Genomic DNA, 161,855 nt, shown 5'->3' on the forward strand with positions numbered 1-161,855 from the left:
GCTGCCCGCCGTGGGTGTTCAACGGGATCACGCCGTCGCGGGCGATGTTGTGGCCGCCGTCGAGGAAGTCCTTCGCCTCGCCGATCCCGCAGAAGCCGAGCGCCTCCAACCACGACAGGCAGTTGAAGCTGAAGCCGTCGTACAGTTCGGCGACGTCGACATCGCTGGGCCGCAACGACGTCCGGGTCCACAGGTGGGCGGACTGACCGAGCACCTGCGGCTCGTGGGTCAGTGTGGTCTGATCCCAGTCGGTGCGCTCGACGATCTGCGTGCCCACCGCCTCGACGTACACCGGCGGCTTCGCCAGGTCGCGGGCCGCGTCGACCGCCGAGACCACCACGGCGACCGCGCCGTCACACGGCACGTCGCAATCGTAGAGCCCGAACGGTGTGGTGATCATCCGCGCCGACAGGTAGTCGTCCATGGTCATCGGATCGCGGTAGATCGCGGTCGGGTTCAGGCCGGCGTTCGCCCGCTGGTTCAGGGCGATCCAGCCGAGCGTCTCGCGGGTGGTGCCGAAGCGGTCGAAGTGCCGATGTGCGTTCTGTGCCAACGTGTGTGCCGCTGACGTCGCTCCGAAGGGCATCTGCCAACTGGCGGTGCGGGCGCCCCCGGGCGGGGACATCCTGCCCTCTTTCATCAGCTGACCGAACGTCGCCTCCCACAGCGTCCGGAAGCACAGCACGTGGCGCGCCATGCCGGTGGCTACGGCCATCATCGCCGCGATCACCGAGCCGCCGGGGCCGAACGTGTCCATCCCGCCGTTGATCCACGTGGGCCGCAGGCCCAGTGCGCCCTCCAGCGCGTTGACGCCGCCCTCGCCCATCCCCGCGATGTCCAGACCGGGATAGGTGGACAGCCCGTCGATGTCGTCGAACGTCAGGCCGGCGTCGGCGACGGCTGCCTCACAGGCGTCGATCGTCAGCGACAACGGCGGCACCATCAGCCGGCGGCCCAGCCGGGAGGCGCCCACGCCGGTGATCGCCGAGTGCTCCTCGAACTTGTCGCTGCGCAACATCGGACGCACATGCTTGCCGAAATCCGTTGGCGCGATCTCGTCCGTCGGCAGCACCGGTTGCTGTCCGGCGTCGGCCGCAGGCCTGAAGACCGGCAGCCACACGTCGGCCACCTGCTGGAACGTCACGTCGACCGGTTGGCCGATCGCCACCGCCTCGGGATCGGCGTCGACGATGTTGGTGGTCAGCCGGACGCGCGGATCCTCCAGGATCGCGACCTCGGCGACGACGTAGGGCGGCGGTAGGTCGGGGAAGCCGAAGCGGTGGTTGACGGTGAACCCGGCGATCGTGCCCTTCCCCGACACCGCGCTCGGCTCGAGCTTGCGGCTGCGGCAGTACCGGCAGATCGGTTGCGGCGGATGGATGTAGGACTCGCAGTCCTGGCACTGCTGCAGACGCAGCACGCCGTCGGCGCCCGAGGTCCAGAAGAACTCGTTCTGCGCCGTCAGCTGGGGTACCGGCCGTCCCGGGATGTCCGTCATCTCACATCCCCGGCATCATCTGTGCTTCGCGCACCACATCGGCATGGTCGGGATCGGACTCCTCGACGCGTGGCATCCCCTCGCCTGCCGGAGCCTGCAGCGGCGAGCGCTCATCGGTCACATGCTCTTCGCGCAAGCGCTCATCGGTCACATGCTCTTCGCGCAAGCGCTCATCGGTGGCCATCTCGATGATGGCGTGCACCGGGCAGTCCAGCAGTGCCCGTTTGACGGCGGGCTGGTCGGCCTCCGGCACGGTGCCGTTTCCCACCAGCGACGCATAACCCCAGTCGTCGAGCGAGAAGTACTCCGGGGCATGCTTCGCGCAGACGCCGAAACCGTCGCACATCGTCCGGTCGAGACGCACTCTCACGGGGTCATCACCGCCTCCACCTCGTAGGGCCGCATCGCGTTGTACACCGTGGAACCACATGAGCTGCAGGAATTCTCGAGGTGACGGGCGACCTCCTGCGGGAAGCTGCGCAACAACGTGGCCGCCACGTTCGTCGCGGCGTCCAGGGTCGCGCAGGCGCCGCGGCCGCGCAGCACCACCGACCAGCGCTCCAGGCGCGCCAGGTCTTCCGTGGTCGCCGCGCCGTCGCGCAGCGCACCGGTGACGGCGGCCATCGCCGCGGTCCCGTTGAAGCACGAGCCGCACTGACCGGCGTTCTCCCGGTCGAAGTACGACATCACCGAGGCCGCGACCGCGATCGGGCACTCGTCGGTGATCAACGACACCGCGCCGCAGCCCAGGCCGCTGCCCACCCGCTGCATCGTCTCGTGGTCGAGCGTGGTGTCGAGCACGTCGCGATTCATCAACCCGGTGAAGTAGCCGCCCATCAGCACGCCACGCACGTCGTCAGCGGGCACGCCGTACACGTCGAGCAGGTCGGTGAACGCTGTGCCGTGCGGCAATTCGTACAACGCCGCCGGCCTGCCGCCACCGGTGACCGTCGCCAGAAACGTGCCGGGCGAGGTGGACGTCCCCGCGGACCGGAACGCCTCCGCACCGTGCCGCAGCAGGAAGGGCAGATTGGCCAGGGTCTCGACGTTGCTCACGGCCGTCGGCAGCCCGGCCACACCCTGTTCGAACGGCCGAGGCGGCTTGTCGCTCGGTTTCGCGGGGCCGCCGTTGACGAAGCGGACCGCCGCGGTCTCCTCGCCGGCCACATAACCTGCAGCCACGGTCACGACCGAGACCGGCGGGTCGTCGGAGCGCTCGCCGAGTTCGGCCAGCGCGCCCGCGGCGACCTCGGCGGCGCGGCTGTCCGACACATACAGGTATGCCCGGTCGGCGCCGACGATCCGGGCGGCTAACCGCAGGCCGTCGAGTACGAGGTGTGGCCGGTGCCGCAGCAGCCAGCGATCCTTGACCGACGCGGGCTCGCCCTCTTCGCCGTTGGCGATGATGACGGCGCCGCCTGCGCGACGGCCGTTGTCGCGCACGGTGCGGAGCTTGACGGCGAGCGGGAACGCGGCGCCGCCGCGGCCCAGCAGGCCGGACAGGTCGACAACGTCGAGCAGGCCGTCGGGGTCCGCCAACGGCTGGTACCCGCCGAGGGCCGTGTAAGCCGTGAGATCCTCGGTGCCGGAACCCACGTCGTCGCGCAGCAGCCGGGCGACGGTGCCCGGCCAGCCCGCGACGGTGAGTTCGGGTGTCGCGGCGGTGGTGTTCATGACTGCCTCCCGTCACTGCCCGTGGATAGGCTGGCGGACATGAGAACCGCGGTGGTGCGTGTCGGTGTCGACCCGTCCGGGGAGCTCGGTGCCGAGCAACTGCGCGACGGGGTGACGGAGCTGCGCAGGCTGGCGGCCGACGTCGGCGCGGAGGTGTTGGCCGACGACCTCGCGGCGCTGCCGCCCGCCCGCCGTGAGGTCGAGGTGCTGATGCTCGCCACGGCTGCCGACGAAGTGATGCGCACGGCGGTGGGCCTGTGCGTCACCGCGTTCGGCACGGAACCGACACCCGGCGTGGTGACGTTCATCAGCCGGGGCACCGATGACGACGCCGTCGGTGTGCTCGCCGGCTTCGGGTTGACCGGGGCGATCGAGCGCACGCCGGGGGACGAGGGGTGGGACGTGGTGCAGGTGACGCTGGCCAAGGGGGACCTCGAGCGGGTGCCGGAGAGCCGGATCCATACGGCGCTCGAGGCCTCGCTCAACTGCGAGGTGCGCATCGTCACGCGCTGAGGAGTGGTCATCTCCGGCCGACCCGAGATGAACTCAGGAAGTCCAGGATTGCCGGGGCCGCCTGCACCCACGTGTCGAACATGTTGAAGCGCTTCACTTTCCCCTGCGCTCGCTTCTCGCTCGCGCGCTCCCAGGCGTCCTCCGGCCACGGCGGATCGATCAGGGTCGAGCCCTTGATCAGGCAGCTCACCTCCAGTGACGTCCGCTTGGGATGGTCGAGGTCGTTCTCGCCGCCGCGGATGATCAGTGTGGGCACCGTGATGTTGTCGAACATCTCGTCCTCCACGCCGGGGATCGTCTGGCCGGGCTTGGGCACGAAGGCGTTGAGCCAGCGCAGCATCAGCTTGAGGAACTGGTCCGGGTCGAGAGCGAGCAGGCGGTCGTGGTTGTCGGGGTTCTCCGCGATGCGTTCCCGCCACTCCGACACCCCGGCGACGCCGGCCATCCCGGTGCCGCGGACGGCGAGGATGCTCGGCACGATGTAGTAGGAGCCGAGCACGAAGGAGCCGTAGACACCGCCGACGATGTTCCACACCACCAGCTTCTTCACCAGTTCGGGGTAGAGCATCGTGGTCAGCATCGAGTCGCGCGCGCCGCCGGAACCGCCTGCGAGGATGCACGGCCCGATCTCCAGCGCGTCGATCAGCGCTCGCAGTGTGTCCGCCCGCATGTGCGATTCGCTCTGACCGTAGAACTGCACGTCGGACTTGCCGCAGTTGGGCCTGTCCCACAGCAGCACCCGGTAGCCGCCCTCGACCAGCTTCTTGGCCAGCGGCTTGAGGCCCGGGATGTCCTTGCTGAACCGGCCGCCGGGGGTGAGGACGATGAATTCACCCTCCTTGCCCAGGATTTCGTACACGACGTTACCGCCGTTGATCTCGATCTTCTTGTTGGGCAACTTCTCTCCGATTTCTGGGCGTGAGGACCGCGTCAGGCCTGGACGAGGACGTCGTTGCCGACGACCCGGACCGGGTAGGTGCGGATGCTCCACTCCGGCTTGACCGCGGTGGTACCGGTGGCGAGCTCGAAACCCCACTGGTGCCAGGGACAGAAGATGAACTCCTTGTCGCGCACCATCACCGCGTCACCGGGGACACTGTCGTCGGCGACGTTCTGCCCACGCGCCCGCCCCGAACACAACGGACCGCCCTCATGCGGACAGTAGTTCGCGATGGCATAGAAGGTGCCGTTGACGTTGTACACCCCGACACCGTGCCTGCCGATGGGTACCAGTTTGTGTGCCCCCGAGGGGATCTCGTCGACCGTGGCGACGACGTGTTCACGCCCCTGCGCGAGCCGGGGTTCGCGCCCCGCCGGCGGCCGGGGCGCCTCGCTCTGCTCGGTCATAGTTCAGAAGACCCGGACCTGTCCCTCGAGCGCCGGGACGGTCTCGGGAAGGTGGTATGTCGCGATGCCGTTGCGGAACATGATCGCCTCGCGGGCGTGTTCGGGCAGGTGCTTGACCAGCCAGCGCGGGTCGTCGAACGTCCAGTGCGGGTAGTCACTGGAGAACAGCAGGATCTTCTCGCATTCCATCCACTCGAAGGCCCGGGTCAGCTCCGTCTTGTCCTCGGGATAGTCCAGCGGCTGGGTGGTGAACTTGATGTGGTCCTTGACGTACTCGCTCGGCTTGCGCTTGATGTCCAGCCAGGACTTGCGGGCCTCGTAGATCGCGTCCATCCGCCACATCAGCGGCAGGATCCAGGTGAACGCGTGCTCGACGAAGACGATCCGCAGGTTGGGGTGCCGGTCGAAGGTGCCGTCGAAGATCAGGCTCATCACCTGGTTCGCCGCCAGCAGCGAGTAGGTGACCATGAAGTCGTGGTTGTAGCTGGGAAGTCCGACCGGCGGCATGGGCAGCTCATCGTAGTGGCTGCGCGACAGGTGGCAGCTCACGGTGATGTCGTGTTTGGTGGCCGCGGCCCAGATCGGGTCGTACTTCGGGTTGCCCCATGACGGGCGCGGCTCGGCCTTGATCAGGATCTGCGCCATGAACGGGTGGCCGGCCCAGCGCTCGATCTCCTCGACGCTGCGCTCGGGCTCCTCGATGGCCAGGCAGATCGACCCGCGCCAGCGTTCGTGCCAGTTGTTGTGGCTGTCCAGCCAGTGCTTGTCCTGCCAGTCATTGAGCGCGCAGTTCATCGCGTGGTTCGCCTCGGGGATCCGCGCCGGATATGCGGCGGGCTCCAGGATCGCGATGTCCGCGCCCGCCTCCATGATCAGCTGCTTGAACGCGAGATCCGGATCGCTGCAGGGGAATTCACCATCGGCGGGGAAGGCGTCGACGCGCATCGCGTAGGAGTGCGCGTAGTCGGGGGCGTCGTAGTAGATCTGGTCGCCGACCTTGTGGGAGCCGAAGTAGCGGCTGCGCCACGGCTCGGGGATGTACTGACCCAGCTCGCCGGTACGGGGTGCGGGATGGACGTCGGAGTCGACGCACCGGACTGCGATCCGTTCGGCGGCGGGAATCCTCGGATTGGCTGTGACGGACGGGATCGTTGTCATGATCGCTCCTCTTCTACCTCTACTGTGCAGCACTTGCGGATGCGATGACAGGAATTTCGATGCCGTACAGCTCCGCGGCGTTGCGCCAGCACAACTTGTCGCGCTGCTCGGCGCTGTAGGAGCTGGGCACCGACAGATTGTTGAGCTGCCAGTGCGGGTAGCTCGACCCGTACATCACCATGTCGTCCTTGCCGGTGAAGCCCGCCCACTCACCGGCGAAGCCGACGTCGCCCGGGCCGTCGAGCGCACCCTGGATGAAGTAGGTGTGACCGGGCAGGTAGTCGCTCGGCATCCTCGGCGCCCACGGCGTCTGCTCGAGGTGGGGCCTGCCGAAACAGTCCATCCGCCACATGAACGGCGTCAGCATGTCCGCGGCGCCGTCCGCCCAGACGAACTTCAGCGCGGGCATGCGCTCGAACACCCCCTCGGCGATCATGTTCATGAGGTGGTAGAGGAAGTTCATCGCGGTGAAGCCGACGAACTGCTCGTAGGTGCGGGTGATGCCGTTCGGGGTGGGCGGCAGCATCACCCCCGAGCCGACCTCGAAGTGCACGGCCACCGGCAGCCCAGCGTCGACGGCCGCCTCCCACAGCGGCCAGAACTGCGGCTTGCCGTACAACTCGCGCGACTGCAGCGGCACGCCGATCTGCACCACCCGTGGGTGGTCCTTGTACCTGGCGATCTCGCGCAGCGCACCGGTGATGTCGTCGGGATTGACCCGGATGGTGCCCCGGAATCGCTCGCCGTGTGCGCTGTCGTCCAGCCAGCGCGTCACCATCATCTCGTTGTGCCCGGCGGCGAGCGCGGACCCGAGGTGCCGGTCCGGCATGATGCCGCGGCCCATCGGGTGCAGGATCGCCACGTCGACGCCGCGCTCGTCGAACAGGTGGCGGGCGACGATGTCCGGGTCCGACCCGGGGTACTGCTTGTCGGGACCCGTGGTGCCCTTGGCGTATTCGCCACCGGGCGCCCCGTACCAATCCATCTCGTAGTCGGGAAAACCCCGGCTGCGGAACGGCTCCCGCAGGAAGTTCTGCCGCAGGTCCTTGTTCGACTTGCAGAAGATGTGCACGCTCGCATCGATGACGGGTGTACGGCTCCCGTCGGGGTGCTCCATGACCAAGGCTGACCTCCGTGTTCGTCCGGTTCGCGCGGGCTGCGCAGCCGTCGAAGACGGCGCGCGGCGGAGCCGGACCTGCCCCCAGTGTAAATGCTAGTTCTTCAAAGGCAAGAATTCTGTTCTCTTGCCGGATACCCGTATCTGTGCAGGTGAGCGTGCCTGCTGGTCAGTCGCCCAGCAGACTGCTTAGGTAATCTCATGACCGTTACGGGAGAACCCGGCGACACGTTACGAGAATGCTATTCTCCTAAGGTCGTGACATCGCACCAGGAGGCGCCGGATGCTACTCGAGTTCGATGCCGATCAGCGGCTGTGGCAGGAGACCGTGCGCGACGCGGTGACCAAGCAGTGCCCACCCTCGCTGGTCCGCAACGTGGCCGAAGACCCTGACTCACCCGAGGGTGATCCCACCCCGCTGTGGAAGCTCTACGTCGACGCGGGCTGGACCGAGCTGACGGACCAGGAGAACACCGTCGAACTCGCCATCGTCTGCGAGGAGCTGGGCCGCGCCACCGACCCGACGCCCTTTCTCGCGACGCTGACCCAGTACGCGCCGTTGGCCGCCGACCGGTATGACCCACAGCAGGCGGGCGCCGCGGTCTACTCCGGAGTGAGCGCCCACCGCGACGCCGAGGGCTGGGTGCTCGACGGCATCGCCCGCAACGTCGTCGACGGTGACCGCGCCGACCGCCTGGCCGTGGTCACCGAGGCGGGCGTGTTCCTCGTCGACGCCGCAGAGGTGTCGACGCGCCGCAGCCCGGTGTTCGACCCGGTGTTGCACGTGGCCGAGGTGTCGTTTCCCGGAGTGCGGGTCTCCGACGCCGCCCGGGTGCACGTCGACGCGGAGAAGGCGCAGCACCTCGCGCTGACCGGCATGGCGATCACTATGGTCGGCGCCTGTCAGCGGATCCTGGACCTGGCGCTCGACCACGCCAAGCAGCGTCACCAGTTCGGGGTGCCCATCGGTTCGTTCCAAGCCGTTCAGCACAAGGCGGTCGACATGCACGTCGCCATCGAACGGGCCCGGGCGCTGTCGTATTTCGCCGCGCTGACCATCGCGGCCGACGACCCGCGCCGCCGGATGGCGGCGGCGATGGCCAAGGCCTCAGCGGGTGAGTGTCAGTCCATCGTGTTCCGGCATGGCCTGCAACTGTTCGGCGCCATGGGCTTCACCTGGGAGAACGACCTGCAGTTCGCGCTGAAGCGGGCGAAGGCCGGTGAGCTGCTGCTCGGCGGCGCCGCCGAGCACCGGGCCCGGATCGCCGAGGAGTACAGGGGTTTCTAGATGCAGCTGACCTTCGATTCCGATGTCGAGGAGTTCCGGGCCGAGTTCTCCGCCTTCCTCGATGAGCACCTGCCCGACGAGGCCGACACGCTCGAGCGGCCGCGCTCGGTGTCGCACATGCCGCAGTGGGCCCGCGACTGGCAGCGGTTGCTGTTCGACAACGGATGGCTGCTGCCCGCGCAGCCACCGGAGTTCGGCGGCCGCAATGCGTCGGTGCTGCAGACGTTCGTCCACCTCGACGAGCTGTGCCGGCGCCGCATCTACCACAGCTTCAATCCGCAAGGCGTGAACATCGTTGCGGCGTCGCTGATCTCATTCGGATCCGACGAGCACAAGCAACGCTGGGCGGTGCCGGTGCTCAAAGGTGAGATCACCGCGTCGCTCGGGATGAGCGAGCCCAGCGCGGGTTCGGACCTGGCATCGCTGCGCACCCGCGCCGTGCGCGACGGAGACGACTTCGTGGTCAACGGACAGAAGGTGTGGACGTCGGGCGCACACGACGCCGACTTCCTGCTCACCTTCGTGCGCACCGACCCCGACGCGCCCAAGCACAAGGGCATCAGCGTGCTGATCATCCCCACCGATCTGCCCGGCGTCGTCTGCCGGCCGTTCGCCGACCTGTGCGGGGAGGAGAACAAGGACTTCAACGAGGTGTTCTTCACCGATGTGCGGGTGCCCGCGGAGAACCTCGTCGGACCGCTGAACGGCGGCTGGAAGGTGGCCAACGGATCACTCGGCCACGAGCGCACCATGATGTGGCTCGGTTTCGCCGACCGGATCGACAACATGATCGCCGACTTCCAACCGCACACCGCGATCGAGCGCGACCAGTACGCGTCGATGATCATGGACTATCAGGCGCTGCGGGCGATGGGGTCGGCCGGCCTCGCCCGCGCTGCCCGCGGGGAGTCGGACACCGCATCGGTGTCGGTGCTCAAACTGTTCGGTTCGGAGGCCGAGATGCGGGCCGCCGACACCGCGCTGACCGCCGCCGGGGCCGACGGGCTGGTGCATCCCTCGACCACCGGCCGCTACGAGCACATGAATCTCGACCACTACTTCGCGAGCTGGTTCGAGCGCTTCTCCCGCAGCTTCTCGGGGACGATCGCGGGCGGCACGTCGGAGATCCAGCGCAACATCATCGCCACGCAGGTGCTCGGACTGCCCCGCGGCTGAAACGACGTCGGGGCCGGTCGCTCACCGCGACCGGCCCCGACGCCTTCACACTCAGTAGTTGCTGCAGGAACCCGAGATCTGCACGATCGGGCCGAAGTAGGCCTGTGCCATCGAGCTGCCCTTGAGGAAGTTCACGGTCTGCTGCCGCTGCGCCGGCCCGGACGCCAGGAAGCTGCGCAGCTGCCCCTGGAAGCCCGGCGACGAATTCACCTCGGCGGCGAGATCGGGCCGCTGGTCGTTCAGCGCCGCGATCACCTGGTCGTAGCTGCATGTGGTGTTGACGACCGCATCCAGGTTCGGCTGCGCGGACGCCACACCGGCCGACAGGCTCAGGGCGGACACCGCCAGTCCACCACCGATTGCGGCCAGCACTGTTGCACGCTTCATGATCTGCTTCTACCCCGTTCCGACAGGTTGTTGCCCGGTTTCTTTCCAGGCTAACAGCATGTCGTCCCACGGGTTCTGGTCGTTACAACGCGACGACCGCCGCGGCCGCTACAGGCGCCGCAGCGCGAACGTCCAGAACTGGGTCCCCGGCGGTCCATTGAAACAGCCCACGTTGTAACGCGAGTCGATGGTGCCCGCGAGCGTGGCATCGTCCCAGACGTAGGTCTCATGGGTGGGAAGGTTGTATCCAGGGCAGCGCAAGCCGTCGGGGACGTCGACCTCCAACGTCCAGCGTCCGTCCTTGAGGTAGGCCTTGTTCTCGTAGTACTCGTAGAACTTCAACCGCGGCCGTCCGCTGACCTTGGCGCAGTCGGCACTCTTCTCCGGAATGCAGAAGGAGACGTACCAGAGCCACGATGCCCGGTCGTATCGGTTGGTGAGCAGGTCGTAGTTGCCCAGGCGCATCGCGGATGCGGGCGGCGCCGCCACCATCGCGGTCACGGTGAACACCGCGACGGCGAACGCCGCAGCGGCGGTTGAGATACCGGCCCTGACGAGCTTCACTGCTCTTCCCTCCCGTTCTTCCCCCGGCCCATAGAACCACCTCGACCGAATCTCGGGGTCGAGATCAGTCGATTACCGCGGGTTCCTTGCGCTCGGTGATGGGCCTGGCCAGCTCCTGCTCGTCGCAGATCCGCTGCAGCTTCTCGATCGTCTCGTCCAGGCCGGGCCCAAGCGGCTCGGAGGGGGTGAAGGTCGCGGGCAGGTTGCGCATTCCCTGGATGACGCCGATGGTGTCGTAGTGCACGGCGCCCTCGGGGTCGCAGACGTAGTCGGGCATCCGGTCGAGCACCGCGGTGAGCATCGACTTGAACACCGTGCGAGCGACGTTCGAGCCGACACAGCGGTGCACGCCGATACCGAAGCTGAAGTGCCGGTTGCCCTTCCGGTCGAGCATGATCTCATTCGGTTTCTCGAACACCGCCGGGTCACGGTTGGCCATCGCCCAGGACAACCAGAGTCGCTCGTACTTCTTGAACTGCTGGCCCTCGACCTCCACGTCGTCGGCGAAGGTGCGACCGTCGCCGGGTGCGGGGGTGAAGAAGCGCAGGAACTCCTCGGTGGCGGGGTGCAGCAGCGTGGCGCGTTCGCGCGACAGTCGCTCGCGTTCGTCGGGATGCTCACCGAGCCATTCCAGGGCGTGCGCGGTGAGCGCGGTGGTGGTGTCGAAGCCGCCACCGATGATGAGTCCGAGATTGCCGAGGATCTCCATGTCCGGCGCGGGTTCGCCGTCGATGCGCAACTGCATCAGCGCGTTCACCAGGCCCGGGCGCGGGTTCTCCCGGATCTCCATCATGTTGGTGATGAGGTCGATGCCCATCTCGCGGTGCTGCTCGTTGATCTTCTCCCGCTCGGGGGAGTGCTCCGGGGTGTACACCGAAGCGTGGGTGGGCTCGCTGTAGACGTTCCACTTGTCGAGCGAGATGCCCATCATCGCCAGCGTGAACACCGCGGGCACCACGTTGGCGAGGTGCTCGACGAAATCGATACGGCCCGAAGCGATGTGCTCGTCGAGTGCCGCGCGGGTGATCTCGTCGACGAACGGCTCCCAGCGCTTGATCGCGGCGGGGGACAGGTACGGGTTCAGCGCACCGCGGTATGAGCTGTGTTCAGGCTCGTCCATCTCGAGGATGCCGCCGCGAACCACCGTGGCACGACTGGCCTTCGGGATCGTGATGCCCTTGAACGGGGTCTCACCGCTGATGTCGTGGTGGTTGGACACCACGGGGCAGCGGGCCAGTTCGAACACGTGCCTGCTGTCGGCGGCCACCCAGTGCCCGTCGTAGGTGTCGGTCCACGCCATCGGGCACTTCGCCTGCATCTCCTCGGCGATCTTCTCGAACTGCAGGCGGTACTCGGGTGTGTGCCGGTCGAAGTGGTAGGTGTTCTTCTTGCGGTCGGCGTCGGTCGTGACACCGTCTTCGATGGTCACGGCGTCGTCTCCTCTGCCTGGATCGGGACCTGCCGGCCCCGGGGAACGGGAGTCATTCGATGACGATCGCCTGTTCGGGGCAGGAGTGCGCGGCCTCGGCCACCTGCTCCTCCTGATCGCCGGGAACGTCCTCGTTGACCGGCGACGCGTGGCCGTCGACGTCGTCGAGTTCGAAGGAATCGGGAGCGATCATCGAGCACAACGTGTGGCCCTGGCAGCGCGTGCCGTCAACTGAGACCTTCACTGCTTCCCTCCAGTAGGCTGATCATGTTGCGGTGCAACGGAATCACACGTGGTAGTCGTACCACTTCAGGTAACCGCCCGCGTCGACGCGCAGCTGCATGCCGGTGACGAAGCGCGACTCGTCGGAGGCCAGCCACAGCACGGCGTTGGTGATGTCCTCGGGCTCGATGTACGGCACCGGCATGGCCTGCTGGACGCCGAACGCCAGTTCGGCGTCCGCGCGGGTGGGCTTCTCGAGATCCGGCCGGAACGAGCGGTACATCGGCTCGCTCTGCAGCATGTCGGTGTTGCAGTTGGTCGGGTGGATCACGTTGGCGCGGATGCTGCGGACCGCCAGCTCGGTCGCCAGGTCGTGCACGTACTGGGAGATCAGGCGCTTGGAGGTCATGTAGCCCATCCCGCCGGGATCGGAACCGGGACGGTCCTTCTTCGAGGCGTCCATCAGCGCCGCGGCAGACGCCGTCGCGATGATGGAGGCGCCCTCCTTGAGGTGCGGGAGCGCCGCCTGGATGGCGTTGATGGTGCCGACGAAGTTGGTGTTGATGCCGTCGGTCCACGCCTGCATCGCCGGGGCGCCCTTCATGGCGGCGATCCCGGCCTGGGCGACGACGATGTCGAGGTGGCCCAGTTCGGCGACCCCGTTGTCCAGCGCCTCCTTGAGCGCCGCGGCATCTCGCACGTCGACCTGGGCGGTGACCGCCTTGCGGCCCGCCTTCTCGACGTACTGAGCGGTCTCTTCGAGGTCTTCCGGCCTGGCCAGCGGGTAGCCCACGGTGTCGATGTCGGCGCAGATGTCGACGGCGATGATGTCGGCGCCTTCCTCGGCCAGCCGGATGGCGTGGCTGCGGCCTTGACCGCGCGCTGCGCCGGTGATTAATGCGACCTTGCCCTCAACGCGTCCCACAGTGGTGTCCTTTCGTTTTTTCGTCGATGTCCGGCAGGGCGGTTCAGGTGTTCCGGCCGCCGTTGACGCCCAAGATCTGGCCGGTGATGTAGCCGGCCTCCTCCGAGATGAGGAAGGCGCACGCCGCGGCGATGTCCTCGGGCCGGCCCATCCGCCGTACCGGTGTGGCCGCGATGGTCTGGTCGAGGTCGCCGAGAAAGCCCTTCTCGGCCGCGGCGCGCATCATCGGGGTGTCGATGAATCCCGGCGGCACCGCGTTCACCGTGATTCCGGCCGGGCCGTACTCGAGTGCCAGCGTCTTCGTCAGCCCGTTCACCGCCGACTTGGCCGCTACATAGGGCGCCATGTACGGCGCGCCGGAATGGGTGCTCGACGACGAGATGTTCACGATGCGACCCCAGCCGGCCTCGATCATGTCGGGCAGCACGGCCTGGATGCAGTGGAAGACCCCGTTGAGGTTGACGTCGATGACGCGCTGCCACCGCTCGAACGTGACGTCGTGGAACTTCTTGAAGCTGTCCAGGCCCGCGCCGTTGACCAGGATCGAGATCGGGCCGAGTTTGGCGCGCACTGCCGCCAGGGCGTCGTCGACCTGAGCGCGGTCGGTGACGTCGGCGGCGAAGGCGAACTCGTCGTCCCCGGGTTTCAGGTCGAGGATCGCGACATGGTGGCCGTCGGCGCGCAGGCGGGCGACGATGGCGGCGCCGATTCCCGACCCGCCGCCGGTCACCACAGCGTTCTTCACGCGGCGATCCTCAGTGCGGTGGCCTCAGCGGTTGCTTGCCCGGCGGCGCTCGAGGAGGCGGCCGGGCCGATCACGGTCGTCGCAGACGTCAAGAATCTTCCTTCCGATTATGAGAACCGTACTCTCGGAGGTGGCGATTCTGCAAGATTCGAAACGTCGCGGTCAAGCGGGTCCTATGCTGCTCATCCGGCACCCGAAGCCTATGACTAGCCGGTCTACGCAACCTTGAGTTCTCATTGAGCGAATGTATGATTCGCCCTCGATGAGAATGAAATTTCCATCACACATGCCGCAAGGAGGATGATGCAGGAAACGCCGACCATCGCGGGAGACGTCTCGGGGGCCGACTCCATCGCCCACCACAGCGCCGGGACGTCCGAACCCAAGGCCGACCGGAGACTGCTGATCGACGGGCGCCTGGTCGAGACCGAGCGGACGTTTCCCTCCCTCAACCCGGCCACCGGCGAGGTGCTCGGCCACGCGCCGGACGCCACGGTGGCCGATGCCAGGGCGGCGGTCGCGGCGGCCCGCCGGGCGTTCGACGAATCCGGCTGGGCGACCGACGTCGAGCTGCGGGTGCGCTGTCTCGAACAGCTGCACACCGCCCTCCTCGAGCACCGCGACGAATTCGCCGCCCTCACCATCGCGGAGGTGGGCGCCACCGAGTCGCTGTGCCAGGGCGCGCAACTCGACCAGCCGATCGGGATCGTCCGCTACTACGCGGACCTGCTGAAGAGCTATGAGATGACCGAGGATCTCGGCAACATCGAGAGCCGCGGTATGCAGCACCACCGGTGGGTGGAGAAGGAAGCCGCGGGCGTCGTCGCCGCGATCATCGCCTACAACTATCCCAATCAGCTGGCGCTGGCCAAGCTGGCGCCTGCGCTGGCCGCAGGCTGCACGGTGGTGCTCAAGTCGGCGCCGGACACCCCACTGATCACCCTGGCACTCGGTGAGCTGATCGCCGAGCACACCGACATCCCGGCCGGCGTCGTGAACGTGCTGGCCGGTGCCGACCCCGAAGTGGGCGCGGTACTGACCACCAGCCCGGACGTCGACATGGTCACCTTCACCGGATCGACCCCGACCGGTCGCCGGATCATGGCCGCCGCCAGCGAGACGCTCAAGAAGGTGTTCCTCGAACTCGGCGGCAAGTCCGCCGCGATCGTGCTCGACGACGCCGACTTCAACATGGCCGCACTGTTCTCAGCGTTCAGCATGGTGACCCACGCAGGCCAGGGCTGCGCGCTCACGTCACGGCTGCTCGTGCCGGAGACGCGCAAGGACGAGATCGTCGAGCTGATCAAGAACAACTTCGGTCTGGTGCGCTATGGCGACCCGGCCGATCCGAAGACCTACATGGGCCCGCTGATCAGCGAGAAGCAGCGCGACAAGGTCGACGGGATGGTGCACCGTGCGGTGCAGGGCGGCGCCACTCTGGTCACCGGCGGCGAGAAGGTCGACCCGGGCTACTTCTACACGCCCACGCTGCTCGCCGACGTGCACCCGGACAGCGAGATCGCCCAGGAAGAGGTGTTCGGACCGGTTCTCGTGGTGATCGCCTATGCCGACGACGACGACGCCGTGCGGATCGCGAACAACTCGATCTACGGGTTGTCCGGTGCCGTGTTCGGCAGCGAGGAGCGCGCGCTGGCCATCGCCCGGCGTATCCGCACCGGCACGTTCTCGATCAACGGCGGCAACTACTTCAGCCCCGACACCCCCTTCGGCGGGTTCAAGCAGTCCGGTATCGGCCGCGAGATGGGCACCGCCGGGCTCGAGGAGTTCCTCGAGTCCAAGACGTTCGCGCGGGTGCTGTCGTGAGTTCCGGCGGGCCACTCGAGGGCATCCGCGTCCTCGAGGTCGCGATGTACGGCTTCGTGCCGTCGGCGGGTGCGGTGCTCGGCGAGTGGGGCGCCGAGGTGATCAAGGTCGAGCATGCGGTGACGGGGGACCCGCAGCGCGGCCTGAGGCAGACCGGACTGCTGCGCGTCGAAGGCGATCCCAACCCGAACATCGAGCACGCCAATCGGGGCAAGCGCAGCATCGGACTCGACATGTCCGTGCCCGAGGGCAGGGACGTGCTGCTCGAGCTCGCCCGCCGGGCCGATGTGTTCCTCACCAGCTTCCTGCCGGGGCACCGTAAGAAATTCGGTATCGATATCGACGACATCCGTGCCGTCAACCCCGACATCATCTATGCAAGGGGCAGCGCGTTGGGGCCGCGCGGCGAGGAAGCGGTGAAGGGGGGCTATGACATGACGGCCTTCTGGTGCCGGGCAGGCACCGCCCGCACCATCACCCCGCCCGACATGCCCGGCATGATCGGGCCTCCCGGACCCGCCTACGGCGACACCATCTCCGGCACCAACCTCGCCGGCGGTATCGCCGCAGCGCTGCTGAAGCGCGAGCGCACCGGCGAACCGTCCGTGGTGGACGTCTCGCTGCTGGGCAGCGGGTTGTGGGCGATGGGGCACACCGTGGCGCTGACCAACCATCTCAATGAGCGCATGGAGGCCTTCCCGCCAGGGGTGCACGGTTCGCCGATCAACCCGCTGGTCGGGTTGTACCCCACCGCCGACGACCGCTACATCTCCTTCGTGATGATGCAGCCCACCAAGTTCTGGGCCGACGTGTGCCGGCACATGGACCTCACCGAACTCGCCGACGACCCGCGGTTCGCCACTGCGGAGTCGATCGCCGAGAACACCGCCGCGGCCAACGAGATCCTGACCGAGGCGATGAAGAAGCGTCCCCTGGTCGAGTGGAGCGAGCGGTTCGCCACGCTCGCCGGGCCCTGGGCGCCCGTGCAGGACACGCTGCAGGCCGCCCAGGACACGCAGATCAGGGCGAACGAATACATGGTGCAGGCCGGCGAGCTCGAACTGGTCGCCAATCCCGTGCAGTTCGACGTCACTGCACCGCGGACCGGTCCGGCGCCGGGCTTCGCCGAGCAGACCGACGACATCCTGGTCGAGCTGGGCCTGGACTGGGACCGCATCATCGAGCTCAAAACCGCCGGCGCCGTCACCTAGAAGGGTCGTTTCACACCCATGCCGCACATCGCTTCCATCGGGACCTACCTCCCGTGCTGGGGAACACCCCTGCACCGGGTGGCGGGCGATGACGAGGATGCGATCACGATGGCGGTCGAAGCCGGCCGCGCGGCGCTGGCCGCCGGTGGAGCGGTCGAGCGGGTGGTGCTGGTCAGCCGTGACCTGCCCCCGGTGGAGAGCAGCAACGCCGCGGTGCTGTTGGCCGGCCTCGGACTGGACCCCGAACTCGAGGTCGACGAGCGGCTGGGCGGTGCGCCCGCCACGCTCGACGCGGTCAGCTCGGCGCGCCCCCGGTCACTGATCATCGGTGTGGACCTGGATCCGGCGGGCGCCGCGGCGATCCTGACCGCCGACCACGGCCGGCGGGTGCGCACCGCGGCCCGCGTGGCCCGCAGCCTGCCCGTTCGCACCCGCAACGCGGTCGGGGTGGTGCACGACTACGGCGATCCGCGGCTGCTGCACGAGCGGGGCTTGCTCGCATCGCTGTCGGCAGCGTGGTTGGACACCCCCGTCGCGGTCGCCGGAGTGGAATACGACAAGGTGACGGAGCTGTGCGCGGGCACGCCACCACATATCCCGACTTATGGAGCAAGTGCCGGATTATTCGCCCTCGCAAGCCTTACCGAATCCGATACCATCGGCCCCTTGGTTGCGGTCGAGCAGGCAAGTCTGTCCGGGATCACGGTCGCAGGTGGCGAGGCTCAGGTGAATCGACGAGAACCGTCAGCGCGTCCGTTGCCGGACGGCGCCGTCACCCCCGGCGCGGATCAGCCGATCTCGCTGGCCGCCTACGAGCGTGCCTTCGAAGCCAAAGTGCGTTGGGAAGCAGGCAGATACGCCGGCAGTGATCAGCTCGACTTCCCGCCGCGGTACCGGGTCGGCGAGGACTGCTCGCTGAGCACCGATTACGAGCTGGTCCCGCTGCCGAAAACCGGAACGGTCTACACCGAAACGACCGTGCGCATTCCGGTGCCCGGCCTGAGATCGCCGTACTCTCTGGTGATCGTCGAACTCGACGACGTGGCGGTGCGCGCATTGGTGAAGGTGACCGGCGCGGCCCCCGGGTCGGTGGAGATCGGTGACCGTGGACGCCTGGCGCTGCGCCGGATCGCCGTGCGCTCCGGTGTGCCCGACTACGGCTATGCCTTCGAACCCGACGCGGCATCCTCGCGCGAGTCGCTGAGCGACCGCTCCGCGGGTGCGGCATGAGGAACGTCGCCGTCGTCGGTGCGGGGATGACGCCGTTCGCCGAGCATTTCGCCTTCGGCATCAAGGATCTGCTGGCGATGGCCTTCGCCGATTGTGTTTCCAACGTCGACAAGGGCATGTCGAAGAGCGACCTCGACGCCGCCTGGTTCGGTGCGATGGGAACGACCGACGGCTTCCCGTCCGGAATCCTCGCCGACACCCTCGATCTTCACGAACTGCCCGTCACCCACATCGAGAACTCCTGCGCCACCGGCAATGACGCCGTCCGGAATGCGTTGTTCGGGGTCGCCTCCGGTGCGGCCGACGTGGCGCTGGTGATGGGTGCGGACAAGCTTCGCGAGGTCGCGACCAAGGACATGCTGTGGGGCTGGGAGGCGATGACCCGCGACATGGCGTGGGACTACCCGTTGGGTCTCGTCGCGCCCGCCGGATTCGCGCTTCATGTCCGGCGTTACCTGCACGAGTCGCCGGCGACGCGCGAGCACCTGGCGATGATCGCCGTCAAGAACCACCGGCACGCCGTCGACAACCCCAAGGCGCGGTTGCGCTTCGAGATCACCGTCGAGCAGGCGATGTCCGCGCCGATGGTGGTCGACCCGTTCGGCGTGTACGACTGCGCGCCGCAGAGCGACGGGGCCGCGGCACTCGTGCTGGCCGCCGAAGACGTGGTGGACCGGTTCACCGACCGGCCGGTGTGGATCCGCGGGGTCGGACTCGGGCTCGATTCGGTGATGTACCCGCACAAACCGGACATGACGACCTTTCCCGCGACGGTGCGAGCGGCCAAGCGGGCGTTCGCGATGGCGGGCATGTCACCGGCCGACGTGGACGTCGCCGAGGTGCACGACTACTTCACCGGCATCGAGTTGATCAGCTACGAGGACCTCGGGTTCGCCGACCGCTTCGAGGCCCATAAGCTCGTCGAGACCGAGACGACCACCGTCGGGGGAGCGCTGCCGGTCAATCCGAGCGGTGGGCTGAAGGCGAAGGGACATCCGCCCGGAGCCACCGGCGTCGCGCAGTGTGTCGAGATATTCGGTCAATTGCGCGGGGAGGCGGTCAATCAGGTGGACGGTGCACGGATAGGGTTGGCGCACAATATCGGTGGCCCGACGGCAGTGTCGGCGGTCACCATTCTGGAAGGACCCGGATCCGATGGCTGAACGATGGACGACAGGGGTGAACCTGGGTCGGGCATCGGCGCCGATGCAGGCGGTCGGCGGCCTGTTCGCGATGTTCGCCGATGCGATCCGGTTCATCTTCCGCAGGCCGTTCCAATGGCGCGAGTTCATGGAGCAGTCCTGGTTCGTGGCCAGGGTGTCGCTGGCGCCCACGCTGCTGGTGGCGATCCCGTTCACCACCCTGGTGTCGTTCACGCTGAACATCCTGCTGCGCGAATTGGGTGCGGCGGATCTGTCGGGGGCGGGTGCGGCCTTCGGCGCGGTGACGCAGTTGGGCCCGCTGGTGACGGTGCTGATCGTGGCCGGTGCCGGCGCGACGGCGATGTGCGCGGACCTGGGCTCGCGCACCATCCGCGAGGAGATCGAGGCGATGGAGGTGCTCGGCATCAATCCGGTTCAGCGACTGGTGACGCCGCGCATGCTGGCCTCGGGTCTGGTCGCGCTGTTGCTCAACAGCCTGGTGGTGATCATCGGCATCCTCGGCGGCTACGTGTTCTCGGTGTTCGTCCAGGACGTCAATCCCGGCGCCTTCGCCGCCGGGATCACGCTGCTGACCGGTGTGCCCGAGGTGATCATCTCGTGCGTGAAGGCCGCGCTGTTCGGACTGATCGCCGGCATGGTCGCCTGCTACCGCGGGCTGACGATCACCGGCGGCGGCGCCAAGGCGGTCGGTAATGCGGTCAACGAGACGGTGGTGTACGCGTTCATGGCGCTCTTCGTGATCAACGTGGTGGTCACCGCCATCGGCATCCAGATGACGACGGGCTAGACATGGGAACATTGACCACGCTGCGGGCCACCTACCCGCGCATCAGCCGGCAGCTCAGCAGACCGGTGGGAACGCTGAGCCGCATCGGCGACCACACCATGTTCTACGGCCGGGCGCTGGCGGGCACGCCGCACGCGGCGGTGCACTTCCGCAAGGAGATCATCCGGCTGATCGCCGAGATCTCCATGGGCGCGGGCACGTTGGCCATGATCGGCGGCACTGTGGTGATCGTCGGATTCCTGACTCTTGCCACCGGCGGCGTGCTGGCGATCCAGGGCTACAGCTCGCTGGGCAACATCGGCATCGAGGCGCTGACGGGTTTCCTGGCGGCGTTCATCAACGTGCGCATCGCCGCACCGGTGGTGGCCGGAATCGGCCTTGCCGCCACCTTCGGCGCCGGGGTCACCGCGCAGCTGGGCGCGATGCGCATCAACGAGGAGATCGACGCGCTCGAGTCGATGGGCATCCGGCCGGTCGAGTACCTGGTGAGCACCCGGATCGTGGCCGGGATGGTCGCGGTGACACCGCTGTACGCGATCGCGGTCATCCTGTCCTTCGTGGCCAGCCAGTTCACCACGGTGATGCTGCTGGGACAGTCGGGCGGGCTGTACTCCCACTACTTCGACACGTTCCTCAACCCGATCGACCTTTTGTGGTCGTTCCTTCAGGCCATTTTGATGGCGATCTCGATCCTGCTGGTGCACACTTACTTCGGCTTTTTCGCGACGGGGGGGCCGTCGGGGGTGGGTAACGCCGTGGGCAATGCCGTGCGCACCTCGCTCATCGTGGTCGTGTCGGTGACCCTTCTGGTGTCCCTGTCGGTCTACGGCTCCAACGGCAACTTCAACCTGTCGGGTTAGGGGGGATCATGGCGCAGAGCAACACCGGCGGCCGGAACTACGCCGCCCTGGCCGGACTGGGCACCCTGGTGGTGTTCGGGCTCATCATCGCCCTGGCGATCGGTCTGTTCCGTGGCAGTTTCACCAGCACCGTCCCGGTGATGGTGGTGGCCGACCGCGCAGGCCTGGTGATGAATCCCGAGGCCCGGGTGAAGATGCGCGGCGTCCAGGTCGGCCAGGTGTCCTCGATCGAGGAACGCGCCGACGGCAAGGCCGTGCTGCACCTGGCGATGAATCCGGAACAGCTGAAGCTGATCCCGTCGAACGTGCTCGTCGACATCGCCTCCACCACGGTGTTCGGCGCCAAGTTCGTGGAGCTGGTGGCGCCGCCCGATCCGGAGCCGACGCGGCTGGCGGCCGGTCAGGTCATCGAGAACCGGCACGTCACCGTCGAGGTGAACACGGTGTTCCAGCAGCTGGTGAACGTGCTCGACAAGATCGACCCGGCGAAGCTGAACGAGACGCTGGGCGCGATCTCGTCGGCGTTCAACGGACGCGGCGAGCAGTTCGGCAAGACCCTCGTCGACTTCAATGCGCTGCTCGCTGAACTCGAGCCGAGTCTGCCGAACCTGTCGCGCGACATCGAGGCCCTGGTGCCGACGCTGACCGCATACGGCGATGCGACACCGAATCTGCTGTCGACCATCGAGAGCACCACATCGGTGAGCAACTCCATCGTCGACCAGCAGCAGAACCTCGACGCCTTCCTGGTCAGCAGCATCGGTCTGGCCGACCTCGGCAACGAAGTGGTCGGCGGCAACCAGCAGGCGCTGACCGACCTGGTGCACGTCCTGGTACCGACGTCCGAGCTGCTCAACGAGTACCGCGAGTCGATCTGGTGCGGTGTCGGCGGCCTCATTCCCTTCGCGAAGTCCCCTCCGCAGTACTCCGGGATCCTCGTCAACGCCGGCCTGACGCTCGGCGTCGAGCGCTACCGCTACCCCGGTGACCTGCCGAAGGTCGCCGCCTCCAGCGGCGGCGCCGACTTCTGCGAGGAGCTCGGTCTGCCCGAGCAGCCGGCCGAGTTCCGGCCGCCGTTCATCGTCGGCGACGTCGGCTCGAATCCGGCGCAGTACGGCAACGCAGGCATCCTGCTGAACTCCGAGGGACTCAAGAACTGGCTCTACGGGCCGCTCGACGGTCCGCCGCGCAACAGCCCACAGATCGGGATGCCGGGATGACGAATTCGGTGTCGACATTCGTCAAGCTGATGATCTTCGCGGTCATCTCGGTGCTGCTGACCGCGTTCGTGTTCCTGGTCTTCAGCGATACCAGAACCGGTGCGAGCAGCGAGTATTCGGCCGTCTTCAGCGATGCCTCCCGGCTGAAGCCGGGCGACACCGTCAGGATCGCCGGTATCCGTGTCGGCACGGTCAACGACGTCGAACTCCAGCCCGATCGCAAGGTGCTGGTGACCTTCGAGGCCGACCGCAGCACCCAGCTGACCACCGGCACGAAGGTCGCGATCCGCTATCTCAACTTGGTGGGGGACCGCTACGTCGAGCTGCTCGACACGCCGGACTCGACGAAGATCCTGCCGGTGGGGTCACAGATCCCCGAGGACCGCACCGCGCCCGCGCTCGACCTCGATCTTCTGCTGGGTGGGCTCAAGCCGGTCATCCAGGGTCTGAACCCCCAGGATGTCAACGCGCTCACCGGATCACTGGTGCAGATCCTGCAGGGCCAGGGCGGCACATTGGAATCGCTGTTCAGCAAGACCTCGTCCTTCACCAACTCGCTGGCCGACAACAACCAGGTGATCGAGCAGTTGATCTCCGAACTACGCACGGTGCTGGACACGTTGTCGGAGGACGGCGACGAGTTCTCCGGCGCGATCGACAAACTCGAGCAGCTGATCTCCGGACTGGCCCAGGACCGCGACCCGATCGGCACGGCCATCGAGTCACTGGACAACGGGACCACCTCGCTGGCCGACCTGCTCGGTCGTGCCCGGTCCCCGCTCGCAGGCACCGTCGACCAGTTGCACCGGCTGGCTCCGGTGCTCAACACCGACCTGGAACGGCTCGAGGCCACTATTCAGCGGCTGCCCGAGATCTATCGCAAGCTCGCACGCGTCGGGTCGTACGGGGCGTTCTTCCCGTACTACATCTGCGGTGTCACCTTCCGCGCCAGTGATCTGGAGGGCCGCACGGTGGTGTTCCCCTGGATCAAACAAGAGACCGGAAGGTGCGTGGACGAGTAATGCTCAAATATCGTGGCCCTCAGCTCGTCCGGGCAGGGTTCATCGGCGTGGCCGTCATCGTCCTCATCATCGTCGTCGGGCTGCAACCCGAACGGCTGATCTCGTGGGGAACCGCGCTGCGCTACCAAGCGCTCTTCACCGAGGCCGGCGGGCTGGTGAGCGGCAACGACGTGACGGTGTCGGGCATCAAGGTCGGATCGGTGTCGTCGATCGAACTGGACAATGGCGACGCGCTGGTCAAGTTCACGATCAACAGCAAGTACGCGCTGGGTTCGGACAGCACCGCCCACATCCGCACCGGCAGCCTGCTCGGTGAGCGCGTGCTGACGCTGGAGTCCGAAGGCAGCGGCAAGCTGTCCACCGACCAGGTCATCCCGACCAGCCGGACCACCTCGCCGTACTCGTTGACCGATGCCGTCAGCGAGCTGACCGCCAACACCCGGGACACGAACACCCAGGCACTCAACCAGTCGCTCGACACCCTAGCGCAGACGCTCGACCAGGTGTCCCCACAGCTGGGGCCGACCTTCGACGGACTCACGCGGGTGTCGCAGTCGCTCAACAACCGCAACGAGAGCCTGGCCGAACTGCTGCGCACCGCAGGCGACGTCACGCAGATCTTCTCCGAGCGCAGCAGCCAGGTGAACGCGCTCATCCTCAACGCCAATGATCTGCTGGCGGTGCTCGACGAACGGCGCTATGCCATCACCAGCCTGCTGGCGAGCATCTCCGCGGTGTCCAGGCAGCTGACCGGGGTGGTGGCCGACAACGAGAACGAACTGCGCCCGACGCTCGAGCAGTTGAACAGCGTCACCGCGATGCTGGAGCGCAACCGCGACAGCCTGGCCAAGATGCTGCCGGGAGCCGCGAAATACTATCTGACACAGGGCGAGATCGTGTCCAACGGTGCGTATTACAACGCGTTCGTGCCGAACCTGGTCTTCGGCCAGTTGCTACAGCCGTTCCTCGACTACGCGTTCGGGTTCCGCCGCGGTGTGAATGCCGGGCAGCCAACGGATGCGGTAGGCCCGCGCGCCGAGCTCCCGTTCCCCGTCAACGGCATTCCCCAGCCAGGAGACCTCCCCGATGATGGCAACCCGTAAGCGCCTCGCGGCCTGGACCGCGATCCTGCTGGCCGTCGCCCTGGTGGCCGGCGGTGGATTTCTGGTGCGTCAGGCGTTCTTCGGCCCCACCACCGTCAATGCGTACTTCTCGACGGCCACCGCCATCTACGCCGGGGACGAGGTCCGGGTCGCCGGGGTGAAGGTCGGCACGATCGATGCGATCACCCCGGAGGGCACGCAGACCAAGATCTCCATGAGCATCGACCGCAGCGTGCCGATACCGGAGGGCGCGAAAGCGGTGATCGTCGCCCAGAACCTGGTGGCCGCACGGTATGTCCAGCTCACCCCTGCCTACCGCGAGGGGGACGGGCCCACGATGCGGGACGGCGGCGTGATCCCGCAGAGCCAGACCGCCATCCCGGTGGAGTGGGACGAAGTGAAGGACCAGTTGATGCGGCTGGCCACCGAATTGGGGCCGGACAAGGGCGTGGACGGCACCTCCGTCTCCCGGTTCATCGACAGTGCGGCCAATGCGCTCGACGGCAACGGCGAGAAGCTGCGCAGCACGCTGTCCCAGTTGTCCGGCGCCGCACGGATTTTCGCCGAAGGCAGCGGCAACATCGTCGACATCATCAAGAACCTGCAGATCTTCGTGACCGCGATGCGTGACAGCAAGCAGCAGATCGTCCAGTTCCAGAATCGGCTGGCCAGTCTTACCAGCGTCCTCGACGACGGCAGGTCGGACCTCGACGCGGCGCTGTCGGACCTTTCGGTCGCGATCGGTGAGGTGCAGCGCTTCGTCGCGGGCAGCCGGGACCAGACCTCCGAGCAGGTACAGCGGCTGGCGAATGTGACGCAGGTGCTGGTGGACAACCGGCTGGCGCTGGAGAACGTCCTGCACATCACGCCGAACGCGATCGCGAACTTCGAGAACATCTACTACCCGAACAGCGGCGCGGTCACCGGCGCGTTCGCCTTCAACAACTTCTCGAATCCGACGCAGATCATCTGCGGCATGATCGGCGCCGTCGCCAATGTCAGTGCGCCGGAGACCGCCAAACTCTGCGCGCAGTACCTCGGCCCCGCGGCGCGGCTGTTGAACTTCAACAACATCCCGTTTCCGATCAACGCCTACCTGAGGCCGGCGATCGACCCGACCCGCATGATCTACACCGATCCGAAGCTCGCGCCCGGCGGCGCCGGACCCGGCGATCCGCCCGAGCCGAGACCCACCGTCTCCGCCTACACCGGCGCAGGCGACATTCCGCCGCCCCCGGGTTGGGGTGCGCCGCCCGGACCGCCGGGGATCTACCAGCCCGACCGCGATGCGCCGGCCATCCCGTCTCCGGCGCTGTATCCGGGCGCGCCGATTCCGGCACCGCCGACCATCATCTCCAACATTCCTGTGCAGTCACCGTCGGTCGACGCGATGCTCCTGCCTGCGGCCCCGCCCGGTTCGACGGTCGACGACGCCGCTCCGGCGCCGGTGCCGAACACGCCACTGCTGCCCGCGGAAGGGAACCCGCCATCATGACCCGCCATGTCCCGATGCGGCGAGCCGCAATCGCGTCGTGCGCGGTGCTGTCGCTGTCCGCGTGCTCGTTCCAGGGTGTCAACTCGCTGCCGCTGCCCGGTGCGGACGGCCGCGGGCCGGACTCCGTCAGCTATCAGGTCGAGGTGCCGAATGTCGGCACACTCGAGTCGAATTCGCCGGTGCTGATCGACGATGTCGTGGTGGGCAGCGTCGGGAAGATGACGGTCAAAGACTGGCACGCCGACGTCGAGATCTCGGTGAAGCCCGACGTGGTGGTGCCCGCCAACGCGGTGGCCACCGTCGGGCAGACCAGCCTGCTGGGCTCCATGCACCTCGCCCTCAACACGCCGCTGGGGGAGAGCCCGCAGGGACGACTGCAGCCCGGCACCACGATCCCGCTGGCTGACTCGTCGACCTACCCGTCCACTGAGCGCACCCTGTCGTCGCTGGCCGCCGTCGTCAACGGAGGTGGGCTGGGACAGATCGGCGACGTGATCCACAACGCCAGTCGCGCGCTGTCCGGACGCGAACCGGAGATCCGTGAACTGCTCACCCGCCTCGACGACTTCGTCGGCACACTCGACGCGCAGCGGGAGAACATCATCGCGTCGATACAGCAGCTGAACCGGGTGGCCAGCCGGTTCGCCGGCCAGCGTGACGTCATCGACCGTGCGCTGAAGGACATCCCGCCGGCCATCGACGTGCTGATCAAGGAGCGGCCGACGTTGACCACGGCGCTGGAGAAGCTCGGCACCTTCAGCGACACCGCGACCACCCTGGTGAACAACGCCGGGGACGATCTGGTGACCAACTTGAAGAACCTCGAGCCGGCGCTGGGGCGAATCGCCGACATCGGGCCGGACCTGAACCTCGCGCTGCTGTGGGCCACCGCGTTCCCCTACGGGCCGACCTTCGCCGACCGGATCACCAAGGGCGACTACATCAATCTGTTCGCCACCTTTGACCTGACCTATCCGAAGTTCAAGCGTTCACTGCTGCTGGGCACCCGGTGGGAAGACCAGGAGGCGAAGCTCATCCCGGCTCCGGGCGACCCGTACTACCTGAACTATTCGTACGATCCGATGAGCATCGGTGTGGCTCCGCCGCAGCGTGATTCACCGGACGCGCCGGCCGCGCCACCGGGTCAGGTGGGTGAGGTGGCCGAGGTGGCGCCCATGCCCACCGTGGCCGAACCGCTGCTGCCCGTCACGCCGCCGCCGCCTGCGAATCCCTGGGCCCCCGCGTCGCAGAGCATTCCCCAGGGACAGATCTTCGCGGGGCCGTTCGGCGCCGCGCCGCCGCCACCTCCGCCGGCGCCCGCTCCGGCCGAGGCGGTCCCGCCGACCTCGGAAGGTGGCTGATGCTCACCCGGTTCGTTCGGACGCAGCTGATCATCTTCACCATCGCCTCGGTGGTCGGAGTGGGGGTGATGGTGTTCGCGTACATGCAGGTGCCGACCCTGCTCGGAATCGGCCGACTGGCCGTCACCCTCGAGCTACCGGCCGGCGGCGGCCTCTACCAGTTCAGCAACGTGACCTATCGCGGCGTCCAGGTGGGCAAGGTGACCTCGGTAAACCTCACCGAGGACGGCGCCGAGGCGATCCTCTCCTTGGAGACGTCGCCGAAGATCCCCGCCGATCTCGAGGCCGAGGTGCGCAGCGTCTCGGCCGTCGGCGAGCAGTACGTCGACCTGCGGCCCCGTACCGATTCCGGCCCCTACCTGACCGACGGATCACGGATCTCGGTGCGTGACACCACGATTCCGCAGCCCGTCGGACCGGTACTCGACGAGCTCAGCTCGCTGGTCGAATCCATTCCAGGAGATCGCATCTCCGATCTGCTGGACGAGGCGTTCAAGGCCTTCAACGGGGCGGGTCCGGACTTCCAGTCCCTGCTCGACTCGGCGGCCAAGCTGTCGACGGACGTGCGCGGCGCCTCCGGCGAGGCACGCACCCTGGTCGACGACGCCGGGCCGCTGCTGGAATCCCAGGCGGAGACCACGGATTCCATCCGGACCTGGGCCCGCAGCCTGGCCGGCGTCACCGCTCAACTCGAACAGAACGACCCGGAGATCCGCACCACGCTGGAGCGCGGCCCCGGCTTCGCGCAGGAGGTGAGCGCACTGCTCGAGCAGGTGAAGCCGACCCTGCCGACCCTGCTTGCCAACCTCACCACGGTGGGGCAGGTGCTGGTCACCTACAACCGGTCGCTCGAACAGTTGATCGTGATGTTCCCGGGGATCATCGCGGCGCAGCAGTCCTTCGGCCTGCCCAACAAGAATCCGACCGGCCTGCCGTTCGCCGACTTCGCCCTGACGATCAGCGACCCGCCGCCGTGCACGGTCGGCTTCCTGCCGCCGTCGCAGTGGCGCTCCCCGGAGGACGAGACGTCGATCGACACGCCGGATGGCCTGTACTGCAAGCTGCCGCAGGATTCCCCGATCAACGTCCGCGGTGCGCGCAACTATCCGTGCCAGGGCAAACCCGGGAAGCGCGCCCCGACCGTCGAACTGTGCAACGACCCGCGCGGTTTCGTACCGCAGGTGATCCGCCAGCATTACACCGGGCCCTATGCGTTCGACCCGAACCTGATCAAGAACGGGCTGCCGCCGCACGACATCGTGGACTTCAACGAGCGGATCTACGCGCCCGTGCAGGGGACGCCGTTGCCGCCGGGTGCGGTGCCGTCGGGAACGCCTCCCGCCGCGTTCACCCCGCAGCCGCCGCCCGGTGCCTCGCCGCCGGATGCGGTGCCCGCACCCGTGGCGCCCGCGCAACCCGCGCTGCCACAGGCTCCGGTGCCGCCGCCGCCACCGGCAGGCAACTCGCTCAACGGAACTCCGATCGCACCGCCGCCGGCACCTCCGGCCGCGGACGGGGCGGTTCCCGCCACCCCGAGTGCGTTCGACGGTGACGGGCCGGCAGTGGCGTTCCAGCGTTACGACCCGCGCACGGGGCAGTACCTGACCGCAGACGGCCGGTTGCAGACACAGAGCAACCTCGTGGGTGCGGACAAGTCCTGGAAGGACATGCTGCCGAGCTGATCTCGTCGGTGCGCGGCGAACAAGCGGCCGGCGAGATTAAACTCGCCACGGCGGGGTGCGGCCGGTCAGCGGCTGATGCGCTCGACCCGCACGGGCAACTCGAAGTCGAGAACCGCGTTGCGGCCGCACGATCCGCTCGGCGCCTTGGTGATGTTGCGGCCTTGGAGGAAGTCCGTCGACACGATGCGCTGCTCGGTCACCGGGTCGAAGCCGAAGATGAGGAACGTCTGGCGGGCTCGCGCGAAGGTGCCGTCGGGGCACGGCGCCCACCGCGGGATGTCGTGCTCGATGAACCAGAAGTCATCGAGGCGGGCGGCACCGGTCCAGCCGAGACTGCTGGTCACCGTGCCGGTGCACTCGATCGGACTGACACAGGTGGTGTTCACGGTCCAGGTCTGGGTCTCGCTCGGCACGTCGAACAGCACCTCGTCGCGCCTGGCCCACTCACCGTCGGAGAACACCCGGTAGGTGCCGTTGAGCGCAACCTCCCGCGCGGCGTCTGCGGGCGCTGCCGCGACGACGCCGCCGCACAGGGTGGCCACGGACATCGCCATGGTGCCGAGGACTCGGTCTACGCGCATGGCCACCAGCATAATTCGCTGGTGGAGCTTGGCTCTCCGAAAGCGAGAATTTGATTACTCCTTGTGTGAAGATGATCTGATGCGATCGATCGTCGCGGTGCTTGCTGCGTGGGCGACTCCGGTGTTGGTGGCCGCGACGCTGATGGCGCCGCAGGCCTCAGCACAGCCACAGATCCCTCCGCCGATACCGCCCGCCGGGGCGCCGTGCAACAACCCGAACTGCACACCCGGTATCGCACCCAACATCGTGCTCGGCTCCTATTGCAACAACAGCACCTATTACGCGTTCGGCGTGACGTCGTGGGGGCGGCTGGTGTTCTGTGGTTCCGCCCGGCGGTACGAGCCGCGCTGGTTCCGCTCACCCGAGATGCACGGGGTCAAGAACCAGTACGACCTGTGCCCGGAGTTCGTCGGCGAGGTCGCCCAGGCTCCCGACGGCCTCTTCCTCACCTGTGTCGCGATGAACAACCGCGCCTTCTGGGAACGCGGCGACCTGCCCCTGCGCGGCACCGAATAGCGCCGCCGCCCGGTGAAAAGGGCGGCGGCACCACGGATCACGACACGTGCGTGTACTTGATGTTGATCTCGGTCAGGCCGCGAAGGATGAACGTCGGCTCGTACTCGTAGCGCCGGGCGTCGGCCGGGCCGTGCTTCTCCTCGTCGATGGTGATGTCGGCCATCCGGTCGAGGATCCGTTCGACGGACACCCGGCCCTCGACACGGGCCAGGGGGCCGCCCGGGCAGGAGTGCACGCCGCGCCCGAAGGCGATGTGCTCGCGAACGTTCTTGCGGTCCAGGTGGAACGCGTGCGGATCGTCGAAGCGGTCGGGGTCGCGATTGACGGCGCCCGGACAGACCATCACGATCGTGCCCGTCTTCACCTCGAGGTCGCCGACCTTGGCCGGCTTCTTGGCGAGCCGGAACTGACTCTTCACCGGTGCGTCCATCCGCAGCGACTCCTCGACGAACGTCGGGATGCGGCTGCGGTCGTCGCGCAGCGCCTGCTGGATCTCGGGATGGTCGCCGAGGACCCGCATGGAGGCGGACAGCAGCTTGGTGGTGGTCTCCTGGCCCGCGGCGAACAGGAACGTCGCCGAACGGGCCACCTCGATGAGCTCCGGCGTCGACCCGTCCGGGTACTTCGACGTCGCCAGCCCGGTCAGGACGTCGTTGCGCGGGTTCTTCCGGCGGTCGGCGAGGTAGGAGATGAACTTGTCGTCGAGCCACTCGAGCGGGTTCAGGCCGACGTTCGCACCGTCCAGCCGACCGACCTGGGTTTCCGGCCGGGGGGCGCCCAGCACGTTGCGGAACTCCTCATGGTCCTCCGGGGGCACCCCCAGCAGGTCGGCGATCACCAGCAGTGAGAACGGTTTGGCGTAGGAGGACAGGAACTCGCACTGGCCGGCGGCGATGAAGTCGTCGAGCACCTCGTCGGCGAGGCGCCACATGAAGTCCTCGTTCTCCTTGAGCCGCTTGGGCGTCAGCAGCCGGTTCAGCAGCGACCGGGCGTCGGTGTGCTCCGGCGGATCCATGGTGACCATGTGCTCGAACATCGGCAGCTGCGACCGGTTGGCGGCGATCTGCGCGGTCAGGTCGTCACCCTCCGGGGTGAACGGCAGCGGCGGGAACGGGCCGCCCAGTGCGATGCAGGAGGAGAACGTGTCGCTGTCCTTGAGGACCGAGTTGGCCTCCTCGTAGCCGGTGATCGCCAGCACGCCGTAGTGCGGCTCGGGCTGGACGGGGCACTTGCTGCGCATGTGGTCGTAGTAGGGGTGAGGATCGGGCACCAGCGACGGATCGGTGAAGTAGTCGATGGTGTCGAAGTCGGTCATCTGGGGGCGTCCCTTCGAGAAACTGAACACTGCGGTGGCCCGACAGGAAGTCGGCGCTCTGGGCTGAAAGTGCTGAGCATCTGCTTAGCATGACGTAGGGTCGTGGTCAAGGTCACAGCGCCCGACGGCGGCTACTATCCCCGTGTCCACCAGTCATTCGACGGAAGGTGTTGCGACGTGGCTTCTCCGCGCCGGATCGGGGCGCCCGACGCCAGGAACCGGGTCGTGCTGCTCGAGGCCGCCGAGCAGTTGATGATCGACGAGGGTTACGCGGCGGTGACGTCGCGACGCGTCGCCGAGAAGGCCGACCTCAAACCGCAGCTGGTGCACTACTACTTCCGCACCATGGACGAGTTGTTCTTGGCGCTGTTCCGGCGTCGCGCCGAGCAGGGCCTGGAGGCGCAGGCGCGGGCGCTGACGTCGCCGCAGCCGCTGTGGGCGCTGTGGCGATTCATGACCGATCCGTCGGCGACCCGGCTGACGCTCGAGTTCATGGGGCTGGCCAACCACCGCAAGGCGCTGCACGCCGAGATCGCGCTGTACGCGCAGCGGGCCCGTGAGGAGCAGACCAAGGCGATGAAGGTGGTGCTGCAGAACTACGGGGTCGACACCTCGACGGTGCCCGCCGTGGTGTGGACGTTCTTCGCGACCGGCGCCTCACAGGTCCTGGTGTTCGAGCGCAGCCTCGGGATGTCGCTGGGCCACTCTGAGATCGTGTCGTTCCTCGAAGACCAGATCCGCGCGATCGAGGGGGAGCCGTTGCCCCTCGAGTCACCAGGGGCGGATTGAGCAGAGCGTGCCCTTGGGGCCGGCATCCGTCTTCACCACGACCCCGTCGACGGCGAGGACGCAGTGGAAGTTCGCGGGCTGTGTCGCGTAGAACGTGGTGGCCGTGACCATGGCCCACTGATCCGGGTCGGCGAGCATGACGTCCAGCGTCCACATCTGATCCGGGCCGAGGGCCGACCAGGTCTTGGGGCTGAACTTGTACGAATTGTGGCTGTACTCCGCCCAGTTCGGCGGATCGACGTCGCGGTAGTAGATCTCCGCCTCGGGCACCGGCACCTCGGTGAAGACGGTGTACTTGACGTGATGCATCACCGGCGGTGGCGGTGCGGGCTGGGCGTTGGCCGAACCGACCGTCGACATCATGGCGGCGAACGCCGCCGCGGTCGCGACGGCGGGCCGGATCGGAAACAGCATTATCGAATATTAGAACAGGACTTCCACCGATTGCGCCGTTTGCCCGAGCCGCTCAGTACAGATAGATGGCCAGCACGGCGGCCCACAGCACCGCCAGCCATGCGTCGGTGGCCCAGCGCAGCCACCGGGGCGCCGTCCTGACCTCCATGAAGTACCGGATGATCAACCGGCCCTTGATGACTCCCAGGGCGATCACCGCCAGCGTGATGGGGATGCTGGCCACCGCGTCGTGGTCGCCGTGGGCGGGGGCGAGCCACCAGGAGGCGACGGTGATCGCCGACAGCACGACCCAGGCGACCGTGACCGCACGGTCCGCCGACGCCCTCGAGACGGCGGCTGGAGAAGCATCGACGGTCACAGGTTCACCTCATCACGTAGAGCAGGGCGAAGATGACGATCCACAACAGGTCCACCATGTGCCAGTAGACGGCGCCGGACTCGACCATCGACATCCGGCGACGATGCGGGTCGCGCAGCTCGCGGACGACGATGCCGATGATGAGCAGGCCGAGGGCGACGTGGAAGAGGTGGATGCCGGTGAGCATGTAGTAGAACGACCAGAACTCGCCGCTGCCCAACGTGTGGTCCGCGGCGATCTTGACCGACCACTCGTAGGCCTTGACGCCGATGAACGCCACGCCACAGGCGGCGCCGCCGTAGGTCCACCGCAGGGCGGCGAAGGGGTCGCCCGCCCGCGCCGCCACCACGCCGCGCGCGATGAACCACGAACTCGTCAGCAGCACAAGCGTGTTCAGCACACCCACGGTGAGCGTGAGGTCCTGCTGGGCGTGCAGGTACTCCTGCGGCGCCATCGCCCGGTGCACCATGAAGATCACGAAGTAGGCGCCGAAGATGATGAGGTCGCCCAGCACCATCACCCACATGGCGCCGTCCCCCGGCAGGTGGGCGCGCGTGCCGGGGGCGGGAGCGGTGACGGCGTTCTGCCGGGTGTCGGTCATGGCCGGCCTCAGTCCAGCGGCAGTTCGTCGGCGGGCTGTTCCTCGGTGGCCTTGCGAAGGAAGAAGATCACGCAGGACAGCCAGAAGCCGAAGATCAGCGTCCCGGACCAGAAGGCCATCGACCCGTTCCACGAGAACGGCCCGGCGCCCACCACGAAGAGCGGCGCCGCCATGATCTCCGTGACGATCTGCCAGACGGTGACGTAGGCCAGCCACTTGGGGAAGACGCCGTTGCGGTCGTAGAGGATGGCGATCGCGAAGCCGAAATAGGCGGCGGTGAAGCAGCCGAGTGATCCGACGTAGGACAGGCAGCCGAGGTCGTAGAGCAGCGCCAGCAGTTCGGGATCGCGGTCGGGCCGCAGCGCCGCCGTCAGGAAGCAGAACGCGACGAGCAGGCAGCCGGGCAGCGCGCCGACGGCCATCCCGCCCATGTAGAGATACGCGCACACCGAGCCCGAGGTCATCCGTTTCATGTGGTAGACGACGATGCCGTTGGCCACACCCGCGCCGCCGACGATGAGGATGAGCAGCCCGAAACCGATCTGGATGGTCAGGTGGTGTGCGGCGAAGAACTCGGCCTTCTGCGCGGTGGTGACGTCGGGCCGCGGCGGGGGCATGGTGCGCGCCAGGGCGAAGAAGATCACCCCGAACGCGGTGTAGAACGCGGGCACGATCCAGAAGACGATCCAGATGTCGCGCTTGCCCGCCGACGGTCGCACTGGGGCGGCGCCGCGATTGTCGGCAGGCCTCTCGGCCGGTGAGGTGACCGTGCTCATCGGGCGGGCACCGCCGCGTCGCGCTGCTCGGCGGCCTGCCTGCGCAGCACGCCCCGCAGGACGAAGAACATCACCATCACGAAGGCGGCGAAGGCGCCGTTGCGCAACCAGAACGACACCACGCCGTCCCAGGCCAGCGGTCCGGAGGTGACCACCGCTGCGGCCGCGGCGGGCGCCATCGCCAGCGCCGTCGCCAGCGAGTAGTGCCCGACCCAGCGCGGGAACACCGGCCGCGGACCGGTGTCGAAGTAGACGGCCAGCGCCAGCAGCAGGTTCTGGGCGACCAGCATGCCGACCGGCGCGATGAAGATGATCCAGGCCATGTCGTTGAGCAACTGGACCAGCTCAGGCCCGCGGTCCGGACGGAACGCGGCCACCAGGTAGAAGATGTCGGCAAGCGCGAAAATCGTTGCGCCGCTGACGACGGCGGTCAGGTAGCAGTAGGCCAGCACGTGGCTCTGGCCGGCCATCCGCTTCATCTGGACGACGATCACCAGGAACAGCGGCAGCAGCATGATCGCGCACAGGTTGAACGTGATCATGCTGAACCGGATCATCGCGGCGTTGTCCCGGTAGAACGCCGCGACCTCCTCGGCGGACAGTGTCGGCGACATCGGCGGGAAGAAACCGGGGAAGGCGACGAACGCGACGAGCAACACCACCGCGGCCGCCAGCGCGGCCCACAGACTGACCGATTGGGTGGTGACGTCGGCGGATCGCGGCGAGCTGTCGGTATCGGTGAGCGTCATCGAACCTCGATGCGTTGCGGCGGTGGGCGGAGCGCGCTGAACGCGGCCCCTAGCCGGTCGGCTAGTCAGCCAGAGTAGCCGATCGGCTATCCACCGGGCAACGCCGGGTTCAGGTCGACAGGATGGTGGCCGACGCGGTTCCCGGCGCCCCGTACACCTGCGCCAGCCCGACCCTCGGCTCGCCGGGGACCTGGCGGTCGCCCGCCTCGCCGCGCAGCTGACGCACCAGCTCGTGCACCTGGCGCAGCCCCGACGCGCCGATCGGCTCGCCGTTGGCGATCAGACCGCCGTCGGTGTTGACCGGTATCGACCCGCCGATCTCGGTGGCGCCGTCGGCCAGCAGCTTCTCCTGCTCACCGTCGGCGCACAGCCCCGTCTCGGCCATGTGGATGACCTCCGCGCCGGCGTCGGTGTCCTGGAGCTGTGCCACGTCGACGTCCTCGGGGCCGATCCCGGCCTGCTCATAGGCCGCGCGGGCGGCGTACACCGTGGGGGAGACGTCCTCGTCGAGCGGCGCGGATGTGGCGTGCACCTCGTAGGCGCCGAACGTCCTGGTGCGGATCTCCGTGGCCTTCACGTACACCGGCTTGTCGGTGTAGCGGTGCGCGATGTCGCCGCGGCACATGATGACCGCCGCCGCACCCTCGTCGGGGGCGCAGAACATGAACTGGCGCAACGGATAGTTCAGCACCGGCGAGGCCATGATCTCGTCGACCGAGATCTCCTTGCGGCGGAACGCATTCGGATTCAGTGCGCCGTTGCGGAAGTTCTTGTTGGCCACGCGCGCGAGCGTCTCCTCGGAGATGCCGTGCTTGTGCAGATAGTGGTTGGCCTTGATGCCGAAGAACTTGGTGGTGACGAACTGCCCGTTCTCCGCATACCACTGCGGCAACGCGAGTTTGGCCGGATCGTCGGTGAACGCGCCGCGCGGGTGCTTGTCCAGGCCGATCGCGATGCCGATGTCGTACTTGCCCAGCCGGATGGTGTCGGCGGTCTGCTGGATGGCACTTGCGGCCGTGGCGCAGGCATTGAACACGTTGGTGAACGTGATGCCGGTCAGGCCGACCAGGCGGGTGACCGCGTCGGGATTGGACACCTCGTAGCTGCCGCCGAAGCCGAACTGGATGTCCTTCCAGTCCAGCTTCGCGTCGGTCAGGGCGCTCTGGATCGCCTCGGCGCCCATCTCCATCGCGGTCTTGTCGAAGCGGCCGAAGGGATGCAGACCCACGCCGATGATCGCCACGTCGTTCATGTCTCGACTGTTCCTCTCGTACGCGGGGTCAGACCGGCTGGAAGGCGAAGGTGATGATCTCCTCGCCGTCCTCGTCCTCGGTGAACGGGATCATCGTCAGCTCGACGTCCATCCCGAACTGCAGCTTGGCCGGATCGTTTTCGGTGAGCCGGCCCTCCACCCGGATGACGTCCTCGAGTTGCACGAGGCCGACGCCGAACGGCACGAAATCCTTGCCGGTCGGCCCCTTGTAGGGGGCGCCGGGCGGGAAACCCTGCGTGGTCCAGGCGACGAGCGTGCCCGTCCGCGGGAGCAGCGCGTCCGACATCTCGGCGCTGCTGCACTTCGGACAGTGGGCCTGCACCGGGAAGACGGTCGCGCCACACGCGCCGCAGGTGCTGCCGATCAGCTGGGGTTCGCTGTCCGGCCAGGTCGAGATCTCGGGCGCGAGCGCCTTGGCCATGGACGTCCTCCTGTGTCGACGGTCGAACAGCGCCTATGCGACGCCGTGCATGTGGCTGACATTAATTGGAAATGGCGTTCTCGTCTAGAGAGAACACGTCTCGGTAAACGGGTCTACCGAGCCCGCTTCATCACCTTGTCGGCGGCCTCCCAGTGCGCGTCGGACACCCACAGGCGGGCGAACGCGGCGACGGCTTCGGTGGTGGTGACGCCGTTGACCACCCGTTTCACCTCGGCGGCCGGCGCGGTGGCCAGCGCCCGGGCGACGGCGCGCCAGTCGGCGTCGAAGGAGGCGCGCGGAAGCACCCGATCGATCAGGCCGATCCGCTCGGCCTCGGCCGCCTCGAGCACCGTGCCCGCACCCGCCAGCATCAGCGCACGGCCCCGGCCGACCAGCGCGGCCAGCCGCTCGGCGCCACCCCAGGCGGGCATGATCGCCAGCGTCACCTGGTTGAAACCGATCTTGATGTCATCGGCCGCGAGCCGGATGTCGGCGGCCATCGCGAACTCGGCGCCACCGCCGAGCGCATGGCCGTTGAGCGCCGCGATCACGGGGCCGGGGAAGGCGGCGATCCGGTCGCAGATCGCCCGCATCCGCCAGGCCATCGCCGAGGCGTCGAGTTCGGTGCGCAGCGCACTGAGTTCCTTGAGGTCGCCGCCGGAGACGAACGCGCGGTCGCCGGCACCGGTGATCGCGAGTGCGCGCGCGTCGACGGTGGTCTCGAGGGCGTCGAGCGCCGTCTCGAGCTGGCCCATCGTCTCCAGGGAGATGGCATTGCGGGCGTGCGGGCGGTCGATGGTGATCACCGCTAGTCCGTCGTTCACCTCGAGGTCGACCATCAGACGTTCTCCCAGTGCGGTATTGGCATTCTCGCCAGCGGAGAATAGCATCGCCATCGAGCTGGAGGTGCTGGGCAAGCGTGCGAAACATCCCTGTTGAGCTGACCGAACGGTACGAGGCGGAAGGGTGGTGGACCCGCGAGACACTCGGCGAAATGCTCGCCCGCGGTCTGACCGCGTCCCCAGAAACCGGCTTCTGGGTGCACTCGGCGGTCCGGCCCTATGCCGGCACCTTCTCCGACGTCGAACTGCGGGCGCGGCGGCTGGCGTCGGGCCTGCGCAGGCGCGGGGTGGGGCCGGGTGACGTGGTCGCCCTGCAGCTGCCGAACTGGATGGAGGCGGCCGTGGCCTTCTGGGCCTCGGCGTTCCTCGGCGCGGTCGTCGTGCCGATCGTGCACTTCTACGGCCGCACGGAGCTCACGCACATCCTGGGGACGGCGCGACCCAAGGTCTTCATCACGGTCGAGGAGTTCGGCCGCATGCAGTTCCAGCCGGACCTGTGCGCCGACGTCCCCATCGTCGGCCTGGTCGGCACCGACGGCTTCGACGACCTCTTCGACGACGAGCCGCTGGTCGGCACCGTGCAGGCCGATCCGGCGAGCCCAGCGCTGATCGCCTTCACCTCGGGCACCACCCGCGATCCCAAGGGCGTGGTGCACAGCCACCAGACCCTCGGATTCGAGACCCGTCAGCTGCTGGAGAACTACCCGCCCGACCGCGGCAGGCAGCTGACGGCGACTCCCGTCGGGCACTTCATCGGCATGCTGGGGGCCTTCCTGATCCCGGTGCTCGAGGGTGCGCCGATCGACCTGTGCGACGTCTGGGACCCGGCCAAGGTGCTCGACCTCATCGAGACCGAGGGACTGTCGATCGGCGGCGGCCCGCCCTACTTCGTCACCAGCCTGCTCGACCACCCGAACTGCACCCCGGCGCACATGGCCAACTTCAGCACCGTCGGGTTGGGCGGCTCGACGGTGCCCGCGGCGGTGACCCGGCGGCTGGCCGACATGGGACTGTTCGTCTTCCGCTCCTACGGCAGCACCGAACACCCGTCGATCACGGGGTCGCGGCGCACCGCACCGGAGGCCAAGCGGCTCTACACCGACGGCGACGTCCGCCCGGGGGTGGAGATCAAGCTGACCGACGACGGCGAGATCCTCTCGCGGGGGCCCGACCTGTGCCTCGGCTACACCGACGACGAGCTGACGGCCAAGGCGTTCGACGCCGACGGCTGGTACCACACCGGTGACGTCGGCGTTCTCGACGAGGACGGCTACCTGACGATCACCGACCGCAAGGCCGACGTGATCATCCGCGGCGGCGAGAACATCAGCGCCCTCGAAGTCGAGGAGGTGCTGCTCGCGATGCCCGCCGTGGCCGAAGCGGTGGTGGTGTCCGCGCCCGACGAGCGGCTCGGTGAACATGTGGCCGCGGTGCTGCGGATCAAGCCCGGCCACACCATGCCGGGCATCGACGAGGTCCGCGCCCACTTCGGGCGGGCCGGCGTGGCGCGGCAGAAGTGTCCGGAAGAACTGCACGAGGTCCCCGAGGGGCAGGACTATCCGCGCACGGCGAGCGGCAAGGTGCAGAAAGTCCTCATCCGGTCGCAGATACACGGACGTGTCGCGGCCGCCGCCGGGCAGGGCGTTGCAGTGGCAACCGAATGAGAATACGATTCTCCCAATAAGCAAAGGAGCATTTCATGGGACAACTCTCGCATCGGGTCGACATCCCGTTTCCGCTGTTCGACGCGGACAACCACCTCTACGAGCCGCCGGAGGCGATGACCAAGTACCTCCCCAAGGAGTACAAGGACGTCGTCCAGTACGTCGAGGTCAACGGGCGCACCAAGATCGCGATCAAGGGTCAGATCAGCAACTACATCCCGAACCCGACGTTCTCGCACGTTGCGAAGCCCGGTGCCTGGGAGGAGTACTTCAAGTTCGGCAACCCCGACGGCAAGAGCAAGCGGGAGCTGTTCGGTGAGCCGATGCGCTCGATCCCGGCGTTCTTCGAGCCGGGCCCCCGCCTGGAGCTGATGAACGAGCTCGGCATCGACCGCAGCCTGATGTTCCCGACGCTGGCCAGCCTCATCGAGGAGCGGCTGCGCGACGACCCGATGGCCATCCACGTGATCATCCACTCGCTGAACGAGTGGCTGCACGAGGTGTGGGGCTTCAACTACCAGAACCGCATCTTCGTCACGCCGGTGATCACGCTGCCGATCGTCGAGAAGGCCATCGAGGAGCTGGAGTGGGCCGTCAAGCGCGGCGCCCGCGCCATCCTGGTCCGGCCGGCGCCGGTGCCCGGCTTCCGCGGCCCCCGGTCCTTCGCGCTGCCCGAGTTCGACCCCTTCTGGCAGAAGTGCGTGGAGTACGACATCTTCGTCGGCATGCACTCCTCGGACAGCGGCTACTCGCGCTACACCTCCGAGTGGGACGGCGTCGCCCAGGAGATGCTGCCGTTCCAGACCAACGCGATGAACATCCTCAACGAGTGGCGCCCGATCCAGGACGCGGTGGCCTCCTGGGTCATCCACGGCGCGCTGTTCCGGTTCCCGACGCTCAAGGTGGGCATCGTCGAGGCCGGATCCAAGTGGATGTTCCCGCTGCTGGACTCCATGTCCGAGGTCTACAAGAAGGCCCCGGAGGCATTCCCGGGCAACCCGATGGAGGAGATCAAGAACCGGATCTTCGTCAGCCCGTTCTACGAAGAGGGCATCGACGACCTGATCAACCTCATCGGCGTGGACCAGGTGCTCTACGGGTCGGACTGGCCGCACCCCGAGGGACTGGCCGAGCCGACCCACTACGTCACCGCACTCGAGCACCTCTCGATGGAGGACCAGGCGAAGATCATGGGCGGCAACCTGGGTCGTCTCGTCACTACGTGACCTACGTTCCCACCTGGCAGACCATCCCCGAGATGGTCGCCAGCGCGGCGGACCGCTTCGGCGACGCGGAAGCGATCGTCGACGGTCCGCTGCGCCTCTCGTACGTCGAGCTCGTCGAACGGGTGCGCCGCGCCGCGGGCGCCTTCCGTGATCTCGGCGTGGCCAAGGGCGACCGGGTGGCGGTGTGGGCGCCGAACTCCGCCGAGTGGATCGTCGCGGCGTTCGGACTGGTGACCGCCGGCGGCGTGCTGGTGCCTGTCAACACCCGCTTCAAAGCCGACGAGGCGGCCGACGTCATCGGCCGCAGCGGCGCCAAAGCCGTTCTGGTGCAACAGGGTTTCCTCGGCACCGAGTACAGCGCTGCCGACGGTGTTCCGGTGATCGATCTGAAGTCCGGCTTCCTCGACAGCGGCGAGCCGTTCGAGCGGGCGATCAGCGGCACCGACATCGCCGACATCATCTACACCTCCGGGACCACCGGCCGCCCCAAGGGCGTGATGATGAACCACCTGCAGACGCTGCGGATGTACGAGGAGTGGTGCGACCTCAACGATCTGCGCCGGGGTGACCGCTACCTGGCCGTCAATCCGTTCTTCCACACCTTCGGCTACAAGGCCGGGTGCATCGCCTCGATGATCCGCGGCGCCACGATCCTGCCGGTCCCGGTGTTCGACGTCGACGTCGTGGTCGACCTCATCGAGCGCGAGCGGGTGACCATGCTGCCAGGACCGCCGACGCTGTACCACTCGCTGCTCGCCGTGCAGGACAAGTCGAAGCTGGCGTCGCTGCGTGCCGGGGTCACCGGTGCGTCGGACATCCCCGTGGAGCTGATCCGCCGCATCCACGACGAGCTGCCGTTCGCCTCGGTGAACACCGGCTACGGCCTCACCGAATGCGGCACCGCCACACTGTCGCGGCCGGGTGACTCGTTCACCGACATCGCGACCACCGTCGGAGTCGCGTGCGACGGCATCGACGTCCGGATCGCCGACGACGGCGAGGTCCTGGTCCGCGGCTACAGCGTGATGCAGGGCTACCTCGACGACCCGGCCGCCACGGCGGAGGCCGTCGACCCCGACGGCTGGTTGCACACCGGCGATCTCGGCACGCTCGACGACGCCGGCAGGCTGCGCATCGTCGGACGCAAGAAGGACATGTTCATCGTCGGCGGCTTCAACGCCTACCCGGCCGAGATCGAGGGCTTCCTGCTCGAGCACCCCGCGGTCGCGCAGGCCGCCGTCATCGGTGTGCCCGACGAGCGGATGGGTCAGGTCGGCAAGGCCTTCGTCGTACGGTCCGAGCGGGCGCCCGAGACGACCGCCGAGGAACTGATCGCGTGGAGCCGGGACCGGATGGCGGGATTCAAGGTGCCGCGCTCCATCGAGTTCCTCGACCGACTGCCGCTCAACGCGACGGGCAAGGTCATGAAAGACCAGCTGCGCTCCTCGGCAACCCCGGAACGCAGGCCTGCGCCCGCGTCGAGCGGTGATGAGTAGGGTGGCGTCGACAAACGAGAATGGAAACGCCATTCTCCTCCGGCTGCGTCAGGTGGGACCGGTCAGACAGACAAGACAAGGAGGTCGCTGTGCCTTCGTTCAGGCGTAAGGCGTCGACCGACGCCGGCTCGGGTCCGGTCACCGGCCCACCGACGGACGAGGTATCGCCCGCGGACCCGCAGGACCGGCCCGATCCCGCACTCGCCGGGATCCTCGCCGAGGAAGCCGAGGCCGAAGCGGCCGAGGCCGAGGCGGCGGCCGCCGCCGCCCGTGCGCGGGCGCGCGCGCTGCGACTGCGCCGGCAGGCGCAGGAAGCCGAAGTGTCCGCCGCCGCCGCTGCTGCGACCGTGGCCGAGACCGAGCCTGTCGCGGCCGACAGCGTCCAGGACGACGAGCCTGTCGCCGACACCCCCGCCGGCGATCCCGATACCGAGACCGTCGACGCCGACGATGTTGCTGACGAGAGCGTTGCTGACGAGGCCGGGGCCGACGACGGCTCGCCGGTCGCCGACTTCGCTGCACACGATGCCGACGAGAAGCCTGCGCGCCGACGGCTGCACCTTCGCGTGCCACTGCCGACCTGGAAGGGTGTCGCGCTCTTCCTCGCCGTGCTCTGCACGGGCGCGTTGCTGGCGGCCAGCGGCTACATGATCCGCGAGCACCGCCAGGCCGAGCGCGACGCACAGCTCACCGCGGAGTACACCGCGGCAGGCCGCCAGGCCGTCGTCACCCTGATGTCGCTGGACTTCAACAAGGCCGAAGAGGGTGTGCAACGCATCATCGACAATTCCACCGGCAAGTTCCGCGAGGACTTCCAGCAGCAGGCGCAGACCTTCGCCCAGGTGGCGCAGGACTCCAAGGTGATCACGGAGGTGACCGTGAACTCCGCGGCCGTGAGCACCATGACCGACGACTCGGCGAACGTGATCGTCTCCGCGACGTCGCGGGTGACCAACGCGGCGGGGGCCAACAAGGATCCGCGCGGATGGCGGCTGTCGGTCGACCTGGAGCGCGACGGCGACCAGGTGAAGATGTCGAGAGTCGAGTTCGTGCCGTGACCAAAGACCAGACCGACACCGAAGAGGCCCCGGTGGTCGAGAAATCGGCCGACCACGACCACATGGACACCGACCACACGGACACCGATGACGCCGTGATCGCCGACGAGGCCGTGATCGCCGACGAGGCGACGACGGCGACGGAGCCCGAGAGCGGTGCCACCGAAGCCGGCCGGCTCGAAGACCATCTCGAGCTGTCGGGCCGTGGCGGCAAGGGCCGGCGACGCGGTTCGCGCGGGCGGATCGCCGTCATCTGCGTCGCCGTCGCGCTCGTCCTGTCGGCCGCGCTCGCGATCTCCCTGTACTTCTTCCAGTACCGCCCCGAGCAGCAGACGGACGCGGCCGCCGCACAGGTCGCGCTCGACGCCGCGACCACCGGAACTGTCGCCCTGCTGTCCTACTCGCCGGAGACGCTCGACCAGGACTTCGCCGCCGCCAAGACGCACCTCACCGGCGAGTTCCTGGACTATTACACGCAGTTCACGCAGACCATCGTCACCCCCGCCGCGAAACAGAAGGAAGTGAAGACCAGCGCGTCGGTGGCGCAGAGCGCGCTCGCGGAGATGCATCCCGAATCGGCGGTGGCGCTGATCTTCGTCAACCAGACGACGGTGAGCAAGGAGAATCCGGACGGCGCCTACGCCGCCAGCAGTGTCAAGGTCGGCCTGACCAAGATCGACGGAAAGTGGCTGATCTCGTCGTTCGACCCGGTGTGACCTCCGCCTCGGCGAACCACTCCGGCCTGCCGGACCCGTGCGGCGGATCGCGACGTCAGTCCTCCGCGTGCCGGTCGTGGTCCCAGCGCTCCAACCGGGTCTGCAACTCGTAGAGTCCCAGTGCGGCCAACGGAGTGGCGACTGACACGCACATCAGCAGTAGTGCACTCATGATTCGCTCGGCTCCCAGGTCGTTGCGGTCGACAACAGCCTAAGAAGGCAGGTCGGCCGCGAGCACGCGTAGTGGACTACCTGCATGCGTGGGACGGCGACGGAGAGGACGGAAACGTGAGCGACGCCGAACCGGGGGCCAAACCTGCGACGCCGGCACACCGGCTGCGCCGGATGGTGGGTCGCGATCCGCACGAGCAGCATCGGGCGGCCACTCCGCTGGAGCTGCTGTTCGACCTCACCTTCGTGGTGGCGTTCGGGATCGCCGCGTCCCAGTTCGCGCACCTGCTCGCGGAGAACCACGTCGCGGCGGGGCTGACCGGTTTCGCGTTCGCGACGTTCGCGATCTGCTGGGCCTGGATCAACTTCAGCTGGTTCGCCTCGGCGTTCGACACCGACGACTGGATCTACCGGCTGATGACGATGCTGCAGATGGTCGGCGTCATCATCCTGGCCCTCGGCCTGCCGCAGCTGTTCACCTCGATTGAGCACGGCGGACACGTGGACAACGCCGTCCTGGTGGCCGGGTACATCGTGATGCGAATCGCGCTGGTGGGGCAGTGGTTACGCGCGGCCTCCCAGGATCCTGTGCGGCGCCAGGCCTGCCTGACCTACGCAGTGGCGGTCACCGTGGCCCAGATCGGCTGGGCCGCACAGATCTTCGTCCAGACGTCGGTCGAGGTGTTCTTCGTGTGCGCCGTGGCACTGATCGCGGTGGAGCTGTCCGGCCCGTTCGTCGCCGAGCGACGGATGGGCGGAACCCCGTGGCACGTGCACCACATCGTCGAGCGCTACGGTCTGCTGGCGATCATCGCGCTGGGTGAGGGCGTGGTGGGCACCGTCGCGTCGATCTCTGCGGCCGTGGAGATTCAGGGCTGGTCAACCGACGCGGTGCTGGTCGCGGTCGCCGGCATCGGACTGACCTTCGGCATGTGGTGGGTGTACTTCCTCGTCCCGCACGCCGACCTGCTGCATGCCGACCGCAGCACGTCGTTCTGGTTCGGCTACCTGCACATCCCGGTCTTCGGCGCGATCGTCGCCACCGGTGCGGGCCTGCACGCCGCCGCCTATTACATCGAGCACCACTCCGCACTGGGCGCCGCACCGACGGTCGCGACCGTCGCGGTGCCGCTCGCCATCTATCTGGCCGGTCTGTACGCCGTCTACGGGTTGGTGGCACGCAGATGGGACGTGTTCCACGGTGCCCTCGTCGCGGGCGCGCTCGTCGTCTTGGCCGTGGCGGTGTGGTTGGCGACCATCGATGTGCCGATGGCGGTGTGCCTGCTGGTGGTGACGCTGGCGCCGGTGGTCGTCGTGGCCGGCTACGAGCTCACCGGCCACCGGCATGTGAGGGCGGCCGGGCAGGCGGAGGCACTGCGTTTGGCACCGCCGCAGGCGGGCTAGTCAACCGGGGCACCGCGAAAGGAGTCACCATGCCGAAGACGGGCAAGGGCGGACAGGCCAAGAAGAGCGAGCTGCCCAGCACGCTGAAGAAATCGGAAGCCAAGGCGCAGCGCACCTTCGCGAAGGCGCACGACTCGGCGGCCGAGGAGTACGGCGAGGGCGAGCGCGCCCACCGCGTGGCGTACAGCGCGCTGAAGCACAGTTACGAGAAGGTCGGCGACCACTGGGAAGCCAAGTCGGCCAAGGGTCCCTCGGATCAGCGTGCCCGCAGCGGCGGTCCGAACGCCAAGGGTGAGACCGCCGAGGGCGTCGACGCCAACGCGTCGAAGAAGCACCTCGTCGAGGTGGCCCGGCGTCTCGACATCTCCGGCCGGTCGACCATGAGCAAGGACGAACTGGTGTCGGCGATCAAGAAGGCGAATCGGCGGGAGTCCGCCCGCAACCGCTGATCACCGGTCCGGGGCGGGATCCGCCTCGAAGCTCTCGAGCAGCATGCGTTCCTGTTCGAGCCGCATCCGGCGCCTGGTCTTGCTGCGCGTGATGAGGATCCCGGTCGTGGCCAGCGCCCAGATCGCGTACTGCGCCGTCCACGCCCAACGGAACGACTCAAACGAGTAGCCACCGGTGGCGTCGAGGATGACCCCCATCGCCTGCATCACCAGCAGCGACGCGATGAATCCGCCCATGTTGACCATGCCCTGTGCGGTGCCCAGGGTCGCGCTCGGGTTGAACGTGCGCGCGAAGTCGAAGCCCACCATCGAGCCGGGTCCGCCGACCGAGATGACCACGATCAGCAGTATCAGCAGCCACAGCGGAGCCGGTCCGGGCAGGGCGAGCACCACCGTCCAGACGAGTGCGTTGCTGCCGATGATGGCGAGCACGAGGCGGGACCGGCGGTGTGGATGGCGGCCGGTAAAGATGCCGATGACGACACCCGCCGAAATCGCTGCGACCACCGACAGGCTCAGCAGCGTCCCGGCCATCCCGGCCGACAAGCCCTGCGCCACCGTCAGGTACGGCACGCCCCACATCAGCGCGAAGACCGTCACCGAGAACTGCGTGCCCATGTGTGTGAAGAAGCCGAGCCGGGTGCCCGGCCGCAGCCACACCGTCTTGACGCTGCCCACCATCTCGCCGAAGGTGGCGGTCTTCGCCGGCTTGGCTCGTCCCGACGGAGTGTCCCTGACGACGAGCAGCGTCAGCACCATCGACAGGACGCCGAGTGCGGCGACCGAGGTGTAGGCAGTCGTCCAGCCCGCGCCGGTGAGCACGGCCAGGAACGGCACCGCCGAGAGCACCTGCCCGAGCTGGCCGCAGATGCCGGTGAGCTGGGTGACCAGCGGGACCTGCCGCGGCGTGAACCAGTGCGGCACGAGGCGCAGCACCGAGATGAACGTCAACGCGTCGCCCAGGCCGAGGACCGCGCGGGCCGCGATCGCCGATGGCAGTGTCTCGCAGAACGCCAGCACCAGCTGACCGGACGCCATCAGAGCCGCGCCGCAGATGATGAGCACCTTGGAGCCGTACCGGTCGAGCAGCACACCGGCAGGCACCTGGGCGCCCGCATAGACCACCACCTGCAGCACCACGAAGGTGGACAGCACACCGGGACTCACCGTGAAGCGGTCCGCCGCGTCGAGTCCGGAGACGCCGAGGGTGGTGCGGTCGAGCACCGCGACGATGTAGGCCAGGAGTCCGGTGGCCCACACGATCCAGGAGCGCACACCAAACCCTTCGTCGTGACTGTCGGTCGAACCCGATTCTCGGGATCCCGCCTTCCATGGTGGCCACCGCCGGCCGGGGAAACCAATTCCGGTTCCGTGACATCACTCACGAAGATTCGCTCGTCAGCCTAGAGAGTTGGCTGAAACTGCATACGGATGTGCAGTAGATTGCCTGAACACTCACATAGATGCAGAACAGGGGCAAGAATGGTCGATATGTCGAAGGTCGCACCGAGATGGCCTTGGGTTCGCTCAGATCGCACGTTCCGGGTACAGTGTCCGCATGACGAACCGCGACGCCGGCTGTCGCCTGCGGCATGGGTTGCAGGAGAGTGCGGCGCGTTGAGCGAATACCGGCTCGAGGAGCTCGCTGACCTGTCGGGGGTGAGCGCCCGCAACATCCGCGCGTACCGGGAGCGGGGGTTGCTGGACCCGCCACGCCGGTCCGGCCGCTCGGCGTTGTACGGCGACTCCCATCTCGCGCAACTGGACACCATCAATCAGCTCCTGCGGCGGGGGTTCAACTCCGCTCACATCGCCGAGTTCTTCGCCGGCATGCGCGACGGCGCGGATCTCGCCGACATCCTCGGACTGCAGCGCGCCGTGCCTGCGACACCGACCGCCGAGATCCCCGCGGCGCCCGCGCCGCCCGCCGCGCGGTCGGAGGGGCCGCTCGACATCAGCGTGGGATCCGACGAGGCGCGACGACTGGTCGAGCTGGGCCTGGCCCGCCGGGTCGACGGCGCCGTGGCGCTCACCGACCCCGTGCTCGGTGAGATCGTCGCCCGCGCGGCCGACCAGATGCTGTACATCCGCGCACTGCTACGGATCGTCGAGTCGACGCGACAGGACATCGATGCGCTGGCCGCCGCCGTCGTCACCGCGCTGGAGGAGTGCCTCACCGCGCGGTTCGGACCCGAGCACCTGCCCAGGCCGGACCAGCTCCCGGAATTCAGGCAGATCGTCCGCGACTACCGGGAGTTGGCCACCAGGCTGGTGGTCGGCCATCTCGACACGGTGCTGCACCGTCGGGTGGTGTCCTCGGCGCCGGGCGCCCTGCTCAACGGGCAGTGGCCGCCGCACGGCTGAGCGGCGCGCGCCGGATCAGCGTTTGATGCGCTGCCACCGCTGCACCCAGTCGTCGTAGGTGGTGCAGTCGTCGCCGCTGCCGTCCACGCAGTCCTTCTGCGGAGTCGTCCAGTAGTGGATCTTCGCGGCGAACTGCTCGTCGGTGGCGCGGTACAGATCGCAGAAGTCGAATGTGGTGGTGTGATCGCACGCGAGGGTCTGCGCTGGCGCCTCGCCGAAGTGTTCGGCGGCCTCGGCGTTGACCTCCGGTGAGGCTATCCAGTTCATCCACTGGTACATGCAGTTCGGATGCGCGGCCTTCGACGAGATCATCCAGGTGTCCGACCAGCCGGTCGAGCCCTCCTTGGGCAGCACGGTGTTGACCTGGACCCGGTTGTCGGCGCCGATGGTGTTGGCGATCACCTGCCAGGTGGTGCCGATCACGGCGGCGCCCGACTCGAAGGCCTGCACCTCGGCGGTGTAGTCCGACCAGTACAACCCGACGTTCTCGCTCTGTGTCTCGAGCAGCTCGGTGGCGGCGTCGAGTTGGGCGACGGTCAGGGAGTACGGATCGCCGATACCCAGTTCGGGCCTCGCCTTGGACAGGTAGAGCGCCGCGTCGGCGATGTAGATGGGGGAGTCGTACACGGCCACCCGCCCGCGGTACTCCGCCGCGTCGTCGAACACCGCCGCCCACGAGTTCGGCGCGTCGCGCACGACGCCGATGTTGTACATCAGCAGGTTCGCGCCCCAGCCGTGCGGGATGCCGTACATCTGGCCGTCGACGGAGTTCCACGGCTGGTCCTTGAGGAACGGCGAAATGGTGTCGTAGTGGGGCACCAGCGCAGTGTTGACCGGTGCCACGTCCCCGGCGTAGATCAGCCGCAGTGTGGCGTCCCCCGACGCCGACAGGCCGTCGTAGCGGCCGGTTCGCATGAGGTCGACCATCTCGTCGGAGGTGTGTCCGATGGTGACGGTGGTGCGGCAGCCCGTCTGCTGCTCGAACGCGGTGACCCAGTCGACCGCGCTGTCGCTGGTGCCGTCCTCGGCGTAACCGGCCCAGGCGATGAGGTCGAGTTCGCCTTCACCCTCTCCGATGGCGGACAACGGTTTCAGATCGGGCACCCGCTGACCGTCGGCGGGGTCCTGGGACGAGCCCGAGCAGGCGATCAGCAGTGCCGCGCACGCCGTCAGGGCCGACCCGGCGCGCAGGAGCATGGGTTCATGGTAGGAAACCGGCGCGCGGTATCGAAGGCCACTCGCCGCACGGCCGAGCGGGGGTTTCGGGAGGTAGTGCCCGATTCGCCCAGCAACCCCACTCTGCCGGCGACGGCCCGCGCGGCGCCGATGGGCGTCCTGCTCGACCAGGCGGCCGGAGTGATCGGCGCGGCCGACATCCGCGCCGCCGGGGCACTCGGAGCCATCCGGTGTGTGTCCGGCCGCAGGCCCGGCGGCGCGTCGATGCTGGGCACGCCGATCCGGTTGCCAGAGGCTCGCGACCTGCACCGGAGCGGGGTGACGATGGCCTCGTGCCACCGGTTCGGCAAGCAGGACACCCACCTTCGAGCGGTACAAACAGCAGGTCGGACTGTATCTGCGGGGCGGGGAGGCGGTGCTCGACCGTCAGTGCGCCGGCGGCGGCACATCTGCACCGGGTAGGGATGGACAGGCGTCAGGTCGGCGGCATCGGTGTGGACGTCAACCGCATACGCGTGCCGCAGTTCGGTCGGTGGGACGGGAAACCTTACTGACTAGTAATATTTCCAGCAAACTTCGGTGAAGCCCTGCGATGCGCGGGTGGACACTCGGCGGGCGAGTGTCGACCCATTCGCCGCGAGCGCGACGACGCCGACAGCCTGAAATTCTTAGATAACGATTAGATAACAATGCTGCTTTGAACAGCGCAGTTGTAGCTACTCAACCGTAACCACCTGCATGCAGGACGTTTGTCCCGCTTGTCGTCGCACCGCGAAGGGCGCCGTGTTATCTGGCCGTGGGTTACTCGGGCGTAGAACTCGCCAGTAACCAATTCCGGGCCGGAAGTACCCCCTCCTCTTATGCCACTCTTAGTGGGGTTGGACCGCCCGGACACGGGCGGCCGCCAACGCGGATTCGACGCCGAATCTTCCGCCGGCCCGACGCAGGGGAGCGCAGCCGGCGAGCCGACCACCGTCGGTCACGACCGCCAGTTCGACGAGCGAGACGACAAGCGCGCAGGCAGCGCGCCGAGGGAGATAACAAGACGTGACGATCCACGAGCACGACCGGATGCCCACCGACCGCAGCGGCGACGTCGAGGCCACCAGATCCGCGCATGCGCTCGTCGACCGCCTCAACGCCGGTGAGCCGTATGCGGTGGCCTTCGGCGGCCAGGGCAGCGCATGGCTCGACACTCTCGAGGAGCTGGTCTCCTCCGCGGGCATCGAAGGCGAACTCGCGACACTCGCCGGCGAGGCCGAACTGCTCCTCGAACCGGTCGCGAAGGAACTCGTGGTCGTCCGGCCGATCGGCTTCGAGCCGCTGGCCTGGGTGCGTGCGCTGGCCTCCGACGAGCCGCTGCCCACCGCCAAGCAGCTGACGTCGGCCGCCGTCTCCGTGCCGGGCGTGCTGCTCACCCAGATCGCCGCGGTGCGCGCGCTGGCCCGCCAGGGCATGGATCTGTACGCCACCCCGCCGGTCGCCGTCGCAGGCCACTCGCAGGGCGTGCTCGCCGTGGAGGCGCTCGCCGCCCGCGGCGCCAAGGACGTCGAGCTGCTCGCGCTGGCCCAGCTGATCGGTGCGGCCGGCACGCTCGTCGCGCGGCGGCGTGGCATCACCGTCCTCGGTGACCGCCCGCCCATGGTGTCGGTCACCAACGCCGATCCCGAGCGCATCTACGAACTGATCGAGGAGTTCGCCCAGGACGTCCGCACCGTGCTGCCCCCGGTGCTGTCGATCCGCAACGGCCGCCGCTCCGTCGTCATCACCGGCACCCCCGAGCAGCTGTCCCGCTTCGAGCTGTACTGCGCCCAGATCTCGGAGAAGGAAGAGGCCGAGCGCAAGAACAAGGTCCGCGGCGGCGCCGTGTTCGCGCCGTCCTTCGACCCCGTGCAGGTCGAGGTGGGCTTCCACACGCCGCGGCTGTCCGACGGCGTCGACATCGTCGGCCGCTGGGCCGAGGCCGTCGGGATCGACGTCGACCTCGCCCGCGCCATGACCGAGGCCATCCTCGTCACCCAGGTCGACTGGGTCGACGAGATCACCGACCTGCACGAGGCCGGCGCCCGCTGGATCCTCGACCTCGGGCCCGGCGACATCTTGACGCGGCTGACGGCCCCGGTGATCCGCGGCCTCGGCATCGGCATCGTGCCCGCCGCCACCCGGGGCGGACAGCGCAACCTGTTCACCGTCGGCGCGGTGCCCGAAGTGGCCCGCCCGTGGTCGAGCTACGCGCCGACGACCGTGCGCCTGCCGGACGGCTCGGTCAAGCTGTCGACGAAGTTCACCCGGCTGACCGGCCGCTCGCCGATCCTGCTCGCGGGCATGACGCCCACCACCGTCGACGCCAAGATCGTCGCCGCCGCCGCCAATGCCGGCCACTGGGCCGAGCTGGCCGGCGGTGGACAGGTCACCGAGCAGATCTTCAACGACCGCATCACCGAACTCACCGGGCTGCTCGAGCCGGGTCGCTCCGTGCAGTTCAACTCGCTGTTCCTCGACCCGTACCTGTGGAAGCTGCAGGTCGGTGGCAAGCGCCTGGTGCAGAAGGCGCGTCAGGCGGGTGCGCCGATCGACGGCCTCGTCGTCACCGCAGGCATCCCGGAGCTCGAAGAGGCCGTCGACCTGATCGACGAGCTCAACTCCATCGGCATCGGCCACGTCGTGTTCAAGCCCGGCACCGTCGAGCAGATCCGCTCGGTCATCCGCATCGCCGCCGAGGTGCCCACCAAGCCGGTGATCGTGCACATCGAGGGCGGCCGCGCCGGCGGCCACCACTCCTGGGAGGACCTCGACGACCTGCTGCTGGCGACCTACTCGGAGCTGCGGTCGCGGTCCAACATCACCATCTGCGTCGGCGGTGGCATCGGCACACCCGAGCAGGCCGCCGAGTACCTGTCCGGGCGCTGGTCGGAGTCCTTCGGCTTCCCGGCCATGCCGGTCGACGGCATCCTGGTCGGCACCGCGGCGATGGCCACCCTCGAGGCCACCACCAGCCCCCAGGTCAAGCAGATGCTGGTCGAGACCCGCGGCACCGAGACATGGGTGGGCGCCGGAAAAGCCCAGGGCGGCATGGCCTCCGGGCGCAGCCAGCTCGGCGCCGACATCCACGAGATCGACAACGCCGCGTCACGCTGCGGACGCCTGCTCGACGACGTCGCCGGTGACGCCGACGCCGTCGCCGAGCGGCGCGACGAGATCATCGCGGCGATGGCCGTCACCGCCAAGCCCTACTTCGGTGACGTCGGCGAGATGACCTACCTGCAGTGGCTGCAGCGCTATGTCGAGCTGGCCATCGGGGACGGCAGCAGCAACGCCGACTCGAAGAAGCCGGACTCGCCGTGGCTGGACATCACCTGGCGGGACCGCTTCGAGCAGATGCTGCAGCGCGCCGAGGCCCGGCTGCACGCCGTCGACTCCGGCGAGATCCCGACGCTGTTCCCAGAGGGCCGGCTGCTCGAGGAGCCCGAGGCGGCGATCGCCGCCCTCGTGCGGCGCTACCCGGACGCCGAGACGGTGCAGCTGCACCCGGCCGACGTGCCGTTCTTCGTCCAGCTGTGCAAGACACTCGGCAAGCCGGTGAACTTCGTGCCGGTGATCGACAAGGACGTCCGCCGGTGGTGGCGCAGCGACTCGCTGTGGCAGGCCCACGACGCCCGCTACTCCGCCGACCAGGTGTGCATCATCCCCGGCACCGCCGCCGTCGCCGGCATCACCCGCGTCGACGAGCCCGTCGGCGAACTGCTCGACCGCTTCGAGCAGGCCGCCGTCAACCAGGCGCTCGCCCGCAACGGAGACCCGGCGCCGGTGCTGTCCCGCCGCCAGGGCCGTGCCGACGTCACCGGTCCGCTCGCCGCGCTGCTCGACGCGCCCGATGTGCTGTGGGCCGGCCGCACCGCGACCAACCCGGTGCACCGCATCGCCGAGCCGACGGACTGGCAGGTGCGCGACAACCAGACCATCGCCACCCACGCATCCACCGGTGCGCGCATCACCGTCGCCGACGACGAGCACGTCGTCCTGAGCGTGCCGCTGTCGGGCACTTGGATCGAGATCCGTTTCACACTGACCGATGTCGTCCGCAGCGGCGGAGCGCCGCTGGTGTCCACCGACGACGCCGCCACCGCGATGCGTGCGGTGCTCGCCATCGCCGCGGGCGTCGACGGCGCCGATGCGCTGCCGCCGGTGTCCGGCGGTTCGGCGACGGTCACCGTCGGGTGGGACCCCGAGCAGGTGGCCGACCACACCGGTGTGACCGCCACGTTCGGCGCACCGCTGGCGCCTACCCTGACGGTGGTCCCGGACGCGCTCGTCGGCCGGTGCTGGCCCGCCGTGTTCGCCGCCATCGGCGACGCGGCCACCGACTCGGGCTTCCCGGTCGTCGAGGGTCTGCTGAGCCTGGTGCATCTCGACCACGCCGCCCGGCTCGAGGCGCCGCTGCCCACCGAGGTCGCCGAACTCACCGTCACCGCAACCGCTTCGGTGGCCACCGACACCGAGGTGGGCCGGGTCGTCCCGGTCGCCGTGACGGTGACGACCGCCGACGGCGCCGTGGTGGCCACGCTCGAGGAGCGATTCGCCATCCGCGGCCGCGTCGGTGCGGCCGAACTGACCGATCCGGTCCGGGCGGGCGGAGCCGTCTCCGGCAACGCCACCGACACCCCGCGCCGCCGCCGTCGCGACGTCAGCGTCGGCGCCCCGGTCGACATGCGGCCGTTCGCCGTCGTGTCCGGTGACCACAATCCCATCCACACCGACCGCGCCGCGGCCCTGCTGGCCGGCCTGGAATCGCCCATCGTGCACGGGATGTGGCTGTCCGCAGCCGCGCAGCACGTCGTCACCGCGACGGACGGCAAGGCCGTTCCGCCGGCCCGCCTCATCGGCTGGACCGCACGGTTCCTCGGCATGGTGCTGCCCGGTGACGAGATCGAGTTCCGGGTCGACCGCGTCGGGATCGACGTCGGCGCAGAGGTTCTCGAGGTCACCGCCAAGGTCGACAACAACCTGGTGATGTCGGCGACCGCACGGCTGGCCGCGCCGAAGACCGTCTACGCCTTCCCCGGCCAGGGCATCCAGCACAAGGGCATGGGCATGGAGGTCCGTGCCCGGTCCAAGGCGGCCCGCAAGGTGTGGGACTCCGCGGACAAGTTCACCCGCGAGACGCTCGGCTTCTCGGTGCTGCACGTGGTGCGCGACAACCCGACCAGTCTCGTCGCCTCCGGCGTGCACTACCAGCATCCCGAGGGCGTGCTCTACCTGACGCAGTTCACCCAGGTCGCGATGGCGACCGTGGCGGCCGCCCAGGTCGCCGAGATGCGCGAGCAGGGTGCGTTCGTCGAGGGCGCGATCGCCTGCGGGCACTCCGTCGGCGAGTACACCGCCCTGGCGTGCGTCTCCGGCGTCTACGAACTGGAGGCGCTGCTGGAGGTGGTGTTCCACCGCGGCAGCAAGATGCACGACATCGTGCCGCGCGACGAGCAGGGCCGGTCCAACTACCGGCTGGCCGCTATCCGGCCGTCGCAGATCGACCTACCCGACGCCGACGTCACGGCGTTCGTCGACGAGATCGCCGCGCGCACCGGGGAATTCCTGCAGATCGTGAACTACAACCTGCGCGGATCGCAGTACGCCATCGCCGGCACCGTGCGCGGCCTCGAGGTGCTCGAGGAAGAGGTCGAGCGGCGCCGCGAGATCAGCGGCGGCAAGCGATCCTTCATCCTCGTGCCGGGTATCGACGTGCCGTTCCACTCGTCGGTGCTGCGGGTCGGCGTCGCCGACTTCCGCCGCTCGCTGGAGCGCGTGATGCCGCGCGACGCCGATCCCGACCTGCTGATCGGCAAGTACATCCCCAACCTGGTGCCCCGGCCGTTCACGCTGGATCGCGACTTCATCCAGGAGATCCGCGACCTGGTGCCCGCCGAGCCGCTCGACGAGATCCTCGCCGACTACGACACGTGGCTCAACGAGAAGCCGCGGGAACTGTGCCGCAAGATCGTGATCGAGCTGCTGGCGTGGCAGTTCGCCAGCCCGGTGCGGTGGATCGAGACCCAGGACCTGCTGTTCATCGAGGAGGCCGCGGGCGGACTCGGCGTCGAACGGTTCGTCGAGCTCGGCGTGAAGTCCGCGCCGACTGTGGCGGGCCTGGCGACCAACACGCTGAAGCTGCCCGAGTACTCGCACAGCACGGTGGAGGTGCTCAACTCCGAGCGCGACGCCGCGGTGCTGTTCGCCAACGACACCGATCCGGAGCCCGAGCCCGAACTCGACGACGCCCCGGCCGGACCGGCCGACGAGGCACCTGCGGCGGCAGCTGCGCCCGCGCAGGCCGCCCCGGCGGCGCCGTCGGGCGGTCCCCGTCCCGACGACCTGACGTTCGATGCCGCAGACGCGACGGTGGCGCTGATCGCGCTGTCGGCCAAGATGCGGCTCGACCAGATCGAGGGGCTGGACTCCATCGAGTCGATCACCGACGGTGCGTCGTCGCGGCGCAACCAGCTGCTGGTCGACCTCGGTTCGGAGCTGAACCTCGGCGCGATCGACGGTGCGGCCGAGGCCGACCTCGCCGCGCTGAAGGGTCAGGTCACCAAGCTGGCCCGCACCTACAAGCCGTTCGGCCCGGTGCTCTCGGATGCGATCAACGACCAGTTGCGCACCGTGCTCGGCCCGTCGGGCAAGCGCCCGGCCTACATCGCCGAGCGGGTGAAGAAGACCTGGGAGCTCGGCGACGGCTGGGTCAAGCACGTCACCGTCGAGGTGGCGATGGGGACCCGTGAGGGCAGCAGCGTGCGCGGCGGCGGGCTGGGCAACCTGCACGAGGGTGCGCTCGCCGACGTCGCGTCGGTCGACAAGGCCGTCGACGGCGCCGTGACGGCGGTGGCCGCGCGCAAGGGTGTCTCCGTGACACTCCCGTCTGCCGGCGGAGCCGCAGGCGGCGTGGTGGATTCGGCCGCGCTCGGCGAGTTCGCCGAACAGGTCACCGGTCGCGACGGCGTGCTGGCCTCGGCCGCCCGCCTGGTCCTCGACCAGCTGGGCCTCGACACGCCGGTCACCGCACCCGAGACCGCGAATGACGCGGAACTGATCGACCTGGTCACCACCGAGCTCGGCTCCGACTGGCCGCGGCTGGTCGCACCGGCCTTCGACGGTCGCAAGGCCGTCGTGTTCGACGACCGCTGGGCCAGCGCGCGTGAGGATCTCGTGAAGATCTGGCTGGCCGAGGAGGACGACGTCGACGCCGACTGGCCGCGACTGGCCGAGCGGTTCGAGGGCGCCGGCCACGTGGTGGCCACCCAGGCGAACTGGTGGCAGGGCAAGGCGCTGGCCACGGGCCGCAACGTGCACGCATCGCTGTTCGGCCGGATCGCCGCCGGTGCGGAGAACCCGGGCCGCGGCCACTACAGCGACGAGGTCGCGGTGGTGACGGGCGCGTCGAAGGGCTCGATCGCCGCATCGGTGGCCGCGCAGCTGCTCGAGGGCGGGGCGACGGTGATCGCCACCACCTCGCGCCTCGACGACGCCCGGCTGGAGTTCTACAAGTCGCTCTACCGCGACAGTGCGCGCTTCGGCGCGACGCTGTGGGTGGTGCCGGCGAACATGGCCTCCTACAACGACATCGACGCACTGGTGTCGTGGGTCGGCTCGGAGCAGACCGAGAGCTTGGGGCCGCAGTCGATCCACCTCAAGGACGCCCAGACGCCGACGCTGCTGTTCCCGTTCGCCGCCCCGAGGGTGGCCGGCGACATGTCGGAGGCCGGTTCGCGCTCCGAGATGGAGATGAAGGTGCTGCTGTGGGCCGTGCAGCGGCTGATCGCAGGACTGTCGGGCATCGGCGCGGAGCGCGACATCGCGTCGCGGCTGCACGTGGTGCTGCCTGGTTCACCGAACCGCGGCATGTTCGGCGGTGACGGCGCCTACGGTGAGGCCAAGTCCGCGCTCGATGCGCTGGTGACTCGCTGGAAGGCCGAATCGTCCTGGGCGCAGCGGGTTTCGCTGGCGCACGCGCTGATCGGTTGGACCAAGGGCACCGGCCTGATGGGTCACAACGACGCGATCGTGGGTGCTGTCGAGGAAGCCGGCGCCACCACCTACACCACCGCCGAGATGGCCTCGATGCTGTTGGCGCTCTGCGACATCGACGCGAAGGTGTCCGCGGCCCGCGAGCCGCTCGAGGTCGACCTGACCGGTGGCCTCGGCGACGTCGAGCTCGACATGGCGGCACTGGCGGCCAAGGCGCGCGAGGAGATGACCACCGAGACGCTGCCGGAGGACGGGCCAACGCCGGGCACCATCGCCGCGCTGCCCGCCCCGCCGCGGCTGGACGGCCCGGCGCCGGCTCCCGAGTGGGCCGACCTCGACGTCGACCCCGCGGACCTCGTGGTGATCGTCGGCGGCGCCGAACTCGGGCCCTACGGTTCGTCGCGGACCCGCTTCGAGATGGAGGTCGACAACGAACTGTCGGCGGCAGGCGTGCTCGAGCTGGCGTGGACGACCGGCCTGATCACCTGGGAAGACGACCCGAAGCCGGGCTGGTACGACGCCGCATCCGGTGACCTGGTCCCCGAGGAGGAGCTCGTCGAGCGCTATCACGACGCCGTCGTGGAGCGTTGCGGCATCCGGGAATTCGTCGACGACGGCTTCCTAGATCCCGATCATTCGTCGCCGCTGCTGGTGAGCGTGTTCCTGGACAAGGACTTCTCGTTCGTGGTGTCGTCGGAGGACGAGGCCCGCACGTTCGTGGCGTTCGATCCCGAGCACACCGTGATCCGCCCTGTCCCGGACTCGGCCGACTGGCAGGTGATCCGCAAGGCGGGCACCGAGATCCGGGTGCCGCGCAAGACGAAACTGTCCCGCACGGTCGGCGCGCAGATCCCCACCGGCTTCGATCCCACGGTGTGGGGCATCACGCCCGACATGGCCAACTCGATCGACCGGGTGGCGCTGTGGAACATCGTCGCCACCGTCGATGCGTTCCTGTCGGCGGGCTTCAGCCCGACCGAGCTGATGCGCTGGGTGCACCCCAGCCTGGTGGCCAGCACGCAGGGCACCGGCATGGGCGGCATGACGTCGATGCAGACCATGTACCACGGCAATCTGCTCGGCCGGAACAAGCCGAACGACATCCTGCAGGAGGTGCTGCCCAACGTCGTGGCCGCGCACGTCGTGCAGTCCTACATCGGCTCCTACGGCGCGATGATCCACCCGGTCGGCGCCTGCGCCACCGCGGCGGTGTCGGTCGAGGAGGGCGTCGACAAGATCCGGCTCGGCAAGGCCGAACTGGTGGTCGCGGGCGGCTTCGACGACCTGACGCTCGAGGCGATCATCGGCTTCGGTGACATGGCGGCCACCGCCGACACCCAGATGATGCGCGCCAAGGGGATCAGCGATTCGAAGTTCTCGCGCGCCAACGACCGGCGCAGGCTCGGCTTCGTCGAGGCCCAGGGCGGCGGCACGATCCTGCTGGCCCGCGGTGACCTCGCGGTCAGGATGGGTCTGCCGGTGCTGGCGGTCGTCGGCTACGCGCAGAGCTTCGCCGACGGTGTGCACACCTCGATCCCGGCACCGGGACTGGGCGCGCTCGGCGCCGGTCGCGGCGGCAGGGACTCGGTGCTGGCACGCTCGCTGGCCAAGCTCGGCGTCGGTGCCGACGACATCGCGGTGATCTACAAGCACGACACCTCGACGCTGGCCAACGACCCCAACGAGACCGAACTGCACGAGCGGCTCGCGGACTCGATGGGCCGGTCGGCCGGGGCGCCGCTGTTCGTCGTCAGCCAGAAGACGCTGACAGGCCACGCCAAGGGCGGCGCCGCGGTGTTCCAGATGATGGGCCTGTGCCAGGTCCTGCGCGACGGGGTCATCCCGCCGAACCGCAGCCTGGACTGTGTCGACGACGAGATGGCCACCTCCGGGCACTTCGTCTGGCCGCGCGAGACCCTGCGGCTGGGGGAGAGGTTCCCGCTCAAGGCCGGCCTGGTGACCAGCCTGGGCTTCGGACACGTGTCCGGGCTCATCGCGCTGGTCCACCCGCAGGCGTTCCTCGCCTCGCTCGATCCCGAGCAGCGCGAGGACTACCGCCGGCGCGCCGACCAGCGCACGCTCGCGGGTCGTCGCCGGCTGGCGTCGGCCATCGCGGGCGGTCGCCCGATGTACGAGCGACCGGCGGACCGGCGCTTCGGCCACGACGGGTCGGAGAAGCGGCAGGAGGCGGCGATGCTGCTCGACGCGGCGTCGAGGCTCGGCGACGGCGACGTGTACGGCCGATGAGCGCTTGCGCGAAGAGCAACCAGCACCGATGAGCGCATCGGCTTGGGCTAGGGTGCCTGCGTGGCGATAGTGGGTGTGGGCATCGACCTGGTTTCCATCCCGGAGTTCGCCGAACAGGTCGACCGCCCGGGCACGGTGTTCTCCGAGACGTTCACGCCGGGGGAGCGCCGGGACGCCGCGGACAAGAGTTCGTCGGCGGCCCGGCACCTCGCGGCCCGGTGGGCGGCCAAGGAGGCCGTGATCAAGGCGTGGTCGGGCTCGCGGTTCTCCAAGCGGCCCGCGCTGCCCGAGGGAATCCACCGCGACATCGAGGTGGTGACGGACATGTGGGGCCGGCCGAAGGTGCGGCTGTCCGGTGACATCGCCAAGCATCTGCAGGATGTGACGATCCACGTCTCGCTGACCCACGAGGCCGACACGGCCGCCGCGGTGGCGATCCTGGAATCCGCCGACTGACGCGTTCCCGCGAGGGTGCCACTAGCCTCGTCGCCATGAGTGATGTGGTCGAACGCGTCCGCGACGTGCTGCCCTCGGTCCGTGCGGATCTGGAGGATCTGGTGCGCATCGAGTCGGTGTGGGCCGACCCGGCGCGCCGCGGCGAGGTGCAGCGCAGCGCGCAAGCGGTGGCGGACCTGCTCGGCGCGGCCGGCTTCGACGACATCCGCATCGTCGCCGAGGGCGGGGCGCCCGCGGTGATCGCCCGCCACCCGGCGCCGCCGGGAGCGCCGACGGTGCTGCTCTACGCCCATCACGACGTCCAACCCGAGGGCGACCACTCGCAGTGGGGCACAGCGCCATTCGAGCCCACCGAACGCGACGGGCGGCTGTACGGCCGCGGCACCGCCGACGACAAGGCCGGCATCGCGACACATCTGGCCGCCTTCCGGGCCCACGGCGGCACCCCGCCGGTCGGGGTGACGGTGTTCGTGGAGGGCGAGGAGGAGTCCGGGTCGCCGTCGCTGGGCGCACTGCTGGAGGCGCACAAGGATCTGCTGGCCGCCGACGTCATCGTGATCGCCGACTCGGACAACTGGAGCACCGAGATTCCTGCACTCACGGTGTCACTGCGCGGGCTGGCCGACTGCGTGGTCGAGGTCGCCACCCTGGACCACGGCCTGCACTCGGGACTGTGGGGCGGCGTGGTGCCGGACGCGTTGTCGGTGCTGGTGCGCCTGCTGGCGAGCCTGCACGACGACGAGGGCAACGTGGCGGTCGACGGCCTGCACGTCGGCAGTGCCGCCGACGTGGACCGGGGCGCCGACTGGGTGCGCACCGAGACCGGCCTGCTCGACGGCGTCGCCGAGATCGGTTCCGGCTCAGTGGTGCAGCGGTTGTGGGCCAAGCCCGCGATCACGGTGATCGGCATCGACACCACGCCGATCGACCAGGCCTCGAACACCCTGATCCCGCGGGCGCGGGCCAAGGTCAGCATGCGGGTCGCCCCCGGCGGCGACGCCCGCGCCCACCTCGACGCGCTGACCCGCCACCTCGAGCAGCACGTCCCGTGGGGCGCGCGCGTCGCGGTCACGCCCGGCGACATCGGGCAGCCCTACGCCATCGACGCCACGGGTCCGGTCTACGAGGCGGCGCGGGCCGCATTCCGGCAGGCGTGGGGCACCGAACCGGTGGACATGGGGATGGGCGGCTCGATCCCGTTCATCGCCGAGTTCGCCGCAGCGTTCCCGGCGGCGGCGATCCTGGTCACCGGCGTCGAGGATCCGGGCACCCAGGCGCACAGCGTCAACGAGAGCCTGCACCTCGGTGTGCTCGAACGGGCGGCCACCGCCGAGGCGCTGCTGCTGGCGAAACTCGGCGAGAGTGCAGTGACCGGCAGCTAGACCGACAGGTCGCGCCGCAGCTTGGCGACGTGCCCGGTGGCCCGGACGTTGTACTGGGCCTCGGCGATGTCGCCCTTCTCGTCGACGACGAAGGTCGAGCGGATGACGCCCTGAACGGTCTTGCCGTACATCGTCTTCTCCCCGAAGGCGCCCCACGCGGTGAGCACCTCTTTGTCGGGATCGGACAGCAGCGGGAACGTCAGGCCCTCCTGGTCCCGGAACTTCGCCAGCTTGGCCGGCTTGTCCGGCGAGATGCCCACCACGTCGAGGCCGGCGCCGTTGAGTTCAGTGAGGCTGTCGCGGAAGTCGCACGCCTGCTTGGTGCAACCCGGGGTCGACGCGGCCGGGTAGAAGTACACGATGACCTTGCGGCCCTGGTAGTCCGACAGCGCGACGGTGTTGCCGTCGGCGTCGGGCAGGCTGAACGACGGCGCCGTGTCGCCGACCTCGAGACGAGGAGTCTGTGGCATGCGTCTGGGTAACCCTTCTGTCGGCCGGTGCCCACCGATGGACACCGGCTGATCTAGGGTAGTGCGGCAGAGCAGCGACCGAGGTGGAGGCAGACGTGGCGGACCGAGATCCCGACACCATCAAGCAGGACATCGACCAGGCCCGTGATCAGTTGGCCGCCACGGTGGACTCGCTCGCCGAACGCGCGAACCCGCAGCGCGTCGCCAACGACCTCAAGGCCGGTGTGATCCGTTTCGTGAAGACGCCCGCGGTGGCGGCGTCACTCGCGGGCGTGGGTGTGGTGGTCGTGCTGGTGATCGTGCGCAGGTCGAGGCGCTGACGCGCTGATCAGCGGCGCCGGCTGGACAGCAGCCAGTCGGCGATCGTCAACCGCGGCGGATTGGCGCGACGGCCGAGCCTGCTGCAGCTGTGCACGTGCAGCGGCGCAGCTACCTCGTCGTGCTGCGGCGAGGCAGGTGTGCCCGTCGCTCGGGGTGCGCCTGCAGTGGACATCAGCTAAGCCTTTGAATTCGTCGGTTGCCGCCGACCGGACCGCGTCACGAAGTGGTCAGCTAACACAATGATAGCAGCAGGTCCGGCGGCAAGGGTCGTTTGACTGCGAAAATGTGACTCGTCTGACGCTGCCCGCAACTGTTCACCCGCAGTGGACATACCGTCGGTATAGGCCTGCTGAGTGAACTGCAGCACATCAGATGTCCTCGGAAGCGGGAAACCGTTTACAAATTGTCGCAAACGTCAACCGCAAAGCGGTCGGGCGTGACCTGCGCAGAGCGGATTCGGCCGCGCTCGAGCGTGCGGGAAGTCAGGTGCCTGACGCGAGGGGAGAAAGGGCAGTGCGGGCTGGAACGCCCGCACCGCGCCGGAGGAGAAAGAGTGCGCCGTCAGGGTTTCGAACCCCGGACCCGCTGATTAAGAGTCAGCTGCTCTACCAACTGAGCTAACGGCGCGCGACAGCGAGAGTAACAGTTCGGGTGGCGGGGTACGAAATCCATTCGGGACCTGAGGGACGGCTCAGCGCGAATGAGCCGTTGTCCGACTTTGCCCTTAGACTATTGCCAATAAAGTCGTCGTTCCCGACCGTAGGTCGTGAGGTGGAGGAGAGAATGAGGCAGGTCCGTGCCGTAACCGGTCCGCGTAAGAACCGGGTCTGGTGGCTGGCGATCGCCCTGATCCCCGTGCTCGCACTGGGCCTGAGCGGCTGTGGTGGCGACACGGCCCAGGAGCAGCCCCAGGTGATCTCCGAGAAGGGCACCCCGTTCGGCGACCTGCTGATGCCCAAGCTGACGGCGTCGGTCACCGACGGCGCGGTGGGCGTGGCCGTCGACAGCCCGGTGACGGTCAATGCCGAGGGCGGCGTGCTCGGCGCGGTCAACATGACCAACGAGGACGGCGAGCCGGTGGCCGGAAAGCTCAGTCCGGATGGGCTGTCGTGGGCGACCACGGAGCCGCTGGGCTACAACAAGCGTTACTCGCTCAGCGCGGAGTCGCTGGGTCTGGGCGGCGTCACCAGCAGGCAGATGAGCTTCGAGACGCACTCGCCGGAGAACCTCACCATGCCGTACGTGCTGCCCAACGATGGCGAGGTCGTCGGCGTCGGCCAGCCCATCGCGGTGCGGTTCGACGAGAACATCCCCAACCGGCTCGCGGCGCAGCGCGCGATCACCGTGCAGACCACACCGCCGGTGGAGGGCGCGTTCTACTGGCTGAGCAACCGCGAAGTCCGTTGGCGCCCAGCGGAGTACTGGAAGCCCGGCACCACCGTGGACGTGTCCGTCAACACCTACGGCGTCGACCTGGGTGACGGGTTGTTCGGCCAGGAGAACGTCAAGACCAAGTTCACCATCGGCGACGAGGTCGTCGCGACCGCCGATGACAACAACAAGACGCTGACCGTCCGCCGCAACGGCGAGGTGATCAAGACCATGCCGATCTCGATGGGCAAGAACAGCACCCCGACCAACAACGGCACCTACATCATCGGCGACCGGTACTCCCACCTGGTGATGGATTCGTCGACCTACGGTGTGCCCGCCAACTCCCCGAACGGGTACCGCACCGAGGTCGACTGGGCCACCCAGATGTCCTACAGCGGCATCTACGTGCACGGGGCCCCGTGGTCGGTGGGCAGTCAGGGCTACAGCAACGTCAGCCACGGCTGCCTCAACGTCAGCACGTCCAACGCCCGGTGGTTCTACGACAACACCAAGCGCGGCGACATCGTCGAGGTGGTCAACACCGTCGGCTCCGTCCTGCCCGGCACGGACGGACTCGGCGACTGGAACATTCCGTGGAGCCAGTGGAAGGCCGGCAACGCCGCCATCTGACCCGTGACGCGACGACGAGGGCTGCTCTGCATGCCCGCGAGAAGCTGGGAGCGTTCATGTCGGCAGGACCGTCACGAGCTGTGCGGCGTTGACCGCGCGTAGGGCCGCACATGGCTGAACAGTCGGTGGTGACCCCACCGGCGAATACCGCGGTGGCCGCCCCGCGGGCGAACCTGGCGGTGATCTGCGCCATCTTCTTCTGCTCGGGTGTCCCGGCGCTGATCTACCAACTCGTCTGGCAACGCTCGCTGTTCACCATCTACGGCATCAATGTCGAGAGCGTCACCGTGGTGGTCACGGCGTTCATGCTCGGGCTGGGCCTCGGCAGCTTCGCGGGCGGGCGGCTGTCGCGGCTGCGCCTGCCGCTGCTGGGGGTGTTCGCGGCCATCGAGATCGGCATCGGCGCCTTCGGCTTCTTCTCGCTGGGTCTGTTCCACACGGTGGGCGAGCTGACCCTCCAGATGAGCGCGCCGCTGACAGCGCTGTTCACGTTCTTGCTCGTCCTGATCCCCACGCTGTTGATGGGCGCCACGCTGCCGCTGTTGACGGCGCATCTGGTGAAGCACTCGGGAAACGTCGGGCGCAGCGTAGGGCTGCTGTACTTCGTCAACACTCTCGGCAGCGCCTTCGCCTGCTTCATCGTCGCCGCATTCCTGATGCGCCTGCTGGGTCAGCAGGGCGCTGTGACGCTTGCCTGCGGCATCAATGTGGTCGTCGGTGTCGGCGCCCTCATCGCGCAGGCGAGATCGCCGAAGGTGGACGTCGAGCGCGGTCCGCGGCTCACGCAGTTCAACACCCGTGGCTTCTGGTTGGCGCTGCTGCTGTCGGCGCTCTGCGGCTACATCGCGCTGAGCTACGAGATCCTGTGGTACCGCGTGTATTCGTTCGCATCGGGCGGCGTCGCGCAGGCCTTCGCGTTACTGCTGGGCAGCTATCTGCTGGGCATCGCGCTCGGCGCGCTGGTCAGCCGGCGCTTCTGCCGTGAGCCTGCGGCCGGTGAGCAGGTGGCCTCGCTCTCCGGGTTCGTGTTGTTCGCCAACCTCGCCAGCTTCCTGCTGGTGCCTGCGGCGGCGCTGATCACCAGCACGCTGCACTGGGGCGCGTCGCTGCCGCTGGTGGCCGTCGCGGCGGGCCTGCTGGGTGCGATCTTCCCGTTGATCTGCCACATCGCCATCGCGCCGGACGCTCGCGCGGGCGAGGGGCTGAGCTACCTGTACCTCGCCAACATCGGCGGGTCGGCGCTGGGCAGCCTGATCACCGGCTTCGTGCTGATGGACCACTGGACCCTGGGCGGTATCTCGCTCTTTCTCGCCCTGCTCGGTGTCGCGCTGTCGCTGGTGCTGCTGCTGGCCGCCAGACGCCGCACGCCCGAGCGGAGGGTGTTGATCACGCGCGCCGCGGCCATCGCCCTGACGGGCGTCGTCATCGTCTCCGTTCAGCCGTCGCTGTTCGGGGGTGTCTATGAGCGGCTCTACTTCAAGAAAGACTATGCGGGGCAGCGCTTTGCGCACCTGGCGGAGAACAAGAGCGGCGTGGTCAGCGTCACGCAGGACGGCGAGATCCAGGGCGGCGGCGTCTACGACGGCGATTTCTCCACCGACCTGGTGGACGACCGCAACCTGATCGTCCGTGCCTACGCTCTGAGCCTGCTGCACGAAGCGCCCCGCGACGTGCTGATGATCGGGCTCTCGTCCGGTTCCTGGGCGCAGGTGATCGCGAACAATCCACAGGTCGAGAGTCTGACCGTGGTCGAGATCAACCCGGCCTACCTGAACGTGATGTCGAACTACCCCGGCGAGGCCGGCGTGCTGAAGAACCCCAAGGTCACCACCGTCATCGACGACGGAAGGCGCTGGCTCGCCCGCAATCCCGACCGCAAGTTCGATTTCATCGTGCAGAACACCAGCTTCAATTGGCGCGCACACGCCACCGACCTGCTGTCGAAGGAGTACCTCGACCTCGTCCGCGGGCACCTCAATCCGGGCGGGGTGTCGTTCTACAACACCACCGGCTCGCCCGCGGCGCAGCGCACTGGAGCGCTCGAATATTCGAACGCATTGCGCTTCATCAACTTCATGGCCGTCAGCGATTCTCCGATCGCGATGGACCGACGCCGCTGGGAGCGCATCCTGCGCGAGTACCGCATCGAAGGCAGGCCTGTCTTCGACCTCTCCGACGCGAAGCAGCAGGCGCGCCTGGAGGAGGTGCTGGCCCTGGCCGATTCGCTCTCGGCGGGCTACGGGCCGGGCAAGCCGACCGGCATGAACATGGAAACGCGAGACGGGGTCCTCGCTCGCACCGAGGGTGCGCCCACGATCACCGACGACAACATGGTCACCGAATGGGGCGGCTCGCGCTGAGCCGGCCGGCATCTACTCGGGGTGGCTGACGGGACTCGAACCCGCGACATCCAGGATCACAACCTGGTGCTCTACCAACTGAACTACAGCCACCATCGCCGCTGTGCCCATCGGAAACCCGGGGGCATTCGCGGCGTCGTCGATACTAGCCGCTCGATGCCTCGTCGGCCGAATCGTTATCGCTCGCGTCGGTGGACGGCGGACCCAGCTCGGCGGCGATGCCGGCGATGTCGCTGGTCGAGGGGCCCGGCGGCGCGACGAACGCCGTGCGGCGGTAGTAGCGCAGCTCGCGGATCGACTCGTGGATGTCGGCCAGCGCCCGGTGCGCCAGGCCCTTCTCCGGCTGGCCGAAGTAGATCCGCGGGTACCAGCGCCGGCACAGCTCCTTGATGGAGCTGACGTCGATCATCCGGTAGTGCAGGTATTCGTCGAGCTCGGGCATGTCGCGGGCGATGAAGCCGCGGTCGGTGGCGATGGAGTTGCCGCACAGCGGTGCGGTCTTGGCCTGCTTGACGTGTCCGCGGATGTAGTCGAGCACGAGTCGCTCCGCGGTGGCCAGGTCGACGGTGGCGGCCCGCACCTCCTCGGTGAGACCCGACCGCTTGTGCATCTGGGCGACGACGTCGACCATCGAGTCGAGCGCCTCGTCGGGCGCATGGATGACCACGTCGAGGCCGTCGCCGAGGATGTTCAGGTCGGCGTCGGTGACCAGCACCGCGATCTCGATGAGCCGGTCCGACCTCAGGTTCAGTCCGGTCATCTCGCAGTCGATCCACACCAGTTCTTCGCGCACAGCGCTCCACAGTATTCGCACCCCCGCCGAACCGGCGGCCATACCCGTCGGGACCGTGATCTTGGCAAGTACTGTGTGGCCCATGTCGACCGAGTCGGGCGCCGCCCCAGCCCAGCAGATCGCCGCCGGTTACGCCGTCGAGGGTCAGGCGCTGGAGCTGGGCACCGTGGTCATCGACGGCGCCGCCGACGCCACGGCGCAGGTGCGCATTCCGCTCGCCACGGTGAACCGGCACGGTCTGGTGGCCGGCGCGACCGGCACCGGCAAGACCAAGTCGCTGCAGGTGCTCGCGGAGCAGCTCTCCGCCGCCGGGGTGCCGGTGCTGATGGCCGACGTCAAGGGCGATCTGTCCGGGATGTCGCGGCCGGGGGAGGCCGGCGAGAAGACCGCCGAGCGGGCCCGCGACACCGGCGATGCGTGGACGCCGACCGCCTACCCGGTCGAGTTCCTGTCCCTCGGCACGTCGGGCGTCGGGGTGCCGGTGCGGGCCACCATCTCGAGCTTCGGACCCATCCTGTTGTCGAAGGTGTTGGGGCTCAACCAGACTCAGGAATCGACGCTCGGACTGATCTTCCACTGGGCCGACCAGCAGGGCCTGCCGCTGCTGGATCTGAAGGACCTGCGCTCGGTGATCCAGTTCCTCACCAGCGACGAGGGCAAGCCGCAGCTCAAGGCGCTGGGCGCGGTGTCGACCACCACCGCCGGGGTGATCCTGCGCGCGCTGGTCAATCTCGAGGCCGAGGGCGCCGACACTTTCTTCGGTGAGCCGGAGCTGGAGCCGGCGGATCTGCTGCGCGTCGACGCGTCCGGTCGCGGCATCGTCACGCTGCTGGAGTTGGGCGCTCAGGCCGCCCGCCCGGTGATGTTCTCCACGTTCCTGATGTGGGTGCTCGCCGACCTGTTCACCTCGCTGCCCGAGGTCGGCGACATCGACAAGCCGAAGCTGGTCTTCTTCTTCGACGAGGCGCACCTGCTGTTCGACGACGCGTCGAAGGCGTTCCTGGGGCAGGTCGAGCAGACGGTGAAGCTGATCCGGTCCAAGGGCGTCGGGGTGTTCTTCTGCACGCAGCTGCCCACCGACGTCCCCAACGAGGTGCTGTCCCAGCTCGGGGCCCGCATCCAGCACGCACTGCGCGCGTTCACGCCCGACGACGAGAAGGCGCTGAACAAGACCGTCCGCACCTACCCGAAAACCGATGTCTACGACCTGAAGTCGGCGCTGACATCGCTCGGCATCGGTGAGGCGGTCGTCACCGTGCTCTCCGAACGGGGCGTGCCGACGCCGGTGGCGTGGACACGCATGCGGGCGCCCCGATCACTGATGGACACCATCGGCACCGAGGCGATCAGCGCCGCCGCGAAGGCCAGCCCGCTGCAGACGGAGTACGGCCAGACCATCGACCGCGATTCGGCCTACGAGCGGCTCGCCGCCAAGCTGGCGCCGCCGCCCGAGGTGGTCCCGCCCGCGGATCTGCCACCGGCGCCCACGCAGGTCGAGGTGCCGCCGATGCCCGCACCCGCCGCCCCGGAGGAACCCGGTTTCTTCGAGAAGATGTCCGACAGTCCGGCGTTCAAGAGCGCGATGCGTTCGGCGGGCACGGTGATCGGCCGCGAGATCACCCGCAGCATCTTCGGCACCGGCCGCCGCCGACGCCGCCGCTGACCCACGGAACTGCATTCCCGGTCGTCAAGACGTGCGCTTGACGACCGGGAATGCAGTTCCGGCGAAATCGCTACTCGCCGCCGAGTTTCTTGTAGACGGCGCCGACGATCGGCGTCACGATCGACCGCGGCGCGTAGCCGCTGGCCACCGACATCGCCTTGGACGTGACGCCGGGGACCACCCGCATCTTGTTGCGCTCCAGGCCGTCCAGCGACAGCTTCGCGGTGTATTCGGTGGAGATCCACAGGAAGTCCGGGATCAGCTTCTCCACCAGCGACTGTTCGTCGGTGTCCGGGAGCGTCTCGCGCACCGGTCCCGGCGCCAACACCGTGACGTGCACGCCGTCGCGCTTGAGTTCACCGCGCAGCGACTCGCTGAACGTGTTGACGAACGCCTTGCTCGCCGCATAGGTGGCGTTGTTGGGGATCGGTGAGTTCCCTGCGGCCGAGCCGGAGATCAGGATGCCGCCTGCGCGTCGCGCCACCATGCCGGGCACCACGGCCAGCACCAGGTCGTGCACGCCGAGGACGTTCAGCTGCACCTGGGCCTTCTCGTCGGCCGGATCGAGCTTCGCGAGCGGACCGAACGTCGCGGTGCCCGCGTTGGCGCAGAGGATCGAGATGTCGCGCCCGGCGAGTTCGTCGCACAGCTCGGTGCGGGCGGTCGGGTCGGCGAGGTCGACGGCCCTGACCTCGACGGTGACGCCGTAGCGCGTGGTCAAGCGGTCGGCCAGGGCCGCGAGCACCTCGCCGCGTCGGGCGGTGATGATCAGGTGGTGTCCGCGTGCGGCCAGCTCCGTGGCCAGGGCTTCGCCGATGTTCTGAGAGGCGCCGGTGACGACCGCGCGGGATTCGGGGCGGGGAGCGGGAATCGGCATGGGCGGGACTATATCGCGGGTCTCACCGCGGCTCTCCGGCCTGCTCCGGGGGCCGTGGACGGCGGCTGCCACTAGGGTGGGCGGCGATGAGCGTGTCGTCGCGTCCGCCCGCATCACCCGAGCGGACCCCGCTGCGGTCGGGGGTCGTCGCGTGGGCCCTGTGGGACTGCGGCGCCACCGGGATGAACGCCATCGTCATCACCTTCGTGTTCTCGGTGTACCTCACCGGACAGGTCGGCGAAGGCCTGGCCGGGCCGACCACGCCGGCGGGCTGGCTCGGTAACGCGTTGACCGTGTCCGGCCTGCTCGTCGCGTTGCTCGCACCGGCGACGGGGATCTGGGTCGACGCCGCGCACCGCAGGCGACCGATGCTGATCGTGCTGACCGGTGTTGCGGTGACGTCGACCGCCTCCATGAGCCTGATCCGTGACGACCCCCGCTACCTGTGGCCCGGGTTGGTGTTGCTGGCGTTCACGGCGGCCTGCAGCGATCTGGCGACGGTGCCCTACAACGCGATGCTGCGGAACCTGTCGACACCGGAGAGCTCGGGGCGTATCTCCGGCTTCGGTGCTGCGGCAGGCTATTTCGGCAGTGTCGGACTGCTGCTCATCGTGTACCTAGGGCTGGTGCAGGGCGACGGCCCCACCCGTGGACTGTTCGGCATCACCGCCGCCGACGGCTGGCCGGTCCGCGCCGCCATGCTGCTCACCGCGGCCTGGTTCGTCCTGTTCGCGATACCGCTACTGCTCAAGCGCGGGGTGGAGGCCCCGGTCGACGCGCTGCCGCGGGTCGGCTTCCTCGGCGCCTACCGCAAGCTGTGGGCGGAGCTCAAGGACCAGTGGCGGCGCGACCACAACATCGTCTACTACCTGGTCGCCAGCGCGATCTTCCGGGACGGCCTGACCGGGGTCTTCCAGTTCGGCGCCGTGCTGGGCGGCGCGGTCTACGGCGTGTCCCAGGCCGACCTGCTGCTGTTCGGGGTGTGCGCCTGCGTGGTCGCCGCACTCGGCGCGGTGCTCGGCGGCCTGCTCGACGACCGGGTCGGCTCCAAACCCGTCATCGTCGGGTCGCTGGCGTCGATGGTGGTGGTGTCGACCGTGCTGATCACCCTCGACGGCGCCACCGCGTTCTGGATCTGCGGGCTGCTGCTGTGCCTGTTCGTCGGACCGACCCAGTCCTCGGCACGCACCCAGATGCTGCGCATCACCGAGGAAGGCAAGGAAGGCGTGGCCTTCGGCCTCTACACGACCACAGGGCGGGCGGCCTCGCCGCTGGCGCCGTGGTTCTTCGCCTCGGCCATCGCGCTGTTCGGCACCGACCGCGCCGGGATGGGTGGGCTGGCCGCGGTGCTGGCACTCGGCTTGGTCGCGATGCTGTTCGTGCGTGTGCCGAAGCGCGCGGTTTAACCCAGTCCCGCGCAGATGGTCAGGCCGGCGCCGGTGCGCTCCTCGGTGGTCGTCCCGTTGATCGACACCGTGCAGGACACCTGGTTGCCCAGGTTGATGATGCTGATGCGGGCCGCGCTCTGCGCCGGTGCGGGCAGATCGACCTGCTTGCTCCACGGCAGCGCGACGTTGAACTCGGTCTGTGGGAGCCCGCCGCTGTCGGTGTAGGTGATGCTGATCGCCCGGCCTTCGCCGGAGACGTCGTAGGTGACGGTCTCGGTCTGCCCGGACGCCGTCGTCGTCGGTGTCGGCGCCGAGGTGGTGGGCAGCGGCAGCACCGGTGTGGGGCTCGGCGAGGTGGCCGTGGTGGTGCGGGGCGTGGTGGTGCGGGGCGTGCTGCTGGCCGTGGGCTCGGGCATCGCCGGCGCCGGTGCGACCACCGTCTGCTGGCGGGAACTGTTCGAGATGACCAGCGCGATCACCAGCCCGACGACCACGAGCACGGCGGCCGCGGCCACCCACCAGAGCCACTGCGGCGACTTCGGCCCGCCGGGCGGTGGTTCGGCCGGTTCGTGACCGCCGTACTGGCCGGCATACGGGTCGGAGGGGTCGTAGCCGTAGGCCGGGTACTGCGGCAGCCGCTGGGTGGGGGCGGGCCCGGTCGGTGGCGGGTAATTGCCGTACGGCGGCTGGTTGGCGTACGCGGGGTCGTGATAGCCCGGCTCCTCGCCTTCGCGACGCGATCCGGTCATGCCCACCTCATGGTCGCAGGGTACCCGCGTAAGTCGGTCTGGCGGCGGCTCGGTTCCGGGGGGAGGCCGACCCCGCAGCCGGACACGATGGACAATCAAGGCGTGAGACGGCAGGTGCGGGCGAACTACGGCGCGTCACTGTCGCCGGACGCGACGGCATTCGCCCACCTCGTCGACGACGGTGGCTTCCCACGGGCGGTGCAGCGGTTCCTCCGGGGCTGGCGCGCGAGTTCCTCACGTGACGTCGAACTGCCGGTCGAGGGTCCGGTCACCCGGGTCATGCACTCCGCGGACGGACACTGGCTGGCCTGCCAGGTCGCACCCGACGGCAGCGACCGCTTCCAGATATGGGTGGTGACAAACGATCCCGACGACCGCGACGCCCGCCGGATCGACAGCTGGCCGCACGGTCATCCCGAGGGCAGCGCCGAGCTGATCGGCTGGGACGGCACCCAGGTCGCGGCGATCCTCACCGGCGAGGACGGGGTGGGCAGTTCGTGTCTGATCGACCCGGCCGACGGCAGCACGGTGGTGCTGGACCGGCGCACCGCGGGCCGGCTGGTCGACGCCTGGGCCGGGGCTGCGCTCGTGCGCGTCGGCCCGCGCGGCTACCGGGACCTGATCCTGCTGCGGGGGCTCACCGAGTTCGCGCTGCTGCCCTACGATCCCGGCTCGACCACCGACCTCGGCTTCATCCTCGACGACCACACGCCGCGACGGCTGCGCGCCGGCGCCACGGGCGAGTCGTTCGAGCTGTACCACCCCGCGAAGACCTACGGACTGAACAGCACCGAGGGCTTCGTGCGGGCACTGATCCGCAGCGACAACGGGGCATCTCACGCCCGGCTCATCGAGGTCACCAGCACCGCCGACGGGATGTCGTACCACGTCGTCGCCGAGAAGCCGGGATTCGACCTCGACGAGTTCGTCGTCAGCGACGACCTGTCGACCGTCGCGCTGCTGTGGAACAAGCACGGCTGCAGCGAGTTACAGATCCTCGAGTACGCGGACAACACGCTCAGCCCGCCGATCCCGCTGCCCGGTCTGGTGGCCACCGAGCTCACCATCAGCGCGGGCGGCTCGATGGTGGCGATGACGGTGGAGAGTCCGTCGCTCCCGCCGACCATCGAACTCGTGGACCCGCGCACCCGCGAATGGGAACGGGTACACCGCGAGCCGAGCCGCGGACCCTTGACCGCGGATCCGACACTGGAATTCATCACCGCACGCGACGGGCTGGAGTTCAGCGGCTGGCTGTACCGGCCGCCTGCCCCGGTGGAACCGATCGGCGCGATGATCTTTCTGCACGGCGGACCCGAGGGCCAGTCGCGGCCGGGATACAACGAGTTCTATCCGCCGCTGCTGGAGGCCGGCATCACCGTGTTCACCCCCAACGTCCGCGGTTCGGGTGGGGGCGGTCGGGCCTTCATGCACGCCGACGACAAGGAGCTGCGGTTCGCGGCCATCGACGACGTGGCCGACTGCGTGCATTTCCTCATCGACCACGAGGCCGTCTCGGCCGACCGGATCGCCTGCTGCGGGTGGTCCTACGGCGGATACCTGACTCAGGCGGCGTTGGCATTCCACCCCGAGCTGTTCGCGGCGGGCATCAGCATCTGCGGGATGAGCGATCTCAACACCTGGTACCGCACCACGGAGCCGTGGATCGCCACCGCCGCGTATCCGAAGTACGGCCATCCGATCGGTGACCGCGAGCTGCTCGAGCGGTTGTCGCCGCTGCTGAGGGTGCACGCGGTGACCGCTCCGCTACTGCTCGTACACGGTGCGAACGACACCAACGTGCCACCGAGCGAATCACAGCAAATGTTCGAGGCGTTGCGATCGCTGGATCGCACGGTCGAGCTGCTGACGTTCGGCGACGACGGCCACGAGATCGTCAAGCGGGAGAACCGTGCGGTGCTGGTCAACGCGATGCGCCAGTGGCTCATGAAGGCGTTCGCCGCCACCGCCATCGGATGAGCCCTGGTCGCTGCGGCGAGGTTTGGAGAATTTGTCGGTTGGGTAAAACCGTGCTGCGCCACTAGGGCGCAAAAGGGATGGAGGCACGGCATGAGGGGCCTAGTCGGCTTGATTGTGCTCATCTGGTTGCTGATCGGCGTCTTCGCTGCCTATCAGCGCGATTATTTCAAGACAGGCGACGCGAACTGCGCAACCGCAGCCAACATCGCCCTCACGGTGGTGGCGGGACCGCTCAACTACTTCGGCGTGAATCCGAAGGCTGACTGCAACGTCAATGTTCCGGAACCAAGCGCAAGTGACCTGCCCGAACCCTCCGGGCAGACAATCGAATACAAGATTGGAGTGTTGGCATGATCGTCCTCGGAATCATCCTGGCCTTGCTGGGGTACTTCATCAACATCTCGATACTGCTGTACATCGGCGTCGTGCTGATCGTCATCGGTGTCGTGCTGTGGATCCTGGGCGCCACCGGACGCGCGGTGGGTGGCCGAAAAGTCTGGTATTAGCTCTCAACCACCTCAGCGACCGGCCGAGGTCAGCGCAGCGACCGTCATCTTCTTCAAGACGGACCGCGAGCTGGCCTCGGCCGCTCTCGTCGTCGAGGGCTTCACGCTGTGCGGCGTCGAGTTCAGCAGCCCGAACGCGGCGTGCGCCATCAGCCGGGCGTCGGCCTCGCCCACCGTGTCGTCCAACCGGCGCAGCACCGACACCCAGATCTCCACGTACTGCCGTTGCGCTTTGCGCACCTGTCGCTTCGCGGGCTCGGGAAGATGGCCGAGGTCGCGGTCCTGGATCCGGATCAGGTCGGACTCGCCGAGGGCGAAGTCCAGGTGGAAGTCGATGAGCCCCTCGAGTGCGGTCGCCGCGTCGCCGGTGTCCGCGACCACCTCGGCCGCCCCGGCCAGCAGTCGGGTGCTGATGCCGACCAGCAATTCGACCAGCATCGCCTCCTTGTTGGGGAAGTGCCGGTAGATGGCGGGCCCGCTCACTCCCACCGCCGCGCCGATGTCCTCCAACCGCACGGCGAGATAGCCCTTTTCAGCCACCAGTCGCTCGGCCGCGGCGATGAGCTGACTGCGGCGGTCGGATTTCGCCCGACTGCGGCGGGTGCCGTCCTGCGGCGCCGGAGCGGTCACACTGCGGCTCCTCGATCTCGGCGGTGGACATCTCGGTTAATCGCCACTAACATACCACGAGTTAGTCCTCATTAACTCAAAAGACGGGTGCTGCGATGACGCCGCGGTCATCACACCGCGAGGATCACCTCGCCCTGGTGGCGCAGTTGCGCGACAAGCTGGCCACCGCCGCGCTCGGCGGCCCCGCCAAGGCCCGGGAGCGCCACGTCGGGCGGGGCAAGCTGTTGCCGCGAGACCGGGTGGACGGCCTGCTCGATCCGGGCAGCCCGTTCCTCGAGGTGGCACCGCTGGCCGCCGACGGCATGTACGACGACGAGTGTCCCGGCGCCGGGATGATCGCCGGCATCGGCCGGATCTCCGGGCGCGAGTGCATGATCGTGGCCAACGACGCGACGGTCAAGGGCGGCACCTACTACCCGGTGACGGTGAAGAAGCACCTGCGCGCGCAGGAGATCGCCGGCCAGAACCGGCTGCCGTGCGTCTACCTCGTCGACTCCGGCGGAGCCTTCCTGCCCCGCCAGGACGAGGTGTTCCCCGACCGCGACCACTTCGGTCGCATCTTCTACAACCAGGCCACCCTGTCCGCGCGCGGCATCGCGCAGATCGCCGCGGTGCTCGGATCCTGCACCGCGGGCGGGGCGTACGTGCCCGCGATGAGTGATGAAGCCGTCATCGTGCGCAATCAGGGCACCATCTTCCTCGGCGGCCCGCCGCTGGTGAAGGCGGCGACGGGGGAAGTGGTGACCGCCGAGGATCTCGGCGGCGGCGACCTGCACTCCAAGACCTCCGGCGTCACCGACCATCTCGCCCACGACGACCGCGACGCGCTGCGCATCGTGCGGCGCATCGTCGCGACGCTCGGCCCGCGGACGACGCCGCCCTGGGACGTGGCGCCGACGGTCGACGCGACAGCCGATCAGACCGAGCTCTACGACGTGGTCCCCGTCGACGCCCGGGTGCCCTACGACGTGCACGAGGTGATCACCCGGATCGTCGACGGTGGTGAATTCTCGGAATTCAAGGCCGAATACGGCACGACGCTGGTGACGGGCTTCGCCCGGATCCATGGCCATCCGGTGGGCATCGTCGCCAACAACGGGGTGCTGTTCGGCGAATCCGCGCTCAAGGGGGCGCATTTCATCGAGCTGTGCGACAAGCGCAGCACGCCGCTGCTGTTCCTGCAGAACATCGCCGGATTCATGGTCGGCCGTGACTACGAGGCGGGCGGCATCGCCAAGCACGGCGCGAAGATGGTGACCGCGGTGGCCTGTGCGCGGGTGCCGAAACTGACGGTGGTGATCGGCGGCTCCTACGGTGCCGGCAACTACTCGATGTGCGGTCGGGCGTACTCGCCGCGATTCCTCTGGATGTGGCCCAACGCCAGGATCTCGGTGATGGGCGGCGAGCAGGCCGCGTCGGTGCTCGCGACGGTGCGAGCCGACGCGCGCGAGGCGGCGGGGGATCCGTGGCCTGCCGAGGAGCAGGAGGCGTTCAAGGCGCCGATCCGCGACCAGTACGAACGGCAGGGCAATCCCTATTACTCGACGGCGCGGCTGTGGGACGACGGGGTCATCGACCCCGCCGACACCAGAACCGTGCTCGGACTTGCGCTCTCGGTGGTCGGACAGGCCCCGCTGGAGCCGGTCTCCTACGGCGTGTTCCGGATGTGACGGGCGATATGACGACTCTCTTCGACACCGTGCTGGTCGCGAACCGCGGTGAGATCGCCGTGCGCGTGATCGGCACGCTGCGTGCGCTCGGCATCCGGTCGGTCGCGGTCTACAGCACCGCCGACGCAGGCGCGCGCCATGTCGCCGCGGCGGACGTCGCCGTGCACATCGGCCCCGCGCCGGCGCGGCAGAGCTATCTCGACATCGCCGCGGTGGTCGACGCGGCGCGGCGCACCGGCGCCCAGGCCGTCCATCCCGGTTACGGATTCCTCTCGGAGAACGCAGAATTCGCCACCGCACTGCACGAGGCGGGCATCGCGTTCATCGGTCCGCCGGCGGGTGCGATCCGCACCATGGGCGACAAGATCGCCGCGAAGGCCGCGGTGTCGGCGTTCGGTGTCCCGGTGGTGCCGGGGGTGTCGCGCCCCGGTCTGACCGACGACGACCTGATCGCCGGCGCGGTCGACATCGGCTACCCGGTACTGGTGAAGCCGTCGGCCGGTGGTGGCGGCAAGGGCATGCGGGTGGTGCACGAGGCCGCCGGCCTGCCCGAAGCGCTCGTCTCGGCCCGACGGGAGGCCGCCGCGGCGTTCGGCGACGACACCCTGTTCCTGGAGCGGTTCGTGCTCAACCCACGCCACATCGAGGTGCAGGTGCTGGCCGACGGGCACGGCGCCGTCGTCCATCTCGGGGAACGCGAGTGCAGCCTGCAGCGCCGCCACCAGAAGGTGATCGAGGAGGCGCCGTCGCCGCTGCTCGACGCCGCCACCCGGGACCGGATCGGCGCCGCCGCCTGCGACACCGCGCGCAGCGTCGACTACGCAGGCGCGGGCACCGTGGAGTTCATCGTGTCGGCGGACAAGCCCGACGAGTTCTTCTTCATGGAGATGAACACCCGTCTGCAGGTGGAGCATCCGGTCACCGAACTGGTCACCGGCATCGATTTGGTCGAGCAGCAGCTGCGGGTCGCCGCCGGGCACCCGCTCAGGCTGGTGCAGTCCGACATCGTGCTGCGCGGCCACGCGATCGAGGCGCGGGTGTACGCCGAGGACCCGGTCAACGGTTTCCTGCCCACCGGCGGGACGGTTCTGGACGTCGCCGAACCCAGCGGCCCCGGTATCCGGGTGGACTCCGGCATCCGCGCCGGCTCGGTGGTCGGCAGCGACTACGACCCGATGCTGGCCAAGGTCATCGCACACGGTGACGACCGGGCGGCGGCACTGCGCACCCTCGACCGTGCGCTGGCGGGCACCGCCGTTCTGGGCGTCACCACGAACATCGAGTTCCTGCGCTTCCTGCTGGCCGATCCCGACGTGGCGGCCGGCCGACTCGACACCGGACTGCTCGACCGCCGGACACCGGATTTCGTGCCGGTGCCGATCGGCGACGATCAGCTGATCGCGGCCGCCGCCGTCGTGTGGCTGCGCGGGTGGCCGGCCCGCGGTGGCGACCTGTGGGCGGTACCCACCGGGTGGCGGCTGGGAGAGGCGGCGCCGACGACCGTGCGTCTGCACGCCGGCCACCGCACCGATCACGTCCACATCACCGGCGAACCCGGGAGTGCGGTGGTCGCGATCGAGGACGGTCCGGCGCGGTCGCTCACCGCGGCGCTCGACGGCGACCGGCTCGTCGTCACCGTCGACGGCCTGCGCGCCGAGTACGTGGTGTCCGCCGCCGACGGCCGCATCTGGCTGGCCGGCGCCGGGCGCATCGCCGTCGTCGACGAGGTGGCCGAGGAACCCGTGCGGCCCGACGAGGCCCACAGCGGCGACGCCGAACTGACCAGTCCGATGCCGGGATCGGTGGTGGCGGTCGGGGTTTCCGATGGGTCGGCCGTGCAGGCCGGTGCCGTGGTGGTCACCGTCGAGGCGATGAAGATGGAACACGCGCTGACCTCCCCGGTCGACGGCGCGGTCGAACTGCTTGTCGCCGTGGGCGACCAGGTCAAGGTGGGTCAGCTGCTGGCCCGTATCACCGCGGAGGAGAACTGATCATGGGTGACTTCCTGTCGACGGGCACACTGCCCGACCACTACGAGCAACTGGCCAAGACGGTGCGCGACTTCGCCCAGGGGGTGGTCGCGCCCGTCGCCGCCAAACACGACGAGGAGCACTCGTTCCCGTACGAGGTCGTCGCCGGGATGGCCGACATGGGTCTGTTCGGCCTGCCGTTCCCCGAGGAGTACGGCGGCATGGGCGGTGACTACTTCGCGCTGTGCCTCGCACTGGAGGAGCTCGGCAAGATCGACCAGAGCGTGGCGATCACCCTGGAGGCCGGTGTGTCGCTCGGCGCGATGCCGGTGTACCGGTTCGGCACCGAGGAGCAGAAGCAGGAGTGGTTGCCGCTGCTGGCCAGCGGGAAGGCGCTCGGCGCCTTCGGGCTGACCGAGGCAGGCGGCGGCTCCGACGCGGGCGCCACCAGGACCACCGCCAAGCTCGACGACGGGCACTGGGTCATCAACGGGTCCAAGCAGTTCATCACCAACTCCGGCACCGACATCACCAAACTGGTGACCGTCACGGCGGTGACCGGCCAGCGGGAAGGCGGCAAGAAGGAGATCTCGGCGATCCTGGTGCCGGTGCCCACCGAGGGATTCACTGCCGAACCGGCTTACAACAAGGTCGGCTGGAACGCCTCGGACACCCACCCGCTGAGCTTCGACGACGTCCGCGTCCCGCAGGAGAACCTGTTGGGCGAGCAGGGCCGCGGATATGCCAACTTCCTGCGCATCCTCGACGAGGGCCGGATCGCGATCGCGGCGCTGTCGGTCGGCGCCGCCCAGGGCTGCGTCGACGAATGCGTCAAGTACGCCAAAGAGCGTCAGGCGTTCGGAGCGGCGATCGGGACCTATCAGGCGATCGCGTTCAAGATCGCCCGGATGGAGGCACGGGCGCACGCCGCCCGCGCGGCCTACTACGACGCGGCCGCACTCATGTTGTCGGGCAAGCCCTTCAAGAAGGCCGCGGCCGTCGCCAAACTCGTCTCCAGTGAGGCCGCCATGGACAACGCCCGCGACGCCACGCAGGTGTTCGGCGGGTACGGCTACATGAACGAATACCCGGTGGCGCGGCACTACCGCGACAGCAAGATCCTCGAGATCGGCGAGGGTACGACCGAAGTGCAGCTGATGCTGATCGCGCGGGAGGCGGGCCTGTGAGCGAGGCGAAGCGCGTGGTGGTCCAACGGGGACTGTGGTTCGAGGAATTCGAGACCGGCGTGCTCTACCAGCATCGTCCCGGCCGCACCATCACCGAGGCCGACAACGTGCTGTTCACCACGCTGACGATGAACACCCAGGCGCTGCACCTCGACGCCGCGTTCTCCGACGCACTCCCGCCGTTCAACCAGCGGCTGGTGAACTCGATGTTCACCCTCTCCACGCTGGTCGGCCTCTCAGTGGCCCAGCTGACGCAGGGCACCATCGTCGGCAACCTCGGATTCGGCGAGGTGGCGTTCCCGAAACCGCTGTTCCACGGTGACACGCTCTACGCCGAGACCGAGGTGACCGACAAGCGTGAGTCGAAGAGCCGCCCCGGGGAGGGCATCGTCACCTTCTCCCACGTCGCGCGCAACCAGCACGGCGACGTGGTGGCCACCGCCTCGCGAAAGACCATGGTGCGCAAGCGTCCCGAGGCGGACGCCTGATGGCGCTGGGAAGCAATGGCCCGGGCTGGCTGTTCTGCCCCGCCGACCGGCCCGAGCGCTTCGAGAAGGCCGCCGCCGCAGCAGATGTGGTGATCCTCGATCTGGAGGACGGTGTCGGCGCCCGGGATCGCGAGGCAGCGCGCACGGCGCTGCTCGAGACCCGCCTCGACCCGGACCGGACTGTGGTGCGGGTCAACCCGGTGAGCACACCGGACCATGCGCTCGACATGACGGCCCTGGCACAGACGGACTACTCCACGATCATGCTCGCCAAGACCGAGTCCGCCGACCAGGTGCGCTCGCTCGCGCCGTTCGACGTCATCGTGCTCGTCGAGACCCCGCTCGGCGCACTGGCCGTCACCGAGACCGCGCGGGTCGACAACGCCTACGCCGTCATGTGGGGCGCCGAGGACCTGTTCGCCGTCACCGGCGGGACGTCCAACCGCTGGCCCGACGGCAGCTACCGCGACGTGGCCCGGCATGTGCGGTCGCAGAGCCTGCTCGCCGCCAAGGCGTGGGGCCGGATCGCGTTGGACTCGGTGTACCTCGACATCAAGGACCTCGACGGGCTGCGGGCCGAGAGCGACGACGCCGTCGCGGTCGGGTTCGACGCCAAGGTCGCGATCCACCCGAGCCAGGTCGCGGTCATCCGGGCGGCCTACGCGCCCACCGAGGAGCAGGTCGACTGGGCGAGGCGCGTCCTGGACACTGCGCGCGGCGAACGGGGGGTGTTCCAGTTCGAGGGTCAGATGGTCGACATGCCCGTGCTGCGGCGCGCCGAACGCATCGTCGCGCAGGCCCCGCGGTGACGCGCGCATACTGGTAAGTGCCCCGATACGGAGCGAGCAGTGCGCATCGTCGCACCGGCGCCACACCCTGGCCGCCGGCCGACAGGCCTCACACCCGAGGCCCTGCACTGACCGCCTTCGTACCGAGCACCTCAGTCGCCTGACGGCGCGACCCGCCGCCAGTGACCCCAGGAGGCGGTATGGCCGGGTTCGTCGAACCGATTCGACTGGTGGCGCCCGACGGCGCCCCCACCGACGAGGCCAGATACCGAAGAGACCTCCCGCCCGAAACCCTGGCCTGGCTCTACGAGTCGATGGTCGTCACCCGCGAGGTCGACACCGAGCTCGTCAACCTGCAGCGTCAGGGGGAGCTCGCGCTCTTCGCCTCCTGCCGCGGCCAGGAGGCGGCGCAGGTCGGCGCCGTGGCGTGTCTGCGCAAGACCGACTGGCTCTTCCCGCAGTACCGCGAACTCGGCGCCTTCCTCGTCCGCGGCATCCCGCCGGGCGACGTCGCGGCGGTGTGGCGCGGCCGCTGGCACGGCGGCCTCGGCTTCACCAGCAGGTGCTGCGCGCCGATCGCCATCCCCATCGGCACCCAGGGCCTGCACGCGGTCGGGGCGGCGATGGCCGCGCAACGGCTCGGCGAGGACTCGGTGACGGTCGCGTTCCTCGGCGACGGCGCCACCTCCACCGGTGACGCGCACGAGGCGCTCAACCTCGCCGCGGTGTTCGGTGCGCCCGTCGTGTTCTTCGTCCAGAACAACCAGTGGGCCATCTCGGTGCCGGAGCGACGGCAGCACGCCGCCCCGTCGCTCGCCCACCGCGCCGAGGGCTACGGCATGCCCGCGGTGCGGGTGGACGGCAACGATGTGCTGGCCTGCTTCGCGGTGACGGCCGAGGCCGCCCGCCGGGCCCGCGAGGGCGGGGGGCCGACGTTCGTCGAGGCGCTCACCTACCGGATGGGTCCGCACACCACCTCCGACGACCCCCGGCGCTACCGCACCGACGGCGAGGTCGACGCCTGGCGGGCGCGCGACCCCGTCGACCGCTACCGGCGCTACCTGCAGCGCACCGGGGTGTGGAGCGACCGGCTGGACCAGCGGGTGGCGCACCGGTCGCAGCGCCTCCGGGCCGAACTCCGGCAGTCGGTGCTCGACACCCCGGACATGGACGTCGCCGAAATGTTCGACACCGTCTACCACGACATCACGCCCGACCTGGTGCGCCAGCGCGACGCGTTGACCGCCGAACTGGCGAAGGAGGGATGAGATGACCCAGACCATCGAACGGCCCGCGGCGAACGGCGGTGACGACGTTCCGCGTCCGATGCTGAGCACCGTCCGCACCGACACCGAGTCGACCATGGCCCGGGCGGTCAACCGCGCGCTGCACGACGCGCTGGCCGCCGACGACCGGGTGCTGGTGTTCGGCGAGGACGTCGCCACCCTCGGCGGCGTGTTCCGGGTGACCGAGGGGTTGGCCGAGACCTTCGGCGATCAACGGTGTTTCGACACCCCGCTGGCCGAGTCGGCCATCATCGGCATCGCCGTCGGGCTGGCCATCCGCGGGTTCGTTCCGGTACCGGAGATCCAGTTCGACGGGTTCGCGGCGCCGGCGTTCGACCAGATCGTCAGCCATTTGGCCAAGTACCGCATGCGCACGCACGGCGAGGTGGACATGCCGGTCACCGTGCGGATCCCGTCATTCGGCGGAATCGGTGCGGTGGAACACCATTCGGAATCCACCGAGAGCTACTGGCTACACACCGCGGGGCTGAAGGTGGTGGTGCCCGCCACCCCCTCCGACGCGTACTGGCTGCTGCGCCATGCCATCGCCAGCCCGGATCCGGTGATCTACCTCGAGCCCAAACGCCGCTACTGGGAACGCGGACCGGTGGACACCACGGTGCCGGGGCCACCGATCGGCAAGGCCGTGATCCGCAGGCCCGGAGCCGATGTGACCGTGGTGACCTACGGGTCCCTGGTGGCGACGGCTGTCCGCGCCGCCGACATCGCCGCGGACCGCTTCGGCTGGGACGTCGAGGTCGTCGACCTGCGGTCGCTCAACCCGCTCGACTTCGACACCGTGGCGGAGTCGGTGCGCCGGACCGGCCGTGCCGTCGTCATGCACGAGGGCCCCCGCACGCTGGGCTTCGGCGCCGAAGTGGCGGCGCGCATCCAGGAGGACCTGTTCTACGACCTGGAGGCGCCGGTGCTGCGGGCCACCGGCTTCGACACCCCCTATCCACCCGCGCGGCTGGAGAAGTTGTGGCTGCCCGGGCCGGACCGGTTGCTCGACTGCGTCGAGAAGGCGATGACGCAACCATGAGCGCCACCGTCCGCGAGTTCGCGGTGCCGGATCTGGGGGAGGGGCTCGCCGACGCCACTGTCACCGCGTGGCACGTCGCCGTCGGCGACGACGTCGAACTCAACCAGACGCTGTGCACGGTCGAGACCAATAAGGCCGAGGTCGAGATCCCGAGTCCGTACGCGGGCCGCATCGTCGAGCTCGGCGGCGCCGCGGGGGACACGCTCGACGTCGGGGCGCCGTTGGTGCGGATCGAGACCGCCGAGGCGCCTGCCCGCACCGCCGTGCTGGTGGGTTACGGCGCCGACGGCTCGATGGACGGCAGCAGGCGGCGGGCCCGCGCCAAACCGCCCGTGCGCAAACTGGCGGCCGACCTGGACGTCGATCTCACCGCCGTCGAACCGTCGGGGCCCGACCGGATCGTCACCCGCGCCGACGTTCTCGCGGCGGTCGGGACCCCGAGCGAGTCGGCAGGTGAGGCGGCGCAGCCGGAGGTCGACGCGGTGCGCGGGGTCCAGCTGGAGATGGCGCGCCGGATGGCGGTGTCCCGCCGGGAGATCCCCGACGCCCATGCCTCGGTGCAGGTCGACGGCACCCGGCTGCTCGCGCTTCGCGACCGGCTGGGTGTGGAGTCGGTCACGCCGTTCGTGCTGACCCTGCGGCTGCTGGTCGTCGCCCTGCGTCACCACCCGTTGCTCAACGCCACCTGGATGGACACCGTCGACGGGCCCCGCATCCACCGGCATTCCGCCGTGCACCTCGGAGTGGGTGTCGCGGCGCCGCGCGGGCTGCTGGTTCCCGTGGTGGCCGATGCGCAGGCCAGGACGACCCGCGAACTCGCGGCGGAGGTCACCCGGCTGATCTCCGGCGCGCGGGCCGGGACGCTGACACCGACCGATCTGCAGGGCTCCACCTTCACGGTCTCGAACTTCGGCGCGCTCGGCCTCGACGAGGGCGTGCCCGTCATCAACCACCCGGAGGCGGCGATCCTCGGGATCGGCTCGCTGAAGCCGCGCGCCGTCGTGGTCGACGACGAGGTGGTGGCCCGCCCGACGATGACGCTCACGTGCGCGTTCGACCATCGGGTGACCGACGGCGCCGAGGTGGCGGCGTTCCTGCGGGAACTCCGCGACCTCGTCGAGTCACCGGACCTGGCGCTCGCGGACCTGTAGGACGGATCCGGTCAGCGGCGCTTGGCCGCGGCCAGCCGGGCGGCGAACTCGGGTGACTCGATGGACGTTGCCTGCGGGCCGATCTCCACGTCGACGGCCAACCGGTGCTGGTCGCTGTCGATGGCGCCGGGGTTGGCGGTGGCCCGCATCGAGGCCTTCGTGGCGATGACGACGTCGCGGGGCGCCGATGCCGGACCCGCGGCGAGGGCCCTGGCCGCCGCGACCGGATCGTCGGCGACCTCCAGCGCCAGCCCGTGGCGCACAGCGGACTCGGCGTCGAAGCGCATACCGAACAGCAGCGCCGCCCGGGCGGCCTGCGGCCCGACGGCACGGTTGAGCATCCAGGTGGCGCCGCCGCCCGGGTGGATACCGAGTTTCTGGAACCGGGGGTCGAACAGCGCCGCAGGTCCGGCGATGCGGACGTCGGCGGCCAGCGCCAGGTTGAGCCCCGCGCCGACGGCCGCGCCGTTGACGGCGGCGATCGTGGGCAGAGTGCAGTCGGCGACGGCGAGGAAGCCGTCGTAGATGCGGCGCAACCCGTCCTCGGTGGCCTCGCCGAGCGCGGTAAGGTCGGCGCCCGCGCAGAACGCCTTGCCCGCGCCGGTGACGATCACGGCGTGGACGTCGTCGTCGGCCTCGGCCGCGTCGACGGCCCGGCGCAGGCCGGCGGACATCTCGAAGGTCACCGCATTGCGGCGATCTGGATCGTTGACGGTGATCAGGGCGATGTGGTCGGCGACGTCGACCAGGACCGGGTTGGACACGGCTGTGAGCCTAGTTCGCACCCAGTATTTGCCATTCTCGAGTGGCTGCGTCGACCGGCAGGAGCAATGTAGTATCCACCCATGAAGTTAGCGGGACTCACCAAGGGACTGACCACCGCGGTCGCAGGTGCGGCGATCGCCGTTGGCCTGGCTGCGCCCGCGATGGCGCAGCCCGAACCGGACACCGCATTCGCCAAGCGCCTTCAGGCCTACGGCATTTACGGTCAGAAGGACTACAACGCCTGGATCGCCAAGATCGCCTGCAAGCGGTTGAATCGCGGCGTCGATAAGGACGCCGTGCAGTCCGCGAAGTTCGTTTTCGACCAGTTGCAGAGGGGCAGCACGACCGAGCAGTCGTGGCAGTTCCTCGGCGAGGCCATTCCCGTGTACTGCCCGAACCAGATGGTGGCCCTGCAACGGGTCGCCAACCCGGCGGCTCCCGCACCGGCACCGGTGCCGGCAGGCCCCCCGCTGCCGGCCGAGCGCTGACGTCAGGAAGGTAAGACACACATGCGTAAGAGCATTCGCTCCATGGTCCACTCCGGGATGGTGGCCGTGGCCGCCGCCGGCCTGCTGACGGTCGCACCCGGCGTCGCCTCCGCGGACGCCACCGACGACTATCCGATCCCGAACCGGATCCTGCGGACGCAGTGCACGGCCGAGCAGATCCTGGCCGCCGCCCGCGACGTCGAACCCGTGTACTACGAGCGGTACATGATCGACTACAACAACAAGTCACCCGAGGTGCACCGCGCAGTCCAGGACCGCATCCACTGGTTCTTCTCGATGGACTACAAGGGCCGTCGCCAGTACTCCGAGGACACGGTGACCAACGCCTTCTACGAGCAGTTGCATTGGAACTGGCCGAACTGGGCGAAGGTCTTCTTCAACAACAAGGGCGTCGCCGCGCACACCACGGACATCTGCATGAACTACCCGCCGAACGACATGTCCGTCTGGGTCTGGTAGCAACCAAGCCGCTCAACGAGATCCGCCCGGCCGTACGGCCGGGCGGATTCTTTTTGCGCTCAGCCCCCTCGCGCTCGCCGCGCTCGCCGGAACTGCATTCCCGGTCATCAAGCGCGTCGCTCGATGACCGGGAATGCAGTTCCGGCGCAATCATGGGCGCTACAACGGGAACCGCCCGGCCGATGTTCGACCAGGCGGATCTCGTTACGGGGCGTCGCTCAGACGGACGTGAAGTTCTGCGGCGACTGCGGCCACGGCGCCGGGACCGGCCGCTGCCGGACCCGCTGCGGCCACCAGAACCACGGACCGAGCAGGGCGGCGATCGACGGCATCATCAGCGACCGCACGATCAGTGTGTCGAACAGCAGACCCAGTCCGATCGTCGTGCCCACCTGACCGATCACCGTCAGCTCGCTGACCGCCATCGATATCATCGTGAACGCGAACACCAGGCCGGCCGAGGTCACCACCGAGCCGGTGCCGCCCATCGATCGGATGATGCCGGTGTGCAGTCCGGCGTGGATCTCCTCCTTGAACCGTGACACCAGCAGCAGGTTGTAGTCCGCGCCGACGGCGAGCAGGATGATCACCGCCATCGCCATCACCATCCAGTGCAGCTCGATGCCCAGCAGGTGCTGCCAGATGAGCACCGACAGGCCGAACGAGGCGCCAAGAGACAACACCACCGTGCCCACGATCACCGCGGAGGCCACCACGCTTCGGGTGATGATCAGCATGATGATGAAGATCAGTGCCAGCGCGGCGATCCCGGCGATCAGCAGGTCGAAGTTGTTGCCGTCCTGCATGTCCTTGAACGTCGCCGCGGTGCCGCCGAGGTAGATCGTCGAGCCCTCGAGCGGGGTGCCCTTGACGGCTTCCTTCGCCGCCAGCTTGATGGCGTCGATGCGCTTGATCCCCTCCGGGGACATCGGATCGCCCTCGTGAGAGATGATGAAGCGCACCGACTTACCGTCCGGCGAGATGAACTGCTCCATGCCGCGCTTGAAGTCCTCGTTGTCGAAGATCTCCGGTGGCAGGTAGAACGAGTCGTCGTTCATCGACGCGTCGAAGGCCTCGCCCATGGAGTTGGACTCGTCCTGCATCGCCGCCATCTGATCCTGCATGCCCTTCTGCGAGGCATACATGGTCAGCATCATCGTCTTCATCGTCTTCATGGTCTCGATCATCTCGGGCATCATCGTGACCAGTTGCGGCATAAGGGAATCCAGCCGCTCCATGTCCGGCATGAGCGCCTTGATGTCGTCGGTCATCACGTTGATGCCGTCAAGGGTGTCGAAGACCGAGCGGAGCGCCCAGCACACCGGGATGTTGAAACACTTGGGTTCCCAGTAGAAGTAATTGCGGATCGGCCGGAAGAAGTCGTCGAAATCGGCGATGTGATCGCGCAATTCCTCGATGTCGACGACCATGCCCTTCATCTTGGTCACCATGCTGTGCGTGGTGTCGGCCATCTGCGCGGTGAGGTTCTGCATCCGCGTCATCGTGTCGATGGTGGACTGCATCTCGTCGGCCTGTTTCAGCATGTCGGCCATCCGGTCCTGCAGATACTTCTGGTTCATCTGCTGGGTGGTGCCCTGCATGGAGATCTGGAACGGGATCGACGTGTGCTCGATCGGCTTGCCGTCCGGCCGGGTGATCGCCTGCACCCGCGCGACGCCGGGCACGCGGAAGATGGCCTTGGAGATCTTGTCGATCACCAGGAAGTCCGCCGAGTTCCGCAGGTCGTGATCGCTGGAGATCATCATCAGCTCGGGGTTCATCCGGGCCTGGTCGAAGTGCCGGTCGGCGGCCGCGTAGCCCTCGTTGGCCGGCAGGTCGGCGGGCAGGTAGTGCCGGTCGTTGTAGTTGGTCCGGTACCCGGGCAGCGTGAGCAGGCCGATCAGCGCGAGCGCGACGGTGCCGATCAGGATGGGTCCCGGCCACCGCACCACTGCCGCGCCGACCTTGCGCCAACCACGGGTCCGCAGTGCGCGTTTCGGTTCCAGCGCGCCGAACTTGCTGGCCACCACCACGATCGCCGAGCCCAGCGTGAGCGAGGCCAGCACCGCCACGACCATGCCGATCGCCAGCGGGACGCCGAGGGTCTGGAAGTAGGGCAGCCGGGTGAAGCTCAGGCAGAAGGTGGCGCCGGCGATCGTCAGACCGGAGCCGAGCACGACGTGCGCCGTGCCCTTGAACATCGTGTAGTACGCCATCTCTTTGTCCTCGCCGACGCTTCGCGCTTCCTGATATCGGCCTATCAGGAAGATGGCGTAGTCGGTCGAGGCGGCGATCGCGAGTGTGACGAGGAGGTTCGTCGCGAACGTGGAGAGTCCGATGATCTCGTAGTAGCCGAGGAAGGCCACCACACCGCGGGACGCCGCGAGCGAGAGCACGACCATCACCAGGACGAGGATGAGCGTCACGATCGACCGGTAGACGAGCAGCAGCATGATGATGATGACCGTGAACGTGACGGCCTCGATCAGTTGCATGCTGCGGTCGCTGGCGATGTGCTGATCGGCCGCGAGAGCGGCCGGACCGGTCAGATAGGCCTTGACGCCGTCCGGCGGCGGAATGCTGTTGATGATGGCCTGCACCGCGTCCACCGACTCGTTGGCCAGTGACTCGCCCTGGTTACCCGCCAGCTTCAGCTGGACGTAGGCGGCCTTGCCGTCGCTGCTCTGTGCGCCGGTGGCGGTGAGCGGGTCGCTCCAGAAGTCCTGGACGGACTGGACGTGGGCGGGATCGGCCTCGAGCTTGTCGATGAGCTGGTCGTAGTACGCGTGCGCGTCGTCGCCGAGTGGGTTCGCGCCCTCGAGGACGATCATCACCTGGCTGTCGGAGTCGCCCTCTTCGAAAGTCTTGCCCACCTGCTGCATCGAGATCATCGACGGCGCATCGTCGGGGCTCATGGACACCGCGCGCAGCTGCCCGACCTCTTCGAGCTGTGGGACGACGACGTTGACGACGGCGATCACGGCGATCCAGGCCAGGATGATCGGCACCGCGAAGGCACGGATCACCCGCGGGATGAACGGGCGCGAAGGTCGTCGGGCGGGCGGGAAAGCGTCGGTGGGCGCGTCGTAGGTGGGTGCGCTCATGCCGATTTCACGTAGCAGAAGGTCTGGGCGTTCACGCCGCTGGAAGTCCTCTCGTCTTTCACGACGTCATCGACGATGACACGGCAGGAGATGAAGTCGCCGTCGCCCTGGGCGACGATGTTGGGAGCCGCCGACGGGGCGGTCGTCTCCAGGGTCAGGGACCAGGGCAGGCCTGCCCCGTCCACCCGCTGGTGCTTGGCGTCCAGGTCCAGGTAGTTGATGTCGGCGTAGCTGCCGTTGCCGGTGATCTCGTACCGGACGACCTTCGGGTCGAAGGGTTCGGGGTCGTCGGCGAACACCTTGGGCGTCACCGTCACACCCTCGGCGCCGAAGAATCCGCGGATGCGGTTCACGGTGAATCCGGCGACCACCACGACGATCAGGATGAGCAGCGGGATCCAGATCTTCTTGACGATGTCGACCGCCGTCGGGCGCCGCTTGGTCGGCTTCTGGTGCGACGGCGGCGCAGGCGCGGGCGCCGGCTGCTGCCCAACCGGCGGCGGGCTCACCTGTCCGGGACCGTCATAGGTGACGTTGTCCGTCCGAGACATGGTGACCCCTTACATTCGACCCGATGGTTGACGCCAGACAAACAGTCGTCGCGACAGAGATTAGCCTATTTAACTTGTCGCCTGGAAAACAGATGCGTCCGCGCTACTGTGCGGTAGCTCACGACATCCTGTGAGTGTGATGTGGTTCACACTTGGAGCCCGGGACTTGGCCTCGAGCCGTGCCTGGTGAGCCCTGTATCCGCACGCCGAACGGTGTGAGCAGAATACACCGGGAACGGTGCCCGTGACCGGCCCACGTCCCGGACCCGATTTGCTGGTCAGGCGGGATGCAGGCTGACGGCGATGCCGGAATAACGCACCATTCCGGTGACCCGGTCGATGTCGTCTTTACTGGTCAGTCGATTGACGTTGCAGTCGTGGTGACCGTGCGGGATCGACACCACCCCGGACCGGACTGAGTCGTCGACCTTCGCGATGCCGGTGACCTCCCCGTTCGCGCTGCGCACAGTGATGCGTTCACCGCTCACGACGCCAGCGGCGGCTCCGTCGACGGGATGGACGATGATCTCCGCGGGTTCGCCGAGGAAGTCGAGTTGCCCGTTGAGCTTCTTGCGCTGCCGGCGCGGGACCATCATCAGGGCGGGCGGCGGCTCGAGGGCCGCCAGCTGCGCGACGAGGATCGGCGGAGCCAGCCGCCAGCCGCCCATCCGGTCGATGTGCCGGTCCACCCACGCCGCGGGCAGCTCGCGCGGCGCCTCCGCCCAACCGTTCGCGACCACCTCGTCGAAGGGTGTCCGGCCGCCGGCCAGCAGGACGGCGAGGACATCGTCGTCGGTACTGGTGTCCGGATCGGCCAGCGTGCCGACGTCGTAGCCCAGGCGTCGCGCCAGATCGGCGAACACCCACCACATCGAGCGCCGTTCGCCGACCGGGTCCACGACGGCATGGGTGTGCTGGACGGACACCCGCGAGCTCAGGATGTCGTGCAGGGTGATGTCGGGCCGTTCGAGCGGGTCCTTGGTCGGCAGGACGTGCGTGGCCAACCGCGTCGTCTCGTTGTCGATGATCTCGGTGGTGGCGAACACCTCGAGACTCTGCAGTGCGGGGATGAGCTTGCCGGTCTCGGGGAAGCTGGTGACCAGGCTGCCGCCCACGTTGATCAGCGCGCGGATGTTGCCCGCCTCGATCTCGTCGGGCAGCACCGCACAGGGCCATTCGTTGATGAACGCCTGCGCCTCGGGCCGGCTGCGCGGACCCGGTCCGAACGATCCCTCGATGGGGGTGATCGGCAACAGATCGCCGAAAGCTTCCAGTTGATAGGCGAACCCGGGGTGGAACCACGTCCCGCCCGGGCGGTTCATCGCGCCGGTCAGGATCATCAGCACCCACGCCAGCCACTGGGTGACGTTGGCGCGCTCGGCGGTCATCGTCACGCCGGTCCCGGTTTCGATCGCGACGCATCTGGCGCTGCGGACCGCCGCAGCGAGCCGGGTCAGGTCGGCCTGCGCGACGTCGGCGTACATCGCCGTGTGCTCCAGGGTGAACGGTTCCACCGCGGCGGTGAGCTCGTCGAGTCCCTGCACGGGGACATCGGATTTCACGCCGTCGCGCAGGATTTCGCGCACCAGGTGGGCCAGCACCGCGTGGTCGGTGCTCGGGCGCGGCGCCAGGTGGCCGGTGGCCAACCGGGCGGTCTCGGTGCGCCGCGGATCGATCACCCACACCTGCCCGCGGGCGGCGATGTCGCGCACCGTGCCCGTCGGGTTGGGCATCGAGATGGCGTGGCCGTGGGACACCACCGGGTTGGCCCCGACGAGAAGCAGGAAGTCGGTGGTGTCGAGATCCGTTCGGCCGGACAGTCCCATGAAGCCGCCGACCAGGTCCGACACCAGCGGCTTGGCGGTGCCGTCGATCGTCAGCGGGCTGAACTTCGCCGGGGTGCCGATCGCCGCGTGCAGCGCTTCGGCCATCCGGAACCCGGCGCTCTCCATGGTGCTGAAATAGAAGCCGACCGACCCGGGGCCGTGCTCGTCGATGATGGCGCGCAGTCGGGTGGCCAGGTCGTCGAGACAGCTGTCCCAGCTGGTGTCCTGCTGCTGGCCGTCGATTCGGATGCGGGGGCGTTCGAGCCGGTCGGGATGGTGGTGCAGCAACGGCAGAGCGCGCCCCTTGGCGCACGTGTAGCCGCGGGAGAACGGATGCTCCTTGTCACCGCGGACGCGGAGCACCTCGTCACCGTCGACGTCGACGAGGATGCCGCAGACGGAGGTGCAGACCCGGCAGAAACTGCGGACCGTGTGCATGCGGGAAACGTACTCTCGCCCGGCGGGAAGAGATGTGCGTTTCAAGAGAACCACTACGCAAAAATGAGAACGCGGTTTCCGCAACGGCGACGACTCACACGCCTCTGGCGCCCCCGGCAGGAATCGAACCTGCGACCTAGGGATTAGAAGGCCCTTGCTCTATCCAACTGAGCTACGGAGGCAGCGTCGCCGAGTGTATCCCGGGCGGACCTGCACGCCCCCGGTGACAGCTATTGAAACGCCGCCCCCGCACGGGGGCGCGGACTAGCGTGGTCGAGAGCAATCGGGCCATGAGGGGGACACAGCGTGCCAACGAGCGACGTGCCGGAATCGGACGCGGCGGGGCTGCCGGAGGAACTCAGCCCGTTCGATCAGATCCTGCACCGCGGCGAGGCCAATCCCCGCACCCGCTCAGGGATCCTGACCGTGGAGATCCTGGACACCACTCCGGACTGGGACCGGTTCCGCACCCGCTTCGAGTACGCCTCCCGCAAGGTGTTGAGGCTGCGCCAGAAGGTGGTGACCCCGACCCTGCCGACCGCGGCCCCGCGCTGGGTCGTCGACCCCGACTTCAACCTCGACTTCCACGTGCGCCGGGTGCGGATACCCGACCCGGGCACCATGCGCCAGCTGATCGACCTCGCTGAGATCGCCCTGCAGTCACCGCTGGACATCTCCCGACCGCTGTGGACGGCAACCCTGGTGGAGGGCTTGGAGGGCGGTCGCGCCGCGACGATGCTGCACTTCAGCCACGCGGTCACCGACGGAGTCGGCGGGGTGGAGATGTTCGCCAGCGTCTACGACCTGGAACGCGACCCGCCGCCGCAGCAGGCGCCCCCGATCCCCATCCCGCAGGACCTGTCGCCCAACGACCTGATGCGCGAGGGCGTCAACCGGTTGCCGCTGTCGATCCTCGGCGGTGTCCGCGGCGCGCTCGGGGGTGCTGTCAGCGCCGTGGGCAAGGTGGTTCGCGACCCGGTGTCGACGGTCGCCGGGGTGGTCGACTACGCCCGGTCCGGCGCGCGGGTGGTCGGCTCGGTCGCGGAGCCCTCACCGCTGCTGCGCAGGCGCAGCCTGTCGACGCGCAGCGAGGCGATCGACATGGTGCTCGGCGACCTGCACAAGGCGGCCAAGGCGGCGGGCGGCTCCATCAACGACGCCTATCTGGCCGGTGTGTGCGGCGCCCTGCGGCTCTATCACGAGGCGTTCGGGGTGCCTGTCGCGACGCTACCGATGGCGGTGCCGGTCAGCCTGCGGTCGGATGCCGACCCGGCCGGCGGTAATCGCTTCGTCGGGGTCAACCTGGCCGCGCCGATCGGTGTCACCGACCCGGCCGCGCGGATCGGCAGAGTCCGGGCGCAGATGACCCGCAAGCGTGAGGAGCGTGCGCTCGACATGGTCGGCGCCGTCGCGCCCGTGGCGAGCCTGATGCCCGATTCGGTGCTCGAAGCGATGGCCGGATCGGTCGTCAACTCCGACGTGCAGGCGAGCAACGTGCCGGTGTACGCCGGCGACACCTACATCGCCGGTGCGAAGATATTGCGGCAGTACGGAATCGGACCGTTGCCGGGGGTGGCGATGATGGTGGTGCTGGTGTCCCGATCGGGGTACTGCACCGTCACCGCCCGCTACGACCGGGCGTCGATCAGGGACCCGGACCTGTTCGCCCGCTGCCTCATCGACGGTTTCGACGAGGTGCTCGCACTGGGCGGCCCGGGCCGCGCGTCACCCGCATCGGTCGCCGACCGGTCGAAGGCCTCGTCGAATGGGAGCGCACAGCAGTGACGGCGGACGATCAGCAATCCGACCCGCGGACCATCCGGCTGCCGGGATCGGTGGCCGAGATCATGGGCGGCCCCGGCGGCCCGGAGATCGGCGCCTTCTTCGACCTCGACGGCACCCTGGTGGCCGGATTCACCGGCGTCATCATGACCCGAGACCGGCTGCGTCGCAGGCAGATGGGCGTGGGCGAGTTCATGGGCATGGTGCAGGCCGGGCTCAATCACCAATTGGGGCGCTCGGAGTTCGAGGACCTGATCGGCAAGGGCGCGCGGATGCTGCGTGGCAGTTCGCTGTCCGACATCGACGAACTGGCCGAGCGACTCTTCGACAAGCACGTCCGCAACCGCATCTACCCCGAGATGCGCGACCTGGTGCGGGCGCACATGGCGCGCGGGCACACCGTGGTGCTCAGTTCGTCGGCGCTCACGGTCCAGGTGGAGCCGGTCGCGGAGTACCTCGGCATCGAGAACGTGCTCAGCAACAAGTTCGAGACCGACGAGGACGGCTGCATCACTGGCGAGGTGACGCGGCCGATCATCTGGGGCCCGGGCAAGGCCAGGGCCGTTCAGGCGTTCGCCGCCCGCAACGGCGTCGACCTCGCCAAGAGCTACTTCTACGCCGACGGCGACGAGGACGTCGCACTGATGTACCTGGTCGGCAATCCGCGTCCCACCAATCCGGCGGGCAAGCTGGCGGCCGTCGCCGCCAAGCGCGGGTGGCCGGTGCTGCGGTTCACGAGTCGCTCCGGCAGCAGCCCGGTCTCGCAGTTGCGCACGGTCGCGGGCATCGCTTCGCTGGTGCCGGTCGCCGCGGGCGCCGTCGGATGGGGACTGCTCAACCGCAACCGGCGCAGCGGGGTGAACTTCTTCACGTCGGCGTGGAGCCGGCTGGTGCTGACGACGGCGGGCATCAGCCTCAACGTGCTCGGGCAGGAGAACCTGACCGCCCAGCGGCCCGCGGTGTTCATCTTCAACCACCGCAACCAGGCCGACCCGCTGATCGCCGGCAGGCTCGTCGAGACCGACTTCACCTCGGTGGGCAAGAAGGAGCTCGAGAACGACCCGATCATCGGCACCATCGGCAAGGTGATGGACGCGGCGTTCATCGACCGCGACGACCCGAAGAAGGCCGTCGAGGCGCTGCACAAGATCGAAGAGCTTGCCCGCAAGGGCATTTCGATCCTCATCGCACCCGAGGGCACCCGCCTCGACACCACCGAGGTCGGCGAGTTCAAGAAGGGGCCGTTCCGGATCGCGATGTCCGCGGGTATCCCGATCGTTCCGATCGTCATCCGCAACGCGGAGGTGGTCGCCGCCCGGGACTCCAGCACGTTCAACCCCGGCACCGTGGACATCGCTGTGTACCCGCCGATCTCGACCGACGGCTGGACGGTCGAGGACCTGCCCGAGCGCATCGACGAGATACGCAAGATCTACCTCGACACGCTGAAGGCCTGGCCGTACCAGGAGTTGCCGACCCCGGCGCTGTACAAGCGAAGGGCCGGGCAGTCCCCGGAGAAGGCCGAGAAGAAGGCCGCACCGGCGAAGAAGGCCACTGCCACGAAGACCGCCGCGAAGAAAACCGCCGCGAAGAAGGCCGCACCGGCAAAGAAGGCCACGGCTGCGAAGAAGGCCGCGAAGAAGCCGGCGCCGGCGAAGAAGACTGCCGCACAGAAGAACCCGGGCACCAAGAATCCCGGTGCGAAAGGCCGCCCGTGAAACGCCCAGCCGGATACTTCGACAGCTTCACCACCACCGACGACGCGCTGGTGCTTGCCGCCGCCTCCTCTCCTGCGGAGGTGCAGCTGCTCGAGGACTGGCTGCAGGCACAGCGCCGCGATCATCCCGACGTCCGCGTCGAGGTGTTGCAGCTGCCGGTCGTCGACGACCCGCCGCCCGCCGTGCTCGCCCGGCTGGTCTCCGAACTCGAAGCCGACCAGGACCGCACCGTCGTGCCGGTGCGGGTGTTCTGGGTTCCCGGCGGCCTGCCGACCCGCTCGAAGGTGGTCTCCCTGATCTCCGGGCGCGACACCTACCGTCCGCCGGAGATCCTGCAGCGACGCATCCTCAAGAAGGACCCGGCGCGGGCCCGTGTGGTGGCGGGCGAGCCCGCCAAGGTCTCCGAGCTCCGCCAGCAGTGGAGTGACACGACGGTCGCCGAGAACCCACGGGATTTCGCGCATTTCGTACTCCGTCGGGCGGCGCTGGCCATCGAACGGGTCGAGTACCGCCTGCTCGGTCCGGAATACAAGTCGCCGCGGCTGGTCAAGCCGGAGATGCTGGCCTCGGCCCGGTTCCGGTCGGGGTTGGACCAGATCGACGGCGCCGACCTCGAGAAGGCCGGCGCGATGCTCGACGAGATGGCCACCGGCTGGAGCCGGGTGTCCATCGACCTGATCCCCGCGCTGAGCCGAGCCATCTTCAGCCGCGGTTTCGATCCGCGCATCGACTACGACCGCGACCAGGTCGAGGCGATGCGGCGCAACCTCGAAGACCATCCGGCGGTGATGCTGTGGTCGCACCGGTCGAACCTCGACAATCCGGTGCTGACGGTCGCGCTGTACGAGAACCGGTTGCCGCCGGTGAGCACGTTCGGCGGCATCAACATGGACTTCCCGCCGCTGGGTTCGTTGCTCCGCCGCTCCGGGGTGATCTTCATCCGGCGCAACATCGGCGACAACGCGCTGTACAAGTACGTGCTCAAGGAGTACATCGGCTACGTCGTCGAGAAGCGGTTCAACCTGAGCTGGTCGATCGAGGGCACCCGGTCTCGGACGGGCAAGATGCTGCCGCCCAAACTGGGCCTGCTGTCCTACGTCGCGGACGCCTATCTCGCCGGACGCACCGACGACCTTTTGCTGCAACCTGTTTCGATCAGCTTCGACCAGCTGCACGAGACCGCCGAGTACGCCGAGTACGCCCGCGGCGGCGAGAAGGCCGCCGAGGGCGTCAGCTGGCTCTACAACTTCATCAAGGCCCAGGGGGAGCGCAACTTCGGCAAGATCTACGTCCGCTTCCCCGAGGCGGTGTCGATGAAGCAGTACCTCGGCCCGGCGCACGGCCCGGCCGCGGAGGACCAGGCCACCAAACGCCTTGCGCTGCAGAAGATGGCGTTCGAGGTGGCCTGGCGGATCCTGCAGGTCACCCCCGTCAACGCGACCGGGTTGGTGTCCGCGCTGCTGCTGGCCACCCGTGGCGTCGCCCTGACCCTCGACCAACTGCATCACACGCTGCAGGACTCGCTGGACTACCTGCAGCGCAAGCAGACACCGATGACCAACAGCGCGCTGCGGCTGCGCACCCCCGAAGGGGTACTCGCCGCGGTGGACGCACTGTCCAACGGGCACCCGGTCACCAGGGTCGACAGCGGTCGGGAACCGGTCTGGTCGATCGCACCGCAGAACGAGCACCAGGCCGCGTTCTACCGCAACACCCTGATCCACGCCTTCCTGGAGACGTCGATCGTCGAACTCGCGCTGGCCTATGCCAGGCGCAGCGACGGCGACCACCTCGCGGCGTTCTGGTCGCAGGCGATGCGGCTGCGCGACCTGCTGAAGTTCGACTTCTACTTCGCCGACTCGGCGGCGTTCCGCGAGCACGTCGCCGAGGAGATGTCCTGGCATGCCGACTGGGAGGCCCATGTCTCGGCCGGCGGTGAGGACGTCGACCGGCTGCTGCGGGCCAAGCGGCCGCTGATCGCCGCGGCGATGCTGCGGCCGTTCTTCGAGGCCTACGAGATCACCGCCGACGTGCTGCGCGACGCGCCCGCCGAGATCGGCGAGAAGGACCTCACCAAGCTGGCGCTCGGCCTGGGCAAGCAGTACGTGGCGCAGAACCGGGTGCGCAGCACCGAGTCGGTGTCGGCTCTGCTTTTCGCCACCGCCCGCCAGGTGGCCGCCGACCAGAACCTGCTGTCGCCCGCCGACGACCTCGATCAGCGCCGCGAGACGTTCCACGCCGAACTGTGCGGCATCCTCGCCGACATGGACCGCGTCGAGCAGCTGGCACGCACACAGTTCGGCGAGCGCGAGGCGCAGCGCCGCTCCTAGCAGGACGGCTGAGGCGACCGGCCGGGCACCTCATACGCTGGACACCATGACAACCGTGGCGGCCAGGGTGCGCACCAGCGCGGCGTGGCCGGTGCTCGTGGGCGTGGGCCTGCTGGCGGGGGCGACGGCCGCGGGTATCGGCGCGCTGTCGCTGGCCGACGCGCTCAGCGCCACCGGGCTGCCCGACCCCGGGCCGGTCACCACATACGGGCTGCCGTTCGTGCGGGCCGCGGGCGAGATCGCGGCGGTCGTCGCGGTCGGTGCCTTCCTGTTCGCGGCGTTCCTCACACCGCCGCAGGCCACCGGTGTGCTCGATGCCGCCGGCTACCGCGCGCTGCGGCTCGGCACCGCCGCGTCGGCCATCTGGACGGTGTGCGCGGTGCTGCTCGTGCCGCTCACGGTCTCGGATGTCTCGGGGCAGCCGCTGCGCGACCATCTGGGGCCGGCCGAGATCTGGGCGGCCGCCGACCTCGTCGACGTCGCGGGCGCGTGGCGCTGGACGGCGCTGCTGGCCGCCGCCGTCACCGTCGCGGCCCTGCCCGTGCTGCGCTGGTCGTGGACCCCGGCGCTGCTGGCCGGCGCGCTGATCAGCCTGGTGCCGCTGGCGCTGACCGGTCACTCGTCGTCGGGCGGTGCGCACGATCTGGCCACCAACAGCCTGCTCATCCACCTGATCGCCGGCGCGCTGTGGGCCGGGGGACTGTTCGCACTGCTGGCACATGCCCTGCGCGGCGGCGACCACTCGGACCTGGCCGCCAGGCGCTTCTCGGCGCTCGCGCTGTGGTGCTTCGTCGCGATGGCGATCAGCGGGATCGTCAACGCGCTCGTGCGGGTGCCCCTCGACGAACTGCTGGGCAGTCAGTACGGCGCACTGGTGCTGGCCAAGGTCAGCGCCCTGGCGGTACTCGGCGTGCTGGGGTGGCGGCAGCGACGGCGCGGCGTGGCGGCGCTGCAGGCCGACCCGACCGCCCGCGGCCCGCTGCTGCGGCTCGCGCTCGCCGAGGCGGCGGTGTTCGGCCTGACATTCGGGATCGCCGTCGGGCTGGGCCGCACCCCGCCGCCGGCGCTGAGCAGTCAACCGACTCCGGTGGAGGTGGAGATCGGCTACGACCTCGCGGGCCCGCCGACCGTGGCCCGCATCCTGTTCGACTGGCGCTTCGACCTGATCCTCGGCACCGCCGCGATCGTGCTCGCCGCGGTCTACCTGCTCGGAGTGCGACGGCTGCGCCGCCGCGGCGACGCCTGGCCGGTGGGCCGCACCACGGCGTGGCTGTGCGGTTGCGCCGCGCTGCTGATCACGACGTCGTCGGGCATCGGGCGGTACATGCCCGCGATGTTCAGCGTGCACATGGTCGCCCACATGCTGCTGTCGATGCTGGTGCCGATCCTGCTGGCACTGGGCGGCCCGACGACGCTGGCGCTGCGGGCGCTGCCGACCGCGGGCCGCGGCGCGCCCGGTCCACGCGAATGGCTGCTGGCCGCCCTGCACTCCCGGGTGTCGCGGTTCCTGACCAACCCGATCGTGGCGCTGGTGCTGTTCGTCGCCGGCTTCTACGGCCTCTACTTCGGCGGCATCTTCGACTCGGCCGTCACCAGCCACGCCGCGCACGTCCTGATGAACGTGCACTTCCTGGTGACCGGCTACCTCTTCTACTGGGTGGTGATCGGCGTCGACCCGACGCCGCGGCCCCTCCCGCAACTGGGCAAGCTGGCCATGGTGTTCGCCTCGCTGCCGCTGCACGCCTTCTTCGGGGTCGTGCTGATGGGCACGCAGAGCGTGCTGGCCGAGCCGTTCTACCGGTCGCTGCAGCTGAGCTGGCACACCGATCTGCTCGGTGACCAGAAGCTCGGCGGCGGCGTCGCGTGGGCGGCCGGCGAGATTCCGCTGGTGCTGGTGATGATCGCCCTGCTGATCCAGTGGCGGCGCAGCGACCAGCGCACTGCCACGCGGCTCGACCGCGCCGCCGACCGCGACGACGACGCCGACCTGGCCGCCTACAACGCGATGCTGGCCGAACTGGCCCGCCGCGAGAGCCGCTGACCGCCGCCGGCCGACACGATCCACAGTCCCGGCTCCATCCACAGGGCGTCGCGCAGCGGCGTCACCAGCGTTGGTCCCGTCGGTGCCGTCGCGGTCAATGGCTGCAGCGGCGACGCACAGGTGCCCGCCGCACCAGTGGAGCGAAAGGACACATCGAAATGTTCGAGACACCGATCACCGTCGTCGGCAACATCGTCACCAACCCGGTCCGGCACCGGGCCGGTGAGCAGGAGGTCATCCGGTTCCGGGTGGCCAGCAACTCGCGCAGGCGCACCGCCGGAGGCGAGTGGGAGCCGGGCAACTCGCTGTTCGTCAGCGTCAGCTGCTGGGGCAAGCTGGTGACCGGCGTCGGCGCCGCCCTCGGGAAGGGAGACGCCGTCATCGTTGTTGGACAGGTGTACACCAGCGAGTACGAGGACAAGGAAGGTGTGCGCCGGACCTCGACGGAGGTGCGCGCCACCTCGGTGGGGCCTGATCTGTCCCGGTGCATCGCGCGGATCGAGAGCCGACGGCACCCTGGCACCACGACCGACGACCAGCCGGCGCCCGCCGCTGACGGTGACATCGCCGACATCGACACCACCGACAGCGACATCACCGGCAGCTACCCGGCCGGCACCGCGGCCGACGACTCCGACCCGCTGCCACTGACCGCTTAGCGCCATCCGGCCACGCCTAGGATGGTCCGCGAGCATCACCCGCCAACCGAAAGGCACAACCCCGGCATGGCCGAATTCATCTACACGATGCGGAAGGTCCGCAAGGCGCACGGCGACAAGGTGATCCTTGACGACGTCAACCTGAACTTCCTCCCGGGAGCCAAGATCGGCGTCGTCGGCCCGAACGGGGCCGGCAAGTCGAGCGTCTTGCGGATCATGGCCGGCCTCGACCAGGCCAACAACGGCGACGCCTACCTGGCGCCCGGCGCGTCGGTCGGCATCCTGATGCAGGAGCCGCAGCTCGACGAGGACAAGACCGTCCGCGAGAACGTCGAGGCCGGCGTCGCGATCAAGGGCAAGCTCAACCGGTACAACGAGGTGGCCGAGCTGATGGCCACCGACTACACCGACGAGCTCATGGAGGAGATGGGCACGCTGCAGGAGGAGCTCGACGCGGCCGACGCGTGGGACATCGACTCGCAGCTCGAGCAGGCGATGGACGCACTGCGCTGCCCGCCGCCCGACGAGCCCGTCACGCACCTCTCCGGTGGCGAGCGACGCCGTGTCGCCCTGTGCCGGCTGCTGCTGTCCAAGCCGGACCTGCTGCTGCTCGACGAGCCCACCAACCACCTGGACGCCGAGAGCGTGCTGTGGCTCGAACATCACCTCGCCGACTACAAGGGCGCCATCCTGGCGGTCACCCACGACCGGTACTTCCTCGACAACGTCGCCGAGTGGATCCTCGAGCTCGACCGCGGCCACGCGTACCCGTACGAGGGCAACTACTCGACCTACCTGGAGAAGAAGGCCGAGCGCATCGCGGTTTCGGGGCGCAAGGACGCCAAGCTGCACAAGCGACTCCAGGAGGAGCTTGCCTGGGTGCGGTCGGGTGCCAAGGCCCGCCAGGCCAAGAACAAGGCCCGCCTGCAGCGCTACGAGGAGATGGCCACCGAGGCGGAGAAGACGCGCAAGCTCGACTTCGAGGAGATCCAGATCCCGACCCCGCCCCGGCTGGGCAACGTGGTCGTGGAGGTCGAGCACCTCGACAAGGGCTTCGAGGGTCGCACCCTGATCAAGGACCTGTCCTTCTCGCTGCCACGCAACGGCATCGTCGGGGTGATCGGGCCCAACGGCGTCGGCAAGACCACCCTGTTCAAGACCATCGTCGGTCTCGAGCAACCCGACAGCGGCACTGTGAAGGTCGGCGAGACGGTCAAGCTGAGCTACGTCGACCAGAACCGTTCGCAGATCGATCCCAAGAAGAACGTCTGGGAGGTGGTCTCCGACGGCCTCGACTACATCGAGGTCGGGCAGAACGAGGTGCCGTCGCGGGCCTACGTGTCGGCGTTCGGGTTCAAGGGCCCCGATCAGCAGAAGCCTGCGGGCGTCCTGTCCGGCGGTGAACGCAACCGGCTGAACCTGGCGCTCACCCTCAAGGTCGGCGGCAACCTGATCCTGCTCGACGAGCCCACCAACGACCTCGACGTCGAGACCCTGAGCTCGCTGGAGAACGCGCTGCAGAACTTCCCGGGCTGCGCCGTGGTGATCTCCCACGATCGCTGGTTCCTCGACCGCACCTGCACGCACATCCTGGCGTGGGAGGGCGACGACGACAACGAGGCCAAGTGGTTCTGGTTCGAGGGCAACTTCGGCGGCTACGAGGAGAACAAGATCGAGCGGATGGGTGCGGAGGCGGCGCGGCCGCACCGGGTGACCCACCGTCGGCTGACACGCGACTGATCGCACCGTGCGGGACCGTAGGGGTCTGGGGGGCGACTTCCCGGTGGGGCAGGAGCGCAGCGACCGGGGGCGGACTAAGGTCGCTCGTGCGTGCCAGTGCCGGCGCGCACGTGTGAGTCAGGAGTGATCCGCATGACGGGACGTGGCGCCGCGCAGGACGAGCAGCCCGCAACGGCGACACCCGATCCCGACACGGCGAAGCGGTTGGCCGGTGCGTTCGTCGCCGCCTTCCGCGGGATTCACGACGAGTCGTCCGAGCCCGGCGCCGACGACCAGGCCTCCGCCAAACAGGCGGTGTCCCCGGAACTGGTGGAGTCGCATTACCGGCTCGGCCTGCGCCGCTCGCCGGGCGAGACGCTGGTGGCCACGCATCCCGACGACGCCGGCGTCGGCCCGGCTCTGCAGATCGTCACCGAAAACGCTCCGCTGCTGATGGATTCGGTGACCGTGCTGCTGCACCGCCTCGGTGTGGCCTACCGCGCGATCATGAATCCGGTGTTCCAGGTGCGCCGCGACGCGGACGGACAGCTCGAGGACATCGCGCCGGCCGACGAGGACGCCGGCGAGGACGCTTCCAACACCGAAGGCCACGAGGCGTGGGTGCACATCGCGCTCAGCGGGGATGCCGACCGCGACGCGCTGGCCGAGGCTCAGCGGCTGCTGCCCGACATCCTGGCCGACGCCCGGCAGGTCGCTCTCGACAGGGACGCGATGGTGGCCGCCCTGAACGGTCTGGCCGACGAGGTGGAGGACGACTCCGGCGGCCGGTTCCCCGGTGCGGAGCGCAAGGACGTCGCCGCGCTGATGCGCTGGCTGGCCGACGGGCACTTCGTCCTGCTGGGGTGCCAGCGCTGCCCGGTGACCGACGGCCAGGCGTCCGTCGATCCCGACAGCAGGCTCGGCGTGCTGCGGCGGCGGACCGACGTGCTGCCGCAACTCGCCGCCGACGACGACCTGTTGGTGTTGGCGCAGGCCACCATCCCGAGCTATCTGCGATACGGCGCGTACCCCTACATCGTGGTCGTGCGCGAACGGGACGGCTCCGGCGGTGACACCCACACGGTCGAGCATCGATTCGTCGGCCTGTTCACCGTGGCCGCGCTCAACGCCAATGTGACCGAGATCCCGCTGGCATGCCGGCGGGTGAACGAGGCGCTGGCGCTGGCCAAACGCGACCCCGGCCATCCGGGTCAGCTACTGCTCGACGTCATCCAGACCGTGCCCCGCCCCGAACTCCTGACGCTGAGCGCCCAGGAACTGCTCGACATGGCGATGGCGGTGGTGGAACTGGGTTCGCGCCGCCGTGCGCTGCTGTTCCTGCGGGCCGACCACCTCGCCCACTTCGTGTCGTGCCTGGTGTATCTGCCCCGTGACCGCTACACCACGGCGGTCCGGCTGGAGATGCAGGCCATCCTGGTTCGCGAACTGGGCGGTGAGAGCATCGACTACACCGCGAGGGTGAGCGAGTCACCGTGGGCGGTCGTGCACTTCAGCGTCCGGCTGCCGCATTCGGCGCAACCCGCCCGCGTCGACACCTCGCCTGAGAACGAGAGCCGGATCCAGGACCTGCTGACCGAGGCGGCGCGCACGTGGGCCGACCGGTTGACGGGTGCGGTGCGCAGCGGGTCCATTGATCAGGGCACCGCCGAGCATTACGCGGCGGCGTTCACCGAGGACTACAAGCAGGCCGTCGACCCGCTGGACGCGATCGACGACATCGCGATCATCGAGGAACTCGACGACGATTCGGTGAAGCTGGTGTTCGCCGAGGGCGGCGAGGACCGGGTGGGACAGCTGACCTGGTATCTGGGCGGCCGGTCGGCGTCGCTGAGCCAGTTGCTGCCGATGCTCCAGTCGATGGGCGTGGTGGTGCTCGAGGAGCGGCCGTTCACGGTGAAACGCGCCGACGGCCTCGCCGTGTGGATCTACCAGTTCCGGGTGACGCCGCACCGCAGCATCCCCGACGCGCCCGGGGGCGCCGAGCAGGAAGCGATGGAGGCCCGTTTCGCCGACGCCGTCACCGCGATCTGGCACGGCCGCATGGAGGTCGACCGCTTCAACGAGCTGGTGCTGCGCGCCGGCCTGACCTGGCAGCAGGTGGTCATCCTGCGGGCCTACGCGAAATACCTGCGGCAGGCCGGATTCCCGTACAGCCAGTCCCACATCGAGTCGGTGATCAACGACAACGCCGGCACCGCAGGCTCGCTCGTCACGCTGTTCGAGGCGCTGTTCAATCCCGCCGAAGGGCAGGACGGCTCGAACAAGCGCCGCGACGCACAGAAGGCGGCGGCAGCCGTCACCGCCGACATCGACGCGCTGGTCAGCCTCGACACCGACCGCGTGCTGCGCGCGTTCGCGTCGATGATCGAAGCGACGCTGCGCACCAACTACTTCGTCACCGGGGCGGAGTCGGCGCGCGCGCAGAACGTGCTGGCGGTCAAGCTGAATCCACGCCTGATCGACGAGTTGCCGCTGCCCCGACCGAAATTCGAGATCTTCGTCTACTCGCCGCGGGTGGAGGGCGTGCACCTGCGGTTCGGGCACGTCGCGCGCGGCGGTCTGCGCTGGTCGGACCGGCGAGAGGACTTCCGCACCGAGATCCTCGGCCTGGTCAAGGCGCAGGCGGTGAAAAACGCCGTCATCGTCCCGGTCGGCGCCAAGGGCGGTTTCGTCGTCAAGCAGCCGCCGGACCTGACCGGTGACGCCGCCACCGACCGGGATGCGCAGCGCAACGAGGGCATCGCCTGCTACCGGCTGTTCATCAGCGGACTGCTCGACGTCACCGACAACGTCGACAAGGCCAGCGGCCAGGTGGTCACCCCGCCCGAGGTCATCCGCCGCGACGGTGACGACGCCTACCTGGTGGTGGCCGCCGACAAGGGCACCGCCACCTTCTCCGACATCGCCAACGAGGTCGCAGGCTCCTACGACTTCTGGCTGGGCGACGCGTTCGCCTCCGGCGGGTCGGTGGGCTACGACCACAAGGCGATGGGCATCACGGCCAAGGGCGCGTGGGAGTCGGTCAAACGGCACTTCCGCGAGATGGGGGTGGACACCCAGAGCGAGGACTTCACCGTCGTCGGTGTCGGCGACATGAGCGGAGATGTGTTCGGCAACGGCATGCTGCTGTCGAAGCACATCCGGCTGCTCGCGGCGTTCGACCACCGGCACGTGTTCCTCGATCCGGACCCGGACGCGGCGTCGTCGTTCGACGAACGCAAGCGGTTGTTCGAACTGCCGCGCTCCTCGTGGGAGGACTACGACACCTCACTGCTGAGCGAGGGCGGCGGTGTCTATCAGCGACAGCAGAAGTCGATACCGGTCAGCCCGCAGGTGCGGGCCGCTCTCGGCATCGAGGGTGACGCCGAGGAGATGTCGCCGCCCGAGCTGATCAAGGCGATCCTGAGGGCCCCGGTCGACCTGCTGTTCAACGGCGGCATCGGCACCTACGTCAAGGCCGAGACCGAGGCCGACTCCAACGTCGGCGACCGGGCCAACGACCCGGTGCGGGTCAACGGGAACCAGGTGCGCGCCAAGGTGATCGGTGAAGGTGGCAACCTCGGGGTGACCTCGCTGGGGCGCATCGAGTACGACCTCGCCGGTGGGCGGATCAACACCGACGCGCTGGACAACTCCGCCGGCGTCGACTGCTCGGACCACGAGGTCAACATCAAGATCCTGATCGACTCGCTGGTCACCGCGGGCAAGGTCGACCCCGCCGACCGCACCGATCTGCTGCTGTCGATGACCGACGAGGTCGGTCGGCTGGTGCTGGTGGACAACGAGGACCAGAACGATCTGATGGGCACCAGCCGGGCCAACGCCGCCAGCCTGCTGCCCGTGCACGCCCGGATGATCAAGGACTTCGTCGCCGACAAGGGGCTCAACCGCGAACTCGAGGCGCTGCCCTCGGAGAAGGAGATCCGCAGGCGGCTGGAGGCCGGGATCGGCCTGACCTCACCGGAACTCGCCACCCTGATGGCACATGTCAAGCTGGCGCTCAAGGACGACCTGCTGGCCGGCGACCTACCCGACCAGGAGGTCTTCGCGTCGAGGCTGCCGACGTACTTCCCGTCGACGCTGCGCGAGCGCTACGGCGCCGACATCCGCAACCACGAACTGCGCCGCGAGATCGTCACCACGATGCTCGTCAACGATCTCGTCGACACCAGCGGCATCACCTACGCCTACCGCATCACCGAGGACGCCGGGGTCGGGCCGACCGACGCGGTGCGAAGTTTCGTCGCCACCAACCAGATCTTCCGGATCGGCGAGGTGTGGCGGCAGATCCGCGCCACCGACCTACCGGTCTCGGTGTCCGACCGTATGACGCTCGACCTGCGCCGGCTCGTCGACCGCGCAGGCCGGTGGCTGCTCAACTACCGCCCGCAGCCGCTGGCGGTCGGCGCGGAGATCAACCGGTTCGCCAAGAAGGTCGAGTCGCTCACGCCGCGGATGCGGGAGTGGCTGCGCGGCGACGACGAGGCCATCGTCGACAAGGAGGCCGCCGACTTCTGCCGCAACGGCGCCTCGGAGGACCTGGCCTACATCGTGGCCAGCGGGCTGTACCAGTTCAGCCTGCTCGACATCATCGACATCGCCGACATCGCCGACCGTGAACCCGCCGAGGTCGCCGACACCTATTTCGCCCTGATGGACCACCTCAACACCGACGCACTGCTCACCGCGGTCTCGCAGTTACCGCGCGGCGATCGCTGGCATTCGTTGGCGCGGTTGGCGATCCGGGACGACCTCTACGGTTCGCTGCGGGCGTTGTGCTTCGACGTGCTCGCCGTCGGCGAGGTCGAGGAGAACGGCGAGGAGAAGATCGCCGAGTGGGAGGCGACGAACAGTTCGCGGGTGGCGCGGGCGCGGCGCACGCTCACCGAGATCTACGAGGACGACGAGCGCGATCTGGCCACGCTGTCGGTGGCGGCCCGCCAGATCCGCAGCATGACTCGCACGAGCGGAACAGGAGCCGGATGACGGCCGTAGGGTTCACCGCACCGGTGCATGTGCGCTGGTCGGACATCGACATGTACCAGCACATCAACCACGCCACCATGGTCACCCTGCTGGAGGAGGCGCGGATCCCCTTCCTGCGCGAGCCTTTCGGCGACAACATCACGACGATCGGGCTGCTGATCGCCGACGTGAACATCGCCTACAAGGCCCAGTTGCGGCTGATCGACTCGCCGCTGCAGGTGACGATGTGGTCGAAACGCGTTCGGGCGGTGGACTTCACCGTGGGCTACGAGGTCCGCTCCGTCGGCGCCGCGCCCGACTCCAAGCCGGCGGTGATCGCCGACACCCAGCTCGCGGCCGTGCACATCCAGGAGCAGCGGCTCGAGCGCCTGACCGGCGCGCAGAGGGATTACCTGCAACGCTATCTGCGATGACTGTGCAGGAACGCGGCATCTGGCTCCATGACGCCCGGCACCGCGACGACCTCGCCATCTTCGTCGACCGTGCGCTGCGCCTCGACGAAGCCGCCGTCATCCGGTTGCGGGAACGCTCGCGGGATCACATCGTCGCCTGGGTGGCAACCGGTTTCGACGTGCTGGCCAGCCGGGTGGTCGTTGGCCGGACACGGCCCGCAGACCTCAGTGCGGGTGCCGACGCGCTCGCTCACGGGTTGAGTGCGGCGGGCGCCGACGGGTTCGTCGACACCGGGTTCCCGATGGACTCGGCGTGGCGGGGCGGGCTGCCGCCCGACAGCGGCTTCGTCCATCTCGACGACGTCCCCGCCCGCGCGGTGCTCGAGTTGGCGGCTCGCGGAGCCGAACTCGCCAAGGAGCACAGCGGCGCCCACGGCCCGCCTGCCTCGTTGCTCGACCAGGAGGTCGTGGCGGTCAGTTCGGCGGACGACAGTGTCGGCATCCCGATGCGGTGCGTGTTCGCCCTGACGGCAATGGGATTCCTGCCCCCGTCGGGGGAGGCGGTGGCCGCCGACGAGATCGTCCGGGTGCGGGTGCTGCCGACGTGGCTGCGCATCGACGCCCGATACGGATCGGTCTACCGCCGTCGCGGCGATCCCGCCCTCGTCCTGCGCTGAGCGCTCGACAGGAACAGCTCAGACCAGCCAGGCCGCCGCGTCCGGCGGCAGCGCACCGCCCACGAGCGGTGCGCTCGCGAACAGCAGCTCACCGTCGGGCAGCCCCGTCGGCTCGGTGCCGGCGTTGAGGACGCAGCGCAGGCCGCCCGGCAACCCGAACGCCAGGGTGTCGGGCGCCGAGTCGAGCCACTCGACCGACCAGCCGTCGAATTCGGTTCTCTCGCGCCGCAGTCGGAGGGCCGCGGTGTAGAACGCCAACGTCGATTCGTCGTCGGCGGACTGCTTCTGCACCGTGAGATCCGACCATTCCGGCGGGATCGGCAGCCACGTGTCGGCCGACTCGGAGAACCCGAACGGCGGCGCCTCACCCGACCACGGCATCGGCACGCGGCAGCCGTCGCGGCCGCGTTCGGTGCCGCCGGAACGCAGCCACACCGGATCCTGCAGCACCTCGTCGGGCAGCTCGACGTTGGGCAGGCCCAGCTCCTCGCCGTTGTAGACGAACACCGCGCCGGGCAGCGCCAGCATCACCAGCGCCATGGCCTTCGCCCGCGCCAGTCCGACCGGGCCGCCGCCGTAGCGGGTGACCTCGCGGTCGACGTCGTGATTGGACAGCGTCCAGGTCGGCGTCGCGTTCTGCAGTGCCACCGCGGCCAGCGAGTTCTCGATCGCGTCGCGGATCTCGGCGGCGTCGAATTCCGCGCGCACCAGCCGGAAGTTGAAGCCCAGGTGCAGTTCGTCGGGCCGCAGGTACGCGGCGAACTCGACGTTGTCGTACACCCAGACCTCGCCGACGGCGACCGCGTCCCGGTACTCGTCGAGCACCGCCCGGATGCCGCGGTGGATGTCGTGCACACCGGAGTGGTTGAAGCGCGGATCGCGCTCGGTGTCGGAGAGCAGCTTGTTCTCGGCGCTGGTCATGTCGGGCAGGTCGGCCGGTTTGGACATGCCGTGCGCGACGTCGATGCGGAACCCGTCGACACCGCGTTCGAGCCAGAATCGCAGCGTCTTCTCCAGGTCGTCGAACACCTCCGGGTTGTCCCAGTTGAGGTCGGGCTGTTCGGCGTCGAACAGGTGCAGATACCACTGACCCGGATTGCCGTCGGCCTCCACCACCCGGGTCCACGCCGGACCGCCGAACACCGACACCCAGTTGTTGGGCGGGTGCAGGCCGTCCTGGCCGCTGCCGTCGCGGAACAGGTAGCGCGCCCGCTGCTCGCTGCCGGGACTCGACGCCAGCGCGGCCTGGAACCACGGGTGCGCCGAGCTGGTGTGGTTGGGCACCAGGTCCATGGTGACCTTGATGCCGCGGCTGTGCGCCGCCTCGACCAGCCGGTCCAGTGCGTCGATGCCGCCGAACAGCGGGTCGACGTCGCGGGGGTCGGCGACGTCGTAGCCGTGGTCGGCCATGGGGGAGACGGTGACCGGGTTCAGCCAGATCGCGTCGACGCCGAGGCGCTGCAGATGGTCGAGTCGCGCGGTGACCCCGTCCAGGTCGCCGATGCCGTCGCCGTCGCTGTCCGCGAACGACCGCGGATACACCTGATAGAACACCGCTCGAGACCACCAGGGCCGCTGCTCGGTCGTCGCACTCTCGGTCATTGCATCAATTGTGCCGACGTCGCGCCGGAGCCGCTCAGAACGACGAGTTGACCATGCTCTGCGCCGCCATCTCCAGGTAGGCCAGCAGCTCCCGGCGGTGGGTGTCGTCGAGGGTGTTCGAGTCGATCTCCGCGACGGCGGTGTGCATGCAGCGCAACCAGGCGTCGCGTTCGATGAACCCGATCCGGAACGGTGCGTGCCGCATCCGCAGCCGCGGGTGGCCGCGCTGGTCGGAGTACGTCCGGGGGCCGCCCCAGTACTGCTCGAGGAACATCCGCAGCCGCACCTCGGCGGCGTCGAGCTCGTCCTCCGGGTAGAGCGGGCGCAGGATCTCGTCGTCGCGGACCAGCTCGTAGAACCGCCGCACCAGGGCGTGGAAGGTCTCGTGGCCACCGACTTCGTCGTAGAACGAGCGTTGTGGTTGCGTCACGCGTCCATTGTGGCCCCTGGCCCGTATGAGCCGGTCAGCCGGTGATGTCACCCGGAATTCACCGGACTGACCTGCGAACACTCGCAGAATTGTCGTGCGATCGGCGACGATCCATGGTGGACTGTCTCCTCGGAGGACGTATGGCGCAGCGCAAGAAAAGCCGCGGTCACCGGAGTCCCGGAACCGCGGCGGGTCCCACAGGGTCCGCGACCACGACTGCGCCGACGCGCGCCCTGCACAGTGTCGAGACCTCCGCTCCCGTCGTCCGCGACGCCTCGGTGTGGGGCCGCCGCCGGGTACTGCTGCTGAACTCGACCTATGAGCCGCTGACCGCCCTGCCCATGCGCCGGGCGGTGATCATGCTGATGTGCGGCAAGGCCGACGTGGTGCACGACGACCCCTCCGGGCCGGTGATCCATTCGGCCACCCGCACCATCGTGGTGCCCTCGGTGATCCGGCTGCGCAGCTTCGTCCGGGTGCCCTACCGCGCCCGCATCCCGATGACCCGGGCGGCGCTGATGCACCGTGACCGCTTCCGCTGCGCCTACTGCGGCGCGAAGGCCGACACCGTCGACCATGTGATCCCGCGCAGCCGCGGCGGCGACCACTCCTGGGAGAACTGCGTGGCGGCCTGCTCGGAGTGCAATCACCGCAAGGCCGACCATCTGCTCACCGAACTGGGCTGGAGCCTGAGGTCGACGCCGCTGCCGCCGAAGGGTCAGCACTGGCGGCTGCTGTCGTCGGTGAAGGAACTCGATCCGGCGTGGATGCGATACCTGGGTGAGGGCGCGGCCTGAAGCCGGTGTGGGATACGGTTTGCTCGTGAGCACACCGCTGATGCACTCTCTGTTCGTCCTGGTGCCGGTGGGACTGACCGCCGTGCTGGCCCTGCTGATCTGGCGCGGCAAGGGTCCTCACCCGGCGACATACAAGATGTCCGAGCCATGGACGCATGCGCCGATCCTGTGGGCGGCCGAAGAACCTGCCGACCACGGACACGGTGGACACGGCGATCACCTGACGGTAGGAGGCGGCGCAAGTGGCAAGTGGTGAGATCGCGCCCGTCACGCGCGGTGAACTCGACCTTCCCCACGGCTGGGCGCTGACCTCGAGCGGACGCCTGTCCGGGGTGACCGAGCCCGGTGAGCTGTCGGTGCACTACCCGTTCCCGTTGAAGGACCTGGTGGTGCTCGACGATGCGCTGAAGTACGGCTCGCGGGCGGCCAAGGCGCGTTTCGCGGTCTACATCGGCGATCTCGGCGCGGACACCGCGGCGACGGCCCGGGAACTCCTGGCGAAGGTGCCGACGCCCGACAACGCCGTGCTGCTGGCCGTCTCGCCTGATCAGCACGCCATCGAGGTGGTGTACGGCTCGAAGGTCAAGGGCCGCGGCATCGAGGGCGCCGCGCCGCTCGGAGTGTCGGCCGCCGCGGCGTCGTTCAAGGACGGCAACCTGATGGACGGCCTGATCAGCGCGGTGCGCGTGCTGACGGCCGGCGTCTCGCCCCGCTGACCTTCCGCCCGCCTTCTCCGCCGAGCGGTCGGCGCCTGCTGTTTTCGCGCTGGCCGCAACGGGTATCGCTTGGCCCGCGGGTGCACATGCGCTGCCGCGGAGAGGTGATCGATGCGGCGAGGCTCGGTGGTCCACAGGGCCACCCGCCATGACGGGCTGCAGACCGCGGCCCGGTCCGGGTATGTCGTCAGCGGCCTGCTGCATCTGCTGATCGCCTACGTCATCGTGCGGATCGCCCTCGGCCACCGCGGCGACGCCGACCCCTCGGGTGCGCTGGCGACGGTCGCGGAGACCCGCGGCGGTGCGATCGCGCTGTGGGTGATCGTGGTGGCGCTGGTGCCGCTGATGATGTGGCGGCTCGCCGAGTCGCTGATCGGCCTGCACCCCGCCGAGAGTCACGACCCCGACCGTGACGACGCGGGAAAGCTGAACCGGCTGAAGGCTTTCGGGCTGCTGCTCGTCTACTGCGGCGTCATGGTCACCGCTGTCCGGTTCGCCGCAGGCGACCGCGAGTCCAGCCGCGACCAGAACACCGGCATCAGTTCCCGGCTGATGCACACCGTGCCGGGCCAGACCGCGCTGATCGTGACCGGCATCGTCGTGGCCGTCATCGGCGGCTACTACGCCTACAAGGGCGCATCGCGGCGCTTCCTCGCCGACCTGACCGGTCCGGTGAGCCCGCTGATCGTCGTCCTCGGCCTGTGCGGCTATGTCGCCGAGGGAATCGTCCTCGCCATCGCGGGGGTGCTGCTGGTGGTCGCCGCCGTCGACGCCGACCCCTCGAAGGCGGCCGGGCTGGATGCCGCGGTCAAGGCACTGGGTGCGACGCAGGCCGGCACGATGCTGCTGATCGGTGCGGCCGTCGGCTTCGGCGCGTACGGGCTGTACAGCTTGACGCTCACCCGCTATTCACGGATGTAGCGTCAGGCGACGTCGAACCGCCTGGCCCGCAGGGCACGCTCGACACCGGCACGGCCTTCGATGACCAGCCGGCGCAGCGCGGGCGGCACGTCCCCGGCGAGGAACCGGTCGGCCGCGTCGAGAGCCTCCTGGCTGATGTCCGACGCCGGATACAGCCCGACGACCATGGTCTGGGCGACCTCGCTGGACCGCCGCTCCCACACCCCGGAGATCGCGTCGAAGTAGCGCTGTGTGAACGGCGCCAGCAGTTCCCGCTGGCCGGGCCGCACGAAGCCACCGATGATGGCGCGGGCGGTGATGTTGGCCAGTGTGTCGTCCTCGACGACCTGCTGCCAGGCGGCGTCCTTCACTGCGGTCTGCGGACGGGCCGCGGCGGCCGCGGCGGCGTTGCGCCTGCCCGCGGCGGTCGGGTCGTTCTCGGCCTCGGCGTCGATGAACGGGGTCTCCACGCCGTCGGCGTCCAGATCGCCGCTGGCGGCCAGCGCGGTGACGATCCGCCAACGCAGGTCGGTGTCGATGACCAGGCCCGGCAGGTTGACCGCTGCCGGCTCGTTGTCGAGCAGCGTGGCCAGCACGGCGACGTGGTTGCGCGACAGCACCGACGCGCACAGCGCATTCACGAACGCCAGCTGGTGGTCCGACCCCGGAGCCGACTCACGCGCCAGGTCCAGCAGCCGGTCGCCGAAGGCGGGCCACCCGTCGGCGCTCGCCCACGCCGGGTCGGCGTAGGAGTTCAGCGCCGTCTGGGCCTGCAGCACCAGACGCTGGGCCACGCCCACCTCGGATTCGGCGTGCAGGCCGCTCATCACCAGCGCGACGAAGTCGCGGGCCTTCAGCTCGGCTTCGCGGGTCATCTCCCACGCGGCCGACCACGCCAGCGTGCGCGGCAGCGGTTCGCCGATGTCGGCGATGCGCGTGAGCACGGTCTGCAACGAATCGGGGTCGAGCCGCAGCGAGCAGTAGGTCAGGTCGTCGTCGTTGACGACGATCAGCTTGCCCCGCGAGACGCCGTGCAGCGCAGGCACGTCCGTTGTCGAGCCCTCGATGTCGAGTTCCTCGCGGTGCACCCGCACCAGCTTGCCGGTGACCTCGTCGTCGTCGTACACACCGACCGCCAGCCGGTGCACGCGGGTCTCGCCGGCGCCCGGCGCGGCGCCACTCTGGTCGATGGCGAAGCGGGTGAAGCGTCCGTCGGCGTCGAGGTCGAAGTCGGCACGCAGCGTGTTGAGTCCGGTGGTCTTGAGCCACTGCCTGCCCCAGCCGGACAGGTCGCGGCCCGACGACTTCTCCAGCGCGCCCAGCAGATCGCCGAACGTGGCGTTGCCGAACGCGTGATCGCGGAAGTAGTCACGCAGGCCGGCGAGGAAGGATTCCAGCCCGACGTAGGCGACGAGCTGCTTGAGCACGCTGGCGCCCTTGGCGTAGGTGATGCCGTCGAAGTTGACCTCGACCGCGTGCAGATCGGGGATGTCGGCGGCGACCGGATGCGTCGACGGCAACTGGTCCTGCCGGTAGGCCCAGGACTTCTCGACGTTGGCGAATGTCGTCCACGCCTCGGTGAATTCGGTGGCCTCGGCCTGGCACAGCACGGAGGCGAACGTCGCAAAGGACTCGTTGAGCCAGAGGTCGTCCCACCACTGCATGGTCACCAGGTCGCCGAACCACATGTGCGCCATCTCGTGCAGCACCGTCTCGCAGCGCCGTTCGTAGGACGCGCGGGTGACCTTGCTGCGGAACACGTAGTCCTCGAGGAACGTCACCGCGCCGGCGTTCTCCATCGCGCCCGCGTTGAACTCCGGGACGAAGAGCTGGTCGTACTTGCCGAAGGCGTAGGGCACGCCGAAGTTGCGGTGGTAGAAGCCGAAACCCTGCTTGGTCTGGGTGAACAGCCGCTCGGCGTCCATGAACTCGCCGAGTGACCGCCGGCAGAACAGTCCGAGCGGGATCTCGCCGTGCTCGTCGCGGTAGAGGTCGTCCCAGCGGGCGTACGGCCCGGCGATCAACGCCACCAGGTAGGTGCTCATCCGCGGCGTCGTCACGTAGCTGTGCGTCTTCGACGCGCCGTCGTCGCGGGTGGCTTCCAGGGCGCCGTTGGACACCACCTCCCAGTGCGCCGGTGCGGTGACCGTGACGTCGAAGGTGGCCTTGAGGTCGGGCTGGTCGAAGCACGCGAACATCCGCTTCGCGTCGGCGGTCTCGAACTGCGAGTACAGGTACACCTCGCCGTCCACCGGATCGACGAAACGGTGCAGGCCCTCACCGGTGTTGGAGTAGCGGCAGTCGGCGTCGACCACCACGACGTTGTGCTCGGCCAGCCCCGTCAGCGCGATGCCGGTGGACTCGTCGTAGCCCGAGACGTCGAGGTCCCGGCCGTTGAGGGTGGCGCCGCGGACCGTGTCGGCAGCCAGGTCGAGGTAGGTGTCGGCGCCGGCCAGCGCGTCGAACTCGACCGTGGTCACCGAGCGGAAGGTGCGCTCGCCGGGCTTGCCGTCACCGTCGGTGAGGTCGAGGGCGATGCGGTAGGAGTTCACCGTGACGAGGGCGGCGCGCTCGGCGGCCTGATCGCGGGTCAGATTGGGGAGTGCCACGACCGCCAACCCTAGTGTGCGCGGCGACTGAAGGTCGGGGCAGAGGGCTTGGCGGGTCAGCCGCGCGGTGGCCTCACCGCAGACCCGGGTTCCCCAACCAGCCGAGGAAGCTGCCGGTCCCCACCTTCGACATCATCGACGGGCAGTACATCTGGATGGCGATGCCTGCGAAGAACGCGGCCATCTCCGGTGGGACGCCGTCGTTGCGGACGACCGAGACCACCTTCGCGAAATTCTTGCCTGGTTCCACCAGCATCGGGCACACCCGCTTGCCGAGTTCGACGGTGTCGGCGGGGTTGCCGTGGCCCACCCCGGCGCGGTTGAGCGCGGTGAGGAAGGCGTCGTCGACCGGGTCGGCCGCGGCCGGCGGTGCGAACACGGCGGCTCCTGCGACCAGCGCGGATGCGCCGAGCAGCGCCCATCGTCGATTGACTGCTGCCGGCATCGCTGCTCCTCGTCCTGGGGTGAGGAGTCCGGTCGAGGCCGCTCCGTGTACTCGAGCAACACTGGTTCACTTCAGTCACAACAACAACACGCTTCGGTCAAGATTGACCCACCAATGCGCGTCGCCGTCGCCGACGTACCGCAATGCATGCTGATCGCCGCCGAGGGGAACACCGGCGAGACGAGCTCAGTTGTGTTGAGCGGAGTGCACCCGTGAAAACCGAGAGGACTGTCAATGGCCGGGAAAGATGTCGCTGGATTCTGGTTCGACCCGCTCTGCCCGTGGTGCTGGATCACCTCCCGATGGATCCTCGAGGTCGAGAAGGTGCGTGACATCCAGGTCGACTTCCGGGTGATGAGCCTCGCCGTGCTCAACGAAGGGCGCGACCTGCCCGAGGAATACCTCGAGATGATGAAGAAGGCCTGGGGACCGGTTCGGGTGGCCATCGCCGCCGAGCAGCTCAAGGGACGCGAGATCCTGCGCCCGCTGTACACCGCGATGGGCACGCTGATCCACAACGAGGGCAACAAGGACTTCGACGACGTGATCGCCAAGTCGCTCGAGCAGGTCGGACTCCCGGCTGAGCTTGCCGAGGCCGCGAACAGCGAAGAGTACGACGAGGCGCTGCGCACCAGCCATCACGAGGGGATGGACGCCGTCGGCGAGGACGTCGGCACCCCGACCATCCACATCAACGGGGTCGCGTTCTTCGGTCCGGTGCTCTCCCGCATCCCGCGCGGTGAAGAAGCAGGCAAGTTGTGGGACGCGTCGGTGATCTTCGCGTCCTACCCGCACTTCTGGGAACTCAAGCGCACCCGCACCGAGGCGCCGGAGTTCGACTGATCGTCAACTGAGCCCGGCGACGGCGGCCTCGATCTCGGTGACCCGGCCGGGGTCGAGGCCCCAGGGGTCGGACACGCCGACGCGGCGGTCCAGGTCCCACAGCACGCACTGCTCGCCGGGGTCGGCGACCATCGACCACGCGATGACGGTGCGGCGCAACTGATCGCCGAGTGAGTCGTGACGCGCATCCGATGGCGCGCCGCCCTCGGGGTGGTGATGGAGGAAGCGGCCGTACGCCGCCTCGCAGAACGCCGAATACCTTGCGGTGCAGAGAATGAAGCCGTGCCACGCCTCGTCGACGGCATGCGATGGCATGCCGATCACCTGGTCGTCGCGCAACGCGGCGGCGCAACAGCGCAACCACTGCCGCAAACCCGTCTCGACCAGCTCGCGGGGTTGCCACGGACAGGTCTTGAACACCGCCGGAGGCAGCTCGAGCCGAGCCACCGCACTGCCCGCCCGGGCTGTCGGATCCACCCGTCGCCGCCACATGTTTTCACCATATGCGCAGGGCATATCGTGGCGTAACCTTCTGCCATGAACACGGGGGTGATCTTGACGGCGGTGGTCGTCGGGGGAGCGGCGACGATCGTCGCCGCATATTTGCTGATGCAACGACGGAACCGCGGGACGGCTGTCCAGGACCGAACCGAGGACGTCTGGGCCGCGGGGCTGGTGAACGAACGCTCCGCGCCCGCCGCGCAGCGAAAGGTCAAGGACAGGCGCGAACTGTGGGCGCGGCGATATGGAGCCGGTTCGGCCTGGGGCACGGCGGGAGTGGGTGGCGCGTACTACGCCAACTACGACGGCGTGGCGCCGATCGACGACGGCGGCGCGGGAGACGTCCACGGCGCGACGGGATGCGGCGGCGGTGCCGGGTGCGGCGGCGGTGGCTGCGGCGGCGGAGGCGGTGGCTGCGGGGGCTCCTGACCCCGCACCATTCTCAATTGTTTCGATTGCGTTTACTCCGGTTGCGGTTCAAGGCAACCGACCTCACCGTTGACCGATGACAGTCGCCGAGCCCGCCGACATCCTCGAACAGTCCGACGGCACCTACCGTGACCGGGTGGTGGCCGTCGAACCCGGCGGCAACGAGGCCATCGCCGACGCCGATCGGCACGGCAGGCCCAGCCAGCTGTTCTGGACCTGGGCATCACCGAATCTCGAGTTCGCGACGGTGTTCGTGGGTGTGCTGGCGGTCGCCGCCTACGGCATGACGTTCTGGCAGGCCGTCGCCGGTCTCGCCCTCGGCACCGGCCTCGGCGCTGTCGCGCACTACTTCCTGTCCGCCCGCGGGCCGCTGCACGGGGTGCCGCAGATGGTGCTGGGCCGGTTGGCCTTCGGCTTCCGCGGCAACGCCATACCCGCGGTGCTGATGTCGATCACCGCGGGGGTCGGCTGGTTCGCCACCAACAGCGTCAGCGGCGCCTACGCGTTGTCAACCCTGTTCGGCTTCGGGCCCTTGGTGGGACTGGTCATCATCGTGCTGCTGCAGACCGGGCTGGCATTCTTCGGCCACAACCTGGTGCAGGCATTCGAACGCTGGACGTTCCCGCTGCTCGCGGTGATCTTCGCGGTCACCTCGGTGGTCATCTTCTGGCAGGCCGACCTCGGCGCACCCGCGGCCGAGGGCGGTGTCGGCGGCACGGGCGGCTTCCTGCTCACCGTCGGAACGGCTTTCGGCTATGCGGCGGGATGGACGCCCTATGCGGCCGATTACACGCGGTATCTGCCGGCGAGCGTATCGACCCGACGGACCGGATCCTTCGCCGCCGCCGGGCTGTTTCTCGGGTGCATCGGCCTGATGAGCGTCGGCGCCGCCTCGGTGACCATCGGCGCGGGTGACGCTCTGGGGGACCCCACCGCCTCCTTCACGGCCCCGCTCGCAGGATGGCTGGCCGGTGCCACGCTGCTGGCCATCGCGACCGGCGCGATCGCGGCGAATTCGATCAACGTCTATTCGGGCGCAATGGCTTTCGTGACCATCGGGATCAAGTTGCCGCCGCACATCGCCCGCGCGCTGGTGACGGTGTTCTTCGGCGTGGCCGGGTTCCTCGTCGCGTGGTGGGCACTGCCCGACGCGGCGCACAGCTACGAGGCGTTCCTGCTGATCATCGCCTACTGGATCGGCCCGTGGCTGGGAGTGGTGTTCGCCGACCAGTACCTGCGCCGCGGCCAGCGGGTGGCCGGATTCCTCTACGACCGTTCGTACACCAATTGGCCTGGCCTGCTGTCGTTCGGCGTCGGACTCGTCGTGTCGGTGCTGCTGTTCTGCAACCAGCAGAAGTTCGTCGGCTTCGCCGCACGCGAGATGCCCGCGCTCGGCGACGTCACGTTCTATGTCGGTTTCCTGCTGGCCGGCGGCTGCTATCTGCTGATGTGCCGCGCCCGTATCGCCGCGGAGCGTCTCGCGGTATGACGACACCGCAGGACATGCTGGAGGTCGCCTATCGTGAAGCGCGGCAGGGGCTTGCCGAGGGCGGGATCCCGATCGGTGCGGCGCTGTTCGGGGTGGACGGCACACTGCTGGGCAGCGGACACAACCGGAGGGTGCAGGAGGACGATCCCTCCATCCACGCCGAGACCGACGCCTTCCGGGCCGCGGGAAGGCAGCGTGACTACCGGTCCACGGTGATGGTGACCACGCTGTCGCCGTGCTGGTATTGCAGCGGACTGGTACGGCAGTTCAACATCGGCGCGGTGCTGATCGGTGAGGCCCGAACGTTCTCCGGCGGCCACGGGTGGCTGGCCGAGTACGGTGTGTCGGTCACCGTCCTCGACGACGACCGCTGTGCGGACATGATGCGCGACTTCATCGCCGCCCAACCCGGTCTCTGGAATGAAGACATCGGAGTTGCGCAGTGAGTTCGATTGCCACCGTTGACCTCTCCCGCTGGCGTGCGGGCGGTTCAGGTGCCCGACGGGTGGCCGCCGACGTCGACGACAGCCTGCAGCGCGCCGGTTTCATCCTGGTCACCGGTCACGGCGTGGACACCGCACTGGCGGCCCGCGTCCGTGCCGCCGCCCGCGCCTTCTTCGCCCAGCCGGTGACGGTCAAGCAGCGCTATGCGGTGCCGGTGGGCGGGCACGGCTGGATCGGCCCCGGCGCCGAGGCCAACGGCTACGCCGAGGGCACCGAGACGCCGCCGGACCTCAAGGAAAGCTTCAGCCTCGGTGCGGAGACGCAGAGCGGCGATCCCGACGTCGATCGGATCTGGTTCGCGCCCAACGTCTGGCCGGCCGAGGTGGCCGCGCTGCGCGCCCTGGTGACCGCTTACACCGACGCGGTGCGGCAGGTGGCCGACGAGTTGCTCGCGTTGTTCGCCCACGCGCTGAAGCTGCCGGACAACCCGTTCGCGACGCTGGCCGACCGGCCGACGTGGACGATGAACATCAACCACTACCCGCCGGTGAGCGTGGTCGGCGAGCCCGAGCCGGGCCAGTTCCGGATCGGTCCGCACACCGACTTCGGCACCGTCACCATCCTCGACCGCGAACCCGGTGCAGGCGGCCTGCAGATCTACTCGGAGGCCGACGGCTGGACCGACGCGCCCTACGACCCGGACGCGCTGACCGTCAACATCGGCGACCTGCTCGAGTACTGGAGCGGACGGCGGTGGCCGTCGGGCCGGCACCGTGTGCTGCCGCCTCAACCGCACGCCCCCGAAGAGGACCTCGTCTCTTTGATCTACTTCTACGAGGCCAACCACGACGCCCGCGTGACGCCGCTCGCGCCGCCGGTCGGGCGGGTGGCCGGGCTGGCGCCGGTCACCTGCTCGGATTTCATCAAGGAGCGGCTGGACGCCATCACCGTGTCTTGACACCGTCGTCTGCCACAATGGCCGCCATGCGTGTCTACCTCGGTGCCGACCATGCCGGTTTCGAACTCAAGCAGGCGATCATCGAGCATCTGCAGGCCAGCGGTCACGAGCCGATCGACTGCGGCGCGCACAGCTACGACGCCGAGGATGACTACCCCGCGTTCTGCATCGCCGCCGCGCTGAAGACACTGGCCGACCCGGAGAGCCTGGGCATCGTGCTCGGCGGCTCGGGCAACGGTGAGCAGATCGCGGCCAACAAGGTGCCCGGCATCCGCTGCGCTCTGGCGTGGAGCACCGAGACCGCATCGCTGGCCCGCCAGCACAACAACGCTCAGGTGATCGGCATCGGCGGTCGGATGCACACCCGCGAGGAGGCGCTCGCGATCGTCGACGCCTTCGTCACCACGCCGTGGTCGGAGGCCGAGCGGCACCAGCGCCGCATCGACATCCTCTCCCGGTACGAGCAGACGCACGTCCCCCCGCCGGTGCCGGGGGCGCCGGAGTAGCGATGCCTGAGGGGCACACGCTGCACCGGCTGGCCCGGTTGCACCAGAAGCGTTACAAGGGCCGCCGCATGCGGGTGAGCAGCCCGCAGAGCAGGTTCGCCGACGGCGCCGCGATGGTGGATGGTCGCACCTTCACCGGTGCCACCGCGTGGGGCAAGCACCTGTTCCACCACTACGACGGCGGCCGGATCGTGCACGTCCACCTGGGGCTGTACGGCCGGTTCGACGACTTCACCCTCACCCCCGGCGACCCGCCGCCCGATCCGGTCGGCCAGGTGCGCATGCGCATCTTCAGCAGCGAGTACGGCGCCGATCTGCGCGGTCCGACGGCCTGCGAGGTGGTCGACGAGGCGCAGGTGTCCGACATCCTGGCGAGATTGGGACCCGATCCGCTGCGCCGGGACGCCGATCCGAGCACCGCATGGGCACGGATCGCCAAGTCCCGTCGCCCCATCGGCGCGCTGCTGATGGATCAGACGGTGCTCGCCGGCGTCGGCAACGTCTACCGCAACGAACTGCTGTACCGCCACCGCATCGATCCCTACCGCACCGGAACAGCCGTCGCCGCAGGGGAATTCGATGCGATGTGGGCCGATCTGGTGGACCTGATGAAGGTCGGGGTGCGGCGCGGCAGGATCATCACGCTGCGACCCGACGACGATCACGGCGCACCGTCGTACCGCAAAGGCAGGCCGCGCACCTACGTCTACCGCCGGGCGCTCGAGCCGTGCAGGGTCTGCGACACCCCGATCCGCACCGCGGTGCTGGAGGGCCGCAATCTGTTCTGGTGCCCGCACTGCCAGCGCTGAGGGGTGAGCGGGCGCGGCGCCGCGTTTGACGAGAGAATCGGCGCGTGGAACTGATCCTGGTAGTCGTCGGCGCCATCGTGGTCACCGCCATCGCCCACCGACGCGGCCTGGAACCCGCGTTGATCATCGTCGTCATCGGCGGCGCGGTGTCCTTCCTGCCGGAGTTCGAGCCGCCCGAACTGGATTCGCACATCCTGCTCACGGTGGTACTGCCGCCGCTGCTCTACTCGGCGGCGCTGAACTTCTCCTTCCCGACGTTCCTGCGCAACATCCGCCCGATCCTCGGCCTCGGCGTCGGCCTGGTGGTGGTGTCCGCATTCGCGGTGGCGATGGTGTCCTCCTGGCTGGTGGTGGTGCCGCTGACGTTCGCCACTGCGTTGGTCCTCGGTGCGATCGTCGCGCCGCCCGACGCGGTCACCGCCGTGGCGGTGGGACGCAAGCTCGGCCTGCCCAAGCGGGTGATGGCGATCCTGACGGGGGAGAGCCTGATCAACGACGCCGCGGCGCTCACGCTGTTCTCGATCGCGGTGGCGCAGGTCGCCGGCAGCCACACCTTCATCGAGAACCCGTTCCTGCTTTTCGGTTACAGCGCTCTGGTCGGACCGGTCGTCGGCGGCGTGCTCGGCTACGTCACGCTGTGGATTCGCCGCAGGCTGGCCAACCCGGGTCTGGAGACCGTGCAGGGTCTGGTGGTGCCGTTCGCGGCGTTCATCGCCGCCGAGGAACTGCACGCCTCGGGGGTGCTGGCCGTCGTCGTCGCCGGCTTCGTGGTCGGCAACGGCACCCTGGACGCGGGATACCAGACGCGGCTGCAGGAGCGCTACGTGTGGAACTCGGTGGACGTGCTGCTGGAGGCGTTCGTGTTCGCCTACATCGGCCTGCATCTGCGGTTCGTGCTCGAGGATCTGCGCGAGGCGCACGAGTCGCTGGTCGAGGTGGCCGTCGCGTCGGTCATCGTGCTGCTGATCGTGCTGGTGATCCGGCCGGTGTCGGTGTTCGCGATCTTCGGCCGCAACAAGCTGTCGAGCCACGTCGGGAACCGGCTCAGCGTGCCCGCCCCGGTCGGTGGCCGCGGCGCACTTGGCACGCGGCAGCGCACGAGACCGCGGGCGGGTTGGCGTACCCGCATCGACCGCCGGTCGCTGACATGGCAGGAGAACGTCGTGGTGTCGTGGACCGGGATGCGCGGCGTCGTCACGCTGGCCGCCGCGGCCGCCATCCCGGCGACGACGGCGGCGGGCGACCCGTTCCCCGAGCGCGCCACCATCCAGGCGATCGCCTTCGTGGTCAGCGTCGGCACCCTGCTCATCCAGGGCTGGACGCTGCCGGTGCTCATCCGCAAGCTGGAGATCTCCCGGTTCTCCGACGACCACGCCGCCGACCGCGAAGAGGAGCTCAAGGCCGAACGCGTGGTCCACGACGCGCTGGACGGCGTGCTGGCCGAGTTCCGGGCCAACCCGCCGGAGAACATGGACCCGCGGGTGCTCGCCGAGATCCGCGCGGCCATCACCCGGCAGTCCGAGGAGATCGACGAGATGCCCGACCCCGAGGCGCCGACCAAGCGGGCGAAGGTCTACTCGGCGCTCTACCGTGACGTGCTCGCCGCCCAGCGGGCCGCGCTGATCACCGAACGTGACGAGGGGCGCATCGAGGACGAGGCCGTGCGCGCGATGCTCGAGCGGCTCGACCTGCAGGAGGCCGGGGTCTCGGCGCGACTGGAGAGCCGCTTCTGACGTTCGGCGGTCAGAAGCCGCCGAAGTCGCCGCCGCCGAAGTCGCCGCCGCCGAAGTCGCCCCAGCCGCCGCCGTCACCGCCGCCGCCGTCGAAGCCCCCCGCGTCGCCGCCCTGATCCATTCCCTGGTCATAGCCCTGCGCGAAGCCCTGCTCGTAACCCGTTCCGGCCATTCCGGAGAACAACGTGCTGAACAGGAGCACCGAGCCGACACCCCAGGCGCCGGCCACCAGCGCCGGCTTCCACCACGGCTCGGAGTACCAGCCCGCGGGCACCGGACGACCGGCGACGGTGCCGCCCGGATAGTAGTTCGGGGTGCGTTGCGACGGGCTCGGCGACGCCTCGATCTCGCGGCCCTCGAACTCGACGCTGCGGGCCTCGGTCACCGTGCCTGCGGTGCGCTGCCCGGCCAGCGACTCGAGCTCGGGCCCCGGGTCCATACCCATCGCGACGCGCGCGGCCCGCACGTAGTACAGGCCCTCGATCGCGCTCTCCTTGGCCAGCAGCGCCTGCTTGGCCGAAGTCGCCTGATCGATCTGCGACGAGGCGGCGGTGTAGCGCTCCGACGCGTCGGCCATCGCCTGCTTGGAGGCGTCGTCGTTGCCGCTGAGGTTGAGCACCTGACCGCCGAGGCGTTCGATCACCCTGCGGGCGTCGGCCTTGGCGTCGGCCAGCGACTCCGCCGACCGCTTGCCCGCTGACTTCGAGGCGGCGTACACCGCGACGGCGATCGCCGCGACGACCAGGACGATGAGCACGAGCAGTACGCCGTTCATGCATTCAGCGTACCGACAGGAAGCTCCAAGATCGGGGCCGCGCGAATCAGTCCTGAGTGACTCTCAGGGCGGCGTAGACCTCGTCGGAAAGCGCCAGGCTGCGCGGGTCGGCATGGCATTTCGTAGCGTCGAACCGGTTCATCACGTAGGCGTAACCGATGCGGTGTTCGAGGTCGGCGAACGCGAAGGAGCCCCCCGAGCCGCCGTGTCCGAACGACCGCGGATTGGGGCCCGCGACGCGGCGCTGGTTGAGCATGTATCCCAGGCCCCAACCGTGGTCGGCCACGCGCGATCCGAGCACCAGGTCGGTGTCCGTGCCGCCCCGGCAGATTCGCACCAGGTCGAGATGGTCGGGGGAGAGCAGCTTGCCCTGCACCAGAGCGTTGTAGAACGTGGCCATGCCGAGTGCGGTCACGTGGGCGTTGGTCGCGGGGAACTCGCTGCGGCGCCATCGCGTCAGCGCATGCGAGCCCAGTTCGTCGTCGGGGACGAAGCCCATCGCGACCGACAGGCCGGCCTTCGGATGCTCGGTCAGCGCGACGGGTCGGGCGGGTGCGCCGGCGTCCGCCAGCACGTCGCGGATGTGCGGCTTGCCGATCATGTCGGCGCACCGGTGGTGGTCGGCGTCGGGCAGGCCGATGTGCACGTCGACGCCCAGCGGCTCGGCGATCTCGGTGCGCAGGTACTGGCCCAGGGTGCGGCCGGTGACCCGGCGGACCAGTTCGCCGAGGATGAAGCCGAAGCTCACCATGTGGTAGCCCTGCGCAGTGTCCGGCGGCCACCAGGGTTCGGCCGCGGCCAATTGCGCGCACACCGCATCCCAGTCCGCGGCGTCCGACCAGTGCAGCGGGGTGTGCGGACCGATCACCCCCGAACGGTGCGACAGCACCATGGCGACGGTGATGTCCTGCTTGCCGGCCTGCCCGAACTCCGGCCAGTAGGCCGCCACCGGCGCGTCCAGGTCGAGTTCCCCGCGGTCGGCCAGCAGGTGCACACAGGTGCTCGTCAGGCCCTTGGACCCGGAGAAGACACTGGCCAGGGTGTCGCGCCGCCACGGTCGCCGGCCTGCGGCGTCGGCGTACCCGCCCCACAGGTCGACGACCAGGTCGCCCTCCACCCAGACGGCCACCGCGGCGCCCACGTCGTCGCGCTGGGTGAAGTTCGCCTCGAACGCGTCACGCAGCTTGGTGAAGAGGGGATCGCAGCGGCCGTGCACAGGCTGGTCTGTCACGGTTCCCCTGTCCGAGGCCCGTCAGCTCCACCATTCCGACATGAAAAGCCAACGCGCGCAGTCTGACTGATGATGCTATCGGCGAAGGCGCCGTCGGCGGCCGAGGCGATCGGATCGTTACGCGGTCGGTACCGATCGGTGTCATGGCGTGCTCGAATTGCCGCGCCACACCCCCACCGCAGGGTGTGACACTCAATGGATGCTCGTGGACACGCTGGCCGCCGCGGGGCCCAACGGTGAGAGCGGATCGTTCGGCCTGCTGCTCGTCATGCTCGCCATCGCGGTGATCGGCCTGCTGCCGATGATCGCCGTCGTCGTTGGTAGCGCGCTGTTGGTTGCCGGATTCATCCGGCGGTCCGCCCACGATCGCCGGCTCGCCCATCCGTGGGGCGACGCGTCGTTGATGCCGCCACACCACCCGGTCGGTCCTGCCCCGCCGCGTGGGGGAGACGGCACCGTGCTGCTCGTCATCGGCGGACTCATGGCGGCGCTGGGATTGCTGGGGCTGGCGGCCTTCGCGCTGATCTGACGGATGGGGGCGGCGCGGAGGAATATCGACATCAGCTCGTCTACCTCATCTAAGGTCGGGCGAAGCAGATCGAAGGGATGACCTCGTGTTGAAGCGTTGCACTGTTGGCGCCATGTTCGCTGCGGTGGGCGCATGCGCTGTCGCATTCGCTCCGATCGCCGGTGCGCAGGACCCGCCGTGTGAACAGCGGCCGCCAGACCAACAGCAGCAGTGCCAGCAGGACCGGGCCGCCGGCGTCGCCGGCCAGGTCGAGGACGCCCTGCAACAGGGGCAAGACGCCCTGCAACAGGGGCAGGACGCCGTGCAACCCGGGCAAGAGGCCGTGCGACAGGGCCCAGTCACGCCCTTCATCGACCCGGTGACGGGCAAGGTCAACCCCGGCCCAGTCGGCCAACGTGCACTCATCAATGGCGTTGACACCTGCTTGCCGACCGGCGTCCCTGCTCCGCTGGGAGCCGACGTGCGGATTGTCCCGGGCGATATGACCGGGCATTGCATATTGGGCTCGTAGGCCGGCGCAGAAACCGCCGGCCAACTGCAGCTACGCCCCTTCCAGGGCGCTTCGTGGAGCGGGCGACGGGAATCGAACCCGCGTAGCTAGTTTGGAAGACTAGGGCTCTACCATTGAGCTACGCCCGCATGTTGTGCATCGCAGATCGTACCGGCGCGCCGTCGATCAAGGCCAATTGGCTGCCGCGCGCGCATGCGCGTCGCCGGCAACACGTAGTATCTCGCGTGGTCAGTGACGCGCGTGCGGGCGACGAAGACCACCTTCGGGGTGTAGCGCAGCTTGGTAGCGCATCCGCTTTGGGAGCGGAAGGCCGCAGGTTCAAATCCTGTCACCCCGACAGCACCACCCGTATTCAGACATCGAGGAGTCAAAGAGCGTGAAGAGCACCGTCGAGAAGTTGAGCCCCACCCGGGTGCGCATCAACGTGGAGGTGCCCTTCACGGAACTGGAGCCCGATTTCGACCGCGCTTTCAAGCAGCTGGCCCAGCAGGTCCGGCTGCCCGGCTTCCGCCCCGGTAAGGCGCCCCGCAAGTTGCTCGAGGCGCGCGTCGGCCGTGAGGCGATGCTCGACCAGGTCGTCGGCGAGGCCGTCCCCGGCAAGTACTCCGAGGCGATCACCACCTCCGAGGTGCAGCCGCTGGGCCAGCCGGAGATCGAGATCACCAACAAGGAGTACGGCGAGGACCTCGTGTTCACGGCCGAGGTCGACGTCCGGCCCGAGATCGAACTGCCCGACCTGGAATCCCTGACGATCACCGTCGACCCGATCGAGGTCGGCGACGACGAGGTGGACGCCGAGCTGCAGAACCTGCGCGCCCGGTTCGGCACCCTCACCGGTGTCGACCGTCCGGCCGCCGAGGGCGACTTCGTGTCCATCGACCTGTCGGCCACCGTGGACGGCGAGCCGGTGCCCGAGGCCGCCACCGAGGGCCTGTCCCACGAGGTCGGCTCCGGCCAGCTCATCGACGGCCTCGACGAGGCGATCACCGGCCTCTCCGAGGGCGAGAGCAAGGAGTTCACCACCACACTCGCCGCCGGTGAGTACGCCGGCCGCGAAGCAGTGGTGACCGTCACCGTGAAGTCGGTCAAGGAACGCGAGCTGCCCGAGCCCGACGACGAGTTCGCCCAGCTGGCAAGCGAATTCGACACCTTTGACGAGCTGCGCGAGAGCCTGGTCGAGCAGGTCCGCCGGGTCAAGCGCGTCACCCAGGCCGAGCAGATCCGGGACCGCGCGCTGGAGGCGCTGCTGGAGCAGACCGAGATCCCGCTGCCCGAGAAGGTGGTGCAGGCCCAGGTCGACGACACGGTGCACAACGCGATCCACGGCCTCGACCACGACGAGGAGCGCTTCGCCGAGCAGCTCGCCGAGCAGGGCACCACCCGCGAGGAGTTCGACGCCGAGACCCGCAGCGACGCCGAGAAGGCCGTCAAGACCCAGCTGCTGATGGACGCGGTGGCCGACAAGCTCGACGTCCAGGTCGGCCAGAACGACCTGACCGAGCGTCTGGTGTTGATGTCGCGTCAGTACGGCATCGAGCCGCAGCAGCTCCTGCAGGTGCTGCAGCAGAACAACCAGCTGCCTGCGATGTTCGCCGACGTGCGGCGCGGGCTCACCATCGCCGCGGTGGTGCACGCCGCGACGGTCACCGACTCCGAGGGTGCCGTCATCGACACCACGGAGTTCTTCGGGCCCGCCGGTGAGGCCGACGACGCCGCCGAGGACGTCACCGACGAGGTCGACGACGCCGACGAGGATGCCAGCGCCGACGAGGCCGACGACGACGCAGCCGAGGACGCCGCCGACACGAAGTGACGCGTCCGGCGGTCGCGCGCGAAGCGACCGGGGACACGCTGTGAGCGAACGCGGCCCCGCCAGGGAGTGCGGCGCGGCGCAGTTTGGTTAGTGTCGGTGACAGCCGACGAAGTTCGAGAGCGACGAAGACGTACGAGAAAGAGGTACTCAGCCGATGACGGAAATGCGTGGCGGGTCGCCAGGGCTCACACTGCAGGACTCGGTCTACGAGCGGTTGCTCGCCGAGCGCATCATCTTCCTTGGGTCGCAGGTCGACGACGACATCGCCAACCGGATCTGTGCGCAGATCCTGCTGCTGTCGGCCGAGGACCCCGTCAAGGACATCCACCTTTACATCAACTCGCCGGGCGGCTCGATCAGCGCAGGCATGGCGATCTACGACACCATGGTGCTCGCGCCGTGCGACGTGGCGACCTACGGCATGGGCATGGCCGCGTCGATGGGTGAGTTCCTGCTCGCGGCGGGCACCAAGGGCAAGCGCTACGCCCTGCCGCACGCCCGCATCCTGATGCACCAGCCGTTGGGCGGGATCACCGGTGGCGCGGCCGACATCGCGATCCAGGCCGAGCAGTTCTCTTCGATCAAGAAGGAGATGTTCCGGCTGAACGCCGAGTTCACCGGGCAGACCATCGAGCGCATCGAAGCCGACTCCGATCGCGACCGCTGGTTCACCGCGCAGGAAGCACTCGAGTACGGCTTCGTCGACCACATCATCACCAGCGCCAGCATCAACGACGGAGTGGCACCCTGATGACCAATCAAACTGATCCCCGGCTGCAGCCGCAGGCCCGCTACATCCTGCCGTCGTTCATCGAGCACTCGAGCTTCGGCGTCAAGGAGTCCAACCCGTACAACAAGCTGTTCGAGGAACGCATCATCTTCCTCGGCGTGCAGGTCGACGACGCGTCGGCGAACGACATCATGGCCCAGCTGCTGGTCCTGGAGTCGCTGGACCCCGACCGCGACATCACCATGTACATCAACTCGCCCGGTGGCTCGTTCACCTCGCTGATGGCGATCTACGACACCATGCAGTACGTGCGTGCCGACATCCAGACCGTGTGCCTGGGCCAGGCGGCCTCGGCCGCGGCGGTGCTGCTGGCCGCAGGAACGCCGGGTAAGCGGCTCGCGCTGCCCAACGCCCGCATCCTGATTCACCAGCCGGCACTGTCCGGTGTGATCCAGGGGCAGTTCTCCGACCTGGAGATCCAGGCCAAGGAGATCGAGCGGATGCGCACCCTCATGGAGGTGACGCTGGCGAATCACACCGGCAAGTCCCCGGAGCAGATCCGCAAGGACACCGACCGCGACAAGATCCTCACCGCGGCCGAGGCCAAGGATTACGGCGTCATCGACACGGTGCTCGAATACCGCAAGCTGTCGGCCCAGAAGGGCTGACCGGCCGCCGATCGGCCGCTCACCGCGGCCGATCGGGCGCGGTATCGTGGGCGCAGGCCACCACATCGCAACCGGGTGGACACCTTCTGTGGCGGCTCACACTTCGGTCACGACGGCGACACGCCAGGAACACGGGCCGCGTGGCGGCGGGTCACCGGGTGCATCAGGCGATATGTTGGCGCGACAGCTGAATACCACCGACGCGATTCGCCTCTAAGGTCGCACCGCGCCGGAACAAGCGGGTAGCGTCGGGTTCAATGCCTCGGCGACGCCCGAAGTGAACCACCAGTCCGATTCACCGACTTGTGAACAGGAAGTAGGCCTCCACCACCATGGCGCGTATCGGAGACGGCGGTGACCTGCTGAAGTGCTCGTTCTGTGGCAAGAGTCAGAAGCAGGTGAAGAAGCTCATCGCGGGTCCCGGTGTGTACATCTGCGACGAGTGCATCGACCTGTGCAACGAGATCATCGAAGAGGAGTTGGCCGACGCCGACGACGTCAAACTCGATGAACTCCCGAAGCCGGCGGAGATCCGCGACTTCCTCGAGGGCTATGTCATCGGGCAGGACACCGCCAAGCGCACGCTCGCGGTCGCGGTCTACAACCACTACAAGCGCATCCAGGCGGGGGAGAAGTCGCGCGATTCGCGCGCCGAGACCGTCGAGCTGACGAAGTCCAACATCCTGATGCTCGGTCCGACCGGGTGTGGCAAGACCTACCTGGCCCAGACGCTGGCCAAGATGCTCAACGTCCCGTTCGCGATCGCCGACGCGACCGCGCTCACCGAGGCCGGCTACGTCGGCGAGGACGTCGAGAACATTCTGCTCAAGCTGATCCAGGCCGCCGACTACGACGTCAAGCGCGCCGAGACCGGCATCATCTACATCGACGAGGTCGACAAGATCGCCCGCAAGAGCGAGAACCCGTCGATCACGCGCGACGTCTCCGGTGAGGGCGTGCAGCAGGCGCTGCTGAAGATCCTCGAGGGCACGCAGGCGTCGGTGCCCCCGCAGGGCGGCCGCAAGCACCCGCACCAGGAATTCATCCAGATCGACACCACCAATGTGCTGTTCATCGTGGCCGGCGCGTTCGCCGGGCTCGAGCGGATCGTGCAGGACCGGGTCGGCAAGCGCGGTCTGGGCTTCGGCGCCGAGGTGCACTCGAAGGCCGAGATCGACACCCAGGACCACTTCGCAGAGGTCATGCCCGAAGACCTGATCAAGTTCGGTCTGATCCCTGAGTTCATCGGTCGCCTGCCGGTCGTCGCATCGGTGACGAACCTGGACAAGGAATCGCTGGTACAGATCCTGTCCACCCCGAAGAACGCACTGGTGAAGCAGTACACCCGGCTGTTCGAGATGGACGGGGTCGAGCTGGAGTTCGACGAGGATGCCCTCGACGCGATCGCCGACCAGGCGATCCACCGTGGCACGGGCGCCCGTGGTCTGCGCGCCATCATGGAAGAGGTCCTGCTGCCGGTGATGTACGACATCCCCAGCCGCGACGACGTCGCCAAGGTGGTCGTCACCAAGGAGACCGTCCAGGACAACGTGCTGCCGACGATAGTCCCGCGTAAGCCGACGCGCGCCGAACGCCGCGACAAGAGCGCCTGATCTGACACGCTGACCGCCGCGCGGGGGCATGATGTCCCCGAACGGGGGGTCGGGCATGGGCAGAACCGAAGGCGACAGCTGGGACATCAGCGAGAACGTCGGTACTACCGCGCTGGCCACCGCGATGGTCCGAGCGGCAGAGACGACCCGCGATGACAGACTCACGGCCGACCCGTTCGCTCAGCACTTCCTCGACGCCGCCGTTGCGCAGGGTTGGAAGAATCCGTACGCCACCGAGGCCTGGCACCGCAATGAGTACGACGATCCGGCCGTGGCACGCTTTCGGCAGGCGTCGACGGACTGGGCCGCGTGCCGCACCCGGTACATCGACGATTTCCTGACCGCGGGTGGCGAACGCCAGATCGTCATCCTCGCGGCCGGTCTCGATGCCCGGGCCTGGCGGCTGACGTGGCCCCATGGCACCGTCGTCTACGAGCTCGACCAGCCCGGAGTGCTCGAGTTCAAGGACGCCACCATGCGGTCGCAGGATGCCGAACCCGCCACCGCCCGTCGGGCAGTCCCGATAGACCTGCGCCATGATTGGCCGGCGGCGTTGACCGCCGCGGGCTTCGATCCGGGTGCGCCGACGGCATGGGTGGCGGAGGGGTTGCTGCCATACCTCCCACCCGCCGCGCAGGATCTACTGTTCGAACGTATTCACCAATTCAGCGCTGCAGGAGGCCGACTCGTGGTGGACGCCTACACGCCCGAGTTCTACGCGAACACCGAAGAGACGTTCCGACGGATGAACGAGACCACCCGCGAAGAGGTCTACTCCGGCGAGCAACTCTTCTTCGCCGGGGAACGCGCCGACGTCGTCGAGTGGCTGGCCGACCGGGGCTGGTCGGCCAGTCCAGCGGTCGCGGTCGACGTGATGGCGGAGTTGGGCAGGCCCGCACCCGACGGTGTCCCGGCCGGATCGTTGAGCAGTACTTTCGTCACCGCGCACCGGAAGCAGTAGCGGGACGGCAGCGTCGTCCCCTCCTCGACGCTGCCGTCCCTTCTGCTGGTGGCTCATGCCGTGCCGACGGCTGCCACCTCTTCCCCCTGGCGTGTCGCGACCTGCTCGGAGACGTAGACGACGTCCGGTGTGGTGTGGATCCGCTCGGGTGGCCGACGCACGACGGCGAACTGGACGGCATCGCCGTCGGGCCGGCGGGTCTGCTGCAGTACGGCGCCGACGAGGCCGGCGCGGTCCGACTCGGTCAGCTCTCTGACGTGTGCCTGCTCGAGCACCCGCCGGTTCGCATTCGTCAGCCCGAAATGCACCTCGCGCCAGCTGTCCCAGCCATCGGGACCGTGTTCACGCCAGACCAGCACGACCTCGGTGGCTGATGGTGTGAGCAGGCCGCGCACCGAGCTGACGAGCCCCCAGATGAGGAACGCGGTGATCGCGGCGAACTGCAGTTCGGTCAGCATGGTTCGAGCCTGCGCGCCGCGGCGGGTGAGCGCATGAGTAGTCCACTACGCGACTTCACGCGGGACCGCGCTGCCACGCTCGGCGATCGCACCGTGCACGAGCGCGGCGATCTCGGCGACGCCGTCGCGCCGGGCGTACGCGGCCGCCAGCGTCCGGGCCCTGCGCCCATAGCGGTCGTCGTCGAGCACCGCGCGAACCGCGGTGCGTACCGCCTCGGCCGACGGTGTGCCGGTGCGCATGTCGATGCCCGCGCCCGCCCAGGCCACCCGGGCCGCCACCTCGGGCTTGTCCTCGGTGTTGCCGGCCACCACCAGCGGTACCCCGGCACAGAGCGCGCGCTGCACGGCGCCGTATCCGCCGTTGGTCACCATGACGTCGACCCTGGGCAGCAGCAGGTCGTGCGGAATGTATTCCGCGACATGAACATTGCGGGGGAGTGGAATCCTGAGGTCGGTCACCGGGCGGCCACCGGTGGTGGCGATGATGGTGACGTCCTCACCGCCCAGCGCGGCGATCGTCGGTGCGAGCAGTCGGCTCAGGTCGGCGTTGTCGATGGTGCCCTGGGTGACGTGCACGACCGGGCGCGCAGTGTCGAGCTGTGCCCACCAGGACGGCAGCGTCACACCGGAAGACGGTGCGGGGTGGACGGCGCCGACGTAGCGCACGGTGGCGGGGAGATCGCTGCGGGGATAGTCGAATTCAGGAATGGTCGGCGCGATGTAGTGGTCGGCCAGTAACCCTGCGTCGAGGACGAAGGTCCGCAGTGGGCCTGCGCCGAGGCGGTTCAGCACCTCCTCGGCGGCCCGCTGCGGCTCCCGCAGCAACACCCGGTGGGCGAGGACGGTGAGCGCCCGGTTGCGCAGCCGTCCCGGCCATGACGACGACGGCGCCATGCCGAGGCCGCCGGGTGCGGTGTCGCGGCTGGTGATCATCAGCGGGGTGGTGGTGTACGCGAGCACCGGCGGCCGGCCGGCCCGGTCACCGAGCAGCAGCGGTAGCACGCCCAGAAATGCGGCGTCGACGATGACGGCGTCGAACCTGTTGTGCGCCAGCAACTCGGCGAGTGCGCGAGCCTGGTGCGGCATCGGTGCGACGAACAGCCGCGTGATGTCGAAGTTGACCCGCGCGACACCCGACGTCTCGGCTCGCCCGGGGAAGTCGAGGTCGAGGCGCGACAGATCGAAGTCGGCCTCGGCGGGTAGGGCGGCCGGCGTGGCGCCGACGGCACGGATCCGTTCGGCATGGGACGCCGATGTCAGCACAGTGACGCGGTCGCCGCGGTCGATCAGTCCGCCGGCGACGCTGAGCAGCGGGCTTACGTGGCCGATCGGGGGCATCGCGACGATCAAGATCTCCGCCATGGGAGGGCTCCTTCGAGTGGTCGATTGTGTTCCGACCACTCCGACGAGCCAGCGTCGTCAAAGGTTCACTGACCGCCCGTGCTGAGCAACTGGGCGATGGGCAATCTGCTGTCCGGCGCGGCGGCGGCCATCATCGCCCGGTGCGCCTGTTCCGCGTCGGTGGCCGGCGGAATCACCAGCAGCAGGCACTGGGTCCGGTTCAGTCCGCGCACGGCAAGCGTGTCGACGGGCTGACTGACGTATCCGTCGAGACGCACCACCCGGTCACCGACAGTGGCTTTGGAGGGCGCGACGGCCCACTCGCCGAGGTGGTACATCACGCGCTCGATGCGGCCGAGGCGGACCGACAGCACCGCCAGCAGATCCGGCAGTTCCGCCTGCAGGTCGTCACTGTGAGGCCACCATGCTCCGTCGACATAGCCGGTTGGCGCCGCCTTGGGCTTCAATCGCAGCCGGGGTGTGTAGTCCGGCGGGCTCGGGTGGCGGCTGGCTGTCGATGCCGTTGAATCTCTTTGCGTCATGGCGACGCTCCTGTCCGGGCCGTGACACGACCCGATTCCGTCGACAGCGACACGACCTCTGAACGGTCACATGCGAACGGCCGTCGACATCCCTCACGCTACCCGGCGGACCGCCAGGGCATCCGCGAACGCCGGGCCTGCCGCCGGCGTTCCAGCGCGCTGCGCAGCCCGTATCTGACGTGAGGATCCGCCGGCCATGCGGGGTCACCGTCGAATCGCCGCTCGGACGCCGTCTCCGGCGCGTCGTCCACCGTGGCGGTCAGGAACCGGTCCGGCAGCGCGAGCTTGTGGATGGTGCGCAGCGTCAGTAGGTACTGCCGCGCCAGCGGGCCGGTGGTGTACGGCAGGTCGTACTTCTCGCACAGCTGCCGCACCGAGACCGCGATCTCCGGAAGGCGATTGCTGGGCAGGTCGGGGAACAGGTGATGCTCGATCTGGTAGCAGAGGTGGCCGCTGAGGAACCCCATCAACGGTCCGGCGGAGAAGTTGGCACTGCCGAGCATCTGGCGCAGATACCAGTGCGGCTTCGTCTCGTCGGTCAGCACCGCCGGATCGAACTTCTCCGCGCCGTCGGGGAAGTGGCCGCAGAAGATCACCAAGTAGGCCCACAGATTCCGCAGCACGTTGGCCGCGGCGTTGGCACCCAGGGTCCTCCGCCATCGCCGCACGCTCAGCGCGGGGAAGACCACGTAGTCCTTGGTCACCTGACGGGAGATCTTGCGCAGCAGCGCTTTGCGTCCTGCTGTCAGCTCCTCGGCGGTGTCCACGCGGTCCCGGTTGGAGTGCACGCCGTGCAGCGCGATGCCCCATTCGAAGATGACGGCGAGCAACACGTTGCGCAGAGGCTGGATGAGGTGCTCCGGTTTCCAGGTCTGATCCCGGGTCATCCGGATCACCCCGAACCCGATGTCGTCGTCCATGCCGAGGATGTTGGTGAAGACGTGGTGGGTGTAGTTGTGCGAGTAGCGCCACTGGGAGGACAGTCCCGCCATGTCCCACTCCCAGGTGTTGGAGTGGATCTCCGGGTCGTTCATCCAGTCCCACTGACCGTGGCCGACGTTGTGCCCGATCTCCATGTTCTCGATGCTCTTGGCTGTCGCCAGCGCCACCGTCCCCAGCAGCCAGCCGGTCCGGCTGCGGCTGCACTGGATCGTCAGCCGCGCCGCGACGTCCAGCGTGCGCTGCAGCAGGATGGTCCGTCGGATGTACGCGGCGTCACGGGCACCGAGATCGTCTTCGATACGGGTGCGGAGGGAGTCGAGTTCGCTGCCGAATGCCTCGAGGTCTGCGTCGGTCAGATGCGCGTAGGCGCGGACCTGGCTGATCACCATTGGTCAATCCTTGTTCGATGGGACGAAGCGCGCGCGTCCCCGGGACGCGCGAATGGGGTTCCTTCCCATCCGTGATTGCGCTCGCGTGGTGAACGCATCCACGAGTCAGAAGCGGTGTCCGCCGAGCCAGGTCTCACCCGGGCGGAGTGACCGACGTTCAGTTGCCGTGCCCTTCACACTCTACGGGTGCCGACGCCGTGCCGCATGTGCCCGCCAGGAGATGCGGACTCATCGCGTGACGCGGTCGCGCCGGGTGTAGATGTTCATCGACTCACCCCGCAGGAACGCCACCAGCGTGAGTCCGGACTGGCTGGCCAGATCGACGGCGAGCGACGAGGGCGCGGACACCGCGGCGAGTACCGGGATGCCGGCCATCACCGCTTTCTGGGTGAGCTCGAACGACGCGCGACCGCTGACCAGCAGCACGGTGCCCGTCAGCGGGATGCGGTCCTGTTCGGTCGCCCAGCCGATCACCTTGTCGACCGCGTTGTGCCTGCCGATGTCCTCACGGACCACGATCAGCGTGCCGTCGGTGGTGAACAGGGCGGCGCCGTGCAGGCCGCCGGTGCTGGCGAACACCTTCTGCGCTCGACGCAACTGGTCCGGCATCGCCGACAACGTCGCGGCCGGCACGGTCGACGGGTCGTCACCCGGGCAGTGCCGGCTCGACAGCTGCACCGCCTCCAGCGACGCCTTGCCGCACACCCCGCACGACGACGTGGTGTAGAAATTGCGACGCACGTCGATGTTCGGCATGGGCACCGTTGGCGCCAGGGTGACGTCCAGGACGTTGTAGGTGTTGACGCCGTCCTCGTCCGCGCCGCGGCAGTAGCGGACGGTCAGCACGTCGTCACGGTGCCCGATCACCCCCTCGGTGAGCAGGAACCCCTGCGCCAGTTCGACATCGGATCCCGGTGTCCGCATCGTCACGGTGATCGGGGTGCCGTTCAGCCGGATCTCCAGCGGCTCCTCGACCACCAGTGTCTCGGGCCGGGCGACGGCGTCCTCACCGGTGACGTGGTGCGCCCGCCGGCGGGTGGTCACTCGTCCCATGTCGAACCGCTCACCAGATCGCTGGGCGCGCTGGCCCTTTCGAGACGGATGACGACGGCCTTGGACACCGGGGTGTTGGACCTGGCGGCGACGTGGTCGAGGGCCACCAGCGAGTTGGTCTCCGGGTAGTAGGCGGCGGCATTGCCTGCCGGTGTCGAGTACGGCACCACCATGAAGTCCTTGGCGCGGCGTTCCTGCGTGTCGCCGTCGACCGCGAACTCCGACACCAGATCCACCCGGTCGCCCTCGGTGAGTCCGAACGCGGTGAGGTCGGCAGGGTTGACGAAGACGACGCGCCGGCCGCCCTCGACACCGCGGTAGCGGTCGCTCAGTCCGTAGATGGTGGTGTTGTACTGGTCGTGGCTGCGCAGGGTCTGCAGCACCAACCGGCCCGGCGGCACCGCCACCCACTCGAGTTCGTTGACCGCGAAGTTGGCCTTCCCTGTGCTGGTTGGGAATTCGCGTGCATCGCGGGGACCGTTGGGTAGCTGGAAGCCGTCGGGTGCGCGCACCCGGCTGTTGTAGTCGTCGCATCCCGGCACCACGGCGGCGATGGCGTCGCGGATGGCGTCGTAGTCGGCGTTGAACCGCTCCCACGGCACCGGGTGGTCGGGGCCGAGCAGTTCGCGGGCCAGCTGACAGATGATCGCGACCTCGCTGCGCACCTCCTCACCCGGCGGGTGCAGGCTGCCCCGCGACAGGTGCACCATCGACATCGAATCCTCGACCGAGACCTGCTGTTTCACCCCGTTCTGCAGGTCGCGGTCGGTGCGGCCGAGCGACGGCAGGATGAGCGCGGTGCGGCCGTGCACGATGTGGCTGCGGTTGAGCTTCGTCGACACCTGCACGGTGAGCGAGCAACTGCGCAGCGCGGCCTCGGTGACCGCGGTGTCCGGTGTCGCGAGCGCGAAGTTGCCACCCATGCCCATGAACACCTTGGCCCGGCCGTCGCGCATCGCCCGGATCGCGTCGACGGTGTCCACCCCGTGGTCGCGCGGGCTGACGATCCCGAAGTGGGCGTCCAGTGCAGCCAGGAACGACTCCGGCATCTGCTCCCAGATGCCCATGGTGCGGTCGCCCTGCACGTTGGAATGTCCCCGCACCGGGCACAACCCGGCTCCGGGCTTGCCGATCATGCCGCGCATCAGCAGCACGTTGGCGATCTCGGAGATCATCGCGACCGCATGCCGGTGCTGGGTGAGCCCCATCGCCCAGCACGCCACCGTGCGCTGCGAACCGGCGATCATCGCCGCCACCCGCTCCAGCTGGGCGCGGTCGATGCCGGTGGCCTCCAGCACGGTGTCGAGGTCCACGGCCCGGGCGTGCGCCTCGTACTCGGCGAATCCCGCGCAGTGGTCCTCGATGAAGTCGCGGTCGACGACGGTGCCGGGCTGCCGGTCGTCGGCCTCCAGCAGCAATCGGGCCACCCCCGCGAACAGCGCCATGTCGCCGCCGAGGCGGATCTGCACGAACTCGTCGGCGATCGGGACCCCGTGCCCGACCACGCCGTGCACCTTCTGCGGGTCCTTGAAGCGGACCAGGCCCGCCTCCGGCAGCGGGTTGACCGCGATGATCTTGGCGCCGCCGGCCTTCGCCTTCTCCAGCACCGACAGCATCCGGGGATGGTTGGTGCCCGGATTCTGGCCGGCGATGATGATCAGGTCCGCGGTGGCGACATCCTCGACACTGACCGATCCCTTGCCGATGCCGATCGCGTCTCCCAGTGCCGCGCCCGAGGACTCGTGGCACATGTTCGAACAGTCCGGCAGGTTGTTGGTGCCGAAGCTGCGGACCAGCAGCTGGTACAGGAAGGCGGCCTCATTGCTGGTGCGGCCTGAGGTGTAGAACACCGCCTCGTTCGGGTCGGCGAGCGCCCGCAGTTCGCCGGCGATCAGCCGGTACGCCTCGGCCCAGCCGATCTCGCGGTAGTGGTCGTCACCGGGACGCAGCACCACCGGGTGGGTCAGCCTGCCCTGCTGGCTCAGCCAGTACTCGGGGCGGGCCTCCAGGTCGGCGATCGAGTGCCGGGCGAAGAACTCCGGTGTGACCACCCGCTTGGTGGCCTCCTCGGCGACGGCCTTCGCGCCGTTCTCGCAGAACTCGGCGAATTTGCGGCCGCCGGGTTCCTCCGGCCAGGCGCAACCGGGGCAGTCGAACCCGTGCCGCTGGTTGAGCCGGACCAGCGATACGGCGGTGCGCAGCGGGCCCATCGACTTGATGCCGCGCTGCAGCGACACCAGTACCGCCTTGACGCCGGCCGCCTCGCCTTCCGGTCCGGTGGCGACCGCGGCGTGCTCGTCGTAGTCCGCCTCGATGTCGCGGGTGACACCGCGTCCTCTGCGTAGTCGAAGCCCCATGAAACCAGCGTAGGCGTCGCTGCGACGCCACGGTCGCGGGTCGGGGTGGCGAAGCCGTGACGCCGCGGGACGGCAAACGAATTCTGTCGGTGACGGGCGCGTAACAAGTCCGCCATCGACCGTTCCTAGTGTTGGCCGGTCAACCGTCGGCGTGAGACACGCGCGGACCATGCAGTGATAGGAACTTCATTGAGCGGAAATGCCGTGCGTCTGCAGGCCATCAACAACGTCGAGGCGTACGTGCCGCCGGCGATCAGTTTCGATCCCGCCGAGGCGCCCGGTGAGATCTTCGGATCGAACGTGTTCACCAAGGCGGAGATGCAGCTGCGGCTGCCCAAGTCGGTGTACAAGTCCGTGGTCGCCACCATCGAGAAGGGCGCGAAGCTCGACCCGGCCGTCGCCGACTCCGTCGCCTCGGTGATGAAGGACTGGGCGCTGTCCAAGGGCGCCACCCACTACGCGCACGTCTTCTATCCCATGACGGGGTTCACCGCCGAGAAGCACGACAGCTTCCTCGAGCCGGTCTCCGACGGCCAGACGCTGGCCGAGTTCGCCGGCAAGACCCTGATCCAGGGCGAGCCCGACGCGTCGAGTTTCCCGTCCGGCGGGCTGCGCAGCACCTTCGAGGCGCGCGGCTACACCGGCTGGGACGTCACCAGCCCGGCGTACATCCTGGAGAACCCGAACGGCAACACGCTGTGCATCCCGACGGTGTTCGTCTCGATGACCGGTGAGGCGCTGGACTTCAAGACGCCACTGCTGCGCAGTCAGCAGGCGATGGGCGCGCAGGCCGAGCGCATCCTGAAGCTGTTCGGCCACAGGGACTTCGATCACATCGTGTCGTTCTGTGGTCCCGAGCAGGAGTACTTCCTGATAGACCGGCACTTCTTCCTCGCCCGCCCGGACCTCATCAACGCGGGCCGCACCCTGTTCGGCACCAAGCCGCCCAAGGGCCAGGAGTTCGACGACCACTACTTCGGCGCCATCCCCGAGCGCGTGCTCGGCTTCATGATGGACACCGAACGCGAGCTGTTCAAGCTGGGCATCCCCGCCAAGACCCGCCACAACGAGGTCGCGCCCGGCCAGTTCGAGATCGCGCCGATGTTCGAGCGGGCCAACATCGCCGCCGACCATCAGCAGTTGCTGATGACCACGTTCAAGACGATCGCCAAGAAGCACGGCATGGAGTGCCTCTTCCACGAGAAGCCGTTCGCCGGGGTCAACGGTTCGGGCAAGCACGTGAACTTCTCGATGGGCAACGCGCAGTTCGGCAGCCTGCTGGTGCCCGGTGACACCCCGCACGAGAATGCGCAATTCCTGGTGTTCTGCGCCGCGGTGATCCGCGCGGTGCACAAGTACGCCGGTCTGCTGCGGGTGTCGGTCGCCTCAGCCACCAACGACCACCGTCTCGGCGCCAACGAGGCGCCGCCGGCGATCATCTCGATCTTCCTCGGCGATCAGCTCGCCGACGTGTTCGACCAGATCGCCAAGGGCGCGGCGACGTCGTCGAAGGGCAAGGGCACCATGATCATCGGTGTCGACACCCTGCCGATCCTGCCCACCGATCCAGGCGACCGGAACCGCACCAGCCCGTTCGCGTTCACCGGCAACCGCTTCGAGTTCCGCGCGCCCGGCTCGGGCCAGACGATCAACGTGCCGATGATCATCCTCAACACGATCATGGCCGACTCGCTGGACTACATGGCCACCGTGCTGGAGAAGGCCGTGTCCGACGGCGAGGAGTTCGACACGGCCGTGCAGACGCTGCTCACCGAGATCATCACCGAGCACGGCGCGGTGGTGTTCAACGGCGACGGCTACTCGGAGAACTGGCACATCGAGGCGGCCGAGCGCGGTCTGCCCAACCTCAAGACCACCCTCGACGCGGTTCCCGAGCTGATCAAGCCCGAGGCCATCGAGGTGTTCGAGCGGTACGGCGTGTTCAGCGAGCGCGAACTGCACAGCCGCTACGAGGTCCGCCTCGAGCAGTACGCGCTGACCGTCGCGGTCGAGGCGAAACTGGCGCTGGAGCTGGGGTCGACGGTCATCCTGCCCGCAGCGGTCCGCTACCAGACCGAGCTCGCACAGAACGTCGCGACGCTCAAGGCGGCAGGCATCGAGCCCGACATGACGCTCCTGCACAGTGTGTCGGAGCCGATCGGTGAGCTGACCGCGGCGGTGACGGCGCTCAAGGCCGCGCTGGCGCATCATGCCGACGGCGCACTGGAGGAGGCGACCCACGCCCGCGACGGCCTGCTTCCCGCGATGGACGCGGTACGTGCCGCCGCGGACGCCCTCGAGGGGATCGTCGCCGACGACCTGTGGCCGCTGCCGACCTACCAGGAGATGCTCTACATCCTCTGATCTGCGCGCCGCGTACCCGTACCGCCGCCGGGTGTGAGGGTTCCCGTCCTGCACGGGCCCTGGTAACCGCAGCCCTCACACTCGGCGGCCACGCTCACGCGGGGTCGATGGTCTGCACCACCCCGCCGGTCACCCCGGCGACGAACACCCGGCCGGTCGTCGCGTCGACACCGACGGTGTACGGGTTCTGCACCGTGGGCAGCCGCCTGATCTCGCGTGGCTGCGCCGCGGACATGTCGTAGCCGACCACCTCGTTGGTGCCCGACGACGCGACCCACAGCCGGTCGCGTGTCGAGTCGTAGGCGATGCCGTAGGGACCGCCGGCCTGGGGCACCGAGGCGACCTCGCGAGGTGTCGGCCGCGGCTCGAACACGCGCACCGCGTCACCGCGGGTGTCGGTGGCGATCATCCGGCCGTGCCGGTCGGCGACCAGGTGCGTCGGACCCTCGCCTGCCGGTGTGGACCCGACGATGCTCAGCCGGTCGCTGTCGTAGACGGTCAGGTCGTTCTTGCGCACGTCGAGCAGGCCCATCGAGGCGCCGACCGGCGCCAGCCCGGCCGGCTGGACGCTGTCGGTGAAGACCTTGACGACGTCGTCGCCACGCACGGCGGCGACGGTGCCGCCCAGTTCGTTGGCGACGAACACCGTGCCGTTGGGTGCCTGTGCGGCGTCGTGCGGAACCGTCCCGGTGATCACCTGCGATTCGGCGCGGCCGCCGGGCAGCTCGACCCGGATCAGCGCGTCGGCACTCTCGACGGGCACCAGGACCGGTCCGCCGGGCTTGGCGAGCTGCAGGTGGCGCACGAAACCCGGCAGCGGTGTCCGCGCGACGACGTCGCCGCTGTCGGCGTCGAGCAACACCAGCGCGTCGGGTCTGCGGGTGGCCACCGCGACGATGCGCGTCTGCGCATCGACGACGACACCTTCGGGTGCGGTGCCGACCGCCACCGTGCGGCCGGGCACCGGTGCGGTCTGCGGCGGCGCCTGCTGTGGCTCGGCCGGCGGGGGCAGTTCGCCGGCCGGCGGACGGCTGCCCTCGGTCGGTACGCCGGAGGGCAACAGGCCCGTGGTCGTCGTCGCCGCGCTCGTCGAGGGCTCGCCGGCGGGGGACTGCTCCGCGGCCTCACCGCCGCAGCCGGAGAGGATCAGCACCACGGTGAGCAGGAGCGGGCGCAGCGTCATGACGGTCGGATAACCCCGGCGGCCCGCGCCGAGACGGCCCACCCCGGATCGTAAGAATTCCGCCACCAGGGGTTCCCGGGACGGGGAATGGGGAATGTGCACGTCGACATGACACCGACACCCCACCGAGGCCGGCGCCGATGGCCGGCCTGACGCTGCTGCTCGGGCTGGCGGCGGCCACCGTGCTGCTGGCTCCGCTCGCCGAGCGCATCAACCTGCCCTACCCCGTCGTGCTGCTGATCTTCGGCCTCGCCCTGGCCTACGTGCCGGGACTGCCGCCGCCGACGGTGAACCCGGAGCTGATCCTGCCGCTGGTCCTGCCGCCGCTGCTGTTCGCCGCGGCCCGCCGCACCTCGTGGCGGCAGTTCCTGGACAACCGTCGCGCCATCGGTCTGCTCGCCATCGCGCTGGTCGGGATCACCGCGTGCGCGGTCGGCGTGGTGCTGCAGGCGGTGGTGCCCGGGCTGCCGTTGATCGCCGCGATCGCGCTGGGCGCCGCGGTCGCGCCGCCCGACCCTGTCGCCGCGACCGCGGTGGCGCACAAGCTGAAGCTGCCCCGCCGGTTGCGCACCATCCTGGAGGGCGAGGGCCTGTCCAACGACGCGACGTCGCTGGTCCTCTACGAGGTGGCTGTCGCGTCCACGGTGACGGGGGCGTTCGTGCCGTGGCATGCCGGTGCCACGCTCGGCGCCGCGGTGGCCATCGGGATCGCCGTGGGACTCGCGATCGCCGTCGCGACGCGCTGGCTGCTCAAGAAGCTGCCCGCCCATCCCGCGGGCAGCGCACTCGTTCTGGTCATGCCCTTCGCGGCGTACGTGGCCGCCGACGCGGCGCACGGCAGCGGGGTGCTCGCGGTGGTCACCATCGCGCTGGCGCTGAGCCGCTATGCCGACCAGGAGTCCGCGCAGACCCGCCTGGTGTCCGGGACGACGTGGGAGATCATCGAATTACTGGTCACGGGGGCGGCATTCGCGTTCGTCGGCCTGGAACTGCGGGCCGTCGCCGAGCAGGTCTCCGGGTCGCTCGGCACGCTGATCGGTCAGGCGCTGCTGATCACCGCGGTGGTCGTGGTGGTGCGGTTCCTGTGGATCTTTTCCGTCGCCTCGATCGACGAGAAGATCATGCGGCGACGCCGCGACAGACCAGAACCCGTCGGCTGGCGGGAGATGACGGTGGCGTCGTGGGCGGGCATGCGCGGCGTGGTCACCCTTGCGGCGGTGCTGGCACTGCCGCCCGGCTTCCCGGAGCGCGAGCGGCTGATCTTCATCGCCTTCGTGGTGATCATCGGCACCATGCTGGCCCAGGGCCTCACCCTGCCGGTGCTGGTCCGCGTCCTCGGTGTCACCGTGTCGGGCGACGAACAGGACGCCGAGGAACAGGAGCTGCTGCAGCGGGCCCGAGACGCGGGATTCCGCCGGCTCGACGAGGTCCGCGACCGGGGCGACGTCGACTCGGAGGTGATCGACGAGGCGAGCGAGAACGCCACCCGGATGTGGCATTCGCTCGGGTTGACCAGGGACGAAGCCGACCGGCAGGACACGGTGCACGTCCATGACGCGTGCACCGTGAACGCGCTCAAGGAGGAGGTGCTCGAAGCCGCCCGCGACGCGGTCGTGGGCGCCCGCGCGAAGTCGGGCACCGACCCCACGATCGTCGATCGAGTGTTGCGCCGCCTCGACGCCCGCGGCACCTCCAACTGAGCGCCGGGGACCTTGCGATTTGTGGAGTCCTCGCCGCGGTGAGCGCGGCTGGGAATCCACAAATCACTGATTCTGCGGGAAGCCCAGTTCGATGCCGCCGTGGCTGGGGTCGAGCCAGCGGCTGGTGATGGCCTTCTGGCGGGTGAAGAACTGCACGCCGTCCATGCCGTGGGCGTGGGAGTCGCCGAACAGCGAGGCCTTCCAGCCGCCGAAGCTGTAGTAGGCCATCGGCACCGGGATGGGCACGTTGATGCCGACCATGCCGACCTCGACCTCGTTCTGGAACCGCCGCGCGGCGCCGCCGTCGTTGGTGAAGATCGCGGTGCCGTTGCCGTAGGGGTTGGAGTTGATGAGACCCAGTGCCTCGTCGTAGGACTCGACCCGCAGCACCGACAGCACGGGGCCGAAGATCTCGTCGGTGTAGACGCTCATCTCCGGGGTGACGTGATCGATCAGGGTGGGCCCGAGCCAGAATCCCGCTGAATCCCGCTCAGCGCCTGTCTCGCTCAGCACGGTGCGGCCGTCGACCACGATCTTGGCGCCGTCGGCTTCGCCGGCGTCGATGTAGGACGCCACCTTGTCGCGGTGGACCTTGGTGACCAGCGGCCCCATGTCCGAATCCTTGGTGCCGTCGCCGATCTTCAACGGCGTGGTGCGCTCGGCGATCTTTGCCACGAGGTCGTCGGCGATGGGGCCGACGGCCACGCACGCGCTGATGGCCATGCACCGCTCACCGGCGGAGCCGAAGCCGGCGTTGACCATCGCGTCGGCGGCCAGGTCGAGATCGGCGTCGGGCAGGATCACGGCGTGGTTCTTGGCGCCGCCGAGGGCCTGCACCCGCTTGCCCGCGGCGGTGCCCGTCGAGTACACGTACTGGGCGATGGGGGTCGACCCGACGAAGGACACCGACTTCACCTTCGGGTTGGTGAGCAGTTCGTCGACGGCGGTCTTGTCGCCCTGTAGCACGTTGAACACCCCGTCGGGCAGTCCGGCCTCTGCCCACAGGGCGGCGATCCACAGCGCCGCGGACGGGTCCTTCTCCGAGGGCTTGAGTACCACGGTGTTGCCCGTGGCGATGGCGATCGGGAAGAACCACATCGGCACCATGGCCGGGAAGTTGAACGGGCTGATGACGCCGACGACGCCGAGCGGCTGGCGGATCGAGTAGACGTCGACCTTGGTCGACGCGTTCTCGGTGAACCCGCCCTTCAGCAGGTGCGGTATGCCGCAGGCGAACTCGACGACCTCCTGGCCTCGGCTGACCTCGCCGAGCGCGTCGGAGACCACCTTGCCGTGCTCGGCGGTGATGATCTCGGCGAGCTCACCCTTGCGGGTGTTGAGCAGTTCGCGGAAATTGAACAGGATCGCGGTGCGCTTGGCCAGCGAGGTGTCCCGCCACGCCGGGAACGCCGCTGCAGCGGCGTCGATCACCGCGCGGGCGTCCTCGACGCCGGCCAGGGCGACCTCGCCGGTGACCTGACCGGTGGCCGGGTTGGTCACCGGGGCCGTCCCGGTGCCGGTGCCGGTGAACGGCGCGTTGTTCATCCAGTGGGTGATGGTGCTGCTCATGGTCGGGCTCCGTATTTCGAGACGTACTCGGTCATGGTCTTCAGTTGGTAGCGGGACACGTCGTGGGCGGTCTCGTCCTCGGCGAACACCGACGACACCATCACGGTGTCATCGCGGTCGTAGAAGCCGAGTTCGGCGAGGCCGCCGAAGAATTCGTCCCAGTCGACGTCGCCGTCGCCGATCTTGAGGTGCTGGTGCACCCGGGCCGCGTTGCCCGGCGGATTGGTGATGTAGCGCAGGCCGTGGCTGCGGTGGTGGTCCATGGTGTCGGCGACGTGCACCAGGCGCAGTTTGTCACCGGCGGCGCGCATGATGGCGGACATGTCGGAGCCCATATGGAACGTATGGCAGGCCACGAATACCATGCCGATGTTGGGCGAGTTGACGCCGCGAATGATGCGCACCGCCTCGAGGCCGTTCTCGACGAAATCGTCGGGGTGCGGGTCGATCCGGACGTCGATGCCCTCGCGCTCGAAGATCGGCACCAGTTCCTCCATCGACCGGAAGAACGCCCGCTCCGATTCCTCCGCCTTCTCGGGGCGGCCGGAGAACTCGGTGTTGATGACGTTCACTCCGAGGTCGACGGTGATCTGGACGACCCGCTTCCAGTTGCGCACCGCCGCTTCACGGGCATCCTCGTCGGGGCCCGACCACCGCAGCACCGGCAGCACCGACGCGATACCGACGCCCGCGTCGGCGCACGCCTTGCGGAACTTCGCCACCAGGTCGTCGTCGGCGCGCGGGTGGTTGAAGAACGGGATGAAGTCGCGGTGCGGGGTGAGCTGCAGGTGTTCGTAGCCGAGTTCGGCGACCAGGGCCGGGAACTCGAGCAGGTCGTGGTCGTGGTGGAACGGCGTGGGGTCGAGGGCGATCTTCACGTCAGGCTCCCGGTACCGACGCGCGGTCGACCATCGACACCTCGACGGGCAGACCGCTGTTCAGTGACTCCACGCCGGCCTCGCACACGGCGGCGGCGGCGTAGCCGTCCCACGCGGTGGGGCCGTCGGTGAAGTCACCGGTGGTGGCCCCGGCCGCCACCGCGTCCACCCAGCGCTGGAACTCGGTGTCGTAGGCCTGGCCGAACCGCTCCCGGAATCCCGGTGTGATCTGCCCGCCCCATGTGCCGTCGCCGCGCTTGCGGACCAGTCCGACGTCCAGACCGATCATCGCGCTGCCCTTCTCGGCCACCACCTCGGTGCGCACCTCGTAGGCGACGCCGGTGGTGACGAACAGTTCGACGTCGACGTGCTTTCCCGACGCCGTCCGCATGATCGCGATCTGCGGATCGGCGAGTCCCTGTGGTGCACCGGGATTGGCGGCAGGTTTGATGATCTGGATCGAGGTGATCTCCTCGTCGAAGAGGAAACGGGTGACGTCGACCTCGTGCACCAGCGAGTCCCTGACCACCATCGCGCTGTCGAACGTCGGTGGCACGGCGGGGTTGCGGTGCGCGCAGTGCAGCACCAGCGCGCGGCCCAGCTCGCCCCCGTCCAGCAGCGCCTTCAGTTGGGCGTACTCGTGGTCGAATCGGCGCATGAAGCCGACCTGTATGAGCCGGCGACCGAGCTCGGCTTCGCGTTTGACGACACCGAGGGCGGTCTCCACGTCGGTGGTCAGCGGCTTCTCGCAGAGCACGGGCTTGCCGTGCTCGAGGCAGGCCAACAGCTGCTTCTCGTGGGTCGGGCCCGGGGTGGCGAGCACGACGGCGTCGACGTCGGGATCGGCGATGGCGTCGAGTGGGTCCACGACCGCGCGGCATCCGGGGATGGCCGCGGCGATCTGTTCGGCCTTCTCGGTGACGTAGTCGTTGACCACTGCCACCCGGGCTCCGGAGATCCGGGTGCTGAGGCGGGCGACGTGGTCGGCGCCCATGATGCCCACACCGAGAACGGCTACACGCAAGTCAGACATGGCTTTTACTTCCTACTTGAAGCGGATGGACGGGACGCCACACGAGCCCAGATACGACCGGGTGCGCTGGGCGATGGGCAGCGGGGCGTCGACCTCGCACGGGTACATGTCCTGCTCGACGATGGCGAAGACGTCGATGCCGAGCCGTTCGATCTCCGCGAGCAGCGGTGGCATCTCCGGGACGCCCAGCGGCGGTTCGATCATCGCGCCGAGCCTGACCGCCTCACCGAACGGGAGGTCCTCGGCTTCGACCTTCGCGACAACCGCGGGATCGACCTGTTTGAGGTGCAGGTAGCCGATCCGCTCGGGGGCCCGGCGGATGATGGCGATGTTGTCGCCACCGCAGTAGCTGATGTGTCCGGTGTCCAGGCACAGGTTCACGAACTCGCCGTCGGTGCCGTCGAGGAACCGGTAGACGTTCTCCTCGGTGTCGACGTGGCTGTCGGCATGCGGGTGGTATTGCGCACGCACACCGTACTTCTCGAACATCGCCCGGCCGAGTTCGTTCATGCCCCCGGTCTTCTTGCGCCACTGCTCGGCGGTGAGATTGCGGTCCTCCAGCACCTCACCGGTGGCGGGGTCGCGCCACATCTCGGGGATGACCACCACGTGCTTGCCGCCGACCGCGGCGGTCAGCTTGGCGACGTCCTCGACCTGTGACCACACCGCGGACCACGAATCCTCGCCATCTTGGTGCAGATGCTCGAACACCGTGCCTGCCGACAGCTTGAGATTGCGCTTGGCGAGTTCGTCGGCGAGCAGGGCGGGTTCGGTGGGCAGGTATCCGAACGGACCGAGTTCGATCCACTCGTAGCCCGACGCCGCGACCTCGTCGAGGAAGCGGGTGTAGGGCGTCTGCTGCGGGTCGGCGGGGAACCAGACTCCCCAGGAGTCGGGGGCGCTGCCGACGAGAATGGTGCTCACGGTGCTTTGTCCTTCGGTGCTCAGGAGGGGCGGAGGTGGGGCCGCTGAATCGTCTTCCAGTCGGCGTAGGTGCGGTAGGCGGCTTGCGTCGACTCGAGTGAGGAGACCTCACTCACCGGTACGTCCCACCAGGATTCGCTGTCCGGTGCGGGGATCATCGGGTCGGTCTCGACGTGGATGACCGTGGTGCGGTCGCCGGCCTTGGCCACCTTGACGGCGTCACCGAACTCGGCCGCGGTGCTGACCTTGATCACCTCGGCGCCGAGGCTGGCGGCGTTGGCGGCGAGGTCGACCGGCAACTTGTCGCCGTCGAGCCGGCCGTCGCGGCCACGGAAGCGGTAGGCGGTGCCGAACCGCTGGGAGCCGAGCGCCTCCGAGAGCGACCCGATGGAGGCGAAGCCGTGGTTCTGGACGAGCACGACGATCACCTTGATGCCCTCCTGCACGGCGGTGACCAGCTCGGTGGCCATCATCAGGTAGGAGCCGTCGCCGACCATGACGAACACGTCGCGGGTCTCGTCGGCCATCCGCACGCCGAGGCCGCCCGCGACCTCGTAGCCCATGCAGGAGTAGCCGTACTCGACGTGATAGCCCTTGGGATCCCGGACCCGCCACAGCTTGTGCAGATCGCCGGGCATCGACCCGGCGGCGCACACCACGACGTCGCGGGGGTCGCTGAGGGTGTTGGCCAGCCCGATCACCTGGTTCTGGTTCAGGGCCACACCGTCTTCCACCGCGTACGCAACCGACACGGTGTCGTCCCATTCAGCGGCCAGGGCGGCGGCGCGGTCACGGTACTCGCCGCTCACCGTGTGGCCGTCGAGCACCGCGGCGAGCGCCTCGAGCGCCTCGCGGGCGTCGGCGACGACGCTGATGCCGCCCTGCTTGACCGAGTCGAGCGACGCCACGTTGATGTTGACGAACCGCACGTCGGGGTTGTTGAACGCAGTCCGTGACGCGGAGGTGAAATCGCTGTAGCGGGTACCGATCCCGATGACGACGTCGGCCTCGGTGGCCAGGGCGTTGGCCGCCGTGGTGCCGGTCGACCCGATCGCGCCCATGCACTGCGGGTGGTCGTAGGGCAGCGCACCCTTGCCGGCCTGGCTCATCCCGACCGGGATGCCGGTCTGCGCGCAGAACTGCGCGAGCGCTTCGGTGGCACCCGAGTAGACGACGCCGCCGCCGGCGACGATCAGCGGCGTGTGTGCAGAGCGGATGACCTCGGCGGCTCGCTCGATCACCGAGCGTTCGGGCAGCGGCCGCGCCACGTGCCAGGTGCGTTCGGCGAACAGTGATTCCGGCCAGTCGAACGCCTCGGCCTGCACGTCCTGCGGAATGGCGACGGTCGCCGCGCCGGTCTCGACGGGGTCGGTGAGCACCCGCATCGCGCCCAGCAGCGCGGCGGGTAACTGCTCGGGCCGCCACACCCGGTCGAAGTACCGCGACAGCGGTTTGAAGGCGTCGTTGACGGTGACGTCGCCGCTGGAGGGCAGTTCGAGTTCCTGCAGCACCGGAGCGCTGGCGCGGGTCGCGAACGTGTCGGCCGGCAGCAGCAGCACGGGCAGCCGGTTGATGGTGGCCAGCGCCGCACCGGTCAGCATGTTCGTGGCACCGGGGCCGACGCTCGCGGTGACCGCCCAGGTCTGCAGCCGGTCCTTCTGCCGCGCGTAGGCGACCGCGCTGTGCACCATGGCCTGCTCGTTGCGGCCGAGCACGTAGGGCAGCCGCGGCGCGGTACCGGCCTCGTGCGCGGTCACCTCGTACTCGAGCAGCGCCTGGCCCAGCCCCGCGACATTGCCGTGGCCGAAGATGCCGAAGCAGCCGGCGAAGAACTTGGTGCGTTCGCCGTCACGCTCGACGTACTGATTGCCCAGGAACCGGATGGTGGCCTGCGCCACCGTCAGTCGGACGGTCTGCTCGGTGTCGGGCGTCTTCTCGGCCCGCTTCGGTGCGGTGGAGACCACGGGTCACTGTCCTCTCGGGTCGTGCAGGGGAAGTCGGGGGTCGACGGCCTGGTCGTCCCAGGTGCCGCGCAGCCACGTGTGTTCGGGGTCGTCGACGATCTTCCAGGCGCGTTCCTCGCCCGGTCCGGCCATCACGTTCAGGTAGTACATGTGGTAGCCCGGCGCGGCGACCGACGGGCCGTGGTACCCGTGCGGCACCAGCACGACATCGCCGGTGCGGACCTCCTCGAGCACCTCGATCGGGCGGTCCGGGGTGCCGTACACCCGGTGGTAGCCGAATCCGCGCGAACCGTCAGGCCCGGCGGCGATCTCGAAGTAGTAGATCTCCTCGAGTTCACTCTGGATCGGCGTGTTCTCGTCGTGCTTGTGCGCGGGGTAACTCGACCAGTTGCCGCCGGGGGTGATGACCTCGCAGGCGATCAGCGAGTCGGCCTCGAAGACGTCCGCGGTGCCGAAGTTGTGCACCTGCCTGCTGCAGTTGCCCGCACCCCGCAGTTCCACCGACACGTCCGCCGCTGCCACCCGCCTGTTCGGGAACGACCGGGTGGCCCGCGCTCCGCAGATCGCGAACCGGCCCGTGCCGGAGAGCACGTACGCCTGGTCGACGCCGAGATAGACCATGTCGGACGGACCGTCGAACACCGATGCCCGCGGGGCGAGTTCGAAGCTCTGGCCGCCACATTCGACATTGCCGCTGCCTGCGAGCGGCAGGATCATCACCTCGGTGTCACCGGTGGCGAGTTCCAGGTGCGCGACGTCGCCGAGTTCGACGATCTGCAGCGAGGACTCGGTCCAGCCCGCCGACTCCGGGGTCACGTCGACCGTGTAGGGCGGCGTCGCGCTGCGGGCCGGGATGTAGAGCTTGCTGTGCATCGTCACCTCACCATCGACACGGCGGTGGCGACGGCCGTACGGACGTCGTCGTCGGGGGGATACAGCAGGGTGCGGCCGACGATGAGGCCGCGCACCGCGGGCAGTGCGAGCGCCTTCTCCCAGCTGGCGAACGCCTCGTCGGGATCGGTCGGATCGCCGCCGAGGAGCAGCGTCGGCATCGTCGTGGCCTCCATGACGCGGTCCATCTCGTCGACGACGGGGAGCTTCATCCAGGTGTAGGCCGAGGTGGAGCCCAAGCCCTGCGCGATGTGGATCGACTTGATCACCGCGTCGGGGGACAGGTCGTTGCGGACCTTGCCTGCGACCCGGGCCGACATGAACGGTTCCACCATGGCGATGAGGCCGTGCGCGGCGAGTTCGTCGACCGCCTGCGCGCAGGCCACCATGGTCGACACGGTGCCGGGGTCGTCGAGGTCGATGCGGCACAGCATCTTTCCGCCGTTCATCCGCGCCGCGGCGGTGGAGGCGGCGGTGGCGCCGGTCATGCGGTCGTCGAGCTCGAATGCGGCGCCGGCCAGCCCGCCGCGGTTGAAGGACGAGAACACCGCCTTGTCCTCCAGCGCGCCGAGCAGTACCAGATCGTCGAGGATGTCGGCGGTGGCGAGCACGCCGTCGACACCGGGGTCGGAGAGTGCGGCCCGCAGCCGGTCGAGCAGGTCGACGCGGCTGTTCATCGCCGTGACACGCGATCCGACGGCGAGCGCGCCGCGCGCCGGGTGGTCGGCGGCCACGATCATCAGGCGGCCGTCGCCACGGACGGTGGGGCGGGTGGCGCGGGCCGCCCATGCCCTGGCGACCGCGCCGGGATCGGCGGCCCGGATCTCGGTGACGTCGGCGTAGGTGAGGCTAGACATTGACGGCCTCCACGGCGGTCTGCTCTGCCAGCGCCGCCACCTCGGCCGTGGTGGGCATGGCGGTCGAGCACTCGAGGCGGGTCGCCACGATGGCACCTGCGGCGTTGGCGTAGCGCAGCGTCTTCTCCAGCGGCCAGCCGTGCAGCAGGCCGTGGATGAGGCTGCCGCCGAACGCATCTCCGGCGCCAAGGCCGTTCACGACGTCGACATCGTTGGGGGGCACGGTGACCGAGCTGTGGCGGGTCTTGCCGAGCACGCCGCGCGGGCCCTGCTTGACGATGGCGAGCTCGACGCCCAGATCGAGCAGCGCATCGGCGGCCTTGCGCGGATTCGACTCACCGACTGCGATCTCGCACTCCTCGCGGTTGCCCACGGCGACCGTGACGTGCGGCAGGGCGCGCTGCACCTGTTCGGTCGCGGCGGCAGGCGACTCCCAGAACATCGGCCGGTAGTCGAGATCCAGGACGGTCAACGGGCTCCTGCCGCGAGCTTCCCAGGCCGCGAAATGCGCACCACGACTGGGCTCCTCGGAGAGGCCGGTCACCGTCGACCAGTACAGCCGGGCGGCCCTGATCGCGTCGGCATCGAGCTCGTCGGCACGGATCTGCAGGTCGGGAGCCGACGGCTTGCGGTAGAAGTACAGCGGGAAGTGGTCGGGCGGGAAGATCTCGCAGAACGTCACCGGCGTCGGGTATTCGTCGTGCACGGAGACGAATCGGTTGTCGACGCCCAGGCGCTCGAGCTCGGCCCGCACGAACCGGCCGAACGGATCCGCACCCGCCCCGGAGATCAGCGCGGTGCGGTTCCCGAGCCGGGCGGCAGCAACGGCGACGTTGGCTGCGCTGCCCCCGAGGAACTTGCCGAAGGTCTCGACGTCCTCCAGGCCGACGCCCGTCTGGAGGGGGTAGACGTCGACGCCGCTGCGCCCGATCGCGACGACGTCGAACGGTTCGGTGCTGGTCAATTCGGCTCCCAGGGATCGGGGGGCGGTCGGTTTCTACGACTGTGCCTCGCGTCACTCGGCTCTGTCAATAGTTTGTCCTGACATTCTAACTTTATGTCATGCCGATGTTAGGATTCAGCTACTCTTTTCTGGCAGGCCCGAGATCGGAGTGGACGTGCCCCTAGCCATCGAGCTCGACAGGTCCAGCCCTGTGCCGCTCTATTACCAACTCGCCCAGGCGATCGAAGCCGCCATCCGCGACGGCGAACTCGCGCCGGGGGACCGGTTCGAGAACGAACTCGCCCTCGCGAGTCGCCTCACGCTGTCCCGCCCGACGACCCGGCGGGCCATCCAGGAACTCGTCGACAAGGGCCTGCTGGTACGCAAACGGGGCGTCGGCACCCAGGTGGTGCAGAACCCCGTGCACCGCCGGGTGGAGCTCACCAGCCTGTTCGACGACCTGGTCCGGGCCGGTCAGGAACCCACCACCGAGCTGCTCGAATATCACTCGGGCGTCGTCGACGAACAGATCACCGCTGAGCTGAACCTCGCCAAGGACCACGAGGTCGTCACCATCCAGCGGCTGCGGTGCGCCAACGGAGAACCGCTGGCGGTGATGACCAATTACCTGCCCGTCGAATTGGCGCCCGAGGCCGACCAGCTGGAGGCCAACGGGCTCTACCAGTCCCTGCGCGCCCGCGGCGTGCACATCCGGCTGGCGCGTCAACGCATCGGCGCCAAGCCGGCCACCAGGACCGAGGCCCGGCTGCTCGACGAGAAGGCCGGTGCCCCGCTGTTGACGATGTCCCGCACCGCCTTCGACGACTCGGGCAAGGCCGTCGAGTTCGGGGACCACTGCTACCGGGCCTCCCGCTACTACTTCGAGACGACGCTCGTCGACCGCTGACACCGCGTCCCTCATCTGCGCGGGCCGGCGGTGGTGCCTCTGACGACGAGGCTCGGCTGGAGCACCACGTCGGCCAGGCCGTCGCTGCGCTGCTCGACCATCTCCACCGCGAGACGGACCGCTTGCGCGGCCATCTCACCGGCATCCTGGTGCACCGTGGTGAGGTCGATCCGCGGATTGTCCGACAGCCTGCTGTCGTCATAGCCGACGAGCGAGAGGTCACCCGGGATGTCGACGCCGGCGCGGGTGAAGACGTCGAGAAGGCCGAGCGCACAACGGTCGTTGCCCGCGATCACCGCGGTGGGCAGCGTGGGCGCCTCGAGCATGGCGCGCGCGGCGGCCGCACCGGCCTCCTCACGGTGCGCTCCCGGGATCACGGCAGCCGACGCCGCGATGCCGTGTGCACGCATCGCCGCCCGATAGGCCCGTCTGCGGTCGGCCGACCCCGGATCGCTGCCGCCGTCCACGTGGTGGATCTCGCGGTGGCCCAACTCGACGAGGTACTGCACCGCCTCACGAATGCCTCTGGCGTCATCGGTGCGTACTGTGGCCAGACACGTCGACTCGGCGCGCTCGGGGCGGGCGGGCAGTCGCCGCCCGACGACGACGACGGGCACCCGGTCGGAGAGTTCGGTCAGATAGCGCGATCCGGACTTCGGACCCAACAGCACCAGCCCGCCGCAACGGTGACTGAGCAACGCCTCGATGGGCGCCGACTCGTGGCGATCGGGCAGGTTGGCCGACAGCAGGACGTCGTATCCGAGGGCTTCCGCGGCCGGATAGATGCCCGTCACCAACTCGGCCTCGAACAACTGGCTGACGTCCATGAGTACCCCCAGCGTGCGGCTGCGCCCGCGGGCCAGTAGGCGCGCCGCGGAGTCCGGCCGGTAGCCGATCTCCTCGGCGACCGCCAGTACCCGGCGGCGAGTCTCCTGGCTGGCACCCGGCTTTCCGTCGAGGATGAACGAGACCAAGGTGCGGGACACCCCGGCGCGCGTCGCGACGTCGGCCATGGTCGGCCGCCTCGACGGCGGATCCGTTGGTGGCGGTGTGGTCGACACCAAGACCTCCTGACGAATGTGACGGTTGACACGTTGGGCGGCGATCCCCATAGTAGACCTAACGCGCGTTACTAACGCGCTTTAGTCGAAGGAGTCGCCAGATGAGACTCGGCGTCTACACGGCCGTCCTGCATGACATGCCGCTGCCCGAAGCATTGGCCACCATTCGCACCCTCGGCCTGAACGGCGCCGAGATCAACGCCGGCGGATTCCTGCCGACGCCGCACCTGCCGGTGAATGACTTGTCGCAGGGACGCATCGAGACCGCCGAGTACCTCGCGCCGTTCGCCGAGGCCGGAGTGCAGCTCACCGGGCTGAACGTCAACGGCAACCCGCTGCACGCCGACCCCGCGGTCGGCCCAGAGGATGCCGAGGACCTGCGGCGGGCCATCCGGCTCGCGGCGCTGCTCGGCGTCGACCGGGTGGTGACCATGTCCGGCCTGCCGGCCGCCCACACCGGCGGGCGCTGGCCCGCATGGCATGTCAACCCGTGGGACAGTGGCTACCTCGACTCGCTCGACTACCAGTGGGACGACGTGGCGGTCCCGTTCTGGCGGGAGATCGACGCGCTGGCCCGTGACCACGACGTCAAGGTCTGCATCGAGATGCACCCGCAGAATCTCGTCTTCAACCCGCCCACCCTGCTCCGCCTCGTAGAGAAGGTCGGCGCCACTCATGTCGGGGCGGAGATGGACCCGAGTCACCTGTTCTGGCAGGGCATCGACCCGGTCGCGGCCATCGATGCGCTGGGCGACCTGGTGGTGCACGCCGCGGCCAAGGACACCAGGATCAACCCGGCCTGCGCCGTCAACGGCGTGCTGGACGACCGCTTCGCCCGAATCCCGTTGTCGGAGAACCCGACCCGCCTCGGCGGCAGGCACACCGTCAACCGCTGGCCGGAGAACGCCAGCTGGGACTTCGTCGCCGTCGGCCGCGGTCATGACGTGACGTTCTGGTCCGATTTCCTGGCCGCACTCCAGCGCGTCGACCCGCAGATGGCGGTCAACATCGAGCACGAGGACGCCGAGCTCGGACAGTACGAGGGCCTCGAGGTCGCCGCGGCGACACTCAATGCCGCCGCGGCCGCACTGCCGCAACCCGTGTGACCACGACCCACTCAGAAAGCTGACCATCATGACGACATCCGCACCGCCTCAACGGTCTTCGGGGCGATTCCTGACCAGGCTCACGGTGATCGCCACCCTCGGCGGTCTGCTGTTCGGTTACGACACCGGGGTGATCTCCGGCGCACTTCTCTACATGAAGGACGACCTGGCCCTCAGCGCGTTCGGCGAGGCGACGGTGGTGAGTTCACTGCTGTTCCCCGGCGCGGCGTTCGGCGCGCTGTTCGGTGGGCGGGTCGCCGACCGCATCGGGCGCAAGCGCAGCCTGCTGGTGTGTGCAGGGCTGTTCCTGATCGGCGCCATCGGATGCGCGCTGGCGCCCAATGTGCAGCTGATGGTGGCTGCCCGGATCGTCCTCGGCCTCGGGGTCGGGGCGGCAGCGGTGACGTGCCCGCTGTACCTGGCCGAGATGGCGCCCGCGGAGCGCCGCGGCCGGATGGTCACGATCAACGAACTGATGATCGTGACGGGCCAGATGCTGGCCTTCGCCACGAACGCGCTGCTCGACCACCTCGTTCACGACCCGCATGTCTGGCGCCTGATGCTCGGTGTGGCTACGGTGCCGGCCGTCGCGCTGTTCCTCGGCATGCTGGTGCTGCCCGACTCACCGCGCTGGTACGGACTCAAGGGCAGGATGTCCGAGGCGCGCACCGTGCTGGGATTGAGCCGCAGCCCAGGGGAGGCCGACGCCGAGTTCGCATTGATCCAGGAGCACACCTCGCACATGCTCAAGAGTAAGAGCACGCCGTTCTCCGTGATCCGCGACGTGCCGTGGATCCGGCGGGTGGTGCTGGTGGGCTGCGGCCTGGCGATCGTCCAGCAGGCCACCGGGATCAACACGGTCAACTACTACGCGCCGACGATCCTCGAGGAGAGCGGACTCGGGGTGAGTGCGTCGCTGGTGGCGACGATCGCCGTCGGTGTCACTTCTGTGGTGACCACGATCATCGGCATCGTGCTGCTGGGCTACATCGGCCGTCGCACCATGCTGTTGGTCGGCTTCGCCGGTGTGGCGGGGTCGCAACTGGCGCTGTCACTGGTGTTCATGCTGTCCGAGTCGACGACGCGCAGCTACGTCATCCTCGCCTGCATGGTGCTGTTCGTCGGGTTCGTGCAGATGTTCATCGGCACCTGCGTGTGGTTGCTGTTGTCGGAGATCTTCCCGCTCAGCATTCGCGGGTTCGCCATGGGGATAGCCGTTTTCGTGCTGTGGTGCACCAATGCGATCATCTCGTTCCTCTTTCCGCTGCTGAACTCGACGCTGGGCTCCACCGGTACCTTCCTGCTCTTCGTCGCGATCAACGTCGGGTCGTGGCTGTTCGTCCGGCGGTTCGTGCCCGAGACCAAGGGCACCACGCTCGAGGAGCTCGAGGAGCGGTTCGAGGCGCAGCACGGCACCGCGCCTTCGCCGGCGGCGTCTCCCGCCTGACTCCACAGCGCTCGCCGACATTTGACCTGCAGTCCTAATGTCAGGACAAAGCATTGACATTCCGCTGTGAGCCGTATTACATCAACGGCGAGGCGTGTCGCCCGCCACTCGGGGGCGCCTCGGCGAACTGACAGCGAGGAGACAGACAATGGCGTTCAAGCGGCTCGCGGCGATCACGGGGGCGGGTGTGCTGACGCTGGCCCTCGCGTCGTGTTCCTCCACCGGCGGAAAACCCGATTCGGCCGGCGGCGGGGACGGCGGCGGCACCGTCGACACCCCGCGCAAGACCATTGCGATGATCACCCACGAGGTGCCCGGCGACTCGTTCTGGGACCTGATCCGCAAGGGCGCAGAGACCGCCGCCAAGAAGGACAACATCGAACTGCGCTATTCGAACGACCCGGAGGCGCCGAACCAGGCGAACCTGGTGCAGAGCGCGATCGACAGTGGCGTGGACGGCATCGCCGTCACGCTCGCCAAGCCGGACGCCATGGCGCCCGCCATCAAGGCCGCTATCGACAAGGGCATCCCGGTGGTGGCGTTCAACTCCGGCTTCGACAACTTCAAGCAGATGGGCATCCAGGAGTACTTCGGCCAGGACGAGAAGCTGGCCGGGATCGCCGCCGGCGAGCGCCTGACCAAGGACGGCGCCAAGAAGGTCGTCTGCATCATCCAGGAGCAGGGCCAGGTGGCGCTCGAATCCCGTTGCGCCGGGGTCAAACAGGGCTTCAAGGGCCCGAGCGAGATTCTGAACGTCAACAGTAAGGACATGCCGTCCGTCGACGCCACGATCACCGCGAAGATGCAGCAGGATCCGTCGGTCGACACCTTCGTCGCACTCGGTGCGCCGATCGCCCTGACCGCCGTGCAGTCGAAGACCAACGCGGGCAGCAACGCGAACATCGTCACCTTCGACACGAACGCCGCGCTCGTCGACTCGATCAGCCAGGGCGACGTGCAGTGGGCGGTGGACCAGCAGCCCTACCTGCAGGGCTATCTCGCCATCGACGGGCTCTGGCTCTTCCTGAACAACAAGAACCTGGTCGGCGGCGGTGAGCCGACGCTGACCGGACCGTCCTTCATCGACAAGTCCAACATCGAAGCCGTGGCCGAGCTGGCCAAGGCCGGCACTCGGTAGCGGCAGGAGCAGAAGACATGACCACACAGGCAGATCTGGACATCGCCGACCACAAGGTCGTTCGCGACGAACGTGTCAAGGAGCGGAACCGGCTGCAGCGGTTGCTGATCCGTCCGGAGATGGGCGCGGGCATCGGCGCGATCGGCATCTTCGTGTTCTTCCTGGTCGTCGCACCACCGTTCCGTGAGGCGGGATCGCTGGCGACGGTGCTCTACGCCAGCTCCACGATCGGCATCATGGCGTGTGGCGTCGCGGTGCTGATGATCGGCGGCGAGTTCGACCTGTCGGCAGGCGTTGCGGTGACCTTCAGTTCGCTCGCGGCGTCGATGCTGGCCTACAACCTGCATCTCAACCTGTGGGTCGGCGCGCTCCTCGCGCTGGTGCTCGCGCTGGTCGTGGGATTCTTCAACGGGTATCTGGTGATGAAGACGAAGATCCCCAGCTTCCTGATCACGTTGAGCACGTTCTTCATGCTCGCCGGCATCAACCTCGCGGTGACCAAGCTGGTCGCCGGACAGGTGGCCACGCAGAGCGTCAGCGACATGCAGGGCTGGGACTCCGCGCAGAAGGTCTTCGCGTCGTCGTTCACCGTGTTCGGCGTCGGCATCCGGATCACCGTGGTCTGGTGGCTGGTGTTCACCGCGGTGGCCACCTACGTGTTGTTCAAGACGAAGATCGGCAACTGGATCTTCGCGGTGGGTGGTGACGCCGACAGCGCACGCGCCGTGGGTGTCCCGGTCACCAAGGTCAAGATCGGGCTGTTCATGTTCGTCGGCTTCTGCGCCTGGTTCGTGGGCATGCACCTGCTGTTCGCCTTCAACACCGTGCAGTCCGGTCAGGGCATCGGCAACGAGTTCTTCTACATCATCGCCGCGGTGATCGGCGGCTGCCTGCTCACCGGTGGCTACGGCACCGCGATCGGGGCTGCGATCGGCGCGTTCATCTTCGGCATGACGAACCAGGGCATCGTCTACGCGGGCTGGGACCCCGACTGGTTCAAGTTCTTCCTCGGCGCGATGCTGCTGTTCGCGGTGATCGCCAACAATGCCTTCCGCAACTACGCAGCGAAGAAGTGATCCGATGACCATCTCAGTCGAAAAGCCCGCTCACGACGTCCCGTCCGGCGGCCGGGTGCCGCTGGTCGAACTGCGCGACGTCGGAAAGTCCTACGGCAACATCACCGCGCTCAAGGGCATCTGCCTGCGGGTGCACGCCGGTGAGGTCACCGGCATCCTCGGCGACAACGGCGCGGGCAAGTCCACGCTGATCAAGATCATCGCCGGGCTGCACCAGCAGACCGACGGCGAACTCCTCGTCGACGGCGAGCCCACCCGCTTCGCGTCGCCCGCCGATGCCCTCGGCAAGGGCATCGCGACGGTCTACCAGAATCTCGCCGTCGTGCCGCTCATGCCGGTCTGGCGGAACTTCTTCCTGGGACAGGAAATTCGCAAGTCGTCGTTCCCGTACTCTTTGGACGCCAACGCGATGCGGGCAACCACGCTCATCGAGCTGTCCAAGATGGGCATCGACCTGCCCGACGTCGACGTGCCGATCGGATCACTGTCGGGCGGACAGAAGCAGTGCGTGGCGATCGCGCGCGCGGTGTTCTTCGGCGCCCGGGTGCTGATCCTCGACGAACCGACTGCGGCGCTGGGCGTCAAGCAGTCCGGGGTGGTGCTGAAGTACATCACCGCCGCCAAGGAGGCCGGCTTCGGCGTCGTGTTCATCACGCACAACCCGCATCACGCGCACATGGTCGGCGACCACTTCGTGCTGCTCAACAGGGGCCGCCAGAAACTCGACTGCACCTACGACGACATCACCCTCGAGCACCTCACCCAGGAGATGGCAGGCGGCGACGAACTCGAGGCGCTGTCCCACGAGTTGCGCGGCGGCAAGTAGCGATTCGGGCGCGGGGGGGGTGGGGGGGGGGGGAGGAAATCGGCCGGATCAAAAAACACGGGGGGGGGGGGGGGGGGCGCGCGGGGCGGGGGGGGGGGGGGT

At 68.6% G+C, this 161,855-nt stretch carries 139 protein-coding genes, 5 tRNA genes and 2 pseudogenes (1 of these 146 only partly in view); 83 read left to right on the forward strand and 63 right to left on the reverse strand.

Annotation, left to right across the window (positions count from 1 at the left end; translation table 11 throughout):
• The 3 genes and pseudogenes from AB0K11_RS27000 to AB0K11_RS27010 form a co-directional block, all read right to left on the reverse strand.
• A protein-coding gene (locus AB0K11_RS27000; protein WP_364984546.1) for an OB-fold domain-containing protein crosses the window boundary here: on the reverse strand, positions 1 to 1,498 show its 5' portion. The gene continues 161 nt to the left of window position 1, outside the view; only the first 1,498 of its 1,659 coding nucleotides appear in the window; the start codon lies at positions 1,496 to 1,498; its stop codon lies beyond the left edge, outside the window.
• Positions 1,499 to 1,685: 187 nt separating this feature from the next.
• Positions 1,686 to 1,928, reverse strand: a pseudogene (locus AB0K11_RS27005) (ferredoxin); the annotation flags it as partial.
• Positions 1,865 to 3,172, reverse strand: a complete 1,308-nt coding sequence (locus tag AB0K11_RS27010) for an NADH-ubiquinone oxidoreductase-F iron-sulfur binding region domain-containing protein (protein ID WP_364984548.1) — start codon at positions 3,170 to 3,172, stop codon at positions 1,865 to 1,867. The pseudogene AB0K11_RS27005 and the gene AB0K11_RS27010, both read right to left, overlap by 64 nt.
• 39 nt (positions 3,173 to 3,211) lie before the next feature.
• Between AB0K11_RS27010 and AB0K11_RS27015 the strand changes: the two genes are divergently transcribed.
• Positions 3,212 to 3,685, forward strand: a complete 474-nt coding sequence (locus AB0K11_RS27015) for a hypothetical protein (protein ID WP_364984552.1) — start codon at positions 3,212 to 3,214, stop codon at positions 3,683 to 3,685.
• A gap of 7 nt (positions 3,686 to 3,692) precedes the next feature.
• Here AB0K11_RS27015 and AB0K11_RS27020 read toward each other — a convergent pair whose 3' ends face one another.
• Genes AB0K11_RS27020 through AB0K11_RS27035 form a run of 4 tightly spaced genes read right to left on the reverse strand, consistent with a single transcriptional unit; the run spans position 3,693 to position 7,307 of the window.
• The gene (locus AB0K11_RS27020; RefSeq protein ID WP_364984554.1) at positions 3,693 to 4,583 is read right to left on the reverse strand and encodes an alpha/beta hydrolase; all 891 of its coding nucleotides are present in this window, start codon (positions 4,581 to 4,583) and stop codon (positions 3,693 to 3,695) included.
• 32 nt (positions 4,584 to 4,615) lie between these two features.
• On the reverse strand, positions 4,616 to 5,032 hold the full coding sequence (locus AB0K11_RS27025; RefSeq protein WP_364984556.1) for a Rieske (2Fe-2S) protein: 417 nt from the start codon (positions 5,030 to 5,032) through the stop codon (positions 4,616 to 4,618).
• Between the two features lie 3 nt (positions 5,033 to 5,035).
• On the reverse strand, positions 5,036 to 6,190 hold the full coding sequence (locus tag AB0K11_RS27030; RefSeq protein ID WP_364984558.1) for an amidohydrolase family protein: 1,155 nt from the start codon (positions 6,188 to 6,190) through the stop codon (positions 5,036 to 5,038).
• A gap of 19 nt (positions 6,191 to 6,209) precedes the next feature.
• Positions 6,210 to 7,307: an amidohydrolase family protein gene (locus AB0K11_RS27035; protein ID WP_364984560.1), complete on the reverse strand. Its 1,098-nt coding sequence runs from the start codon at positions 7,305 to 7,307 to the stop codon at positions 6,210 to 6,212.
• A 283-nt stretch (positions 7,308 to 7,590) separates the two neighbouring features.
• Here AB0K11_RS27035 and AB0K11_RS27040 point away from each other — a divergent pair, with 283 nt between their 5' ends.
• Together AB0K11_RS27040 and AB0K11_RS27045 are read left to right on the forward strand one after the other, a co-directional pair.
• The gene (locus AB0K11_RS27040; protein WP_364984562.1) at positions 7,591 to 8,595 is read left to right on the forward strand and encodes an acyl-CoA dehydrogenase family protein; all 1,005 of its coding nucleotides are present in this window, start codon (positions 7,591 to 7,593) and stop codon (positions 8,593 to 8,595) included.
• Positions 8,596 to 9,771: an acyl-CoA dehydrogenase family protein gene (locus tag AB0K11_RS27045; RefSeq protein ID WP_364984564.1), complete on the forward strand. Its 1,176-nt coding sequence runs from the start codon at positions 8,596 to 8,598 to the stop codon at positions 9,769 to 9,771.
• A gap of 51 nt (positions 9,772 to 9,822) precedes the next feature.
• On the opposite strand, the gene AB0K11_RS27050 is transcribed toward AB0K11_RS27045, so the two are convergent.
• From AB0K11_RS27050 to AB0K11_RS27075, 6 genes are all read right to left on the reverse strand, one after another.
• Complete coding sequence (locus tag AB0K11_RS27050) at positions 9,823 to 10,158, reverse strand: hemophore-related protein (RefSeq protein ID WP_364984566.1); 336 nt, start codon at positions 10,156 to 10,158, stop codon at positions 9,823 to 9,825.
• A gap of 108 nt (positions 10,159 to 10,266) precedes the next feature.
• The gene (locus tag AB0K11_RS27055; protein WP_364984568.1) at positions 10,267 to 10,722 is read right to left on the reverse strand and encodes a hypothetical protein; all 456 of its coding nucleotides are present in this window, start codon (positions 10,720 to 10,722) and stop codon (positions 10,267 to 10,269) included.
• 64 nt (positions 10,723 to 10,786) lie between these two features.
• A complete protein-coding gene (locus AB0K11_RS27060; protein WP_364984570.1) occupies positions 10,787 to 12,151 on the reverse strand; it encodes a cytochrome P450 in 1,365 nt (454 codons plus the stop codon).
• 52 nt (positions 12,152 to 12,203) lie between these two features.
• Positions 12,204 to 12,395 (reverse strand): ferredoxin, encoded by a 192-nt coding sequence (locus AB0K11_RS27065; RefSeq protein WP_269893485.1) that lies wholly within the window; start codon positions 12,393 to 12,395, stop codon positions 12,204 to 12,206.
• A 42-nt stretch (positions 12,396 to 12,437) separates the two neighbouring features.
• Positions 12,438 to 13,298: a mycofactocin-coupled SDR family oxidoreductase gene (locus AB0K11_RS27070; RefSeq protein WP_364984573.1), complete on the reverse strand. Its 861-nt coding sequence runs from the start codon at positions 13,296 to 13,298 to the stop codon at positions 12,438 to 12,440.
• Positions 13,299 to 13,341: 43 nt separating this feature from the next.
• Positions 13,342 to 14,043: an SDR family NAD(P)-dependent oxidoreductase gene (locus AB0K11_RS27075; RefSeq protein WP_364984575.1), complete on the reverse strand. Its 702-nt coding sequence runs from the start codon at positions 14,041 to 14,043 to the stop codon at positions 13,342 to 13,344.
• Between the two features lie 303 nt (positions 14,044 to 14,346).
• Between AB0K11_RS27075 and AB0K11_RS27080 the strand changes: the two genes are divergently transcribed.
• Genes AB0K11_RS27080 through AB0K11_RS27135 form a run of 12 tightly spaced genes read left to right on the forward strand, consistent with a single transcriptional unit; the run spans position 14,347 to position 29,001 of the window.
• Positions 14,347 to 15,867: an aldehyde dehydrogenase family protein gene (locus AB0K11_RS27080; RefSeq protein WP_364984577.1), complete on the forward strand. Its 1,521-nt coding sequence runs from the start codon at positions 14,347 to 14,349 to the stop codon at positions 15,865 to 15,867.
• Complete coding sequence (locus AB0K11_RS27085) at positions 15,864 to 17,078, forward strand: CoA transferase (RefSeq protein ID WP_364984579.1); 1,215 nt, start codon at positions 15,864 to 15,866, stop codon at positions 17,076 to 17,078. Before AB0K11_RS27080 ends, AB0K11_RS27085 begins: the two co-directional genes overlap by 4 nt.
• Positions 17,079 to 17,096: 18 nt before the next feature.
• The gene (locus AB0K11_RS27090) at positions 17,097 to 18,308 is read left to right on the forward strand and encodes an OB-fold domain-containing protein (protein ID WP_364984581.1); all 1,212 of its coding nucleotides are present in this window, start codon (positions 17,097 to 17,099) and stop codon (positions 18,306 to 18,308) included.
• The gene (locus AB0K11_RS27095) at positions 18,305 to 19,471 is read left to right on the forward strand and encodes a thiolase family protein (protein ID WP_364984583.1); all 1,167 of its coding nucleotides are present in this window, start codon (positions 18,305 to 18,307) and stop codon (positions 19,469 to 19,471) included. Before AB0K11_RS27090 ends, AB0K11_RS27095 begins: the two co-directional genes overlap by 4 nt.
• Positions 19,464 to 20,258 carry an ABC transporter permease gene (locus AB0K11_RS27100; protein ID WP_364984585.1) on the forward strand — a complete coding sequence of 265 codons (795 nt, stop codon included), beginning with the start codon at positions 19,464 to 19,466 and terminating at the stop codon, positions 20,256 to 20,258. The genes AB0K11_RS27095 and AB0K11_RS27100 overlap by 8 nt, the downstream gene beginning before the upstream one ends.
• A gap of 2 nt (positions 20,259 to 20,260) precedes the next feature.
• A complete protein-coding gene (locus AB0K11_RS27105) occupies positions 20,261 to 21,118 on the forward strand; it encodes an ABC transporter permease (protein ID WP_364984587.1) in 858 nt (285 codons plus the stop codon).
• 8 nt (positions 21,119 to 21,126) lie between these two features.
• Complete coding sequence (locus AB0K11_RS27110; RefSeq protein WP_364984589.1) at positions 21,127 to 22,338, forward strand: MCE family protein; 1,212 nt, start codon at positions 21,127 to 21,129, stop codon at positions 22,336 to 22,338.
• Positions 22,335 to 23,360, forward strand: a complete 1,026-nt coding sequence (locus tag AB0K11_RS27115) for an MCE family protein (protein WP_364984591.1) — start codon at positions 22,335 to 22,337, stop codon at positions 23,358 to 23,360. The genes AB0K11_RS27110 and AB0K11_RS27115 overlap by 4 nt, the downstream gene beginning before the upstream one ends.
• Positions 23,360 to 24,463 (forward strand): MCE family protein, encoded by a 1,104-nt coding sequence (locus AB0K11_RS27120; RefSeq protein ID WP_364984593.1) that lies wholly within the window; start codon positions 23,360 to 23,362, stop codon positions 24,461 to 24,463. Before AB0K11_RS27115 ends, AB0K11_RS27120 begins: the two co-directional genes overlap by 1 nt.
• The gene (locus tag AB0K11_RS27125; protein WP_364984595.1) at positions 24,447 to 25,958 is read left to right on the forward strand and encodes an MCE family protein; all 1,512 of its coding nucleotides are present in this window, start codon (positions 24,447 to 24,449) and stop codon (positions 25,956 to 25,958) included. The genes AB0K11_RS27120 and AB0K11_RS27125 overlap by 17 nt, the downstream gene beginning before the upstream one ends.
• Positions 25,959 to 25,972: 14 nt before the next feature.
• On the forward strand, positions 25,973 to 27,319 hold the full coding sequence (locus AB0K11_RS27130) for an MCE family protein (RefSeq protein ID WP_364984597.1): 1,347 nt from the start codon (positions 25,973 to 25,975) through the stop codon (positions 27,317 to 27,319).
• Entirely contained in the window at positions 27,319 to 29,001 is a 1,683-nt protein-coding gene (locus AB0K11_RS27135) for an MlaD family protein (protein ID WP_364984599.1), read from the forward strand. Before AB0K11_RS27130 ends, AB0K11_RS27135 begins: the two co-directional genes overlap by 1 nt.
• A gap of 65 nt (positions 29,002 to 29,066) precedes the next feature.
• On the opposite strand, the gene AB0K11_RS27140 is transcribed toward AB0K11_RS27135, so the two are convergent.
• Entirely contained in the window at positions 29,067 to 29,582 is a 516-nt protein-coding gene (locus AB0K11_RS27140; protein WP_364984600.1) for a hypothetical protein, read from the reverse strand.
• 79 nt (positions 29,583 to 29,661) lie between these two features.
• On the opposite strand from AB0K11_RS27140, the gene AB0K11_RS27145 reads away from it, so the two are divergent.
• Positions 29,662 to 30,099, forward strand: coding sequence for a hypothetical protein (locus tag AB0K11_RS27145; RefSeq protein ID WP_364984601.1), 438 nt, complete (start codon positions 29,662 to 29,664; stop codon positions 30,097 to 30,099).
• A 37-nt stretch (positions 30,100 to 30,136) separates the two neighbouring features.
• Here AB0K11_RS27145 and AB0K11_RS27150 read toward each other — a convergent pair whose 3' ends face one another.
• Positions 30,137 to 31,414, reverse strand: coding sequence for a cytochrome P450 (locus AB0K11_RS27150; protein ID WP_364984603.1), 1,278 nt, complete (start codon positions 31,412 to 31,414; stop codon positions 30,137 to 30,139).
• Positions 31,415 to 31,591: 177 nt separating this feature from the next.
• Here AB0K11_RS27150 and AB0K11_RS27155 point away from each other — a divergent pair, with 177 nt between their 5' ends.
• A complete protein-coding gene (locus AB0K11_RS27155) occupies positions 31,592 to 32,203 on the forward strand; it encodes a helix-turn-helix domain-containing protein (protein ID WP_364984605.1) in 612 nt (203 codons plus the stop codon).
• Here AB0K11_RS27155 and AB0K11_RS27160 read toward each other — a convergent pair.
• From AB0K11_RS27160 to AB0K11_RS27195, 8 genes are all read right to left on the reverse strand, one after another.
• On the reverse strand, positions 32,186 to 32,566 hold the full coding sequence (locus AB0K11_RS27160; RefSeq protein ID WP_364984826.1) for a hypothetical protein: 381 nt from the start codon (positions 32,564 to 32,566) through the stop codon (positions 32,186 to 32,188). The genes AB0K11_RS27155 and AB0K11_RS27160 overlap by 18 nt on opposite strands.
• Positions 32,567 to 32,669: 103 nt before the next feature.
• Positions 32,670 to 32,975: a cytochrome C oxidase subunit IV family protein gene (locus tag AB0K11_RS27165; protein ID WP_364984607.1), complete on the reverse strand. Its 306-nt coding sequence runs from the start codon at positions 32,973 to 32,975 to the stop codon at positions 32,670 to 32,672.
• Between the two features lie 4 nt (positions 32,976 to 32,979).
• Complete coding sequence (locus AB0K11_RS27170; protein ID WP_364984608.1) at positions 32,980 to 33,576, reverse strand: cytochrome c oxidase subunit 3; 597 nt, start codon at positions 33,574 to 33,576, stop codon at positions 32,980 to 32,982.
• A gap of 8 nt (positions 33,577 to 33,584) precedes the next feature.
• On the reverse strand, positions 33,585 to 34,352 hold the full coding sequence (locus AB0K11_RS27175; protein WP_364984610.1) for a hypothetical protein: 768 nt from the start codon (positions 34,350 to 34,352) through the stop codon (positions 33,585 to 33,587).
• Positions 34,349 to 35,101 carry a hypothetical protein gene (locus tag AB0K11_RS27180; protein ID WP_364984612.1) on the reverse strand — a complete coding sequence of 251 codons (753 nt, stop codon included), beginning with the start codon at positions 35,099 to 35,101 and terminating at the stop codon, positions 34,349 to 34,351. The genes AB0K11_RS27175 and AB0K11_RS27180 overlap by 4 nt, the downstream gene beginning before the upstream one ends.
• Positions 35,102 to 35,210: 109 nt before the next feature.
• On the reverse strand, positions 35,211 to 36,353 hold the full coding sequence (locus AB0K11_RS27185) for a thiolase family protein (RefSeq protein WP_364984614.1): 1,143 nt from the start codon (positions 36,351 to 36,353) through the stop codon (positions 35,211 to 35,213).
• Positions 36,354 to 36,381: 28 nt separating this feature from the next.
• Positions 36,382 to 36,795, reverse strand: coding sequence for an OB-fold domain-containing protein (locus AB0K11_RS27190; protein WP_364984616.1), 414 nt, complete (start codon positions 36,793 to 36,795; stop codon positions 36,382 to 36,384).
• 113 nt (positions 36,796 to 36,908) lie between these two features.
• A complete protein-coding gene (locus AB0K11_RS27195; RefSeq protein WP_364984619.1) occupies positions 36,909 to 37,634 on the reverse strand; it encodes an enoyl-CoA hydratase/isomerase family protein in 726 nt (241 codons plus the stop codon).
• 80 nt (positions 37,635 to 37,714) lie between these two features.
• Between AB0K11_RS27195 and AB0K11_RS27200 the strand changes: the two genes are divergently transcribed.
• The 7 genes from AB0K11_RS27200 to AB0K11_RS27230 all read left to right on the forward strand — a co-directional run bounded on the left by AB0K11_RS27200 (position 37,715) and on the right by AB0K11_RS27230 (position 45,821).
• Positions 37,715 to 39,301, forward strand: coding sequence for an AMP-binding protein (locus AB0K11_RS27200; RefSeq protein WP_364984621.1), 1,587 nt, complete (start codon positions 37,715 to 37,717; stop codon positions 39,299 to 39,301).
• A gap of 35 nt (positions 39,302 to 39,336) precedes the next feature.
• Positions 39,337 to 40,527 (forward strand): amidohydrolase, encoded by a 1,191-nt coding sequence (locus AB0K11_RS27205; protein WP_264015511.1) that lies wholly within the window; start codon positions 39,337 to 39,339, stop codon positions 40,525 to 40,527.
• Positions 40,524 to 42,023, forward strand: coding sequence for a FadD3 family acyl-CoA ligase (locus AB0K11_RS27210; protein WP_364984624.1), 1,500 nt, complete (start codon positions 40,524 to 40,526; stop codon positions 42,021 to 42,023). The genes AB0K11_RS27205 and AB0K11_RS27210 overlap by 4 nt, the downstream gene beginning before the upstream one ends.
• A gap of 89 nt (positions 42,024 to 42,112) precedes the next feature.
• Positions 42,113 to 43,081 (forward strand): hypothetical protein, encoded by a 969-nt coding sequence (locus AB0K11_RS27215; protein WP_364984626.1) that lies wholly within the window; start codon positions 42,113 to 42,115, stop codon positions 43,079 to 43,081.
• Positions 43,078 to 43,797 carry a hypothetical protein gene (locus tag AB0K11_RS27220; protein ID WP_364984628.1) on the forward strand — a complete coding sequence of 240 codons (720 nt, stop codon included), beginning with the start codon at positions 43,078 to 43,080 and terminating at the stop codon, positions 43,795 to 43,797. The genes AB0K11_RS27215 and AB0K11_RS27220 overlap by 4 nt, the downstream gene beginning before the upstream one ends.
• Positions 43,798 to 44,142: 345 nt before the next feature.
• On the forward strand, positions 44,143 to 45,372 hold the full coding sequence (locus tag AB0K11_RS27225) for a low temperature requirement protein A (RefSeq protein WP_364984828.1): 1,230 nt from the start codon (positions 44,143 to 44,145) through the stop codon (positions 45,370 to 45,372).
• 29 nt (positions 45,373 to 45,401) lie between these two features.
• On the forward strand, positions 45,402 to 45,821 hold the full coding sequence (locus AB0K11_RS27230) for a ChaB family protein (protein WP_364984630.1): 420 nt from the start codon (positions 45,402 to 45,404) through the stop codon (positions 45,819 to 45,821).
• Here the strand turns inward: AB0K11_RS27230 and AB0K11_RS27235 are convergent, their stop codons facing one another.
• A complete protein-coding gene (locus tag AB0K11_RS27235; RefSeq protein WP_364984632.1) occupies positions 45,822 to 47,096 on the reverse strand; it encodes an MFS transporter in 1,275 nt (424 codons plus the stop codon). It abuts the gene before it with no gap.
• A gap of 342 nt (positions 47,097 to 47,438) precedes the next feature.
• On the opposite strand from AB0K11_RS27235, the gene AB0K11_RS27240 reads away from it, so the two are divergent.
• Positions 47,439 to 48,185, forward strand: a complete 747-nt coding sequence (locus AB0K11_RS27240; protein ID WP_364984634.1) for a MerR family transcriptional regulator — start codon at positions 47,439 to 47,441, stop codon at positions 48,183 to 48,185.
• Between the two features lie 15 nt (positions 48,186 to 48,200).
• Here AB0K11_RS27240 and AB0K11_RS27245 read toward each other — a convergent pair whose 3' ends face one another.
• On the reverse strand, positions 48,201 to 49,382 hold the full coding sequence (locus AB0K11_RS27245) for an ABC transporter substrate-binding protein (RefSeq protein WP_364984636.1): 1,182 nt from the start codon (positions 49,380 to 49,382) through the stop codon (positions 48,201 to 48,203).
• A 6-nt stretch (positions 49,383 to 49,388) separates the two neighbouring features.
• Between AB0K11_RS27245 and AB0K11_RS27250 the strand changes: the two are divergent.
• The 4 genes and pseudogenes from AB0K11_RS27250 to AB0K11_RS27265 all read left to right on the forward strand — a co-directional run bounded on the left by AB0K11_RS27250 (position 49,389) and on the right by AB0K11_RS27265 (position 61,462).
• Positions 49,389 to 49,915: pseudogene (locus AB0K11_RS27250) on the forward strand (hypothetical protein).
• Positions 49,916 to 50,408: 493 nt separating this feature from the next.
• Positions 50,409 to 59,624, forward strand: coding sequence for a fatty acid synthase subunit beta domain-containing protein (locus AB0K11_RS27255; RefSeq protein ID WP_364984638.1), 9,216 nt, complete (start codon positions 50,409 to 50,411; stop codon positions 59,622 to 59,624).
• A 60-nt stretch (positions 59,625 to 59,684) separates the two neighbouring features.
• Positions 59,685 to 60,080, forward strand: a complete 396-nt coding sequence (locus AB0K11_RS27260) for a holo-ACP synthase (protein ID WP_264015503.1) — start codon at positions 59,685 to 59,687, stop codon at positions 60,078 to 60,080.
• 35 nt (positions 60,081 to 60,115) lie between these two features.
• Positions 60,116 to 61,462, forward strand: coding sequence for a dipeptidase (locus AB0K11_RS27265; protein ID WP_364984641.1), 1,347 nt, complete (start codon positions 60,116 to 60,118; stop codon positions 61,460 to 61,462).
• Here AB0K11_RS27265 and bcp read toward each other — a convergent pair.
• Entirely contained in the window at positions 61,459 to 61,932 is a 474-nt protein-coding gene (gene bcp, locus AB0K11_RS27270) for a thioredoxin-dependent thiol peroxidase (protein WP_364984643.1), read from the reverse strand. The two genes, AB0K11_RS27265 and bcp, sit on opposite strands and share 4 nt — an antisense overlap.
• 95 nt (positions 61,933 to 62,027) lie before the next feature.
• Between bcp and AB0K11_RS27275 the strand changes: the two genes are divergently transcribed.
• Positions 62,028 to 62,252, forward strand: a complete 225-nt coding sequence (locus AB0K11_RS27275; protein ID WP_364984645.1) for a DUF3618 domain-containing protein — start codon at positions 62,028 to 62,030, stop codon at positions 62,250 to 62,252.
• 8 nt (positions 62,253 to 62,260) lie between these two features.
• On the opposite strand, the gene AB0K11_RS27280 is transcribed toward AB0K11_RS27275, so the two are convergent.
• Both AB0K11_RS27280 and AB0K11_RS27285 read right to left on the reverse strand, forming a co-directional pair.
• Entirely contained in the window at positions 62,261 to 62,425 is a 165-nt protein-coding gene (locus AB0K11_RS27280; RefSeq protein ID WP_364984647.1) for a hypothetical protein, read from the reverse strand.
• 382 nt (positions 62,426 to 62,807) lie between these two features.
• Positions 62,808 to 62,880: transfer RNA gene (locus AB0K11_RS27285), tRNA-Lys, on the reverse strand.
• Between the two features lie 156 nt (positions 62,881 to 63,036).
• Between AB0K11_RS27285 and AB0K11_RS27290 the strand changes: the two genes are divergently transcribed.
• On the forward strand, positions 63,037 to 64,257 hold the full coding sequence (locus tag AB0K11_RS27290; RefSeq protein ID WP_364984649.1) for an Ig-like domain-containing protein: 1,221 nt from the start codon (positions 63,037 to 63,039) through the stop codon (positions 64,255 to 64,257).
• 110 nt (positions 64,258 to 64,367) lie between these two features.
• Positions 64,368 to 66,617 carry a fused MFS/spermidine synthase gene (locus tag AB0K11_RS27295; protein ID WP_364984651.1) on the forward strand — a complete coding sequence of 750 codons (2,250 nt, stop codon included), beginning with the start codon at positions 64,368 to 64,370 and terminating at the stop codon, positions 66,615 to 66,617.
• 20 nt (positions 66,618 to 66,637) lie between these two features.
• On the opposite strand, the gene AB0K11_RS27300 is transcribed toward AB0K11_RS27295, so the two are convergent.
• Both AB0K11_RS27300 and orn read right to left on the reverse strand, forming a co-directional pair.
• A tRNA-His gene (locus tag AB0K11_RS27300) sits at positions 66,638 to 66,710 on the reverse strand.
• Between the two features lie 52 nt (positions 66,711 to 66,762).
• Entirely contained in the window at positions 66,763 to 67,410 is a 648-nt protein-coding gene (gene orn / locus AB0K11_RS27305; RefSeq protein ID WP_364984653.1) for an oligoribonuclease, read from the reverse strand.
• An 82-nt stretch (positions 67,411 to 67,492) separates the two neighbouring features.
• Between orn and AB0K11_RS27310 the strand changes: the two genes are divergently transcribed.
• Positions 67,493 to 69,073, forward strand: coding sequence for a helicase HerA-like domain-containing protein (locus AB0K11_RS27310; protein WP_364984655.1), 1,581 nt, complete (start codon positions 67,493 to 67,495; stop codon positions 69,071 to 69,073).
• 70 nt (positions 69,074 to 69,143) lie between these two features.
• Here AB0K11_RS27310 and cmrA read toward each other — a convergent pair whose 3' ends face one another.
• A complete protein-coding gene (gene cmrA, locus AB0K11_RS27315) occupies positions 69,144 to 69,950 on the reverse strand; it encodes a mycolate reductase (protein ID WP_364984657.1) in 807 nt (268 codons plus the stop codon).
• A gap of 86 nt (positions 69,951 to 70,036) precedes the next feature.
• Between cmrA and AB0K11_RS27320 the strand changes: the two genes are divergently transcribed.
• Complete coding sequence (locus AB0K11_RS27320; protein ID WP_364984659.1) at positions 70,037 to 71,356, forward strand: MFS transporter; 1,320 nt, start codon at positions 70,037 to 70,039, stop codon at positions 71,354 to 71,356.
• On the opposite strand, the gene AB0K11_RS27325 is transcribed toward AB0K11_RS27320, so the two are convergent.
• Positions 71,353 to 72,087, reverse strand: coding sequence for an MmpS family transport accessory protein (locus tag AB0K11_RS27325; RefSeq protein ID WP_364984661.1), 735 nt, complete (start codon positions 72,085 to 72,087; stop codon positions 71,353 to 71,355). The two genes, AB0K11_RS27320 and AB0K11_RS27325, sit on opposite strands and share 4 nt — an antisense overlap.
• 87 nt (positions 72,088 to 72,174) lie before the next feature.
• Here AB0K11_RS27325 and AB0K11_RS27330 point away from each other — a divergent pair, with 87 nt between their 5' ends.
• The 3 genes from AB0K11_RS27330 to AB0K11_RS27340 all read left to right on the forward strand — a co-directional run bounded on the left by AB0K11_RS27330 (position 72,175) and on the right by AB0K11_RS27340 (position 74,573).
• Complete coding sequence (locus AB0K11_RS27330; protein ID WP_364984663.1) at positions 72,175 to 74,067, forward strand: alpha/beta fold hydrolase; 1,893 nt, start codon at positions 72,175 to 72,177, stop codon at positions 74,065 to 74,067.
• 90 nt (positions 74,068 to 74,157) lie between these two features.
• Positions 74,158 to 74,421, forward strand: a complete 264-nt coding sequence (locus tag AB0K11_RS27335; RefSeq protein WP_364984665.1) for a hypothetical protein — start codon at positions 74,158 to 74,160, stop codon at positions 74,419 to 74,421.
• On the forward strand, positions 74,418 to 74,573 hold the full coding sequence (locus AB0K11_RS27340; protein ID WP_364984667.1) for a DUF6131 family protein: 156 nt from the start codon (positions 74,418 to 74,420) through the stop codon (positions 74,571 to 74,573). Before AB0K11_RS27335 ends, AB0K11_RS27340 begins: the two co-directional genes overlap by 4 nt.
• Positions 74,574 to 74,585: 12 nt before the next feature.
• On the opposite strand, the gene AB0K11_RS27345 is transcribed toward AB0K11_RS27340, so the two are convergent.
• Complete coding sequence (locus AB0K11_RS27345; protein WP_364984669.1) at positions 74,586 to 75,203, reverse strand: TetR/AcrR family transcriptional regulator; 618 nt, start codon at positions 75,201 to 75,203, stop codon at positions 74,586 to 74,588.
• A gap of 95 nt (positions 75,204 to 75,298) precedes the next feature.
• On the opposite strand from AB0K11_RS27345, the gene AB0K11_RS27350 reads away from it, so the two are divergent.
• The 8 genes from AB0K11_RS27350 (at position 75,299) to AB0K11_RS27385 (ending at position 84,785) form a co-directional block, all read left to right on the forward strand.
• On the forward strand, positions 75,299 to 76,873 hold the full coding sequence (locus AB0K11_RS27350) for a carboxyl transferase domain-containing protein (protein ID WP_364984671.1): 1,575 nt from the start codon (positions 75,299 to 75,301) through the stop codon (positions 76,871 to 76,873).
• Positions 76,874 to 76,881: 8 nt separating this feature from the next.
• Positions 76,882 to 78,864 (forward strand): acetyl/propionyl/methylcrotonyl-CoA carboxylase subunit alpha, encoded by a 1,983-nt coding sequence (locus AB0K11_RS27355; RefSeq protein ID WP_364984673.1) that lies wholly within the window; start codon positions 76,882 to 76,884, stop codon positions 78,862 to 78,864.
• Positions 78,865 to 78,866: 2 nt separating this feature from the next.
• A complete protein-coding gene (locus AB0K11_RS27360; RefSeq protein WP_364984675.1) occupies positions 78,867 to 80,030 on the forward strand; it encodes an acyl-CoA dehydrogenase family protein in 1,164 nt (387 codons plus the stop codon).
• Positions 80,027 to 80,518: a MaoC family dehydratase gene (locus AB0K11_RS27365; RefSeq protein WP_264015484.1), complete on the forward strand. Its 492-nt coding sequence runs from the start codon at positions 80,027 to 80,029 to the stop codon at positions 80,516 to 80,518. The genes AB0K11_RS27360 and AB0K11_RS27365 overlap by 4 nt, the downstream gene beginning before the upstream one ends.
• Positions 80,518 to 81,327: a CoA ester lyase gene (locus AB0K11_RS27370; protein WP_364984678.1), complete on the forward strand. Its 810-nt coding sequence runs from the start codon at positions 80,518 to 80,520 to the stop codon at positions 81,325 to 81,327. Before AB0K11_RS27365 ends, AB0K11_RS27370 begins: the two co-directional genes overlap by 1 nt.
• A gap of 179 nt (positions 81,328 to 81,506) precedes the next feature.
• The gene (pdhA, locus tag AB0K11_RS27375; RefSeq protein WP_364984680.1) at positions 81,507 to 82,574 is read left to right on the forward strand and encodes a pyruvate dehydrogenase (acetyl-transferring) E1 component subunit alpha; all 1,068 of its coding nucleotides are present in this window, start codon (positions 81,507 to 81,509) and stop codon (positions 82,572 to 82,574) included.
• Positions 82,575 to 82,632: 58 nt separating this feature from the next.
• Positions 82,633 to 83,634 (forward strand): alpha-ketoacid dehydrogenase subunit beta, encoded by a 1,002-nt coding sequence (locus AB0K11_RS27380; RefSeq protein WP_364984830.1) that lies wholly within the window; start codon positions 82,633 to 82,635, stop codon positions 83,632 to 83,634.
• Complete coding sequence (locus tag AB0K11_RS27385; RefSeq protein WP_364984682.1) at positions 83,631 to 84,785, forward strand: dihydrolipoamide acetyltransferase family protein; 1,155 nt, start codon at positions 83,631 to 83,633, stop codon at positions 84,783 to 84,785. The genes AB0K11_RS27380 and AB0K11_RS27385 overlap by 4 nt, the downstream gene beginning before the upstream one ends.
• Positions 84,786 to 84,796: 11 nt before the next feature.
• Here the strand turns inward: AB0K11_RS27385 and AB0K11_RS27390 are convergent, their stop codons facing one another.
• Positions 84,797 to 85,549 (reverse strand): enoyl-CoA hydratase, encoded by a 753-nt coding sequence (locus AB0K11_RS27390; RefSeq protein WP_364984684.1) that lies wholly within the window; start codon positions 85,547 to 85,549, stop codon positions 84,797 to 84,799.
• An 81-nt stretch (positions 85,550 to 85,630) separates the two neighbouring features.
• On the opposite strand from AB0K11_RS27390, the gene AB0K11_RS27395 reads away from it, so the two are divergent.
• Positions 85,631 to 86,038 (forward strand): DUF732 domain-containing protein, encoded by a 408-nt coding sequence (locus AB0K11_RS27395; RefSeq protein WP_264015479.1) that lies wholly within the window; start codon positions 85,631 to 85,633, stop codon positions 86,036 to 86,038.
• A 21-nt stretch (positions 86,039 to 86,059) separates the two neighbouring features.
• Positions 86,060 to 86,518 carry a DUF5078 domain-containing protein gene (locus AB0K11_RS27400; protein ID WP_364984687.1) on the forward strand — a complete coding sequence of 153 codons (459 nt, stop codon included), beginning with the start codon at positions 86,060 to 86,062 and terminating at the stop codon, positions 86,516 to 86,518.
• A gap of 218 nt (positions 86,519 to 86,736) precedes the next feature.
• On the opposite strand, the gene AB0K11_RS27405 is transcribed toward AB0K11_RS27400, so the two are convergent.
• The 4 genes from AB0K11_RS27405 to AB0K11_RS27420 form a co-directional block, all read right to left on the reverse strand.
• Complete coding sequence (locus AB0K11_RS27405) at positions 86,737 to 89,622, reverse strand: MMPL family transporter (RefSeq protein WP_364984689.1); 2,886 nt, start codon at positions 89,620 to 89,622, stop codon at positions 86,737 to 86,739.
• Positions 89,619 to 90,038 (reverse strand): MmpS family protein, encoded by a 420-nt coding sequence (locus AB0K11_RS27410; RefSeq protein WP_364984832.1) that lies wholly within the window; start codon positions 90,036 to 90,038, stop codon positions 89,619 to 89,621. Before AB0K11_RS27410 ends, AB0K11_RS27405 begins: the two co-directional genes overlap by 4 nt.
• Positions 90,039 to 90,451: 413 nt before the next feature.
• Positions 90,452 to 92,437, reverse strand: a complete 1,986-nt coding sequence (locus AB0K11_RS27415; protein ID WP_364984691.1) for a molybdopterin-dependent oxidoreductase — start codon at positions 92,435 to 92,437, stop codon at positions 90,452 to 90,454.
• Positions 92,438 to 92,542: 105 nt separating this feature from the next.
• Positions 92,543 to 92,619: transfer RNA gene (locus AB0K11_RS27420), tRNA-Arg, on the reverse strand.
• A 124-nt stretch (positions 92,620 to 92,743) separates the two neighbouring features.
• Here AB0K11_RS27420 and AB0K11_RS27425 point away from each other — a divergent pair.
• The 9 genes from AB0K11_RS27425 to AB0K11_RS27465 all read left to right on the forward strand — a co-directional run bounded on the left by AB0K11_RS27425 (position 92,744) and on the right by AB0K11_RS27465 (position 108,762).
• Complete coding sequence (locus AB0K11_RS27425) at positions 92,744 to 94,222, forward strand: wax ester/triacylglycerol synthase family O-acyltransferase (RefSeq protein ID WP_364984693.1); 1,479 nt, start codon at positions 92,744 to 92,746, stop codon at positions 94,220 to 94,222.
• 62 nt (positions 94,223 to 94,284) lie between these two features.
• The gene (locus tag AB0K11_RS27430) at positions 94,285 to 95,937 is read left to right on the forward strand and encodes an HAD-IB family hydrolase/lysophospholipid acyltransferase family protein (protein ID WP_364984834.1); all 1,653 of its coding nucleotides are present in this window, start codon (positions 94,285 to 94,287) and stop codon (positions 95,935 to 95,937) included.
• On the forward strand, positions 95,934 to 98,267 hold the full coding sequence (locus tag AB0K11_RS27435; RefSeq protein ID WP_364984696.1) for a glycerol-3-phosphate 1-O-acyltransferase: 2,334 nt from the start codon (positions 95,934 to 95,936) through the stop codon (positions 98,265 to 98,267). Before AB0K11_RS27430 ends, AB0K11_RS27435 begins: the two co-directional genes overlap by 4 nt.
• Positions 98,268 to 98,313: 46 nt before the next feature.
• Positions 98,314 to 100,308, forward strand: a complete 1,995-nt coding sequence (locus AB0K11_RS27440; RefSeq protein ID WP_364984698.1) for a cytochrome c oxidase assembly protein — start codon at positions 98,314 to 98,316, stop codon at positions 100,306 to 100,308.
• Between the two features lie 158 nt (positions 100,309 to 100,466).
• Positions 100,467 to 100,967, forward strand: a complete 501-nt coding sequence (gene ssb / locus AB0K11_RS27445) for a single-stranded DNA-binding protein (protein WP_364984700.1) — start codon at positions 100,467 to 100,469, stop codon at positions 100,965 to 100,967.
• A gap of 66 nt (positions 100,968 to 101,033) precedes the next feature.
• Positions 101,034 to 102,707, forward strand: coding sequence for an energy-dependent translational throttle protein EttA (gene ettA / locus AB0K11_RS27450; RefSeq protein WP_364984703.1), 1,674 nt, complete (start codon positions 101,034 to 101,036; stop codon positions 102,705 to 102,707).
• A 132-nt stretch (positions 102,708 to 102,839) separates the two neighbouring features.
• Complete coding sequence (locus AB0K11_RS27455) at positions 102,840 to 107,693, forward strand: NAD-glutamate dehydrogenase (RefSeq protein ID WP_364984705.1); 4,854 nt, start codon at positions 102,840 to 102,842, stop codon at positions 107,691 to 107,693.
• Entirely contained in the window at positions 107,690 to 108,106 is a 417-nt protein-coding gene (locus AB0K11_RS27460; RefSeq protein WP_364984707.1) for a thioesterase family protein, read from the forward strand. The genes AB0K11_RS27455 and AB0K11_RS27460 overlap by 4 nt, the downstream gene beginning before the upstream one ends.
• On the forward strand, positions 108,103 to 108,762 hold the full coding sequence (locus tag AB0K11_RS27465) for a hypothetical protein (protein ID WP_364984709.1): 660 nt from the start codon (positions 108,103 to 108,105) through the stop codon (positions 108,760 to 108,762). Before AB0K11_RS27460 ends, AB0K11_RS27465 begins: the two co-directional genes overlap by 4 nt.
• A gap of 18 nt (positions 108,763 to 108,780) precedes the next feature.
• Here AB0K11_RS27465 and AB0K11_RS27470 read toward each other — a convergent pair whose 3' ends face one another.
• Positions 108,781 to 110,364 (reverse strand): glycoside hydrolase family 13 protein, encoded by a 1,584-nt coding sequence (locus tag AB0K11_RS27470; RefSeq protein WP_364984711.1) that lies wholly within the window; start codon positions 110,362 to 110,364, stop codon positions 108,781 to 108,783.
• A 34-nt stretch (positions 110,365 to 110,398) separates the two neighbouring features.
• Positions 110,399 to 110,794: a globin gene (locus AB0K11_RS27475; protein ID WP_364984713.1), complete on the reverse strand. Its 396-nt coding sequence runs from the start codon at positions 110,792 to 110,794 to the stop codon at positions 110,399 to 110,401.
• Positions 110,795 to 110,934: 140 nt separating this feature from the next.
• On the opposite strand from AB0K11_RS27475, the gene AB0K11_RS27480 reads away from it, so the two are divergent.
• The 4 genes from AB0K11_RS27480 to AB0K11_RS27495 all read left to right on the forward strand — a co-directional run bounded on the left by AB0K11_RS27480 (position 110,935) and on the right by AB0K11_RS27495 (position 113,228).
• The gene (locus tag AB0K11_RS27480) at positions 110,935 to 111,591 is read left to right on the forward strand and encodes an HNH endonuclease (RefSeq protein ID WP_364984715.1); all 657 of its coding nucleotides are present in this window, start codon (positions 110,935 to 110,937) and stop codon (positions 111,589 to 111,591) included.
• A gap of 40 nt (positions 111,592 to 111,631) precedes the next feature.
• Positions 111,632 to 111,847 carry a hypothetical protein gene (locus AB0K11_RS27485; RefSeq protein ID WP_364984836.1) on the forward strand — a complete coding sequence of 72 codons (216 nt, stop codon included), beginning with the start codon at positions 111,632 to 111,634 and terminating at the stop codon, positions 111,845 to 111,847.
• Positions 111,834 to 112,307, forward strand: a complete 474-nt coding sequence (locus AB0K11_RS27490; protein WP_364984717.1) for a DUF5130 domain-containing protein — start codon at positions 111,834 to 111,836, stop codon at positions 112,305 to 112,307. Before AB0K11_RS27485 ends, AB0K11_RS27490 begins: the two co-directional genes overlap by 14 nt.
• Positions 112,308 to 112,433: 126 nt before the next feature.
• A complete protein-coding gene (locus AB0K11_RS27495; protein WP_364984719.1) occupies positions 112,434 to 113,228 on the forward strand; it encodes a DUF1206 domain-containing protein in 795 nt (264 codons plus the stop codon).
• Between the two features lie 2 nt (positions 113,229 to 113,230).
• Here AB0K11_RS27495 and pepN read toward each other — a convergent pair whose 3' ends face one another.
• Positions 113,231 to 115,816 (reverse strand): aminopeptidase N, encoded by a 2,586-nt coding sequence (gene pepN / locus AB0K11_RS27500; RefSeq protein WP_364984721.1) that lies wholly within the window; start codon positions 115,814 to 115,816, stop codon positions 113,231 to 113,233.
• 73 nt (positions 115,817 to 115,889) lie between these two features.
• Positions 115,890 to 116,261 (reverse strand): DUF732 domain-containing protein, encoded by a 372-nt coding sequence (locus AB0K11_RS27505; RefSeq protein ID WP_364984723.1) that lies wholly within the window; start codon positions 116,259 to 116,261, stop codon positions 115,890 to 115,892.
• Positions 116,262 to 116,495: 234 nt separating this feature from the next.
• Between AB0K11_RS27505 and AB0K11_RS27510 the strand changes: the two genes are divergently transcribed.
• Entirely contained in the window at positions 116,496 to 117,104 is a 609-nt protein-coding gene (locus AB0K11_RS27510; RefSeq protein ID WP_364984725.1) for a DsbA family protein, read from the forward strand.
• Positions 117,105 to 117,107: 3 nt separating this feature from the next.
• On the opposite strand, the gene AB0K11_RS27515 is transcribed toward AB0K11_RS27510, so the two are convergent.
• Entirely contained in the window at positions 117,108 to 117,596 is a 489-nt protein-coding gene (locus AB0K11_RS27515; RefSeq protein WP_364984727.1) for a hypothetical protein, read from the reverse strand.
• Positions 117,597 to 117,641: 45 nt separating this feature from the next.
• Here AB0K11_RS27515 and AB0K11_RS27520 point away from each other — a divergent pair, with 45 nt between their 5' ends.
• From AB0K11_RS27520 to AB0K11_RS27550, 7 genes are all read left to right on the forward strand, one after another.
• Positions 117,642 to 118,034 (forward strand): hypothetical protein, encoded by a 393-nt coding sequence (locus tag AB0K11_RS27520; protein ID WP_364984729.1) that lies wholly within the window; start codon positions 117,642 to 117,644, stop codon positions 118,032 to 118,034.
• A gap of 76 nt (positions 118,035 to 118,110) precedes the next feature.
• Positions 118,111 to 119,523 (forward strand): cytosine permease, encoded by a 1,413-nt coding sequence (locus AB0K11_RS27525; RefSeq protein ID WP_364984731.1) that lies wholly within the window; start codon positions 118,111 to 118,113, stop codon positions 119,521 to 119,523.
• Positions 119,520 to 119,969 carry a nucleoside deaminase gene (locus tag AB0K11_RS27530; RefSeq protein WP_364984733.1) on the forward strand — a complete coding sequence of 150 codons (450 nt, stop codon included), beginning with the start codon at positions 119,520 to 119,522 and terminating at the stop codon, positions 119,967 to 119,969. Before AB0K11_RS27525 ends, AB0K11_RS27530 begins: the two co-directional genes overlap by 4 nt.
• The gene (locus AB0K11_RS27535; RefSeq protein ID WP_364984735.1) at positions 119,966 to 120,925 is read left to right on the forward strand and encodes a 2-oxoglutarate and iron-dependent oxygenase domain-containing protein; all 960 of its coding nucleotides are present in this window, start codon (positions 119,966 to 119,968) and stop codon (positions 120,923 to 120,925) included. Before AB0K11_RS27530 ends, AB0K11_RS27535 begins: the two co-directional genes overlap by 4 nt.
• A gap of 26 nt (positions 120,926 to 120,951) precedes the next feature.
• Entirely contained in the window at positions 120,952 to 121,431 is a 480-nt protein-coding gene (locus AB0K11_RS27540) for a ribose-5-phosphate isomerase (protein WP_364984737.1), read from the forward strand.
• Positions 121,432 to 121,433: 2 nt separating this feature from the next.
• Positions 121,434 to 122,240 (forward strand): DNA-formamidopyrimidine glycosylase family protein, encoded by an 807-nt coding sequence (locus AB0K11_RS27545; RefSeq protein ID WP_364984739.1) that lies wholly within the window; start codon positions 121,434 to 121,436, stop codon positions 122,238 to 122,240.
• Positions 122,241 to 122,284: 44 nt separating this feature from the next.
• Entirely contained in the window at positions 122,285 to 123,973 is a 1,689-nt protein-coding gene (locus tag AB0K11_RS27550) for a cation:proton antiporter (protein ID WP_364984741.1), read from the forward strand.
• Positions 123,974 to 123,983: 10 nt separating this feature from the next.
• Here AB0K11_RS27550 and AB0K11_RS27555 read toward each other — a convergent pair whose 3' ends face one another.
• Together AB0K11_RS27555 and AB0K11_RS27560 are read right to left on the reverse strand one after the other, a co-directional pair.
• On the reverse strand, positions 123,984 to 124,748 hold the full coding sequence (locus AB0K11_RS27555) for a DUF1542 domain-containing protein (RefSeq protein WP_364984743.1): 765 nt from the start codon (positions 124,746 to 124,748) through the stop codon (positions 123,984 to 123,986).
• Positions 124,749 to 124,794: 46 nt separating this feature from the next.
• A complete protein-coding gene (locus tag AB0K11_RS27560; protein WP_364984745.1) occupies positions 124,795 to 125,979 on the reverse strand; it encodes a serine hydrolase domain-containing protein in 1,185 nt (394 codons plus the stop codon).
• Between the two features lie 199 nt (positions 125,980 to 126,178).
• On the opposite strand from AB0K11_RS27560, the gene AB0K11_RS27565 reads away from it, so the two are divergent.
• Positions 126,179 to 126,508 carry a hypothetical protein gene (locus AB0K11_RS27565; RefSeq protein ID WP_364984747.1) on the forward strand — a complete coding sequence of 110 codons (330 nt, stop codon included), beginning with the start codon at positions 126,179 to 126,181 and terminating at the stop codon, positions 126,506 to 126,508.
• Positions 126,509 to 126,557: 49 nt separating this feature from the next.
• Here the strand turns inward: AB0K11_RS27565 and AB0K11_RS27570 are convergent, their stop codons facing one another.
• Both AB0K11_RS27570 and AB0K11_RS27575 read right to left on the reverse strand, forming a co-directional pair.
• Complete coding sequence (locus AB0K11_RS27570; RefSeq protein ID WP_364984749.1) at positions 126,558 to 126,902, reverse strand: hypothetical protein; 345 nt, start codon at positions 126,900 to 126,902, stop codon at positions 126,558 to 126,560.
• Between the two features lie 171 nt (positions 126,903 to 127,073).
• A tRNA-Gly gene (locus tag AB0K11_RS27575) sits at positions 127,074 to 127,147 on the reverse strand.
• 135 nt (positions 127,148 to 127,282) lie between these two features.
• On the opposite strand from AB0K11_RS27575, the gene AB0K11_RS27580 reads away from it, so the two are divergent.
• From AB0K11_RS27580 to AB0K11_RS27605, 6 genes are all read left to right on the forward strand, one after another.
• Positions 127,283 to 127,356: transfer RNA gene (locus AB0K11_RS27580), tRNA-Pro, on the forward strand.
• Between the two features lie 39 nt (positions 127,357 to 127,395).
• Positions 127,396 to 128,832 (forward strand): trigger factor, encoded by a 1,437-nt coding sequence (tig, locus tag AB0K11_RS27585; RefSeq protein WP_364984751.1) that lies wholly within the window; start codon positions 127,396 to 127,398, stop codon positions 128,830 to 128,832.
• 154 nt (positions 128,833 to 128,986) lie between these two features.
• Complete coding sequence (locus AB0K11_RS27590; RefSeq protein ID WP_264015442.1) at positions 128,987 to 129,583, forward strand: ATP-dependent Clp protease proteolytic subunit; 597 nt, start codon at positions 128,987 to 128,989, stop codon at positions 129,581 to 129,583.
• Complete coding sequence (locus tag AB0K11_RS27595) at positions 129,583 to 130,230, forward strand: ATP-dependent Clp protease proteolytic subunit (protein ID WP_364984753.1); 648 nt, start codon at positions 129,583 to 129,585, stop codon at positions 130,228 to 130,230. Before AB0K11_RS27590 ends, AB0K11_RS27595 begins: the two co-directional genes overlap by 1 nt.
• A 332-nt stretch (positions 130,231 to 130,562) precedes the next feature.
• Entirely contained in the window at positions 130,563 to 131,843 is a 1,281-nt protein-coding gene (clpX, locus tag AB0K11_RS27600) for an ATP-dependent Clp protease ATP-binding subunit ClpX (RefSeq protein WP_364984756.1), read from the forward strand.
• 55 nt (positions 131,844 to 131,898) lie between these two features.
• Positions 131,899 to 132,804 carry an SAM-dependent methyltransferase gene (locus AB0K11_RS27605; protein ID WP_364984758.1) on the forward strand — a complete coding sequence of 302 codons (906 nt, stop codon included), beginning with the start codon at positions 131,899 to 131,901 and terminating at the stop codon, positions 132,802 to 132,804.
• Positions 132,805 to 132,857: 53 nt separating this feature from the next.
• Here AB0K11_RS27605 and AB0K11_RS27610 read toward each other — a convergent pair whose 3' ends face one another.
• The 6 genes from AB0K11_RS27610 to AB0K11_RS27635 all read right to left on the reverse strand — a co-directional run bounded on the left by AB0K11_RS27610 (position 132,858) and on the right by AB0K11_RS27635 (position 139,886).
• Positions 132,858 to 133,262 carry a hypothetical protein gene (locus tag AB0K11_RS27610; protein ID WP_364984760.1) on the reverse strand — a complete coding sequence of 135 codons (405 nt, stop codon included), beginning with the start codon at positions 133,260 to 133,262 and terminating at the stop codon, positions 132,858 to 132,860.
• A gap of 45 nt (positions 133,263 to 133,307) precedes the next feature.
• Positions 133,308 to 134,624 (reverse strand): glycosyltransferase, encoded by a 1,317-nt coding sequence (locus AB0K11_RS27615; RefSeq protein WP_364984762.1) that lies wholly within the window; start codon positions 134,622 to 134,624, stop codon positions 133,308 to 133,310.
• Between the two features lie 65 nt (positions 134,625 to 134,689).
• Positions 134,690 to 135,145 (reverse strand): DUF5994 family protein, encoded by a 456-nt coding sequence (locus tag AB0K11_RS27620; RefSeq protein WP_364984764.1) that lies wholly within the window; start codon positions 135,143 to 135,145, stop codon positions 134,690 to 134,692.
• Positions 135,146 to 135,243: 98 nt separating this feature from the next.
• A complete protein-coding gene (locus AB0K11_RS27625) occupies positions 135,244 to 136,476 on the reverse strand; it encodes a fatty acid desaturase (protein WP_364984766.1) in 1,233 nt (410 codons plus the stop codon).
• A gap of 228 nt (positions 136,477 to 136,704) precedes the next feature.
• A complete protein-coding gene (gene fdhD, locus AB0K11_RS27630) occupies positions 136,705 to 137,529 on the reverse strand; it encodes a formate dehydrogenase accessory sulfurtransferase FdhD (protein WP_364984768.1) in 825 nt (274 codons plus the stop codon).
• Positions 137,517 to 139,886: an FdhF/YdeP family oxidoreductase gene (locus tag AB0K11_RS27635; protein WP_364984770.1), complete on the reverse strand. Its 2,370-nt coding sequence runs from the start codon at positions 139,884 to 139,886 to the stop codon at positions 137,517 to 137,519. The genes fdhD and AB0K11_RS27635 overlap by 13 nt, the downstream gene beginning before the upstream one ends.
• A gap of 189 nt (positions 139,887 to 140,075) precedes the next feature.
• Between AB0K11_RS27635 and AB0K11_RS27640 the strand changes: the two genes are divergently transcribed.
• Positions 140,076 to 142,250, forward strand: coding sequence for a glutamine synthetase III (locus AB0K11_RS27640; RefSeq protein ID WP_364984772.1), 2,175 nt, complete (start codon positions 140,076 to 140,078; stop codon positions 142,248 to 142,250).
• Between the two features lie 94 nt (positions 142,251 to 142,344).
• On the opposite strand, the gene AB0K11_RS27645 is transcribed toward AB0K11_RS27640, so the two are convergent.
• Positions 142,345 to 143,433 carry a YncE family protein gene (locus AB0K11_RS27645; protein ID WP_364984774.1) on the reverse strand — a complete coding sequence of 363 codons (1,089 nt, stop codon included), beginning with the start codon at positions 143,431 to 143,433 and terminating at the stop codon, positions 142,345 to 142,347.
• A 140-nt stretch (positions 143,434 to 143,573) separates the two neighbouring features.
• Here AB0K11_RS27645 and AB0K11_RS27650 point away from each other — a divergent pair, with 140 nt between their 5' ends.
• Positions 143,574 to 145,133 carry a Na+/H+ antiporter gene (locus AB0K11_RS27650; RefSeq protein ID WP_364984776.1) on the forward strand — a complete coding sequence of 520 codons (1,560 nt, stop codon included), beginning with the start codon at positions 143,574 to 143,576 and terminating at the stop codon, positions 145,131 to 145,133.
• 63 nt (positions 145,134 to 145,196) lie between these two features.
• Here AB0K11_RS27650 and AB0K11_RS27655 read toward each other — a convergent pair whose 3' ends face one another.
• From AB0K11_RS27655 to iolC, 8 genes are read right to left on the reverse strand one after another with little or no spacing between them, the layout of a single operon-like run.
• The gene (locus tag AB0K11_RS27655; protein ID WP_364984778.1) at positions 145,197 to 146,702 is read right to left on the reverse strand and encodes a CoA-acylating methylmalonate-semialdehyde dehydrogenase; all 1,506 of its coding nucleotides are present in this window, start codon (positions 146,700 to 146,702) and stop codon (positions 145,197 to 145,199) included.
• Complete coding sequence (locus AB0K11_RS27660; RefSeq protein WP_364984780.1) at positions 146,699 to 147,580, reverse strand: sugar phosphate isomerase/epimerase family protein; 882 nt, start codon at positions 147,578 to 147,580, stop codon at positions 146,699 to 146,701. Before AB0K11_RS27660 ends, AB0K11_RS27655 begins: the two co-directional genes overlap by 4 nt.
• 1 nt (position 147,581) lies before the next feature.
• On the reverse strand, positions 147,582 to 148,613 hold the full coding sequence (locus AB0K11_RS27665) for a Gfo/Idh/MocA family oxidoreductase (RefSeq protein WP_364984782.1): 1,032 nt from the start codon (positions 148,611 to 148,613) through the stop codon (positions 147,582 to 147,584).
• 12 nt (positions 148,614 to 148,625) lie between these two features.
• Entirely contained in the window at positions 148,626 to 149,537 is a 912-nt protein-coding gene (locus AB0K11_RS27670; protein ID WP_364984784.1) for a sugar phosphate isomerase/epimerase, read from the reverse strand.
• A gap of 20 nt (positions 149,538 to 149,557) precedes the next feature.
• On the reverse strand, positions 149,558 to 151,501 hold the full coding sequence (iolD, locus tag AB0K11_RS27675; protein ID WP_364984786.1) for a 3D-(3,5/4)-trihydroxycyclohexane-1,2-dione acylhydrolase (decyclizing): 1,944 nt from the start codon (positions 151,499 to 151,501) through the stop codon (positions 149,558 to 149,560).
• A gap of 3 nt (positions 151,502 to 151,504) precedes the next feature.
• Complete coding sequence (gene iolB / locus AB0K11_RS27680; protein ID WP_364984838.1) at positions 151,505 to 152,374, reverse strand: 5-deoxy-glucuronate isomerase; 870 nt, start codon at positions 152,372 to 152,374, stop codon at positions 151,505 to 151,507.
• Between the two features lie 2 nt (positions 152,375 to 152,376).
• Positions 152,377 to 153,249, reverse strand: coding sequence for an aldolase (locus tag AB0K11_RS27685; RefSeq protein ID WP_364984788.1), 873 nt, complete (start codon positions 153,247 to 153,249; stop codon positions 152,377 to 152,379).
• Positions 153,242 to 154,213 (reverse strand): 5-dehydro-2-deoxygluconokinase, encoded by a 972-nt coding sequence (iolC, locus tag AB0K11_RS27690; protein WP_364984790.1) that lies wholly within the window; start codon positions 154,211 to 154,213, stop codon positions 153,242 to 153,244. Before iolC ends, AB0K11_RS27685 begins: the two co-directional genes overlap by 8 nt.
• Before the next feature lie 148 nt (positions 154,214 to 154,361).
• On the opposite strand from iolC, the gene AB0K11_RS27695 reads away from it, so the two are divergent.
• A complete protein-coding gene (locus tag AB0K11_RS27695; RefSeq protein WP_364984792.1) occupies positions 154,362 to 155,099 on the forward strand; it encodes a GntR family transcriptional regulator in 738 nt (245 codons plus the stop codon).
• Positions 155,100 to 155,110: 11 nt separating this feature from the next.
• On the opposite strand, the gene AB0K11_RS27700 is transcribed toward AB0K11_RS27695, so the two are convergent.
• Complete coding sequence (locus AB0K11_RS27700; protein WP_364984840.1) at positions 155,111 to 156,112, reverse strand: LacI family DNA-binding transcriptional regulator; 1,002 nt, start codon at positions 156,110 to 156,112, stop codon at positions 155,111 to 155,113.
• Positions 156,113 to 156,261: 149 nt separating this feature from the next.
• On the opposite strand from AB0K11_RS27700, the gene AB0K11_RS27705 reads away from it, so the two are divergent.
• From AB0K11_RS27705 to AB0K11_RS27725, 5 genes are all read left to right on the forward strand, one after another.
• Positions 156,262 to 157,266: a sugar phosphate isomerase/epimerase gene (locus AB0K11_RS27705; RefSeq protein ID WP_364984794.1), complete on the forward strand. Its 1,005-nt coding sequence runs from the start codon at positions 156,262 to 156,264 to the stop codon at positions 157,264 to 157,266.
• 28 nt (positions 157,267 to 157,294) lie between these two features.
• A complete protein-coding gene (locus tag AB0K11_RS27710) occupies positions 157,295 to 158,713 on the forward strand; it encodes a sugar porter family MFS transporter (RefSeq protein WP_364984796.1) in 1,419 nt (472 codons plus the stop codon).
• A 148-nt stretch (positions 158,714 to 158,861) separates the two neighbouring features.
• On the forward strand, positions 158,862 to 159,851 hold the full coding sequence (locus AB0K11_RS27715; protein ID WP_364984798.1) for a substrate-binding domain-containing protein: 990 nt from the start codon (positions 158,862 to 158,864) through the stop codon (positions 159,849 to 159,851).
• Between the two features lie 17 nt (positions 159,852 to 159,868).
• Positions 159,869 to 160,927, forward strand: a complete 1,059-nt coding sequence (locus AB0K11_RS27720; protein WP_364984800.1) for an ABC transporter permease — start codon at positions 159,869 to 159,871, stop codon at positions 160,925 to 160,927.
• 4 nt (positions 160,928 to 160,931) lie between these two features.
• A complete protein-coding gene (locus AB0K11_RS27725; RefSeq protein WP_364984802.1) occupies positions 160,932 to 161,753 on the forward strand; it encodes an ATP-binding cassette domain-containing protein in 822 nt (273 codons plus the stop codon).
• The last annotated feature ends 102 nt before the right edge of the window (positions 161,754 to 161,855 follow it).

This window comes from Mycobacterium sp. NPDC050551, from assembly GCF_040674075.1.
Taxonomy (GTDB): Bacteria; Actinomycetota; Actinomycetes; order Mycobacteriales; family Mycobacteriaceae; genus Mycobacterium.

Coding starts and splice junctions, on each gene's coding strand:
- AB0K11_RS27180 (WP_364984612.1), bottom strand. CDS start 35,101: ATGACGCTCACCGATACCGACAGCTCGCCGCGATCCGCCGACGTCACC.
- AB0K11_RS27280 (WP_364984647.1), bottom strand. CDS start 62,425: ATGTCCACTGCAGGCGCACCCCGAGCGACGGGCACACCTGCCTCGCCG.
- AB0K11_RS27685 (WP_364984788.1), bottom strand. CDS start 153,249: ATGTCTAGCCTCACCTACGCCGACGTCACCGAGATCCGGGCCGCCGAT.
- AB0K11_RS27720 (WP_364984800.1), top strand. CDS start 159,869: ATGACCACACAGGCAGATCTGGACATCGCCGACCACAAGGTCGTTCGC.
- AB0K11_RS27590 (WP_264015442.1), top strand. CDS start 128,987: ATGACGGAAATGCGTGGCGGGTCGCCAGGGCTCACACTGCAGGACTCG.
- AB0K11_RS27095 (WP_364984583.1), top strand. CDS start 18,305: ATGAGGAACGTCGCCGTCGTCGGTGCGGGGATGACGCCGTTCGCCGAG.
- AB0K11_RS27145 (WP_364984601.1), top strand. CDS start 29,662: ATGCGATCGATCGTCGCGGTGCTTGCTGCGTGGGCGACTCCGGTGTTG.
- ssb (WP_364984700.1), top strand. CDS start 100,467: ATGTTCGAGACACCGATCACCGTCGTCGGCAACATCGTCACCAACCCG.
- AB0K11_RS27100 (WP_364984585.1), top strand. CDS start 19,464: ATGGCTGAACGATGGACGACAGGGGTGAACCTGGGTCGGGCATCGGCG.
- AB0K11_RS27700 (WP_364984840.1), bottom strand. CDS start 156,112: ATGGCCGACGTCGCGACGCGCGCCGGGGTGTCCCGCACCTTGGTCTCG.
- AB0K11_RS27530 (WP_364984733.1), top strand. CDS start 119,520: ATGACGACACCGCAGGACATGCTGGAGGTCGCCTATCGTGAAGCGCGG.
- AB0K11_RS27625 (WP_364984766.1), bottom strand. CDS start 136,476: ATGGTGATCAGCCAGGTCCGCGCCTACGCGCATCTGACCGACGCAGAC.
- AB0K11_RS27320 (WP_364984659.1), top strand. CDS start 70,037: ATGAGCGTGTCGTCGCGTCCGCCCGCATCACCCGAGCGGACCCCGCTG.
- AB0K11_RS27595 (WP_364984753.1), top strand. CDS start 129,583: ATGACCAATCAAACTGATCCCCGGCTGCAGCCGCAGGCCCGCTACATC.
- AB0K11_RS27565 (WP_364984747.1), top strand. CDS start 126,179: ATGCTCGTGGACACGCTGGCCGCCGCGGGGCCCAACGGTGAGAGCGGA.
- AB0K11_RS27710 (WP_364984796.1), top strand. CDS start 157,295: ATGACGACATCCGCACCGCCTCAACGGTCTTCGGGGCGATTCCTGACC.
- AB0K11_RS27050 (WP_364984566.1), bottom strand. CDS start 10,158: ATGAAGCGTGCAACAGTGCTGGCCGCAATCGGTGGTGGACTGGCGGTG.
- AB0K11_RS27125 (WP_364984595.1), top strand. CDS start 24,447: ATGATGGCAACCCGTAAGCGCCTCGCGGCCTGGACCGCGATCCTGCTG.
- AB0K11_RS27555 (WP_364984743.1), bottom strand. CDS start 124,748: ATGAACGGCGTACTGCTCGTGCTCATCGTCCTGGTCGTCGCGGCGATC.
- AB0K11_RS27185 (WP_364984614.1), bottom strand. CDS start 36,353: ATGAACGACGTGGCGATCATCGGCGTGGGTCTGCATCCCTTCGGCCGC.
- AB0K11_RS27130 (WP_364984597.1), top strand. CDS start 25,973: ATGCGGCGAGCCGCAATCGCGTCGTGCGCGGTGCTGTCGCTGTCCGCG.
- AB0K11_RS27010 (WP_364984548.1), bottom strand. CDS start 3,172: ATGAACACCACCGCCGCGACACCCGAACTCACCGTCGCGGGCTGGCCG.
- AB0K11_RS27415 (WP_364984691.1), bottom strand. CDS start 92,437: ATGCACACGGTCCGCAGTTTCTGCCGGGTCTGCACCTCCGTCTGCGGC.
- AB0K11_RS27290 (WP_364984649.1), top strand. CDS start 63,037: ATGAGGCAGGTCCGTGCCGTAACCGGTCCGCGTAAGAACCGGGTCTGG.
- fdhD (WP_364984768.1), bottom strand. CDS start 137,529: ATGGGACGAGTGACCACCCGCCGGCGGGCGCACCACGTCACCGGTGAG.
- AB0K11_RS27135 (WP_364984599.1), top strand. CDS start 27,319: ATGCTCACCCGGTTCGTTCGGACGCAGCTGATCATCTTCACCATCGCC.
- iolB (WP_364984838.1), bottom strand. CDS start 152,374: ATGCACAGCAAGCTCTACATCCCGGCCCGCAGCGCGACGCCGCCCTAC.
- AB0K11_RS27515 (WP_364984727.1), bottom strand. CDS start 117,596: ATGTGGCGGCGACGGGTGGATCCGACAGCCCGGGCGGGCAGTGCGGTG.
- AB0K11_RS27380 (WP_364984830.1), top strand. CDS start 82,633: ATGCTGAGCACCGTCCGCACCGACACCGAGTCGACCATGGCCCGGGCG.
- AB0K11_RS27525 (WP_364984731.1), top strand. CDS start 118,111: ATGACAGTCGCCGAGCCCGCCGACATCCTCGAACAGTCCGACGGCACC.
- AB0K11_RS27115 (WP_364984591.1), top strand. CDS start 22,335: ATGACGAATTCGGTGTCGACATTCGTCAAGCTGATGATCTTCGCGGTC.
- AB0K11_RS27505 (WP_364984723.1), bottom strand. CDS start 116,261: ATGCCGGCAGCAGTCAATCGACGATGGGCGCTGCTCGGCGCATCCGCG.
- AB0K11_RS27170 (WP_364984608.1), bottom strand. CDS start 33,576: ATGACCGACACCCGGCAGAACGCCGTCACCGCTCCCGCCCCCGGCACG.
- AB0K11_RS27460 (WP_364984707.1), top strand. CDS start 107,690: ATGACGGCCGTAGGGTTCACCGCACCGGTGCATGTGCGCTGGTCGGAC.
- AB0K11_RS27140 (WP_364984600.1), bottom strand. CDS start 29,582: ATGCGCGTAGACCGAGTCCTCGGCACCATGGCGATGTCCGTGGCCACC.
- AB0K11_RS27470 (WP_364984711.1), bottom strand. CDS start 110,364: ATGACCGAGAGTGCGACGACCGAGCAGCGGCCCTGGTGGTCTCGAGCG.
- AB0K11_RS27455 (WP_364984705.1), top strand. CDS start 102,840: ATGACGGGACGTGGCGCCGCGCAGGACGAGCAGCCCGCAACGGCGACA.
- AB0K11_RS27440 (WP_364984698.1), top strand. CDS start 98,314: ATGACAACCGTGGCGGCCAGGGTGCGCACCAGCGCGGCGTGGCCGGTG.
- AB0K11_RS27655 (WP_364984778.1), bottom strand. CDS start 146,702: ATGAGCAGCACCATCACCCACTGGATGAACAACGCGCCGTTCACCGGC.
- AB0K11_RS27265 (WP_364984641.1), top strand. CDS start 60,116: ATGAGTGATGTGGTCGAACGCGTCCGCGACGTGCTGCCCTCGGTCCGT.
- AB0K11_RS27330 (WP_364984663.1), top strand. CDS start 72,175: ATGGACAATCAAGGCGTGAGACGGCAGGTGCGGGCGAACTACGGCGCG.
- AB0K11_RS27015 (WP_364984552.1), top strand. CDS start 3,212: ATGAGAACCGCGGTGGTGCGTGTCGGTGTCGACCCGTCCGGGGAGCTC.
- AB0K11_RS27040 (WP_364984562.1), top strand. CDS start 7,591: ATGCTACTCGAGTTCGATGCCGATCAGCGGCTGTGGCAGGAGACCGTG.
- AB0K11_RS27175 (WP_364984610.1), bottom strand. CDS start 34,352: ATGAGCACGGTCACCTCACCGGCCGAGAGGCCTGCCGACAATCGCGGC.
- AB0K11_RS27520 (WP_364984729.1), top strand. CDS start 117,642: ATGAACACGGGGGTGATCTTGACGGCGGTGGTCGTCGGGGGAGCGGCG.
- AB0K11_RS27400 (WP_364984687.1), top strand. CDS start 86,060: ATGCGTAAGAGCATTCGCTCCATGGTCCACTCCGGGATGGTGGCCGTG.
- cmrA (WP_364984657.1), bottom strand. CDS start 69,950: ATGCCGATTCCCGCTCCCCGCCCCGAATCCCGCGCGGTCGTCACCGGC.
- AB0K11_RS27385 (WP_364984682.1), top strand. CDS start 83,631: ATGAGCGCCACCGTCCGCGAGTTCGCGGTGCCGGATCTGGGGGAGGGG.
- AB0K11_RS27465 (WP_364984709.1), top strand. CDS start 108,103: ATGACTGTGCAGGAACGCGGCATCTGGCTCCATGACGCCCGGCACCGC.
- AB0K11_RS27545 (WP_364984739.1), top strand. CDS start 121,434: ATGCCTGAGGGGCACACGCTGCACCGGCTGGCCCGGTTGCACCAGAAG.
- AB0K11_RS27665 (WP_364984782.1), bottom strand. CDS start 148,613: ATGTCTGACTTGCGTGTAGCCGTTCTCGGTGTGGGCATCATGGGCGCC.
- AB0K11_RS27105 (WP_364984587.1), top strand. CDS start 20,261: ATGGGAACATTGACCACGCTGCGGGCCACCTACCCGCGCATCAGCCGG.
- AB0K11_RS27150 (WP_364984603.1), bottom strand. CDS start 31,414: ATGACCGACTTCGACACCATCGACTACTTCACCGATCCGTCGCTGGTG.
- AB0K11_RS27715 (WP_364984798.1), top strand. CDS start 158,862: ATGGCGTTCAAGCGGCTCGCGGCGATCACGGGGGCGGGTGTGCTGACG.
- AB0K11_RS27340 (WP_364984667.1), top strand. CDS start 74,418: ATGATCGTCCTCGGAATCATCCTGGCCTTGCTGGGGTACTTCATCAAC.
- AB0K11_RS27605 (WP_364984758.1), top strand. CDS start 131,899: ATGGGCAGAACCGAAGGCGACAGCTGGGACATCAGCGAGAACGTCGGT.
- AB0K11_RS27045 (WP_364984564.1), top strand. CDS start 8,596: ATGCAGCTGACCTTCGATTCCGATGTCGAGGAGTTCCGGGCCGAGTTC.
- AB0K11_RS27405 (WP_364984689.1), bottom strand. CDS start 89,622: ATGAGCGCACCCACCTACGACGCGCCCACCGACGCTTTCCCGCCCGCC.
- AB0K11_RS27080 (WP_364984577.1), top strand. CDS start 14,347: ATGCAGGAAACGCCGACCATCGCGGGAGACGTCTCGGGGGCCGACTCC.
- AB0K11_RS27650 (WP_364984776.1), top strand. CDS start 143,574: ATGGCCGGCCTGACGCTGCTGCTCGGGCTGGCGGCGGCCACCGTGCTG.
- bcp (WP_364984643.1), bottom strand. CDS start 61,932: ATGCCACAGACTCCTCGTCTCGAGGTCGGCGACACGGCGCCGTCGTTC.
- pdhA (WP_364984680.1), top strand. CDS start 81,507: ATGGCCGGGTTCGTCGAACCGATTCGACTGGTGGCGCCCGACGGCGCC.
- AB0K11_RS27295 (WP_364984651.1), top strand. CDS start 64,368: ATGGCTGAACAGTCGGTGGTGACCCCACCGGCGAATACCGCGGTGGCC.
- AB0K11_RS27540 (WP_364984737.1), top strand. CDS start 120,952: ATGCGTGTCTACCTCGGTGCCGACCATGCCGGTTTCGAACTCAAGCAG.
- AB0K11_RS27310 (WP_364984655.1), top strand. CDS start 67,493: ATGTCGACCGAGTCGGGCGCCGCCCCAGCCCAGCAGATCGCCGCCGGT.
- AB0K11_RS27620 (WP_364984764.1), bottom strand. CDS start 135,145: ATGACGCAAAGAGATTCAACGGCATCGACAGCCAGCCGCCACCCGAGC.
- AB0K11_RS27485 (WP_364984836.1), top strand. CDS start 111,632: ATGCACTCTCTGTTCGTCCTGGTGCCGGTGGGACTGACCGCCGTGCTG.
- AB0K11_RS27360 (WP_364984675.1), top strand. CDS start 78,867: ATGGGTGACTTCCTGTCGACGGGCACACTGCCCGACCACTACGAGCAA.
- clpX (WP_364984756.1), top strand. CDS start 130,563: ATGGCGCGTATCGGAGACGGCGGTGACCTGCTGAAGTGCTCGTTCTGT.
- AB0K11_RS27025 (WP_364984556.1), bottom strand. CDS start 5,032: ATGACCGAGCAGAGCGAGGCGCCCCGGCCGCCGGCGGGGCGCGAACCC.
- AB0K11_RS27160 (WP_364984826.1), bottom strand. CDS start 32,566: ATGATGTCGACGGTCGGTTCGGCCAACGCCCAGCCCGCACCGCCACCG.
- AB0K11_RS27355 (WP_364984673.1), top strand. CDS start 76,882: ATGACGACTCTCTTCGACACCGTGCTGGTCGCGAACCGCGGTGAGATC.
- AB0K11_RS27035 (WP_364984560.1), bottom strand. CDS start 7,307: ATGGAGCACCCCGACGGGAGCCGTACACCCGTCATCGATGCGAGCGTG.
- AB0K11_RS27350 (WP_364984671.1), top strand. CDS start 75,299: ATGACGCCGCGGTCATCACACCGCGAGGATCACCTCGCCCTGGTGGCG.
- AB0K11_RS27615 (WP_364984762.1), bottom strand. CDS start 134,624: ATGGCGGAGATCTTGATCGTCGCGATGCCCCCGATCGGCCACGTAAGC.
- AB0K11_RS27510 (WP_364984725.1), top strand. CDS start 116,496: ATGGCCGGGAAAGATGTCGCTGGATTCTGGTTCGACCCGCTCTGCCCG.
- AB0K11_RS27030 (WP_364984558.1), bottom strand. CDS start 6,190: ATGACAACGATCCCGTCCGTCACAGCCAATCCGAGGATTCCCGCCGCC.
- AB0K11_RS27395 (WP_264015479.1), top strand. CDS start 85,631: ATGAAGTTAGCGGGACTCACCAAGGGACTGACCACCGCGGTCGCAGGT.
- AB0K11_RS27110 (WP_364984589.1), top strand. CDS start 21,127: ATGGCGCAGAGCAACACCGGCGGCCGGAACTACGCCGCCCTGGCCGGA.
- AB0K11_RS27635 (WP_364984770.1), bottom strand. CDS start 139,886: ATGGGGCTTCGACTACGCAGAGGACGCGGTGTCACCCGCGACATCGAG.
- AB0K11_RS27195 (WP_364984619.1), bottom strand. CDS start 37,634: ATGGTCGACCTCGAGGTGAACGACGGACTAGCGGTGATCACCATCGAC.
- AB0K11_RS27645 (WP_364984774.1), bottom strand. CDS start 143,433: ATGACGCTGCGCCCGCTCCTGCTCACCGTGGTGCTGATCCTCTCCGGC.
- AB0K11_RS27370 (WP_364984678.1), top strand. CDS start 80,518: ATGGCGCTGGGAAGCAATGGCCCGGGCTGGCTGTTCTGCCCCGCCGAC.
- AB0K11_RS27335 (WP_364984665.1), top strand. CDS start 74,158: ATGAGGGGCCTAGTCGGCTTGATTGTGCTCATCTGGTTGCTGATCGGC.
- AB0K11_RS27090 (WP_364984581.1), top strand. CDS start 17,097: ATGCCGCACATCGCTTCCATCGGGACCTACCTCCCGTGCTGGGGAACA.
- AB0K11_RS27205 (WP_264015511.1), top strand. CDS start 39,337: ATGGGACAACTCTCGCATCGGGTCGACATCCCGTTTCCGCTGTTCGAC.
- AB0K11_RS27705 (WP_364984794.1), top strand. CDS start 156,262: ATGAGACTCGGCGTCTACACGGCCGTCCTGCATGACATGCCGCTGCCC.
- AB0K11_RS27430 (WP_364984834.1), top strand. CDS start 94,285: ATGGGCGGCCCCGGCGGCCCGGAGATCGGCGCCTTCTTCGACCTCGAC.
- AB0K11_RS27225 (WP_364984828.1), top strand. CDS start 44,143: ATGGTGGGTCGCGATCCGCACGAGCAGCATCGGGCGGCCACTCCGCTG.
- AB0K11_RS27230 (WP_364984630.1), top strand. CDS start 45,402: ATGCCGAAGACGGGCAAGGGCGGACAGGCCAAGAAGAGCGAGCTGCCC.
- AB0K11_RS27325 (WP_364984661.1), bottom strand. CDS start 72,087: ATGACCGGATCGCGTCGCGAAGGCGAGGAGCCGGGCTATCACGACCCC.
- AB0K11_RS27480 (WP_364984715.1), top strand. CDS start 110,935: ATGGCGCAGCGCAAGAAAAGCCGCGGTCACCGGAGTCCCGGAACCGCG.
- AB0K11_RS27245 (WP_364984636.1), bottom strand. CDS start 49,382: ATGCTCCTGCGCGCCGGGTCGGCCCTGACGGCGTGCGCGGCACTGCTG.
- AB0K11_RS27610 (WP_364984760.1), bottom strand. CDS start 133,262: ATGCTGACCGAACTGCAGTTCGCCGCGATCACCGCGTTCCTCATCTGG.
- AB0K11_RS27190 (WP_364984616.1), bottom strand. CDS start 36,795: ATGGCCAAGGCGCTCGCGCCCGAGATCTCGACCTGGCCGGACAGCGAA.
- ettA (WP_364984703.1), top strand. CDS start 101,034: ATGGCCGAATTCATCTACACGATGCGGAAGGTCCGCAAGGCGCACGGC.
- AB0K11_RS27120 (WP_364984593.1), top strand. CDS start 23,360: ATGCTCAAATATCGTGGCCCTCAGCTCGTCCGGGCAGGGTTCATCGGC.
- AB0K11_RS27725 (WP_364984802.1), top strand. CDS start 160,932: ATGACCATCTCAGTCGAAAAGCCCGCTCACGACGTCCCGTCCGGCGGC.